247 protein-coding genes, 1 other RNA gene and 1 riboswitch (2 of these 249 only partly in view) are annotated in these 230,686 nt (G+C 46.9%); of the genes, 222 read left to right on the plus strand and 26 right to left on the minus strand.

The annotated features are described in order from the left end of the window. Positions 1–1,394, plus strand: partial view of a leucine--tRNA ligase gene (gene leuS / locus FHS17_RS00285; RefSeq protein WP_167272288.1) — the 3' portion only. It extends 1,039 nt beyond the left edge of the window; 1,394 of the gene's 2,433 nt are visible here — the last part of the coding sequence; its start codon lies off the left edge, out of view; the stop codon is at positions 1,392–1,394. A gap of 46 nt (positions 1,395–1,440) precedes the next feature. Here the strand turns inward: leuS and comER are convergent, their stop codons facing one another. Then, positions 1,441–2,280 carry a late competence protein ComER gene (gene comER, locus FHS17_RS00290; protein ID WP_167272291.1) on the minus strand — a complete coding sequence of 280 codons (840 nt, stop codon included), beginning with the start codon at positions 2,278–2,280 and terminating at the stop codon, positions 1,441–1,443. Between the two features lie 106 nt (positions 2,281–2,386). Between comER and FHS17_RS00295 the strand changes: the two genes are divergently transcribed. From FHS17_RS00295 to holA, 7 genes are all read left to right on the plus strand, one after another. After that, the gene (locus tag FHS17_RS00295) at positions 2,387–2,878 is read left to right on the plus strand and encodes a ComEA family DNA-binding protein (RefSeq protein ID WP_243865140.1); all 492 of its coding nucleotides are present in this window, start codon (positions 2,387–2,389) and stop codon (positions 2,876–2,878) included. A 154-nt stretch (positions 2,879–3,032) separates the two neighbouring features. Next, positions 3,033–4,337 (plus strand): homocysteine synthase, encoded by a 1,305-nt coding sequence (locus FHS17_RS00300; protein WP_167272298.1) that lies wholly within the window; start codon positions 3,033–3,035, stop codon positions 4,335–4,337. 120 nt (positions 4,338–4,457) lie between these two features. After that, a complete protein-coding gene (locus FHS17_RS00305; protein ID WP_167272301.1) occupies positions 4,458–4,988 on the plus strand; it encodes a deoxycytidylate deaminase in 531 nt (176 codons plus the stop codon). Positions 4,989–5,076: 88 nt separating this feature from the next. After that, positions 5,077–7,689: a ComEC/Rec2 family competence protein gene (locus FHS17_RS00310; RefSeq protein WP_167272304.1), complete on the plus strand. Its 2,613-nt coding sequence runs from the start codon at positions 5,077–5,079 to the stop codon at positions 7,687–7,689. A 231-nt stretch (positions 7,690–7,920) separates the two neighbouring features. Continuing rightward, on the plus strand, positions 7,921–8,469 hold the full coding sequence (locus tag FHS17_RS00315; protein WP_167272307.1) for a sigma-70 family RNA polymerase sigma factor: 549 nt from the start codon (positions 7,921–7,923) through the stop codon (positions 8,467–8,469). Beyond that, entirely contained in the window at positions 8,466–9,470 is a 1,005-nt protein-coding gene (locus tag FHS17_RS00320) for an anti-sigma factor family protein (RefSeq protein WP_167272340.1), read from the plus strand. Before FHS17_RS00315 ends, FHS17_RS00320 begins: the two co-directional genes overlap by 4 nt. A gap of 243 nt (positions 9,471–9,713) precedes the next feature. After that, entirely contained in the window at positions 9,714–10,751 is a 1,038-nt protein-coding gene (gene holA, locus FHS17_RS00325; RefSeq protein ID WP_167272343.1) for a DNA polymerase III subunit delta, read from the plus strand. Positions 10,752–10,817: 66 nt separating this feature from the next. Here the strand turns inward: holA and rpsT are convergent, their stop codons facing one another. Then, positions 10,818–11,090, minus strand: a complete 273-nt coding sequence (rpsT, locus tag FHS17_RS00330; RefSeq protein ID WP_167272346.1) for a 30S ribosomal protein S20 — start codon at positions 11,088–11,090, stop codon at positions 10,818–10,820. Between the two features lie 218 nt (positions 11,091–11,308). Here rpsT and gpr point away from each other — a divergent pair, with 218 nt between their 5' ends. The 17 genes from gpr (at position 11,309) to FHS17_RS00415 (ending at position 28,476) form a co-directional block, all read left to right on the plus strand. Further along, complete coding sequence (gene gpr, locus FHS17_RS00335) at positions 11,309–12,316, plus strand: GPR endopeptidase (RefSeq protein WP_167272349.1); 1,008 nt, start codon at positions 11,309–11,311, stop codon at positions 12,314–12,316. 172 nt (positions 12,317–12,488) lie between these two features. Continuing rightward, complete coding sequence (gene spoIIP / locus FHS17_RS00340; protein ID WP_167272352.1) at positions 12,489–13,748, plus strand: stage II sporulation protein P; 1,260 nt, start codon at positions 12,489–12,491, stop codon at positions 13,746–13,748. A 56-nt stretch (positions 13,749–13,804) separates the two neighbouring features. Next, positions 13,805–14,233: a hypothetical protein gene (locus FHS17_RS00345; protein WP_167272355.1), complete on the plus strand. Its 429-nt coding sequence runs from the start codon at positions 13,805–13,807 to the stop codon at positions 14,231–14,233. Positions 14,234–14,331: 98 nt separating this feature from the next. After that, the gene (lepA, locus tag FHS17_RS00350; protein WP_167272357.1) at positions 14,332–16,149 is read left to right on the plus strand and encodes a translation elongation factor 4; all 1,818 of its coding nucleotides are present in this window, start codon (positions 14,332–14,334) and stop codon (positions 16,147–16,149) included. 284 nt (positions 16,150–16,433) lie between these two features. Next, complete coding sequence (hemW, locus tag FHS17_RS00355; RefSeq protein WP_167272360.1) at positions 16,434–17,612, plus strand: radical SAM family heme chaperone HemW; 1,179 nt, start codon at positions 16,434–16,436, stop codon at positions 17,610–17,612. A gap of 91 nt (positions 17,613–17,703) precedes the next feature. Beyond that, the gene (locus FHS17_RS00360; RefSeq protein WP_167272363.1) at positions 17,704–18,183 is read left to right on the plus strand and encodes an N-acetyltransferase; all 480 of its coding nucleotides are present in this window, start codon (positions 17,704–17,706) and stop codon (positions 18,181–18,183) included. 212 nt (positions 18,184–18,395) lie between these two features. Beyond that, positions 18,396–19,421 carry a heat-inducible transcriptional repressor HrcA gene (hrcA, locus tag FHS17_RS00365; protein WP_167272367.1) on the plus strand — a complete coding sequence of 342 codons (1,026 nt, stop codon included), beginning with the start codon at positions 18,396–18,398 and terminating at the stop codon, positions 19,419–19,421. Between the two features lie 299 nt (positions 19,422–19,720). After that, positions 19,721–20,260, plus strand: coding sequence for a nucleotide exchange factor GrpE (gene grpE / locus FHS17_RS00370; protein WP_167272371.1), 540 nt, complete (start codon positions 19,721–19,723; stop codon positions 20,258–20,260). Between the two features lie 90 nt (positions 20,261–20,350). Further along, positions 20,351–22,195: a molecular chaperone DnaK gene (dnaK, locus tag FHS17_RS00375; RefSeq protein ID WP_167272375.1), complete on the plus strand. Its 1,845-nt coding sequence runs from the start codon at positions 20,351–20,353 to the stop codon at positions 22,193–22,195. 96 nt (positions 22,196–22,291) lie between these two features. After that, entirely contained in the window at positions 22,292–23,434 is a 1,143-nt protein-coding gene (gene dnaJ / locus FHS17_RS00380; RefSeq protein WP_167272387.1) for a molecular chaperone DnaJ, read from the plus strand. A 99-nt stretch (positions 23,435–23,533) separates the two neighbouring features. Then, positions 23,534–23,704, plus strand: coding sequence for a YfhD family protein (locus FHS17_RS00385; RefSeq protein WP_279590317.1), 171 nt, complete (start codon positions 23,534–23,536; stop codon positions 23,702–23,704). Next, the gene (locus FHS17_RS00390; protein ID WP_167272389.1) at positions 23,705–23,917 is read left to right on the plus strand and encodes a hypothetical protein; all 213 of its coding nucleotides are present in this window, start codon (positions 23,705–23,707) and stop codon (positions 23,915–23,917) included. Between the two features lie 153 nt (positions 23,918–24,070). Continuing rightward, a complete protein-coding gene (prmA, locus tag FHS17_RS00395) occupies positions 24,071–25,072 on the plus strand; it encodes a 50S ribosomal protein L11 methyltransferase (RefSeq protein WP_167272391.1) in 1,002 nt (333 codons plus the stop codon). Next, a complete protein-coding gene (locus FHS17_RS00400; RefSeq protein WP_167272393.1) occupies positions 25,069–25,740 on the plus strand; it encodes a site-2 protease family protein in 672 nt (223 codons plus the stop codon). The genes prmA and FHS17_RS00400 overlap by 4 nt, the downstream gene beginning before the upstream one ends. 62 nt (positions 25,741–25,802) lie before the next feature. Beyond that, positions 25,803–26,582, plus strand: a complete 780-nt coding sequence (locus FHS17_RS00405) for an RsmE family RNA methyltransferase (protein WP_167272395.1) — start codon at positions 25,803–25,805, stop codon at positions 26,580–26,582. Positions 26,583–26,589: 7 nt separating this feature from the next. Beyond that, on the plus strand, positions 26,590–27,936 hold the full coding sequence (gene mtaB, locus FHS17_RS00410; RefSeq protein WP_167272397.1) for a tRNA (N(6)-L-threonylcarbamoyladenosine(37)-C(2))-methylthiotransferase MtaB: 1,347 nt from the start codon (positions 26,590–26,592) through the stop codon (positions 27,934–27,936). 108 nt (positions 27,937–28,044) lie between these two features. After that, the gene (locus tag FHS17_RS00415) at positions 28,045–28,476 is read left to right on the plus strand and encodes an NUDIX hydrolase (protein WP_167272399.1); all 432 of its coding nucleotides are present in this window, start codon (positions 28,045–28,047) and stop codon (positions 28,474–28,476) included. Here FHS17_RS00415 and FHS17_RS00420 read toward each other — a convergent pair. Next, positions 28,473–29,441, minus strand: coding sequence for a Na/Pi cotransporter family protein (locus tag FHS17_RS00420; protein ID WP_167272402.1), 969 nt, complete (start codon positions 29,439–29,441; stop codon positions 28,473–28,475). The genes FHS17_RS00415 and FHS17_RS00420 overlap by 4 nt on opposite strands. Before the next feature lie 129 nt (positions 29,442–29,570). Between FHS17_RS00420 and FHS17_RS00425 the strand changes: the two genes are divergently transcribed. From FHS17_RS00425 to rnpB, 31 genes are all read left to right on the plus strand, one after another. After that, positions 29,571–30,935, plus strand: a complete 1,365-nt coding sequence (locus FHS17_RS00425; protein ID WP_167272405.1) for a methyltransferase domain-containing protein — start codon at positions 29,571–29,573, stop codon at positions 30,933–30,935. A gap of 408 nt (positions 30,936–31,343) precedes the next feature. Continuing rightward, entirely contained in the window at positions 31,344–34,874 is a 3,531-nt protein-coding gene (gene addB, locus FHS17_RS00430; protein WP_167272408.1) for a helicase-exonuclease AddAB subunit AddB, read from the plus strand. Further along, complete coding sequence (gene addA, locus FHS17_RS00435) at positions 34,858–38,667, plus strand: helicase-exonuclease AddAB subunit AddA (RefSeq protein ID WP_167272410.1); 3,810 nt, start codon at positions 34,858–34,860, stop codon at positions 38,665–38,667. The genes addB and addA overlap by 17 nt, the downstream gene beginning before the upstream one ends. A 155-nt stretch (positions 38,668–38,822) precedes the next feature. Further along, positions 38,823–39,416: a hypothetical protein gene (locus tag FHS17_RS00440; RefSeq protein WP_167272413.1), complete on the plus strand. Its 594-nt coding sequence runs from the start codon at positions 38,823–38,825 to the stop codon at positions 39,414–39,416. Positions 39,417–39,466: 50 nt separating this feature from the next. Further along, on the plus strand, positions 39,467–39,874 hold the full coding sequence (locus FHS17_RS30330; protein ID WP_243865141.1) for a hypothetical protein: 408 nt from the start codon (positions 39,467–39,469) through the stop codon (positions 39,872–39,874). Positions 39,875–39,993: 119 nt separating this feature from the next. Then, positions 39,994–40,347, plus strand: coding sequence for a histidine triad nucleotide-binding protein (locus tag FHS17_RS00450; RefSeq protein WP_167272415.1), 354 nt, complete (start codon positions 39,994–39,996; stop codon positions 40,345–40,347). Between the two features lie 90 nt (positions 40,348–40,437). Further along, complete coding sequence (rpsU, locus tag FHS17_RS00455) at positions 40,438–40,611, plus strand: 30S ribosomal protein S21 (protein ID WP_005547957.1); 174 nt, start codon at positions 40,438–40,440, stop codon at positions 40,609–40,611. A gap of 15 nt (positions 40,612–40,626) precedes the next feature. Then, positions 40,627–41,070, plus strand: a complete 444-nt coding sequence (locus FHS17_RS00460; protein WP_167272418.1) for a GatB/YqeY domain-containing protein — start codon at positions 40,627–40,629, stop codon at positions 41,068–41,070. A 165-nt stretch (positions 41,071–41,235) separates the two neighbouring features. Continuing rightward, positions 41,236–42,612: an NfeD family protein gene (locus FHS17_RS00465; RefSeq protein ID WP_243865142.1), complete on the plus strand. Its 1,377-nt coding sequence runs from the start codon at positions 41,236–41,238 to the stop codon at positions 42,610–42,612. Between the two features lie 37 nt (positions 42,613–42,649). Continuing rightward, positions 42,650–43,633, plus strand: a complete 984-nt coding sequence (floA, locus tag FHS17_RS00470; RefSeq protein ID WP_167272420.1) for a flotillin-like protein FloA — start codon at positions 42,650–42,652, stop codon at positions 43,631–43,633. Between the two features lie 35 nt (positions 43,634–43,668). Then, positions 43,669–44,133, plus strand: coding sequence for a hypothetical protein (locus FHS17_RS00475; protein WP_167272435.1), 465 nt, complete (start codon positions 43,669–43,671; stop codon positions 44,131–44,133). Positions 44,134–44,327: 194 nt separating this feature from the next. After that, a complete protein-coding gene (yqfC, locus tag FHS17_RS00480) occupies positions 44,328–44,615 on the plus strand; it encodes a sporulation protein YqfC (RefSeq protein WP_167272438.1) in 288 nt (95 codons plus the stop codon). Positions 44,616–44,617: 2 nt separating this feature from the next. Further along, entirely contained in the window at positions 44,618–45,811 is a 1,194-nt protein-coding gene (yqfD, locus tag FHS17_RS00485) for a sporulation protein YqfD (RefSeq protein WP_167272442.1), read from the plus strand. Then, on the plus strand, positions 45,808–46,788 hold the full coding sequence (locus FHS17_RS00490) for a PhoH family protein (protein ID WP_167272447.1): 981 nt from the start codon (positions 45,808–45,810) through the stop codon (positions 46,786–46,788). The genes yqfD and FHS17_RS00490 overlap by 4 nt, the downstream gene beginning before the upstream one ends. A 17-nt stretch (positions 46,789–46,805) precedes the next feature. Further along, positions 46,806–49,046: an HD family phosphohydrolase gene (locus FHS17_RS00495; RefSeq protein ID WP_167272451.1), complete on the plus strand. Its 2,241-nt coding sequence runs from the start codon at positions 46,806–46,808 to the stop codon at positions 49,044–49,046. Positions 49,047–49,051: 5 nt separating this feature from the next. Continuing rightward, complete coding sequence (gene ybeY / locus FHS17_RS00500) at positions 49,052–49,549, plus strand: rRNA maturation RNase YbeY (RefSeq protein ID WP_167272455.1); 498 nt, start codon at positions 49,052–49,054, stop codon at positions 49,547–49,549. Then, on the plus strand, positions 49,549–49,911 hold the full coding sequence (locus tag FHS17_RS00505; protein ID WP_167272459.1) for a diacylglycerol kinase family protein: 363 nt from the start codon (positions 49,549–49,551) through the stop codon (positions 49,909–49,911). The genes ybeY and FHS17_RS00505 overlap by 1 nt, the downstream gene beginning before the upstream one ends. Positions 49,912–49,934: 23 nt before the next feature. After that, on the plus strand, positions 49,935–50,366 hold the full coding sequence (gene cdd, locus FHS17_RS00510; RefSeq protein WP_167272466.1) for a cytidine deaminase: 432 nt from the start codon (positions 49,935–49,937) through the stop codon (positions 50,364–50,366). Positions 50,367–50,374: 8 nt separating this feature from the next. Then, positions 50,375–51,289, plus strand: coding sequence for a GTPase Era (gene era / locus FHS17_RS00515; RefSeq protein WP_167272475.1), 915 nt, complete (start codon positions 50,375–50,377; stop codon positions 51,287–51,289). Positions 51,290–51,389: 100 nt separating this feature from the next. Beyond that, a complete protein-coding gene (locus tag FHS17_RS00520; protein WP_167272484.1) occupies positions 51,390–51,551 on the plus strand; it encodes a YqzL family protein in 162 nt (53 codons plus the stop codon). A gap of 54 nt (positions 51,552–51,605) precedes the next feature. Further along, entirely contained in the window at positions 51,606–52,355 is a 750-nt protein-coding gene (gene recO, locus FHS17_RS00525; protein WP_167272487.1) for a DNA repair protein RecO, read from the plus strand. Between the two features lie 352 nt (positions 52,356–52,707). Further along, complete coding sequence (glyQ, locus tag FHS17_RS00530; protein ID WP_167272490.1) at positions 52,708–53,595, plus strand: glycine--tRNA ligase subunit alpha; 888 nt, start codon at positions 52,708–52,710, stop codon at positions 53,593–53,595. Continuing rightward, complete coding sequence (gene glyS, locus FHS17_RS00535; protein WP_167272493.1) at positions 53,588–55,669, plus strand: glycine--tRNA ligase subunit beta; 2,082 nt, start codon at positions 53,588–53,590, stop codon at positions 55,667–55,669. Before glyQ ends, glyS begins: the two co-directional genes overlap by 8 nt. A gap of 63 nt (positions 55,670–55,732) precedes the next feature. Then, positions 55,733–56,545 (plus strand): pyruvate, water dikinase regulatory protein, encoded by an 813-nt coding sequence (locus FHS17_RS00540; protein ID WP_167272497.1) that lies wholly within the window; start codon positions 55,733–55,735, stop codon positions 56,543–56,545. Positions 56,546–56,627: 82 nt separating this feature from the next. After that, positions 56,628–57,098, plus strand: coding sequence for a YaiI/YqxD family protein (locus FHS17_RS00545; protein WP_167272500.1), 471 nt, complete (start codon positions 56,628–56,630; stop codon positions 57,096–57,098). Between the two features lie 41 nt (positions 57,099–57,139). Continuing rightward, positions 57,140–58,978 (plus strand): DNA primase, encoded by a 1,839-nt coding sequence (gene dnaG / locus FHS17_RS00550; RefSeq protein WP_167272503.1) that lies wholly within the window; start codon positions 57,140–57,142, stop codon positions 58,976–58,978. 31 nt (positions 58,979–59,009) lie between these two features. Further along, positions 59,010–60,146: an RNA polymerase sigma factor RpoD gene (gene rpoD / locus FHS17_RS00555; RefSeq protein ID WP_167272506.1), complete on the plus strand. Its 1,137-nt coding sequence runs from the start codon at positions 59,010–59,012 to the stop codon at positions 60,144–60,146. A gap of 89 nt (positions 60,147–60,235) precedes the next feature. Beyond that, positions 60,236–61,075 (plus strand): hypothetical protein, encoded by an 840-nt coding sequence (locus FHS17_RS00560; protein ID WP_167272509.1) that lies wholly within the window; start codon positions 60,236–60,238, stop codon positions 61,073–61,075. Then, positions 61,075–61,863, plus strand: a complete 789-nt coding sequence (locus tag FHS17_RS00565; RefSeq protein WP_167272511.1) for a tRNA (adenine(22)-N(1))-methyltransferase — start codon at positions 61,075–61,077, stop codon at positions 61,861–61,863. Before FHS17_RS00560 ends, FHS17_RS00565 begins: the two co-directional genes overlap by 1 nt. After that, complete coding sequence (locus FHS17_RS00570; RefSeq protein ID WP_167272527.1) at positions 61,830–62,951, plus strand: Nif3-like dinuclear metal center hexameric protein; 1,122 nt, start codon at positions 61,830–61,832, stop codon at positions 62,949–62,951. Before FHS17_RS00565 ends, FHS17_RS00570 begins: the two co-directional genes overlap by 34 nt. Before the next feature lie 64 nt (positions 62,952–63,015). Next, positions 63,016–63,421, plus strand: an RNA gene (rnpB, locus tag FHS17_RS00575) — RNase P RNA component class A. A 780-nt stretch (positions 63,422–64,201) separates the two neighbouring features. On the opposite strand, the gene FHS17_RS00580 is transcribed toward rnpB, so the two are convergent. After that, positions 64,202–66,055, minus strand: coding sequence for a S8 family peptidase (locus FHS17_RS00580; RefSeq protein WP_167272533.1), 1,854 nt, complete (start codon positions 66,053–66,055; stop codon positions 64,202–64,204). A gap of 188 nt (positions 66,056–66,243) precedes the next feature. Here FHS17_RS00580 and FHS17_RS00585 point away from each other — a divergent pair, with 188 nt between their 5' ends. From FHS17_RS00585 to FHS17_RS00605, 5 genes are all read left to right on the plus strand, one after another. Beyond that, positions 66,244–66,744 carry a YpuI family protein gene (locus tag FHS17_RS00585; RefSeq protein ID WP_091188870.1) on the plus strand — a complete coding sequence of 167 codons (501 nt, stop codon included), beginning with the start codon at positions 66,244–66,246 and terminating at the stop codon, positions 66,742–66,744. Between the two features lie 54 nt (positions 66,745–66,798). Continuing rightward, on the plus strand, positions 66,799–67,005 hold the full coding sequence (locus FHS17_RS00590; RefSeq protein WP_167272536.1) for a DUF1540 domain-containing protein: 207 nt from the start codon (positions 66,799–66,801) through the stop codon (positions 67,003–67,005). A 6-nt stretch (positions 67,006–67,011) separates the two neighbouring features. Next, positions 67,012–67,458, plus strand: a complete 447-nt coding sequence (locus tag FHS17_RS00595; protein WP_167272539.1) for a hypothetical protein — start codon at positions 67,012–67,014, stop codon at positions 67,456–67,458. A gap of 140 nt (positions 67,459–67,598) precedes the next feature. After that, entirely contained in the window at positions 67,599–68,393 is a 795-nt protein-coding gene (locus FHS17_RS00600; protein WP_167272542.1) for an ABC transporter ATP-binding protein, read from the plus strand. Continuing rightward, complete coding sequence (locus tag FHS17_RS00605) at positions 68,378–70,627, plus strand: poly(ethylene terephthalate) hydrolase family protein (RefSeq protein WP_167272545.1); 2,250 nt, start codon at positions 68,378–68,380, stop codon at positions 70,625–70,627. The genes FHS17_RS00600 and FHS17_RS00605 overlap by 16 nt, the downstream gene beginning before the upstream one ends. 44 nt (positions 70,628–70,671) lie before the next feature. Here the strand turns inward: FHS17_RS00605 and FHS17_RS00610 are convergent, their stop codons facing one another. After that, positions 70,672–71,364: a queuosine precursor transporter gene (locus tag FHS17_RS00610; RefSeq protein ID WP_167272548.1), complete on the minus strand. Its 693-nt coding sequence runs from the start codon at positions 71,362–71,364 to the stop codon at positions 70,672–70,674. A gap of 225 nt (positions 71,365–71,589) precedes the next feature. On the opposite strand from FHS17_RS00610, the gene helD reads away from it, so the two are divergent. Continuing rightward, positions 71,590–73,917, plus strand: coding sequence for an RNA polymerase recycling motor HelD (gene helD, locus FHS17_RS00615; protein WP_167272551.1), 2,328 nt, complete (start codon positions 71,590–71,592; stop codon positions 73,915–73,917). 9 nt (positions 73,918–73,926) lie between these two features. Here helD and FHS17_RS00620 read toward each other — a convergent pair whose 3' ends face one another. Further along, complete coding sequence (locus FHS17_RS00620; RefSeq protein WP_167272554.1) at positions 73,927–74,499, minus strand: helix-turn-helix domain-containing protein; 573 nt, start codon at positions 74,497–74,499, stop codon at positions 73,927–73,929. Between the two features lie 668 nt (positions 74,500–75,167). Here FHS17_RS00620 and glgB point away from each other — a divergent pair. Genes glgB through FHS17_RS00645 form a run of 5 tightly spaced genes read left to right on the plus strand, consistent with a single transcriptional unit; the run spans position 75,168 to position 82,820 of the window. Further along, the gene (glgB, locus tag FHS17_RS00625) at positions 75,168–77,075 is read left to right on the plus strand and encodes a 1,4-alpha-glucan branching protein GlgB (RefSeq protein WP_167272558.1); all 1,908 of its coding nucleotides are present in this window, start codon (positions 75,168–75,170) and stop codon (positions 77,073–77,075) included. A 15-nt stretch (positions 77,076–77,090) separates the two neighbouring features. Further along, a complete protein-coding gene (locus FHS17_RS00630; protein ID WP_167272560.1) occupies positions 77,091–78,260 on the plus strand; it encodes a glucose-1-phosphate adenylyltransferase in 1,170 nt (389 codons plus the stop codon). Continuing rightward, positions 78,257–79,369, plus strand: coding sequence for a glucose-1-phosphate adenylyltransferase subunit GlgD (gene glgD / locus FHS17_RS00635; RefSeq protein WP_167272563.1), 1,113 nt, complete (start codon positions 78,257–78,259; stop codon positions 79,367–79,369). The genes FHS17_RS00630 and glgD overlap by 4 nt, the downstream gene beginning before the upstream one ends. A 41-nt stretch (positions 79,370–79,410) precedes the next feature. Beyond that, complete coding sequence (gene glgA / locus FHS17_RS00640) at positions 79,411–80,874, plus strand: glycogen synthase GlgA (RefSeq protein ID WP_167272567.1); 1,464 nt, start codon at positions 79,411–79,413, stop codon at positions 80,872–80,874. Beyond that, positions 80,856–82,820: a glycoside hydrolase family 15 protein gene (locus tag FHS17_RS00645; protein ID WP_167272569.1), complete on the plus strand. Its 1,965-nt coding sequence runs from the start codon at positions 80,856–80,858 to the stop codon at positions 82,818–82,820. Before glgA ends, FHS17_RS00645 begins: the two co-directional genes overlap by 19 nt. Before the next feature lie 115 nt (positions 82,821–82,935). On the opposite strand, the gene FHS17_RS00650 is transcribed toward FHS17_RS00645, so the two are convergent. The 6 genes from FHS17_RS00650 to FHS17_RS00675 all read right to left on the minus strand — a co-directional run bounded on the left by FHS17_RS00650 (position 82,936) and on the right by FHS17_RS00675 (position 84,991). Further along, on the minus strand, positions 82,936–83,067 hold the full coding sequence (locus FHS17_RS00650; RefSeq protein ID WP_167272572.1) for a sporulation protein YjcZ: 132 nt from the start codon (positions 83,065–83,067) through the stop codon (positions 82,936–82,938). Positions 83,068–83,183: 116 nt separating this feature from the next. Then, positions 83,184–83,594, minus strand: coding sequence for a spore germination protein GerPE (locus FHS17_RS00655; protein ID WP_167272575.1), 411 nt, complete (start codon positions 83,592–83,594; stop codon positions 83,184–83,186). Between the two features lie 14 nt (positions 83,595–83,608). Further along, entirely contained in the window at positions 83,609–83,830 is a 222-nt protein-coding gene (locus FHS17_RS00660; RefSeq protein ID WP_167272578.1) for a hypothetical protein, read from the minus strand. 33 nt (positions 83,831–83,863) lie between these two features. Further along, a complete protein-coding gene (gene gerPC / locus FHS17_RS00665; RefSeq protein WP_167272582.1) occupies positions 83,864–84,535 on the minus strand; it encodes a spore germination protein GerPC in 672 nt (223 codons plus the stop codon). Between the two features lie 18 nt (positions 84,536–84,553). Beyond that, positions 84,554–84,757 carry a spore germination protein GerPB gene (locus FHS17_RS00670; RefSeq protein ID WP_132304456.1) on the minus strand — a complete coding sequence of 68 codons (204 nt, stop codon included), beginning with the start codon at positions 84,755–84,757 and terminating at the stop codon, positions 84,554–84,556. Positions 84,758–84,760: 3 nt separating this feature from the next. Next, positions 84,761–84,991 (minus strand): spore germination protein, encoded by a 231-nt coding sequence (locus FHS17_RS00675; protein ID WP_015843867.1) that lies wholly within the window; start codon positions 84,989–84,991, stop codon positions 84,761–84,763. Between the two features lie 160 nt (positions 84,992–85,151). On the opposite strand from FHS17_RS00675, the gene FHS17_RS00680 reads away from it, so the two are divergent. The 11 genes from FHS17_RS00680 to mntR all read left to right on the plus strand — a co-directional run bounded on the left by FHS17_RS00680 (position 85,152) and on the right by mntR (position 93,395). Then, positions 85,152–85,598, plus strand: a complete 447-nt coding sequence (locus tag FHS17_RS00680) for an Hsp20/alpha crystallin family protein (protein WP_167272586.1) — start codon at positions 85,152–85,154, stop codon at positions 85,596–85,598. A gap of 106 nt (positions 85,599–85,704) precedes the next feature. Next, a complete protein-coding gene (locus FHS17_RS00685) occupies positions 85,705–85,905 on the plus strand; it encodes a hypothetical protein (RefSeq protein WP_167272590.1) in 201 nt (66 codons plus the stop codon). A 35-nt stretch (positions 85,906–85,940) separates the two neighbouring features. Beyond that, a complete protein-coding gene (locus tag FHS17_RS00690) occupies positions 85,941–86,165 on the plus strand; it encodes a hypothetical protein (RefSeq protein WP_167272593.1) in 225 nt (74 codons plus the stop codon). A gap of 124 nt (positions 86,166–86,289) precedes the next feature. Further along, positions 86,290–86,697, plus strand: a complete 408-nt coding sequence (locus FHS17_RS00695; RefSeq protein WP_415639832.1) for a Fur family transcriptional regulator — start codon at positions 86,290–86,292, stop codon at positions 86,695–86,697. Further along, entirely contained in the window at positions 86,697–86,969 is a 273-nt protein-coding gene (yidD, locus tag FHS17_RS00700) for a membrane protein insertion efficiency factor YidD (RefSeq protein ID WP_167272600.1), read from the plus strand. Before FHS17_RS00695 ends, yidD begins: the two co-directional genes overlap by 1 nt. 376 nt (positions 86,970–87,345) lie before the next feature. Next, positions 87,346–89,337, plus strand: coding sequence for a methionine--tRNA ligase (metG, locus tag FHS17_RS00705; RefSeq protein WP_167272603.1), 1,992 nt, complete (start codon positions 87,346–87,348; stop codon positions 89,335–89,337). A gap of 210 nt (positions 89,338–89,547) precedes the next feature. Then, on the plus strand, positions 89,548–90,495 hold the full coding sequence (locus FHS17_RS00710) for a metal ABC transporter solute-binding protein, Zn/Mn family (protein ID WP_167272606.1): 948 nt from the start codon (positions 89,548–89,550) through the stop codon (positions 90,493–90,495). Between the two features lie 36 nt (positions 90,496–90,531). Further along, the gene (locus FHS17_RS00715; RefSeq protein WP_167272609.1) at positions 90,532–91,332 is read left to right on the plus strand and encodes a metal ABC transporter ATP-binding protein; all 801 of its coding nucleotides are present in this window, start codon (positions 90,532–90,534) and stop codon (positions 91,330–91,332) included. Then, entirely contained in the window at positions 91,316–92,125 is an 810-nt protein-coding gene (locus FHS17_RS00720; protein WP_167272612.1) for a metal ABC transporter permease, read from the plus strand. Before FHS17_RS00715 ends, FHS17_RS00720 begins: the two co-directional genes overlap by 17 nt. A 22-nt stretch (positions 92,126–92,147) precedes the next feature. Beyond that, the gene (locus FHS17_RS00725; RefSeq protein ID WP_167272615.1) at positions 92,148–92,864 is read left to right on the plus strand and encodes a cytochrome c biogenesis CcdA family protein; all 717 of its coding nucleotides are present in this window, start codon (positions 92,148–92,150) and stop codon (positions 92,862–92,864) included. A gap of 108 nt (positions 92,865–92,972) precedes the next feature. Then, positions 92,973–93,395, plus strand: a complete 423-nt coding sequence (gene mntR, locus FHS17_RS00730) for a transcriptional regulator MntR (RefSeq protein ID WP_167272618.1) — start codon at positions 92,973–92,975, stop codon at positions 93,393–93,395. A gap of 443 nt (positions 93,396–93,838) precedes the next feature. Here the strand turns inward: mntR and FHS17_RS00735 are convergent, their stop codons facing one another. Next, on the minus strand, positions 93,839–94,495 hold the full coding sequence (locus tag FHS17_RS00735; RefSeq protein ID WP_243865143.1) for a uracil-DNA glycosylase family protein: 657 nt from the start codon (positions 94,493–94,495) through the stop codon (positions 93,839–93,841). Positions 94,496–94,573: 78 nt separating this feature from the next. Here FHS17_RS00735 and FHS17_RS00740 point away from each other — a divergent pair, with 78 nt between their 5' ends. Next, positions 94,574–95,512, plus strand: coding sequence for a patatin-like phospholipase family protein (locus tag FHS17_RS00740; RefSeq protein WP_167272621.1), 939 nt, complete (start codon positions 94,574–94,576; stop codon positions 95,510–95,512). Here FHS17_RS00740 and FHS17_RS00745 read toward each other — a convergent pair. Both FHS17_RS00745 and FHS17_RS00750 read right to left on the minus strand, forming a co-directional pair. Then, on the minus strand, positions 95,506–95,802 hold the full coding sequence (locus FHS17_RS00745) for a hypothetical protein (RefSeq protein WP_167272624.1): 297 nt from the start codon (positions 95,800–95,802) through the stop codon (positions 95,506–95,508). The genes FHS17_RS00740 and FHS17_RS00745 overlap by 7 nt on opposite strands. Before the next feature lie 30 nt (positions 95,803–95,832). Then, positions 95,833–96,777: a DUF1385 domain-containing protein gene (locus FHS17_RS00750; protein WP_167276251.1), complete on the minus strand. Its 945-nt coding sequence runs from the start codon at positions 96,775–96,777 to the stop codon at positions 95,833–95,835. Between the two features lie 205 nt (positions 96,778–96,982). On the opposite strand from FHS17_RS00750, the gene FHS17_RS00755 reads away from it, so the two are divergent. From FHS17_RS00755 to FHS17_RS00775, 5 genes are all read left to right on the plus strand, one after another. Then, positions 96,983–97,552 carry a YqhR family membrane protein gene (locus FHS17_RS00755; RefSeq protein ID WP_243865144.1) on the plus strand — a complete coding sequence of 190 codons (570 nt, stop codon included), beginning with the start codon at positions 96,983–96,985 and terminating at the stop codon, positions 97,550–97,552. A 96-nt stretch (positions 97,553–97,648) separates the two neighbouring features. Continuing rightward, positions 97,649–98,095, plus strand: coding sequence for a type II 3-dehydroquinate dehydratase (aroQ, locus tag FHS17_RS00760; RefSeq protein ID WP_167272627.1), 447 nt, complete (start codon positions 97,649–97,651; stop codon positions 98,093–98,095). A gap of 14 nt (positions 98,096–98,109) precedes the next feature. Then, a complete protein-coding gene (locus FHS17_RS00765; RefSeq protein ID WP_167272630.1) occupies positions 98,110–99,183 on the plus strand; it encodes a M24 family metallopeptidase in 1,074 nt (357 codons plus the stop codon). Between the two features lie 37 nt (positions 99,184–99,220). Beyond that, entirely contained in the window at positions 99,221–99,781 is a 561-nt protein-coding gene (gene efp, locus FHS17_RS00770; RefSeq protein ID WP_167272633.1) for an elongation factor P, read from the plus strand. A 205-nt stretch (positions 99,782–99,986) separates the two neighbouring features. After that, positions 99,987–101,240 (plus strand): aspartate kinase, encoded by a 1,254-nt coding sequence (locus FHS17_RS00775; protein ID WP_167272636.1) that lies wholly within the window; start codon positions 99,987–99,989, stop codon positions 101,238–101,240. Positions 101,241–101,457: 217 nt separating this feature from the next. On the opposite strand, the gene FHS17_RS00780 is transcribed toward FHS17_RS00775, so the two are convergent. The 3 genes from FHS17_RS00780 to comA form a co-directional block, all read right to left on the minus strand. After that, positions 101,458–101,916, minus strand: a complete 459-nt coding sequence (locus FHS17_RS00780) for a DUF441 domain-containing protein (RefSeq protein ID WP_167272639.1) — start codon at positions 101,914–101,916, stop codon at positions 101,458–101,460. A gap of 69 nt (positions 101,917–101,985) precedes the next feature. Beyond that, positions 101,986–102,708, minus strand: coding sequence for a 2-phosphosulfolactate phosphatase (locus tag FHS17_RS00785; protein ID WP_167272642.1), 723 nt, complete (start codon positions 102,706–102,708; stop codon positions 101,986–101,988). Between the two features lie 23 nt (positions 102,709–102,731). Continuing rightward, on the minus strand, positions 102,732–103,559 hold the full coding sequence (comA, locus tag FHS17_RS00790; RefSeq protein WP_167272645.1) for a phosphosulfolactate synthase: 828 nt from the start codon (positions 103,557–103,559) through the stop codon (positions 102,732–102,734). Positions 103,560–103,752: 193 nt separating this feature from the next. Here comA and FHS17_RS00795 point away from each other — a divergent pair, with 193 nt between their 5' ends. The 26 genes from FHS17_RS00795 (at position 103,753) to spo0A (ending at position 125,654) form a co-directional block, all read left to right on the plus strand. Then, on the plus strand, positions 103,753–104,019 hold the full coding sequence (locus tag FHS17_RS00795; RefSeq protein ID WP_167272648.1) for a YqhV family protein: 267 nt from the start codon (positions 103,753–103,755) through the stop codon (positions 104,017–104,019). A 128-nt stretch (positions 104,020–104,147) separates the two neighbouring features. After that, entirely contained in the window at positions 104,148–105,206 is a 1,059-nt protein-coding gene (spoIIIAA, locus tag FHS17_RS00800; RefSeq protein WP_167272652.1) for a stage III sporulation protein AA, read from the plus strand. Next, the gene (gene spoIIIAB, locus FHS17_RS00805) at positions 105,203–105,721 is read left to right on the plus strand and encodes a stage III sporulation protein SpoIIIAB (protein ID WP_167272655.1); all 519 of its coding nucleotides are present in this window, start codon (positions 105,203–105,205) and stop codon (positions 105,719–105,721) included. Before spoIIIAA ends, spoIIIAB begins: the two co-directional genes overlap by 4 nt. A gap of 15 nt (positions 105,722–105,736) precedes the next feature. Continuing rightward, positions 105,737–105,940 carry a stage III sporulation protein AC gene (gene spoIIIAC / locus FHS17_RS00810; RefSeq protein ID WP_015843896.1) on the plus strand — a complete coding sequence of 68 codons (204 nt, stop codon included), beginning with the start codon at positions 105,737–105,739 and terminating at the stop codon, positions 105,938–105,940. A 39-nt stretch (positions 105,941–105,979) separates the two neighbouring features. Next, positions 105,980–106,375 carry a stage III sporulation protein AD gene (spoIIIAD, locus tag FHS17_RS00815; protein ID WP_167272658.1) on the plus strand — a complete coding sequence of 132 codons (396 nt, stop codon included), beginning with the start codon at positions 105,980–105,982 and terminating at the stop codon, positions 106,373–106,375. Positions 106,376–106,379: 4 nt separating this feature from the next. Beyond that, positions 106,380–107,624, plus strand: coding sequence for a stage III sporulation protein AE (gene spoIIIAE, locus FHS17_RS00820; protein ID WP_167272661.1), 1,245 nt, complete (start codon positions 106,380–106,382; stop codon positions 107,622–107,624). 31 nt (positions 107,625–107,655) lie between these two features. Then, positions 107,656–108,396, plus strand: a complete 741-nt coding sequence (spoIIIAF, locus tag FHS17_RS00825; RefSeq protein ID WP_167272666.1) for a stage III sporulation protein AF — start codon at positions 107,656–107,658, stop codon at positions 108,394–108,396. 21 nt (positions 108,397–108,417) lie between these two features. Continuing rightward, a complete protein-coding gene (spoIIIAG, locus tag FHS17_RS00830; protein WP_167272669.1) occupies positions 108,418–109,050 on the plus strand; it encodes a stage III sporulation protein AG in 633 nt (210 codons plus the stop codon). Between the two features lie 28 nt (positions 109,051–109,078). Further along, on the plus strand, positions 109,079–109,702 hold the full coding sequence (locus FHS17_RS00835) for a SpoIIIAH-like family protein (RefSeq protein WP_167272671.1): 624 nt from the start codon (positions 109,079–109,081) through the stop codon (positions 109,700–109,702). A gap of 242 nt (positions 109,703–109,944) precedes the next feature. Continuing rightward, positions 109,945–110,439, plus strand: a complete 495-nt coding sequence (accB, locus tag FHS17_RS00840; RefSeq protein WP_167272674.1) for an acetyl-CoA carboxylase biotin carboxyl carrier protein — start codon at positions 109,945–109,947, stop codon at positions 110,437–110,439. 47 nt (positions 110,440–110,486) lie between these two features. After that, positions 110,487–111,851 carry an acetyl-CoA carboxylase biotin carboxylase subunit gene (gene accC, locus FHS17_RS00845; protein WP_167272676.1) on the plus strand — a complete coding sequence of 455 codons (1,365 nt, stop codon included), beginning with the start codon at positions 110,487–110,489 and terminating at the stop codon, positions 111,849–111,851. A gap of 129 nt (positions 111,852–111,980) precedes the next feature. Continuing rightward, positions 111,981–112,388 (plus strand): Asp23/Gls24 family envelope stress response protein, encoded by a 408-nt coding sequence (locus FHS17_RS00850; protein WP_167272680.1) that lies wholly within the window; start codon positions 111,981–111,983, stop codon positions 112,386–112,388. Positions 112,389–112,488: 100 nt separating this feature from the next. Beyond that, positions 112,489–113,046 carry an alkaline shock response membrane anchor protein AmaP gene (gene amaP / locus FHS17_RS00855; protein ID WP_167272684.1) on the plus strand — a complete coding sequence of 186 codons (558 nt, stop codon included), beginning with the start codon at positions 112,489–112,491 and terminating at the stop codon, positions 113,044–113,046. A 14-nt stretch (positions 113,047–113,060) separates the two neighbouring features. After that, positions 113,061–113,291 carry a DUF2273 domain-containing protein gene (locus tag FHS17_RS00860; protein WP_415639827.1) on the plus strand — a complete coding sequence of 77 codons (231 nt, stop codon included), beginning with the start codon at positions 113,061–113,063 and terminating at the stop codon, positions 113,289–113,291. Positions 113,292–113,411: 120 nt separating this feature from the next. Next, positions 113,412–113,873 carry a transcription antitermination factor NusB gene (gene nusB / locus FHS17_RS00865; RefSeq protein WP_167272694.1) on the plus strand — a complete coding sequence of 154 codons (462 nt, stop codon included), beginning with the start codon at positions 113,412–113,414 and terminating at the stop codon, positions 113,871–113,873. Positions 113,874–113,916: 43 nt separating this feature from the next. Then, a complete protein-coding gene (gene folD, locus FHS17_RS00870) occupies positions 113,917–114,777 on the plus strand; it encodes a bifunctional methylenetetrahydrofolate dehydrogenase/methenyltetrahydrofolate cyclohydrolase FolD (RefSeq protein ID WP_167272698.1) in 861 nt (286 codons plus the stop codon). Between the two features lie 9 nt (positions 114,778–114,786). Beyond that, on the plus strand, positions 114,787–116,160 hold the full coding sequence (gene xseA / locus FHS17_RS00875; protein ID WP_167272701.1) for an exodeoxyribonuclease VII large subunit: 1,374 nt from the start codon (positions 114,787–114,789) through the stop codon (positions 116,158–116,160). Next, positions 116,135–116,395 carry an exodeoxyribonuclease VII small subunit gene (xseB, locus tag FHS17_RS00880; RefSeq protein ID WP_167272705.1) on the plus strand — a complete coding sequence of 87 codons (261 nt, stop codon included), beginning with the start codon at positions 116,135–116,137 and terminating at the stop codon, positions 116,393–116,395. The genes xseA and xseB overlap by 26 nt, the downstream gene beginning before the upstream one ends. Positions 116,396–116,397: 2 nt before the next feature. Then, the gene (locus FHS17_RS00885) at positions 116,398–117,306 is read left to right on the plus strand and encodes a polyprenyl synthetase family protein (protein ID WP_167272709.1); all 909 of its coding nucleotides are present in this window, start codon (positions 116,398–116,400) and stop codon (positions 117,304–117,306) included. Between the two features lie 98 nt (positions 117,307–117,404). After that, positions 117,405–119,330 (plus strand): 1-deoxy-D-xylulose-5-phosphate synthase, encoded by a 1,926-nt coding sequence (gene dxs, locus FHS17_RS00890; protein WP_208420186.1) that lies wholly within the window; start codon positions 117,405–117,407, stop codon positions 119,328–119,330. A gap of 12 nt (positions 119,331–119,342) precedes the next feature. Beyond that, positions 119,343–120,179: a TlyA family RNA methyltransferase gene (locus FHS17_RS00895; protein ID WP_167272713.1), complete on the plus strand. Its 837-nt coding sequence runs from the start codon at positions 119,343–119,345 to the stop codon at positions 120,177–120,179. Between the two features lie 262 nt (positions 120,180–120,441). After that, positions 120,442–120,900 (plus strand): hypothetical protein, encoded by a 459-nt coding sequence (locus FHS17_RS00900; RefSeq protein ID WP_167272718.1) that lies wholly within the window; start codon positions 120,442–120,444, stop codon positions 120,898–120,900. Positions 120,901–120,920: 20 nt separating this feature from the next. Beyond that, a complete protein-coding gene (ahrC, locus tag FHS17_RS00905; RefSeq protein WP_167272723.1) occupies positions 120,921–121,373 on the plus strand; it encodes a transcriptional regulator AhrC/ArgR in 453 nt (150 codons plus the stop codon). 22 nt (positions 121,374–121,395) lie between these two features. Continuing rightward, positions 121,396–123,105, plus strand: coding sequence for a DNA repair protein RecN (gene recN / locus FHS17_RS00910; protein WP_167272726.1), 1,710 nt, complete (start codon positions 121,396–121,398; stop codon positions 123,103–123,105). 123 nt (positions 123,106–123,228) lie between these two features. Next, complete coding sequence (spoIVB, locus tag FHS17_RS00915) at positions 123,229–124,566, plus strand: SpoIVB peptidase (RefSeq protein ID WP_208420187.1); 1,338 nt, start codon at positions 123,229–123,231, stop codon at positions 124,564–124,566. Positions 124,567–124,838: 272 nt separating this feature from the next. After that, entirely contained in the window at positions 124,839–125,654 is an 816-nt protein-coding gene (gene spo0A, locus FHS17_RS00920) for a sporulation transcription factor Spo0A (protein WP_167272733.1), read from the plus strand. 138 nt (positions 125,655–125,792) lie between these two features. On the opposite strand, the gene FHS17_RS00925 is transcribed toward spo0A, so the two are convergent. Next, positions 125,793–126,086 carry a DUF2627 domain-containing protein gene (locus tag FHS17_RS00925; RefSeq protein ID WP_167272738.1) on the minus strand — a complete coding sequence of 98 codons (294 nt, stop codon included), beginning with the start codon at positions 126,084–126,086 and terminating at the stop codon, positions 125,793–125,795. Positions 126,087–126,345: 259 nt separating this feature from the next. Here FHS17_RS00925 and lpdA point away from each other — a divergent pair, with 259 nt between their 5' ends. From lpdA to FHS17_RS00955, 6 genes are all read left to right on the plus strand, one after another. Then, positions 126,346–127,773 carry a dihydrolipoyl dehydrogenase gene (lpdA, locus tag FHS17_RS00930; RefSeq protein WP_167272743.1) on the plus strand — a complete coding sequence of 476 codons (1,428 nt, stop codon included), beginning with the start codon at positions 126,346–126,348 and terminating at the stop codon, positions 127,771–127,773. Positions 127,774–127,871: 98 nt separating this feature from the next. Further along, on the plus strand, positions 127,872–128,891 hold the full coding sequence (locus FHS17_RS00935) for a thiamine pyrophosphate-dependent dehydrogenase E1 component subunit alpha (protein WP_167272747.1): 1,020 nt from the start codon (positions 127,872–127,874) through the stop codon (positions 128,889–128,891). Position 128,892: 1 nt separating this feature from the next. Then, entirely contained in the window at positions 128,893–129,876 is a 984-nt protein-coding gene (locus FHS17_RS00940) for an alpha-ketoacid dehydrogenase subunit beta (protein ID WP_167272752.1), read from the plus strand. A gap of 37 nt (positions 129,877–129,913) precedes the next feature. Further along, positions 129,914–131,215, plus strand: a complete 1,302-nt coding sequence (locus FHS17_RS00945) for a dihydrolipoamide acetyltransferase family protein (RefSeq protein ID WP_167272757.1) — start codon at positions 129,914–129,916, stop codon at positions 131,213–131,215. An 18-nt stretch (positions 131,216–131,233) separates the two neighbouring features. After that, positions 131,234–131,953, plus strand: a complete 720-nt coding sequence (lipB, locus tag FHS17_RS00950) for a lipoyl(octanoyl) transferase LipB (protein ID WP_208420188.1) — start codon at positions 131,234–131,236, stop codon at positions 131,951–131,953. Positions 131,954–132,148: 195 nt separating this feature from the next. Next, complete coding sequence (locus FHS17_RS00955; protein ID WP_167272760.1) at positions 132,149–133,276, plus strand: M20/M25/M40 family metallo-hydrolase; 1,128 nt, start codon at positions 132,149–132,151, stop codon at positions 133,274–133,276. A 19-nt stretch (positions 133,277–133,295) separates the two neighbouring features. Here the strand turns inward: FHS17_RS00955 and mciZ are convergent, their stop codons facing one another. Then, positions 133,296–133,427: a Z-ring formation inhibitor MciZ gene (gene mciZ / locus FHS17_RS00960; RefSeq protein WP_167272765.1), complete on the minus strand. Its 132-nt coding sequence runs from the start codon at positions 133,425–133,427 to the stop codon at positions 133,296–133,298. Positions 133,428–133,541: 114 nt separating this feature from the next. Here mciZ and FHS17_RS00965 point away from each other — a divergent pair, with 114 nt between their 5' ends. The 3 genes from FHS17_RS00965 (at position 133,542) to fur (ending at position 135,380) form a co-directional block, all read left to right on the plus strand. After that, positions 133,542–134,099 carry an NUDIX domain-containing protein gene (locus FHS17_RS00965; protein WP_167272769.1) on the plus strand — a complete coding sequence of 186 codons (558 nt, stop codon included), beginning with the start codon at positions 133,542–133,544 and terminating at the stop codon, positions 134,097–134,099. 85 nt (positions 134,100–134,184) lie between these two features. Further along, entirely contained in the window at positions 134,185–134,817 is a 633-nt protein-coding gene (gene spoIIM / locus FHS17_RS00970) for a stage II sporulation protein M (RefSeq protein ID WP_167272774.1), read from the plus strand. A 104-nt stretch (positions 134,818–134,921) separates the two neighbouring features. Then, positions 134,922–135,380, plus strand: coding sequence for a ferric iron uptake transcriptional regulator (fur, locus tag FHS17_RS00975; protein ID WP_167272778.1), 459 nt, complete (start codon positions 134,922–134,924; stop codon positions 135,378–135,380). A gap of 48 nt (positions 135,381–135,428) precedes the next feature. Here fur and FHS17_RS00980 read toward each other — a convergent pair whose 3' ends face one another. Then, positions 135,429–136,568, minus strand: coding sequence for a S8 family peptidase (locus tag FHS17_RS00980; RefSeq protein WP_167272783.1), 1,140 nt, complete (start codon positions 136,566–136,568; stop codon positions 135,429–135,431). Between the two features lie 226 nt (positions 136,569–136,794). Between FHS17_RS00980 and ald the strand changes: the two genes are divergently transcribed. From ald to FHS17_RS01045, 13 genes are all read left to right on the plus strand, one after another. Beyond that, positions 136,795–137,937 (plus strand): alanine dehydrogenase, encoded by a 1,143-nt coding sequence (ald, locus tag FHS17_RS00985; protein WP_167272788.1) that lies wholly within the window; start codon positions 136,795–136,797, stop codon positions 137,935–137,937. 97 nt (positions 137,938–138,034) lie between these two features. Further along, positions 138,035–138,268: a DUF4227 family protein gene (locus tag FHS17_RS00990; protein ID WP_167272792.1), complete on the plus strand. Its 234-nt coding sequence runs from the start codon at positions 138,035–138,037 to the stop codon at positions 138,266–138,268. A 146-nt stretch (positions 138,269–138,414) separates the two neighbouring features. Then, positions 138,415–139,305, plus strand: a complete 891-nt coding sequence (xerD, locus tag FHS17_RS00995) for a site-specific tyrosine recombinase XerD (protein WP_167272796.1) — start codon at positions 138,415–138,417, stop codon at positions 139,303–139,305. A 37-nt stretch (positions 139,306–139,342) separates the two neighbouring features. Beyond that, the gene (gene deoB, locus FHS17_RS01000; RefSeq protein WP_167272801.1) at positions 139,343–140,530 is read left to right on the plus strand and encodes a phosphopentomutase; all 1,188 of its coding nucleotides are present in this window, start codon (positions 139,343–139,345) and stop codon (positions 140,528–140,530) included. Positions 140,531–140,555: 25 nt separating this feature from the next. Then, the gene (locus tag FHS17_RS01005) at positions 140,556–141,386 is read left to right on the plus strand and encodes a purine-nucleoside phosphorylase (protein ID WP_167272805.1); all 831 of its coding nucleotides are present in this window, start codon (positions 140,556–140,558) and stop codon (positions 141,384–141,386) included. Positions 141,387–141,496: 110 nt separating this feature from the next. Further along, the gene (locus FHS17_RS01010) at positions 141,497–141,661 is read left to right on the plus strand and encodes an aspartyl-phosphate phosphatase Spo0E family protein (protein ID WP_167272810.1); all 165 of its coding nucleotides are present in this window, start codon (positions 141,497–141,499) and stop codon (positions 141,659–141,661) included. Between the two features lie 28 nt (positions 141,662–141,689). Next, positions 141,690–143,018, plus strand: coding sequence for a pyrimidine-nucleoside phosphorylase (locus tag FHS17_RS01015; RefSeq protein WP_167272813.1), 1,329 nt, complete (start codon positions 141,690–141,692; stop codon positions 143,016–143,018). Between the two features lie 255 nt (positions 143,019–143,273). Beyond that, positions 143,274–144,485: a D-alanyl-D-alanine carboxypeptidase family protein gene (locus FHS17_RS01020; protein WP_167272815.1), complete on the plus strand. Its 1,212-nt coding sequence runs from the start codon at positions 143,274–143,276 to the stop codon at positions 144,483–144,485. A gap of 124 nt (positions 144,486–144,609) precedes the next feature. Beyond that, positions 144,610–144,963: an anti-sigma F factor antagonist gene (spoIIAA, locus tag FHS17_RS01025; RefSeq protein ID WP_167272818.1), complete on the plus strand. Its 354-nt coding sequence runs from the start codon at positions 144,610–144,612 to the stop codon at positions 144,961–144,963. Then, positions 144,963–145,406, plus strand: coding sequence for an anti-sigma F factor (gene spoIIAB, locus FHS17_RS01030; protein ID WP_167272823.1), 444 nt, complete (start codon positions 144,963–144,965; stop codon positions 145,404–145,406). Before spoIIAA ends, spoIIAB begins: the two co-directional genes overlap by 1 nt. A gap of 19 nt (positions 145,407–145,425) precedes the next feature. Further along, positions 145,426–146,181: an RNA polymerase sporulation sigma factor SigF gene (gene sigF, locus FHS17_RS01035; protein WP_167272826.1), complete on the plus strand. Its 756-nt coding sequence runs from the start codon at positions 145,426–145,428 to the stop codon at positions 146,179–146,181. A 284-nt stretch (positions 146,182–146,465) separates the two neighbouring features. Continuing rightward, on the plus strand, positions 146,466–147,083 hold the full coding sequence (locus FHS17_RS01040; protein ID WP_167272830.1) for a hypothetical protein: 618 nt from the start codon (positions 146,466–146,468) through the stop codon (positions 147,081–147,083). A 32-nt stretch (positions 147,084–147,115) separates the two neighbouring features. After that, on the plus strand, positions 147,116–147,805 hold the full coding sequence (locus FHS17_RS01045) for a hypothetical protein (protein ID WP_167272833.1): 690 nt from the start codon (positions 147,116–147,118) through the stop codon (positions 147,803–147,805). 94 nt (positions 147,806–147,899) lie between these two features. Here the strand turns inward: FHS17_RS01045 and FHS17_RS01050 are convergent, their stop codons facing one another. Continuing rightward, complete coding sequence (locus tag FHS17_RS01050; RefSeq protein ID WP_167276266.1) at positions 147,900–148,430, minus strand: DNA topology modulation protein; 531 nt, start codon at positions 148,428–148,430, stop codon at positions 147,900–147,902. A gap of 166 nt (positions 148,431–148,596) precedes the next feature. Between FHS17_RS01050 and FHS17_RS01055 the strand changes: the two genes are divergently transcribed. The 30 genes from FHS17_RS01055 to FHS17_RS01200 all read left to right on the plus strand — a co-directional run bounded on the left by FHS17_RS01055 (position 148,597) and on the right by FHS17_RS01200 (position 176,396). Next, complete coding sequence (locus FHS17_RS01055; protein WP_167272837.1) at positions 148,597–149,247, plus strand: stage V sporulation protein AA; 651 nt, start codon at positions 148,597–148,599, stop codon at positions 149,245–149,247. After that, positions 149,237–149,668, plus strand: a complete 432-nt coding sequence (locus FHS17_RS01060; protein WP_167272842.1) for a stage V sporulation protein AB — start codon at positions 149,237–149,239, stop codon at positions 149,666–149,668. Before FHS17_RS01055 ends, FHS17_RS01060 begins: the two co-directional genes overlap by 11 nt. A gap of 22 nt (positions 149,669–149,690) precedes the next feature. Next, complete coding sequence (locus FHS17_RS01065) at positions 149,691–151,340, plus strand: spore germination protein (RefSeq protein WP_415639828.1); 1,650 nt, start codon at positions 149,691–149,693, stop codon at positions 151,338–151,340. Between the two features lie 137 nt (positions 151,341–151,477). Further along, positions 151,478–152,806 carry a diaminopimelate decarboxylase gene (gene lysA / locus FHS17_RS01070; RefSeq protein ID WP_167272845.1) on the plus strand — a complete coding sequence of 443 codons (1,329 nt, stop codon included), beginning with the start codon at positions 151,478–151,480 and terminating at the stop codon, positions 152,804–152,806. 54 nt (positions 152,807–152,860) lie between these two features. Next, positions 152,861–153,292 carry a peptidylprolyl isomerase gene (locus tag FHS17_RS01075; RefSeq protein WP_167272849.1) on the plus strand — a complete coding sequence of 144 codons (432 nt, stop codon included), beginning with the start codon at positions 152,861–152,863 and terminating at the stop codon, positions 153,290–153,292. A 33-nt stretch (positions 153,293–153,325) separates the two neighbouring features. Further along, positions 153,326–153,532, plus strand: a riboswitch (FMN riboswitch). A 253-nt stretch (positions 153,533–153,785) separates the two neighbouring features. Beyond that, positions 153,786–154,892 carry a bifunctional diaminohydroxyphosphoribosylaminopyrimidine deaminase/5-amino-6-(5-phosphoribosylamino)uracil reductase RibD gene (gene ribD / locus FHS17_RS01080; protein WP_167272853.1) on the plus strand — a complete coding sequence of 369 codons (1,107 nt, stop codon included), beginning with the start codon at positions 153,786–153,788 and terminating at the stop codon, positions 154,890–154,892. 15 nt (positions 154,893–154,907) lie between these two features. Continuing rightward, a complete protein-coding gene (gene ribE / locus FHS17_RS01085; RefSeq protein WP_167272856.1) occupies positions 154,908–155,582 on the plus strand; it encodes a riboflavin synthase in 675 nt (224 codons plus the stop codon). A gap of 31 nt (positions 155,583–155,613) precedes the next feature. After that, the gene (locus FHS17_RS01090) at positions 155,614–156,795 is read left to right on the plus strand and encodes a bifunctional 3,4-dihydroxy-2-butanone-4-phosphate synthase/GTP cyclohydrolase II (protein ID WP_167272861.1); all 1,182 of its coding nucleotides are present in this window, start codon (positions 155,614–155,616) and stop codon (positions 156,793–156,795) included. 49 nt (positions 156,796–156,844) lie between these two features. After that, a complete protein-coding gene (gene ribH / locus FHS17_RS01095) occupies positions 156,845–157,315 on the plus strand; it encodes a 6,7-dimethyl-8-ribityllumazine synthase (RefSeq protein ID WP_167272865.1) in 471 nt (156 codons plus the stop codon). Positions 157,316–157,392: 77 nt separating this feature from the next. Next, complete coding sequence (locus tag FHS17_RS01100) at positions 157,393–158,172, plus strand: segregation/condensation protein A (protein ID WP_167272869.1); 780 nt, start codon at positions 157,393–157,395, stop codon at positions 158,170–158,172. Beyond that, the gene (gene scpB / locus FHS17_RS01105; RefSeq protein WP_167272873.1) at positions 158,141–158,761 is read left to right on the plus strand and encodes an SMC-Scp complex subunit ScpB; all 621 of its coding nucleotides are present in this window, start codon (positions 158,141–158,143) and stop codon (positions 158,759–158,761) included. The genes FHS17_RS01100 and scpB overlap by 32 nt, the downstream gene beginning before the upstream one ends. 212 nt (positions 158,762–158,973) lie before the next feature. Then, positions 158,974–159,978 (plus strand): methionine ABC transporter ATP-binding protein, encoded by a 1,005-nt coding sequence (locus FHS17_RS01110; RefSeq protein ID WP_167276271.1) that lies wholly within the window; start codon positions 158,974–158,976, stop codon positions 159,976–159,978. Continuing rightward, positions 159,978–160,652, plus strand: coding sequence for a methionine ABC transporter permease (locus FHS17_RS01115; RefSeq protein ID WP_415639833.1), 675 nt, complete (start codon positions 159,978–159,980; stop codon positions 160,650–160,652). Before FHS17_RS01110 ends, FHS17_RS01115 begins: the two co-directional genes overlap by 1 nt. Positions 160,653–160,697: 45 nt before the next feature. Further along, complete coding sequence (locus FHS17_RS01120; RefSeq protein WP_167272877.1) at positions 160,698–161,540, plus strand: MetQ/NlpA family ABC transporter substrate-binding protein; 843 nt, start codon at positions 160,698–160,700, stop codon at positions 161,538–161,540. Positions 161,541–161,647: 107 nt separating this feature from the next. Next, the gene (locus FHS17_RS01125) at positions 161,648–161,953 is read left to right on the plus strand and encodes a hypothetical protein (RefSeq protein ID WP_167272881.1); all 306 of its coding nucleotides are present in this window, start codon (positions 161,648–161,650) and stop codon (positions 161,951–161,953) included. Positions 161,954–162,048: 95 nt separating this feature from the next. Continuing rightward, positions 162,049–162,738 carry a DUF2953 domain-containing protein gene (locus FHS17_RS01130; protein ID WP_167272884.1) on the plus strand — a complete coding sequence of 230 codons (690 nt, stop codon included), beginning with the start codon at positions 162,049–162,051 and terminating at the stop codon, positions 162,736–162,738. 119 nt (positions 162,739–162,857) lie between these two features. Continuing rightward, entirely contained in the window at positions 162,858–163,334 is a 477-nt protein-coding gene (gene ytfJ / locus FHS17_RS01135; protein WP_167272888.1) for a GerW family sporulation protein, read from the plus strand. 240 nt (positions 163,335–163,574) lie between these two features. Further along, positions 163,575–164,705 carry a D-alanyl-D-alanine carboxypeptidase family protein gene (locus FHS17_RS01140; protein ID WP_341805773.1) on the plus strand — a complete coding sequence of 377 codons (1,131 nt, stop codon included), beginning with the start codon at positions 163,575–163,577 and terminating at the stop codon, positions 164,703–164,705. Between the two features lie 108 nt (positions 164,706–164,813). Beyond that, positions 164,814–165,506: a nucleoside recognition domain-containing protein gene (locus FHS17_RS01145; protein ID WP_167272895.1), complete on the plus strand. Its 693-nt coding sequence runs from the start codon at positions 164,814–164,816 to the stop codon at positions 165,504–165,506. Continuing rightward, positions 165,499–166,032 carry a spore maturation protein gene (locus tag FHS17_RS01150; RefSeq protein WP_167272899.1) on the plus strand — a complete coding sequence of 178 codons (534 nt, stop codon included), beginning with the start codon at positions 165,499–165,501 and terminating at the stop codon, positions 166,030–166,032. The genes FHS17_RS01145 and FHS17_RS01150 overlap by 8 nt, the downstream gene beginning before the upstream one ends. Before the next feature lie 55 nt (positions 166,033–166,087). Then, complete coding sequence (locus FHS17_RS01155) at positions 166,088–166,831, plus strand: pseudouridine synthase (RefSeq protein ID WP_167276277.1); 744 nt, start codon at positions 166,088–166,090, stop codon at positions 166,829–166,831. Between the two features lie 91 nt (positions 166,832–166,922). After that, positions 166,923–167,450 (plus strand): redoxin domain-containing protein, encoded by a 528-nt coding sequence (locus FHS17_RS01160; protein WP_167272903.1) that lies wholly within the window; start codon positions 166,923–166,925, stop codon positions 167,448–167,450. A 26-nt stretch (positions 167,451–167,476) separates the two neighbouring features. Beyond that, entirely contained in the window at positions 167,477–169,165 is a 1,689-nt protein-coding gene (gene resB / locus FHS17_RS01165) for a cytochrome c biogenesis protein ResB (RefSeq protein WP_167272907.1), read from the plus strand. Continuing rightward, complete coding sequence (gene ccsA, locus FHS17_RS01170; RefSeq protein ID WP_167272920.1) at positions 169,162–170,421, plus strand: cytochrome c biogenesis protein CcsA; 1,260 nt, start codon at positions 169,162–169,164, stop codon at positions 170,419–170,421. Before resB ends, ccsA begins: the two co-directional genes overlap by 4 nt. A gap of 38 nt (positions 170,422–170,459) precedes the next feature. Beyond that, on the plus strand, positions 170,460–171,176 hold the full coding sequence (locus FHS17_RS01175) for a response regulator transcription factor (protein ID WP_015843966.1): 717 nt from the start codon (positions 170,460–170,462) through the stop codon (positions 171,174–171,176). After that, positions 171,176–172,636 (plus strand): HAMP domain-containing sensor histidine kinase, encoded by a 1,461-nt coding sequence (locus FHS17_RS01180; RefSeq protein WP_167272925.1) that lies wholly within the window; start codon positions 171,176–171,178, stop codon positions 172,634–172,636. The genes FHS17_RS01175 and FHS17_RS01180 overlap by 1 nt, the downstream gene beginning before the upstream one ends. Positions 172,637–172,675: 39 nt before the next feature. Further along, entirely contained in the window at positions 172,676–172,858 is a 183-nt protein-coding gene (locus tag FHS17_RS01185; protein ID WP_167272929.1) for a hypothetical protein, read from the plus strand. 800 nt (positions 172,859–173,658) lie between these two features. Further along, a complete protein-coding gene (locus FHS17_RS01190; protein ID WP_167272932.1) occupies positions 173,659–174,990 on the plus strand; it encodes an arsenic transporter in 1,332 nt (443 codons plus the stop codon). A gap of 34 nt (positions 174,991–175,024) precedes the next feature. After that, a complete protein-coding gene (locus FHS17_RS01195; protein WP_167272937.1) occupies positions 175,025–175,684 on the plus strand; it encodes a hypothetical protein in 660 nt (219 codons plus the stop codon). Between the two features lie 217 nt (positions 175,685–175,901). Then, positions 175,902–176,396 carry a DinB family protein gene (locus tag FHS17_RS01200; RefSeq protein WP_167272941.1) on the plus strand — a complete coding sequence of 165 codons (495 nt, stop codon included), beginning with the start codon at positions 175,902–175,904 and terminating at the stop codon, positions 176,394–176,396. Between the two features lie 26 nt (positions 176,397–176,422). Here FHS17_RS01200 and FHS17_RS01205 read toward each other — a convergent pair whose 3' ends face one another. After that, complete coding sequence (locus FHS17_RS01205) at positions 176,423–177,676, minus strand: hypothetical protein (protein WP_167272944.1); 1,254 nt, start codon at positions 177,674–177,676, stop codon at positions 176,423–176,425. Between the two features lie 131 nt (positions 177,677–177,807). Continuing rightward, positions 177,808–179,400: a phosphoglycerate dehydrogenase gene (gene serA, locus FHS17_RS01210; protein WP_167272947.1), complete on the minus strand. Its 1,593-nt coding sequence runs from the start codon at positions 179,398–179,400 to the stop codon at positions 177,808–177,810. A gap of 426 nt (positions 179,401–179,826) precedes the next feature. On the opposite strand from serA, the gene FHS17_RS01215 reads away from it, so the two are divergent. Further along, positions 179,827–180,153 (plus strand): rhodanese-like domain-containing protein, encoded by a 327-nt coding sequence (locus tag FHS17_RS01215; protein WP_167272951.1) that lies wholly within the window; start codon positions 179,827–179,829, stop codon positions 180,151–180,153. An 8-nt stretch (positions 180,154–180,161) separates the two neighbouring features. On the opposite strand, the gene FHS17_RS01220 is transcribed toward FHS17_RS01215, so the two are convergent. Beyond that, the gene (locus FHS17_RS01220) at positions 180,162–181,070 is read right to left on the minus strand and encodes a hypothetical protein (RefSeq protein ID WP_167272956.1); all 909 of its coding nucleotides are present in this window, start codon (positions 181,068–181,070) and stop codon (positions 180,162–180,164) included. A 106-nt stretch (positions 181,071–181,176) separates the two neighbouring features. On the opposite strand from FHS17_RS01220, the gene FHS17_RS01225 reads away from it, so the two are divergent. Both FHS17_RS01225 and FHS17_RS01230 read left to right on the plus strand, forming a co-directional pair. Beyond that, a complete protein-coding gene (locus tag FHS17_RS01225) occupies positions 181,177–181,779 on the plus strand; it encodes a CPBP family intramembrane glutamic endopeptidase (RefSeq protein WP_167272961.1) in 603 nt (200 codons plus the stop codon). Beyond that, entirely contained in the window at positions 181,776–182,012 is a 237-nt protein-coding gene (locus FHS17_RS01230; RefSeq protein ID WP_167272966.1) for a hypothetical protein, read from the plus strand. Before FHS17_RS01225 ends, FHS17_RS01230 begins: the two co-directional genes overlap by 4 nt. On the opposite strand, the gene FHS17_RS01235 is transcribed toward FHS17_RS01230, so the two are convergent. Continuing rightward, positions 182,002–182,847 carry a polysaccharide deacetylase family protein gene (locus tag FHS17_RS01235; RefSeq protein WP_167272969.1) on the minus strand — a complete coding sequence of 282 codons (846 nt, stop codon included), beginning with the start codon at positions 182,845–182,847 and terminating at the stop codon, positions 182,002–182,004. The genes FHS17_RS01230 and FHS17_RS01235 overlap by 11 nt on opposite strands. A gap of 165 nt (positions 182,848–183,012) precedes the next feature. Here FHS17_RS01235 and FHS17_RS01240 point away from each other — a divergent pair, with 165 nt between their 5' ends. From FHS17_RS01240 to qcrB, 57 genes are all read left to right on the plus strand, one after another. Next, positions 183,013–183,342: a hypothetical protein gene (locus tag FHS17_RS01240; RefSeq protein ID WP_167272973.1), complete on the plus strand. Its 330-nt coding sequence runs from the start codon at positions 183,013–183,015 to the stop codon at positions 183,340–183,342. A gap of 198 nt (positions 183,343–183,540) precedes the next feature. Continuing rightward, positions 183,541–184,155 carry a genetic competence negative regulator gene (locus FHS17_RS01245; protein ID WP_167272977.1) on the plus strand — a complete coding sequence of 205 codons (615 nt, stop codon included), beginning with the start codon at positions 183,541–183,543 and terminating at the stop codon, positions 184,153–184,155. A gap of 137 nt (positions 184,156–184,292) precedes the next feature. Further along, entirely contained in the window at positions 184,293–185,543 is a 1,251-nt protein-coding gene (locus FHS17_RS01250) for a Glu/Leu/Phe/Val family dehydrogenase (RefSeq protein WP_167272982.1), read from the plus strand. A gap of 45 nt (positions 185,544–185,588) precedes the next feature. Continuing rightward, a complete protein-coding gene (gene prsW, locus FHS17_RS01255) occupies positions 185,589–186,284 on the plus strand; it encodes a glutamic-type intramembrane protease PrsW (RefSeq protein WP_167272987.1) in 696 nt (231 codons plus the stop codon). Between the two features lie 50 nt (positions 186,285–186,334). Continuing rightward, positions 186,335–186,490, plus strand: coding sequence for a hypothetical protein (locus tag FHS17_RS01260; protein ID WP_167272991.1), 156 nt, complete (start codon positions 186,335–186,337; stop codon positions 186,488–186,490). A 73-nt stretch (positions 186,491–186,563) separates the two neighbouring features. After that, a complete protein-coding gene (gene ypeB, locus FHS17_RS01265) occupies positions 186,564–187,922 on the plus strand; it encodes a germination protein YpeB (protein WP_167272994.1) in 1,359 nt (452 codons plus the stop codon). A gap of 60 nt (positions 187,923–187,982) precedes the next feature. After that, positions 187,983–188,636 carry a flagellar brake protein gene (locus FHS17_RS01270; protein WP_167272998.1) on the plus strand — a complete coding sequence of 218 codons (654 nt, stop codon included), beginning with the start codon at positions 187,983–187,985 and terminating at the stop codon, positions 188,634–188,636. Positions 188,637–188,704: 68 nt separating this feature from the next. After that, the gene (locus tag FHS17_RS01275; protein ID WP_167273001.1) at positions 188,705–188,887 is read left to right on the plus strand and encodes a hypothetical protein; all 183 of its coding nucleotides are present in this window, start codon (positions 188,705–188,707) and stop codon (positions 188,885–188,887) included. Positions 188,888–189,254: 367 nt separating this feature from the next. Further along, positions 189,255–189,959 (plus strand): (d)CMP kinase, encoded by a 705-nt coding sequence (cmk, locus tag FHS17_RS01280; RefSeq protein WP_208420190.1) that lies wholly within the window; start codon positions 189,255–189,257, stop codon positions 189,957–189,959. Between the two features lie 4 nt (positions 189,960–189,963). Beyond that, positions 189,964–190,539, plus strand: coding sequence for a lysophospholipid acyltransferase family protein (locus FHS17_RS01285; protein WP_167273004.1), 576 nt, complete (start codon positions 189,964–189,966; stop codon positions 190,537–190,539). A gap of 78 nt (positions 190,540–190,617) precedes the next feature. Then, entirely contained in the window at positions 190,618–191,859 is a 1,242-nt protein-coding gene (gene rpsA / locus FHS17_RS01290; protein WP_167273007.1) for a 30S ribosomal protein S1, read from the plus strand. Between the two features lie 124 nt (positions 191,860–191,983). Beyond that, positions 191,984–192,634, plus strand: a complete 651-nt coding sequence (locus tag FHS17_RS01295; RefSeq protein ID WP_424992007.1) for a YphA family membrane protein — start codon at positions 191,984–191,986, stop codon at positions 192,632–192,634. Continuing rightward, on the plus strand, positions 192,631–193,545 hold the full coding sequence (locus FHS17_RS01300) for a YIEGIA family protein (protein ID WP_167273013.1): 915 nt from the start codon (positions 192,631–192,633) through the stop codon (positions 193,543–193,545). Before FHS17_RS01295 ends, FHS17_RS01300 begins: the two co-directional genes overlap by 4 nt. Next, a complete protein-coding gene (locus FHS17_RS01305; RefSeq protein WP_167273017.1) occupies positions 193,538–193,717 on the plus strand; it encodes a capping complex subunit for YIEGIA in 180 nt (59 codons plus the stop codon). The genes FHS17_RS01300 and FHS17_RS01305 overlap by 8 nt, the downstream gene beginning before the upstream one ends. A gap of 80 nt (positions 193,718–193,797) precedes the next feature. Then, on the plus strand, positions 193,798–195,120 hold the full coding sequence (gene der / locus FHS17_RS01310; RefSeq protein WP_167273020.1) for a ribosome biogenesis GTPase Der: 1,323 nt from the start codon (positions 193,798–193,800) through the stop codon (positions 195,118–195,120). A gap of 12 nt (positions 195,121–195,132) precedes the next feature. Next, positions 195,133–195,732 carry a glycerol-3-phosphate 1-O-acyltransferase PlsY gene (gene plsY / locus FHS17_RS01315; RefSeq protein WP_167273023.1) on the plus strand — a complete coding sequence of 200 codons (600 nt, stop codon included), beginning with the start codon at positions 195,133–195,135 and terminating at the stop codon, positions 195,730–195,732. A 7-nt stretch (positions 195,733–195,739) separates the two neighbouring features. Continuing rightward, a complete protein-coding gene (locus tag FHS17_RS01320) occupies positions 195,740–196,774 on the plus strand; it encodes an NAD(P)H-dependent glycerol-3-phosphate dehydrogenase (protein ID WP_167273026.1) in 1,035 nt (344 codons plus the stop codon). A gap of 94 nt (positions 196,775–196,868) precedes the next feature. Next, positions 196,869–197,141: a stage VI sporulation protein F gene (locus tag FHS17_RS01325; RefSeq protein WP_167273030.1), complete on the plus strand. Its 273-nt coding sequence runs from the start codon at positions 196,869–196,871 to the stop codon at positions 197,139–197,141. A gap of 120 nt (positions 197,142–197,261) precedes the next feature. After that, positions 197,262–197,441: a DUF2768 family protein gene (locus FHS17_RS01330; protein WP_167273032.1), complete on the plus strand. Its 180-nt coding sequence runs from the start codon at positions 197,262–197,264 to the stop codon at positions 197,439–197,441. Positions 197,442–197,486: 45 nt separating this feature from the next. Then, entirely contained in the window at positions 197,487–197,783 is a 297-nt protein-coding gene (locus FHS17_RS01335; protein ID WP_167273034.1) for a 2Fe-2S iron-sulfur cluster-binding protein, read from the plus strand. 44 nt (positions 197,784–197,827) lie between these two features. Beyond that, complete coding sequence (locus FHS17_RS01340; RefSeq protein ID WP_167273036.1) at positions 197,828–198,439, plus strand: nucleotidyltransferase family protein; 612 nt, start codon at positions 197,828–197,830, stop codon at positions 198,437–198,439. Continuing rightward, positions 198,436–198,783, plus strand: coding sequence for a 2Fe-2S iron-sulfur cluster-binding protein (locus FHS17_RS01345; protein WP_167273037.1), 348 nt, complete (start codon positions 198,436–198,438; stop codon positions 198,781–198,783). Before FHS17_RS01340 ends, FHS17_RS01345 begins: the two co-directional genes overlap by 4 nt. Before the next feature lie 21 nt (positions 198,784–198,804). Then, positions 198,805–199,551 carry a DUF3939 domain-containing protein gene (locus tag FHS17_RS01350; RefSeq protein WP_167273040.1) on the plus strand — a complete coding sequence of 249 codons (747 nt, stop codon included), beginning with the start codon at positions 198,805–198,807 and terminating at the stop codon, positions 199,549–199,551. Between the two features lie 288 nt (positions 199,552–199,839). Then, entirely contained in the window at positions 199,840–201,318 is a 1,479-nt protein-coding gene (spoIVA, locus tag FHS17_RS01355) for a stage IV sporulation protein A (RefSeq protein ID WP_167273042.1), read from the plus strand. A gap of 279 nt (positions 201,319–201,597) precedes the next feature. After that, entirely contained in the window at positions 201,598–202,719 is a 1,122-nt protein-coding gene (locus tag FHS17_RS01360) for a sugar ABC transporter substrate-binding protein (RefSeq protein ID WP_167273045.1), read from the plus strand. A 65-nt stretch (positions 202,720–202,784) separates the two neighbouring features. Then, complete coding sequence (locus tag FHS17_RS01365) at positions 202,785–204,302, plus strand: sugar ABC transporter ATP-binding protein (protein WP_415639829.1); 1,518 nt, start codon at positions 202,785–202,787, stop codon at positions 204,300–204,302. Then, the gene (locus tag FHS17_RS01370; protein WP_167273048.1) at positions 204,299–205,288 is read left to right on the plus strand and encodes an ABC transporter permease; all 990 of its coding nucleotides are present in this window, start codon (positions 204,299–204,301) and stop codon (positions 205,286–205,288) included. Before FHS17_RS01365 ends, FHS17_RS01370 begins: the two co-directional genes overlap by 4 nt. A 163-nt stretch (positions 205,289–205,451) precedes the next feature. Next, a complete protein-coding gene (locus FHS17_RS01375; protein ID WP_127494178.1) occupies positions 205,452–205,727 on the plus strand; it encodes an HU family DNA-binding protein in 276 nt (91 codons plus the stop codon). A 418-nt stretch (positions 205,728–206,145) separates the two neighbouring features. Continuing rightward, on the plus strand, positions 206,146–206,367 hold the full coding sequence (gene mtrB / locus FHS17_RS01380) for a trp RNA-binding attenuation protein MtrB (protein ID WP_167273051.1): 222 nt from the start codon (positions 206,146–206,148) through the stop codon (positions 206,365–206,367). A gap of 133 nt (positions 206,368–206,500) precedes the next feature. Beyond that, positions 206,501–207,058, plus strand: a complete 558-nt coding sequence (locus FHS17_RS01385; protein WP_167273054.1) for a hypothetical protein — start codon at positions 206,501–206,503, stop codon at positions 207,056–207,058. Between the two features lie 128 nt (positions 207,059–207,186). After that, on the plus strand, positions 207,187–208,038 hold the full coding sequence (locus FHS17_RS01390; RefSeq protein ID WP_167273057.1) for a heptaprenyl diphosphate synthase component 1: 852 nt from the start codon (positions 207,187–207,189) through the stop codon (positions 208,036–208,038). 20 nt (positions 208,039–208,058) lie between these two features. Then, entirely contained in the window at positions 208,059–208,799 is a 741-nt protein-coding gene (locus FHS17_RS01395; RefSeq protein WP_167273060.1) for a demethylmenaquinone methyltransferase, read from the plus strand. Next, positions 208,796–209,671 (plus strand): UbiA-like polyprenyltransferase, encoded by an 876-nt coding sequence (locus FHS17_RS01400; protein WP_167273065.1) that lies wholly within the window; start codon positions 208,796–208,798, stop codon positions 209,669–209,671. The genes FHS17_RS01395 and FHS17_RS01400 overlap by 4 nt, the downstream gene beginning before the upstream one ends. Next, the gene (locus tag FHS17_RS01405) at positions 209,665–210,309 is read left to right on the plus strand and encodes a UbiX family flavin prenyltransferase (RefSeq protein ID WP_167273068.1); all 645 of its coding nucleotides are present in this window, start codon (positions 209,665–209,667) and stop codon (positions 210,307–210,309) included. The genes FHS17_RS01400 and FHS17_RS01405 overlap by 7 nt, the downstream gene beginning before the upstream one ends. Next, the gene (locus FHS17_RS01410; RefSeq protein WP_167273072.1) at positions 210,290–211,150 is read left to right on the plus strand and encodes a menaquinone biosynthesis protein; all 861 of its coding nucleotides are present in this window, start codon (positions 210,290–210,292) and stop codon (positions 211,148–211,150) included. The genes FHS17_RS01405 and FHS17_RS01410 overlap by 20 nt, the downstream gene beginning before the upstream one ends. 4 nt (positions 211,151–211,154) lie before the next feature. Next, positions 211,155–212,129, plus strand: a complete 975-nt coding sequence (locus tag FHS17_RS01415; RefSeq protein WP_167273077.1) for a polyprenyl synthetase family protein — start codon at positions 211,155–211,157, stop codon at positions 212,127–212,129. 155 nt (positions 212,130–212,284) lie between these two features. After that, positions 212,285–212,728, plus strand: coding sequence for a nucleoside-diphosphate kinase (ndk, locus tag FHS17_RS01420; protein ID WP_167273080.1), 444 nt, complete (start codon positions 212,285–212,287; stop codon positions 212,726–212,728). Positions 212,729–212,759: 31 nt separating this feature from the next. Continuing rightward, a complete protein-coding gene (locus tag FHS17_RS01425) occupies positions 212,760–213,545 on the plus strand; it encodes a CheR family methyltransferase (RefSeq protein ID WP_167273085.1) in 786 nt (261 codons plus the stop codon). A gap of 73 nt (positions 213,546–213,618) precedes the next feature. Next, entirely contained in the window at positions 213,619–213,780 is a 162-nt protein-coding gene (locus FHS17_RS01430; protein WP_167273089.1) for a hypothetical protein, read from the plus strand. A 167-nt stretch (positions 213,781–213,947) separates the two neighbouring features. Next, on the plus strand, positions 213,948–215,042 hold the full coding sequence (gene aroB / locus FHS17_RS01435; protein ID WP_167273092.1) for a 3-dehydroquinate synthase: 1,095 nt from the start codon (positions 213,948–213,950) through the stop codon (positions 215,040–215,042). 4 nt (positions 215,043–215,046) lie between these two features. Further along, a complete protein-coding gene (gene aroH / locus FHS17_RS01440) occupies positions 215,047–215,418 on the plus strand; it encodes a chorismate mutase (RefSeq protein WP_167276287.1) in 372 nt (123 codons plus the stop codon). Positions 215,419–215,775: 357 nt separating this feature from the next. Then, positions 215,776–217,338, plus strand: coding sequence for an anthranilate synthase component I (trpE, locus tag FHS17_RS01445; RefSeq protein WP_167273097.1), 1,563 nt, complete (start codon positions 215,776–215,778; stop codon positions 217,336–217,338). Between the two features lies 1 nt (position 217,339). Beyond that, positions 217,340–218,392, plus strand: coding sequence for an anthranilate phosphoribosyltransferase (trpD, locus tag FHS17_RS01450; RefSeq protein WP_208420191.1), 1,053 nt, complete (start codon positions 217,340–217,342; stop codon positions 218,390–218,392). After that, positions 218,382–219,185 (plus strand): indole-3-glycerol phosphate synthase TrpC, encoded by an 804-nt coding sequence (gene trpC, locus FHS17_RS01455; RefSeq protein WP_167273100.1) that lies wholly within the window; start codon positions 218,382–218,384, stop codon positions 219,183–219,185. Before trpD ends, trpC begins: the two co-directional genes overlap by 11 nt. Further along, entirely contained in the window at positions 219,182–219,859 is a 678-nt protein-coding gene (locus tag FHS17_RS01460; RefSeq protein WP_167273105.1) for a phosphoribosylanthranilate isomerase, read from the plus strand. The genes trpC and FHS17_RS01460 overlap by 4 nt, the downstream gene beginning before the upstream one ends. Then, the gene (gene trpB, locus FHS17_RS01465; RefSeq protein WP_167273110.1) at positions 219,840–221,036 is read left to right on the plus strand and encodes a tryptophan synthase subunit beta; all 1,197 of its coding nucleotides are present in this window, start codon (positions 219,840–219,842) and stop codon (positions 221,034–221,036) included. The genes FHS17_RS01460 and trpB overlap by 20 nt, the downstream gene beginning before the upstream one ends. Continuing rightward, positions 221,033–221,839 (plus strand): tryptophan synthase subunit alpha, encoded by an 807-nt coding sequence (gene trpA / locus FHS17_RS01470; protein ID WP_167273113.1) that lies wholly within the window; start codon positions 221,033–221,035, stop codon positions 221,837–221,839. The genes trpB and trpA overlap by 4 nt, the downstream gene beginning before the upstream one ends. Positions 221,840–222,025: 186 nt before the next feature. Further along, the gene (gene hisC, locus FHS17_RS01475; protein ID WP_167273118.1) at positions 222,026–223,123 is read left to right on the plus strand and encodes a histidinol-phosphate transaminase; all 1,098 of its coding nucleotides are present in this window, start codon (positions 222,026–222,028) and stop codon (positions 223,121–223,123) included. Positions 223,124–223,127: 4 nt separating this feature from the next. Next, complete coding sequence (locus FHS17_RS01480) at positions 223,128–224,219, plus strand: prephenate dehydrogenase (protein ID WP_167273121.1); 1,092 nt, start codon at positions 223,128–223,130, stop codon at positions 224,217–224,219. Positions 224,220–224,798: 579 nt separating this feature from the next. Continuing rightward, positions 224,799–225,395 carry an RNA polymerase sigma factor gene (locus tag FHS17_RS01485; RefSeq protein WP_167273126.1) on the plus strand — a complete coding sequence of 199 codons (597 nt, stop codon included), beginning with the start codon at positions 224,799–224,801 and terminating at the stop codon, positions 225,393–225,395. Continuing rightward, on the plus strand, positions 225,392–225,994 hold the full coding sequence (locus tag FHS17_RS01490; RefSeq protein ID WP_167273130.1) for an anti-sigma factor family protein: 603 nt from the start codon (positions 225,392–225,394) through the stop codon (positions 225,992–225,994). Before FHS17_RS01485 ends, FHS17_RS01490 begins: the two co-directional genes overlap by 4 nt. 126 nt (positions 225,995–226,120) lie before the next feature. Further along, positions 226,121–226,726 (plus strand): histidine phosphatase family protein, encoded by a 606-nt coding sequence (locus FHS17_RS01495; RefSeq protein ID WP_167273134.1) that lies wholly within the window; start codon positions 226,121–226,123, stop codon positions 226,724–226,726. An 839-nt stretch (positions 226,727–227,565) separates the two neighbouring features. Continuing rightward, positions 227,566–228,753: a hypothetical protein gene (locus FHS17_RS01500; protein ID WP_167273139.1), complete on the plus strand. Its 1,188-nt coding sequence runs from the start codon at positions 227,566–227,568 to the stop codon at positions 228,751–228,753. Between the two features lie 215 nt (positions 228,754–228,968). Next, positions 228,969–229,151, plus strand: a complete 183-nt coding sequence (locus tag FHS17_RS01510) for an IDEAL domain-containing protein (RefSeq protein ID WP_167273144.1) — start codon at positions 228,969–228,971, stop codon at positions 229,149–229,151. 149 nt (positions 229,152–229,300) lie between these two features. Next, a complete protein-coding gene (locus tag FHS17_RS01515) occupies positions 229,301–229,720 on the plus strand; it encodes a DUF2487 family protein (protein ID WP_167273147.1) in 420 nt (139 codons plus the stop codon). A 254-nt stretch (positions 229,721–229,974) separates the two neighbouring features. After that, the gene (locus tag FHS17_RS01520) at positions 229,975–230,505 is read left to right on the plus strand and encodes a Rieske (2Fe-2S) protein (RefSeq protein WP_167273151.1); all 531 of its coding nucleotides are present in this window, start codon (positions 229,975–229,977) and stop codon (positions 230,503–230,505) included. Positions 230,506–230,519: 14 nt separating this feature from the next. Further along, a protein-coding gene (gene qcrB / locus FHS17_RS01525; protein WP_015844031.1) for a menaquinol-cytochrome c reductase cytochrome b subunit crosses the window boundary here: on the plus strand, positions 230,520–230,686 show its 5' portion. 505 nt of this gene lie beyond the right edge of the window; the window shows 167 of its 672 coding nt (coding positions 1–167); the start codon lies at positions 230,520–230,522; its stop codon lies off the right edge, out of view.

Here is a 230,686-nt window from a genome sequence, read left to right on the forward strand (position 1 = left end):
ATACACGCGACTGGGAGTTTGCAAAACAATTTGATCTGCCAATCGTTGAGGTTGTCCAAGGCGGCGACGTAACGAAAGAAGCTTACGCAGGCGACGGCCCTCACGTAAACTCTGATTTCTTGAATGGCTTGAACAATGAAGACGGCATTAAAGCAATGATTGAGCACCTGGATGCTTCAGGTAAAGGTCAAGGTAAAGTGACTTACCGCCTGCGCGACTGGCTGTTCAGCCGTCAGCGTTACTGGGGTGAGCCAATTCCAATTCTTCACCTGGAAGACGGCACAATGAAGCCGGTTCCGGTAGATCAACTGCCGCTTGTATTGCCTGATGTAGAGGCAATTAAACCATCCGGCACAGGCGAGTCACCACTTGCGAACGTTACCGACTGGGTGAATACGGTTGATCCGGAGACGGGCATGAAAGCTCGTCGTGAGACAAACACGATGCCGCAATGGGCGGGAAGCTGCTGGTATTACCTGCGCTTTATCGATCCGAAGAACCAGAATGAAATTTGTTCGCCAGAGAAACAAAAGGAATGGCTGCCGGTTGACCTTTACATCGGCGGAGCTGAGCATGCGGTGCTTCACCTCTTGTACGCTCGTTTCTGGCATAAAGTACTCTACGATCTTGGCGTCGTCAATACAAAAGAACCCTTCCACAAGCTGGTTAACCAAGGTATGATTCTTGGTACCAACAACGAGAAAATGTCCAAATCACGCGGCAATGTGATTAACCCGGACGATATCGTTGGCGAGTTCGGTGCTGATACACTTCGTATGTACGAAATGTTCATGGGACCTTTGGAAGCAACAAAACCATGGAACACAAACGGCGTAGAAGGCACTTATCGCTTCCTGAGCCGCGTATGGCGCTTGTTCATCAGTGATGACGGCAGCGTAACATCGAAAATCTCGGATGGCGAGACGACTAAGGCGTTCAAGCAAACTTGGCACCGTACAATCAAGAAAGTAACGGATGACTTTGAGAACCTGCGCTTTAATACGGCGATCAGCCAATTGATGATTTTCGTCAACGAAGCTTATAAAACAGATGTTCTGCCGCTTGAAGCGATGAAGAACTTCCTGCAAATGCTGTCACCGCTTGCTCCGCATATTACGGAAGAGCTGTGGGAGAAGCTTGGCGGTACCGAGTCGATCACTTACGCTGAATGGCCGTCCTATGAAGAAGCTCTGACAGTTGATGACGAAGTTGAAATCGTTGTACAAGTAAACGGTAAAATTATCGAGCGCGTATCCATTGCTGCTAACACGGATGAAGCAGAGATGGAACGGATCGCCAAAGACATGGATAAAGTGAAAGAACTGATAGAAGGCAAAACGATCCGGAAGCTGATCGTTGTTAAGGGCAAGCTCGTCAACATTGTGGCGAACTAAATAGCAGACAAAAGAAGAGGTGAGCGGTCCAGCAGCACAAATTGTGCTACTGTCCGTTCACCTCTTTTCCGTAGAAATCATCGGTTATTTTGGCCACATCTTCGTCGAACTTTTGATGTGTCGTACGGATCAGCCGGTTAAAGGTGCCGTCAAGTTCACGGCTCAGCAGCTGGAGCGCTTTAGCGGTTATTCCTCCGGGAACGGCAACTTTGCGCTGAACATCCTCTGGCGACAGTCCGCCTTCAGTCAAGAGCAGCCCTGTACCGAGAAGCATCTCACTTGCTACCTTTACCGCATCCTCACGGGCAATACCAGTCTCGCATACGGCAGCATCAACAAATTGCTCTACTAGATAGGCGAAAAAAGCAGGTCCGCAGCTCGACAGGTCCGAGACGATCCGGGTGTAAGGCTCCTCAATCGGAAGCGGTTCGCTTATGAATGCAAGCAGATCTTCAATTGTGCGTTGATCCTCTTCGTTTATACGTGAGCCATATATGCACAAGGTAGCTCCGCTCCAGACGAGGTTGGTGACACTTGGAATGACCTTAGCAATTTTGCAAGGTAATAACTCTTCCAAATGCGCGATAAGGACCGGACTTGTAATAGATATTAGAAGCTGCTCTGGCTGCAAGACCGGTAGCAGCTCATCGATTACATTTTTATATTCATGCGGTTTGACACATAAAAACAAGAGATCGCTTGCACTTGCGGTGCTTGCATTCGAACGCTCGGCTCTCATTCCGGGATATCGCTCGGCAAGCGCCTGCGCTTTGGCGTATGTGCGGTTGCTGATAACGATCTGACACGGGTCGAGTGCTCCCGATGCGACGAATGCTTCGATCAGCAGGCTTCCCATCGCGCCCGTCCCAATGAATCCGACATTCATGCTCAGCCCTCCCAACAGTTTTGCTCTTTTAACCTATTCCGTAAGACTTGCCACATATGACATGAAATTGCTAAAAATCCCTTTTTACGAAGAAAGGAGCGTTATTTTGGTTAGTCATCCCTATGGACGTCGAACAAATAAAAATGTATGGCAGCTGATTGTTCCATTATTGCTTATCGGTATTGCTGTTGGATTATTAGTTGCTGCCTTCGCCCAGCCGAAGCAGAAGGTACCAGATGATTGGACTCAGTTGAACCGTGAAGTGGATAGTGCATTACAGACGCAATCAGAAGTGAGAGAGCAAGAGCAAGCGGTGGTGTCTGAGAAGGCTACAAGCGAAGTGCCGGAAGCAAATAGTTCATCAATTAAACCAACGGAGACTACATTGGATACTTCTGCTGGTAAACTGGACATTAACCGGGCAACAGCTGAACAGCTTGATTCGCTTAAAGGTATTGGACCGGCTAAAGCGCAGGCCATATTGGCAGACCGTGAACAGAATGGACCTTTCCAATCCGTAGATGATCTATTAAGAGTGAAGGGGATTGGCAGCAAATTGCTGGCAGGTATAAAAGATAGCATTGTCGCTGCGCCTTGAGTATGAGAAAATAGGACAAGGTGCAGGGAGCTATTCCCAGCCCAAAGACCATATTCAGGCAGTAAGCCCGATTCTAATGGACTACCATATACCGAGCCGCTTGCTTTGAAGTGGTTGAAGCATGTCTATCCTATAATCCAAGGAGTTGTTGCACATGACGAATCAAGATCAGAACAAGCGATCACTCGACACATTGGCTGTCCACGGGGGCCAGGAAATTGATCCTACTACTTTTGCCAGAGCCGTTCCGATTTACCAGACGACCTCGTACGGTTTCCGCGATACGGACCATGCGGCTAACCTGTTCTCCCTGCAGGAATTTGGCAACATTTATACACGTTTAATGAACCCGACAACGGATGTGCTTGAGAAACGTGTAGCTGAGCTTGAAGGAGCGCCAGCGGCACTTGCTGTTGCGTCCGGACAAGCTGCTATTACGTATTCCATTATGAATATTGCCGGTGCTGGTGACGAGATTGTATCCGCTACAAGCTTGTACGGCGGTACGTATAATTTGTTTTCGACAACCTTGCCGAAGCTTGGCATTCATGTGAACTTTGTGGATCCGTCAAATTCTGAAAATTTCCGTGCAGCGATTACGGATCGGACTAAGGCTTTGTACGCGGAAACGCTGGGTAACCCGAAAGGTGATGTGCTCGATATTGAAGCTGTAGCTGCAATTGCACATGAACATGGCATTCCGCTGATCGTAGATAATACATTCCCGAGTCCATACTTGCTTCGCCCAATTGAGCATGGCGCTGATATCGTTGTACATTCGGCAACTAAATTTATTGGTGGTCATGGTACATCCATCGGCGGCGTTATCGTAGACGGTGGCCAATTCGATTGGAAAGCCAGCGGCAAATTCCCGGGCCTTACGGAGCCGGATCCAAGTTACAATGGCATAGTATATACGGATGCGGTTGGTCCAATTGCCTATATTATTAAAGCACGGGTGCAGCTGCTTCGGGATATGGGTGCAGCTTTGTCGCCTTTCAACTCATTCCTGCTGCTCCAAGGGCTTGAGACGCTGCATTTGCGGATGGAACGGCATAGCTCTAACGCCTTAAAAGTCGCACAATTCCTGGAAACACATGAAGCCGTGGAATGGGTCAGCTACCCGGGTCTGGAAAGTCATCCGTCTTATAAGCTGGCTCAGAAATATATGCCTGACGGCCAAGGCGCAATCTTGACCTTTGGTATCAAAGGTGGAGTTGAAGCGGGCAAGAAAGTCATTAATTCCGTGAAGCTGTTCTCGCATTTGGCAAACGTAGGGGATTCGAAGTCGCTTATTATTCACCCGGCAAGTACGACGCATCAGCAGCTGTCTGCAGAAGAGCAGGAAGCAGCGGGCGTAAGCTCCGGTCTGATCAGGCTGTCAATCGGTACAGAAGGAATTCGGGATATTTTATCCGACCTCGATCAAGCTCTGCGCGGAAGCCAATTGAACTCATAATATAGTCTTATCACGATAGACACCTTATACAACTAGAAAGAGACAGAACCGGCGATTGCCTCCGTGAAGAGGTTTATCGCCGGAAAGCTGTCCGTGCAAAAGGAAAAGGAGCTGGACATAATGTCAGAAGTACAAGATGCATCACGGAAAGACTGGGACACCTATTTTATGGATATCGCATATATGGTATCGACACGCTCGCGTTGTCCCCGCCGTCATGTAGGTTCAGTGCTGGTGCAGGGTAAGAAGCTGCTTGGTACTGCTTATAACGGTGCTCCGATGGGCGTACAGGACTGCTCAGAGGCAGGCTGTATGATTGCAGAGGAATGGGAAATGAAGCTTGGTGATGACGGTAAGGAGCAGATGGTGAAAAAACAGCGCTGCATTCGCACCATTCATGCGGAGCAAAACTTACTGCTGTTCACAGATCGCGCAGACCGGGAAGGATCTACTGTATATGTAACTGACCAGCCTTGCTGGACCTGTGCCAATATGCTGGCAAACAGCGGAGTGAAGGAAATTGTGTTTCACCGCAGCTATCCAAAGGATAGTGATAAGGTCAGCCTGCTTATGAAGCAAAAAGGGATCGTGTTCCGTTCGCTCACCGATTATGAGCCGCCGCCGCAGGCGAGTATGAAAGTCATATCCTAACTGAATAAGCGAATGGGGAAGAACCTCTGTATGCATCTTATTTGATGCGTTCGGAGGTTCTTTTTGCATTGTAAGGGAGGGGAACAGGGTGAATAAGCGGCCATTGGTCTGGTTTGCTGTGTTTTGGATGATCGGCAGCACCATTGGGGCTGAGTTTAATTCTATGGGAATTGTGATGGCAGCAGGGGGAATGGCGCTCGTGCTAGTTGCCCTTGTGCTGCTAAAGCAGGCGACGCCAAGGCTCGCTGCTGTCTGTTTGCTGGGCTGTGCCTTGGCTGCCGGGGAGAGATTGTGGGCAGACGCCCGCAATGTGACGGCGCTCGCCGGGCTTGATGTGCCAGACGCTTCGTATGAAGTCGAAGTGTCCGGCACGATTGTGTCCGCGGTCGAGGTCGACGGCGACCGCGCGGCATTTCGCGTGACGGCTGATACCGTCTGCGTCCAGGGGAAGCAGCCGCTGAAGCTTCGCGAGCGGCTGCTTGTTCAAGTGCGGCTTGCTGAGCAGCCGCACCAGGAGATCGCCGCCGCGTGGCATCGCGGCGACAAAGTGCGCTTCGCCGGCGAGCTGTCGCTGCCGGCGGGCGCATCCAATAGCGGCGGCTTCGATTACCGCCGCTATCTATCCAGCCAGCATATCCACTGGCTGGTCAAGGTCACGGGCATCGGCGCCGTCCATGCGGCGCCGGGCCCGGGCTGGACCGCGGCCGCTGTGCTCGGCCGCGTTGATGCCGCGCGCGACTGGCTTGGCGCGCGGTTTGATTCGTTGTACCCGGCCGATCAGTCCGGGTACATGAAGGGTCTGGTCCTCGGCATCCGCGAGGACCTGGACCCGGATCAGTTCCAGCAGTTTTCACGGCTGGGACTGACTCATATTTTAGCCATATCAGGCCTCCATGTAGCTGTATTTATATATGCGTTAGGCGCTGTTTTGCGGCTGTTTCGCATGACGCGGGAGCGAATGCTCATCACACTTATGCTTGCTGTACCGCTGTATGTGCTTCTGTCAGGTTCTTCACCTTCGGTGGTGCGGGCAGGACTGATGACCATGCTTGGGCTTCTTGCCGCCCGTATGGACAAGCTGAAAGACGGCTTACATCTTCTTGCAGCAGCAGCGGTTGGTATGCTCATGTGGAATCCTTATTTTATACAGGATGTAAGCTTCCAATTGTCCTTTGCTGTTACAGCAGGGTTGATTCTGTTTGTGCCGTCTGTCAGACATGCAATGCCGCATTGGCCAAAAGGTAAAGCGCTGCTTGATCTGCTTGTCGTGACGATTGTTGCGCAGGCCGTTTCTTTCCCGCTGACGATCTATTATTTTAATCAATTTCACCTTTTATCGATTCCGGCGAATCTCATTCTTGTGCCGTTTATCAGCTTCATTATTATGCCGATTGGTGCAGTTGCTTTGTTTTTGGGATTATTGTGGCCGCTTGGCGGACAATTACTCGCTGCGGTAAGTGTATACGCTAATGACTGGACATTCCTGCTAGTCGAGAAGCTTGGAGCCGTAGACATTGTCCATTCCATATGGGCAACGCCGCCATTATGGTGGATTGCTGCTTGGTATTTCATTCTTGCCGTTATTTGCCGATTGCTTCCAGCGACCCCATCCGCTGTCCACAAGGAGGATACAGATGAAACGATCCCCTTGCAAGAAGCTGCGGCAGGCCAGGACACGGCTCCTATATGGGAGCTGCAAGAAGAACAACAACGGCCAATATGGCAGAGCAGATTCGCATTCATCACAGCAGCTGGCTTGGCTGGAATTGCACTGCTTTTATATGCGTATTTTCCCGATGTGCTGAATCGTACGGCAGATGTAGATGTGCTGGATGTTGGGCAAGGTGATTCTATTTACATCCGTACGCCGCAGGGCAAACGGATTTTGGTTGATGGCGGTGGTACTCTTTCCTTTCGAAAGCCTGGAGAGGAGTGGAAGGAGCGAAGTGATCCTTTTGAGGTTGGAGGAAAGGTAGTTGTTCCCTTATTAATGAAGCGGGGTGTTCATGCGATTGATCTCTTAGTTATTTCGCATCTGGACAGTGACCATATTCGTGGATTAAAAGCCGTTCTTGATGCGATCCCGGTTCGATCCATTTTATGGAATGGGAGTATCAAGCGAGCAGAGGACGCAGAAGGACTTCTCAGCGAAGCTGTGCGGAAGGGTATTCCTCTATATCGTGCGGAGCTTGGACAGCAGTGGAAGATGGATAAGGAAACGGCAATAACGGTTTTATGGCCGCCTCCTGCTTCTAACAAAACGATCCCAATAGTTGAAGAGCAAAACGACGACAGTGTCGTGTTACATATGCAGATCTATGAGTCAACGTTCCTCTTGTCCGGCGATATAAGCTCAGAAGCTGAGTCTGCTATTTTGTCACGTTTGGATCAGGCAGACGCCGAGGGAACGTCATCTCAGTCGTTGAAGCAGCAGCAGCAGCTTGATAAAAGTATTGATGTACTTAAAGTTGGTCATCATGGGAGCCGATTTTCCACCTCGGAAGAGTGGCTTTCGTTTTGGCGGCCTCTTCAGGCAGCGATTTCAGTTGGTGCAACCAATACTTATGGGCATCCACACCCGGATGTGCTGAACCGCCTTAAGGCAGCTGCGGTGGATGCTTTTCGCACGGATCAAGATGGTGAGATTCGTTACAAAGTGAATAGAACGGGAATATATGAGCAAATCATCAAGCAGAAATAGGCAGGTGCGAGACGTCTAAAGTACCCCTTTGCCTATCAGGTCATCCTGTTAAAATGCTCCATTAAACCTAAGTCACTAGGAACTACCTATATACGGGGTTCCATTTTTTTGTTATCCTTTAGGTTGGAGTTTTCTACTTTTTCATTCGAATTATTAAAGTATTTTCATTTAGTTATGCAACATTTTATGCAACCAACTCGTCAGAGAGGTTGCAAGAGAGGGGGATCCTTCGTGGTGGAGCCAGGCCTTATTAGAGCCGCTCAGTCAGGAGATCGGGATGCTTTAATTACTCTGTTGCGAGAGATTGAAACCCATGTTTACCGGACAGCCTATTATATATTGAATAACGAACAGGATGCGATGGATGCGGCTCAAGAAGCGCTTATCCGCATATATACGAAAATCGGCTCCTACGAAGAGAAGGCCCAGTTCAAAACATGGATTCAACGTATTGTAACAAATATTTGTATAGATAAGTTTAGAAGAAGCAAGCCAACCGTATCGATAGACGAGCATGAAATGGTATTCCGAGAGAAGCAAAATGTGGAAGATGAGGTCTTGACGACATATGCCGTTCAAGATATTCGCAATGCAATTGACAAACTGCCTGAGCATCATCGTGCAGTAGTTGTACTGCGGTATTTGCAGGATTTCTCCTATAACGAAATCGCGGATTCGCTTGATCTGCCATTAAATACGGTTAAATCATACTTATTCCGAGCTAGGCAGCAGCTTCAAACTTTACTACATGATTATCAGAAAGGTGGTGTCCGGGGATGACTTGTCAAGAGGTGATCGAATACATGAATCGGCAGCTAGACGACGATCTGAATGAACATGAATATGAGATCTTGATCAAGCATACGAGACATTGTCCGGACTGTGCAGCAATGTTTGAGCGGCTGAAAAAACTGTCCGAGGAGCTGGGGAATCTGCCCCAAGTTATGCCGAGGTTCAGTTTGGTAGATGCCATATTACCTAAGCTTGAATTTATGGAGCCAATACGGCTGCCAGAAGCTGCAGCGGTTGAAATTCCGGCAGTTAATATTCCTTCTCAGCAGTCGAACCGTCGGGCAAAATCACGGCATCAGCTCCGATTCCGGGCAATTAGCGGTATCATTGCAGCCAGTGTTGCTGCAGGTTTATTCCTTGTGTCTTATAACGCAGGTTTGTTTAGTCCTTCACAAAGATTCAGCGACGCGGATAATGCAGGTGCGAATACAGCAACTTCACAGTCGGCTGATACATTTATGCCTAATGCGAAGGTCCAGCCATTCTCTAATGACACCAAAGGCGCAGTGAATACCCAGTCAGTAGAAGGTACTAACGGTACTGAAGAGACCGATCGATCAGTCACAAAAGAAAATCAGTTAAAATCCGACGAGACATCGGCCAACACGGGGGATTCTAGTGAGAACGGTATTGCAGCCGAGGAACCCAGCAACGCTTCTACTGATGATGCCCCATCCATCAGTGACCCTAATGTAGGCAGTGACAATGGAAGCGGCCCTACCCAAGGTATAGCCTCGGATCCTGCACAGCTTGAGGCTGCATCACCCGATGGGCAATATATTGCGAAAGTTACTGGGTTCGTCATTCATGTTTATAAGAGTGGCGAGGTAGCATCGGTCTTTGAAGCGCGTAAAAACGGTAAATTTGCTAATCTTGTTTGGTCGGACGATAACAAACAGCTGACCTATGACATTCAGCTGGAATCCGGCGGTATGGAGCGTTACGTCATTAGTACCGATACGATGACGGAATCAAAGGCTTCTCATTAATCGAGACGATTTTACCGCGATATTCGCACACTTTTCACTCAACCTGCGTAAGATAAAGGAATTGAAGAGTCAACGTAAGCCTTGATCAAAAGTATGACCATCCGCAGGGCGGTACCATGGACCTGCCTGCCGGTGTTTATATAGATGTTCAGGGACAAAGGGATGAGGCCTTATCTGCTCATCCCTTTGTTGCCGTTCAAAAGGCGAAGTAAGTCGGTGCTATTAGGTGAAAGAGGTGCAACGATGGACGCGAAAGAAGCGTTGAAGGAAATCAAAGCGGGTAAGTTTCGTCCCGCCTATGTAATATATGGAAAAGACCGGTTTCGGATCGGACAATTTACGGACACGTTGACGGATGCCATGTTCACACCGGATGAACGTGAGCTTGGCGTAGTGAAATTTGATACCTCAGAGACGCTGATTGAAGAAGCAGCGCTTGAAGCTGAGACCCTTCCTTTCTTTGTAGAACGTAAGCTCGTCATTGTACGTGACTCTGTTGTATTCGCGGCTGGCGGAAAGGAAGGCGGCAAGCTGGATCATAAGACGGATCGGCTGCAGCATTATTTGGACATGCCGTCCGAGACGACGGTTATGTTATTTATTATCAATGCAGAGAAGCTGGATGAACGTCGCAAGCTGGTGAAGATGCTGAAGGACAGAGATGCGCTCATTGCCTATCAAGAACTGGATGCGGCCGAGCTGCGGCGCTGGGTCGTTAAGCGGGCGGAGGAGCAAAAGCGCACGATGACCCCGGATGCAGCCGATCTACTACTCGTGCGGACAGGACAGAATATGCAGCAGCTAGCCATTGAAGTGGACAAGCTTTGTCTGCATGCAGGTGAAGGCGGCGTCATTGGTGTAGAAGAGACAGATATGCTGACGGTCTCTACGGTTGAAGAGGATGTATTTGCACTAGTTGATGCAATTGCTGGTCTACAGGTTGACCGCTCGCTTAAGCTATACAGAGCACTGCTTGTACGTCGCGAAGAGCCGATCAAGATTGCTGCCCTTATTGCTAGGCAGCTTCGAATTATGCTGCAGATTAAGGAGCTTGAACAGCATCGGTATTCGCCGCAGCAAATGGCGGGCCAGATTGGCCTGCATCCATACGCGGTTAAGCTTGCTGCAGAGAAGAGCCAAAAGTTCCAAGTCAAGCGGCTGGGAGCACTTCTTAATGATGTGGCTGATCTGGATTATAAGATGAAAACAGGCGCCATTGATAAGACGCTTGGACTGGAGCTATTCCTCCTGTCGCTTGGCGTCCAGCAAAGTGCCAAATGATAATAAAATCAAAAAAGGCTTCGCTCACCGATTACTCGGGAGGCGAAGCCTTTTTGTTTGCGGTTATTAAGCTTGAGCCGAAAGGGCGTTCAGCTTTTTAGCAAGACGAGATTTTTTGCGGGAAGCCGCATTTTTATGAATCAGGCCTTTAGTAGCCGCTTTATCCAATTTTTTCGTTGCAGCGATCAGAGCCGCTTTAGCAGCATCTACATCAGTGCCAGCGATCGCTTGATCAGCGGATTTAACAGCTGTGCGAAGCGCGGATTTTTGGGAAGCGTTCAAAGCGCGGCGTTTTTCGCTCGTTTTAACGCGTTTAATTGCGGATTTAATGTTTGGCATCGAATTTCACCTCCTACAAAGTTTGCGTAAGCAAACAAAAAGCATACGCTATAAGTCTAGGTAACACAACTTAAAATATATTACCATGTACAGGTCCGAAAAGCAATAGCGTACCGAGCTTGCCATTTTTGCTCATCTCTTGCCAAAGTATGAAATCGTCTCCCTTGCGAACAATAAGCTGGAGATGATGGCATTGCTTTTGAAGGGAGAATGGATAGATGACTGAACTTGATATGCAGATGTACAATATCCGCACGGATCTGGCGTTGGAAGCAAAGGAAATGGCGGAGCAGCTTGGCGGCGGTGGGCCAATTCCAGGCATCCATTCCGAAACAACAGATGATAATGGGATTATGATTACTCATCTTCATGTTCAGAATGAGCAAGGCTCGCGTGCGATAGGCAAAGTGCCCGGCCGTTACGTCACCATAGAGGTGCCTGCGCTGCGGAATCAGGATACGGAGCTGCAGGATCGGGTAGCAACTCAATTCGCGAAGCATTTCGAGATGTTCTTGGAACGGCTTGGGATAGGTAAGACAGCTAAAGTACTTATTGTTGGTCTCGGGAACTGGAACGTCACACCGGATGCGCTTGGACCACTGGTGGTGGAGAATGTAATGGTTACGCGCCATTTTTTCGAGCTAATGCCAGATCAGGTTGCACCTGGATATCGTGCGGTTAGTGCCGTCGCTCCGGGTGTACTTGGGATTACGGGGATCGAGTCGAGCGAGATTGTACAAGGAATCGCGGAGAAAACAAAACCCGATGTCATTATTGCAATTGACGCTTTGGCATCCAAATCACTTGATCGGGTAAATACGACGATTCAAATTGCAGACATCGGTATTCATCCGGGCTCAGGGATTGGCAACAAGCGTAAAGGATTGACGAAGGAGATTCTAGGTATCCCTGTCATTGCGATAGGTGTGCCAACAGTGGTTTATGCCTCAACGATTGTGAACCATACAATTGAACTGATGAGAAGCCATATGGCAGCGAACAATGGGAATAACGATCAGATCTTTGGTCTGATGAATCAGATGGGCGAGGCAGAACGTCTCCAGCTTGTGAAAGAGGCGCTTAACCCTATGGGCCATGATCTGCTTGTAACACCTAAGGAGATTGACGAGTTTATTGAAGATATCGCCAACATCATTGCCAGCGGCCTGAACGCCTCACTCCATGAAGCAGTCGATACTGACAATGTTGCTGCGTATACACATTGATTAATTAGAAGCTCTTGAAGCTTAACAGCCTCAGGAGCTTTTTTTTCGTTATAAATACAACTCTCTTAATCTATCAATTGAAATCTAGTATTTCATTTCTGGTTCTATCAAAGCTTCTTGTCTCATAGATTAATAGCAGATGAGCAACGAGAAGTGGGAGGTAGAACTTGTAATGAAAAAAACCATTATGCTGTTTGATCTGACGAGAGGAAGCAAGCGTATTCGAGAGCTGCTCGTAACGGGTAAAACATTCGTGGTGTTGTCGATATGTTCCATGTTGTTTTTTGTTGCAATTGGTATTGCCGGCATGGCGCATCAGCATTCGCTGTCTGCTCCAGTTTCTTCTATGACAGGTTTTGCAGCTTCCGTTTCAAGCGGGTTCTTTGGGGATATGCTAGAAATGGAGATGCCTCAGTTCCATAGCAGTAAATCAGCTGAGGAGTTATCCGGTACACAAATAAGCAGTTTTCTCATCCGACTAATGACGGATGTTAATCCTAGTGATCCAAGAAGCCTCATCGCAGGTGAAATTCCAGGAATGAGTGCAGATGAGTCATTTCTGATCGCCAAAGGGGTCGGAACGGATTTGAATGTTTGGCCAGAAGATAATGCGCCAAGTCAGGGTGATTCTAATTCGAATGGCAATGGAAATGGCAGCGGAAATGATCCTGGCTTGCCGGGTGGACTCGATGAGCCAACAGAAACACCGACACCGCCAACACCGACCCCAACAGAGACGTCGACCCCAACACCAACACCAGATAATTCGGGCTCAGAACATACAACAGGAAAAGATAAAGTTGTGTTTATCTACCACTCCCACAGCCGGGAATCCTGGTATCCGGAGCTGACGGATAAGAATGGCGATGCAAATTCGGCATCAAAAAATATTACGCTTGTTGGAGCTAGACTGGCATCGAAGCTGGAAGACCTCGGCGTAGGCACAACTCACTCGGATACGGATTATCCGACAGCCATTAAGGATTATGATTGGAATTACTCCTATAAGTATTCGAAGAAAACGGTACAAGAAGCATTGGCAAGTAACAAGAAGCTGAAGTTTTTCTTCGATATCCATCGGGATTCGGGCAGACGCAAAACGACAACGGTTGATATTGGCGGTAAAAGCTATGCACAAGTATATTTCATTATTGGACATAAGAATCCTGACTGGAAAAAGAACGCGGAATTTGCAACACAAATTCATAATGCTTTAGAAAAAGAATATCCGGGCATATCCCGTGGAATCCTGGGGAAAACAACCGCAACCGGTAATGGAGAATATAATCAATCACTTGCCGATGACAGTGTGCTGATAGAGATCGGCGGCGTGGACAATACGTTAACAGAGAGCTACCGGACAGCGGATGTGCTGGCGAAAATTATCGCAGAAATTTACTGGGATGCAGAGAAAGTGTCTGCTACGAAATAATGAATAAGGTCAAGGCTGCTGCGGCAGCCTTACCTCATGGAAGGAGCTGGAGAGCAATGAAGGGTACTCTGAAATGGATACTGCTGGGAGGAGTTCTTGTCTTTATTATTTTGTATGGAGTAGAGATGTCTTCTTCAGGAATAGAAAAGATCTATGGACCAATTGATGGTGAAGGCACTTCGTCAGCTATTATGTCACAAGACAAAACGAGGTCTATATCGGAAGAAGATTACGAAGATGCGGTTGAGAGCACAGGATTGTCCAAATCGGCTGAACGGAAAATTGACGCACTTGAGAAAGAACTGAAGGAAGTTCGGAAGATTGCCGAGGAATCTGCCCGTCATGAGCGGCTGCCAGGCATTTCGTCTGATTCCGGTGAGCCAGCGGTGAATAAGGTAGCGGATGGAACTGCCGGATTGCTTCAGTCCGTATCCAGCGGCAGCATAAGGTTCATTGCTTCCATTCTGAATTCCGTGACAGGCTAGCGCCGCATCTTTGTGGCAAACCGCATTGCTGGTACACCGTATAGCTGATATAATGGAAAGAATGATTAGCTATATAATGGATTGTGTGGGGGTTAGGCATGACTGACGTTCGTGACCGGCAAAAGAAAATTAGGAATTTCTCAATTATTGCACATATTGACCACGGGAAGTCGACGCTCGCTGACCGTATTCTTGAGTTTACCGGAGCGTTATCTTCGCGCGAAATGCAAGAGCAGGTGCTCGACCAGATGGATCTGGAGCGGGAGCGCGGGATCACCATTAAACTTCAGGCTGTACGGCTTACGTACAAAGCGGATGATGGTGAAGAATATATACTTAACTTGATCGATACGCCTGGGCATGTCGATTTCACGTATGAAGTATCCCGCAGTATGGCTGCGTGTGAAGGAGCACTGCTTGTAGTAGATGCTGCACAAGGTATCGAAGCACAGACGCTTGCGAATGTTTACTTGGCACTCGACAACAGCCTGGAGATTCTTCCGGTTATTAATAAAATTGACCTGCCAAGCGCAGAGCCAGAACGCGTGAAGCAAGAGATCGAGGATGTTATTGGTCTTGATGCAAGCGATGCCGTTCTTGCCTCGGCTAAAGCGGGTATCGGAATTAAAGAAATTTTGGAGCAAGTGGTGCAAAAGGTACCGGCTCCAACTGGTGATCCAGATGAACCACTTAAAGCGCTTATCTTTGACTCCCACTATGACCCATACAAAGGGGTTATCGTGTATGTACGTGTCATTGATGGCAGTATCAAACCAGGTAAGAAAATCCGCTTTATGGCGACAGGCGCAGAATTCGAGGTTATCGAGGTAGGCGCGTTCAAACCACGGATGAGTATTGTGGACGAGCTTGCAGTAGGTGACGTTGGCTTTGTCGTAGCGGGTATCAAGAATGTAAAAGATACACGTGTTGGTGATACGGTGACGGAAGCGAAGCGTCCTGCTCCTGAAGCACTTCCTGGTTACCGTAAAATTAACCCAATGGTATTCTGTGGTCTGTATCCAATTGAAACGCAAGATTATAATGATCTGCGTGAAGCACTTGAGAAGCTTGAGCTGAATGACGCATCGCTGCGTTATGAGCCAGAGACCTCTACAGCGCTTGGATTCGGCTTCCGTTGTGGATTCCTTGGTCTATTGCATATGGAAATTATTCAGGAACGTATCGAACGTGAATTCAATATTCCGCTCATTACGACAGCGCCAAGCGTAATTTATCGTGTTACTCTAACGAATGGTGATGTACTTACCATCGATAATCCGTCCAATTATCCAGAAGCAGGCAAGCTCGACTTTGTTGAGGAGCCATATGTCAAAGCAGCTATTATTGTACCGAATGATTACGTAGGTGCGATTATGGAGTTATGCCAAGGCAAGCGTGGCGAGTTCGTCAATATGGAGTACTTGGACACAAACCGTGTTACGCTTACTTATGAAGTTCCGCTGTCGGAGATTGTATATGACTTCTTTGATCAACTGAAATCAAGCACTAAAGGTTACGCGTCATTCGACTATGAGGTATCTGGATACCGCAGATCGAATCTTGTGAAGATGGATATTATGTTGAACAACGAGCAAGTCGATGCCTTGTCCGTTATCGTTCACCGAGATCGTGCTTACCATCGCGGCCGGATTATCTGTCAGAAGATGAAAGAGCTTATTCCGCGCCAAATGTTCGAGGTTCCTGTACAGGCTTCGATTGGTACGAAAGTAATCGCTCGTGAGACGGTTAAAGCAATGCGTAAAAACGTTCTTGCCAAATGTTATGGCGGTGACATCAGCCGTAAACGGAAACTTCTGGACAAGCAGAAGGAAGGTAAGAAACGGATGAAGCAGGTCGGCAGCGTAGAGGTTCCTCAAGAGGCCTTCATGGCGGTGCTGAAAATCGACGAGGATTAAGGGGAGCTTCTCCTTAGTACCAGTCGTAGAAATATGGCATAAGTGTGCTAGACGCAGAGGGGACAGGGTTTCTCCTTACAGCCGCTGTTGCCGATCTTTTTCTTGAACAATTTGATACGGTTGAAAAAGATCGGCAAAGGCGGGCGCTGCGCTCTTCCAGGAGATACCCATTACCCCTCATGCAGCACACTTGCCAGACATTCTAGACAGGACTAAGGAGAGCTTGCTCACCTTAGTCCTGTCGATTTTTTTAGATAGGTAAAAAGAAAAGAGGGAATTTCAAGATGATTAATTACGCGCCTAAGGCGCTTTATATTCATATCCCGTTTTGTACGAACAAATGTCATTATTGTGATTTCACTTCGTATGTATTAAAGGGACAGCCCGTTGATGAGTATCTGGAAGCTCTTGAGAGAGAGATGGCCTTAACTGTTGCTCAAATGCCGCCGGAGAGAATCGATACTGTATTTGTTGGAGGAGGTACGCCAACGGTACTGACGCCGCCGCAGATGGAACGTTTCCTCGCTTCGGTCAAAAAGTATTTTCCACTTGCAGATGATGTGGAGTTTACGATGGAAGCTAACCCCGGTACAACTGATCCTGAGAAGCTTGCAGCTATGTTCGCTGGCGGTGTGAACCGGATCAGCTTTGGCGTGCAGTCGTTCAACAATGCGCTGCTTGAGCGGATTGGCCGTATTCATAGTATGGAAGATGTATATAAGAGTCTTGAGAATGCCCGCGCTGCAGGTTTTACGAATCTGTCGATCGATCTGATGTTCGGATTGCCTGGCCAAACGGTTGAGACCTTAGAGGATAGCGTAAACAAAGCGCTGGCGCTGGACCTGCCGCATTATTCGCTATACAGCCTCAAGGTAGAGGAAAATACGTTGTTCCACAAGCTGTATCAACGTGATGAATTGCCTTTGCCTCCTGAGGATGAGGAATTTAATATGTATACACTGCTTATGGACCGTCTGAAGCAAGCAGGACGTAATCATTATGAGATCAGCAACTTCGCACGACCAGGCTATGAGAGCAGACATAATTCGACCTATTGGCGTAATGAGCCATATTACGGACTTGGGGCAGGAGCACATGGATACGCGAGTGGACTGCGTCACGTCAATGTGAAAGGCGTTCAGCCATACATTGAATATACAAAGACAAAGCTGCCGCGGCTGGAAGAGAACTCCGTACCTGAATACGAAGCGATGGAAGACTTTATGATGGTGGGGCTTCGTCTGCTTAAAGGTGTTCGTGCCTCGGATTACGCTGCTCAATTTGAAGGACGTAAACTTGAGGATAAGTTTGGTTCTATTATTGAGAAACTCGAGAAAAATGGTCTGCTTGAACGCATCGAAGATGCCGGAGATACTATATATAAATTGACAGATAAAGGCGTTCTTTTTGGCAATGACGTATTTGGTTCGTTTATTGGACTAGAAGAGGAAGTTGCTGGCTAAAATTCGGAAAATTAGATCTTGAGAAAACATGCGACATGCTGTATATTTATTCACATGGAATGAATTTGCACCGGGTGGAGGCGATTGCAGCATGGAGGCGACGGAACAATTAACGGTGGTTTGCAGAAAAGCGGCACCGGAAGATGTGGAAACTTTGTATGAACTCATTAAAGGCTATGCGGAACAGGGTATCATGCTGCCCCGCACCCGGGAGACGCTTAAGTATCAGCTGGATACGTTTGTTGTGGCGGAGCTTGGCGACAAGGTCGTTGGCTGCGGCTCATTATTACGGCTTGGCGCTGATTTGGTTGAGATCCGTTCGCTGGGCATGACTGAGGGTTACAGAGGTCTCAAGATCGGTAATAAGCTTGTTGATTTTCTGATCGAACAAGCAAGAGAGCAAGGCATACCAAAAGTTATGGCGCTCACTTATGCGGTTAATTTCTTCCTGCGGAACGGATTTACCGTTGTGGAGAAAGAGATTTTTCCGGAAAAGGTTTGGAAGGACTGTGTAAACTGTCCGAAGCAGCATGCTTGCGACGAAATCGCTGTATTGAAAATGTTGAGCTAATCCGATGAGGATTAGTCAAATCATAAAATGGACAAAAGGTTAGGCAGCATGCCTAGCCTTTTTATTTATGTTAATCATTAGAAGACAGGCCTGAAAATGCTGAACCGACTTGACAATGAACAAGGTGGTTTGGTATTTTTGTATTAATGATTAGCACTCGGGTCTAATGAGTGCTAACGAGAAGGCCAGATAATCTTTTTGGAGGGATGCGAATGTTGACTGAACGGCAAAGAATGATACTGAATGCAATTGTAGACGACTATATCCGTTCTGCTGAGCCAGTTGGTTCTAGAAGCATTTCGAAGCGCGGCGACGTAGGCTTCAGCCCTGCAACCATTCGTAATGAAATGGCCGATCTGGAGGAGCTTGGTTTCCTCGAGCAGCCGCATACGTCGGCAGGACGCATTCCATCTACTAAAGGTTATCGTTATTACGTTGATCATCTCGTGAAACTAAATGAAATTAATGATACAGATATGAATCAAGCTCGTTCCTTCTTCTCAGAGAAAATGAGTCAGATGGAGCAAGTCATCCAGCATGCGGCGATGATTTTGTCCAATCTTACGAATTACACGTCGATCTTGCTTGGACCGGAGATGTTCAGCAACTCGCTGAAACACTTTAATTTGGTGCCTCTAGATGATAAGTCGGCTGTTGCGATTATTGTGACGAATACCGGTCATGTTGAGAATAGGACCATTACAATTCCTCCCGGCATCCGAATGGATGAGATGGAGAAGATTGTGAACATCCTGAATGCGAAGTTGATTGGTATTCCGCTCGTTCGTCTGAAGTCAAAGCTGTATGCAGAAGTTGGGCAAGAGCTGGAACGTTATGTTGATCATTGCGAAGAAGTGCTTGGTATTCTGGACAGTGCACTGACAAATGATGATGAGCAGCGGATTTTCCTTAGCGGAACAACAAACATGCTTACTCAGCCGGAGTTTAAAGATGTTGATAAAGTGAAGACGATCCTGGATTTGCTAGATCAAACACCTGCCGTTATGAAAATGATTTCCGCAGCACCTTCGGGTATACAAGTGAGGATTGGAACAGAAAATGACCAAGAGGCAATCGCGAATTGCAGTTTGATTACGGCAACTTATCAGTTGGATGGAAAGTCACTTGGCACCATTGGAATACTTGGTCCTACCCGTATGGAATACGGGAAAGTCATTAGCCTCCTTGATGTTATTAGTAAGGATTTGGCTTTGATCATGGGACGCTTCTATAAATAGCGTCGGTTTGCTGTTGCCTTGGTTGGGGCTGTATGCTTGGCGCGTACGAACGTGGTGTTGCCTTCCGTCGCTGTTGAAAACGGGAATTTGGATTGGTATTCCTAGCGGAATATTCCCGTTTTCAAAGGCGAGCGCTGCGCTCTTCAGGCATCACCACGTTCTCCCGCGCACGGCGCGCAGCACCAGATGAACGGCAAAGGCAAGCGCGCAACGATTTATCTGCGCTTAGCGGGGTAAAGAATTATGCTTACGAAGTAAGAATTGCCCAAAGGCATGGCAATTCTTTTAAGGAGGTGAATATGGTGAGTAATGACCAACAACATAACGAAACAATCGATGAAGTTATAGACGAGCAAGTGGAAGAGCAGCAAGAGGTTGAAGTGCAGGAAGATTCGCGCCTTGAAGAGCTCGAAAAGCTGGCCGAGGAGAATCAACAAAGATACTTACGTGCACAAGCGGACTTCGATAATTTCCGTCGTCGTACGCAAAAGGAAAAAGAAGATCTTGCGCAATACGCTTCCATGAAGCTGATCGGACAACTGCTTCCAGTTGTCGATAACTTCGAACGTGCTGTATCAGCGGCTACCGCTAATCAGGACTTTGATGCGCTTGCCAAAGGCGTGGATATGATTTTCCGTCAACTTGAGCAAACGCTGCAGCAAGAAGGCCTTAAAGCAATGGAGGCTGTTGGTGAGGCGTTTAATCCTGAATTCCATCAAGCAATTATGACAGTGGAATCAGATGAGCACGAAGAAGGCATTGTCGTTGAGGAAGTGCAAAAGGGCTACATCCTGAAGGATCGTGTCCTGCGTCCTGCAATGGTTAAAGTAAGCGGCTAATAATTATTCCTTTCATTGGAATTTAAATAAGATTGATTAATGCTTACGAAGTGAAAATTGCTTCACAATTTTCTTTAGGAGGAATTCACGATGAGTAAAGTTATTGGTATTGACCTTGGTACTACAAACTCTTGCGTTGCAGTAATGGAAGGCGGCGAAGCTGTCGTTATCCCGAATCCAGAGGGCAACCGTACAACACCTTCTGTTGTTGGTTTCAAGAAAGATGGCGAGCGTATTGTTGGTGAAACAGCAAAACGTCAAGCGATCACTAACCCTGACCGTACAGTTATGTCGATCAAACGTCATATGGGTACAAACCACAAAGAAGTAATCGATGGTAAAGAATATACAGCTCAAGAAATCTCCGCAATTATCCTGCAGAAGCTGAAATCCGATGCTGAAGCATACCTGGGCCAAACGGTAACACAAGCGGTTATCACTGTTCCAGCTTACTTCAACGACAGCCAGCGCCAAGCAACAAAAGATGCTGGTAAAATCGCAGGTCTGGAAGTTCTTCGTATCGTCAACGAGCCTACAGCGGCAGCACTGGCATACGGCCTTGAGAAAACAGAAGATCAAACGATCCTCGTTTATGACCTTGGCGGCGGTACTTTCGACGTCTCGATCCTTGAACTAGGCGACGGTTTCTTTGAAGTTAAAGCAACTAGCGGCGACAACAAGCTGGGCGGCGATGACTTTGACCAAGTCATCATCGACTACCTCGTAGCTGAATTCAAGAAAGAGCAAGGCGTTGACCTTTCCAAGGACAAAGCTGCAGTTCAACGTTTGAAAGATGCTGCTGAGAAAGCGAAAAAAGAACTGTCTGGCGTTCTGACTACAACAATCTCGCTGCCATTTATCACTATGGCTGATGGCGTTCCACAGCATTTGGAGTTGAACCTGACTCGTGCGAAATTCGAAGAAATTTCGGCACAATTGGTTGAGCGTTCCCTTGCTCCTACTCGTCAAGCACTGAGCGACTCGGGTCTGTCTGTAAGTGAAATCGATAAAGTTGTTCTTGTTGGTGGTTCGACTCGTATCCCTGCTGTACAAGAAGCGGTTAAAAAACTGATCGGCAAAGAGCCGCACAAAGGCGTTAACCCTGATGAAGTGGTTGCTCTTGGTGCAGCCGTTCAAGCTGGCGTACTGACTGGCGATGTAAAAGACGTTGTATTGCTCGACGTAACTCCATTGTCCCTTGGTATCGAGACTGCAGGCGGCGTCTTCACGAAGATGATCGACCGTAATACTACGATCCCAACAAGCAAATCCCAAATTTATTCCACTTATGCAGATAACCAACCAGGCGTTGAAATTCACGTCCTTCAAGGTGAGCGTCAAATGGCTGCTGGCAACAAAACGCTGGGCCGTTTCCAACTGAATGATATTCCATTGGCACCACGCGGCGTACCGCAAATCGAAGTTACTTTTGATATCGATGCTAATGGTATCGTTAACGTATCGGCACTCGATAAAGGCACTGGCAAGAGCCAAAAAATTACGATCACTTCTTCGGGCGGTTTGAGCGAGGCTGAAATCGAACAAATGATGAAGGATGCTGAGCTGAACGCGGAAGAAGATCGTAAACGCCGTGAGCTTGTAGAAGCGAAAAACAGCGCTGACCAACTTGTGTACTCCGTTGACAAAACGTTGAAAGACCTTGGAGATAAAGTGGATGCTTCCGAAATTGAAAAAGCAAATGCTGCCAAAGAGAAAGTAACAAGCGCAATTGCAACAGATGACCTGGAGCAAATTACGAAAGCTTCTGAAGAGCTGACCGAAATCGTTCAACAGCTGTCTGTGAAGCTTTATGAGCAAGCACAAGCGGCTCAGGGCGGTGCTCCTGAAGGCGCTGAAGCAGCAGATGCTGGCGCTCGTGGTAAAGATAATGTCGTTGACGCTGACTACGAAGTGGTTGACGAAAACAAGAAATAAGACTTAACTTGTAATGGGAGAGGTCAAAGACAGGGTCTTCCTGTCTTTGACCTTCTCGTTTGTAATTGAATCAAACATGGGTGGAGGTGAGATGAGTTGGCAGATAAACGCGATTATTATGAGGTGCTTGGCTTAGGCAAAAGTGCTTCAGGCGATGAGATTAAGAAAGCATATCGGCAATTAGCGCGTAAGTACCACCCTGACGTCAATAAAGAGGCTGACGCAGAGACGAAGTTCAAAGAAGTGAAGGAAGCTTATGATGTCCTGAGCGATGATGGACAACGCGCAAGATATGACCAGTATGGTCATGTTGATCCGAACCAGGGAATGGGCGGAGCTGGCGGATTCTCGGGCAATGGTGATTTTGGCGGTTTTGGTGATATCTTTGATATGTTCTTTGGCGGTGGCGGTGGAGGTCGACGCGACCCTAACGCACCACAGCGCGGCAATGACTTGCAATATTCGATGACTATTGAATTCAAGGAAGCCGTATTTGGCAAAGAAACGGAAATTACGATTCCACGTACGGAATCTTGCGATACTTGTGTGGGCACTGGTGCGAAGCCAGGTACTAAACCGGAGACTTGTTCGGTATGTCATGGATCCGGTCAGCAAGAGGTTGTCCAAAATACGCCGTTTGGCCGTATGGTTAACCGTCGCGCTTGTTCGAATTGCGGCGGCGCAGGTAAAGTGATCAAAGAGAAATGTGGTACTTGTCATGGCGCTGGCAAGGTGAAAAAACAGCGTAAAATTAACGTTCGTATTCCAGCTGGTGTTGATGATGGCGCACAAATCCGTCTCTCCGGCGAAGGTGAAGGCGGCCTGCGTGGTGGTCCTGCCGGCGATCTTTATATCGTTATCCGCGTGAAGGCGCATGATTTCTTCGAGCGTGAGAATGATGATATTTATTGCGAGGTTCCGTTGACTTTCGTGCAGGCAGCACTTGGTGATGAGATTGAAATCCCAACGCTGACTGAGAAAGTGAAGCTGAAGATTCCTGCCGGTACGCAGACGGGTACTTATTTCCGACTCAAAGGAAAAGGTGTGCCTAAGCTGCGCGGTTACGGTCAAGGCGACCAGCATGTTAAAGTAACGATCGTTACTCCAACCAAGCTGACCGATGCTCAGAAAGATTTGCTTCGTGAGTTTGGCGGAATTGGCGGCGAGGCTCCATCAGAGAGCAGCGAGCATCATGAATCCATTTTCGATAAAATGAAGAAAGCGTTCCGCGGCGAATAGCCCCGGACGTTTTTTTATTTTTACATATGAATAGATCTAGTTCTTAAGTTGCATGCTATTTAAGTAATAGACATGATCTCTTAAGGAGCTGGATTAACAATGACAAACAAGCAAAAAGAAGATATGGAGAAAGTAAACTTCGGCGATTTGCCAATAGGGAAAAATGAAGATGTTGAGTTTTCGGAGGAGCTGGCAGATGAGGCCGATAAACAAGCTGCCAGTCGTGCTGCGGCTGCAGATGCTCGTGAAGAAAATGAGCAGGGCATATAAATGACTCAGCAGGTTGAGATCAGAGCCAATTTCGGGGGGCCTGGTGCAGCTCAGGAAGCGCTCCGTAAGCTTCAAGCTCTACGGGCTTTTGAAGTGAATGGATTATATGAAAACGGCCTTTTGACGGCTACAGTAGATGAAGATGTAGCAGAGCGGGCGGTCCATATGATCGAGCAGATTGGCGGCCATTCACAGACTGAAACGATTGGCTGATGTCAGAAGCGGCAAACAAGCATTTTTGTTTGCCGCTTTTTTGTGCATAAATGATGAATAGTGTACAATAGAGGGTAGTTTTCTAAGACTATGTTTACGAAGTGAGAATTAACGCAAGAACGCGCTAATTCTTTTTCAGGAGGGGTACCAATAATGAAATGGCATGAAATTACGATCTCGACAACGGAGCAAGCGATCGAGATGATCTCAAACTTTTTGCATGAAATGGATGCTGACGGCGTATCCATTGAAGAATCGGGCACGCTGAATAAGGAGCGGGATACTTCACTAGGACAATGGTACGAATTGCCGCTTAACGATATTCCGGAAGGTCAGGCAGTTATTAAAGGTTATTTCCTTGAAAGCGTAGATATGGATGCTCTCAAAGCAGTGGTTGTCCCAAGGATTGAACAGCTTCGTGAGTTTGGCATTGATCCTGGCAATTTTGAGATATCATTCAGAGTTGTTGACGAAGAGGATTGGGCGACAGCATGGAAGCAATACTTCAAACCGATTAGAGTATCGGAACGTTTAACGATTAAGCCGACATGGGAAGAATACGAGCCTGCTGAAGGCGAGAACATCATAGAGCTGGACCCTGGAATGGCATTTGGTACTGGTACGCATCCAACGACTTCACTTTGTCTGCAGACGCTTGAATCGGTTATTAAGGGCGATGAGGAGATTATTGACGTAGGAACGGGTTCAGGTATTCTTGCCATTGGGGCTATGAAGCTTGGAGCACGCCGAGTACTTGCGCTGGATCTGGATCCGGTTGCTGTATCAAGTGCAACGGAAAACGTAAGATTAAATGGCTTGCAGGATGATATTGAAGTGGTGGAAAGTGATCTGCTTGGTGTGCTTGGAGGGAAAGTTGTCCATGCTGTAAATGAGCGGGATGCTCGCAGTACTTCGGTTACTTTACCGGTAGATCTGGTTGTAGCGAACATTTTGGCGGAAATTATTTTGCTCTTCATCGATGATGTGTTTGCAGCACTGAAACCAAACGGTATTTACATAGCATCTGGTATTTTCAAGAATAAGGAAACCGATGTTGAGGATGGTCTTATCCGTTCAGGCTTTGAAGTCATTGATAAACGCCGCGACCAGGACTGGATTGCATTCGTGGCGAGAAAGCCGCAGGTGAATGAATGAACTGGGAGAGTTTCTTAGCTTATCCGGTTGAAGATTTGCCTTTTGTGGCGCTGGTGCTAATTATCTCCTTCACCGTGCATGAGTTCGCTCATGCATACAGCGCGTACAAATTTGGTGACAGGACCGCCTATGATATGGGACGGGTTACACTTAATCCACGTGTACATATTGATGTGCTTGGCGCTATCCTTATTCTGATCGCAGGCTTCGGTTGGGCGAAGCCTGTGCTCGTGAATTCTAATAATTTCAAGAAGCCGCGTCTTATGGGAGTTATCGTATCGGCATTAGGGCCGATTAGTAACTTGCTGCTTGGTATCCTTGGTGTTTTACTCACATACATATTGGACGCAACAGGCTTGATGTATGCGGGATCCAACGGCGTTGACTTAGCGCTACAGCATTTTTTCTTTTATTTTATCTTCCTTAATTTCATCTTGTTCATTTTTAACTTGATTCCGCTGCCGCCGCTTGACGGCTACCGGATTATTCAGGATCTTCTTCCGCGGGAAGCGAGAATCAAGATGGATCAGAACATGCAGTGGGGCATGTATATCTTCCTACTGCTTGTGTTCATTCCACCGCTTCGCCGTGTTACGCTTGATCCGATCCTCGGCTTATGGGAACCGCTCTACAATTTCTTTTTTAAATTATTCCAGCCGTTGTTTTAAGCCGCTCTCATAGATTTTTAGAGCGGAAACATGCTAATATGAAGGATGGTTAGACTGACGCAATGCAGCGATATTTTGTAGCAGCGGAGCAGTTTGACGGCTCTAGCGTGCGTTTAATAGGGGAAGATGCCTTCCATGCCGTCCGCGTTATGCGGATGAAGCCGGAAGAGAAATTTATTGCCAGTGACGGCCTATCTCGTGTTGTACTTGCTGCAGTTCGGGAGGCCGATTCTTCGGAAGTGGTTGCCGACATTGTGGAGGAGCTCCCAATGGACTCTGAGTCTAATTGGTCCGTTACAATTGCGCAAAGCTTGCCGAAGGGCGATAAGATGGAACTGGTTATTCAGAAAGGGACGGAGATTGGCGCTTATTCGTTTGCGCCGTTCCAGTCAGAGAGAATGATAGTTCAATACGACGGCAAGAAGGAAGCGAAGCGCCTGGAGCGTTGGAGTAAGATTGCGAAGGAAGCAGCCGAACAGTCACACCGTTGCCGTGTTCCTGCGATCGAACCAGTGCGCAGCTGGCGTGAGCTGAAGGAAGCTATACCAACTTTTGATTTAGCGTTATTTTGTTATGAACGGGAAGGCGATGCAGCAGCAGGCAAGGGCATAAGAGATGCCGTGCTTAATTGGAAGAAGCAGGCAGGCGATAAGGCTGCCGAGCCCAAGATGCTGCTCATCGTTGGTCCTGAAGGCGGCTTTACGGAACGTGAGGCTGATGAAGCGGAAGCGGCGGGAGCTGTAATTGTTGGCCTAGGCAGGCGAATATTACGGACAGAAACCGCGGGCATCGTAGGGCTGACATGCCTCATGTACGAAGCCGGAGAAATGGGAGGAGCGTAAGAAATTTATGCCATCGGTTGCATTTTACACCTTGGGATGCAAAGTTAACTTTTACGACACAGAAGCGATTTGGCAGCTGTTTAAGAATGAAGGATATGAGCAGGTTGACTTTGAATCAACCGCTGATGTGTATTTGATTAATACATGTACAGTTACGAATACTGGCGATAAGAAGAGCCGTCAAATTATTCGCCGCGCAATTCGCCGGAATCCGGATGCAGTTATAGCGGTGACGGGCTGTTATGCCCAAACTTCACCAGCAGAAATTATGGCGATTCCAGGTGTTGACCTCGTTATCGGTACACAGGATCGCGAGAAGATCATGACATTTGTTAATCAAATTCATGATGACCGTCAACCGGTTAACGCCGTTCGGAACATTATGAAGACTCGTGAATTCGAGGAGCTTGATGTGCCGGACTTCAATGAACGTACTCGTGCCTTTTTGAAGATTCAAGAAGGGTGTAACAATTTCTGTACGTTCTGTATTATTCCATGGTCGCGTGGACTGTCACGCAGCCGTGATTCGAAGAGTGTTCTGGAACAAGCGAAACAGCTTGTAGCTTCAGGTTACAAGGAAATTGTCCTGACCGGCATTCATACAGGCGGCTATGGCGACGATATGGAAAATTATCGTCTGACAGATCTGCTATGGGATTTGGATAAAATCGAAGGTCTTGAACGAATTCGGATCAGTTCAATCGAAGCTAGCCAGATCGACGATGCTATGATTGACGTTCTGAAGCGTTCGGAGAAAATGTGCCGTCATCTGCACATTCCACTTCAAGCAGGAGATACTTCGGTGCTCAAGCGGATGCGCCGTAAATATACGACAGAAGAATTTGCAGGCAAGCTGAAACGTATTCGTGAAGCTATGCCTGGTGTAGCGATTACTACGGACGTGATTGTTGGTTTCCCTGGTGAGACTGATGAGATGTTCGAGAATGGTTATAAGTTTATGCAAGAAGTCGGTTTCTCCGAAATGCACGTCTTCCCTTACTCGAAGCGTACAGGTACACCTGCAGCACGTATGGAAGATCAAGTGGACGAAGAAGTGAAGAACGAACGCGTTCATAAGCTGATTGACCTATCGGAGAAGATGCAGCTGGCTTATGCTGAGCAATATGTAGGCGCCGTGCTGGACGTGATTCCGGAACGTGATTATAAAGGTGCACCAGGCACTGGTCTTGTCATGGGTTATTCAGACAACTACATTCAGGTTATCTTCGAAGGTACTGAGGCGCTTGTTGGCAAGCTTTGCCGAGTGAAAATTACGGAAGCTGGCGTTAATGAATGCCGCGCTCAGCTCGTTCGTGTTCTTGATGACGTACCTGCAGAAGCGTTGAGAGCTTAGAAATAGAAAAATACGCACGAGGGTTTCCCGCCCATTTCTGTAAGATTGGAACAGCGGGAAATCCTCGTTGTTGCATGCAAATGTCAAGCAGGCAAGGGGGAAACGGAAATGGTTGAAATTTCGGCAGGAGGCGTGGTCTATCGTCGGAACGAAGCCGGGCTCTTGCAAATCCAGCTGATTCAGGACCGTTATGGCAAAGTGTCACTCCCGAAAGGCAAGATGGAGCCCGGGGAAACCGTTGAACAGACAGCGCTTCGTGAAATTGCCGAGGAAACCGGATTGATCGGGGCTATTATCAAACCGATTGATCAAATTAAGTATCGGTATCATGATTCGCATAAGGGAACTGTCGATAAAGAGGTCCATTATTATTTGGTTGAGGCGGTTGGCGGCTCGCTGCAGGCTCAGGTTGAAGAGATTCGCGGCGTTGAATGGTTTGACCCGCTTGAAGCTTGGAGGCGGCAAAAACAATCCGGTTATGAGAATAATAACCGGATTGTGGCTGGGGCACTTAGTTTGCTTGGCGTAAAATACGACTAGACAGGCAGTTTGCGGAAGGCTGGCAGATAACAGAATGGTAAGGCGATCAGCGAGCTCAGAATATTGAAGATCGTCTGCGCATGTGCGATTTGACTAGCAGGCGATTGTGCGAACCAGCCGGAAGCAGCAGCTAGCTCTCCTAGAAATGGCATAAATAATAATGCCCCTCCCGCATTCAGTATGGTATGGGACCAAGCCACATACTGGCCGGACTTCGAACCGCTGAAGGAAGCGATGAGTGCAGTTGCGCAAGTCCCAATGTTCGCGCCAAGTACAACGGCGACACCGATTTCCAGCGGCATGGCTCCAATTGATGCGAAGCCCATGATGATTCCGATAACGGCTGCGCTGCTGTGGACGACAGCTGTCAGCACAGCACCAGCTGCAAGCCCCCACCAGAGGCTCTCCGCTGATTTACCCAGGAACCAGCTGAATAAGGAGCTCTCCTGAACGGCTGGTCCTATGGCTTGCATGATTGCCATACCTGCCAGCAGCAGGCTGAAACCGCCTAAAGCAACGGCAGATGAGCGGATGGTCTCGAGAATGCGAACCGACCGCATTCTGGGCCATAATCTCAGCTCATGCAGCAATACGGTTATTAGCCAACCTGTTAAGGATACGAGAAGTAAGGGAGTGGCCAGCTTGTTTAAGCTGAGACCAATCAATTCGGTTGTAAGACAAGTGCCGATATTGCTTCCCAATATGATGCCTAGTGTGCGCGGAAACGTTAATAAACCTGCATTGACAAGTCCAATCGCAATGACGGTGACAGCGGTACTGCTCTGCAGGAACGCCGTTGTGGCTGTCCCGATGGCAAGGCCATGTATAGGAGTGGCAGTCGAGCGATGCAGGATATGATTGAGGTAAGGGCCAGCTAATCGATGTAAAGCCAGCTCCATCAGCTTCATACCGCTAATAAAAATAGTGAAGCCGATGGCCATAGGCAGTAAAATGGTTTGAAGCATCGTATGTTCTCCTTTATCATCGTTATCGATTGATACATATGCGTGCCATTAGACAAGCATGACAAGCATGGACTAGAGGAAGTGCGGCAGAATCAACTGCGCTTAAGAATAGAGAGGAAGATTAACGAAGTGAGCAAAGCAAAAGTATGGCTGCAGAAAGGCCGTAAGAAGCGTCTTGAAGCAGGCCAACCATGGATTTATGCGAGTGAAATTGACAGGTTGGAAGGTGAAGCAGAGCCAGGGGAGCTTGTTGATGTGGTTGGTCATAACGGCCGGTATTTGGCGACGGGCTATTACAATCCAAAATCACAAATTACGGTACGTGTCGTTTCCTACCAGCCATTGGACGAAATGGATGTTGATTTTTTCCGTGATCGTCTAAGAGCATGCGAGGCTCATCGCAGCCGGTTTGTACCGGATCGTGATTGCAGACTGGTATATGGAGAGGCTGATTTTCTTCCAGGTCTTGTAGTTGATCGGTTCGATGATGTTCTGGTTGTGCAGATCGTTACGCTTGGCATGGATATCAGACGTGAAGCGATAGTCCAGGCATTGGTTGATGTATTCCAGCCGAAAGGGATCTACGAACGAAGTGATGTCGGCGTTAGACAGCTTGAGGGACTGGAACTTCGAACAGGTGTCATGTACGGGGAGTGCCCTCGTATTCTCGAGATTGAAGAGAATGGCTTAAAGCTGGAAGTTGATATCGTGGAAGGGCAGAAGACAGGCTACTTCTATGACCAGCGCGAGAATCGCGCTTCCATCGCCCCTCTGATGAAGGGGTGGGGAGGCCGAAGCGGCATCCAATTGGAAAGTCGTGAGGCAGAAGATGGTTCTGGCGAGCAACTTGTTCCTGTGAATTCGAACGGCAAAGAAGTAACATTCCCCTACTGGGATGGTGCAACCGTACTAGAATGCTTTGCTCATACGGGCAGCTTTACACTTCATGCCTGCAAATATGGGGCTAAGAAAGTAACTTGTCTTGATGTATCTGAACATGCCATCGATACAGCACGCCGCAACGTCGAGCGTAATGGCTTTACAGATCGGGTAGAGTTTGTAGTAGCAGATGCATTTGAATATTTACGTTCGCAGGTTAAAGGTGCGGAGGAAAGAACGGAGCGCAGCCGTGCTGGTACGGATACCTCGAAGCCAATCAGCGGCAATGGACGTACTTGGGATGTTGTTATTCTAGATCCTCCTGCTTTCGCAAAGACGAAAAGCGCAGTGGCTGGAGCATGTCGTGGTTATAAGGATATTAATCTGCACGGGATGAAGCTGGTAAATGAAGGCGGATATTTGGTGACAGCGAGCTGCTCGTACCATATGCGCCCTGACTTGTTCCTGGAGACCATCCAGGAGGCGGCTACCGATGCAGGCAAGCTGCTGCGACTCGTTGAATGGCGGGCGGCAGGCAAAGATCATCCGCAGCTTCTTGGCGTACAAGAGGGCCACTATTTGAAGTTTGCAGTGTTTGAGGTTCGGAGTAAGTAAATATAGCCCAAACAAGCCGCATGGGTCCTGATGGGATCTATGTGGCTTGTTTGTTTTCTTGGCGATTTAGTTCAATAAATATACATTTGAATATGCATATTTGATGTGTATAATAGGAATATAACGCTGAGAGGCAGTCGACTGCACTTAAGCGAAGTTTTATAACGGACAAAGCAGATAACTGTATGTCTAACCAACCCATAATCCGGCAGAGCGGTTAACCGCATGCGGGATTTTTTATTTTTATAGGCTAATATCGATTCTTTAAATCGTCTTATAAGCTCGATATGTTTAAGCTTAAAAGTTAGCATAACTTCCAGAACATACGTTTGTCGTTTGAATGAAAAAGAACTGCCGATATGGTAGAATAATAGATTATGAGATGGAATCGGAAAGGAAGGTCTGGGGATGGGGCTTCGATTTGTGTTAGGCCGTTCAGGAACGGGGAAAACCACATTTTGCCTGGATGCCATTCGGGCAAAACTGCAGCGTGAACCGGATGGAGCGCCGCTTATTATGCTCGTGCCGGAGCAAGCTACTTTCCAGACAGAGTACGCCTTGCTGAGAGGAACCGAGCTAAGCGGGACTATACGTGCTCAAGCACTGAGCTTCCGGCGTCTAGCCTTTCGTGTGATGCAGGAAACAGGCGGCACTGCGCTTATACCGATCAGCGATAACGGCAAGCATATGATGCTGTTCAAGATCATTCACCGCCTAGGCAAGCAGCTGGAATTGTTTCAGAATGGTGCCGGGCAGCCAGGCTTTATTGAACGGCTTGGAGAATTGCTCACAGAGTGGAAACGCTACGGCATTGATGCAGATTTATTAAAAGCAAAGACAGCTTCAGTAGAGGACGCTTCGCTTCTCAATCGCAAGCTGCATGACCTGCGCTTGGTCTATGATAAATTAGAGCTGGAATTAAGCGGATTATATATTGACTCCGAAGACTATTTAACGCAGTTGATCGCAAGTTACGCTTCCGCTCCTGCCATGCGTGGCGCTGAGCTGTGGATTGACGGGTTCCATGGCTTTACACCAAAGGAATATGAAGCATTGGGAGCGTTGATCGCTTCTTCTGCGGAGGTAACTGTAGCTCTGACGCTGGACCGTCCTTACGACGAGGGTGAAGTGCCGCATGAGCTGGAGCTGTTCCATCCTACGGCCGAAACATATGGGAAGCTGCTGGCCTTGGCTGCACAGGCAGGCGTAACGGTACAGGAGACGGTTGTTCTTAGTGAAGGAGTGCCGTCCAGATTTGGAGGCAGTCCAATGCTGGCACATTTGGAGAAGCATTATGGAGGCAGGACGCCGATGCTTCTGCCGGATAAGAAGCTTCTTGCCGTGCAGAATCCCGCATGCGGAGTATCTCTTCATGCATCTGCGAACCGGAGAGCGGAAGTTGAAGCAGCCGCTAGGGATATGGTGCGAAGAGCACGAGAGGATGGACTGCGTTGGCGCGATATGGCCGTTATGGTGCGTAATGCGACAGACTATACAGATTATATTCAAACGATATTTGATGACTATCAAATTCCTTATTTCCTTGACCAAAAGAACAATACCGTTCATCATCCGCTCGTCGAATTTATTCGTTCGGCGCTGGAGACCGTGCTTCATGGCTGGCATTATGAGGCTGTTTTCCGCTGTATTAAGACAGAGCTGTTATTCCCGATTGATGGGAGCATGTCCAGAGAGCTGTTCGACCGGCTGGAGAATTACGTTCTTGCCGCGGGTGTAGACGGCTGGAAATGGCTTGACCGCTCCAGGTGGCAGCCGTTAATGCAGCAATCGTTGGAAGATGAACCTGAGACGGCAGCAGAGCCAAGCGCCAAAGCTAAACGCGAGTTTAATGCTGTGCTGGCTGCAAGAGAGGCTATTGTGCCTCCACTTCGCCGATTTGAACAAGCTCTGAAAAAAGCACCAAACGTAAAGGTCATGTGTGAAGCGCTGTATCGTCTGCTAGACCACTCTGATGCAGCAGATCGTCTGGAGCGCTGGAGCCGTGAGGACAGCGCTGCAGGGCGCACACAGCGTGCTAGGGCCCATCGTCAGCTGTGGGACGGCGTGATGCAACTGCTCGACCAGCTCGTTGAGATGGTTGGTGATGAGGAGATGCCGCCTGAGCTGTTCGCTGGCATGATAGAGACAGGCCTTGAGAATTTGAAACTGGCCGCAGTTCCACCTGCCCTAGATCAGGCGCTGATCGGCAGTATGGACCGGACTCGTTCTGGGGATGTAAAGATTTGTTATGTGCTTGGCGCTAATGACGGTGTAATGCCGATGCGTATTCAAGAGGACGGTGTGTTGACCGAGCAGGAACGGGAGCGGCTGGCTGATGAAGGGCTTGTTATGGCTCCAGGCGTCCGACGACGCCTCTTGGATGAACGCTTTTTGATTTATAATGCTTTAACCACACCAAGCGCTCATCTGTGGATCAGCTGGGCGCAGGCAGACGAAGAAGGCAAAAGCCTTCTACCTTCCGAAGTGATTCGACAGGTTAAGCAGCTGTTCCCTGGCATCCCTGTCTATCAGGCCGCTGGTGAGCCTTCTCCTGGAATGGAAGAAGACGAGCAGCGCTCCTATATTGAGCATCCACAGCGGACGCTAGCCTATTTGATCACCGAACTTCGAGCTTGGCGGCAAGGAGCGGACATCGCACCTTTCTGGTGGGATATGTACAACTGGTATGCGATCCGTCCGGAATGGCAGGACAAACTTCAACTGCTTAATGCATCGCTCAGCTACTCCAACCAAGAGCAGGAGCTCACGTTGGCAACGGCGGAACAGCTGTATGGCACAAGACTCAGGGCAAGTGTATCTCGGATGGAGCGGTTCGTGTCCTGTCCGTTTCAACATTTTGCAATTCATGGCCTACGACTTCGAGAACGGCAGATGTATCGGCTGGAAGCGCCGGATGTCGGGCAACTGTTCCATGCGGCACTCAGCCGCTTAGCAGGAGGTCTTGGTCAACGCTGGGGCTCGATGCCGGAAGGACAGATTCGTGAAGCGGCAGCCAAAACTGTTGATGAACTTGCTCCAAGGCTGCAATCACAAATTTTGCTCAGCAGCGGCAGATTTCAATATATCGCTCGCAAGCTGAAGGAGATTGTTGCACAAGCAGCCGTGATCTTAAGTGAACATTCGCGCAGAGCGCAGTTCCAGCCTGTTGGGCTGGAGGTTGATTTTGGTCCGGATGGAACACTTCCCTCGCTTATCATTCCGCTGAATAATGGTGGAACGATGGAGATTATTGGCCGTATTGACCGCGTAGATGCCGCTGAGACAGAGGAAGGGCTGTTGCTGCGTGTGCTCGACTATAAGTCCAGCTCCACACAGCTGAGGCTGGAAGAAGTGGCATTTGGCCTGTCGCTGCAGATGCTCACTTATTTGGATGTGCTTGTTACTCATGCTTCAGAATGGCTAGGTAAGCCGGCATCACCTGCTGGTGTGCTTTATTTCCATGTTCATAATCCTATGCTTGCCGTATCGAACGGCTTGTCCGGAGCTGAAGTTAATGCAAGAATGTTGAAAAAGTTCAAGACACGTGGTCTTATAACTTCAGAGGCGGAGACTGCACGATTAATGGACGACCAGCTGGAATCCGGTTATTCGGAGATTCTGCCCATTGCACTTAAGCGTGACGGTGGATTTTACAGCAGCTCTTCCGTTGTAACCGACGAACAGTGGGATACCCTTCGAAGTTCCGTTAGACGTACTATCGGCCGGATTGGCTCAGAGATTGGCTGCGGGAAAGTATCCATTGAACCATACCGTCTCGGAACCAAGTCGCCGTGTCAATATTGCGATTATAAGCCGGTATGCCAATTTGATCCGTTATTTGACGGCAATGAATATATGAAGCTTGGTAAGCTCTCGGAAGAAGAAATATGGCAGCAGCTGCATGGAGAGGAGGAGATAATTCGTGGAAACGACGACTAGTGTGCCGGCAAAACCGGAGAACAGTACATGGACAGATGACCAGTGGCGCGCGATTGTGACTGAAGGGTCGGATGTTCTGGTCGCAGCAGCAGCTGGTTCTGGTAAGACAGCTGTTCTAGTAGAACGGATTATCCGGAAGATCTCTTCCTTCTCTGATGTTGACAGACTTCTTGTTGCTACGTTTACGAAAGCCGCGGCAGCCGAGATGAAGGACCGAATCAGGATCGCGCTGGAAAAGGAGCTCGAGCGGCAGCCGGATTCCGAGCATTTGCGGAGGCAGCTTGCCCTTATGAACAGGGCGTCGATTACGACACTTCACTCTTTTTGCCTGGACGTCATTCGCCGGTATTATCCGCTCATTGGGCTTGACCCTGGCTTCCGGATTGCGAACGAAACGGAAAGTGAACTGATGCGGATTGACGTGCTTGATCAGTTGTTTGAGGAGAAATATGAGGGTGCTGGTGACGAAGGTGCATTCCTGCGACTAGCGGACCGTTACGGCGGAGAACGCGGCGATGAACCCTTATACAGGCTGGTTCAGCAGCTATATGACTTCGCTCAAAGCCATCCGTGGCCTGAGCATTGGCTTCGTCAGACAGCTGCGAGTTTTGCGGTGAACAATGTAGAGGAGCTTCGCAGCAGCCCGTGGGTGGCAAGTCTCCGGTCTGATGTGGAGATGGCATTGTCAGGAGCCGCTTCCTTATTGAATCAAGCCATGAATTTGACCAGAGAACCTGCCGGACCAGCACCTTATGCTGCAACCTTCGAAGAGGATCTTGGACTCGTGAAAGGGCTCTCGGAGACGGTACGTATGCTCCCTTGGGAGTTGTGGTTTGAGTCATTCCAATCGATTCAATTCGGCAAGCTTAAGGCCATGCGCGGCGATGACTATGATAAATCCATGCAGGAACAGGCCAAAGAGCTTCGCGACAATGCGAAAAAGCTGGTCAGCTCACTTGCTGATGAGTTGTTTGGCCGCTCTGCAGAGGAATTTGCTGACGAGCTGCAAGAGCTCTCACCACTGATGGGGGCTTTGTCTGAGCTTGTTATTGAGTTCGGACAAAGATATGAAGCAGCTAAACGGGCTAAAGGACTGCTTGATTTCGGCGATCTAGAACATTATTGCCTGCGAATATTGCGGGCACCGGAATCGACGCCTGAAGTAACGGCTCCATCGTCAGCCGCGCTTGAATATCAACGCCAATTTGATGAGATCCTGCTCGATGAGTATCAGGATACGAACATGGTGCAGGAGGCAATCGTATCTCTGATCGCGAATCCGAATACAGGTAATCGCTTTATGGTAGGCGATGTTAAGCAGAGTATTTACCGGTTCCGTCTTGCGGAGCCCAATTTGTTCATGAGTAAGTATAAAAATTACGGAGCACCTGGTGGAGATGGTCTGCGCATTGACCTTGCCCGCAATTTCCGAAGCCGGCTTGAAGTCGTTGATGGAGTTAACGACGTGTTCCGCGCCATTATGCGGGAATCCGTTGCAGAGATGGATTATGACACACGGGCTGAGCTTGTATGCGGCGCCTTATATCCTGAGCCAGAACAGGCTGGACGATTTGCCGTGGAGCTCGCGGTTATTGATAAGGCAGGCTCTCCTGAATCTGAGGATAATCAGGCGTCAGCGGATTCCGAAGAGGATACTGAGAAGGGATCAAGCGGAGCTGAATCAGTCGAAGAGCTTCAAACTGCGCAATTGGAGGCTCGTCTCATTGCCCGTCAAATTAGAACGCTGCTTGATGAGGGCTTCCGTGTCTACGATGGTAAGAAGCGAGAAAGCCGTCCAATGGAATGGCGTGATATCGTTATCTTGCTGCGTGCTACCCAGCAGTGGGCACCTGTTATCATTGAGGAGCTTCAAGCTGCGGGCATTCCAGGATATGCGGAACTCAGCAGCGGGTATTTTGATGCAACAGAAGTTGAGACGATATTATCCCTGCTTCGTGTAATCGATAATCCGTATCAAGATATTCCGCTGGCGGGTACGCTCCGATCACCAATCTTTGGGCTTAATGCCGAGGAGCTTGCGCTCATTCGAATTGGTGCAATTCATGACACTTATTATGATGCAGTGCTGCAGGCGGCTGGCGATCTGCTGCTTCCTGAGGAGCTAAGACGCAAGCTGTCGCTGTTCCTGGATCGGTTGGACCGTTGGCGGAATGACGCAAGACAAGGCTCTTTAGCAGATTTGATCTGGAGTATCTATCGGGAGACGGGTTATTATGATTTTGCCGGCGGACTTCCGGGAGGGATACAGCGGCAGGCAAACTTAAGGGCCTTACATGACCGTGCCCGCCAATATGAGGCAACTTCATTCCGTGGTTTATTCCGGTTCCTGCGGTTTGTTGAACGGATGCGTGACAGCGGTGGAGATCTAGGCACAGCAAGGGCGCTTGGTGAGCAGGAGAATGTTGTGCGCATCATGTCCATTCATAAGAGTAAAGGTCTGGAATTCCCGGTTGTGTTTGTTGCAGGATTAGGCAAGAACTTTAATCAGCAGGATTTGCGAAGTGCCTTTCTAAAGCATAAGCAGCTTGGATTTGGTCCTAAATTTATTGATCCGGAGAAGCGTGTCAGTTATCCAGCCTTGCCTTTCTTGGCTATTCGTCGACGTATGCGGATGGAGATGCTCGCGGAAGAAATGCGGATCCTGTATGTTGCTTTAACACGCCCTAAGGAAAAAATGTTCCTAATTGGTACAGTGTCGGATGCTGCTGCGAAGCTTCGCCGCTGGCAATCGGCTACGGATTCAGCCGGGAATATTTCAGATTTCCGGCTTAGCACGGCTTCAACCTTCCTAGATTGGCTTGGTCCACTTGCTGCTTCTTCTTTTAATCAATTGCCTGATGATTTTATCTCCGGTGAGGAAGAATCACGTTTACTGCAATGGAGGGCTGGTGTTGTTGAGGCGGCAATGTTGGGCCTTGAAGTCGCTGTAGGTACAGAGCAGCCAACAGACGCGGATCAAGAGCGGGAGGATCGGCTCCAAGGGGTGTTGTCATTAGCACAGCTTGATCAAGTGGAAGTCGACGAGGAGCTCCGTATTCGGTTGGAGTGGCAGTATAGCCATCAAGCGTCCACAGTCGTAGCTGCAAAAACTTCGGTTACTGAGATGAAACGTCTTCATTCAGAAATCTATGAGGAAGCGGAGTCTCTGATCCCTGCAGTCATTACTGAGCAGGATAATAGCACAAAGAATGCAGGAGGCGGAAGCTACACATTCCGTTTAAGACGACCTCGGTTCATGGAGGAAGCGGCATTAACAGCTGCTGAGAAGGGAACAGTCAGCCATTTGCTTATGCAGCATATTCCCCTTACTGGTGACGTAAGTGTAGCTGAGCTGGAGACGATGCTCAGCGATATGATCGCACGAAGACTGCTAACGACAAGACAGGCGGAATCGATTGATTTGCCTGCTGTTGCTTCTTTCTTCGATACGGATATTGGCCAGCGATTAGTCGCTGCTGATTGGGTTCGCAGGGAAGTGCCGTTCAGTTGTATGTTTCCGGCTCATCGTGTGTACCCAAGCCTTTCTGCGGATGCCGCCGGCGAACCGGTGCTTATTCAAGGCGTTATCGACTGTTTGTTTGAAGACGCGGATGGGGTTGTGCTGCTAGATTACAAAACCGATCGAATCTATATGAAGCAGTGGGAGCAGGCAGCCGAACGTCATAGATTCCAGCTCGAGCTGTATGCCGAAGCCATTGAATCTGTCATAGGTAAACCTATTGCGGAAAGCCATGTCTTTTTCTTTGATGGAGGACAGGCGGTTCGATTATAGTTAAAACTTTCTATAGAAAGTTACATCGGAAGCATAAGCCTAGAAACTTTCTATAGAAAGTTACATCGGAAACATTAACCTAAAAACTTTCCAGCAGGAAAGTTTTTAGGTATCATACATATGCATTGCTCAATGATTAGGAAGGATGGACATTCATGGAACAGGAACATCAATCGAAGAAACGGTCATATGCGTTGCCGATCACGTTACTGCTGCTTGTATTCAGTCTCACCGGTAACGTTTTCTTGTACTCGCAATCACTGCAAGGGGAACAAAACGATAAGTATGACAAAGGTATTGCGATAATCGGATCAGCGACTAAAGCCTCCGCTTATTATCAGGCTGTATTGGATAATGCCGGAGCTTTACTTGATGGTAAAGATACTGAGGCGGGGACGGTTATCCGGAATGCCTCTGGCTTAGTTGAGTTTTTACAGCAATCACACAGCTTTGACGAGAGTAAGTTTGATTCCGATCAAGTGTATGACTATATCATTGATGTCAATAATTCGCTCCAATACATTAATGAGCAGGATGGAACACTAACAGAGGCTGAAGCTAGCTATTTGAAATCTTTGAAGGACGTTTATGCGTCACAGCTGGCGGTTTTGGATCAGTTTCAATTTGAAGCAGCCAAGTCTCGCAGCGGTTCTATCCAGATTGGAGCTGGTATCGGGTGGCTTGATATTCCGAAGCAGCTTGAGCAGTCAATAAGCGGGCATTCTAGCATGAAATATCCAGCCCAGTAGCCAAATGCCCAGTCCTGCATACGATGGTAGCAGACGGGAGGCTCACAAAGATGGAGAAAAGCAAGAAGGAAAAAGGAAAGTCATCAGAGGTAAAACCGGTCGCTTCCAAGCCTGCTTCAATTGCTCCTACGAAGGTGGAGAATCAAGCCCCTGTAGCAGAAGCAGCAATAGCCGTGCAGCAAAAGCAGTCGCTGCAAGATCATTGTTCCGCGCATATGCACCGGTATGTACTTGCTCAAACGCATGACGGCTGGTGTATTGATGGGATTGTTGAGTATGTGGATGACAAATATGTCTGTTTGGCCGTACCATGCAGCGGGTCGTTGGGCTGGGATGCCAGAGCTTTTGTACCATACCCTGGACTGTACCCTTATCCGTATTATCCAAGAGGACGGTTTTATCGTCAGGTGCTGCCACTCACAGGTTTGCTTGCCCTGTCGCTGCTGCCATTTTATTAAAAAGGATGCAATACCGGCTCACGAACGCGGCTGCGTTCTGACCGGCGTCCACCGATTGGACGAGCATACCTGTTATCGGTTATAATATTGGAATAGTATGGATGAAGGGAGGGGCATATTTGGATTGCATTTTTTGCAAAATTATCGAAGGCTCCATTCCTTCGAGTAAAGTGTACGAAACCGAGAACGTAATCGCATTCAAAGATATTCAGCCTGCGGCTCCTGTACATATATTGATTATTCCCAAAAAACATATTCCTACGATGAACGATGTAACTGAAGAGGATGATTCGGTTATCGCGGAATTGTTCGCAGCAGCGCGAGAAATCGCTAAGCAGCAAGGAATTGCCGAGTCTGGTTATCGGCTGATTAATAATGTGAATAGTGATGGCGGTCAGGTCGTATATCATTTACACATCCATTTATTAGGTGGAGAGAAGCTAGGATCGTTAGTAGGAAATAGTGTAAGTTGACACTTCATTTTGTTTTGTCTTATAATGAAATTTGATAAACCGTGTTTATTTAATGCTCTGGACGGTCTGTTTCGGAGGGAGGGAAAACTGGTGTCTGAAACTAAAGTTCGCAAAAACGAAACTATTGATGCTGCGCTTCGCCGCTTTAAACGTTCCATCGCTAAAGATGGTGTTTTGGCTGAGGTGAAAAAACGCAAGCATTATGAAAAGCCAAGTGTTAAGCGCAAGAAGAAGTCTGAGGCTGCGCGTAAGAGAAAGTTTTAGGAGGATCCTTCCATAATGAACCTGAGCGATAGATTGACCGACGATATGAAGCAAGCCATGAAGAATCAGGACAAGTTCAAGTTGACGACGATTCGTATGATTCGCGCGGCAATTAAAAATTTGGAGATTGATTTGAAGCGTCCTCTTGAGGATACTGAAGTGGTAGATATACTCAGTCGTGAGATCAAACAACGTAAAGATTCCCTCCAAGAATTTAGCAAAGCCGGCAGAGATGATCTGGTTACAGATCTTTCAGCAGAAATTGAAATTATTAGTCAATACCTTCCCGTTCAGCTGACCGAAGAAGAGATTAAAGCGATTGTAACGCAGACCATCCAGGAACTCGGTGCTTCTTCTAAAGCCGAGATGGGAAAAGTCATGGGTGCGCTTTTGCCAAAAACAAAAGGGCGCGCTGATGGTAAACTAGTAAATCAATATGTACAACAATTTCTGCAATAACTATATGTTCGGACGGAGACACCCCTTAACAGGGGTGTTTTTGCTTTTAGCTAGACATTCCCTTTAAGAGTGGCTAAGCTATTTTCACGTAGATGTGACAATTTTGAAACATAATGTACATATAAGCGTATAAACGGTTACTGATTGAAAAGGAGGAGCGACACTTTGCAAACGAAACGTTGGCATAGATCGGCTGTCATTTGGCCGCTTCTGATGCTCGTCTCACTGCTGCTTGCGACCGTTGGAGGGCTGCTGTCAGGGGGCAAGGCTGTGCAAGGCGCTGAAGCGGGAAGCATAGGTCCCGCCGTATACGTCGTGCCGGTTAAGCAGTCGGTTGAGTCAGGACTCAAGTCCTTCTTGGAAAGGGCGTATAAAGAAGCGGCAGAGGCTAAAGCAGAAAGAGTCGTGCTTGTCATTAATACATTTGGCGGAGAAGTGACAAGCGCCGAGGAAATCGGAGAGCTGATCCGCAAGAGCAAAATTCCTACAACCGCTTTCGTTGAAGGGAAGGCTGTATCGGCAGGCACGTATATTGCGCTTAATGCGGAAAATATCGTGATGGAACCACAGAGTACAATTGGTGCTGCAGCAGTTGTGGATGGTTCAGGAAAGCTCATTGAAAGTCCAAAGGTTATATCCTTCTGGGTGAAAACGATGAGGGATGCAGCCGAGCTGAATGGACGTAATCCAGATATTGCAGCTGCGATGGTTGATCAGAAATTTGTGTTATCTATGCCAGAGATCAGTCAAATTAAGGAAGCTGGACAGATTCTCACTTTAACCGCAGATGAGGCGATTAAAGTAGGCTATGCGGAGCACAAAGCGCAGTCGGTTGAAGAGACAATCAAATGGCTTGGTCTTGATAACCGGGATCGCATTGATCTAAAGCCTTCAGTAGCTGAGAAGATTGCAACGTGGCTGGTGAATCCTCTAGTTATGACAGTACTCTTCACATTGGGTATTGCAGGTATTGCCATTGAGCTGTTTGTTCCTGGCTTTGGCATTCCGGGGCTAGTCGGGATTTTATCCTTTGGTTTGTATTTCTTTGGTCATTATGTAGCTGGATTTGCAGGAATGGAGTCTGTTGTACTATTCGTGATAGGTATAGCCCTATTGGTCGTAGAGCTCTTTGTACCAAGCTGGGGTGTACTTGGCATCATCGGCAGTGTCTCGCTAGTTGCAGGCGTTCTGACGGCGGCTTCCAGCCCAATCACAGCTTTTGTCTCGCTGGTCATCGCATTGGCAGTAGCATCGATCGTTCTGTACTTCGTCGTTCGCAAATATAAAGACAGAGGCATCTGGAACAAATTTATTTTGCGCGAGAAGCTGACTACGGATAAAGGCTATCTGTCCGCGGAAACAAAGGATGAACTTCTTGGTAAGGAAGGTGTAGCTATTACGCCGCTTCGTCCCGCAGGAACGATTCTGATCGGCGAGAACCGGATTGATGTCGTAACTTCAGGTGAATTTGTTGCTTCAGGCAAGACAGTGAAGGTCATTAAGACCGAAGGGACCTGGGTTGTCGTAAGAGAAGTAGTATAGGATAATAAGAAAAAAATGACATGGAGGGTTATACCAAATGGATCCGATTGTATCCGTATTAATTATTGTAGTAGTTGCGATTATTGTTCTCTCCGTATTTTTAAGCTTTTTCCCGATTATGCTGTGGATCTCGGCCCTTGCTTCGGGCGTAAGAATCGGTATTATCACACTCGTTGCTATGCGTCTTCGCCGCGTAGTACCTAGCAGGATCGTGAACCCGTTGATTAAAGCGACGAAGGCTGGACTTGGGCTTACGATTAATCAGCTTGAGAGCCATTTCCTGGCTGGTGGTAACGTTGACCGTGTAGTTAATGCACTGATTGCAGCGCAACGTGCGAACATTCCGCTCGTCTTTGAACGTGCAGCAGCGATTGACCTAGCTGGCCGTGACGTTCTGCTAGCGGTACAAATGAGCGTTAACCCGCGTGTGATCGAGACACCTATCGTAGCTGCAGTAGCAAAAAATGGGATTGAAGTGAAAGTTAAGGCGCGTGTTACGGTTCGTGCGAATATTGAACGCCTCGTCGGCGGTGCTGGTGAAGAAACGATTATCGCTCGTGTAGGTGAGGGCATTGTTACAACCGTAGGTTCTTCAGACTCTCATAAAGATGTGCTTGAGAATCCGGATATGATCTCACGTACCGTGCTTGGTAAAGGTCTGGATGCAGGTACTGCATTCGAAATTCTGTCAATTGATATTGCGGACGTCGATGTAGGTAAAAACATTGGTGCGCAGCTGCAAACCGAGCAAGCAGAAGCTGATAAACGTATCGCCCAAGCGAAAGCGGAAGAGCGTCGTGCAATGGCGGTTGCACACGAGCAAGAGATGAAAGCCCGCGTCGTTGAGATGCGTGCGAAGGTTGTTGAATCCGAATCGCAAGTACCGCTTGCGATGGCAGATGCTCTGAAATCAGGCAAAATTGGTGTAATGGATTATATGAACCTTAAAAATATTGAAGCGGATACCCAAATGCGTAATACAATTGGCAAGCCGGACACTCCTGCCGATAAAGACAACTAAGGCGCCTTGCCGCGTCGCTTGATGGAGGTGCAGGTGTGAACATAATCAGCTTTCTTTTAGAAAATATTTATTGGGTCATCGTTGTAGGTGGTGTTCTATACTCGATGTTTGGCCGTAACCGATCCAAAGCGCGCACGAACCGTATGCCAAGCTTTGGCGGTGGAAACGATCCAAATCGGGAATCCCGGCAGGAAACGCATTGGGAAGAAGAGGAAGCTGAAAGCGTAGAGCCTGCAAGGCCGATCGCTGCGAGACCTCCTTCCGAGCCGTCACAGCCGGAAGTGATCGCGTCTTATGAACGATCCTCTCAAGCGCCTGCACGCCGCCCAGAGCCGCCTCGCGCTCGTATGGCTTATGCTAGGCCGGATTTCATAGCTCCACTCCCTGAGAGCCCTAAGGAGGCTGCTACGTTGTCTCCGAAGGTTGAGGAGATGCGCAAAGCAGTAGTATGGGCTGAAATATTAGGGCCTCCGCGTTCGAAACGGCCATTTGGCAAATAAATAAGCACACTATATCCGCTGTGCGGAAGCAATTAACGACTGGCTCATGATGCCTAAACATCATGAGCCAGTCGTTTTCTATTTTTATCCATAAAGGATGACATCGTTTATCTCATAATTCACTCCGCTCAAGCATATTTTGGTACAGTACGATAATGTGCACTCGCGCGGCGGAGGGGGACAATGGATCAGATATGGGCCGTATAAACCGAAAATTACGCAAATGGACTGCCGATATATTGGATTTGCCGCAGGATGTTGTCTATGATCTGCCCCGGATGACCATGATTGGCGACCGCCAGCTTTATATCGAGAACCACCGAGGTGTTCTTCATTTCTCGAGTGAGAAGCTTAGACTGGCACTCAGCAAAGGCGAGCTCGAAGTTACAGGAACCTCGCTTGTAATACGGACAATTTGGACGGAAGAAGTATTTATAGAGGGTCAGATTAAAAGTATTGAAGTAAGGGATCAGGAGGGATAAGCATGGCTGGTCAATGGCTGCAGTGGGTGCGCGGTGTTGTTACGGTGCATATCAGGGATGGACAACCTGAAAGGCTTGTCAATCGGGCTCTCGAGGGGGGGCTCGAGTTGTCTTCCATAAGGTGGACAAGCGACGGGAAGCTGGAATTTGAACTATCCGTTGGAGATTTTTTTCGTCTTCGTCCGTTCTTAAAGGAGACAGGCTGCCGCGTTCATGTAACGAAAAGACATGGGATGCCTTTTTGGCTCATCCGGGTGGAGAAAAGAAAGTTTTTTGCTATTGGACTAGGTGTATTTTTTATCGGCATTTATTTATTGTCCTCGCTTGTCTGGTCAATAGAAGTGAAGGGGAACGTCAAGCTGACTGAGGAGCAGATCCTGGCTGCGGCCAAGCAAGAGGGGATTTTTCCAATGCAGTGGTCATTCAAATTAAAGGATAAAGATATTTTATCCAAGGAACTGGTGACTGACCTTCCCGGAGCCACGTGGGTTGGTGTGGAGAAAAAAGGGACAAGGATTATCATTCAAGTCGTTGAAGCAACAGAACCGGATAAGCCAGATCTGGAAAGTCCACGTCATCTCATAGCTTCTGATGATGCTGTAATAACGGAGATATATACCGAGAAAGGGCGGCCTGTTGTCAAGAAAAACATGAAGGTGCGTAAAGGACAAACCCTAATCTCCGGAACCATCGGAGGAGGCGAGTATACGCAATCGGTAGTCGCTAAGGGCAAAGTCCGAGGCCTTGTATGGTATGAATATAATGTGGCATCTCCTCTGACTCAGGAGGTAAAGGTATATACCGGCGAGAAGAAAACAAAGTGGTATGCTGTGATCGGCAACCGTGCACTGCAAGTCAGTGGATATGGTAAAAATCCATTTGGCACCTCCGAGGATGTTGTCTATGAGGAGCAAGCGGCTTGGCGTAATTGGAAGCTGCCATTTGGGCGTTTGAAGAAGACAATTATGGAGGTTCGTACCGACGTAAGGGAGCTTACTGTCGAAGAAGCAAAAAATAACGGCATGCTTGAGGCAAAAGCAGATGTGATGCAGAAAGCTGGCAGCGACGCTGTCGTATTAAAGGAAATTGTTTTGCATGAAAACTCGGACAATGGTAAAGTTTATATGAAAGTTCTTTTTGAAGTGGAGCAATCAATCGTAGAAGAGATGCCACTAGTCCAGATGCAAGGAGAATGAGGTTGTTGCAGAGTGAAGCAAAAGTAGTCAAAATTCCGCTCCAGAATGCCGTAGAGGGTTTGGCCGTATTTGGCCCCCAAGATAAGTTTCTTAAGCTCGTGCAGCAGCAGATGGAGTCAACTCTATCTTCTCGCGAAGCGGAAATTGTCATTTCCGGTCCGGTGAAAGAGGTGGAATCACTAGAGCAGTTCTACAATGTGCTGCTACAGCTCGTCCGCGGTGGATATATTCCTTCGGAGAGAGATATCACCTATGCGCTAGATCTAGCACGCGACATGCAAGCGGAAGAATTGCTCGATTTGCTTAAAGCTGAAATTACGACGACTTACAGAGGTAAGCCGATTCGCGTGAAGACGATCGGTCAGCGCCATTATGTGAAGACGATCAAGAAGCAGGATATCGTGTTTGGGATCGGACCTGCAGGTACCGGTAAAACCTATCTTGCGGTTGTTCTAGCTGTGGCGGCCCTTAAAGAAGGCTCTGTTAAAAAAATAATACTGACTCGTCCTGCCGTAGAGGCCGGTGAAAGTCTAGGCTTCCTGCCAGGCGACCTGCAAGAGAAGGTTGACCCTTATTTGCGACCGCTTTATGATGCGCTTCATGATGTCCTTGGCCCTGATCAAACGGTGAAGGCATTCGAACGTGGTACAATCGAGATCGCACCACTTGCGTATATGCGCGGCCGTACACTTGATGATGCCTTTATAATTTTGGACGAAGCACAAAATACGACTCCAGAGCAAATGAAGATGTTCCTGACTAGGCTCGGATTTGGTTCGAAGATGGTTATCACAGGCGACGTAACGCAAATCGATTTGCCGCGGGGCAAAAACTCGGGTCTCATCGAAGCGCAGCGCATTCTAAGAGATATTGAGGAAATTGGTTTCATTCATTTCACAGAGCAAGACGTCGTTCGCCATTCCTTGGTTCAAAAAATAATCGTGGCATACAACTGGGACGCTGAAAACAAAGCATAGAGAGGAATGTCCGCTCCATGAATCAGACTCAGGCCGGTAAACAAGCTTACCAGCAGCGGGAGAAGCCGGCTGGCTGGAAACAGAGCGCGGCTGTACGTTACTTGCTATTATTTATGTTCGTGCTGTTATTTTATTTCAGCCTTGCGCCGCATGTGGTGCCAGAAACTTATGACATTCAAGTGGATGCACCAAGTGATAAAGATATAGCAGCACCACATCAAATTTTTGATAGCAAAGCAACACTTGAAGCGCAGGAAGAGGCGGCGAATAAGATTGATTCGATTTACTCGAACGTCGCCCTGCGCAACGAACAGCTGATTGATCAGATTTTTGTCCGGATTGAGCAATTGAATCTGGATGATCAAGTGACGGTACAGAACAAGGTTGAAATTTACCGGAATGAGATTCCCGGTAAATACAGTACGTTCGCAGATAATTTCGTCAAGATGAATATGGGCTCCGATAAATACAGCGATACGTTGCTTGATGAAATGACGAAGGTGATCAAGGAGCAGGTCTATACGATCCCGGAGGAGACATTCTACAAGCTTCCTAACTTATCGCTAGACCAATTGGAAGAAATGCGTACCGTTGGTCTAGATGTCGTTCGCAAGCTGATGAGTGAACAGCTGCGTGATGCAGAAACGGCACGGACGAAGGTTGCTGAGCTTGTTAACGCAAGTTCCTTAACCAATCGTACAAGCCGGGAAATTGTGCAGGAATTGGCCCGTTTTACGATTATGCCAAACCGGTTCCTTGATCAACAAGCTACCGACGAAGCGAAGATTCTGGCGAAGCAGAATACGCCTCAGGTTGTAATCAAGGAAGGCGATCTCATCGTGAAACGCGGAGAGATTATTACGCCTGAAATGTATGAGCTGTTGAAAGAATCTGAACTGCTGCAGGATAAACGGAACTATTGGCCGCAGCTTGGTCTGCTGCTAATGTCCGTAATGATCATTGTCGGCCTGTACACCTATCTGCATCAATATAGCGGCAGCAGCGGCACGAAGCCAAGCTACAGCAATACTCATTTGCTGATGCTGTGGCTCATTTATTTGATTAATATCATTACGATGCAAGTTATCTCACTTACACAAACAGACTCGGCTCCTTACGCAGGTTATTTGGCGCCGGCTGCGCTGGGTACGATGTTAATTACGCTGCTGCTTGATGTGCATCTTGCTTTAATAAGCTCCGTTTTGTTTGCGATAGCAGGAAGTATTATACTGAATACACAAACAGGGCAAATTTTCGATTTCCAATATGGTTTTGTCATCATCGTTGTTTCCCTAGCGGCGATCTTCTCGATCCATCGGGCAAGCCAGCGGTCCACGATTCTGAAAGCCGGCATTATGGTCAGCTTGTTTGGCTCGCTAGCCGTATTGTCGTTAATGCTCCTGACGGAACAGCTGGAACAAGGACCGTTAGTGTACTCACTCGCATTCGCTTTCGCTAGTGGATTGTTAACCGCTATTCTTGTGATTGGTCTTATGCCATTCTTTGAAATTACGTTTGGTATATTGTCTGCCTTGAAGCTGGTAGAGCTCTCTAATCCGAATCATCCGCTGCTGCGCAAGCTGTTAACAGAGACGCCGGGAACTTATCACCACAGTGTTATGGTAGGCAACTTGGCTGAAGCGGCTGCTGAGGCTATTGGTGCGGATGGGCTGCTCTGCCGCGTCGGTTCCTATTACCACGATATCGGCAAGACGAAACGGCCAAGCTATTTTATCGAGAATCAGACTAACATGGAGAATCCTCATGATACGATTGAGCCGAAGCTGAGTAAATCGATCATTGTGGCGCATGCCCGTGACGGTGTGGATATGCTGAAGTCGCAAAATCTTCCGAAGCCTATCCGCGATATTGCGGAGCAGCATCATGGAACAACCTCGCTGAAGTTTTTCTACTTCAAAGCGCTTAAACAGGCCGAGGAGCAGGGGATCCAAGCAAACTTCACCGAAGACGACTATCGTTATCCGGGTCCAAAAGCACAATCAAAGGAAGCGGCTATCGTTGGTCTTGCCGATTGTGTTGAGGCTGCTGTCCGAAGCCTGAGAAGCCCAACAGTGGAACAGGTAGAGGCAATGATTCAGAAGATTATTAAAAGTCGGGTAGATGACAATCAATATAATGAATGCGATCTGACAATGAAAGAGCTTGATAAAATCGCTCATTCCTTGAAGGAAAGTGTAATTGGCATATTCCACTCGCGCATTGAATATCCGGAAGATGTAAAACCAAAGGAGCGTTAACTTTCATGAGCTTGCAATTAGACTGGAGCAATGAACAAGACAAAATTGAAATTCCTGATCAATGGATTGAGAGGTTAGAACAGCTTCTTCAGATCGCCGGCGAGATGGAAGGACTGACGGATGGTGAAGTGACTCTGACGTTTACTGATAACGAGCAGATTCATCAGCTTAACCGTGAATACCGCGCAATCGACCGTCCTACGGATGTACTGTCATTTGCCATGCAGGATGACGGAACAGAAGAGCTCGACATTATTTTTGAGGTGGAGAGTGAGGACGAAGTAGATCCAATCTCCGGCATGCTTGGCGATATTGTCATTTCCGTTGAGAAAGCACAGGAGCAAAGTGAGGATTATGGTCATTCATTGGAACGGGAGATTGGCTTCCTGTTCGTACATGGCTTCCTTCATTTGCTTGGCTATGATCATATGGACGATGCAGGCGAAGCCGAGATGACCGGTAAACAGGAAGCGGTCCTGCAAAAGGCAGGTTTGTCTCGTTAATGCTGAAGTTTATTCGCAGCTTGGGCTATGCTTGTTCAGGGATTGTCTTGGCAGTTCGGACACAAAGGCATATGAAGATTCATTCGATAGCCGCTGTGATTGTATGCCTAATTGGAGCGATGCTCCCGTTGACACGCTTGGAATGGGCAGTTCTGCTGCTAACTATTGCGGTAGTTATTTCCTTGGAAATGGTGAATACCGCGGTGGAAAATACCGTTGATATGGCTAGCCCTGACATTCATCCGCTTGCAAAAGCGGCGAAAGATGTGGCTGCCGGCGCTGTACTTGTTGCAGCTTGTATTGCTGTTATAATCGGGCTGCTCATTCTTGGGCCGCCCTTATGGCATTTTATCGTGAAATGATACGAAGAATAGGAGTGAGGCTCATGGCGTTCGAGGGATTATCGAAAGAGTATTCGAAATTGCTTGAAGCAGCGAAGGAGGCTATGTCGCGAGCTTACGTACCATACTCCAACTTTCGTGTAGGTGCGGCACTTCTTGACGACAGCGGCCACATTCATTATGGCTGTAATGTGGAGAATGCTGCTTATAGTCCATGTAATTGCGCTGAACGCACAGCTCTCTTCCGGGCAATTGCAGACGGTAAGCGGCCTGGACAATTTCAGGCTATTGCAGTCATGGGCGATACGGAGGGACCTATCACTCCTTGTGGTGTCTGCCGGCAGGTACTGGTCGAGCTTTGCTCACCGGATATGCCGGTTGTAATGGGCAATCTGAACGGTCACTGGAATATCATGACGGTTACAGAACTGCTTCCCGGCGCATTCACGCCGGCTTCATTAGAGAAAGGGAGTTAAAAATAAAGATGAATCAAAACACAACTTCAAGCACGAAATTCCGCTCCGGCTTTGTAGCGATTATTGGCAGGCCGAATGTAGGGAAATCGACGCTTATGAACCATTTAATCGGGCAGAAGATCGCCATTATGTCGGACAAGCCCCAGACAACTCGTAACAAAATCCATGGTGTATATACGACGGAAACATCGCAGATTGTCTTTCTCGATACGCCTGGTATTCATAAGCCTCAATCCAAGCTTGGCGATTATATGATGAAGACGGCAGAAGGCGCCTTGAAAGAGGTAGAAGCCGTGCTTTTCCTGATTGATGTAGCGGAAGGATTTGGCGGCGGCGATCGATTCATTATTGAGCAGCTCAAGAAAGTAGATACGCCAGTATTTCTTGTGATGAACAAGATCGATAAGGTACAGCCAGAGCAGCTTCTAGCAACTATTACGCAATACAAGGATATGTATCCATTTGCAGAGGTTGTGCCGATTTCGGCGCTTCAAGGTAACAATGTCGATACGCTTCTTGCACAGCTCCAGAAATATTTGCCTGAAGGACCGCAATATTATCCGGCTGATCAAATAACAGACCATCCCGAACAATTTGTCGTTTCAGAGCTGATCCGTGAGAAAATCCTGCATATGACCCGCGAAGAAATTCCGCATTCCATTGCCGTTGGTATTGAAGATATGCGTGTGCAGGAGAACGGTGTGGTGTATATTGGGGCTGTTATTTTCGTCGAGCGTGACTCTCAAAAAGGGATTATTATTGGCAAAAAAGGTGCTCTGCTTAAGGAAGTTGGCAAGCAGGCACGCCGCGATATCGAAGCATTGCTTGGATCACGTACTTTCCTGGAGCTTTGGGTCAAAGTGAAGAAGGATTGGCGCAATCAAGAGCGCGTCTTGAAGGATTTCGGATTCAGACATGATTAAGCTTTTATTGACGAAATTTGTTAAGGATAGCATTCGAGTATTTATCGTATCCTAAGTACCGTCTAGGGCTTCATTTCCAAGGCGGAAAGGATGAATACGAATGCGAAATTTTTCGTGGAAGTATTTTACATTGACCGGTGATGTGGAGTCATACATGCTCTACAAGGAAATGGATCAACTTGGTCCAGAGAATCATCCTCAATATTTGCCGGGGGACAATGAGGAGCTTGCTGCTGAGTTCGAGGATTCGTCTGCCCTTTAATTTGTTATCCTGCAGGCTGCCTTGAAGTAAGCATGGGGGAGAAGGAATCAAATCATGTTATATCGTGTGGAGGGCATTGTCATCCGCAGCATGGACTATGGGGAAGGCAATAAAATTATTACGCTGCTTACGAAAACAAACGGTAAGCTCGGTGTAATGGTGCGCGGCGCGAAGAAGGTGAAGAGCAGACATGCTTCTCTCGCGCAGCCATTTACATATGGTGAATTCGTTTTTTTCCGAAATAAAGGGCTTGGCACTCTCAATCATGGTGAGATTCTCGAATCTCACCATCTTTTACGTGAACAACTGGATTTGTCCGCTTATGCTGCTTACTTAGCAGAGGTTACTGACAAGACGCTGCAGGAGGACGAATCTGGTGAATTGTTATTTGAACAGCTGAAAGCTGGTTTGATGGCAATGGTGGAAGGAAAAGACCCGCAAATTGTTTCCCATCTTTACGAGATGCGTATATTAGAGGCAGCTGGCTATTCACCGGAGCTTGAATTCTGCGTGGGCTGCTCGACCGATCAAGGGCCTTTTCGACTTAGTCCGCATTCAGGAGGCGTGTTATGTCCTCGGTGTGCAAGAAATGATGCCCAGGCAATGGCGATGAGTGAGGGTGCTTATAAGCTGCTTAGGCTGTTCAGCCGAATGGATATAAGACGTCTCGGAACAATTCAGGTTAAGCCGGAGACCAAGAAAGAATTGAAAAAAATGATGCGTGAGCTGATGGATGTTCAAATTGGTATTCCTCTTAAATCCCGTTCCTTTCTAGATCAGATGGATAAATACTCATTCGAATAAAAGGATGGGCAATAATACCTAACGCCTGTTTGACAACTGCATTAAAAATGTTTAATATATGTGAATATCAATATATGGACAGTGATGGAGAAAGTAGCAGTTCAAACCTTGAACAAGCGATTTGGGGATCGTGTGAGCCCAGACAAGCTAAACTGTGAAACGGCACTCCGGAGTCAATTAACCAAAAGAGGATTTTCGCACACCGCTTGGAATGAAGCGGTTGAAGCGAAGTCAAGTAGGGTGGAACCGCGGGAGTCAACTCTCGTCCCTACGTCTGGCAGCAGGCGTAGAGACGAGAGTTTTTTGCGTTCTCCATTCGCCTTACTAAAGAATAAAGGAGCGAGAAAAAATCATGAATTTTCAAGGCATGATATTGACACTGCAGCAATTCTGGGCAGAACAAAACTGTATTCTCGTACAGCCGTACGACGTAGAGAAGGGCGCGGGTACAATGAACCCGATGACGTTCCTCCGTACCATTGGTCCGGAGCCGTGGAATGTTGCTTATATTGAGCCTTCCCGTCGTCCTGCAGACGGCCGTTATGGCGAGAATCCAAACCGGTTGTATCAGCATCATCAGTTCCAAGTTATCCTTAAGCCTTCCCCGGACAATATCCAGGAGCTTTATCTGGAAAGCTTGAAGCGTCTTGGCATTGATCCAAAGCATCATGATATCCGTTTTGTTGAAGATAACTGGGAATCGCCAACACTTGGCGCATGGGGCCTTGGCTGGGAAGTGTGGCTTAATGGTATGGAAATCACTCAGTTCACATACTTCCAGCAAGTAGGGGGTATTGATGCGAACCCGGTTGCAGTAGAGATTACTTACGGTATGGAGCGTCTAGCTTCCTACATTCAAGAAAAAGAAAACGTGTTTGATCTGGAATGGGTTGAAGGCGTGAAATATGGCGATGTATTCTGGCAGCCTGAATTCGAGCATTCGAAATATACATTCGAAACTTCTGACTCAGCGATGTTATTCCAATTGTTCAACATGTATGAGGAAGAAGCGAAGAAGACCATTGAACATAAGCTAGTATTCCCTGCTTACGACTATGTCTTGAAATGTTCCCATACCTTCAACCTGCTGGATGCCCGCGGCGCGATCAGCGTAACAGAGCGTACGGGCTACATTATGCGTGTTCGTAACCTGGCGCGTGCTTGTGCGGCGACTTATTTGGAGGAACGGGAACGTCTTGGATTCCCGCTGCTGAAGAAAGGAGTGGAGAACAATGGCTAAAGATTTATTGCTGGAGATTGGACTTGAGGAAGTACCGGCGCGTTTCGTACGCGGTGCTATGAATCAATTGAAAGAGAAAGCAGTCAAATGGCTTGCTGACTCTCGTATTCCTCATGAAGCGGTAGAAGTATTTGGTACACCGCGTCGTATCGCTTTGTATGTACAAGGCGTTGAAGAGAAACAAGCGGATGTGAATGAGCAAGTAAAAGGTCCTTCGCGTAAAATCGCCCTTGACGATCAAGGCAATTGGAGCAAAGCGGCGCTTGGCTTCGCACGCAGCCAAGGCGTTGAGCCTGAGCAGTTCTTCTTCCAAGAGCTGGCTGGCGTTGAATATGTGTATGCAAACAAAAGCAGCGTAGGGACAGACACAGCCTCCGTATTGCCGGAAGGTTTGACAAACCTGATTACATCGATGTCATTTCCAAAAAACATGCGTTGGGGTAGTTATGAACTGAAATTCATTCGCCCAATCAAATGGCTTATTGCTTTATTTGGTCAAGACATCATTCCGCTGGAGATTACGAACGTAGTGAGCGGCAATGTATCACGCGGTCATCGTTTCCTAGGTGATGAGACGGTTGTCTCGACGCCTGCTGAATACAAAGAGCGTCTTCGCGAGCAGTATGTCATTGTTGACGTCGTTGAACGCGAGCAATTGATTGTGTCTCAGATTAAGGAACTTGCGAAAGAGAAGAACTGGGAAATTGCGATTAAAGAAGATTTGCTCGAAGAGGTCTTATTCCTGGTCGAGTATCCGAACGTATTATATGGAACATTCGATCCTGCTTTCTTGAACATCCCGCAAGAGGTTCTGATTACGTCGATGCGTGAACATCAGCGTTACTTCCCGGTACTTAATGCAGAAGGTCAATTGCAGCCGTTCTTCGTAACGGTGCGTAACGGTGACCGGACTTCGATTGAGAATGTGGCAAAAGGTAATGAGAAGGTACTCCGCGCTCGTCTGTCTGATGCGAAATTCTTCTATGAGGAAGATCAGAAGCTCGCTATTAACGATGCACTTGCGAAGCTTGAGAATATCGTTTATCACGAGGAACTTGGTACGGTTGCTGATAAGGTGAGAAGAATCCGCACTACGGCTGATCTGCTGGCTGCGAAACTTGGTGTTGATGCTGATACTGCGGCTGCAGCAAGCCGTGCTGCAGATATTTGCAAATTCGACCTTGTTACTCAAATGGTATACGAATTCCCAGAGCTGCAAGGGATTATGGGCGAAGACTATGCTCGTAAAGCAGGCGAAAGCGAATTGGTAGCGAAAGCAATCAACGAGCATTATCAGCCTCGTTTTGCCGGTGACCGAGCTCCAGCTTCTGTTGTTGGTGCTATCGTAAGCCTTGCGGACAAAATGGATACAATTGCAGGCTGCTTCTCAATTGGTATTATTCCAACTGGCTCGCAGGATCCTTACGCATTGCGCCGCCAAGCTTCGGGAATCGTTCAGATTATTCTGGCTCAAGGCCTGGATTTGAAGCTGACGGACCTGTTCGATGCTGCACTAGCTGTCCATACAGAACGTGGAATGAAACGCGGCGAGGATGAAATTCGTAAAGACTTGAATGACTTCTTTGCCCTTCGCGTGAAGAATGTATTGTCAGAGCAAGCTAATCGTTACGATGTCGTTGATGCTGTAATGGCAACTGGCTTTAATGATTTGCGTATTACGGTAGAACGTGCATCTCTGATTAATGAACTGACATCCGGCAACGAGCGCAGTGAGTTTAAATTGACTATTGATGCATTCAACCGCGTATGTAACCTGGCTTCCAAAGCAGAATCACGCGTAGTGAATCCATCCTTGTTCGAAGAAGCAGCTGAGGTCGCGCTTTATGAGCAATGGCAAAAAGCTCATCCGGCAGTTGCAAGTGCAATTGCTGAGGGGGATATTGCATCGGCGCTGGCTAATCTATCTTCTCTTAAAGAAGCTATTACCGCTTACTTCGATTCCGTGATGGTTATGGCAAAAGACGACGCGGTACGTAACAACCGCCTGGCGTCACTTGCGGTTATCGCGGATGACATTACGGCAATCGCTGATTTCTCGAAACTTGTTTGGTAATTGAATCGTCGCCCGTATCTTTTTCGTCAGTCCTGAAGAACATGGAAAGAAGGATGATGATTAATGCCCAATTCAGCGGAAGTCATAATTTACGTTGTATCTGATGCTGCTGGCGATACCGGCGAGCTCGTTGTGCGGGCTGCGGTTGCGCAGTTCCATCCGGTTCAAACGGACATCCGTCGCGCACCATTCGTGATGGATGTTCCTACCTTGGAACGTTTTGTTTTGCAGGCGAAGCTGTCCGGCGCCATTGTGCTGTATACACTTGTTATCCCTCATTTGCGGGATGCGATGAAGAGCTTGGCCAGGGAGCATGAGGTAGAAGCTATTGATTTGCTGGGCTCATTGATTGAAAGTTTGGAGCGGCAAACCGGTCGTCATTCGCGTCAAGAACCTGGTCTTAACCATGTGCTTGATGCGGATTATTTCCGTAAAGTGGATGCTGTCGAATTTGCTGTCCGTTATGATGATGCGAAAGACCCGTCTGGTGTGCTAAAGGCAGATATAATCCTGATTGGTGTATCGCGAACCTCAAAGACACCATTGTCAATGTATCTCGCGCATCAAAAATACAAAGTCGCCAATATCCCTCTCGTCCCTGAGCTGAAGCCGCCGAAGGAATTATTTAATGTCCCTGCAGAACGGATCGTCGGCTTAACGATAGGTGTACCGTATTTGAACACCATACGGAAAGAGCGGCTGAAGGCTCTCGGTTTGCCGAACAGTGCTTCCTATGCGGCAGAGGATCGAATCTTGAAGGAGCTTGAATACGCTGAAGCGATTATGAAACAGCTTGGATGCGTCGTAATTGACGTCTCACATCGGGCGGTCGAAGAGACAGCGAGTCTAATTATGGAGCATTTTCGCGGTATTTAACGGTTCATGCAGGATTTTTTTAAAGTCTTGACGTATATAATAGTACGGTAATTGAAATATAGAAGTGAGCGGTGATGCTTGATTGGAGCAAAATCAACCGACAATCGTCGTTGACGGCGACGCTTGTCCCGTCAAGACGGAAATTGCTCGGGCTGCCCGCAGCAGTCGTGTACCGGTCGTTATGGTCTCCTCCTACGATCACCGTCTTGTGCCTGAAGAGGGTGTATCCGTTGTACAGGTAGATCGAAGCGATCAATCCGTCGATTTGTACATTGTGAATCATATTACCAAAGGCGATATTGTCATTACCCAAGATTTCGGCCTCGCCTGTATTGCGATCGGGAAGGGAGCCATCGTCTTATCTCCACGCGGCGAACAATATTCGGACGAGAACATCGATTATTTGATGGAACGGCGTCATGAATTAGCAAAAAGGAGGCGTGCAGGAGGTAAAACGAAGGGCCCAAAAGCAATGAGTAACGAGGATCGGGAGCGTTTTCAACAAAAGTTGACAAAAGTTTTAGCAATCTTGCAGGAGAAACATGACATTTAGCGAATATTATTTACGTGTCATTAGGATGAAGGTGATGGATAATGACCTACGGTAAAATACCGGATGACGTTATTGAGGCGGTACGCCGTCATCATGACATCGTAGATACGGTGAGCAAATACGTTCATCTTACGAAGAACGGCAAATATATGAAGGGGCTGTGTCCATTCCATTCGGAGAAGACACCTTCATTTACGGTTACGCCGGAACTTCAAATTTTCCATTGTTATGGCTGCGGCAAGACAGGTAACGTAATCCGGTTCGTGGAAGAAATTGAAAGTTATACCTTTCCAGAAGCGGTTCGCGTACTGGCTGAGCAAGCAGGCATACCGGTTACTTGGGCTAATCCGGACGGCGCTAAGCCTACAGCTGCAGATACGGATCGAAGCGCAGTACTTGAGGCTCATGAGCTGACTGCGAAGTTGTACAACTACTTGCTGAACAACACGCAGCATGGCCGTGTAGCGAAAGACTATTTGCGTGACCGGGGGCTCGGGGACAAGCTGATCAATCATTTTATGATTGGTTATGCACCGGAACAATGGGATACGCTAAGCCGATTTCTATCGGCAAGAAATTTCGATCCCTCCTTAATGGAGAAAGGCGGGCTCTTATCTGCCAAGTCAGACGGAAGTGGATATGTAGACCGGTTTCGGGGACGAATTATATTTCCGATCTGGGATCGAGACGGTAAGGTAACGGCATTTGCAGGACGTATTATCGGTGAAGGCCAGCCGAAATACTTGAACTCTCCAGAGACGATGCTGTTTACGAAAAGCCGTACGCTATACAATCTGCATCATGCGCGACCTGCCATCCGCAAGAGCAAGCAAGTCGTTTTATTCGAAGGGTATATGGATGTTATTAAATCTTGGAGTGCCGGCGTTAAGAATGGGATCGCGACAATGGGAACGGCTTTAACCGATGATCATTGTACGATACTTGCCCGGCAGGCGGAAGAAATTGTGGTGTGCTATGACGGTGATGAAGCGGGACAAGCTGCTGCAATGAAATCCATTCCGATGCTTGAAGGAGCTGGACTTAGAGTTATGGTGTCCATGCTGCCAAGGGGGAAAGACCCGGATGAATACATCACCGAATATGGTCCGGAAGCCTTCCTTCGTGAAGCCATTGATCAGCCTGTCACCACTACAAAATTTAGACTTATATATTCAAGAAAAAACCATATACTGCTAAAAGAAGAAGGCCGAAAAAATTACTTGCTTGAAGCCGCTGGAATTGTGGCAGAGCTTGATTCCGCTATTGAACGCGAAGTTTATCTGCAGGAGCTTTCACGCGAATTTGATTTCCCATTAGAAGTATTGAAGCAGGATTGTCTTATTAAGCATCAGGAATTGCAAAAAAAGAAACCCGGAAGGGATAATAACGACAATTCGTGGAATAATGGTAGGAATGAAAATCGCCGAAGATCGGGGCCTCCTGCGCTGAAGCCCGCATATACGTATGTGGAGCGTCGGCTGCTTCATGTCATGATGCGCGACAGAGATGTAGCGCAGACTGTTCATGAAAAACTGGGGGACGCGTTCAATATTGAGGATCACGCAGCGCTTGCTGCTTATTTATACGCTTTTTATGCGCAGGGCTATGATCCGGATGCCGGACGGTTTATTGCTTCACTCCAAGACGAACGTCTGGAGAGAACAGCAGCAGCCATTCTGATGATGGACGGAGATTTTCCTTTTGACGATGCCATTTTGGATGCCGATATACTGGACATAATCAAGGTTCCTAAGTTCCGGGAAGTCGACCGAAAAAAAGAAGAAATGGTGAAGGCGGAACGCGCCGGAGATCATCTGCTCGCAGCGCAAATGTTAAGTGAGATTATAACCCTAGAGAGACTGCTAAAAGGATCGAATTGACGATCGGTTCTAGGGAGGAGGGAGTCGGAATATGGCGAATGATCAGCATACTGAACTAGATGCCGAACAAAAACTTGATTTAGTGAAGGATCAATTGATCGAACAGGGGAAAAAGAGAGCTTCCCTAACTTATAAAGAGATTATGGAGAAATTATCTCCGTTTGATCAAGATCCGGAACAAATTGATGAGTTTTTCGAACAGCTCGACGATTTAGGTATTGAGGTATTAAACGAAAACGATGAACGTGATCGTGATCCGCTTAACCGCGGTGAAGAGCAAGAACGGGAACAAGGTGAGGATTTCAACTTCGATGATGATCTGGCACTGCCACCTGGTATTAAGATCAATGATCCAGTGCGGATGTATTTGAAGGAGATTGGCCGTGTTCCGCTTCTTTCTGCGGATGATGAGATCGAGTTGGCAAGACGGATTGAGAACGGCGATGAGGAAGCAAAGCGCAGACTTGCTGAAGCAAACCTTCGACTCGTTGTCAGTATTGCAAAACGTTATGTCGGCCGTGGTATGCTGTTCCTTGATTTGATTCAAGAGGGCAACATGGGTCTTATCAAAGCAGTAGAGAAGTTCGACCATCAAAAGGGCTTTAAATTCAGTACGTATGCAACATGGTGGATTCGCCAAGCAATTACACGTGCGATCGCTGACCAAGCGCGTACCATTCGGATCCCTGTTCATATGGTGGAGACAATTAACAAGCTTATTCGGGTCTCGAGACAGCTCCTTCAGGAGCTGGGGCGCGAACCAACGCCGGAAGAAATTGCGGCTGAGATGGAGCTTAGCACGGATAAAGTTAGAGAAATCATGAAGATCGCACAAGAGCCAGTATCGCTGGAAACACCAATTGGTGAAGAAGACGATTCGCATCTGGGTGACTTCATTGAAGACCAGGAAGCATTGGCGCCTGCTGATGCAGCGGCTTATGAGCTGCTCAAAGAGCAACTGGAAGATGTTCTTGATACGCTTACTGAACGTGAAGAGAATGTTCTTCGCCTTCGCTTTGGACTTGATGACGGTCGTACACGTACGCTCGAAGAAGTGGGTAAAGTATTCGGCGTAACTCGTGAACGGATTCGTCAGATTGAAGCGAAAGCATTGCGTAAGCTTCGTCATCCAAGCCGCAGCAAACGGCTTAAAGATTTCTTAGAATAAACGATCGATAAACGACCTTTCTGCTCCTTGCAGCAAGGTCTTTTTTTCCAATTGATCATATTGTACCTTGAGAGGACAACATCAGGCATATGAATGAAGAGCGACGTCAGATTATCGTTAGAGAAATTGAACACTGGCGCAGAGGCAAGTTGCTGCCGGATCAATATTGTGATTTTCTGCTTAACTTGTATATGGATCATGATCGGGAAACGAAGCGTGAATCTACTCATTCGATAGCCAAAGCAGTGATGGCTGTACAGCATGCTTCCGGCAAGCATTGGCTCCTTACATTTGGTTTTTTTACCTTTATTTCCTTTGTTGTGCTTTATTTTAACGTTTTTCATCCGCTATTGCAAATTGGGGTTACGGCCGTTGGCGTCGCTTGCTTGCTCTGGTTAGGTACCCGTCTTCGCCGTCGTCATGAGGCCGCAGGCCTTGCTGTTACGGGGGCAGGCATGTTGCTTATGCTAGGTGCTGGGCTATACATTTTACAGCAGCATGAACTAACCGAGTGGGGCTGGAAAGCAGCTATGCTTGGCTTTTGCGCGTTATTTTGGGTCATCTATGGAATCGCGGCACGAATCCAGCTGCTGCATCTATGTGGTTGGTTAGCGGGCATAATGGTATATGCATGGTTATTGGCTAAGTTCACAAGTTCGCCCGACTGGTATGAGTCCCAGCTCTATTGGATGCCTCTTTCTATCCTCTTTGGCTGGAGCAGCTGGTTTGTGCACCGTTGGTCCAAACCGTCAGCGATGGTGTTATTTGCGGCATGTGCGATCGTTTGGTTTATGCCTGAATTGTATGAAATGCTTGTATGGAACGAGCCGGTTATGCTTCAGCTTCAGCTTCAATTGCTGATTAAGATTGCGGCAGGCGGCGGATTATTATTCTTTATGCGAAAAAATTGGATGGTGTGGGTTGCTTAATGTTGAAACTTTCGAAACGTCTGCAGACGATTGCAGAATTTGTGACACCCGGTTCGCGCGTAGCAGATATTGGTTCTGATCATGCGCTGCTTCCGGTCTATTTAATTCAATCGAGCCGAGTTCAATCGGCCATTGCTGGAGAGCTTAATCCTGGACCGTTCGAGGCTGCACGTAAACAGACAGCCGATGCTGGATTAACGAGTAAGCTTCAAGTTCGCCGCGGGGATGGACTTTCCGTCCTTCAGCCCGGAGAAGTGGACACCGTTACTATTGCCGGCATGGGCGGCAGCTTAATGAGCGGCATTCTGGAAGAAGGTTATTTAGCCGGTAAGCTGGATGGGGTTAAAGAGCTTGTACTCCAGCCAAACGTAGGCGAAGAGTTCGTGAGAAGCTGGCTGCTCAAACGCGGCTGGCTGCTTGCAGAAGAGACGATTTTGGAAGAAGACGATAAAATCTATGAAGTGCTTCATGCTTTTAAATATGAGGAAGCAGAAGTGCTGAAGCGGAATGCTGAAGTTTATGATGCATCGTTCCTGACGCTGCCTACCCATCAGGAGAAGGGTGCGGCTATTTTAGAAAAAATGGGTCCTCATCTACTTAGGGAGCCCAAAGAAGTCTTTTTCAAAAAATGGCAGTTTGAGCTCGACAAGCTTGGAAAAATTGTGGCTCAAATGTCGCAATCGGATCTTGAACAGGCGGAACTTAAAAAGAAGCAGTTCCGTGAGGAAATGAGTGTAATTGAGGAGGTGCTTCAATGTTTGCAAACGGGCAAACCGTCGTCCAAATAATGGAGCAGCTTGCTCCCAAGCATTATGCGGTTGAGAATGACAAAATTGGACTGCAGCTTGGCACCTTAAATAAAGAAATCCGTAAAGTCGTTGTTGCATTAGATGTAACGGATGAAGTCGTTAATGAAGCAATTGAGGCCGGCGCCGAACTCATAATCGCGCATCATGCCATTATCTATCGTCCATTGGCAAAGCTGGATACGGCTACACCAGCAGGCAAGCTGTACGAGAAGCTGATCAAACATGACATAGCCGTATACATATCGCATACGAATCTCGACGTTGCTGATGGCGGAATTAATGACTGGATGGCTGATCTCGTTGGCATCAAGACAGAAGGTCGTCAGTGTCTGGAGGAAGTACATACGGATAAGCTGTTCAAGCTGGTCGTATTTGTACCTGAGGATCATCATGAGAAGGTACTCCAAGCGTTGTTTAATGCAGGTGCGGGTCACATCGGAGATTACAGCCATTGCAGCTTTAACATCGAAGGGACGGGCACCTTCCTTCCGGGTGAAGGAACCAATCCATTCATCGGAAAACAGGGAGTATTGGAGAAGGCCAAAGAAATCCGCATCGAAACCATTGTTCCGCATAGCGTTCACCGCAAAGTTGTACAGGCGATGCTGAAGGCACATCCGTACGAGGAAGTGGCGTATGATTTGTATGCGGTGGATTTGAAGGGCCGTTCGTTTGGTCTTGGTCGCAGCGGCAAGCTTGATTCTCCTGTCACACTTGGCGAATTAGCGGAAAAGGTAAAGGAAGTATTCGAGGTTCCTTATGTTCGTCTTGTTGGAGATCCAAATCGTATTATTAAGAAAGCTGCGGTATTAGGCGGCTCTGGAGGACGATATACCCGTCATGCTCAGTTTGCTGGAGCTGATGTGCTTATTACTGGTGATATTGATTACCATACAGCACATGATGCTTTAGCTGATGGATTGTCCATAATTGATCCCGGTCATAATGTCGAGAAAATTATGAAACAACGTGTAGCGGAATGGCTGACGGAACAACTTGCTGCTCGGAAATATGAGACAAAAGCTGTTCATTCCTCCATCAATACGGAGCCTTTCCGATTTGTGTAGCATTTGGCTTGATAAAACAGGTTGAGCTTTTGTGTAATACCTTGTATACTTAGTCGTGCATCGGAAAGTTTGACAGACAATCGCTGGCGGCCTTGTTGCCGCGAGAGGAAAGTCCGGGCTCCACAGGGCAGGGTGCTGGATAACGTCCAGTCAGCGCGAGCTGAAGGATAGTGCCACAGAAATGGACCGCCGATGGCCGGCTTATGCCGGCACAGGCAAGGGTGGAACCGTGGTGTAAGAGACCACGAGGAGTATGGGTGACTATATTCCTGGTAAACCCCACTTGGAGCAAGACCGAGAGAACGTAGCAGCTTCGAGCTGCAGCCTTAGCCCGAGGCTCGTTCGGGTTGGTTGCTTGAGCTGTTCAGCAATGGATGGCCTAGATAGATGATTGTCGCTTCGTCGTGGGAGGGTCGTTCCCGTTATGACCACTTGGAAGTACAGAACCCGGCTTACGGCAAACTTTCCGCAACGGAATACAAATCACGCTTCCTGGCATTTTGCTGGGAAGCTTTTTTGTTGTTTTGGTGGGTGGGATGAATCGGGACGGACGGGGTAACTCTCTCCGGGTCGCTGTTGTCCTTCGGACAAAGGCGACCGGAGAGAGTTACCCCTTACCTAACCCGCCATCCTCACCCCTAAACAACAAACAAGCAGCCTTGGCTCATGCCAAGGCTGCTTGTTTGTAAGTTCCTCAAAAACAGGGGAGAGCGGGGTCTTACAGACCCTTTCCCCCGCGCCAGCTCGAAAGAGCAAGAGAGTAAAACAAAAAACTAATATACCTTATACCTCTGCGTATCCGCTCTTCTGACTTGCAACAAGCTATGTTGGATTTAATACAGTATATTCAGGCTTTAGAGCCCCTAAGCACCACCCTATGTTGCATAATCTACATTATTATCAGCTTCCACTCGCACCCCTTGCATCTAATTGGGCAATTATACTGCATTCAATCCAATTTGGGCTGGAGCACTAGGCTGGAGGCGGTAAATATCCTGTAGAAAATACAACGCAGCTACCCCGTTACTTCAACCAGGGGAAAGACTTAACAAAAAACAAGCATCCTCGGCAAAAATGCCAAGGATGCTTGTTATTTTTGTTTTTTTTAAAAAAATTCAAAAGAGAGAAGAGGTAAGGTTGTATGTTCTGAAAGAGTTTACGTCCGCCTTTTTGAGCTCATTTCAACCTTACAAATTTAATTAAAGAAATGGGTGAAACAGCGGCTGGAAGAACATACACCTGTTCACCTTTTATTCTTTTGAGTATTTTCGGCTGATTGCTTCCAGCCGGCGTTCGGTTTGGCTTGGGAAGTTTTGAAGGGCGGTTGTGTAGTTGGAAGCCGCCTTCAGAGCTTTATCGACGTCGATCAGGCCATAGCCGAAGTAGTTGTCTTTGCCTTTATTGCCAAGATCAACTGCTGATTTGCGCATAATTTCCATAACTTCTTCATTATTTAGATCAGGGTTGATCGAGCGGATCAAGCCTGCTAATGCGGCCACATGCGGGCTGGCCATTGATGTACCTGACAAAGCGGCATATTGGCTGCCAGGGTAGGTGCTTGCAATGCTGTCGCCTGGCGCTGCTACGTCGATGTAGTCGCCGAAGTTCGAGAAGGAAGCTTTGTTATTGCTTGCATCAGTAGCTGCAACTGCGAATACTTCTGGATAGGCTGCTGGGTATCCAGGGCGATCCGTATTATCATTGCCGCTCGCTGCAACCATAACCACATCATGATCGTAAGCATACTTAATGGCATCATGAAGGAATTCCGCCTGCGCATAGTTGCCAAGGCTCATATTGATAACTTTTGCGCCATGGTCAGTTGCCCAGATAATACCTTGTGCAACAGAGTAGGTGGAGCCTGCACCGCTGCTATCGAGTACTTTAACCGGCATAATTTTGTTGTACCAGGAGATACCTGCAACTCCTTCGCCATTGTTAACGGAAGCACCAATAATGCCGGCAACATGAGTGCCATGTCCAACGTCATCATTTGGAGCAGCATCAGCATCCACAATGTTGGTACCATCAAGCAGCTTCCCTTTCAAATCAGGGTGGTCCGCTTGTACGCCAGTGTCTAGAATGGCTACGATGACTTTGTCATTCCCTTTCGATAAGCCCCAGCCTTTTTCCGTTTCAATGGAAGGCAGGTTCCATTGGTACTGGGAATAAAGGGCATCGTTTGGAGTAATAACGTCTGCATCATTTGTTGTCTCATTCGTCATATAGAGGTAATGAGGCTCAACGTATTCAGTTTTCCAAGATTTTTGGAAATAGTGAACCATTTTATCAGCATCCATATCTTTGGAACGGAAAACGTAAGTGTCTCCGATTTGCTGGATGTGTTGCGCATTGATTTTTTGTTTGATTTGGTCCAACTGCTTATCTGTCAGCTTGTTCTGGAAATGAACAACCACGTCTCGAACATGATAGTGGCTGGCATTACCATTATCTTCACCATCATGGACGGTTGTCTCGCGGTTGGCGCCGGGCTCGACCGATTCAATCCGGTAATTGCCTTCGGATGGATACGGAACGAGGCGGAGATTTCTTTTCTGATGACGCTCCACCTGCATGACAATATTCTGATTGATGACACCAACAACACCAATCCCATTATTTTTGCCGCTAGGAACACCTAATACCATATAGCGGCTGCCTGTATCGTTGATGAATGGTTCTGATTGATAGGAATTGCCGGCTTTTACCTTAGCTTTTGCTTCAGCCACAAAGCTCGCTGCTTTCTTATCCGGCAAAGCGCCGCGCTCCACGCTTCGATTGCCGTTGATCCAGCTGATGTAGGACATATGCTTGTGCATATTCATCATATGAGTGATTCTGTCTGTCGGGTTGTTGATTTTAGCATTGCCGCTAGCCATCAGCTTATGGAATTCCTTGCTGCATTCGGTTGTGCATAACAGGGAAGTGGCATCCATATCTTTATTTAAGGTTTTGATTTTGAGCGTTTTTTCCTGCTCAACTGAGAATCCTTTAGACTGCGGAGCAGGATTATTCCGATCTGGGAAAATGTATCGTCCTGCAGGTACAACAATGGCTACCAGTGCTATAATGGCACAAAGACCAATCCATTTTTTCGCATTCATTATTCCAACGTCCCTCCATCGTTAAGCCAGCGTAGTTGTCACACTAATGGATAGGGTGCACATCGACAGCCTGAAAATATGCGCATAACATTGTCTGAAACGCCAGTACCACAACCAAGTAATTTGTGGTATCATATTGTCGGTGCCTTAGTTTTTTTTGTTGTAGTAGAAGAAAGGGGAACTACCTTATGCCATCGACCAATGCGAAGTCGCTTAGTGAAACATCGCGTACAAAGTTAAAAGATGCAATTAATCAATTGGAATCGTTTCTTAACCAGTATTCGCTGAACCAATTAATCGGCGAAGAAACTGGTGATGAAGCACAAACGTTTTATAAAGGCCTATTGTCTGACTTGAGACATTTGTTGGTCTTCTCTGAAGTCTCGGTTGAAAAACTGGGAGTATTGCTCAGACGGCCAAATTTCGATAACGATTTTGCTGAACGCGCGTTATACGATGTTTACCATCAGTGCGTGAACGCCTTCTTCTATCCGAAGAATGAATGTTATTCGGAAGACGGTCGTTATGCATACACTGGACAAGATGCAATCCGTTTCCGCTTTAAGCCGGTACGTGAAGCACGTGATATCGTCCTCAGCGTATCCAAAATTTATGAAGAGCTGCGCGATGAGCTGGCTTATTACGAGAATGACTACATGACCCAGCGCCGTATGCAGGGGCAAAAATAGGACGGAATGAATCACTTTCGATCAGGGAAACTTGATATCGGAGGTGATTTTTTTATGCCGAAAGGTGTATCTTGCAGCGTATCGAATTGTAGCTTCTGGCGAGACGGCAACAATTGCAATGCGAATGCCATTTCCATTGATATCGATCAGCATGCGGATTTCAATGAGGAATTCGCGGCTGATGACCTTGGACTGTATCATCAAGACCAAGCGTCAGAATCGTCCGCTACCTGCTGCCACACTTTTAAACCAAAGGAGTGACGGGGAATGGATCAAAGAGGCGTAAAGATCACGGATCGTCATAAGAACGATTATCCGCAATACGAAGTGTCCGCTCCAAATGCAATGCCTGACTTAAATGGCGGTAAAGTGGAAGAGTGGGCAAATGAAAACAATGTGAACAATATTCATGAAGAAATGGCAGCGGATTTCGCTGTCGGCAGTCCCGTCTCTTATGTACCAAGAGAGCAGAGTATTGAAGAGGCTGCAGCAACAGTAGAGGCCGGAGGTACGGCACTTGGCTGGGTAGCGCTTGTATTCGCGGCAGCATCATGGTTCTTATGGCCAGTGGTGCTGGGCATAACCTCGGCAGTGCTTGGCTTTATTGCCTATCGCCAAGGTGCAAAAGCGCTTGGCAGTTGGGCAATGGCGCTTGGCCTTATCGCCGTATTGCTTTCATTAGTCATTGTTCCCTTTTATTACGCAGTAACGTAAGCTTAGAAGCCTTGGCGGTTATTTGCCGCTAAGGCTTTTTTTGTTACATATGGGTACGACCATTTAGAATGACAATAACTTTGGATTGCCCCTCTGCCCGATTTTACCTATAATTTATAGATGTATGGGAGGGAAGACGAATGATTATTGATATTCAGCAAGCAGGCTGGGAACGTAGTGATAAACAAGTTCTAAATAATATCAACTGGCAGGTTCGCCCGAATGAACACTGGTGCCTGCTAGGCCTTAATGGATCGGGAAAAACAACGCTACTTAATATGATAAATGGTTATATATGGCCCACTAGCGGGCAAATTTCAGTGCTTGGCAAAAAGTTCGGCGAATATGATCTGCGTGAGCTGCGCAAAAGTATCGGCTGGGTCAGCACATCGCTTCAGCAGAAGCTTTATGGCAGCGAGAAAGCATTAAGTATTGTCCTAAGCGGCAAGTTTGCCACCATTGGACTATATGATCAAACAAATGAAGAGGATCGAGACAAAGCTCTTTCCTTATTAACGAATCTAGGCTGCGCTTATTTAGCGGAGCGTACGTATGATACGATGTCCCAGGGTGAACGGCAGCGGGTCTTGATTGCGAGGGCCTTAATGGCGGAGCCGAAGCTGCTGATATTGGACGAGCCATGTACGGGGCTTGATGTATTTGCAAGAGAGCAGCTGTTATCTATGATTCATAAAGTGGCTGCTAATGGACCTACTATTATATATGTAACTCATCATGTTGAGGAAATATTGCCTTGCTTTAGCCACACTATGCTTATCAAGCAAGGTGAGGTTTTTGCAGCAGGAGCTACTCAAGAGGTACTAACCTCTGTGCGAATGAGTCGATTCTTTGATGTTCCAGTTGAGATTGAGCGTCGTGATGGGCGGAATTGGCTATTCGTGAAGGAATCGGAGTCGTTATGGAACTCGAACTAATCCAGCAGTCCGAACCTAGAAGAAGAAGGCTTGCAAGCTGGCTTCGCAATCGATTCACACGAAGGCTGGAGTATGACGGGCCGCTCTGGCGGGCAGGCTCTGCAGGATTACTGTTGTTTGGCTCTACTGCAATTACAACAGCCGCTTTAGGCATGCCGACTGGATTCGGGACAGCTGTTGATATTGGCGCATTTGTATTGGCTAATGCATTCGCACTGCTTGTTGTGTCACAATTGTTAGCGATTATTTTATCTCTGCTGCATGTTCCGGTTCCGCGTTTATTTGCAGGTTTTCTACTCTATGTTGGATTTGAATGTTATTATATTCTGTCTTATTCTGATTTCGAATTATGGAATTCGATCATTTGTGCCGCTATTTACACAGTGATTGGCGCTATTGCAGGTGTGTTAATTGGTTGGTTCAGCCGATCACGGCTTAGGATCATTGGTGGTTCGTTCTTAGCTGTAGTCCTTATCATTGGAAGTTTCATTTGGTTATTAGAACCACTGAGTAGCAGAGATGTTGCTGCATCAGCTTTTGCAGATGCAGAGGATGCAGATACTTCAGCTTTGATAGACGCCGATAATCCCGGCCAGCCGGGTAATTATGATTATTCCTTTTTCACCTATGGAAGTGGTTCGGATAAACAGCGTCAAGCCTATGGGGAAAAGGCGGATCTGATCTCGAACTCGGTTGATGCGTCCGATTACATTAAGCATTGGTATTGGATGAAAGAGATGTTCTGGGGTTTTGATGAAAAAAACCTTCCGCTAAACGGCCGGGTATGGATGCCGGAAGGGGAAGGTCCTTTCCCTCTTGTGCTTATGGTGCATGGCAATCATCTTATGGAAGACTTCTCGGATGCCGGATACGATTATTTGGGTCAGCTGCTTGCGAGCAGAGGATTCATCGCTATATCTGTTGACGAGAATTTCTTAAACTATTCCACTTGGTCGGGCATCCCGGATAATGACTTCAAGGTGCGCGCTTGGTTGCTGCTCAAGCACATTCAGCAAATTCAGAGTTTTAGTGAAATGCCAAATAGCGCTTTCTATAATCGAGTTGATTTTACGAATGTAGCTCTTCTTGGTCATTCTAGAGGTGGTCAGGCGGTTGCGATGGCAGCCGATTGGGACACGTGGTTTGCCAAAGACCAAACGCTTGATAGCTTCAAGAATAATGAGGTGCAAATCCAAACGGTAATCGCACTTGCTCCAACGGATAAGTCGATCGACAGTACAACGGCGAAGCTGACCGATGTTAACTATTTGACATTACAGGGAGCTAGGGACGGCGATGTAAATGATTTTTACGGGGATCGGCAGTATATTCGTACCAGCTTCACCGCAGATTCCGGTTACCGCAAAGCATCCGTTTATTTGTCCGAAGCTAATCACAGCCGCTTTAATACGGAATGGGGCACGATGGATGAACGTCCGCCGGGCGGACTGTTCCTAAGCCAGCGAGGAATGATGAAAGCCGAGGAGCAGCAGCAGGTTGCGAAAGTATACGTGGCCGCTTTTCTTGAAACCACGCTGCATCATCAAACCGACTATGTTCCTCTCCTGCAGGACTATCGAACAGGGATGCAATGGCTGCCGGATTCAACTGCTTACGTGACGCGGTATGAGGATTCGTCATTCGATATGATTGCAAGGTTTGATGAGGATCATAATAAGACAACACTGCCTAAAGGCGGGAGGCTTGAAGCTGACAACCTGAAATCCTGGGATGAGCTGGATGTGAAAGACCGCGACCATAATAACAAGGGAACCGTTGGTGCACAGATGGAATGGCTGGATGACAGCTCTTATACGTTATCATTAGCAAAGCCATTTTCATTGCTTTCTGCCGCTCAAGGGAACCAGGTACTAGCTTTCTCAATGGCTAATATGGTTTCGCAGCTTGATCCGGCTAATCAGGAGTCATCACCACAAATAGAAATCACATTGAACGCGGAAGACGGAGAAAGTATGAGTCTGCCGCTTGCTAAGTATATGCCTGTTCAGCAACCGTTCCAAACGACCTATACGATTATTCCATGGCTGGAAAAGTCGATAAAAGGCGGAAAATATAAGCATGCGACAGAATCTGTGTTTCAGACCTACCGACTTCCACTGGCGGATTTCGTTCAAGTTAATACGAACGAGGATATATCCATTAGCTCGATTACTTTCCGCTTCATCGGTGGACCGGGGAAAATCATGCTTGATGACATTGGTATATCGCAATAAACAAACTAAGGGCTCCTCTTGGAAGGAGCCCTTTTGTTATGCAGTTATTCTTCTTTGAAAGTAAACCGTCTTGCTGCATATAAGAATGGTGTGGAGAAAACCGAAACGATAAATTTGATGACATAAGTGGAGAGGAATACGGAAATCCATACGCTTCCTTCCAGTGTGCCTGCGAAAGCTATGGTACAGAAGATTAAAGTATCTACGAACTGGCTGACAATTGTGCTCCCATTATTCCGAATCCAGAGCTGACCAGGGGCAGGAAAGACCCTTTTAAGAATGGAATAAATTCGTACATCTAGAAACTGACTGACAAAATACGCACATAAGCTGCCTAACGCAATTTGAGGCATAAGCCCAAATATCATATGGAGGGCATCATTGGTATCATGCGCCAGATCTGAGCTGTCCGGATGGAAGAGCAGTGCCATCTGCATAATAATAGTGGATGCAATCAGGGTGAAGAATCCAAACCATACGGCTTTTTTAGCCGCACGCTCGCCATACTTCTCATTTAACAGGTCAGACGCGAGATAGATGGTACCGTACATCGTGTTACCAAGCGTAATGATAATGCCAAAAGGCATTTCAACGGTTTTAACAACCTGAATGTTAGCCAGAACGGTAGCCATGCCAATCCACGCGTATATGCCAACACGTCCGAATAGACGGTATGAAACAAGGAATAACGAAAAATGAATAAGCATAAATAGTGCGCCAAACCACAAATTAAACATAATTGCCTCCTAAGGGGATCATAAGGGAATATACGAAGCACGACCTTGCAGCCCGGCAACGCAAGGTGTATGATAGATTTTCTGCCTTTGACATTATAATCGTTCACTATCAGGGGATCAATACAATTTGTCGCCTTTTCTTTGACAGGCAGATTTTGCTACAATGAGAAAACGATCTTTTTACAAGAATAAGAAAGTAAAGTTGCTTGAAGGAGAGGATAAGCTATGCAAGGCGAGCAGCGTATGGAGGAACAAAAACGAGTTGATCGTGTGATGCGTTTAATTCGAGAGCAGTTAGGGAAACTGCTGCAAAGCTCAAGCGGTATGAGGGAAGATATCGTTGATATTCGAAAAAACTTCTGGGATGATGTTACCCTGAACTTTGAGGATTCGGCTGAAGCAGCGGAGTCAGCGGCAAGCTTGAAGCAGCAGGCTGAGGTTCTTGCTGAACGTGAGCATAGCCATAGACATGCCGAGCAGCAGGTCAAGTTGCTTCGGAAGCTGGAGCAATCTCCTTATTTCGGGCGTGTAGACTTTATAGAAGAATCGAGTACGGAGAATGAACAAATTTACCTTGGGATTGGATCCATGCTGGATGAGACTGGTTCAAATTATCTTATTTATGACTGGCGTGCGCCAGTATCCAGCTTGTACTATGATTACTCTCCAGGTCCAGCCGAGTATGTTACGCCAACGGGGAATATTAAAGGCGATATGACACTGAAGCGGCAGTATGTGATTCGCCGAGGGAATATTGTAAGTATGTTCGATACCGGTGTCACGATTGGTGACGAGCTGCTGCAAGAGGTGCTTGGCAAGCAGTCGGATGCGCAGATGAAAAGTATCGTAGGTACGATTCAGCGTGAGCAGAATCAAATTATCCGTAACGAACGCGCTCGATTGCTTGTCGTGCAGGGAGCTGCCGGTAGCGGCAAGACGTCAGCAGCTCTGCAGCGCGTAGCTTATCTGCTGTACCGTTACCGTGGAACGCTGCAGCCAGATCAAATCGTGTTATTCTCACCAAACTCGATGTTCAATAGTTATGTGGCGACCGTTCTTCCAGAGCTGGGCGAACAAAACATGCAGCAAACGACCTATCAGCAATATTTGGAACATCGAATTGGGCAATCGTTTGCGCTTGAGGATCCGTTTGCTCAGATGGAATATACACTTGGAGCCATGGATGATCCATCCTACGAAACTCGAATCGCATCGATTCGACATAAATCGGGAGCGGCCTTCATGAAGGTGATCGAACGTTATGTCGAATCCCTTGGCGAGTCAGGACTGCTGTTTAAAGCGATTAAGTTTCGTGGTCGTAAGCTGGTATCAGCTGAGGCGATAGAACAGCATTTTTACAGCTTGAATAAATCGTATACGGTTCCGAATCGGATGAAGATGGTAGCGGATTGGCTGCTTAAGGAGCTGACGAGATTAAGTAAGGTAGAGCGGAAGAAGCAGTGGGTAGAAGATGAGATGGAGCTGCTTGATAAAGAGGCTTACATCCATGTCTACAATGAACTGCGCCGCAAAGAAGGCAGCTCGTCGGAATCCTTTGATGAGTTTGACCGGGAAAAAGATATGCTTGCTTCGATGATTGTACAGGAGCGGTTCAAACGACTGCGGAGCCGAGTGAAAAAGCTTCGATTTGTTGATACACAGACGCTATACCGTCGATTATATGAGAATGAACAGGCACTATGGCTGGAGGAAGTCCACTTAGCAGAGTGGGAAGATATTCGCAAGCTTACGGTAGAACAGCTTTACCGCGGAGAGCTTACTTATGAAGATGCAACACCGTACTTATATATGAAGGATTTAATTGAAGGGTTTCAGATGAATACATCGGTACGGCATTTGTTCATTGATGAGGCACAGGATTATTCGCCGTTCCAGTTCCATTATTTGAAGCGGGTATTTCCGATGGCTAAGATGACGGCGCTTGGTGACCTCAATCAGTCGATATTTGCACATGCTGCATTAGGCAATGGTTTTGATCCGCTTGGGGATTTATATAATAAGGAAGAGACAGAGACGATTGTACTAACTCGGAGTTATCGTTCGACAAAGCAAATTGTCGAATTTACGAGCAGTATGATTGAAGGCGGGAGTCGAATTGTGCCGTTTAATCGCAATGGTGATGAACCAACGATAACAGCGGCGGCTAATGTTGAGGAACTGCAAGCTAGGGTTGCAGAGAGGATTCGCACACTTCAGGGCGAAGGTGCGCAATCGATTGCGGTCATTTGCAAAACAGCAGCTGAAAGCTTGGCAGCTTTCGAAGCGTTAGCGGGTGTATGTCCTGGGATCCGGCTTGTTGAGAAAGAAACGGTGACCTTTGAGAACGGAACCGTCGTGATTCCTTCTTACTTGGCCAAGGGTGTAGAATTTGATGCGGTCATTTTATATAACGCCTCTAGAAGCGTTTATGGAAAAGAAAGTGAGCGTAAGTTGTTCTATACAGCTTGTACTCGTGCCATGCATGAGCTGCATCTCTTTTACACCTCAGAGCCGTCACCATTTCTTTCTCATGCTTTTTCTACCCAAAAGTAGTTCAGCTATTTACCGGCTGTTCCTAACTTCTGGCCAAATATCGCTGACGGCAACTTGCAGTTCAGCAGCAATAAGCTCAGCCGTTAATCGGTTGGGCTTTTGTATGTGGCCATTACGAAGCTTAGAGATGGTTTGAAGCGAGATATTGGTGGAGGCTGCAAGCTGATTCGTGCTAATATCTCGTTTGGCCATCCACATCTTTAATCTTTTGGCGGAATCGAATACCTGGATGATTGCGTTATCGAGCGGGTTACATTCACTTCGATCCTCGAACATAATCAAAGCGTAGCTCTCGTCATCCTCATCGGTTACCGTCAGCGCTCTAAATTCGACATGTACAGCAATGTCCTGTTGATTAGCCATTGTAAGGCATGTCTCTTGTGTGAAATGCAGGCTGCTATCACATGGCAAATGGCTGTTGATCAACAGATCAAGTGATGCAGATTGCAGCTGATGATGTCTATATCCTGAAAGCCGGCAAAAGGCTTCATTCGATTCGTGTATGGTTATTGCATCTCTTGTCACTCTGACAAGCACCATGGGCTGATCCAGTATCTGAAAGATGTGATAGAATGGTGGCAATAATCTGTTCCTCCCTTTAAAACCAAGTGCGCCAATGTATAAAATCGAGTATAAGCCGTTGGCGGAATCTATACAATAGCTTAACTATATTTAACAAAATCGTCACGAATAAATCAATTTTGGTTTAATAAATTAAACTTGCTGGCAGTAAACGGTTCTATCGTTCGGATGATGCCATATCAATGATGAAATGCTAGATTGATCAGCTATCAGCGAACTTTATTAGAATCCTAGTTCTCAGTTAAGATAAGACAACGCAGGTTGTAACTACTAGGGGGAAATATACATCATGAAAACATGCGATATCGAGAATTGTTCCAAACCAGTCAAAGCAAGGGATCTATGCGCTATGCATCATCAACGTCTTATGAGACATGGTGACCCACTTACCGTATTGCCTCGCAGGACAAAGAAATTGCTTTCATGCAGCTGGGTGAATTGTTCGACTCAGGCTGTATCGAAAGGGTATTGTGTTAAGCATTATTACATAAACCGCGTTATGTTAAAAATCGGTCAGATTAATGTTAGGTAACTTGACATCATTTTCTGAAAATGGGGTGTGAATTTTCATAAAAACATGTATAATAAGGGTATCTCCCTAATTTTTAGAGATTCGAGCCCTGATTTCGTTGCGGCACCATTCTACCTAATGGAGGCGATTGTCGGAAATGATTCAAACGGCACCGTATGGCCTTCAAATGAGCGATTTGTATTTGTTCAACAAGGGCTGCTCTTACCACAGTTACCGGTTCATGGGTGCACATGTGATGGATGTTGTAGGTGAAATTGGCGTCAGGTTTGCCGTTTGGGCCCCGAACGCTAGGGAGGTTCGTCTTGTAGGCGATTTTAACGGCTGGAATGGTTCTGGATCGTTAATGGAGCGCGTTAGCTCAACTGGGATATGGGTTATTTTCATTCCTGGACTAGGCGAAGGCGTAGTTTACAAGTACGAGGTTATAACCTCATCTGGCGAACATTTGCTCAAAGCAGATCCTTACGCATTTCTTGCCGAAAGGCGTCCTCAAACCGCTTCCGTTGTCTCTAATCTCAGCGGATTCCCATGGCGGGATAAGAAATGGGTGGATACTAAGCAGCAACGACCCTCATACTCCAATCCACTGTTAGTTTATGAAGTGCATGCCGGCTCTTGGAAGCTGAAAGGTAAAGAAGATTTCCTTACCTACGATGAAATGGCGGAGCAATTGGTTCCTTACGCCGCCGAGATGGGTTACACCCATATCGAGCTGATGCCGATTAACGAGCATCCCTTCGATCAATCCTGGGGCTATCAGATTACAGGGTATTATGCGCCTTCCAGCCGTTACGGCAGGCCGAAGCAGCTGATGCATTTTATCGATTGCTGCCACGCAAAAGGAATAGGTGTTATCCTGGACTGGGTGCCCGGACATTTTTGCAAAGATGCTCATGGGCTTAGGCGTTTTGACGGAACCCCGATATACGAAGGGGCAGATGAGAAACTTGCCGATAAGCCTTTATGGGGCACATTAGCTTTTGATTTCAAACGAAATGAAGTGGTCAGCTTCCTGATCTCGAACGCTATCTACTGGATGGATGTGTTCCATTTCGATGGCCTTCGAATTGATGCTGTTGCCAGCATGATTAACCTCCACATGGATAAACCGCCCGAGCTGTTCACCTGGAACGAGTTTGGCGGTATTGACAATCTAGACGCTCTCCGCTTTATGAAACGGCTAAACGAAACCGTATTTCACTACTACCCAGAAGCACTAATGATTGCTGAAGATTCTTCCGCTTGGCCTGCAGTTACCTCACCTACCTACTTAGGCGGGCTTGGCTTCAATTTTAAATGGAATATGGGCTGGATGAACGATTTTTTACGCTATATGTCGACCGATCCAGCTGACCGCTCACACCACCACCACTTACTTACTTTCTCACTTCTATATGCTTTCTCAGAAAATTACGTTTTACCGCTGTCACATGATGAAGTCGTACACGGCAAACGATCCCTTCTTAACAAAATGCCCGGCACCTATGAAGAGAAATTCGCTCAATTACGCTTGTTATATGGTTATTGGATTGCACATCCCGGCAAGAAGCTGCTCTTCATGGGCGGCGAGTGGGGACAATTCGATGAATGGAAGGATCGTGATCCTCTTGATTGGATGCTGCTAGATTACGAGCTTCATGCCAAGATGCAAGATTACGTCCGAGTTCTGAATCATGTCTACACCAAAGAACAATCGCTGTGGGAACGAGATCAGGACGCAACCGCTTTCCAATGGATTGATGTGAATAATGCTGAACAATCGATCATATCTTTCATTCGTTATGGCAGGCAAGGCTTTTCCGTGACTGTTGCCAACTTCTCCAGAAATGGTTATTCCAATTATCGATTAGGCGTGCCGCAGCCAGGCTGTTATCGCATGATCCTAAACAGCAATGAGGAACAGTTTGGAGGTTCGGATTCACGGTCTACACAGCAGTATGACAGCGAGAAAGTGGGCTGGCACGGCTATAACCAAAGCATTTCCATCTATCTCCCCCCTCTATCCTTCCAATTATTCAGCTTTGTGAGTGGGGACACACATTAAGAAGGGGTTGGTGTCATGGGTCGAAAAAAGGAAATGGTTGCAATGCTTTTGGCTGGAGGAGAAGGTAAAAGATTGGGTGTTCTCACAAAGGATTTGGCGAAGCCTGCGGTGTACTTTGGAGGGAAATATCGCATTATCGACTTTACGCTAAGTAATTGCGCGCATTCCGGAATTGATACGGTTGGTGTACTTACACAATACCAGCCTCTTGAACTGAATCGGTATTTGGGCATTGGAAGCCCGTGGGGGCTCGACCGCAAGGATGGCGGCATGGCCATTCTTCCTCCGTATGTAAAGCAAAAGGGCGGCGTTTGGTATAAAGGAACGGCGAATGCAATTTATCAAAATATGGCGTTTATCGAGCGCTATGATCCAAATTACGTTCTGGTCATCTCGGGTGACCATATTTATAAAATGGACTACGATCTCATGCTGCAGCATCATAAAAAAAGCGGTGCAGATATTACAATTGCCGGCATTGAAGTGCCATGGAAGGAAGCTAGCCGATTTGGCGTGATGCACGTCGATGATGAGGATCGTATTACGGCATTTGAAGAAAAGCCAAAAACACCAACCAGCAATATTGCCTCCATGGGCGTTTACATTTTCACATGGTCAGTTCTGCAAAAGTATTTGATCAATGACGAATCAAGCCGTAATTCCAGTCATGACTTTGGTAAAGATATCATTCCGGCGATGATGAGAGATGGACTGCATCTAAGCACCTATTCCTTCCGTGGCTATTGGAAAGATGTCGGCACTATCGATAGCTTATGGGAAGCCAATATGGATTTGCTGGACGATAAGCCATCGCTTGATCTAGCGGATAAAGAATGGCGTATTTACTCGGTAAGTCCAAATCGTCCTGCGCAATACATTACATCGGGGGCGAGCGTAACCTCTTCTCTGGTGACGGAAGGCTGCATTGTAGAAGGGGATGTCGAACGGTCTGTGTTGTTTTATGGCGTAACTACAGGCAAGAACAGTGTTGTCTGTGAGTCGGTCATAATGCCAAACGTACGTATTGGCAAAGGCGCCCGCATTTACCGCGCGATTATTGGTGAGGGTGCAGTAATTGAAGATGGTGTTTCAATCGGCAGTCCGGATGATGATGCAATAACCGTAGTTGCTGTAGGAGAATTTGTAGCTAACGAACCTGTACTTCTGGAGGTGGAGCCGTCATGAAACATCAGGTAATGGGCGTTATTAATCTTATTCATGAAACAGATGATATGGAGCGGCTGACTCAGAACCGCTGCCTTGCGACCGTGCCTTTTGGCGCGCGATACCGGCTTATTGATTTCATTTTATCGAGTATGGTGAACTCCGGAATCAATAAAGTAGCCATATTTGCACATACGAAATATCGTTCCCTTATGGATCATGTAGGTTCAGGCGACCATTGGGACTTAAATAATCGTCAAAGCGGGTTATTCCTGCTGCCACCGGCAACCGATGATATTCAAGAAGTGAGTCGTGGAGACTTATATCATTTCTACCAGCATCGTGATTATTTTAATCGTTCGACAGCGGAGTATGTTGTTATTGCCCGCAGCCACATGGTATGCAACATTGACTTCGAGCCTATTATTGAAGCCCATAAAGCACGTGAGGCTGATATAACGGTTGTTTGCAGAGAAGATGCCGATCTTATGGGCGGCAAAGCGCGTAAGGTGAAGATGAATGCCGATGGGCGGATTACGGCGATGCAGGATCACTATGGAAGGATGCACAGCAGTGTATCTTCCATGGAAATGTTCATTATGCGCAAAGACGTGCTTATGGAGCTTGTTGAAACCTCGCTGGCACAGGGGCAGGACCATTTGGTCCGTCATGCGATTTTCTCAAGAATTGATAAGCTGCGTGTGTATGGTTATATGTACGAAGGTTATTTAGCTGTTGTGAATACATTATCGAGCTTCTATCAAAGCAATATGAGCCTTCTTAGCCAAGACGTATGGCGTGAATTGTTCTTCCAGCCGGGCACCATCTTTACAAAGGGCAAGGATGAGCCGCCTGCTCGTTACCTGGGAACCGCCAAAGTATCCGATTCTCTGATTGCAAATGGCTGCCGCATTGAAGGTACTGTCGAGAACAGTATCTTATTCCGTGGTGTTCATGTCCGCAAAGGAGCCGTTGTCCGCAACAGCATCATTATGCAAAATGGCGATATAGGTGAGAATAGTCTCGTTCAGCATTGTATTCTCGACAAAGATGTACGCGTTCAATATGACCGTGATATTCGTGGTTCTTCTGAAAATCCGTTTCTTGCAGGCAAACGTAAAATCATATAGAAAAACAATATACCAATGGATAGGGTGCGAGGTGATCAGATATGAATATATTAATGGCTACTTCTGAAGCGAATCCACTCGCTAAGACGGGGGGATTAGCTGATGTTGCAGGCGCTTTGCCGAAGGCTCTGAAGCAGCGTGGAGCTGACGCTAGAATCATTATGCCTAAGTATGAGGAAATCTCTGAAACTTATATTCAGCAATTTGAGAGAGTTGCAGAATTTCAAGTCAATTTCGGCTGGAGGTCGCAGTATTGCGGCCTGTTGAAGGCTGAAATTGATGGAGTCGTATTCTATTTGATCGATAATGAATTTTATTTCAGACGCAGAGGGCTTTATGGCTATGGCGATGATGCTGAGCGTTTTGTATTCTTCTGCTTCGCTGTGATGGAATGCGTACGTTATCTTGATTTCCGTCCTGATCTTGTCCATTGTCATGACTGGCAGGCTGGGCTTATTCCGTTCCTGCTCAAGACTCGGTATGTTAATGATCCAGGCTGGGCAGGTGTGAAATCTGTGTTTACGATCCACAACTTGATGTATCAAGGGATATTCGGAATTGACCTGCTGAAGGAGCTGCTTGGAGCAGGCGATGATGTGTTCACGGCTGATCGTCTGGAGTTCGAAGGTGCGGCAAGCTGCTTGAAGGGCGGGCTTGTCTATGCGGACAAACTTACCACTGTCAGCGACACCTATGCCAAGGAGATTCAAGGCTGGGAGTACGGAGAACGTCTTGATGGTCTCCTGCGCCATCGATCCGGTGATTTAACCGGTATTGTGAACGGCATCGACACCGAATTATTTGATCCGATGAATGATGCTGCGTTACATACGCCATATCGTTCTTCCATTGCACGCAAACGGAAGAACAAACTATCTTTACAGGCAGAGCTGGGACTTCCGGAATCGGAAGAGACACCACTTCTTGGTGTCGTCAGCAGACTAGTAGAGCCCAAAGGCCTCGATCTGATTACATCGAAGCTGGAGCAGCTGATGCAGGAGGATGTTCAGGTTGTCGTGCTTGGAGCCGGGGAGAAGCAGTACGAGGACAGCATGAATTGGTTTGCGGCCATTTATCCGCATAAATTTAAAGTATGGCTTGGTTATAATGACCGACTTGCAAGGCGAATCTATGCCGGCTCGGATATTTTTCTTATGCCATCAAGGTTTGAGCCCTGCGGTCTCAGTCAGCTTCTGGCTCTTCGTTATCGCTCGATTCCGCTCGTTCGGGAAACGGGCGGTCTAAAGGATACGGTGCAATCTTATAATGAAATGACCGGGGAAGGGAACGGCTTCAGCTTTACGTATTATAATGCGGACGATTATTGGTACACGCTGAAGCGGGCGCTCGCCTTCTATAAGGATGAAGAGGTATGGCGTAAAATCGTTGATAATGCCGGGAAGGAAGATTATAGCTGGAACCGGTCGGCGAAAGCTTATATGGCCTTGTATGAACAACTTGTTGTTTCTCGAAAGGGGACTGAACAATGGCCCGTCACCTTGTAATCGGCAATGGTAAACTGCTGCTTAATTTGGATCAGCATTGTTTTATCCGGGATATTTATTATCCGTACGTTGGACAGCTTAACCATGTGGGCGGTCACTATTGCCGATTCGGGATATGGATCGGAGGCGCATTCTCTTGGCTGGATGAGAAAGAATGGACATTCGAGCTCAATTATATCGAGGATTCCCTTGTGACCAATATTATTGCAAAGCATGAGGGTCTTGGTGTTGAACTGCATATAAACGACGGTATTCATCAGCGCGAGTGTATTTACATTAAGCGTGTAGTCGTTCGAAACCGAAGGAACGATAGCCGTGAGGCGAGATTGTTCTTCCATCAGGACCTGATGATTGAGGGCTCTGAGGTTGGCGATACAGCGGCTTATTTTCCGGAGAATAATACCTTGTTCCATTACAAACGGTCGAATTATTTCATGTTCAGCGGATGTACGGATGAAGGCGGCATTATGCAGTATTCGACGGGGATTAAACGATTCCATTCTGCCGAAGGAACATGGCGTGATGCAGAGGACGGCGTCTTAATGGGCAATACGATTGCCCAGGGGTCGGTCGACAGCACGATTGGCCTGCGTACCACTGTACCGGCTAATGGTGAGAAGACTTTATACTACTGGATGTCTGTTGGTAAGAATCTGGAGGAAGTAAAGACGCTGAATAAATATGTGAAGGATAACCATCCTGAGAAGCTGCTCAGCCGGATCGTGATCTACTGGAAGCACTGGCTGCAGCGCGCAGAGACCGATCTAGGCGATTTGCCGAAGGATGTTGTCCGCATGTTCAAACACAGCTTGCTGCTCGTAAGAACGCAAGTGGATGAGCGTGGAGCGATCTTGGCAGCCAATGATACCGATATTCTTCAGTACAATCGTGACCATTACAGCTATATGTGGCCACGTGATGGGGCTCTTATCGCTGAAGCGATGTCGCTGGCTGGCTATCAGAGCGTCATATCGCCATTTTTCCATTTTTGTGCGAATGCACTCTCACCTGAAGGTTATTTATATCACAAATATAATCCGGACGGTACAGTGGGTTCCAGTTGGCATCCTTATATCGTGAAGGGAAGCCAGCGTATTCCTATTCAAGAGGATGAGACTGCACTTGTGCTGTTTGCTTTATGGCAGGATTATTCGCGTAATCAGGTCATCGAGCTGCCCCAATCGTTATACAGCAATCTCATTCGGAAGGCGGCTTCCTTCCTTAGCGAATATATCGAGCCTGAACTTTCGCTTCCGAAGCCAAGCTATGATCTATGGGAGGAACGGTACGGAATCTGGACCTATACGGCCGCTTCTGTCTATGCCGGACTTATGGCCGGTGCCTTCTTTACCGAGTTATTCGGCGATTATGAGCGGAGTGACCACTACAGGAATGTAGCCCATACCGTTAAGACGGGGATTTTAACGCATCTTTGGGATGAAGAAACGGGGCGGTTTGCCCGCGGTCTTGTTCAAAGGGATAATCGATGGGTGAAGGATATGACACTGGAGAGCAGTGTCTTTGGTCTGTGGGAGTTTGGTGTCTTGTCCGTTCATGATGAACGTGTCGCTAAGACGATGGATGCGATTAAGGAAGGGTTACAAATTCGAACCGATATTGGCGGCATCGCCAGGTATACGAATGATTATTACTTCCAGCAGTCGGGGGAGATTGATCAGGTTCCGGGTAACCCTTGGATTATATGTACACTATGGGTTGCGAATTATGAGATCGATTCTGCACAAACGCTGGCGGATCTGGAAGGACCGTATAAGACGCTGGAGTGGGTAGTCGATCATGCTTTGTCCAGTGGTCTGCTCCCTGAGCAGCTAAATCCGTATGACGGTTCTCCGTTGTCTGTTGCGCCGCTGACATGGTCACATGCAACGTTCGTACAGAGTGTCAGTAAATATGCTGCGAAATACAAGGAATTAAAGTCCTTATAATACGTAAAAGCCGCTTAGATCGCTCTAAGCGGCTATTTTTATGATGTTTTGGCTGCATGCCCGTCAATGAAAGGGAGTCCGGACTCCCTCTCATAAGTTCGTTCGACAGCGCTTCTTAGTAGAAGTTGCAAGTGCGAATGATTATTACGAGCAAGACAAACAAAACAAGAACGTAAGCCGCACTATTGTTCCAGACTCCTTGAACAGGTGCACAGCCCGTATTAGCTCCAGCTACAGGATATCCCATCGTTCATTCCTCCCGAAGTCATTATTCTGATTACCAATTACTAGACCAATATATGACGGGGGGATCTTATCGGAATTGGACATTTGTACCTGTGCATATGCATTTGATGAAAATGCCTATCTGATTTCAATAAGTGATTTCTCATACTGTCTGATATGTTTAATACGGGATTCGGCTGTTGTTCGCATGGCATTGCCGGCAAGAAAGCTGGCGGTGGAGCCAACAGCAGTCACATAAACACAACCTACCTTGATACGAGGACAGTGATTCACACGCTGGATGCAAACATCATATCCGGCTTCTGCTTCTGGATCAACGAGTTTTGGGAGCGGACGGCTGAATATCGGATAAGATTCGAAATAGACGCTCCCAGCCTTCGTGTGGTCAATAGCGCGTTGTACGGCAAGAGCTTTAAGCTTAGGAGTTGCTTCCCCTCGATCTCCAAATTGGACAATAGAGGAAAGTGATACGTCAACAATGGAAACTAACGCGATCTCGGAAGTGCGTATTGGAAAGTTCTGCTGCATAATGGAAACCTCACTTATCCAGCCATCGGCGCTTCGCCAGCAGCCTGTTCTTCATCTTCAGGAGTGGGGAGCGGGGCTATTGGACCTGCGATAACGGATTCTGGTGGAGTGTCAAACATGGAATAAAGCGTGACGTAATCGGAGTCGCCAATCTGGAACATAGAGGCTGCCGATACGCCTAAGATTTCAATCGAGCCCACAGTTAAGCCGCAATTGTGTACAGTGAAATTTAACAAAACATTCTCAACTCCTCGTCAAACAATACACACTTAGGTTGAATTGCCGCCGCCATTCTGTAACAGCTGCATATATCTTTGCATTGCAGCATCAACATCCCTTATGGTCTTGGAGAATATGACCTCTTTTTTCTGCTGCTCTGTCTCTGCTCCATTCGAATTGGATTCTCCTTCGCCAGGCTTGAGTGTCATATAGAAATGGATACGGGAAGGCATTTGCTTACGGATGTCTTCCAGAACCATTCGTCGGTGGTAAGGATCGAGCTGCAGCCCGTATTCGGATTCCAATTCAACCAGCTTTTGCATACCCTGGACATTCAAATAGTGATCGATCTCGCTGCGAACATCAGCATAAGGAGCTGAAGGAGGCGTTAAGCCAGATGCCGCCGCCGGATAAACGTTTGGCTTAGGAGGGACAGACAGCTGTTCGATGTCTCCGTCTCCATTGGGCATTCCTGGCGGCGTCATTCCGATATTTAATGTTCCTTCAAGCTTCTCTACTTTTAATTGGTCAAAATGATACTCAAGCTTCTCGATGTTATAAATAGGCTTGCTCTCAATTTGCTTGAGCTGCTCACATATAACAGCAAGCTGCTGCTCTAGAGAATAAATTTGTGTTTGCTGTGCTTTGAGCTTCGATTGAATCTCAAGTGACCAGGCTTGCCATGGAGATAACCCATTGCCAGGCGGCGGGGGCTGCTGCATAGGGAATGACTCCTCTCTTTAGGCGGGATCAGGAAGCGGGACAAGGGAGAGCGGGCTTTCTTCCCCAAGCTGCGGAGCAGGGCCCGTGAAACCTCCCGAGTTATACATTTGTGACAAGGACCGAATGGATCCCGCGCTTCCCACTTGCAGAACTGAGCTGTTGGATACACTGTTCACCCGGAGCTGCTGAATGGTAATGGTCTGATATATCGTCCAATTCATACATTACACCACAGTTTCCAGGTTGTTCTGAGAATTGTCTTGCACATCCGGATCTAGCGTATTGGTCGCACTAACCGCGTTGTTTGAGTTAGCCAGGCTTCCTGTTAGGAACGAGCCGGAGCCAGCATAGGTTTTGGTCTGGCTGGACGGTGATACTTGAACGGCGTCTCCGAATTGAACAACGGCACTGGAACCAACGCTAACGACTTTTACAAATCCAACGATAGATGGCATGCGTACTCACCCTTTTCCCTTAAAGCGTCTTGTGTATTATCGTATGCGGCATACGCCTAGAGGTTCCGCAGCCCGTGTGGTTAGAAGCCTAACGGACCATGTAGCCTCCCCGCCCAACTTCGCATATGCTGAAGAAAAAAGGGCTGGAGGTGAACGGGACATGGAGAAGAAATGGGATGAGCTGGAGCGGTGGCTGGACGGTCAACGTCTGCCAAAGGGCTTCGATGTCATGAAGGAACCGGATTGGGTTGAGCAGTTTGTTCGCAAGATGATGACAAAATCACTGCCAGCAGCGGCGAATTCTATTCTGGATCAGGCAGAAGAAGAAGGGATCTCCTTTTTCGAGACGCATCATTTCTTGCTCGTGAAGTTTCACCTTCCGCGTGAAGTAAACCGTGAAGAACTACGCCTGCTCGTAAGAGATGACCGTCTTCGAATAGAAGGACTTCCAAATAATCAGAAAGAAACGATTAAGCTGCCAAAGCTTGTTCAGCCCAAAATTTGCCGCGCAGTAGTGAAGAACTTTGTGCTACAGGTGAAGCTTCGCAAGAGGCCAAGGGCAGGAGCCTATTATGAAGCCGATATTCGATGGTTGAAAGGCCGCTAAGGAAGGGCCTTGCTACTGTCGTTTTTTTGTCGCTAGCGAATGAATGGACAATCCCTTATAATGCTAATAGTGTGTACTTGCATTATTACATAGGGGAGTGTATGCAGTGACTTTAGTCGATGTCAGTGACATCTCTGCTTCATTATTTATTATTGGGATCGTCTTTCTATTGCTTATCTTTGGATTATTAAGCTTAGGTATTCTCCGCATGTTCCAGCAGCGCTTCCGGTATGGCTGGGTATGTTTTGGCGGAGCAGTGGTCAGCTTCGTTGTATTAATGGTTATTTTAAACAAGTGGTATTTGTAGCGGGAATCTGCAGATGAATTGGAGGTGTGCCCGTTATGATGTGGACGGCAATATGGTTTGTAGTTAATATGTTATTCGTAGCGTCGGTCATTACGTTATTGTTCATGCATCGCTTTGTTACCGAGGCGGCAATGGATCCAGCGGGTGTGCAGCGACTAGCTGTCGCGAAGCGTAGACGGAAGATCGTATCTTTTGTCAGCTTGCTGTTATTTCTGGCTATGTGTGCAAGTTTCTTGATTAATATGCGACTAAATGGCTGATAAAGTTGTGCCAAGCGAGAGGCTCTCATTGACGAGAGTCTTTTTTTTCGGCATTATGAATAAAAAGAGACTTTTTTTGTCGGAGGTTCTTACCTTGCATACAATAGAGGAAATTATACAACGAATGACCGGACAGGGTTTACGAATAACGGATCAGCGGAAATCGCTGGCCAAGTTGTTTGCCGAGACTCCGGGTTACCTTGCACCTAAAGAAGTATATGAATATATGGGCAAATCCTACACGGGATTAAGCTTTGATACGGTATACCGCAACTTGCGTGTTATGGAGGAGCTGGGTGTGCTGGAACAGGTCGTCTTCGAGGAAGGTGTTAAGTTCAAGCTGCATTGCAGGGAGAACGAGCATCATCATCATATGATCTGCCTGCAATGCGGCAAGACGTATCCGATTATTTTTTGCCCGATGGAGCAGACGGCTGTACCAGATGAGTTCCGTGTCGTAAAGCATAAATTTGAAGTATTCGGCTACTGCAAAGACTGCATTCAGGAAGAGTCGGCTGCTGGAGAAGGGTAATGGCAGGCGGCCGTAGAGCAAGAAGGGTTATACAGGCACCGGTTATCTTTTATCGAAAAGTAATTTCACCGCTTACTCCGCCATCCTGCCGCTATTATCCGACTTGTTCGGCTTATGCGCTTGAGGCATTGGAGAAGCATGGTGCATTGAAGGGTTCCTGGCTAGCTGCCAAGCGAATTGCACGCTGCCATCCCTTCCACCCAGGTGGATATGATCCCGTTCCGCCTGTTGCCGGCAGCAATGATGAGGAAGATGGAACAGCTACTCCTTGACAATGACGCGCCGAATTGGTTATATTTTGTCATATAAGCATATTTGTATATTCGATGAACGGATAAGTACGATGAGGAGTCCATGACAGAGAGCCGGGCAGGTGCTGGAAGCCGGTATGGATAAGCATCAGAAGATGGTCCGGGAGGATCTGTCTCCGAGCCTGTATCAGTCAGGTAAGGGAATAGCGCGAAGCTGGCGTTAACAGCTCTGCCGTCCTTAATTGGCGGCACACGAAGCTGCTGTGCTTCAAGTACTTCAATCAGCGCAGCGGAAATTTGGGTGGTACCGCGTGAGTGAATGTAACTCTCGTCCCATGTTGGACGGGAGTTTTTTGCGTTCTCATGCATGTATATGATGATAATGGAGGTAGATGAAATGGGAAACGATAACAAAACCTTTTATATTACAACACCGATTTATTATCCAAGTGATAAGCTTCATATCGGACATGCCTACACAACAGTAGCTGGCGACGCAATGGCTCGTTACAAACGTCTTCGCGGCTATGATGTATGGTATTTGACAGGTACTGACGAGCATGGCCAGAAGATTGAACGTAATGCGAAGGATAAGAATAAATCTCCTCAGCAGTTCGTCGATGATATCGTGGTAGGCATTAAAGAGCTTTGGGCTAAGCTGGAGATCTCTAACAATGATTTCATTCGTACGACGGAGCCCCGTCATAAAGAAGCAGTAGAGAAGATTTTCGCGCAATTGCTAAAGCAGGATGATATTTATAAAGGCGAATATGAAGGCTGGTACTGTACACCATGCGAATCGTTCTTCCTGGAGCGTCAGCTGGTAAATGGCAACTGTCCGGATTGTGGACGTCCTGTCGAACTTGTTAAAGAAGAGAGCTACTTCTTCCGGATGAGCAAATACGCCGATCGCCTTCTGAAGCACTATGAAGAGAATCCGGAGTTCATTCAACCAGAATCACGCAAGAATGAGATGATTAATAACTTTATTAAGCCAGGCCTCGAGGATCTTGCGGTATCCCGCACGACTTTCGATTGGGGTATCAAGGTTCCTGGTGATCCGAAGCATGTTATCTATGTTTGGATTGATGCTTTGTCTAATTATATTACTGCGCTGGGTTATGGGGCAGAGGGTAACACCAATGATTTGTACAACCGTTTCTGGCCGGCGGATGTTCATTTGGTCGGCAAGGAGATCGTTCGTTTCCATACGATTTATTGGCCAATCATGCTTATGGCTCTTGGGCTGCCGCTTCCGAAGAAAGTATTCGCGCATGGCTGGCTTCTGATGAAGGATGGCAAAATGTCGAAGTCGAAGGGCAATGTCGTTGATCCGGTTACCCTTATCGACCGTTACGGCCTTGATGCGGTCCGTTACTACCTGCTGCGTGAAGTGCCGTTTGGTTCCGACGGAACGTTCACCCCAGAGAACTTTGTTGACCGTATTAACTTCGATCTGGCTAATGACCTAGGCAACCTGCTGAACCGTACCGTTGCGATGATTGACAAATATTTCGACGGCGAAATTCCGGCTTATGGCGGGAATGTAACCGAGTTTGATGAATCCCTTCAAGTGCTTGCGGCAGACACCGTTCGTCAAGTCGAAGCATCGATGGAGACAATGGAATTCTCGGTTGCTTTAGCGGCTATCTGGCAGTTTGTCAGCCGTACAAATAAATATATCGATGAGACTTCCCCTTGGGCACTTGCGAAGGACGAAGTGAAAAAAGGTGAGCTGGGTTCGGTTATGTATCACCTAGCGGAGTCGCTTCGTATCATCTCGATTCTGCTTCAGCCGTTCCTGACTCATGGTCCTCGTGAACTGTGGCGTCAGCTTGGTCTTGAAGAAGGCGAGTTAACGGCATGGGAGAGCACGAAGCGATTCGGCCAGCTGCCTGGCGGAACACGCGTTAGCAAAGGCGCACCTGTCTTCCCGCGTCTTGATGCAGCGGAAGAGGTAGCATACATTGCTGCGGCAATGGGCGGAGGAACGGCTAACGTTAACGCGGAGACAACTGCACCTGCAGCCGAGAATGCAGCTCCTGCAGTAGAAGCTGAATCGAAAGAAGAAATCGGTATTGAGGATTTCGGTAAAGTCGAGCTTCGTGTTGCCCAAGTTATTGCCGCTGAGCCTGTGAAGAAAGCGGATAAGCTGCTGAAGCTGCAGCTTGATCTTGGTTATGAGCAGCGCCAGGTCGTATCTGGTATTGCGAAATTTTACACGCCTGAGCAAATGGTCGGACGCAAAGTGATTTGTGTCACGAACCTGAAGCCGGTGAAGCTTCGTGGTGAATTGTCCCAAGGGATGATTCTGGCAGCTTCCCATGGTGATCAGCTTACTCTTGCGACGGTACCAGATGACATGCCTAACGGCGCTATCGTTAAATAAGGAAACAAGTGCAAGGGAGAACCGCCCGGATCTTATGATCCGCGGCGGTTCTTTTGTGATGACGTATGTGCTGGCTCAAGCGTGTAAATAGTAGATAATAGGTTAACTTCAATTATTTCATATTATGGGTTGACAGGGTGTAAACCCACTCGTATAATCTTAAACGTAATAGTAACGATTACTAAAAAGAAACGATTGGAGATTATACGAATGCGTTATACCAAAAATATAGGCCTTCTTTTTATTGCAATAACGGTATTTCTGGCGGCATGCGGGAGTAATTCGAATAAGGAGCTTGTCGAAGGCAAGACGAATGTGGTAACCAGCTTTTACCCGCTGTATTATTTGGCATCAGAGATTGGCGGCGACAATGTAAATGTCGTAAACTTAATACCTGCTGGTGTCGAACCACATGATTGGACACCAAAGAGTCAAGATTTGACGATCGCTTCGAAAGCACAGCTATTCCTGTACAACGGTGCAGGACTTGAAGGCTGGACGGATGATTTCCTGACAGGTCTGCCGAAGAACAGCGGTCTCGTTGCGGCAGAAATGAGCAAAGGGATTGAAATGATTCATGGTAATCCGGAAGAAGATGAGCATGAAGATGAAGGTCATGATCATGACCATGATCTGGATGTTGATCCGCATACCTGGGTAAGCCCAAAATCTGCTATAATTATGGCTGCTAATGTAAGAGACAGCTTAGTTCAAGCGGATGCTGCTCACAAAGATGAGTTTGAGGCTAACTATAAAGAGCTGGTAGGTAAGCTCGAGGCTCTGAATGATGAGTTCGAGACTAAATTAGCGACGGCGCCGCATAATACAATCGTCGTATCCCATCAAGCTTTTGGTTATTTGGCAAGGGATTATGGTTTGAAGCAAATCGCCATAACTGGCCTATCTCCTGATGCAGAGCCGCGTCCTCAAGATCTGCTGAATGTAGCTAAGCTCGTGAAATCGGAAGGCATCAAATATATTTACTTCGAAGAGCTGGTCTCCCGTGATTTGGCCAATACGATTGCCGATGAGACAAATACAGAGCTGCTTGTGCTTAATCCTATTGAAGGTCTTACACCAAAACAGGAAAAAGCAGGAGAAGATTACTTAAGTCTGATGGAACAAAATCTACAAAACTTATTAACCGGATTGCAATAATAACAAGAATCGAAAGATCCAGAAGGGAGGGCAACGATGCAAAATTCCACTTGTCATCAAGATATTATTACCCTTGAGGATGTATCCTTTTCCTATCAGAATCAAGCGGTTCATAAAGGTCTTAATTTCTCTGTAAAAGAAAGAGATTTCATTGGACTTATTGGTTCGAATGGTGCAGGTAAAACAACCTTGCTACGTATGATCGTTGGTCTGCTTAAGCCGGAGAGCGGTACAATAAGGCTGTTTGGTCAGCCTGTCTCTCAGTTCAAACAATGGGATAGAATCGGATATGTTCCGCAAAAGAATTCTTTTAACCCGCTGTTCCCAGCAACGGTTCGGGAAGTTGTATTATCCGGTTTGTACAGCCGCAATAAACTGTTCCGTAAAATTACAAAGGCTGACCAGAAAAAATGTGATGATGCGCTTCATGCCATGAACATTGAGGATTTGGCTATGAAACGGATCGGTGAATTGTCAGGCGGGCAGCAGCAACGTGTATTTCTCGCTAGAGCACTCATCAATAATCCATCTTTGCTTATCTTGGATGAACCAACAGTTGGCATTGACTCGGAGACACAGGAAGGCTTCTTCCATATGATCAAGCATATGCATCAGCATCATAATATTACGTTCCTGATGGTATCGCATGATATGGAAATGATTCGGTCCTATCTGGGCCAGCAGCCTGCAGTGGAAAGCGGCAAGCTGAAATTTTACAAGAAGCATTCGCATGAATTGCAGGATTGTGTAGAGAATGATCTGACGCATAGCTTGAGGGAGCTTCGTCAGCAAATGGAGAGCAGGAGAGAGGTAGTTACGGTTGGAGATCTTAGCTAGTGATTTTTTTCAACGGGCGCTTATTGGGGGCGTGCTGATCGGGATTACGGCTCCTCTTATGGGAATATTCCTCGTTCTGCGCCGTTTATCGATGATTGGAGATACGCTGTCTCATGTATCCATAGCTGGGGTAGCCTTAGGTTTCCTGGTTGGCGTATATCCGGTAGCGGTTGGTTTATTATTCGCGATTATTGCTTCCTTCTTTATTGAGAAGCTGCGGAAAACGTACAAATCCTATGCCGAACTTTCTATTGCTATTATAATGTCCGGGGGTGTAGCCCTTGCGTCCATTATGTTTACGATGGGAAGAGGCTATAACGTTAATGTGAATGGGTATTTGTTCGGCAGTATTCTTACCTTGAATGATACGGATTTGATTACGATTGCCGTTGTGACATTTGTGGTGCTGGTGGCTATTCGTACGCAGCTGAAAGAGCTGTTTCTGCTTACTTTTGACGAGGATGCAGCAGCTGTAAGCGGCTTGCCCGTTCGGTTCTATAATGTTATGATTAGCGTGCTTACCGCACTTGTTATTAGTGCTTCGATCAAAATCGTAGGGGCCTTGCTGGTCTCAGCTTTACTGACGATCCCTGCTGCTTGCAGCTTAATTATCGCCCGCAGTTTCCGGCAAAGTGTGATTACGGTTGTTATAATTGGTGAGCTTGCTGTCGTTGCTGGTCTGATGATAGCAGGAGTATGGAACCTAGCGCCAGGCGGTACAATCGTACTGCTGTTGATCGCGATTATGCTTATCCTTATGCTGGTGAAGCGCGGCATGCGGTTAGGCAGTTAACTTTGGGTTGAGGTGTATAACTTTGGATAATATTAATGTATGGCTGGCGTTTGGCGCCGGCTTTGCTTCATTTATTTCACCATGCTGCCTGCCTTTATATCCATCTTATTTATCTTACATAACCGGTATTTCCGTAAGTGATCTGAAACAGAATAATCACACCTCCCACATGAGAATGAGAACGATGACACATACGTTTTTCTTCATTCTCGGGTTTTGTACGGTGTATTACACGCTTGGGTATGGCTCCAATGTGTTTGCGGAATTTTTCAGCCAATATGAATCGCTTATCCGTAAATTATCAGCCATACTGATTGTATTGATGGGTTTATTCCTCGTTGGTATATTTCAACCGCAAGTGTTGATGAAGGAACGCCGTTTCAACATTGACCCAACTAAGAAGACAGGATACATTGGTTCCTTTATTTTTGGTATTGGTTTCTCTGCTGGCTGGACACCATGTATTGGACCGGCGTTAACAGCGATCCTTGCTCTGGCTGCTTCGAAGCCGGGGACATGGTTTGAACTGACAACAGCGTATGCACTAGGCTTTGCGATCCCATTTTTCGCTTTAGCCTTTTTCCTTGGTTCAGCACGTTGGCTCTTGAAATATTCTACGGTTGTTATGCGTATTGGCGGTGGCGTCATGGTTCTGATGGGGATCCTGCTGTTTACAGACCAAATGACAAAAATTACGATTTGGCTGAACCAAGTGACACCAGCTTTTATGAAGTTTTAATGGAAGAACGCGGGCTCTTCGGCTTGCAGAGGCATTAAAAATCGTTGTATGATACTAAGAGTAACGCCATAAGACAAGGTGTAGAATGCAGGGTTAGGGGGTTCTTCATTGCCGACTCCGAGCATGGAAGACTACTTGGAACGTATTTATAAGCTTATTGATGAGAAAGGCTATGCGCGCGTTTCGGATATAGCCGAAGGGCTTGAAGTGCATCCTTCATCTGTCACCAAGATGATTCAGAAGCTGGATAAAGACAATTATTTGATCTATGAGAAGTACCGTGGACTTGTTCTGACGAGTAAAGGGAAGAAGATGGGCAAACGACTCGTTGACCGTCATCACTTGCTCGAATCCTTCCTGACGATTATCGGTGTGCAGGAAGAGAACATCTATCGCGATGTCGAAGGCATCGAGCATCATTTGAGCTGGGACTCGATTACTTGTATCGAGACGCTAGTTGAATATTTTAACCGTGAGCCATCTCGCTTGGACGAGCTGAGAGGGATTCGGTCTGAATTAGAAACCGAGTAAAAAGCTCGCCGCTTGCGGCGGGCTTTTTTTAGTTGCCTGGAAGTTAGCTTGAGCAGACTGCGTGCTTGGGGCACGGGGTATCTCCTTACGGCCGCTGTTGTCTTTCCTTTGCTTGAACTAGAATTGATCAGGGTGGCAAAGGAAAGACAAAGGCGAACGCTACGCTCCTTCAGGAGATACCCCTTAGCCCCGGCGCCTTCGTCTGCCGCTAACGGCAGGCAAAACAGTCAGCCCGCCGCGAAATCGGCGAGCTAATGGGGAAGGGACAGGGGAGTGCTTCGCTTGTGAACCAGCGAAGCGTAAGAGAAACAATAAGAAATTAGTTTCAGGTTAGTTTGTTGGTTCCCAGCTTTTCAACCAATCATTGAGTTCGGAACCCAGGTGGAGGAGTTTTCGAAGTCACGCACCTGTAGCCAAGCTCCACTTAAATGGATTCGCTGTTATTAGGTTAATCCAAGTACGTCACGAATTATTTCTCTTATTTCCGGTACCCTCTTTTCTTCGAATGCTGGATGAGCCTTAAACCAGCGAATATTGAGAGGTGATGGATGGGGAAGCACAATAGCCGGTTTATTGTTAAGCGTGTTATCTTTAAAGATCAAATCTTCAAAACTCTCATTTGGGAACAGATATTTTGCTGCTCTTGCGCCGATGATGATATAAAGCTGGTTATCTACCATTTCAATCTCTCTCGCCAGCCATTTATTCGCACAAGCAAGAGGTGGAGGGTTATCGCCGCCTTTTGGATGTTTACCTGGGAAACAGTGAGCGATCGCCGTAATATAAAAGTTATCTTCATCGTAAAAAATGTCATCTGTAATTTGATACCACTGGTATTTTAACTTCGCTCCTGATGGGTCATTGAACGGTAAGCCGGTCTCGTGAACCTTTTTGGAAGGTGCTTGACTGATCTGCATAATCTTCGACCGCTCTTTCCCGTGAAAGATCGGATTCGGTGTAAAGCCAAACTTTTGCTTACAATCCTGACATGTCGTTATTTGATCTTTTAATTCATTAAAACTCATTGTTTTATCTCCATTGCTTACATATTTGTCTCTAGGTAATAACTCTTCTATATATTTTCTCACAAATCGTAACATGTAGACAATTCTCCCCGGCATATATACTTTTGATGGGAGCCGAATCGACACTGCTTCCGTTGTCCGGGGGATGCGGAAGTGAAAATTAATGCAGTGTTCGAAGGTGGCGGAGTGAAGGGGATATCGCTGGCTGGGGCAGTCAGGGCTGCGGAGATGCAGGGAATTGGGTTTGAACAGGTAGCAGGTACATCAAGCGGAGCCATCATTGCAGCAATGCTTGCGGCTGGCTACAGTGGTCTTGAAATTAAACGGATCGTGGAGAATACGCCGTTTTCTACTTTCCTGAAGCGGTCGTTTATCTTCAATATGAAGGTGATTAGTCCAGCCCTTAGATTGCTGGTGAAGAAGGGACTGTATAGTGGAGAGGCATTGGAATATTGGGTATCGCGCTTAATGGAAGCGAAGGGGATTCGGACGTTTGCGGATTTGCCGGAGTGTAAGCTGCGAATTGTAGCCTCAGATATTACCAATGGGCGGCTGCTAGTTCTGCCGGAAGATATCAAGATTTATGGGATGGATCCGAAAAAGCTTAGTGTTGCGAGAGCGGTTCGCATGAGCGCTAGTATTCCGTATTTCTTTGATCCGGTTGTTGTTCGTTATTCCAAGCTTTATTCTTCGTTATCCCAAAAGGAGAAGGAGGAGAAAGAGAAGCCTCATCTTCAAGCGTATATTGTGGACGGGGGATTGCTTAGCAATTTTCCGCTTTGGCTGTTTGATCGGGAGCAGGCGGGGAGGACGAATCCAGTACCAACGGTAGGGTTTCAAATGGTCGGAAAAAACGACAACGAACCGCATGAAATACGCGGTCCGTTGTCGATGCTTGAAGCAATATTTGAGACGATGATGCAAGCTCATGATGAACGGTATATTAAGAAATATGCCCGTGATCGAACCGTCAAAATCCCTACTTTAGGCATCCGGACTACACAGTTTCATCTACCTGATGGGATGGCAGAGAAGCTGTTTCAGTCCGGATTTAAAGCTGCAAATCAATTTTTCGAAGGATTTCGTCAATGATATTTCGGCAGATCATCGTCATCCTTGCCGCCATCGATAACCCGGAACGGCGTACGGCGCGATTTCGGCTTTTGCCGTGGAGTCGTTCTGGACTGTTTCACAAATGGCTGTTGTCTGACTCGTACATTGCTTCCCCATGTGTTAGGCGGATATTTATATAACAGGAAGATGCCGCCAAGCACAATAATAGGAATTAGAAACGAAGTTAAATGCTGTCCGATTCCGTACAAAATCCCAATTGCCAGAAGGGCCAGCACAATAATTGACGATGCGTTCCATTTCCGCGGCATGATACCACCTGTCCTTTATGTTGGAATGGATTATGCTTTGGTGCTCATTTGCTGGTCAAGCTCACGCATCCGGTTGAAGGAGGCGATAGATACAGCAACCTGTTCATCGTTAGGCTCTTTAGTTGTGAGAAGCTGTAGCCACAGGCCAGGATAGCCCAGATAACGAAGTACGGGTACATCACGCAGTGCATTCGTCCAGCGAAGCACCTCGTAGGAAATACCAAGCGTCACTGGAAGAAGCAGAATACGAATGTAGACACGTTCCCAAATCGTATCCCAATCAAAGATCGGAAGGGAATAGATGATAACCCCAACGATTACTGTGAAAATGATAAAACTGCTTCCGCAACGGTAATGAAGTCTGCTGTATTTTTGCACATTGCTTGGTGTTAATACCTCACCGGCTTCATAAGCGCTTATTACCTTATGCTCAGCGCCATGATATTGGAAGAGCCGCTTGATAAGTGGTGTTACAGACATCAGATACAAGTAAACGAGAAGGATAATAAGTTTGATAAGTCCTTCTAATAAGTTATGACCAACTTTGTTCTCGAATACATCCTCGAACAGTAAACTTTCAAGTGCTGCCGGAGCTGCAGTAAGAAGCAGCTTGCCGAATATAAAGGAGATAACACCTGCCGCGGCAACCCCAACGATCATTCCAAGGCTCCAGCCGGACTTTTCTTTCTTTTGAGCGGCTATTTTTTCTGCCTCGGACATATCGGCTGTTTCATCTTCCGCGTATGTTTCCATGGAGAAGTTCAAATGCTGTGAGCCTTTGGCACTGGAATCGATAATTCCGACAACACCCCGGACAAGAGGAATCCTCTTGAGCGATTGTACCCACCGTTTGGTCGTGCGGGGAACCTCGTAAAATACGATCTCATCGTTCTTCCTGCGTACAGCGGTTACATTCACATGTTTCCCCGCGAACATAACGCCTTCAATAACAGCTTGTCCGCCGTAAATGCTCATATTGTTTTGAGACAAGAGCTTGTCACCTTCCTTAAATAGTATCGTCCCGATCAGGTGACGAAGGTATAAATCTATTGTACTTGATCGTTTATAGATTTGCCAACGTCATCATCTTCCGTTTCCTATAGTTGCATGAATCCTTGGTTATCCTTGGGGACTACGTTGCATACTAGAAGAAAATTGGTTGTGCATGAGAAATGGAGGCATGATGATGGCAGCAACAGGTGCAAAAGCTTTTGGGAAAGGTACAAAAGATAGCAAGCAGAATAACGCCAGACAAAGTGGCCAGAAAGAGCGGCAAGGAGCGGAGCATCATACGAATCCATGGCTGTTTAGCAGCATGATTGGTTTTTTTGCAGGTTTGGTATGGGGGATAACCCGCTGGCTCTTTTATGAATTAAAATTTACGGTAGAGCTTCCCGGTTTAATTGCCGATCCATTCTTTAGGGCTTCTTATTTAAAGACAGGCTGGGGCATAGTCGTAGGGATTGCATGCTATATCGTTTTTTCCATTATAGCGGCCCTACTATATAAGGCGCTGCTTGGCAAGCTGCGAGGACCTTGGCCGGGGGTGTTCTACGGACTCGGATGGTGGGTGGTCATGTTCTTGATCCTCGGTCCTACAATTGGCTTCTCTCGTCAGATTACTGTCGCAGGATGGAATACCTTGTTCTCAGAATTATGCATCTTCCTGTTATGGGGACTGTTTATTGGATACTCGATTGCCTTTGAATTTACAGACGAGGCTTCGAGAGAGCCGGTAGGCGCACATTGACTCAAGGTTTCGACTTCTCAAGCAGCGGTCATTTGTGGTAAAATGGCTAATGATCTTTGGCTAAGTGCAAGATTCGGCTGACTGGGAGGTGCGAAATTGCTTAGAATTGTTGTATTAAACGGGCCTAACTTAAATATGCTTGGCGTACGTGAGCCTGGTGTATACGGCACAGAGACGCTGGCCCAGATCGAAGCGAAATTGCGCGAACAAGCATTGCAGCTCGGCGTGGAGCTGGAGTTTTTCCAATCCAATCACGAGGGTGCCCTCATTGACCGAATACATAGCGCATTTGGGCAAGCAGATGGTATTGTAATTAATCCAGGCGCTTTGACTCATTATAGTTACGCGCTTAGAGACGCATTGAGCACGGTTGCTTTGCCGGTTGTTGAGGTGCATCTGTCCAATATACATAAACGTGAAGCGTTCCGTCATGTATCGGTCATAGCGCCGGTGGCGATTGGTCAAATCGCCGGCTTTGGCGGTCAAAGCTATGAGCTTGGACTTGCAGCGCTTGTTGCAAAGCTTCAAAATGGTTTTGCGTGAAAGGGGAGCTTAACATGACACTCGAAAGAGTTAATCGGCTGAGACAATTGATGGCCGAACAAAGCCTCGAAGCGATCATTATCGGAAGCGAGCACAATAGGCGTTATATCAGTGGGTTTACGGGATCATCCGGTATTGTGGTAGTTACGCTGCAGGAGCAATTTCTGTTTACGGACTTCCGCTATATGACCCAGGCGCCGCAGCAAGCAGCTTCTTTCCATGTTATTGAACATGGACCAAGAGCCATTGTGAATATCCGGGAGCTGCTTGCGAGCAAAGGAATTCAAACGGCAGCATTCGAACAGGACCAGTTAGTCTTTAGCGAATATATGGCTTGGAGTGAAGCTCTAGGCAATATTAAGCTGACACCGGTATCGGGTCTCGTTGAGAAGCTGCGTATGTTTAAGGATGCTGCAGAACTTCAAATTATGCAGGAGGCGGCAAATCTAGCCGATAAGACCTTCCAGCATATTTTGAACCATATCAAGCCGGGTGTAAAAGAAAGCGACATCGCTCTTGAGATGGAGATGTTCATGCGCAGCAATGGCGCAACTTCGTCGTCCTTTGACACGATCGTGGCATCGGGTGAACGCTCTGCTTTGCCGCATGGCGTGGCTAGCGAGCGAGTAATCGGCAATAATGAGTTTGTAAAGCTGGATTTTGGTGCGTATTATAAAGGTTACTGCTCTGACCTTACTCGTACGGTTGTAGTAGGTAAACCAACGGAGAAGCATCTTGAAATCTACAATATCGTGCTGGAAGCACAGCTGCATGCCTTGGAGCATATCCGTCCGGGTATGACGGGTCATGACGCCGATGCGTTAACACGCGATATTATTACGAAGTACGGCTATGGCGACAAGTTCGGGCATAGCACAGGTCATGGACTCGGTATGGAAATTCACGAGTATCCGCGACTTGCAAGAAACAGCGATACGATTTTAACCCCCGGCATGACAGTGACGGTTGAACCTGGCATCTACCTCCCCGGCTTTGGCGGAGTGCGGATTGAGGACGACATCGTCATCACGGAATCCGGTATTAAAATATTAACCTCATCCCCGAAAGCATTGATTACTCTGGGTTAGGGACCATTAAAGCAGTTATTTCAGGAGGGAATTAGAAGTGACAGTTTCAGTAAATGATTTCAAAACAGGTTTGACCGTTGAAGTAGAAGGCGATATTTTCTCGGTTACCGAGTTCCAGCACGTTAAACCAGGAAAAGGCGCGGCATTCGTTCGCTCCAAACTAAAAAACCTCCGCAACGGTAACGTTGTTGAGAGAACTTTCCGTGCTGGCGAAACAATCGGCCGCGCAATCATCGAGAACCGTGAAGTACAATACCTGTACAACTCCGGTGATGAATATACTTTCATGGATAACGAGACTTATGACCAATTTGGTCTGGACTACAAACAACTCGAGTGGGAACTGAACTTCCTGAAAGAAAACATGAATGTTAACATCTCTAGCTACAAAGGCGAAATCATCGGTATTCAAATGCCTAACAGCGTTGAACTGAAAGTTGTTGAGACAGATGCAGCCGTTAAAGGCAATACTGCACAAGGCGCTACGAAAAGTGCAAAAGTTGAAACAGGTCTGAACGTTCAAGTTCCACTGTTCATCAACGAAGGCGACGTTCTCTTGATCGATACACGTGAAGGTAAATACATCTCCCGTGCTTAGAAAATAGGGACAGGCCGTTCGAATCTCCGGATTCGGACGGCTTTTTTTTATTATTGCTCTTAGATTTTCCGGAATGAAACTTGCTCAACTTCCAAAGGAAGGCAGCTTTTTCGACAAAATGCTAGGCGCATATACCCAGACATGCTGGGGTTGTGGTATAATATTGTCTTGTATGTTATATGTCAAGGTTGGGAGTGAATCAGCTTTGTCGTTGATAGTGATGAAGTTTGGCGGAAGCTCGGTAGGATCACCTGAGCGGATGCAGCGTGTTGCGAAGCGGATTATTGATAACCAGCAAGCGGGTAACCGTGTTGTAGTTGTCGTTTCCGCAATGGGAGATACAACAGATGATTTAATCGATCAGTCGAAGGCGCTTAACCCTAACCCTCCAGCGCGGGAGATGGATATGCTGCTTACGACAGGTGAACAAATATCGGTTGCATTATTGTCGATGACGATTCATCAGCTTGGCCATCAAGCGGTATCACTGACTGGCTGGCAAGCTGGCATTCGGACGGAAGCAGTACACAGCAAGGCGAAAATCACAGATATTCGTCCAGATCGTTTGTTCAAAGAGCTTGATGCAGGCAATGTCGTCATTGTCGCAGGCTTCCAGGGCATGACGGAAGACGGCGATATTACGACGCTTGGACGCGGCGGTTCAGATACGACAGCCGTAGCGCTTGCCGCTGCTATCGAAGCAGATGTGTGTGAAATTTACACAGACGTGGACGGCGTTTATTCGACGGATCCACGCGTTGTGAAATGTGCACGTAAATTAAATGAAATTTCGTACGATGAAATGCTTGAACTAGCACATTTGGGTGCTGCCGTCCTTCATCCGCGTGCGGTGGAGTACGCGAAGCATAACAATGTAAGACTTGTCGTACGTTCCAGCTTTACGCAAAACGAAGGTACAAGTGTGAAGGAGGAAGCGATCATGGAGCAAGGCGTAGTCGTACGCGGCATCGCTTTTGACAAAAATGTAGCAAGAATCAGCATCCTCGGCGTTGAGGATGAGCCAGGCGTACTCGCTAAAGTATTTGGTGCGCTTGCTAATAACGGCATTGACGTTGATGTTATCGTACAAAGCGGAGTGAAAAGCGGTAAAGCGGATTTCTCCTTCACGGTATCGGGCGATGATGTTGCACGCGCTGTTGATGTAATTAACGGTAATCGCAACGAAGTGCCATTTAACGAAGTAACTTCGGAAGATAACCTTGTGAAAGTATCGATCGTTGGTGCAGGCATGGTCAGCAATCCAGGAGTTGCTGCTACGATGTTTGCAGCAATCTCGGATCTTGGCGTAAGCATCAAGATGGTCAGCACTTCCGAAATTAAAGTATCCTGCATTATCGCTGCAGAGCCGCTGCAAGAAGTTGTGCGCGCTCTTCATACGGCTTACGGCCTCGATACAGCAGAGCAAGTATTCGTCGGCGGACCTCAAGACCGTCGTTAATATGTAATTCTGAATTTATAATGAAAATGGCCGTGCAGGTTATTCTGCACGGCCATTTTTTCGTACCTACAAGAAACGGTAAACGGAGCATTTCGAATGATTCTGGAGAAGTGGTAACGTTCGCTTTTGCTCGGGGATTCCTACCACATTGAAAATTGTTCTAAGGAATCCTCGAGCAATGGCGATCGGAAGATCATTCGAATGTGCAGTTTGCCGTTTATCCTCCGCTCATAAGCTTAAACAACTTGTACAATATCGCCGTAATCCCAGCTGCCATTAATGGGCCAACCGGGATACCTCGCAGAAAGATAATGCCAAAGATCGATCCGATAACTAGCCCAACAACCATCTGTGGATCAAGCTTAAGCAGATCAAGCCCTTTAGCATTCATATAAGCTGCTACGGCACCACCAATGAGGGCAAGCCAGCCTGGCCAAGTATTAAACGCGGCAATCAGTTCTTTCATCTGGACCTTCCCGGAGGCGAACGGCACAAGTACGCTTAATGTGAGGAATAATAAGCCAAGCTCCAGCCCTCGACGTTCAATCGAAGGCAGGAACCGGCTTAGATGCAGCAGCTTAACGGCTAGCAGCACACATGCTGCTGTTGCAATAATAGGCGAGCGGCCTATTAAACCTATGATAATCAATCCTACTAATATCAATTCACCAGTCATTGTTAGAACCCCAGTCATGAAGCGGATAAACTGCTTGCTCCATTATATGGACATCCTGTGGCGAATATGTCAGTAGCAGGAACAGATCAGCATATCTCCATTAGTTTGAAGACGAGGGACCTGGCTGTAAGCATCAACTTCCGCACAAATATCAATATCTCTTCCCATACCCAGTTTAACTAATCGTTTGCCTGTGGCACCGGAGCGGATCGTTTCTTTTATTTCATTAGATCGATTCTGATAGAGTGATAGCATGGCGAGTCCGAAGTCATCCATCGTAAGCTCCGACGTGCATGTTGCCTGCATCTTAGCTAGAAGCAGTCCTGCACATAAACCATCCTCAATGGCAAATTCATCATGGCTTCCTGCACATAAAATAACCACATCCCGTCGCAGATCAATGGCTGCTTTCGCACAGGCAGAGGCATTCAACAAGGCTGCCACCAATACATAATCCGCTCGAGTCGATTTATGAATAGCTCGGGTACCGTTAGTCGTTGTAAGAATGACACGACGATCCTTTACGGAATTCATCAGGAATTCATCAGGAGAATTACCGAGATCGAAACCAGGGATTTTTTTGCAAAAACGCTCTCCGCACAGCAAATCGCCGTCTTTCTGCGCCGCTCGGGCATCCATGACCGTTTCAACGGGGACAACGCCAGAGGATCCGGTTGCCAGCGCGGTAATGATTGAGCTGGTTGCTCGAAGCACATCAATAATGATGGCTGTTTTATGGACAAAATGCGCGGAGCTGGCTTCATTTACGCTTGAAATGACTTGAACCTGCATAGCAATCGCTCTTCCTTTCGTGCTTAAATCATATAATGAACAGGCTCCCCCCGCATTCCGAATTCGAAGGTATCGGAACGCAGCCCCCTGCGCATTGCCTCAAGTGCCAATGCGTCGCTTGGTGGAATATTACCCAGATGAACATTTGGGCCAAATTGCTGGAGCAAATAAGCCTGCTGCTGCTTCAGCGGAGCTTCCCACATTAAGCAGTCTTGGGTCGTCATTTCAGCTAGGATCTGCTCAATTGCCTGCTCACGGCAATTGCCATTTTCGTCAAATAAGCCAACGTCAATACCAGATTCACGCGCTTCAACGGTAATCCATTCAGCGCCGGCAGCAAGATCATAATCGGCTGTTACGGCTAATTGCTCAGGGTCGATGAGCGAACCTGCTGATTTTTTACCATACTCCGTAATAACAAGAAGCCCTCTTTCTTTGCCCTCTTTAATGAGCTCAGTCCGCTGCTTTCTGCTCATCTCAATCGTTCCATCCGATACCTCGATCCCATTAAAGCCAAGCTCGCATATCGTATCGAAGAAAGAAGGGGCTAATCGCTGCTGAACCGCTGTTTCTAGCAAAGTGCCTCCAGGCATGATAATGAGCCCTGCACTTCGGGCAAGTTCGATTTTACGTTTTAGAAGTTCTGGTTCATATAAGACGGCTGTTCCAAAACCAAGCTTTATTACGTTCATGTAGGGAGCTGCTACTTGAAGAAGATCAGCAAATCCATTTAGTCCAATTCCTTTGTCGATAACCATGGTTTTACCTTTATGGCGAATTGGAGCGTAATCGCGGTGTCCGCTTGGATCATGCAGCGTGCGGTGCCATGCCGCGTTACTTGCTTTTGTCATGGGAGTTGACTCCTAACATTTGATGATTCCCGCGTGGGAGGCGGGGCATGAAGCAATATATGCAGCATCTGCTAGGCGTGTGCCCGAACGATAAGCATGAATTGCAGACGAGCCTGCATATGATGTGTTGATGGAGACATTGATAGTGAAAGCGGCTCACTTGGTGGCAATTCTTTTTAGGAGGTGAACGGTTATGTTGAATAAGATCGTGCTCACCATGGCGTCCCTTCGGCTGACATCAGGGACAATCGAAATTTGCGCGGCATTGCTCATGCTTAGGCTGAACCAGATCGATAAGGCTCTAGTGGTTAACTCATCGCTAGCTCTAGTTGGACCTTTTATATTAATCGCAACAACAACGGTTGGACTCATAGGGATGACAGACAAGCTGTCCTTCGGCAAATTAGCGTGGGTAACTGCAGGTGTTGTTTGTTTGCTCATTGGCATATTGAAAAAATAGTAGAGTCACTTAAGCTTTGCTATACCATCACACTATAAATCTATCATTCTTCAAGAAGTTGGACATATTCAGCCTGGTCAAGCATACAAATAAAACTACGAAGGACAAACATCCGGGAGTGATGACTCATGCTGGATCGTGTCGTACATTTACTTCCGCCGGAGCTTAAGGCGGTACTGGAGCGGCTTCCTGAATCGTCAATGGAACATCTGGAGGAAATTCGCATCCGGGAAGGACGTCCGCTGGAGCTTGGTATTCGCGGACAGTCTCGCTTTGCAGCCTCCGATGGAACGCTCCGTGCGGGCAGCGATGGAGCGTACAAGCCAACTGCCGATATCTGCCGGAAGCTGCTGGAGAAAATAACAAACCATTCGCTTTATGCCATGGAAGAGGAATTAAAGCGGGGATTTATTACCGTTGCAGGAGGGCATCGAATTGGACTGGCTGGCCGGACCATTCTCGATGGCGGGAACGTTCGAGGGATTCGCGATATTGGCGGCTTCAACATTCGGATTGCCCGCGAAGTAGTTGGTTCTGCAAGGAACCTGCTTCCCAAGCTGCTGGACAAGAACCGTAAGACCATTCATTCGACACTCATTCTCGCTCCACCTCAGCAAGGGAAAACAACGATTGTCCGCGATATTGCCCGTTCTATCAGCTATGGACATTGGGGAATGTTCGAGAACGCGGCAGGCTGGTCTGGCCGCAAGGTTGCCATCGTGGATGAACGGTCCGAGATTGCCGCTTGTGTTCGGGGAATCCCTACCTTTGATGTTGGACCTAGGACAGATATTATGGATGCTTGCCCGAAGGCAGAAGGTATGATGATGCTGCTTCGCTCCATGTCTCCTGAAGTGGTCATCGTCGATGAGATTGGCCGTCCAGAGGACGCGGAGGCCATTCAAGAAGCAAGTCATGCGGGGATTAGCGTGATTGCCACAGCGCATGCTTATGATCTGCATGATGCAAGAGGAAGACCGGTGTTACGGCAGCTGCTAGATGATGGCACCTTCACTTACGTGGTCGAATTAAAGCGGACGGCAGAAGGGTTTATGCATCGTGTAGTCGCTGCGGATATGAAAGACAAGCTGCCAGCAGCTGCGAGAGAACCAACTGCTGCAGCAAAGGGCGAGCCGGAGAGGGTTGCGCAGACCTACAGTGGTTTTCAAAGGGGCGATGTCCCTTGATTAAGCTGATAGGAGCTGTTCTCATTCTTTTCGCAGGCACAATGATCGGCTTTCAGCAAGCAGCTAGGCTGGCCGCAAGGCCCCGTCAGCTTCGCCAGCTGGCCCATGCTCTTCAAAGATTGGAGACAGAAATCGGATACGGCCACACACCACTTCCGGAAGCTCTTGAAAGAACAGCCGAAGTAGTAGCAGCTCCATTGGCAGAGTTGTTCCGGAATGCGGCTGAAGGAGTGAAGGGATCCGATGGCTTTACCTTTCGCGAAAGCTGGGAACTGGCGATGAAGAACGGCTGGAGTTCTACCGCGTTACGTCAGACGGAGCTGGCTGTGATGCTGCGGCTTGGTTCAACCCTTGGCATTAGTGACAAGGAGGATCAGCTCAAGCATATCCACCTAGCGCTCCTGCAGCTGAAAGCGGAAGAAGATGCAGCGAGAGATGATCAATCACGCTACGAAAAAATGTGGAAAAGCCTTGGTGTTTTGATCGCCGTGCTCGTCGTGATATTGATGGTTTAGTGGGGTGCCGCACAAATGAATATGGATGTGAGCGCTATTTTCCAAATTGCAGGGATCGGAATCATCATTGGTATGATCCATACGGTTCTTAAGCAAATGGGAAAAGAAGATATGGCGCAATGGGTAACCTTAATCGGCTTTGTTGTAGTCCTATTTATGGTCATACGGTTACTGAACGATTTGTTTCAAGAAATCAAGACGATCTTTCTGTTTCAGTAACGGAAGACGTCTAGAGAAGCCGCAAGTAGGTGAATAAAGTTGGAAATTATTCAGATCGTCGGCCTTGGGCTGATCGCCACAATTCTCATCATAGTCGTTCGGGAGCAGAAACCGTTATTCGCCTTTCTGCTTGCGGCTTTTACCGGCCTTTTTATCTTCATCTTTCTTATCGGTAAAATCGATTCGGTCATCAAAGTACTTGAGGATTTGGCGAACCGCTCAGGCATTCCATCTATCTACTTGAAGACGATTCTGAAAATAATCGGTATCGCCTATATCGCCGAATTCGGAGCCCAGATAGTAAGAGATGCCGGTCAAGACAGCATCGCATCCAGAATCGAATTCGCGGGTAAGGTTCTCATACTCGTCATGGCGGTTCCGATCATTAGCGTCATCGTCGAGACGGTGATCGGGCTGCTGCCGGCGGGGAGTTGAATGGATGATCAAGCTATATGTATATGCCACCCGCTTAATCGCCTTTCTGGTCATCGCCTGGCTGGTCAGTATGCTCCTTGTCACGCCGGTTATGGCAGCGGAGAATGCACCATCAGAAGGGTCCGGGCAGGGGCAGCAGCAGACCGATCCAGCAATGACGAATCAGCTGACAGAAAGTCAGTTGAAAGGATTGGATACGCAAACGGTAGAGAATTACTGGAGCCAATTGAAAGAAGAATATGGCGGATATTTTCCCGACGAGAAAATGCCCAGTTTCTTCGAAATGCTGAAGCCAGATGGCGAAGGACTCAAGCTCAAAACGGTATTCAAAGGGCTGCTTGGCTATTTCTTTCATGAAGTGCTGTATAACGGCAAACTCCTCGTGACAATAGTCATGCTGACTGTATTCAGCATGGTGCTGGAGACGCTGCAAAACGCCTTCGAACGTAATGCGGTCAGCAAGGTTGCTTATTCGATCACCTACATGGTGCTTATCATTATTGCAGTCAACAGCTTTCATGTCGCCATTGGTTACGCGAAGGATGCAATCGAGACCATGATCCAATTCATGCTCGCGATGATGCCGCTTCTCCTGACACTGCTTGCTGCAATGGGGAATGTGGTCACGGTTTCCATTTTGCATCCGCTGATCATCTTTATGATTCATACGGTTGGGACGGTCATCTATACGATTGTGTTCCCGCTGCTTTTCTTCTCGGCAGTACTTCACATTGTGAGTGCTCTGACAGATAAATTTAAAGTCACTCAACTGGCGAATCTGCTTCGAAATATCGGCGTTGCGATCATGGGTGTGCTGGTAACCGTGTTTCTAGGGGTTCTATCCGTTCAGGGGGCAAAAGGAGCGGTAACAGACGGGATTACGATGCGGACTGCAAAGTTCGTAACGGGTAACTTTGTCCCCGTCGTAGGACGGATGTTCTCGGATGCTGCGGATACCGTTATCTCTGCTTCGCTGCTAGCCAAGAATGCGATTGGTCTCGCTGGTGTTATCATCTTGCTCTTCTTATGTGCCTTTCCCGCTGTGAAAATATTGACTCTGGCACTTATCTACAATGTCTCTGCAGCTGCCATGCAGCCGCTTGGCGATTCTCCCATCGTTGCCTGCCTGCAAACGATAGGCAAAACGATGATTTATGTGTTCGCTGCTCTTGCCGCAGTCAGCCTAATGTTCTTCCTTGCAGTCACTATCGTGCTGACAGCAGGCAACGCCGCCCTTATGGTGCGATGACAGCAAAGCGAATCGAAGGAGGCGAAGAGGTGTGATTGCTTGGCTCAGCGATTGGCTGAGAGATATTATTGCGGTCATCATGCTTGCAACATTCGTGGAGCTGCTGCTGCCGAACAAATCGATGCAGCGTTATGCAAGGCTGGTCATCGGACTTCTCATTCTGCTCACCATCATGTCGCCAATCCTTCGGCTGCTGCAAGGAGATTTTAATGCCAAGCTGAAGGATGGAATATCGAATTGGGATCAGCTAGAGGCAAAGCATGAAGTAAAGATGCCAACTCTAAATGACATCCAGAAGAAAGCGGAAGATCTGAATAAGCAGCAAAACAGTGATGCAGCGGCATTGATGGAGCAGACACTGGAGGACTCGATGGTGGATGCCGTGGTGAAGCAGACGGGGCTTTCAGTAGAAGCCGTAGATGTGACCCTGAAATGGGAACAGCACGGCAAGACGATGACACCGTACGTTAACGCTGTGCTCGTCACCTTGCCTACTGACAAGACAGTGTCGGCCTCATCCGAGGAGTCCAGTGATAAAGTCAAAGAGGTTGCAGCAATCAGCGTAGATGTAGATGTGGATGTCAATATTGACCGCAGCCAGGATGAAGATAAGCAAGCTGCTGCAGGAGCAGGCAAAGAGAAGCCGGATGATGGGTTTGCGAAGGTGAATCCATCAGATAGTGAGGAGATAAGGGATGTTCTGGCGGAGGGCTGGGGTGTTAACCCAAGCAAAATTCAGGTGCGGCAGCGGGCAGAGAGCGGCGTCCATTAAAGCGGAAGGAGAGGAAGCAGAGTGGCCAAATGGCTGAGTGGTCTTGAATCGGTAGTGGGCGGCGGTCCAGGCGGCCCGAAGCGGGTAAAAACCTTACGGCTGCTTCTGATCATCGGCTGTATTGGAGCGGCGCTAATGCTGCTCAACTCCTATATCAACTTCAATAAGGTTGATACCGTGACGCAGGGAGCGAACCCTCCTCCCCAGGATACAGGGGCATTTGGGAATACAGACACAACAGATAACTCGCAGTTCGCTGCAATTGAGAGACCTCTTGAGAATCGGCTGAAGGAGATTTTGGAGAAAATCGTTGGTGTCGGCTCAGTGGATGTCCTTTTGACAATCGATTCTACCGAGGAGATTGAAATCGCAAGGGACAATTCGGAGTCGCAGACGGTTACAGACGAGGATGATCGTAACGGCGGCAAAAGACATATCACCGCTATTACCAAGGATGGTAAGGTGGTTATCGTTGAAGTTGCAGGAGATCAGAAGCCGATCGTAACGAAGACGATTAATCCGAGCATTCGCGGTGTGCTCATCGTCGCCAAAGGCGCCGAGAATCAGACCGTGAGACGCCTTATTATAGACGCGGTGGAAAAGGGCGTGAACGTACCTGCCAACCGCATATCAGTAGCCCCAAGCAAGCAATAATAATATACCATTATTAGGAGGGTGTTCTATGAACACGAAAAGACAAACAATTTGGCTCGTATCGATGCTCAGTTTGATGGTCGTATTATCCGCGTATTACCTGTTTACGCAAGATACCAAATCACCGGATATGCTTTCTGACGGTACACAAACGGAGCAAAAAACAGGAGCAACAGAAGCTTCAGCAAACAATGATCAGATTGTGGTGGATCAAGTGGATCAAGACGAAACAGCAAATGTCAGCAATGATGCTTTATCTGATGAAGATAAGCAAGTTCTCGAGCAAATTGAAGCTCAAGGCGGCGTAGACAGCAGTGTATTTGCTCAAGTGGAAGAAAAGCGCAGCCAGTTAAACAGCGATCAGCAGGATAAACTGTTCTCGGACATCACTGATCTGCAGGACCCTGAAGACTCCAAAGCTGCTATGCAGCAGCTGGAGCAGCTGGAAGAGAAGAACTCGAAATTAACAAGCATCGAGAATGAATTGATGAAGAGCTTCCAGACGGCAATTGTTAACGAAGAAGGCAACGGTTATAAAGTGTTGGTCGAAAGTGAAAAGCTGGATAAGACCCAAGCAGCCAACATTATTGATCTCGTTATGAAAACATTAAACGTAGGTGCTGACCAAGTTTCAGTACAATTTATCAAGTAATGTAGAGGAGGCCGGCAGGGATCTGATCCCTGATCGGTCTCTTTTTATTTTGTATAAAAGTTCCATTATTAATGGCATATTAAAAAATTGATTCGTGTTCCGCCGCGTTTGTGATATAATGTTAGACGTTATGTGACGGATAAATATCCATTAGAAACTGAATAATGCTATTCTATCAGGGTAAAAGCAAACGCATACGAAGCAACAAGGCTTCGGAAACTTTTAAGGAGTGAAAACTATTCATGTTCAAATTGAGCGAGATTAAGGAATTGATCAAACTGGTTGATCAGACTTCCGTTCATGAGCTGGAGATCGAAAACGAAGGAGCACGCTTATTCATTCGCAAGCCTGGCAAAACCGAAGTGGTGAATGTACAAGCAGCCCCAATTACGCATACATATTCGCAGGCGCCTGTATTTGCACCGCAGCCGGCAGCAGAAGCTCCACAAGCAGCTGTACAAGCCAGCACACCTGCAGCAAGTCCTAATACAGACAATCTGCACCAAATTGTTTCGCCAATGGTTGGTACGTTCTACAGCTCTCCGTCTCCTGACGCAGCAGAATTCGTCAAAGCAGGAGACCGTGTAACGGAGAAGAGCGTTGTATGTATTCTCGAAGCGATGAAGCTGATGAACGAGCTGGAAGCAGAAGTTCGCGGTGAGATTGTTGAAGTTCTGGTGTCCAACGGTCAATTGGTGGAATACGGCCAGCCGTTGTTCCTTGTTAAACCGGAATAAGACCAGCTCCGAATTTGGAGAAATTGTTGCCTGAGAGGAGTACGAATGTGAAATTCCAAAAAGTATTAATCGCTAACCGTGGAGAAATCGCGGTACGCATCATTCGCGCTTGTCGCGAGCTCGGTATTTCGACAGTAGCTGTTTATTCCGAGGCTGACCGTGATTCGCTGCATGTGCGACTTGCAGATGAAGCCTATTGCATCGGTCCTACCGCTTCCAAGGACAGTTATTTAAATTTGACAAACCTGATGAGTGTTGCCACGATTACAGGCTGTGATGCTGTGCACCCGGGTTACGGGTTCTTGGCCGAAAATGCGGATTTCGCAGAGATCTGTGAATCATGCAACATTACCTTTGTTGGTCCTTCCCCAGAAGCGATCAGCAAGATGGGTGACAAGGCCGTTGCGAAGCAAACGATGAAGGAAGCAGATGTACCGGTTATTCCGGGCTCTGACGGCCTTATTGAAAATATGGATGACGCAATCCGTATTGCACGTAGCATTGGTTACCCGGTCATTATTAAAGCAACTGCCGGCGGCGGCGGTAAAGGGATTCGTATTGCGGAGGATGAGGATACGCTCATTCAGCAAATTACGACAGCCCAGCAGGAAGCTCAAAAGGCTTTCGGAAATGCTGGTGTGTATTTGGAGAAATATTTGACGGGCATGAAACACGTCGAAATTCAGATTATGGCCGACAAGCACGGCAATGCCGTTCATTTGTTCGAACGTGACTGTTCTGTGCAGCGCCGTCGTCAGAAGCTTGTTGAAGAAGCACCTTGCCCGATCCTGTCGCCAGCACTTCGTGAGCGTATGGGAAGTGCAGCTGTTCGTGCGGCATTAGCTGTTCAATATTCTGGTGCCGGAACTCTTGAGTTTCTGCTTGGTCCAGACGGCAATTTCTACTTCATGGAGATGAATACTCGTATTCAGGTTGAACATCCGGTTACAGAGATGATAACGAATGTTGACTTGATTAAAGAGATGATCTCCGTTGCAGAAGGCAATCCGTTGTCATTCAAGCAAGAAGATCTCCAAATTAACGGCTGGGCAATTGAATGCCGGATTAATGCGGAAGACTCAGAGCGTAACTTTATGCCGTCTCCAGGTCTTATTCCGTTCTATCTGCCGCCAGGCGGTACGGGCGTTCGGGTAGACAGTGCTGTGTATCCTGGTTACACGATTTCGCCGCACTACGATTCGATGATTGCCAAGCTGATTGTATGGGGAAGAACGAGGGAAGAAGCCATCGCTCGTATGAAGCGTGCGCTTTCCGAATTTGCAATTGATGGTATTAAAACAACGATTCCTTTCCATCAAAAGCTTCTGAATCACCCGATTTTCGTAAAAGGCACGTTTGATATTAAATTCCTGGAAGAATACGACGTGAATCAGCCGGAACAAGCGGAATAGTACAATCTGCACCTGGTTTGTCATATTTCACGTCGAATGTTATAGTATAGAAATAAGATGCGAAGGTAACACTTCGGTTTTTTCTAGCCATTACCGGAGCGCGCAACTTTAAGGAGGTGTACAACCATCATGAGTACGATTGCTGCAGATTATGAGAGAACGGACATTGGCACCATTCAAATTGCACCCGAAGTCATTGAAGTGATCGCAGGACTGGCTACTGTAGAAGTGAGTGGAGTAGCAGGAATGAGTGGCGGATTTGCAGGCGGCATTGCCGAACTGCTTGGCCGCAAGAATTTGTCTAAGGGCGTTAAGGTTGAGGTCGGCCAGCGTGAAGCTGCAGTCGATGTGTCGATTATCGTGGAGTACGGCAACCGGATTCCGGAAATCGCCTCGGAAATTCAACGTAATGTAAAACGCTCCATTGAAATGATGACAGGATTGAATGTAATTGAAGTGAACGTACATATTCACGATGTACATTTCAAGACAGAGAGCAAACCGGAAGAAGAAGACTCAAATTTCCGCGTGAAATAACACACACGCTGATGAATTGAATTAATATAACCCCCTCGTGATGGTTATGCCGCTTCGCGCAAGGGGGTTTTCATTCGCTCTGACGCGGGGAGGCGTTACGTTGATCAGAATTATAGACAAGCTATTCTTGTTTATTTACAGTATAGCCATCGGCATTATCTCCGTCTTTATTGCTTGTATCGGGTTTAATTGGATACAGGAGGACGATTTGAATGATATGGTCAGTGAGCTCTACGGTACGGATTCTCTTCTAATTACTACTGTTGTAGTAGGCTTTATTCTGCTCCTGCTCAGCTTGCGATTCTTCATTGTTTCGCTGAAGCGTTCTTCTTCATCAGCGCCCTCTATCGACCAACGCACCGATTTTGGTGATATCCGGATTTCGATAGAGACAATTGAGAATTTAGCGCTTAAGGCTGCAACAAAGCAGCGTGGTGTTAAAGATTTGAAAGCACGCATCCAAGCGTCTGATACTGGCCTTAACATCATTTTACGCGCAGTCGTAGATGGGGAAAGCTCAATTCCAAGTCTTACGGAGGAAATCCAAAAGGCTGTGAAAGAACATGTTGAGGAGATTGCCGGTATTCCGGTGACGAATGTAGCGGTATACATCGCTAACGTCATTCAAACCGGGACGAATAAAAGTCGCGTCGAATAAAGGGGAGCATGCCGATGTGGAGGGAGTACTGGGCATCCTATGGGAAACGGACGATCGGCGCTGCCGCAGGTCTGTTTTTCGGATTTGTGTACTTGTTTGCCGGGTTTTGGGACATGCTGTTTTTCATACTGCTCGTCTCGGCCGGTTATTGGTTTGGCAAGCAAAAGGACATGCAAAACGGTTCAATCTTGCCTTGGCAGCGGCTTTGGTCTTGGTTAATGGAAAGGTATCGGCCGTTTAGATAATCCTGTGGTCTCCTCCGTACGCCGGAAGATGGATTGCCTCCAGTTCCGGGCAGGGAGGAGATCATAGGTTTTTTTTCAAATATAAGAGTATATCGGCAGAGAGCTGCCGAGGAGGAAAGCATGAAACGTAGATTAGCACGCGAGATAGCTGTATCAAGCTTATATCAAATGGAAATGAACGATGTAACTGCCATGGAAGCTGTAGATATGCTGATGGAAGAAGCTCGTACCGAGAATGAAATCGAAGCTGAATTTGTGGAAAGTGATCAGACGGATTCTTATGTTCGTGAGCTCGTTAGTGGAGTTGCAGACAATAAGGCAGCGATCGATGAGATGCTGCAGCAATATTTGACTGGCTGGCAGGTAGACCGTTTGTCTCGTGTTGACCGTCAAGTTCTTCGTTTGGCTTGTTTTGAAATTGTGTATAACAATGATGTACCACCTAAAGCGGCAATTAACGAGGCGATTGAGCTGGCCAAGCATTTTGGTACAGAAGAATCCGGCAAATTCGTTAACGGCGTGTTGGGCAAGCTGTTCAAAGAGCATGTAGGCGAACAGGCAAATTCAGAATCGACAAATTAGATAAGCGGCCTTTTTTGGCCGTGTACATAGGGGAGAGATGATGATGAGCGCACAAATTATTGCAGGGAAACAGATTTCTGATATGATTCGGGAAGAAATTCAGAAGGAGGCAGCTGATCTTAGAGAGAAAGGCATCGTTCCTGGTCTGGCTGTCGTTCTCGTAGGCGAAGATCCAGCATCCAAGGTCTATGTAGGCTCGAAAGAAAAAGCATGTCAACAACTTGGCTTCCATTCCGAGGTTCATCGTTTGGAGGAGTCGACTTCGGAAGAGCAATTGCTTGCGCTTATTGATCAATTGAATAACGATGATAAAATCAACGGTATTCTCGTACAGCTTCCATTGCCTAAACATATTAATGAAAAAGCAGTGATCGACGCTATTCATGTTGACAAAGATGTTGATGGTTTCCATCCGGAAAGCGTAGGCAACCTTGTTATTGGAGACGACAGTCTGCTTCCTTGTACACCTGCCGGCGTTATTGAATTGATCAAACGGAGCAGTGGTGACATCGCGGGTAAACATGCCGTTGTCATTGGCCGCAGTAACATTGTAGGCAAGCCGGTTGCTATGCTTCTTCTTCGTGAGAATGCAACGGTAACGATCTGTCATTCTCGTACAGCGAATATGGAAGAGCTTGCAAAGCAAGCTGACATTCTAGTTGTAGCGATTGGTAAAGCCAAAGCGATTGACAGCAAATATGTGAAACCAGGTGCAGTTGTCATTGATGTGGGTATTAACCGTCTGCCAGACGGCAAACTTGCCGGCGACGTGGATTATGAAGATTGTCTGGAAACAGCAGGCTTTATTACTCCTGTTCCGGGCGGCGTAGGACCGATGACAATTACAATGCTCATGAACAATACGATTACAGCTGCGAAACGAGCACACAAAGTCGGGGAGTGATGATGTCTTATGGCAGATCAACCTCGTATTTATTCGATAAAAGAGATTAACCGTTACATTAAAATGAAGCTGGAATCTGATAACCTGCTTGGCGATGTATGGCTAAGAGGGGAAATATCCAATTTCACGCATCATTCCAGTGGTCATATGTACTTTACGTTGAAAGATAAAGATAGCCGTCTCAAATGCATCATGTTCGCATCGCATAATCAGCGGCTCCCTTTTATTCCGCGAGAAGGTACGAAAGTAATGGCACGTGGCAATGTATCGGTCTATGAACGTGACGGCAATTATCAATTTTATGTAACTGCAATGCAGCCGGACGGAATTGGAAGCTTGTATCTAGCCTATGAACAGCTGAAGACGAAGCTGGAAACGGAAGGGTTGTTTGCCGAATCGCGCAAACGGCCCATTCCGCGTTTTCCTAAAGGTATTGGAGTTATTACATCCCCTACTGGCGCAGCGGTTCGGGATATCATCATAACCTTGCAGCGCAGACATCCATCGGTTCCCATCTATGTGTTCCCGGTGCTGGTCCAAGGGACGCAAGCAGCACCTTCGATTGTGAAAGCAATCGAATCGATGAACCGTTTTGGCGAAGTCGACGTATTAATTGTAGGCAGGGGCGGCGGGTCTCTCGAAGAGCTTTGGGCATTTAATGAAGAGCTTGTCGCTAGAAGCATCGCTTCATCACAAATTCCGGTCATTAGTGCGGTTGGGCATGAGACTGATTTTACAATTGCTGATTTTGTTGCTGATCTTCGGGCAGCAACGCCAACGGCCGCTGCTGAGCTTGCTGTTCCGCATGTTGCGGAGCTTCAGCAGCAGCTAGTCAGACAACGGCAGCGATTAGAACAATCGCTGCGAATGATGGTACAAGGGAGGAAGGAACGGCTGGAACGCGTTAGGCGGTCTCCGTTCTTCATACATCCCCGCAGATATTTACTTGATCAGGCTCAGCGGCTGGATCGACTCCAGGAACGGCTGCAGCAGAGAACAGTACGGTTAGCAGAACGTGGGAAAGCAAGGCTTGATCGGCTGCATAGTCAATTGTCCGGACATCATCCAGGGGAACAAGCGGCCTTCGCAGCTAAGCGGCTTCAAGGTGACGTCAAGCGGTTGGAGCAAGCTATGCAATCATCGCTGAAAGAACGGCGGCTGCAGCTGCATAGTGCGATTCGCCAGCTTGATGCTCTAAGTCCTCTGAAAGTAATGGCCAGAGGCTACAGCCTAGTCTATGACGAGCAAGAAAAGCGATTGATCAAATCTATTGCTGATGTTCAGCCAGGTGATCTTGTGAAAGTGAAGGTAGCCGACGGACAGCTTGATTGTCACGTTTGGTCGATGAAAGGAGAAGATGGCGTTGAAAGCAGCAGCGAATAATGAAATAAGCTTTGAAGAAGCCATGGAACAGCTCGAGAAAATCGTTGAGCGGCTTGAAAGCGGAGATGTTCCGCTGGAAACGGCGATCGAATTGTTCCAAGATGGTATGAAGCTATCGCACCTTTGCGGCGGCAAGCTGGAGCAGGTTGAACGCAAGATCGAATTGCTTATTGAGACAGAGCAAGGTTTTCAAAAGAAGGCATTCGCTCCAATGAACGAGGAAAAAGGGGAATAACGTTGATTACAGATATCAAGTCTTACTTGAATGAATGTGCTGCGCTTATTGAAAAGTCACTTCCCGAAGCTCTGCCTGCCGACTGGAATATCCCGCAGCAGCTCAGAGAGTCGATGCTGTATTCCCTGCAGGCTGGCGGCAAACGTTTAAGGCCTGCTCTTGTACTGGCTGCTGCTGAGGCGATCAAAGGCCAATCAGATGCGGTACAACATGCGCTTCCAGTTGCATGCGCGATTGAATATATCCATACTTACTCACTTATTCATGACGATCTTCCTGCCATGGATAATGATGATTACCGCCGCGGGAAGCTGACCAATCACAAGGTATTTGGTGAAGCAATGGCTATTCTTGCAGGTGATGCCTTATTGACGCATGCTTTTCACCTTATTTCAAAGGCGGCTCGTCTTGGTGGGGTAAGCGCTGATGTAGCACTTGATATCGTCGAGGATCTCGCAATGCTCGCAGGGGCTAGAGGCATGGTTGGCGGTCAAGCAGCTGACATGCAGGGCGAGCAAGGAACGACCTCGATTGAAGAACTTGAATATATTCATCTTCATAAAACGAGCGATTTGATTGTTTTCTCGGTTACTGCCGGTGGCCGAATTGGTGGTGCAACAGCAGAACAGCTGGAAGCTCTGCGTCTGTACGGACGTAACATCGGCCTTGCTTTCCAGATTCAAGACGATATTCTTGATCTGATTGGTGACGAGAAAAAGCTCGGCAAAAAAACGAACAGCGATGTTGAGCAGCAAAAGGTAACCTACCCGTACCTGCTTGGGATCGAGGAAAGTAAAGCACAAGTCAAACGTTTAACCCGTGAAGCGAAGGCAGTGATCCTTGAAGCTCAAATCGCCGCACCGGATAAATTGCTCTTAATTTCCGATTATCTTGTCCAACGGGATTACTAAGTTAGGATTGTGTAAATGGGTACATTGGGAAAATATCGGAGCTTATGCTATAATGATTGAAATATTTTGACGTTTATTGTGGAATAAGATGTGATCTGATGTCGTATTCCAGAAAGCGAGGAAGTAACGTGCTGCTTGATCAAATTAACGGACCTCAAGATCTGAAAGATTTTTCATTGGAAGAGCTGGAGCAGTTATCTGAAGAAATTCGCCAGTTCCTCATTGAGAAGCTTTCCGTTACAGGTGGTCATCTCGCACCGAATCTTGGAGTTGTGGAGCTGACACTGGTCCTCCATTATCTTTTTGACAGTCCAAAGGATAAGTTTCTTTTTGACGTAGGTCATCAATCGTATGTTCATAAGATTCTAACCGGACGTAAAGACCGGTTTGATACACTACGTGAATATAAGGGTCTATGCGGTTTTGTTAAACGTGCGGAAAGTGAGCATGATGTTTGGGAAGCCGGACATAGCAGTACTTCTCTTTCAGGAGCTATGGGCATGGCGTTGGCTCGTGATTTGAAAGGTGAAGACAACCGAGTTGTTGCCATTATTGGCGATGGTGCATTAACGGGCGGAATGGCACTTGAAGCACTCAACCATATTGGCGACGAGAAGAAAAACCTCATTGTTGTTCTGAATGATAATGAGATGTCTATTGCTCCAAACGTAGGTGCGATGCACCATTATTTGAGCAAAATCCGTACAGACCGTCATTATCAGAAAGCGAAGGATGAACTTCAGCATTTCCTGAATAAAATCCCGGCAATCGGCGGTAAACTGGCTAAGACGGCAGAGCGTTTCAAAGACAGCTTGAAATATTTGCTGGTCAGCGGTATTTTGTTTGAGCAATTTGGCTTCACTTACCTTGGACCTGTTGATGGTCATGATATGGAACAGATGCTTGATCTGTTCAAACAGGCGGACTCCATCCCAGGACCTGTACTGGTACATGTCATTACCGTTAAAGGCAAAGGGTACTCGCCTGCAGAAACAGATTCCTTCAAGTGGCATGGGATCTCGCCGTATAAAATTGAATCGGGTCAAGTTGTGAAGGCAGTAGGCCCGCCAATGTATACTGATGTATTTGGTAATACGCTGATTGAAATGGCTGAGAAGGACAAACGGATTGTTGCGGTTACTCCAGCAATGCCAGGTGGATCGGGTCTTCTCAAATTTGCAGAGCGATTCCCTGATCGGATGATTGATGTTGGCATCGCTGAGCAGCATGCGGCAACAATGTCTGCAGCGCTTGCGATGGAAGGTATGAAGCCTGTCTATGCGGTATATTCAACTTTCCTTCAACGTGCTTACGACCAAGTAGTGCATGATATTTGCCGGCAAAATGCAAATGTAGTATTTGCAATTGACCGAGCGGGCTTTGTTGGGCCTGATGGCGAGACTCATCAAGGTGTATATGATATTGCTTTCTTGCGTCACATACCGAATCTTGTCATTATGATGCCTAAGGACGAAAATGAGCTTCGCCGTATGATGAAGACGGCAATTGACTATAATGAAGGACCTATTGCGGTTCGTTATCCGCGTATCAGTGGTCTTGGTGTCAAAATGGATGAAGAACTTCTACCGCTGCCAATTGGTAAGTGGGAGACAGTTAGAGAAGGCGATTCCGCCGTGATCCTGGCAATTGGACCAATGCTTCAGGTTGCAGAAGAAGCTGCAGAGCTTCTAAAGAGAGATGGCCTCAACGTACAAATCGTGAATGCCAGATTTATTAAACCGCTTGATGAGGAAATGCTGCTCTCATTCGCTTCGGAAGGCAAGCATATTCTTGTTATTGAAGAAAGCTCGGAGCTGGGCGGCTTTGGCAGCGCAGTACTGGAATTCTACTCCCTGCGGGGGATATATGGCATGCCGGTTCGTATTATGGGTGTTCCAGATCTATTCGTGGAGCATGGTTCGATCAAGGAACAGCGTGTGGAAGTCGGCTTAACTGGAGAGCGAGCAGCGATGGAGCTTAAGAGCATGCTGCCAAGCCGCCAGAAGCGTGCAACAGGGCAGTAACGAAGGAGAACCATGACAACGACACCGAAGGAAAGAATAGATGTATTGCTTGTGGAACGTGGGTTCTATGAGAGCAGAGAGAAGGCTAAAGCAGCTGTTATGGCTGGTTTGGTGCTTGTGAATAACGAACCTGTTGATAAAGGTGGCATGAAGATTCCGCGGGAAGCCGAGATCAAGGTCAAAGGAGCAGTTCACCCCTATGTTAGCAGAGGTGGGCTTAAGCTTGAGAAAGCTATTCGCTCTTTTGAGATTGATTTGACGGACAGAGTTATGCTCGATATTGGGGCTTCTACTGGCGGTTTTACAGATTGTGCCTTGCAGAACGGCGCTTCATTTGTATATGCGATTGATGTTGGCTACAACCAACTGGATTGGTCGCTTCGGCAAGATGAGCGAGTTCGTGTCATGGAGCGCACTAATTTCCGTTATACACAGCCGTCTGATTTGGAAGGACCGCCTCCGACCTTTGCTACAATTGATGTATCCTTTATTTCACTCAAGCATATTTTACCGGCACTTAGTGGTCTGTTGAGTGTTGGTTCGGGTATTGTAGCACTAATAAAACCGCAATTCGAAGCGGGGCGGGAGAAGGTCGGAAAATCGGGTGTTGTTCGTGAACCAAGCGTTCATCAGGAAGTCCTCGAGAAGGTTCTCCATGCTGCTGCTGAACTAGGTTATAAGCTGCAGGACCTGACCTTCTCGCCAATCACTGGCGGTGAAGGCAATATTGAGTTTCTTGCCTATTGGACATGGGAGAACGAACCTAGTGACCATCTGCATGACGAGCAAGCGATTACAGCTGTTGTCCGTCAGGCAGGTGAGACATTTACTGTTCATAAAAAACATTAACCGTTGCAGAACTATGCTGATTCGTGAAATTAACTGTACTCGACGATCAAGACTGCGCTGGTATCAAACATTTCCAAGGGAATGCTACGACCGTTATTTAAGCGGCCAGCGTTCCCTTTTGTTTTTCCTCTTTACAAACATGTGTTCGTTTTGCTAAACTAAAAGCAACCAAACATGCGTTCGTCCAATTGTTCAGAGAGGAAAATGCTCCCTTCATCACGAACCAATTTAAGAAAGGTTTTAATGGGATGGAGGGTTGCGTATGGGAATGTACGGTGACTGGTTTATTATGCTGGTCGCTGGCGCATTTTTGTTGTTCTGGTTATACCGAGGCGCCTATCGATGGCTGCATCAGCCTATAAGCGTGAATCGTTTAACGCTGGGTAAGGGCGGCGAGCTTACAGAAGACGATGAGAACATCATATTCCTGGAACGTTCGGGCTATGAGGTTCTATCTGGAAAGCATCGGGTTCCGATCAGAATAGACTTGGACGGACAATCACTTAACAGCCGACTATATATTGATTATATTGCTGAGCAAGATGGCAAAATGTATATAGTGAAAACTGCACGCGAACGAATGCCGATGGATTGGACAGGCAGCGGTGTAAGAGATCGTTTGCTCATTTATTCGCTTCTGCTGCCGGAATGTACCGGAGTCCTATTCGTTGATGCGAAAGAGCAGATCATTCGGCAAATTATTTTTAATATAAGCGACTAGCATGTTTTGGGAGGAACGTTATGAAAGGCATTAGACAGTACAAGATCAAGGAAATTATTACAAAGCATACGATTGAGACGCAGGAGGAACTGGTGGACGCCCTTCGGGAGGCTGGCTTACAGGTTACTCAAGCGACTGTATCTAGAGATATGAAAGAACTGATGCTCATTAAGGTGCCCGCGGAAGATGGTCGTTATAAGTACTCTCTGCCACAAGAGCAACAGCGTCAGAATCCAGTTAATAAGTTAAAACGTGCGCTGATTGACCATTTCACCCATATTGATTACACAGAGAATCTTGTGGTGATGAAATGTTTACCTGGTACAGCCAATACGATTTGCGCGTTAATTGATAATATGGAATGGCCGGAAGTAATGGGGACCATATGCGGTGATGATACGATCCTTATTATTTGCCGGACTAAGGATAAGAGCAGCGAGCTTGTTGAGAAGCTGCTCGAATTACTGAACTAAACATTGTTGGGGGTTATTGGCCATGCTGCGCGAGTTATCCATTCGGAATTTAGCGGTTATTGAGGAAGTAAACGTTTCGTTTCATCGTGGATTTCATGTATTAACAGGGGAGACAGGTGCGGGGAAATCGATTATTATCGATGCACTTAGCTTAATTGTTGGTGGACGAGGCTCCGCAGATATGGTCAGGTACGGTTGTGATAAAGCTGAGATGGAGGCTATGTTTGATTTGCCGGCTATCCATCCGGTGTGGAATGTATTAGAACGGCTTGGTGTTCAAGCGTCCAGAGAAGAAATGCTGGTCATTAGACGTGAGCTGACCTCGCATGGTAAAAGCAGCAGCCGCGTTAATGGTCAGCTTGTAACGATGACCATGCTGCGAGAGATCGGCGAATGCCTGGTGAACATTCATGGTCAGCACGAGCATCAATCGTTGTTGCGTACGGAACAGCACTTGGAATGGCTGGATTTGTTCGCTGGTGATTTGCTTATCGAGCGAAAGACTGCTTACCGCGCTGTGTATCAGCAGCTACAGCAGTCACGTGCATCTGTACGTGAATTAGAGGAGACAACTCGTCATAACGTACAAATGCTCGACTTATATCGGTATCAGATTGAAGAAATTACGAATGCTAATTTAAAAGCAGGTGAAGATGAGCAGCTTGTGGAGGAGAAGCGCAAGCTGCAATATGCAGGCAAGCGTATGGACAGCGTGGCTGAAGCTTACACTCTTCTGTACAATGGCAAGGGCTTGGATGCAATCAGCAAAGCGATAACTAAGCTTACGGATATCCAAGGATATGACCCTGCAGTGCTGACACCTATGCTTGAGCAGCTGCAATCTGCCTTTTATCAAGCGGAGGATGCTGTGTTCCAGCTGCGTGATTATCGGGACAGTATTGATTCTGATCCTGAGCAGCTCTCCATTATTGAAGACAGGCTTGATCTAATTAACGGTCTGAAACGTAAATATGGGGAGTCCATTCCGGAAATTCTCGATTATCTTGACCGAATTGCAACTGAACGAGACAAAATCGAGAACCGAGATGAATATTTGGATAAGCTGCGTAAGGATGAGCTTCGTCTTTATCTTCAGGCACATGAATTAGCGCAGGAGCTGTCAGAACTTCGTGCTCATGCGTCGGATCGATTATCGGCAGCCATTGAGCTTGAGCTGAAGCAGCTTCAAATGGGCAATACCGTATTCCGTGTGAAATTGGATCATCCGGCAACATCGGATACTGCGGAAATGGCTGCTTTAAATGCAAATGGCATTGATGAAGCCATCTTTATGTTATCGACAAACCCAGGTGAGCCGCTTAAGCCATTAAATAAAATTGCCTCCGGCGGTGAAATGTCGCGTATTATGCTCGCCCTGAAAGCAATATTTGCTGAAATTGATCAGGTACCGGTGCTTATATTCGACGAGGTTGATACTGGCGTCAGCGGCAGAGCAGCTCAAGCTATTGCAGAGAAGATGTCACAGCTCTCCGCGAAATGTCAGATCTTCTCGATTACGCATTTGCCTCAAGTTGCATGTATGGCCGATCACCATTACGAAATTCGCAAGCATATTATTGAACAGCGTACTTCGACGAACGTGACGAAGCTTGCGGAGCATACACGAATTGAGGAACTTGCGCGTATGTTGGGCGGTGTAGAAGTAACGGAAAAAACTCGTCATCATGCTCAAGAAATGCTTGTTTTGGCGGATCGCCAGAAAGGAGCCTAATGGTAGGCATTCAGGGAATGTTTTTGCGGTCATAAAACATACGGCTGAGGGTAACTTAAAGGTACGCCAATGGCGAAACGACCTACCTCGTCATGCGATGGAATAACAGGGAGCGTGAAATCATTGAACTCCAGCCCAAGGAAGAAATGGTTTGGCCTAGTTCTCGTTATCTGCGTCTGCATGATCGGACTCTCCGCGCCGTTTCAACATTTTGCCGCATTCCCGAATGAACTTCGTTTATTCTCCGGCCAACTGAAACGATTACAATATGGAGTTCCCGTACATGCAGAAGTTACCGTGGATCCACGAATGCTTCAAATTAATGGCTCAACCCGTCAGTCATTATCAGTCAATTTGAACGACCCAATCTCGTTAGAGCCGCATCAAAGCGGGCAAACGAGCATGAAAGTGAAATTATTTGGTAAAATCCCGTTTAAGACCGTCAAAGTAAATGTAGTACCGGATTTGCGGGTAATTCCCGGAGGCCAGACAATTGGCGTGAAAGTGAAATCCTCAGGCATTCTTGTTGTTGGTCATCATCAGGTACGAGCAAGTAACGGTACGAAGGAGTCTCCAGGTGAAAAGGCTGGTCTCCGTTTGGGTGATCTCATTATTAAGATCGATGGGCAGAAGATCAATGAAGTACGCAAGGTCGCTGATCTAGTGGAACAAGCAGGTAAACAGCAGCGTCCACTTTCGATCACTTACAAACGCGGCGGTACAATTGGGGAAACGAAGCTTTATCCGATCAGAGATGCTGAGGAACGTAATTGGAGGCTTGGTCTCTATATTCGAGACTCCGCAGCAGGTGTGGGTACGTTAACATTCTATGCCCCTGATCAAGGTGTCTACGGTGCTCTTGGCCATGTGATAACGGATATGGATACACAAACGCCAATCGAAGTTGGCGAGGGTCAAATTTTGCAATCCAGTGTGACGTCCATTAACAAAAGTCAAACTGGCGAACCGGGAGAGAAACGGGCGCATTTTGTGAAGGAAAGCAAAGTTTTAGGGAATATAGAACGTAATACACCATTCGGTATTTTTGGCAAGATGAGTGAAAATCCGAATCATAGCTATAGCGAAAAATCAGTTCCGGTGACATTTGCTGAAGAAGTGAAGGAAGGACCAGCTCAAATTTTGACTGTTGTTAATGGTCAGAAGGTCGAACGATTTGATATTGAAATCGCTCATGTAACCAGACAGCCAGCACCGGCAACGAAAGGTATGGTTATCAAGATTACCGATAAACGTCTTCTTGATAAAACAGGAGGAATCGTTCAAGGGATGTCTGGATCGCCAATCATTCAGAACGGGAAGCTAGTTGGAGCAGTAACACATGTATTTGTTAATGATCCTGCTTCTGGTTATGGCTGCTTTATTGAATGGATGCTTCAGGATGCTGGAATCTTGATGAGGGGGCAGCAACAGCAACAATCCACTCAAGGTACAGCTGCATAATGAAGCTTTAAATGAATAAAACCGCTGGTTGGCCCGTATTAAGCCATCAGCGGTTTCTTATTTTCTGAACGTCAATAAATGGTTGGATTTGTCGAATATTTCCGAAGCACATCATAAATTGTAATAAATTATTTATTATAACGAAAAAGATTAAAAAATCAAAGGAAAAAATTTTTCGACAGAAGGAATTTAAAGTCACATGTCGAAAACTTAAGTCAAGACAACTAGGGAAGGTAATCGCGAGTGAATACCAATTAAGGGAGGACCAGACCTTGCACAAGATCGAAGTATTGCTGGCAGATGACAATCGTGAATTCACCAATTTATTATCCGAATACATATCGGATCAAAATGATATGAACGTAAGCGGAGTTGCTTATAACGGTGAAGAGGTATTGTCTTATTTCGAAGAAGGCAGAAAAATACCTGATGTTCTTATTCTTGATATTATAATGCCGCATTTAGATGGTTTAGGCGTATTGGAACGTATCAAAGAAATGAATATTTCTCCAATGCCGAAAATCATCATGCTAACCGCATTTGGTCAAGAAAACATCACTCAAAAAGCCGTTCAGCTTGGCGCGTCATATTATATTTTGAAACCATTCGATATGGAAATCTTAGCGAACCGGATCCGTCAATTGGTGAGCAATACAACGTTTTCATCCTCGGCATCATTTAGTTCTGCCACAACAACGACGATCAAATCAAACGTCGTCCCACTTGCAAAAGGAAAAAACCTGGACGCGAATATTACAAGTATTATCCATGAAATTGGTGTGCCTGCTCACATTAAAGGTTATCAGTATCTGCGTGAAGCTATTACCATGGTGTATAACAACATCGAAATTCTTGGAGCAATTACTAAAACGCTTTATCCTGCGATTGCTGAAAAGTTCAAGACGACGCCTTCCCGCGTCGAACGTGCGATTCGCCACGCAATTGAAGTCGCATGGACGCGAGGCAATATCGACAGCATCAGCCACCTGTTCGGGTATACGATTAACATCAGCAAGTCGAAGCCAACCAATAGCGAATTCATCGCTATGGTAGCGGACAAGCTGCGGATCGAACATAAAGTTAGCTAAACCAAAAAACCGCTATTTATTATTGGGTCTGATTTCACCAATATGAAGGCGGTTTTTTTCTCCCTAAGAAATCTTGAGCGCAAGAATAAAAAACACCCCGCTGCACTCTAAGAGTTGTTGCGGGGTGTTCTATGTAACTTAAGCTTGTGGCTTTGGTGGTCTAGGCCGCTTCGGACGGAATCTAGGCGCAACATAATTGCGTTTGCGGTCACGGAAGAAGATCCAGCCGCCGATAAAACCTACTCCAATAGCAAACAATACAAGACCAAACAGGAAACTGAGCCATTGAAAATCTGGAGTAATCGCATCATTACCGAAAGCAGAGAAGTAATTAAATATAGCATTTTTCATTTTCAGAAAACCAATACAAGCCAGAATGCCAGGAATGACAAGCAGCAAAACGGCAATTAAACGAGCAGTAACTAATCTCATGCGTTTGTTGTTCTCCTTATGATCTGATGTACTTTTCTATGATACCTTTTTCTGCTGGTAGTGTCTATTTTGGAAATTTAACGATGTAAATAGGGTTGAAAAAAGGTACAATAGGACGAGTGGTATTAATGATGTGGATGCTTACGAAGTAAGAATTGTCACAAATTCACCCATAATGGTCTTACCATGTAACAATTCTTTAAGCTGATGCTTACGAAGCAAGAATTGCTTCGTAATTCTTTTTAGGAGGGAATACATAATGACAATCCAAGTGGATGTAGCTGTGCTTGGTGGTGGCCCAGGCGGATATACGGCGGCGATTAGAGCCGCTCAGCTTGGCAAAAGCGTAGCAATCGTCGAGCTTGATAAGCTAGGCGGCACTTGCTTACATAGAGGTTGTATACCAAGTAAATCGCTTCTTCGGAGCGCGGAAGTATATGCGACTTTGCTGGAAGCTGATAAATATGGGATTACGGTGGCAGACGGGGCGTTGTCGCTAAATTTCAATAAAGTACAGGAACGTAAGGAAAAGACGGTTGAGCAGCTGCATCGCGGCTTGAAAGGCCTTATGAAGAAATACGATATTCAAATTATAAATGGTAAAGGCCGGGTTATTGGTCCTTCCATCTTTTCTCCGCGCAGCGGTTCGCTGGCAGTAGAACTTGCCGATGGTGAGATGGAGTCGGTTGTATCTACAAACCTTATTATCGCAACGGGCTCAAGGCCTCGTCATCTGCCGGGTCTAAAACCGGATGGCGTGCATATTTTGTCCAGCGACGATGCTCTTCAGCTTGATAACCTCCCAGCGTCGATTCTCATTGTTGGTGGCGGCGTGATTGGTGTGGAATGGGCTTCCATGCTGCAGGACTTTGGTGTACAAGTAACACTTGTAGAAGTAGGTGGCAGATTACTGCCAGGTGAAGATGTGGAAGTATCGGCAGAGCTCACCCGTCTGCTTCGCCGCCGGGGCGTAAGAGTATTAACTAATGTCCAACTAAAGACGGAAGAGTTATCTATAAATGCAGATGAAGTATCCATTCATGCTGAGACATCGGAAGGTAATATTCTGATTACAGCGAATAAGTTACTTCTGTCTGTTGGCCGTCAAGCAAACATCGAGGGAATTGGCCTTGAAAATACGGACATTCAGACGAAAAACGGCTTTATATATGCCAATGAACATGGCCAAACAACTGAGCCACATATTTACGCGATTGGCGATGTCATTGGTGGGGTACAACTTGCGCACGCAGCAGCACATGAAGGTGTAACAGCGGCTGAGCATATTGCTGGTCACAGGAAAGATGCTATTGATCCAAACCTAATCCCACGTTGTATCTATTCTCGTCCTGAAGTGGCCTCTTATGGCTTAACTGAAGATAGCGCGCGGTCTAAAGGGCATGATATTAAGACGGGGAAAATTCCATTCCAGGCGATCGGCAAAGCACTTGTTCTTGGAGAAGCAGATGGCTTCGTGAAAGTTATTGCTGACCGTAAAACAAATGATATCCTAGGCGTCCATATGATAGGTCCTCATGCAACGGATTTAATATCAGAAGCTTCTCTTGCGGGCTTATTAAACGCTTCGCCATGGGAAGTAGGGCAGCTTATTCATCCACATCCAACCTTATCGGAAGCACTTGGCGAAGCGATGCTTGCTATTGATGGCAAATCACTGGCTTTGTAGTAGTGAAACATTTTCTTTTTCGTCTAAATGCGGTTATAATAAGTAATATCAAGTCTTAGTACCTGGTTTTAAAATCAGGTTAAAGGAGGCAAAACCTCATGAGTCAAAAGGGTTCAACCGAACAAACCTTTCGTCACAATGAACTGGGCTTAAGCAATGAGCTAGCCGTTGAAATGTATGCAACGATGGTGCTTTCGCGCAAATTTGACGAGAGAAATATGCTCTTGCAGCGCGCTGGTAAAATCAACTTCCACGTATCCGGCATCGGCCAAGAGGTAGCGCAGGTTGCTGCTGCTTTCGCTTTAGACCGGGAGAATGATTATTTCCTGCCTTATTATCGCGATTATGGATTTGTACTTGCGGTAGGAATGACTGTAAAAGAACTGATGCTGTCTGTATTCGCAAAAGCGGAAGATCCAAACAGCGGCGGTCGTCAAATGCCTGGCCATTTCGGCAGCAAGCGTCTTCGAATTGTGACTGGCTCTAGTCCGGTAACTACACAAGTGCCGCATGCAGTAGGCATTGCAATGGCAGCGAAGATGAAGAAGAAGCCAATCGTCAGCTTTGTAACATTCGGAGAAGGCTCCAGCAACCAAGGGGACTTCCATGAAGGCTGTAATTTTGCCGGAGTACATAAACTTCCGGTTATCTTAATGTGTGAGAACAATCAATACGCGATTTCTGTTCCCGTGCATAAGCAGCTTGGCGGACGTGTTGCAGACCGTGCATTGGGTTATGGCTTCCCAGGTTTCCAGGTTGACGGTAATGACGCGCTGGAAGTATTCCGCGTCGTGAAAGAAGCTCGTGAACGCGCAATTGCTGGCGAAGGTCCAACACTTATTGAAGCAATGATGTACCGTCTATCCCCGCATTCTACTTCCGATAATGATCTTGCATACCGTACGAAGGAAGAAGTAGATGAGAACCGGGCGAAGGATGGTATTCCTAAATATAAGCAATATTTAGAAGAGTGCGGCCTTTGGAACGAGGAGCTGGAAGCTGAGCTTCTGGCACGTATCCGGAAAGTGGTCGATGAAGCAACGGAATATGGCGATAACGCTCCGTTCCCTGCACCTGAGTCCGTACTATTGCATGTGTATGCAGAGGAGGGACATTAAGATGGCGAATATGGATTATATCGATGCTATTCGGTTGGCAATGAAGGAAGAAATGGAACGCGATGAGGATGTATTCGTGCTTGGGGAAGACGTCGGAGTAAAAGGCGGCGTATTCACAACAACAAAAGGTCTTCAGGAGCAGTTTGGCGAAAGCCGTGTCCTCGATACGCCGCTTGCGGAGTCTGCCATTGCAGGTGTCGCCATTGGTGCAGCCATGTATGGCATGAAGCCAATTGCTGAAATGCAGTACTCGGACTTTATGTTCCCGGCAACGAACCAGATCATCAGTGAAGCGGCTAAAATTCGTTACCGCTCAAATAACGACTGGACCTGTCCGATCGTTATCCGTGCTCCAATCGGCGGCGGTATTTTTGGCGGCTTGTACCATTCCCAATGTCCGGAATCTGTATTTTTTGGTACTCCGGGCCTGAAGATTGTGGCGCCATACAGAGCTTATGATGCAAAAGGGCTGCTCAAGGCTGCGGTACGCGATCCGGATCCTGTTATTTATTTCGAAAATAAAAAATGCTATAAAATGATCAATGGCGATGTGCCGGCTGATGATTATATTGTAGAAATCGGCAAAGCGAATGTGCTTCGTGAGGGCGATGATATTACAGTAATCGGGTACAGCATGCCTCTTATGTTTGTTGAGCAAGCGGCGGCCGATCTTGAACAGGAAGGCATCAGCACTCATATTCTTGATTTGAGAACCTTGCAGCCATTAGATAAAGAAGCCATTCTCGCAGCCGTACGCAAGACAGGTAAAGTTCTGATTATTCATGAAGATAACAAAACTGGCGGTGTAGGTGCAGAAGTATCGGCCATTATTGCGGAAGAGCTGTTGTTTGAGCTGGATGCTCCAATCCAAAGGCTCTGCAGTCCGGATGTACCGGCTATGCCGATCAACCCGCCGGGCGAGAAGTACTACATGCTTAATAAAGATAAAGTAAAAGAAGCAATGCGCAATTTGGCGCTATATTAAGCGGCAAGCACGCGTCAGGTAGGGAGATGAATAGTTAATGAAATCAGTGAAGGAGATCGTCATTCCTCAGTTGGCGGAATCATTGGTCTCGGCGACAATTGATAAATGGCTGAAGCAGCCTGGTGACCGGATTGAGATGTATGAGCCGATCTGTGAGCTAATTACAGATAAAGTAAGCGCCGAGCTGCCGTCAACTTTTGCAGGTACAATAGTTGAGATTATGGTTGGCAACGGTGAGACAGTTCCTGTTGGTACTCCTGTATGTCGTGTAGAGACTGAAGTGGCATCCTCAGAAGCTGCTCCAGCTTCTTCAGGGGCTAACGGTGCACCAGCGTTTGAAAGCTCGCAAGCAGCAGATGATGGCGATAAATCGATGCGCAATCGTTTTTCTCCGGTTGTACAGCAGTTAGCTGCTGAGCATGGCATTCGTCTAGCTGACGTGCAGGGAACAGGACTTGGCGGAAGAATTACGCGTAAGGACATATTGGCATACGTTGCTTCAGGAGCAGGACAAGCAGCGGCCAAACCAGTTGCTACGCCTGCTAGTACTACGGTATCGGAAGTTCGTTCATCTGGACTGCATTTGAGTGAGTCCCCTCGTACACCAACCGTGAATAATCAAAGCACATCGAATTCGGGCCGTGGAGAAGACTTCATTGACGTATCGCCGATTCGCAGTGCGATTGCACGTAATACTATGCTTAGCGTCAATGAAATTCCACATGGCTGGATGATGATTGAAGTAGATGTAACGAATCTGGTTCAGCTTCGCAATAAAGTGAAGGATGAATTCATGAAGCGTGAAGGCCTTAACTTGACGTACTTGGCTTTTGTTCTTAAGGCAGTCGTCAATGCTTTGAAAGACTTCCCGATTATGAACTCGATGTGGGCGGTCGACAAAATCATCGTAAAGCGGGATATCAATATTTCGCTTGCGGTAGGTACGGAAGAATCCGTCGCAACACCGGTCATTAAGAATGCCGATCACAAAACAATTGCCGGGCTTGCACGCGAAATCGATGATTTGGCTCGTCGCGGCCGTGAAGGTAAACTGACGCTTTCCGATATGCAAGGCGGTACTTTCACTGTTAATAACACGGGTTCATTTGGTTCGATCATTACGAACCCGATCATTAATTATCCACAAGCTGCCATCCTTACCTTCGAATCAATTGTGAAACGTCCTGTCGTGATTAACGACATGATTGCGATCCGTTCGATGGCGAATATGTGCTTGTCCCTTGACCATCGTGTGCTCGACGGCGTCATTTGCGGCCGTTTCCTGCAACGTGTGAAGGACAACTTGGAAAGCTTTAATCTAGACACGAAATTGTATTAAGAAACGGGGTATCCAGGCATGACTAACACGGTAAAGCAACACGTGGAGCGGCAATTGGAAGCCCGATATATACCGATGATCGGTTATGCGGAAGCTTGGGAGCTGCAGAAATCGATCGTGCGGCAAATCAGCCAGGAGGAGCGTCAGGAGACGCTTCTCCTTCTTCAGCATCCGCCGACTTATACACTAGGTACGGATCGTCATCATGAGCATTTGCTGTTAAGCGAAGATGAGCTGAGAGAGCGCGGGATATCGGTCTTTGAAATCGATCGTGGCGGGGATATTACCTATCATGGCCCAGGACAATTAGTTGGTTATCCGATGCTGTTCCTTCCGATGGAAGGGCTGGATCTGCATGCTTATCTACGTACGGTTGAGCAGGCTATAATCAATTGGCTGGCCGAATATGGTATAGAAGCGGGAAGAAAACCGGAATATACAGGGGTATGGGTTGGGAATGAGAAAATTGCCGCTATCGGGGTGAAATTCAATAGAGCCCGAGATCGGGGAGGGTTTGTTACCAGTCACGGCTTTGCCTTGAATATTGAGGCGGGTATTGGCAATCAGGGCTTTAGCGGCATTATCCCTTGCGGGATTGAAGAGTATGGGGTTACATCCTTTAATGACCTCACACGTCAGAAGGTAACCGTTGAAGAGGCAGCGCGGCAGCTACTGCCGCATTTCTGCCATGTATTTGGGTTCGATACTCCCGAGCTGCTAGAGCAACGAGCTGAGTGAAGCAACCAGTGTCGTAACCACCAAGGCAGCTACAACTAGAATAGCAACTAGACGAATAAGCTTTTGCATCTTCAAAGATAAAACTCCTTTCTCTGCTATTTGAAGCGTAAACGCTTGTCCCGCCATCAGGAGGGGCAACGTGAGGTGTGGCTATGAGTCTATTGTAAACGAAAACATCGAACGGAGGGAATAGTTATGGTCAATCAGGATCGTATTGTTAATGAATTTATCGAATTGGTGAAGGTAGACAGCGAGACGAGGTTTGAACAAGAAATTAGCAAAGTACTAAAAGCAAAATTCACGGAGCTTGGACTGTCGATAGAAGAAGATGATGCTCAGGAGAAAACAGGTCATGGCGCGAACAATCTGTTTGTTTACATGGAAGGTTCGGATGCGGACAATGCACCAACCATTCTGTTTACTTCGCATATGGATACAGTGGCGCCAGGTAATGGGATTAAGCCGCAAATTGACAGCGACGGATACATACGCAGTGATGGAACGACCATTCTTGGCAGTGATGATAAAGCAGGGCTTGCAGCTATGCTGGAGGCGGTCCGCGTATTGAAAGAAAATAATATTCCTCATGGTCCTATTCAATTCGTTATTACGGTAGGGGAAGAATCGGGTCTTCTAGGCGCGCGGAGTATGGATGCTTCCAAACTGAAAGCGTCATTTGGCTATGCCATTGATTCCAATGGCTCAATTGGGGATATGGCGGTTGCCGCTCCAACGCAGGCGAAAGTGATCATGAAGCTTCATGGCAAATCCGCTCATGCTGGAGTAAATCCGGAGGATGGCATCAGTGCAATTCAAGTGGCGGCAAAGGCCATTTCACGTATGCCTCTTGGCCGTATTGATAAAGAGACAACTGCGAATATCGGAAGCTTTGAAGGGGGCGGTGCGACAAATGTCGTATGCGACTTCGTGAAGCTGGTAGCGGAAGCGCGCAGTATTGCACAGGAGAAGCTGGATCGGCAGGTCGAGGCGATGCGTCAAGCACTGGAGAGCGCAGCAGAGGAATTTGGTGCACGTGCTGAGTTTGAGAGCAGCTTAATCTACCCGGCTTATGTGCATGACGATAATGCTCCTGTTGTTCAGTTGGCCAAAGCAGCGGCAACAGCAATTGGACTTACGCCGCGCACTTTCCACTCAGGTGGTGGCAGTGATGCTAATATTTTCAACGGGCTTGGTGTTCCTACTGTCAATCTATCTGTCGGTTATGAGCATATTCATACGACGAAGGAGCAAATCAAGGTCGCTGATCTTGTGAAGATTACAGAGCTGGTTATTGAAATCATTAAGCAGGCTGCTAAAGCATAAGCGCTGCTTAGTATATCGACTACTTTGTTTTCTGCGGGGAAAGCAGCTTGTTCAGTGGAATATCCAATCTGGAAAGCTTACGAAGCTGGCTTTGAATTTCCCATGCTTTACCGACAAGACGAAGCTCATTATGTGTTAAATATTGTTTCATCCTTAACACTCTCCTTGTTTAGTAGCTATAAGTAATGGATATGTAAGAATGGGACAAGTTATTCCGATAAAGCATACAGATGCAGATATTAAACGGATTGGGGAGAGGAAAAAGATGAGTCAGAATAACGAGCTGTGGCGTGAGGAAACGATCAGCACAGAACCGATCTTTGAGGGGAAAATGATTACGCTTCAGGTAGACACGGTTGCGATGCCTGATGGTCGTACGGCTACCCGGGAGATTGTAAAACATCCTGGAGCTGCAGCAGTAATGGCACTACTCGATGGGAAGCTGCTCGTTGTAGAACAGTTCCGTAAGCCGCTTGAGAAGTTCCAGATCGAAATTCCTGCCGGCAAGCTGGACGCAGGAGAGGATCCGCTTGAAGCGGCCGCACGTGAGCTGGAAGAAGAGACAGGTTACCGGGCTGACAGCTTGAAGCTGGTCAGTGCATTTTTCACTTCTCCCGGATTTGCTGATGAGAAATTGTATCTGTATTTTGCCGATCAGGTAACGTTAGGTACACAGCATACGGATGAGGATGAGTATTTGCAGGTAGAAGCCATCACTCTCGAGCAGGCGGAAGCTTATATCGCAGAAGGTCGTATCAGCGACGCGAAGACGGTTCTGGCAGTATATGCGTGGAAGCTTTATCAACTGACTGGAACCATTTAAATCTTGTCCAAGCTGCTCTCTCAAACGTCATACGATGAAGTAAGGGATCATACACTTTACCATCGGGACAAGGGGGGAGTGTGCCATGCGTTCGCCAACTTTTCAAGAATCGGTGAAAAATCAGCTGACTTTATATGTTTTCGTAGCGGTATTGTTTGTCGTAGGGGCTATATTCGGCGGGCTGATGGTTAACGCTTTGACACTGGAGCAGCAGCAGGATTTGGCGACAGATGTCAATCAATATATCCGTCTGATTAATGACGGCGTGACGCCGGATGCGGCGTTGTCATTTTGGGATCGGCTCTTTTTTCATGGTAAATGGCTGTTTCTATTATGGTTTCTTGGCATATCAGTTGTAGGAGTTCCGTTTGTTCTTGCACTCGATTTCTTGAAAGGAGCGCTTGTTGGCTTTGCGGTCGGGTCACTTATTACCCAGCACGCTTGGAAGGGAGTCTTATTCTCTCTAGCCTCGATCGCTCCACCAAATCTGATCGTCGTTCCGGCGATAATGATTACGAGTGTAGCAGCGCTCACTTTTTCTACATTTGTGATCAAGAACAGGCTTTTGCAGCAAAAAGGAGCTTTAGCCCCACAAATAGCCAGCTTTACGTCTACCGCACTGCTGATGCTGCTGCTTCTAGCTGGTGCAGCACTGCTGGAAGCGTATCTTTCGCCCTATTTTATGCAGTGGGCAGCTCCTTATCTGACGGGAGCTTAAACAGGCGTATAGAGGCAAAATGTTTGACTTTAGGAATGGTTAACCCCTATAATGAAAGCAAACGTTTCCTGATGTTGGCGCAGACATGTGGTAGGGGGGAAATCATGGAAGCCCGGATTGAAAAGATTAAACAACAGTTGCAGTCGCAGGGCTACAAATTAACCCCGCAGCGTGAAGCAACCGTCCGTGTATTACTTGAGAATGAAGAAGATCATTTAAGCGCGGAAGATGTGTTCATGCTCGTAAAGGACAAGGCACCGGAAATCGGCCTCGCTACTGTATATCGGACACTCGAATTGTTGAGCGAGATGCATGTGGTTGAAAAACTTAACTTTGGCGACGGTGTTGCCCGCTATGATCTTCGGACAGATAGCAGCAAGCATCATCACCATCATCTAATCTGTGTACAGTGTGGTGCAATGGACGAAATCAAGGAAGATTGGCTGCTTCCATTGGAAGAACGACTGGAGCAGGAATACGGCTTCACCGTACTCGATCATCGTCTCGACTTCCAAGGCATCTGTCATCGCTGCAACGCAAATAATGACAAAACAAATGAATAAACGGCTTTGCTGCCCAGCGATTCTGGACGGCAAAGCCGTTTTGGCGTTTTATACACGGTCTAACTGTAGAAGTCCAGCTCCTTGCTCAGTCTCCATTTCTGAAGGAAGCGGCAATGCCCAGCTCCGAAGCAGTTCAGCAACTTGGGAAGGACTCAAATTTGGTTGCCTGGACAGCAGAAGAGCAACTCCGCCTGCAGCATGTGGAGAAGACATACTGGTGCCGGATAAGGTCATATAGCCGCCGTTCAGCCATGTAGATCTAATTTGCTCGCCGGGAGCTGCTAGATCGATGCCAGTGCCTCGGCTGCTGAAGTTCGTTACTTCATTTGCCCGATTTGTGGCGGCGATCGCCATCGTCTCGGGAAAGGAAGCCGGCGCATCTATCATGCCATTATCTTCGGTGCCGGAGTTTCCTGCTGATGCTACGATAACAATACCTTGATTGTAGGCTTTTGTAATGACATCGCGAAGCGCTTTGCTTACAGATGAGCCAACAAGGCCAAAGCTCATATTAATGACGTTCATCTTATTTCGTATACACCAATCGACACCGGCAATAATGCTAGATACGAATCCGCCGCCTTGGCTGTCTAATGCCTTAATAGCGTACAACTCCACGTCGGGAGCAACCCCTTTAACTCCATCAAGTCCTTTTCCAGCGGTTATGCCTGCAACATGTGTGCCATGCCCATTATCATCAGCATAACTTCCGCCTCGAATCGTATTGACGCCGCCAGCTATTTTCAAATTAGGATGTTCGGCAATTCCCGTATCAATAATAGCTACTTTAATGCTGCTTCCGGTTGTACGAGCCCACGCCTCATTTGCTTTGACTCGGCATATATTCCACGTCAGTTCTGGAGGACAGGTCGAAAGAGCTTGAACCTTCTTCTGCCCAGCCGTTTGGCGATGTTTCTGGTAAAGATGCACCCGAATACGAGCATCACTCTCGACCCGTTTTACTTCCGGATGTCTCGCAATGACTTTCCATGATCGGCGTTTGTCGAAATGGCAGCCAAGGGTGCGAAGGTTGGGAAGCCGCTTATATGGCTTTATTCCTTTTACACGAAGCCTCTTCAAGCATCTTTTATACGAGCGACCCGTTTTAAAGGTAATAAGCTTACGAACCGTATTTTTGGTTGGGACGCGCACAGACCTTGTGAACAGCAGCTTTTCCAGCTTAGGCATATACATTCTCCTATTCGTTCTATATAAAGCTGTAAGTGGCTTATGAAAACGTGCTTGTTCAGTGTATGGGGTAAGTGGCGTATTCGTTATGGTCAATTGTACGGACTAACCGCACATATTTTTAGTTCCGGCTGGAAAAGGTACGCTTAAGGACTAACATTTGTCCCTCACGAATCATACAACATAGTAGATAGTGCGCCACATTCATGAAGGGGGAAGCTAAGCTATGATCATTGGCGTTCCAAAGGAAATCAAAACGAGCGAATATCGAGTTGCTCTTACCCCGGCAGGCGTAACCATGCTGAAGGCGGCAGGCCATGAGGTTATTGTGGAGACGAAAGCCGGCGATGGAAGTGGATTTGAAGATTGGGATTATGAAAGGGAAGGCGCGGAAATTCGGCAAACTGCAGCGGAGATTTGGAACGAAGCGGACATGATTATGAAGGTGAAAGAGCCGCTCAAGGAAGAGTTTCAATATTTTCGTGAAGGTTTATTATTATTTACGTATTTGCACTTGGCGGCAGCTCCTGAGCTGACTCGTGCTTTGATGGACAATGGAGTAACAGGAATCGCTTATGAGACGATACAATTAGCTAATGGAAGCTTGCCGTTATTAACTCCTATGAGTGAAGTAGCAGGACGAATGGCCGTACAGGTTGGTTCGCAATTTCTTGAGGCGTTCCATGGCGGAAGAGGAGTGCTTCTAGGTGGAGTTCCTGGAGTGCCTCCAGCAGAGGTTGTCATTATTGGCGGTGGAATCGTAGGGACGAATGCAGCCAAAATCGCTCTTGGAATGGGAGCTACTGTGGTTATTTTAGAAAGAAGCACAGATCGCATGAGATATTTGGATGACGTCTTTGGTGGAAGAATTCGAACGTTGATGTCGAGCCCTTACAATATTGCGGAAGCCGTAGGCAGAGCAGATCTCCTCATTGGTGCGGTCTTAATTCCCGGTGCGAAAGCCCCACATCTGGTTACGGAAACGATGGTTCAGGGGATGAAAAAGGGTTCTGTCATTGTGGATGTTGCTGTTGATCAGGGCGGATCGATTGCTACGGTTGACCGGCCTACGACACACAAAGATCCGATCTATGTGAAGCATGGCGTCATTCATTATGCAGTCGCGAATATCCCAGGCGCCGTCCCGCGAACCTCGACATTCGCGCTGACGAACGTTACGATTCCGTATGCCTTGGATCTAGCGAGCCGTGGCTGGGAAGCTGTACGGAGCAGTGTACCGCTGCAAAAAGGTGTAAATACGCATCGTGGCACCGTCACCTACGAACCGGTTGCAACGGCAGCTGGCTTGCCTTACACGCCGATTGAACGATGGCTGGACAGTATTGCCTTTGATAAGCTGGAGCCTTGAACAAGCGCTGGTTCTAGGCGCCTTTAGCATATCCGGCGAACCTCTTTCATAGATTGTTACGGATGGACAACCGTAATGGATGAAGGGGGAAGGAAGAATGGTCCTCTCGGTGCGTAAGTGGTTAAACCGCATTTTGTTTGTTATTATATTCACCTTATTGTTTCTAATCGCGACGGGCAGCTATCGATGGCTGGTTGACGTCATTGCTCCCGTCAATCCTTATCAAACTCCAAAAGGTGCATCCCTTAAAGTGTTTCAAGCTGATCCGGCAACAGCAGAGAAAGGCAGCGTAACAGAACAACTGCGGTGGTTTTATTGGTACGGCGAATGATCGATCAAATATGAATTAAAGTTCAAAAAGCAGGATTTGATCTGCCGGTTGTGGAATAGTTGGTTAGCAGGATATATTGCCACAAGCAAGACCATCGCCCTAAGGCGAATGGCCTTGATCATCTTTCTTGAACGAAAGGAACCGGCATGAAAGATCAAGTACAATCCTTTATAAAATACTTAACCAATGAGCGTGCTTTATCAAGCAGTACGCTGGAATCGTATGGTCGTGACTTACAGGGCCTGATCAACTATTTGGAAGAACAGTCGGTTGCGAACGTGGGGGAGATTCAACGTCACCATTTGTCGCATTATTTGCTGCGTCTGAAAGAGAGCGGACGAAAGGTATCCACCGTATCCAGGCATATTGCTTCTATTCGCGCATTTTTTCATTATTTGGCGGTAAACGGATTGATTCAGCTTAATCCCGCCATCTACATAGAGTCACCCAAGCAGGAGAAAAAAGAGCCCAGTGTCCTGTCTGTCGAGAACGCCGGCCTGCTGCTTGAAACGCCTCAGCCGGCTAATGCTCCCGGGAAGCGAGATAAAGCGATGCTGGAGCTGTTATATGCGACGGGTATCCGGGTCTCTGAGCTCATCTCCCTCAATGTAGACAGTGTTAATGCGCAGCTTAATGTCATCCGTTGCGTCGGCAGCGGCATGAAAGAGCGAATTATCCCTTTTGGCCGCATGGCTGCCACAGCCTTAGACGATTATTTGCAATCCGGCCGTTCGGAGCTGCTTAGGCATAATGAATCGGAGCCTGCTCTGTTTCTGAATCAGCTGGGTACACGTATGACACGTCAAGGCTTTTGGAAAATGGTGAAAAAATATGCGAAGGAAGCGGGTATTTCGGAGGAAATAACGCCGCATACGCTGCGCCACTCCTTCGCTGCTCATTTGCTGGAGAACGGGGCTGACCTCCGCGCTGTGCAGGAGCTGCTTGGACATGCTGATATTTCGACCACACAGCGTTACACCCGTTTGTCTAAGGTAAGAATGAAGGATGTATACTCGAATGCTCATCCCCGTGCTTAAAGGATATCCACACGCCGGGAGTAGGAGGTAAAAATTAATGAAATTTGATCGAATTGCTGTAATTGTGTTGGACAGCGTTGGAATTGGAGAACTGCCGGACGCCCCTTCCTTTGGGGACAGTGGTTCTCATACACTTGGCCATATTATAGAGCGGGTGCCAACAATTGAACTCCCGAATATGCGCCGCTGGGGACTCGACCGAATCGCCCAATTATCGGATTGGAAGCCGGAAGGCGAAGCGGCTGCAGCTTACTATGGCAAAATGGCGGAAGTATCGGTTGGCAAAGATACAATGACTGGGCATTGGGAGCTAATGGGGCTCAATATGACAGTTCCATTTCAAGTTTTCCCTGAAGGTTTTCCAGATGAACTGATCTCTGTGTTCGAGGAGCGGACAGGCCGTAAGGTCATTGGCAATAAGCCTGCAAGCGGGACGGAAATATTGGATGAGCTTGGTGCGGAGCAAATGGAAACAGGGGCATGGATCGTTTATACCTCTGCAGACAGTGTCTTTCAAATTGCTGCACATGAGGAGATTATTCCGCTGGAAGAGCTTTACCGCGGCTGCGAAATTGCCCGTGAATTAACGATGGATGAGCGATTCACAGTAGGCAGAGTAATTGCAAGACCGTACACAGGTTCGCCAGGAGCGTTCAAACGTACACCAAACCGCCATGACTATGCTGTGAAGCCTCCGGAGGCGACAGTTCTCAATACGCTTAAGGATAATGGCTTCAATACCATTGCAATCGGGAAGATTAATGATATTTTTGACGGGGAAGGCATTACAGCAACAACCTCGACCAAAAGCAATGCAGATGGCATTACGCGTACAATTGAAGCTCTTAAGAAGCCATTCAAAGGTCTGCTGTTCACGAATCTTGTGGATTTCGACTCCTTGTTTGGCCATCGCCGTGATCCGGAAGGATATGCAGGTGCGCTGGAGGAATTTGACCGTGCTATTCCTGAGCTTGAAGGAACGATTGGTGAGCGTGATCTGCTAATCGTAACGGCCGACCATGGGAATGATCCGGTTCATCCAGGGACGGACCATACGCGTGAATACGTGCCTCTTTTGTTATACAGCCCGGCATTTGCTAAACCGGCCTTGCTGGATACGAGAACGACATTCTCAGATCTTGGCGCTACGATTGCTGATAATTTCGGTGTATCTTCCCCGCCAAATGGTACAAGCTTTTTGAACTTGCTTCATACAAAAGAATAGATAAGGATTAGAGGAGGAACTTACGATGAGTTCAAATACAATGACGGCAGCCCAGATTAAAGAGGCAGCAGCTTATATTGCAGGTCGTGTACAAGTAAAGCCGGAGATTGGCTTGATTATGGGTTCTGGACTAGGTGTTCTTGGAGATCATATCGAGAATGCAGTAACGATTGATTACAGCGAAATCCCACATTTCCCGGTATCAACGGTAGAAGGTCATGCAGGTGAACTGCTGGTTGGTACATTGTCAGGACGTATTGTACTGCTTATGCGCGGAAGATTTCATATGTATGAAGGATATGGACCACAGCTTACGGCATTCCCTGTCCGTGTCATGAAGGCACTTGGCGTTACTACCTTGCTTGTTACCAATGCTGCCGGCGGTGTGAACCTGGACTACGAAGCAGGTAATTTGATGCTGATCTCTGATCATCTGAACATGACAGGCAAAAATCCGCTTATCGGCCCGAACGATAATGAACTAGGTGTAAGATTCCCGGATATGTCAGAGGCGTACAGCAAACGTCTTCGTGCTATTGCTCGTGAGACAGCTGCCAAACAAGGGCTTAAACTACAAGAGGGTGTTTATGCAGGACTGCTTGGTCCTTCGTATGAAACGCCTGCAGAAATTCGCATGCTGCGCGTATTGGGTGCAGATGCTGTCGGCATGTCGACCGTTGCAGAAGTTATTGCTGCACGTCATTCTGGTATAGAAGTACTAGGTATTTCCTGTATCAGCAATATGGCTGCCGGTGTTTTGGATCAACCATTGTCCCATGATGAGGTTATGGAAACGACTGAGCGGGTAAAAGCTGAATTTTTGGCTCTTGTTAAGGAATTAATCCGACAATTCTAATGGGTGATTGTAATGAAATTGTAATATTCGCCTCGACGGAATATGACAGTATTTGATGGCGGATCGGTCGTATAATGTCCATGATTACGGAGTGATGGAGTGGAGAGAACATGGACAAGCAATTACTCGTCGAAATAGAGCAGTTGCGAGGGAAAATGGTTGAAAAAGCAATGATAAAGAAAACATTTGTACATCGTGAAGTGCTCCAGCTCAGCCAAATGCTGGACGAGCTGATCGTTCGGGAGCAGATGCTGCGAGCGCATTCACATAAATGATTGCGCAGGCCGAAACGGAGTGGATAACATGCGTGCAGTAGATCTTATACAAAAGAAGCGGGACGGCGGTGAGCTGACTGCAAAAGAATTGACGTTTCTGGTGGATGGCTATTGCGAGGGCGGTATTCCGGATTATCAAATGTCAGCTTGGGCGATGGCAGTCTTTTATCGTGGAATGACTCCAGCAGAGACTGCAGCGCTTACGCTTGCCATGGCGAATTCGGGAGATCAGGTAGACCTGGCTCCGATTGCAGGCGTAAAGGTAGATAAGCATAGCACAGGCGGCGTAGGAGATAAGACAACTCTTATCATTGCACCGCTGGTAGCATCTGCAGGAGTCCCGGTTGCCAAGATGTCGGGAAGAGGCTTAGGTCATACAGGCGGTACAATCGACAAATTGGAATCGATTGCAGGATTTCAAACCGAGCTGTCCAGGGAGAAATTCCTCGAACAGGTGAATGAGCTCGGAATTTCGGTTATTGGGCAAAGCGGTAATTTGGCGCCAGCCGACAAAAAGCTGTATGCTCTGCGGGATGTGACAGCTACCGTCGAATCGATACCTCTAATTGCAAGCTCAGTGATGAGCAAGAAGATTGCTGCTGGCGCAGATGCCATTGTGCTGGACGTGAAGACAGGCAGCGGCGCTTTTATGAAGACGATTGAGGATTCGGAACAATTAGCACAAGCGATGGTTGAGATCGGCACACAGGTCGGTCGACAAACGGCAGCTGTTATTAGTGATATGGACCAGCCGCTTGGTTTTGCCATTGGTAATGCACTTGAGGTTCGAGAAGCTATAGAAACTTTACAGGGCAAAGGTCCTGCTGATCTGACTGAATTATGTTTAACGTTAGGCGCGCATATGGTTGTGCTTGGCGGTAAGGCGAAGGATTTTTCCGAGGCAAAAGCCTTGTTGCAGCGGCAATTGGATAGTGGAGAGGCACTCTCCAAGTTCAAGCAGTTTATTGCAGCACAAGGCGGCGACGCTTCGGTGGCCGATGATGTTGAGCTCTTGCCACAAGCGGCAGAGCAGGTGGAAGTGAAAGCGGCTGGTGCAGGCTACATTGCTTCTATTCACGCCGAGCAGCTTGGTATTGCGGCGATGCTCCTTGGAGCGGGACGAGCTACGAAGGAAGCGTCAATTGATTACTCCGTAGGGATTATCATTCGCAAAAAGGTTGGCGATTCAGTTAGTGAAGGGGATACGCTGGCTGTACTGCATACCCGCGCTAATGATTCCACTCTGGAAGAGGTAGCAGCGAAGGTTCGGGATGCCTACACCATATCGACTGACAAGCCGGAGGAACGTCCTCTGCTGCTGTCTGTCGTGACAGCTGAAGGAACGGTACGTTACTAGAATTTGAATTAAACCGCCTTACTCCACGGAGTGAGGCGGTTTTTTGTTGTTTATTACACTAGAGCTTGATATAAGCCCTGAAGGATGAAGGAGTTTGACGACTCAGCGAACTGCCTGTCAGACGTAACAAAAACCGACATCTATCGCGTGGAATATTTTTCATGAAAGAGGTCAAGACTGGAGAAGACAATATAGCCCAATTGCGGTGTTAGAAGCTAACGACATGTACCGCATCATCTTGGAGGAGACCTGCTCATGAAAAAAGTTTGTACGAAGCTGTTTATTCTATTCGCTGCATTCGCTCTCGTTGCAATGCCAGCTGCTGCTTATGCTAATGACAACGTTATTGCTAAGGAGCCAGTACCTTCCGCTCCAGGTCAGCAGCAAGCCGCATCGCTTGATCTAGCACCCTCTGCACGTTCGGCGGTTTTAATGGACGCTGACAGCGGAACCATCATTTTCGAGAAAGACAGCAACGTCAAGCTTCCCCCAGCCAGCATTACGAAGGTGATGACTCTGCTGCTGATCATGGAAGCGCTGGACGACGGAAAACTCAAGCTGACCGACAAAGTGCCAACTAGTGAGTACGCTGCTTCGATGGGCGGTTCACAAATCTTTCTCGAGCCAGGCGAAGAAATGTCCGTCGATGAAATGTTAAAAGGCATCGCGCTTGCTTCTGGTAATGATGCATCTGTTGCAATGGCTGAGAAGCTGGCAGGTACCGAGCAGCAGTTCGTCGCCATGATGAATGAGAAGGCACAGCAGTTGGGTCTCCAGAACACCCATTTCGCCAACTGTAATGGGTTGCCTGCGTCAGATCACTACACATCCGCAAATGATATTGCCGTGATGTCTCGGGAGCTTCTTAAGCATTCCGAGATTACGAAATACACCGGTATGTATCAGGATTATTTGCGCAAGTCGTCAGAGAAACCATTCTGGCTTGTAAACACCAATAAGCTTGTACGCTTCTACAGCGGAGCAGACGGGCTGAAAACAGGTTTCACGAATGAAGCCAAGTTCTGCCTAACCGCAACTGCCAAACGCGACAATCTGCGTGTTATTGCCGTCGTTATGGGCGAGCCGAATACCAAAACAAGAAATGCCGAAGTATCGCAAATGCTCGATTTCACATTCGCCCAGTATATGACGCACCCGATCTTTAAAGAAGGCGACACGATGGGAACGGTGAAAATCGAAAAAGGCGCTGTGAGAGAATTGCCATTGGTTGCGAAGCATCCATATAGCATTTTGCTCAAAAAAGGTGCTGCTACGAAGGATATCCGTTACGAGCTGCAGATCGATCAACCACTTAAAGCACCAGTTGCGATTGGACAATCAATCGGCAAGCTGGTCGTCTATCAGGGTGATCAAATTGTGAAGGAGTTCCCGGTCGATGCTCCTCAGTCAATTGGCAAAGCAGGCTGGTGGATGATGCTCAAACGGTCCTTCGGAGGGTTATTCTAGTAGCGTATTTTGTCGGGTTCTAGCGCTCTGCTTCTAGTTTTGTCGCCGTGCAGGAAACATCGCGATGGATGGAGAAATCGTAGATCGATCCAATAGCGAAGCTTAAAGGAGTTGAACGGCGACAATGAGTTTGCAAGCAGAACTGGAGCATTATCGTAATGTATTGATTGTTCGTCTCCGTGGAGAGCTAGATCATCATACGGCGGACATTGTCCGCAACAAGATGGAAGCGGAGATCATGCGAGGCGATAGTCGTCACATTATACTCAGCCTGAAGGATCTGCAGTTTATGGACAGCTCCGGATTAGGCGTCATTTTGGGCAGATATAAGCAGGTTCGCAGTAAAGGCGGCAAGATGGTCGTCTGTGATGTGAACCCTAGTGTCTACCGCCTGTTTGAAATGTCGGGCTTGTTTAAAATAATGAGCATCTACGACAACGAGAGAATGGCGATTTCTAGTCTGGAGGTGGTCTCGTAATGGGACGCAACGAAATGACGTTAACCTTTAGCGCCCGGTCGGAGAATGAGGCTTTTGCCCGTATTACTGTAGCCTCGTTTGTGTCACAGCTTGATCCGACTCTTGAGGAGCTGAACGACCTGAAGACCGCGGTGTCTGAGGCCGTTACGAACGCGATTATTCATGGCTACGACAGTGATCCTGCTGGAAAAGTGAACATTGAGGCTTCCATTGACGGAGATGTTGTGTCGATCTCGATTAGCGATAATGGCCGAGGCATTGAGGATCTCGACCTGGCTCGTCAGCCGCTCTATACCTCGAAGCCGGAGCTCGAACGTTCGGGTATGGGCTTTACGATTATGGAAAATTTCATGGACCGTTTTGAAGTTACAAGTGCGCTGGGCCAGGGTACGCGGGTAGCAATGCTAAAGCGTATTGAATCGAAAAAAGCGCTGTATAACTAGCGCATAGGGGTTGAACCTCATGGATGTCGATTTGAAGCAAACGGCTCAGCCGTATTTGGATGATGCGGAAGTTAAGCGTCTTATTGCGTTAAGCCAGTCAGGCGATACATTAGCAAGAGATACGCTTGTGCAGTGTAATATCAGGTTAGTCTGGTCCGTCGTTCAGCGGTTCATTAACCGCGGTTACGAACCGGAAGATTTGTTTCAAATTGGCTGTATCGGCTTACTGAAGTCTGTCGATAAGTTCGATCTATCCTATGATGTGAAATTCTCTACTTATGCGGTGCCAATGATTATCGGGGAGATCCAGCGTTTTCTGCGTGATGATGGTACGCTGAAGGTAAGTCGTTCACTGAAGGAAACCGCGAATAAGGTACGGAAGATGAAGGATGAGTTATCCAAAACGCTTGGTCGCCTGCCAACGGTAAGCGAAGTAGCGGATCGGCTTGGCATAACGCCGGAGGATGTTGTATTCGCTCAGGAAGCGAACAAACCTCCAACTTCCATTCACGAGACCGTATTCGAAAATGACGGCGATCCCATCACGTTGATGGACCAAATCGCCGACGATTCCCAGGAGCGCTGGTTCGATAAGCTGGCTTTGTTAGAAGCAATCGAAGGACTAAGTGAGCGCGAACGGCTTATCGTATACTTACGTTATTACCGTGATAAAACGCAATCAGAGGTCGCCAGCCGCCTGGGGATTTCCCAGGTTCAGGTGTCGAGGTTGGAGAAGAAAATTTTGCAGGTTATACGAGAACAGATTGCGCAATAATAGCAATTTGTTCTTCGTAAATACGAGAACAAATTGCCCAGTAATACCGAGTTGTTCTTCGTAGAAAGCGACAAATCGCGCAGGACGAAAAAGACCAAATGACCAAACGAACCATCTTTACAGATGTTCGTAAGGCCATTTGGTCTTTTTTGTTTCGATAATTATTCGTAACAAAAGCAGTTCAGCAATGCAATGAAAAAGGTATAGGTATTATGTTAGATGTGCACGAATTCCAGAATGTGGTAATATGGATTTGAAATATTGGATTGCAGAGGAGTGAGACATTGAAGAAATCTGGTTTAATTATTATCCTATTACCTTTTATTATTTTGTTGTTAATCTATAGTAAGGAAATGCCTAAGGATGAGTACACCGCAGTAACTCCAGTTGCTGCTGTTAGTACTGACACTCCCGCTCAAGCTCAGGACCAAGCTGAAAAGTTCTCTTATCTTAAACAACTGTCTTCAGATAAGCAGGAAGGATTTACTCGGTTTATAGGGGATAGGGACTTAAGCGAGCTTAATCAGTTTACCCCTGAGGACATGATGCTGGTGTATATGTACTGTATTTCAATAGGAGACCCTGATTTGCTTTATCAGATTACCTACAATGGGGGACAACTTCCGGACTCGAATACCTTTCATGACGATTATTTTAAATATGCAATGACATATGATTCTGAAACAGCTATGCATTACAGATACTATGATTCTATCAAAGTAGATGAGAGTACAGCCAAGGAGAATAAAGTAGCCGTATTGATAACTGTAAGTTTAGAAACCAGTGCGCATTCCATGGCTTTAGGTCTGCAAAAAGAAGATGGGGTGTGGAAGATAGATATCTACCATTTGATACAACATTATAAGAATCTAGCGATTGAGAAGGAAGAGGTAAACCATTGATTTTCGATAAGTACATCAGGGGGATTGCAGTTATGAACGGGAAAATACGAACAAGATGGTTAGGGATTTGTACGTCAGTATTAGCTGTTCTTGTCCTATTTGTTGTTGCGGTCTATGCTTATGATAGTCCTGGAGGGATCGCAGACTGGAGGTTTTCACGCGCCATTGGGAATAATTGGATTATGCAAATTCCAGTAGGAAAAACTCCTGATGATGCGGTACAAAAGTTTAGGGGAATTACAAATAATCAAGTCATTCATCAGGAGAAGATAGACGGAGGAGCTATTCTTTTCTATAAAAATAATGAGAACAAGGAAGGTTCCGATCTGCAAATCGAGATTGTTCACCATACATGGCTCGGATGGAAATGGGTGTGGGGCGGTGGATATAGCATATCTAATGGTACAGATTCCGATGTTGCATTTGATTATATGAGTATGCCGAGATCTAAAGGTTTACATGGACCATTTCCTATCTTGGTTGGACAGGTGATGGACTCGAATGTAGATAATGTTACGGTTACTTTCGACGGCGATAATGCAGCAACCTATGATGCCAAGCTGATTCCTATTGGGGCAGAGGAGAAACTATGGTATGTTGTTCTGCCAGCGTCAGCAACTGCACCCTTTAAGATTGATGCAAGTAACGCCGATCATAAACTTATTGCCAGCACAACGTTTACGGATCCACACAATTCCGAAAGTGTTTGCTTAACTAGTTAAATCCTACACATACACTCTTCAAAACAGACCAAATGGCCAAGTGAGTCATCTTGAAAAGGATGATCCTCTGGCCATTTGGTCTATTTTCAAACGTTTATTCCCTTGGCAGTGTTCCCGATTTACTAACAGCCTCTAAATAGCGCCTAGCCTCTCTAGGTGATTTCAAAATCACGATCTGCTTCTCACCAGACAGTTGCTTCAGTTTGCTCATGGTCTCGGGTCTCTTTTTCCTCGGATATTCCCAAATCCATTTCAAAAATGTAAGATCGAATCTTTCCTCGCAGCCTTCCCCCATATCTGGACGTGATTGTTTCCGATACTGGATTGTTCTCTTAATTGCACGGTAGAGGCAAATCACCCTAGGATAATCTAAAAAGATAATGGTTTCCGCCGCATGTAATCTGATGTCAATTGTAGCAGCGTAATTGCCATCAATGATCCAGTCCTTCTGTTTCACTAAGTCATTTTGGACATTAATTTGTTCAACTCTTGGCACCAAAGCCCAATTTGGTTTCCAGAACAGAGCATCTAGATGATATACCTTTTGGTTTAAATCCTGTCCAAGCTTCCTGGCAAACGTAGATTTACCCGCACCACCTGAGCCAATAATGGCGATTTTCATGATGTGATCTCCTTTGGATAATAACGCATCTCTTATAATTCCATTCGATGTGTTTATTTCCTTGTGGAAAGTTTGCATATTTTACCTTTACAAGAATGACTATCCGTTTACTCCTTTTCTCATACTAACAAGGAAGTAAACCCTATGGGAAACAAAGGAATGATGACAGATGGAAGCAGCTCAGCCATCCGCCCTCTATCTTCGTCTTAAGAAAAAAGTAAATATCCGGCCGGAGCGAAGTGTGACACTTGGACAGGTATCGCGTCTGCTGGCACCTACGGATGAGTTGGAGCAGGAGTTAAATGAACTGGTGCTGTACCGTCATCACAAGGGTGACGGCAATCGCGTCGTTATTGATTTGCTTCAGATCGTACGTGTCATACGGGAGGTGGTCCCGTCGTTGTCCGTTGAGGCTTACGGAGATCCTCAAGTGTTGATTATGATTTCGCCTAAGCCGCAGAAGCCCCGGATCGTGGTGCTTTTGTTCGCTTGGCTGCTGCTCTTTTTTGGAGCTGGACTTGCGATTATGAATTTCCATACCGACGTTAGCATGAAGGAAGTGCATATCCGCATTGTGGAGCTGTTGACCGGCAAACGGTCTGATCATCCGCTGTGGTTCCAGATCCCGTACTCGCTTGGAATCGGGCTAGGCATGATTTTGTTCTTCAACCATCTCTTCCGTAAAAGGTTCAACGAGGAACCAAATCCGTTAGAGGTCGAGCTCTATGCCTATCAAGAAAATGTGAATGCCTATGTCATCGCCGATGAGATGCGCAAAAAAAACAATCAGCACGGTGAACGGAGCGAGGATGATGGGTGACTGGCTTATGCATCTCTTCATCGTGCTCCTTGGCTTGTCAGGGGGACTTGCGGTCGGCAGCGGATTGGTCGCCTTCCTAATCGTACTTGACCTCATCCCACGGATCGCCCAAATCGCATACGCGTACCGGATGTCTATTTGGTTCGAATCAGCTGTTATTTGCGGCTCTATGTACTGGACATTCGCTGATTTCATGGATTGGCGGCTTAGCCTGCCAAAGGCTCTGATCTTGACGATCGCCGGACTAATGTCTGGTATTTTTGTTGGAATGCTGGCAGGGGCGTTAACGGAAGTGATGAACGTGCTGCCAATCCTCGCCAAACGTATGAATTTGTCTGATTATCTGGTTGGTCTTGTGATGGCGATGGTACTTGGCAAAACGTTAGGCTCTTTATTTGATTGGCTGTATTTCCAATGGTAATGATCAAAAGGCGTGGAGGTAGATGGCAGTGACAGATCGGGAAAAAGATCGAGATAAAGATCGGGAGCACTCAAACGGGGAACCCCCGTATATGTACATACCAAGTGAACAAAAGAATAAAGAGCAGGGAATAGCGATCCCTACTCCTGCTTTTGAATTGACGAGGGAGCCAAGCCGCACTCGCAAATCTGAGACCAAGGAGAATGGCAAGAATGATGTCATCCCTGACAGCCTGGATGAAGTCTATAAGCGATTGGAGAATGAAGTTGGTTATAAAGTAAGCTTTGACATCGTTGTGCGGGAAATGACGTTTGGCGAGAGACGTGTTGCCTTTTTCTATATGAACGGATTAGCCAAAGATACAATATTAACCGAGATCTTGAAACGCCTTACTTATTTACAGCAAGATGAGATATCCAGTGATGCTTTCCATTCCTTCCTGAATCATTATGTGCCCGCCGCGCAGGCCGAGAAAAAGGAAAAATGGAATGAGATGCTTACCTTCGTGTTATCCGGCTCAACGGCTATGTTTATTGATAAAGAATCAGAAGTCATTATTATTGATGCCAAAGCTTTCCCGGCACGTAATCCGGAGGAGCCAACGCTTGAACGTGTCGTACGCGGCAGCCGTGATGGCTTTGTCGAAACGATGATGATGAACATTTCCCTCGTTCGCAGACGTTTGCGTGATCCGCAGCTTCGTTATGAACTCGTCAGGGTAGGGGAACGGACACAATCCGATGTTTGTATTGCCTATATTAATGACTTGGCTGATCCGGAACTGGTCAAATCGATTAAGGATAAAATCGAGCTGGTCCATATTGACGGCTTGCCACTCGCCGATAAACAGCTGGAAGAAGCAACGGTGCAGCGTGGCTGGAATCCGTTCCCGCTTGTCCGTTATTCGGAGCGGCCTGACGTTGTAGCTGCTCATTTGCTCGAAGGTAATGTCGTTGTGTTTGTGGATACATCACCAAGTGCAATGATCTTACCGACAACCTTCTTCGACCTGGTTCAACATGCAGAGGAGAACCGCCAGACACCGTTTATCGGCACCTATCTGCGCTGGGTTAGATTTCTTGGCATATTCTCCTCTCTGTTCCTGCTTCCGCTATGGCTCTTGTTTGTCATTCATCCAGAGCTGAAGCCTCAGGCACTTGAATTCCTTGGGCCGGAGAAGATCGGCAAACTGCCGCTTATAGTCCAGTTCTTAATCGTAGAAGTCGGCGTCGACCTTATGCGGCTAGCCTCAGTGCATACGCCGTCCACACTCGCTACTGCAGTCTCTCTCGTTGCAGCCATTATGGTTGGAGATATAGCCGTCAAGACCGGGCTGTTCATCAATGAGGTTGTCCTCTATATGGCGATTGCAGCTGTTGGGATGTTCGCAACGCCAAGCTATGAGCTTGGGCTGGCCAATCGCATTGTGCGTCTTGTGCTGATATTAGCCGTATCGATCTTCCATGCACCTGGTTTTGTTGTGGCAACAACGGCGATTCTCATGATGCTGTGCATGCAGCGCTCATTCAATCGTCCCTATATGTGGCCGTTTATTCCATTCGATTACCGGGCAATGTGGAACATCATTGTAAGGAAGCCGGTGCTTAAAAACCGGTCTCGTCCTAATCTGCTTCGGCCGCAGCAAAGCGACAAAATGCCAAGGTCTGAATAGAGGCTAAGAAATACAAATGAAATGTTATTTTATCCATTTCTCTCAAGGATAGATTACGATATACTGTGTCTATTGGTGCAAATCGTAATTAACTTCTATCGTGTAATGGTAGTCGAAATCCAAGGGGGAAATGATTTATGTATTTACATGGCACAAGCAAAATTAATGCCGAAGGGCATTTGGAAATTGGCGGAGTAGACGTAACAGGATTGGCGCAAGAGTACGGCACTCCGCTGTATATTGTTGACGAGGCGCTTGTTCGTCAACGCGCTAACGAATATGTTACAGCATTCAAGGCTTCCGGCCTTAAATTCCAAGTAGCTTACGCAAGCAAAGCATTCTCTGTTATGGCAATGTGCGCAATTGCTGAGCAAGAAGGATTGTCGCTTGACGTTGTTTCCGACGGTGAGCTTTACACCGCTCTGCAAGCAGGCTTCCCGGCTGCACGTATTCACTTCCATGGCAACAACAAAACGCCTGACGAAATCAACATGGCGCTTGACGCGAACATCGGCTGTTTTGTTGTCGATAACTTCGTAGAGCTCCGTTTGCTGAATGCACTTGCTGCTGACAAAGGCAAAAAAGTGAAAATCCTGTTCCGCATTACACCAGGCGTAGAAGCACATACGCATGAATATATTTCGACTGGCCAACAAGATTCGAAGTTTGGCTTCGACCTTGGCAACGGCGCAGCGAAAGAAGCGATCAGAGAAGCGCTTGAGCTTTCGAACATCGAGATTCTGGGCGTTCATTCCCACATCGGTTCCCAAATCTTTGAAGTAGACGGCTTCCGCATGGCAGTTGACAAAGTAGCTGCATTTGCTGTTGAAATCCGTAATGAGCTTGGCCACACTTTCCAAGTTATCAACCTTGGCGGCGGCTTCGGCATTCGTTACGTGGAAGGCGATACACCGCTTCCAGTAGCGCAATATGTTGGTGCAATTACGGACGCGATCATTACGAACTTCACAGCTGCAAACTTCCCGCTTCCTGAGATCTGGGTTGAGCCAGGCCGCAGTATCGTAGGCGATGCTGGTACAACACTGTACACAGTGGGCACAATGAAAGAAATTCCAGGCGTTCGCAAATATGTTGCAGTCGATGGCGGTATGATGGATAACCCGCGTCCTGCCCTGTATCAATCCCGTTACGAAGCGATTCTGGCTAACCGCGCGAATGAAGAAAATGTTGAGACGGTTACAATCGCTGGTAAAGCTTGCGAGAGCGGCGATAAGCTGATCATTGACCTTGAGCTGCCAAAAGCAGAGACAGGCGACCTGCTCGCTGTGTTCTGTACTGGTGCTTACAACTACGCTATGGCGAGCAACTACAACCGTTTCCGCCGTCCAGCAGTTGTATTCGTAAAAGACGGTCAATCGGACCTCGTTGTACAACGTGAATCCCTTGAAAATATTGTGGGCAATGACGTTATTCCGGCAAGACTTCGCAAATCGCTTGCTAAGTAAGGGCGAAATTTGGTAACGTAGTCTTATTCGGACAAAGAAAGGTAGATGTTAGAAATGGCTAAACAAGCAAAAATCACACTTGAGAACGGTGCAGAGGTTATTCTTGATCTGTTCGACCAAGATGCACCAAAAACAGTAGAAAACTTCGAAAAGCTTGTAAACGAAGGTTATTATAACGGTCTGGTATTCCACCGCGTTATTCCTGGCTTCGTTGCACAAGGCGGCTGCCCTAACGGTACAGGCACTGGTGGTCCAGGCTACACAATCAACTGTGAGATCAACCCGAACAAGCATGAGCGTGGTACACTCGCAATGGCACATGCCGGCCGCAACACAGGCGGAAGCCAATTCTACATCTGTTACCAACCACAGCCGCATCTTGACGGCCAACATACTGTTTTTGGTAAAGTTACAAAAGGTATGGAGCATGTTGACGCGTTCAAAGGACGCGACAAAATGCAAAAGGTTGAAGTTTACGAAGCTTAGTGTTAAGATACTAACAAAATTATAGTTATTGTGGCTTACCTTCGGGGCGGGGTGAAATTCCCAACCGGCGGTGATCGAGCGGCGCCTGCACAACTGGTTTACCAGCGTGCGGCGCTTTCTCGTCAGTCCGTGACCCGGGCCATCCATGACAAGAGCGATTCCTCGCATTGTCAGGGACGGAACGGTGGACCTGGTGCAAATCCGGGACCGACAGTATAGTCTGGATGGGAGAAGGGGACACATTCGATACGAATACGCTGACATGCTTATTTCTTTTCTTGTGCTTATTTTCACAAGGGAGTAATAGGTTTGTTTGAAATATAAAAAAGTATAGGCTTATTGATACTGTGTTATATTTCACAGGCGGAACGTTTACTGCACCTCCTATGGACGGCGCAGCCGTTTACGCTTGAATAGCTTATTTTTGTTATCTTCGAATGATATTTTCCCACCCCCGTTGGCTAAGCTGGCTAATGGGGGTGTTTTTGCATTTATGGAGATTTTAAATGATTCTTATTATATGAGTCTTGCGATTGAGATGGCCGCTAAAGCCTCAGGGCAAACCGGTATTAATCCGGTGGTTGGATGTGTTGTAGTAAAAGAAGGGCGGATCATTGGTATTGGCACCCACTTGAAGCGGGGAACAGGCCATGCAGAGGTTCATGCCTTGCAAATGGCTGGAGATGAAGCGGAAGGGGCTACGGTCTATGTTACGCTGGAGCCATGCAGCCACTTCGGGAAGACTCCGCCATGCTGTGAACGCATCATTAATGCCAAGGCAGCCCGGGTTGTAGTCGCAACGACAGACCCTAATCCGCAAGTAGCGGGACGAGGTATTACTCGCCTTCGCGAAGAAGGGATTGAGGTTGAAGTTGGCCTCCTGGAAGAACAATCCCGCAATATGAACGAGAAGTTCAATAAATACATTACGACCCGCCTTCCATTCGTTACGCTTAAGACAGCCAGCACGCTGGATGGGAAGATTGCATCCCGAACAGGTGACAGTCGTTGGATTACGGGTTCAGCAGCGCGCGAGCAGGTACATACGCTGCGTCACCAGCATGAAGCAATCATGGTGGGGATTGGCACTTTGCTTGCTGATGATCCACAATTGACGACGAGATCGGCAGTTCCAGCCATCCACCCAATTCGAATTATCGTAGACAGCCAGCTTCGTCTTCCGCTGAATGCCAGAGTGGTGACAGACGGATTGACCAGAACCATTGTCCTCACATCGGAACAGGCAGAGCAATCCAGAGAGGAAGCTTTGATTGCTGCTGGTGTCGAAGTCATCCGCTGCGGCAATGGTCAGCAGGTTGATCTAGCCGAAGCGATGCGTAAGCTGGGCGAGCTCGAGATCGGATCGATTCTGCTTGAAGGCGGCGGCAAATTGAATGGCGCTATGCTGGAAGCGGGATTAATCGATAAAATAATGATTTATATGGCAACGAAAATTATCGGCGGCATCGAATCCCCTGGAACTTTCACTTTCGCCGGATATGAGAAGATGGCGCAGGCGATTGAACTGGAGAACGTGAAAGTCGAGATGGCCGGCGAAGATATTTGTATTTCCGGATATCCCGCTTACGGCAATGAATAGAATGGGGGAGTGCCCGTGTTTACCGGCCTGATTGAGGAAGTTGGCACATTAAGACGGGTTAAAAAGCAAGGAGAAGCGATGGTGCTTACCGTGGAAGCATCCCATGTGACGGAAGGCGTGGCGCTTGGGGATAGTATTGCTGTGAACGGTGTATGTTTAACCGTTATCGCATTTGATCGCACTTCCTTTGATGCGGATGTAATGCCTGAGACATACCGGAAGTCGAACTTGCAGCAGCTTCGTCCTGGTCAATCTGTAAATCTTGAGCGGGCAATGCTCGCTGGAGGCCGATTCGGCGGGCATATCGTCCAAGGGCATGTGGACGGAACCGGTGTTATTACCGGCCGTGAGACAGATGCGAACGCGGTTGTATTCGCTATTCGTCTTGCAGATGATGACATGCTTCGATATGTCATTCCGAAAGGCTCGATTACGATTGACGGCATTAGCTTAACGGTTGTTGGTACAAATGCGAATGGGTTTTCCGTATCCGTCATCCCGCATACCCTTGCACAGACAGCCCTGCAGAACAAAAAAGCCGGTGAATCGGTCAATATAGAATGTGATGTCATTGGCAAATATGTCGATCACCTGCTGCATTTCAAGCCGGCTAAGGAAACAGGCAAAGCATCAAGCCGGACGGAATCAAAGCTGAGTGTTGCTTTTCTGAGTGATAATGGATTTCTATAAAAGAAAGATTGGATAGCAGGGAGGGAAATTAATGAACAGACAAGAACTTGAGCTTCAAGAAGAAATCTTCGATTCCATTGAATCTGCATTAGAAGATTTGAAAGCTGGCAAGCCGATCATCGTAGTTGATGATGAAGACCGTGAGAATGAAGGGGATTTGATTGCCCTTGCGGAGACAGCATCACCAGAGGTAATTAATTTCATGATTACAGAAGCACGTGGTTTGGTCTGCGTACCAATTACTCAGGAACGTGCAGAACAGCTTGATCTGCCGCCGATGGTTCAGCATAATACGGACTATCATGGTACAGCCTTTACTGTCTCCGTGGACCATGTCTCCACAACGACAGGGATCTCGGCCTTTGAACGCTCCCAAACGGTCAAAGCCCTTATTGATCCAGCGACAAAAGCAACTGATTTCCGTAAGCCAGGGCATATTTTTCCGCTGGTTGCAAGAGATGGAGGAGTCATTCGCCGTGCTGGCCATACGGAAGCAGGTATTGATCTTGCACGTCTTTGCGGCTCTGAACCAGCTGCTGTTATCTGTGAGATCATCAAAGAAGACGGTACGATGGCTCGTCTGCCTGATTTGATTACTTTCAAAGAGAAACATGATTTGAAGCTGATCACCATTCAAGGAATGATTGCTTACCGTAATGCGAAGGAAAAGCTTGTTGATCGTATTGTGGAAGTACAAATGCCAACTGACTTTGGCGATTTCCGTGCGATTGCTTTCTCTAATCAGGTAGACGGCAATGAGCATGTCGCTTTCGTGAAAGGGCAGATCGATCCCGCTAAGCCCGTTCTAGTACGTGTTCACTCAGAATGCTTGATGGGCGATGTCTTCCATTCCCGTCGTTGTCAATGTGGCTCTAAGCTCGAATCCGCTCTTAAGCAGATCGATGCTGAAGGTGTTGGCGTTCTGCTGTACATGCGTCAAGAAGCCGTTGCGAATGGGCTTGTGAATAAGTTGAAGATGTATGCTTCTCAAGATCAGGGGCAGGGTATTGTGGATGCGAAACATAGACTTGGATCTCCTTCTGATCTGCGTGACTACGGAATTGGCGCTCAAATTCTGAGGGAGCTTGGTGTTAGAAAGCTGCGTCTTCTCTCGAATAATCCGCGCAAAATCAAAGGACTCGAAGGCCATGGTATCGAAATTGTAGAGCGCGTGCCGATCCAAATGGAAGATAACACAAGCAACAATCGTTAGTAACTCGGACGACAAATATATACAAACATAATTTATAGGAGGCTTTATCATGCCAAACGTATTCGAAGGAAATGTTATTGCAGAAGGTTTGAAATTTGGTGTAGTAGTTGGTCGTTTCAATGAATTTATCTCTGGTAAATTGCTGGGTGGAGCACTTGACGCTTTCAAGCGTCACGGTGCAGAAGACAGCAATGTAGATATTGCTTGGGTACCAGGCGCATTCGAAATTCCATTGATCGCGCAAAAAATGGCTGAGAGCGGCAAATACGACGCTGTTATTACCCTTGGCGCTGTTATCCGTGGATCAACTCCACATTTCGACTTTGTGTGTAATGAGGCTGCTAAAGGTGTAGCTGCTATCGCACTCAAAACAGGCATTCCTACCATTTTTGGTGTTCTTACGGTGGATTCCATTGAGCAAGCCATTGAACGTGCAGGTACAAAAGCAGGAAATAAAGGATATGAAGCAGCTGTTTCTGCAATAGAGATGGCAAATTTGTCGAAATTACTGCATAATTAGAGTAATAGCTCAAATTATGCTGTCGTTACTTGTTATAGGACGTCAGCCGTTTGCGCATGGCAGGGGGATCGTAAGAAGTGACGATGCATTACAAGTTGGAATCCTTTGAAGGACCACTCGATTTGCTGCTTCATCTGATTGATAAGTCAGAAATCGACATTCATGAGGTTTCGATTAGTGAAATAACAGATCAATATATGGAGTATTTGAATGCGATGAAGGAACTGGAGCTGGAGCTCACAAGTGAGTTTCTTGTTATGGCGGCTACTTTGCTTGCCATCAAGAGCAATCAGCTGCTTCCTAAGCCTCCCGTATTTGAAGACTTCTATGAAGAATGGCCGGATGATGGGCTTGACCCAAGGGACGAGCTTATTCAGAAGCTGGTCGAATATCGTAAATTCAAGCAAATTGCAGAACAGCTTCGGGAGAAGGAAATGGAACGCAGTCTTATTTTTTCCCGCGAGCCGGATGATATGACACCATATATGAAAGAAGAGGTCATTAATCCGCTTGAGGGCTTGCATATTTCCGATCTGATTGTCGCATTCCAGCGGGCGCTGCGCAAAGCCGCACGCCGCAATATTGTGGCAACCGTCCAGCGGGACGAGATCTCGGTTAAAGACAGAATTCGGGATATTGTAGAGGTCCTGAAGCAGTTTGAGACCGTACGATTCTCCCGTCTGATCCGCGAGAATATGGGCAAGCATGAGATTGTGGTCACTTTCCTGGCCATTCTGGAACTGATGAAGATGAAACATATTCGCTGCTTCCAGCATCAGCTGTTTGATGACATCGTCATTCATTGGAGAGGAGAAGCGGCGAACGATGGATTACCCGAAATTGAAGTCGATTATTGAGGGCTTATTATTTATGGCTGGCGACGAAGGACTGAACAAACGTCAGCTTGCCGATATATTGGAACTGGACGCAGATCTCGCAGCGGATCTTGTGTACGACTTGCATCGCGATCTTGCACGTGAAGAACGCGGTGTTCAAGTGGCAGAGGTGGCCGGTGCTTACCGGATGACAACCAACCCGGATCATGCGGCGTACTTTGAACGTATGGCCTATACGCCAACACGTTCCCAGTTATCACAAGCTGCGCTTGAGACTTTGTCGATAGTCGCATACCGTCAGCCGATTACCCGTATCGATATTGAAGAGATTCGAGGGGTTAAGAGCGACAGAGCTATTCAATCACTCGTCTCGAAAGATTTAATCGAAGAGGTAGGCCGTGCGGAAGCGATCGGCAGACCGATTTTATACGGTACAACGAAATCATTCTTGGATTATTTTGGATTACCCCATATTAAGGCATTACCAGAGCCAAGACAGGTTGATATTGACGAGGCGCTGGAAGAACAAACGCAGATGCTGTTCGAACGGCTTGGGGAACGTCAAACGACGCTCGACGAGTTCATTCCGGTTGATGCGGATAAGGAATAAGGGTTTCATTAGGTCATTCAACAAAATGGTCAAAATGGTGAACGTTTGGTCCGTTATTTCCCGTCACAATGGGATAACGGACTTTTTTACTTTATTATCTAGTGACAACAAGGGCTAAAGTTGTTTATAATGGCCGTTGTTCTTTATTTAGCATGAACAAGGTGTAACAGGGGATTCTAGCAGAAATGGCATAATGGCAGGAGGTTATACCACTGATTGAGCTTTTAAATATAAAAAAATCTTACGGTAATGGTAAAGGCGCAGTTGAAGCTGTTAAAGATATAAGTCTAACAATACAAAAAGGCGAGATTTTCGGCATTATTGGACATTCCGGAGCGGGTAAAAGCACGCTGCTCCGATGCGTTAATTTGCTGGAGCGGCCGACTTCCGGGTCGGTTAAGGTAGGCGAAGTAGAGCTGACTCGTTTATCGACGAATCAGCTGCAGAAGGAACGCCGCAGAATTGGCATGATTTTTCAGCATTTTAATCTGCTGTCAATGGCGACTGTCCGCGATAATATCTCATTCCCACTCGAGCTGGCTAAGCTGCCAAGAGCAGAGATCAAGAAGCGGGTGGATGAGCTGCTGAAGCTGGTAGGGCTTGAGCAGCATGCGGATAAGTTCCCGGCCCAGCTCTCAGGCGGGCAAAAGCAGCGCGTTGGGATCGCAAGAGCGCTTGCGAACAACCCAGATGTGCTTCTTTGTGACGAGGCTACCTCAGCATTGGATCCACAAACAACGAATGCTATCTTGTCACTGCTTCTCGATATTAATGCGAAGCTTGGCATAACGATATTGCTTATCACACATGAGATGCACGTTATCCGTTCCATCTGTGACCGTGTTGCGGTTATTGATGGGGGTGAAATCGTCGAGATGGGCGACGTTGTGGAGGTCTTTTTGAAACCGCAGCATGCCATTACAAAGGATTTCGTCAGCCAAATCGCGGATTCATTTGATCCACGTGAGCTCATCAACACAAGGAGCGGCCGTCTCGTTAAAATTAATTATGTTGGCGAGATTACGTACGAGCCGCTGTTATTCAACGCGGTGAAATCAACTTCCGTTCAATTTACCATTTTGCAAGGAACGGTATCGCGGATGAAGAATACGCCTTACGGACAGCTTGTTATCGAATTTATTGGTGCAGACGCCGAGATTAACAAGGTGTTTGACGAGCTTCGGGGCAAAGGGCTGGAAGTAGGTGATTTGAAATGATGATGAAACAAGACATTGATTGGAGCGAGGTCCGCTGGGAGGAAGTATGGCAAGCATCGAAGGACACGCTGACGATGTTAGGCGCATCGCTGCTTTTTACAATTATTCTTGGTCTGCTTATCGGAGTTGTATTGTTCCTGACCTCTAAAAGGCAGCTGCTTGAACAGCCAGTTGTATATGCGGTGCTGTCTCTAGTGGTTAACGTACTTCGATCGGTTCCGTTCATTATTCTGATGATTCTCATCATGCCAGTGACGAAGGCTCTGACAGGCACGACGTTAGGTGTGCAGGGCTCTATTCCGCCGCTTGTTGTGGCGGCTGCACCGTTCTTCGCCCGATTGGTAGAGACCTCGCTGCGCGAGGTGGATCGTGGTGTAATTGAGGCTGCACAGGCGATGGGAGCATCCAGATGGGATATTGTAAGACGGGTGCTGCTCCTTGAAGCAAGACCAGGGCTGCTCGCAGGTATTACCATTACGGCGGTAACACTTGTTTCCTATACAGCAATGTCAGGTGTAATCGGCGGGGGCGGTCTTGGTGACTTGGCCCTCCGATATGGCTATCAAAGATTCCAGACCAGTGTAATGATTGTTACGGTTGCACTGCTTATTATTTTGGTTCAACTCCTGCAGATGGCTGGCGATCATTTGGTTCGCCGTTTCAGCCGGAAGTAAGGTGGACAACATAGAAGCAACATACAGATGATGGAGGAAAAGAAAATGAAGAAATTCAGTTTTATTCTGCTTGCACTTGCGGTTGTTATCGCATTGTCCGCATGCGGCGCCAAGAAAGATGAGAATACGAACAACAATGCGGCGGCGGGTAACAATGAAGTGAAGGAAGTAACATTAAAGGTTGGTGCTTCACCGGTACCTCATGCTGAAATTCTTAATTTCATCAAGCCTGCTTTGAAAGAAAAAGGCATTAATCTTGAGGTTGTTGAATTCAACGATTATATTCAACCGAATACGCAGTTACATGAAAAACAGCTGGACGCAAACTTCTACCAGCATGTCCCTTTTCTTGATGATTTTAATAAAGAACATGGCTATGACCTTGTTAATGTCGCAGGTGTTCACTTTGAGCCAATGGGCGCTTATTCACAAAAAATCAAAAGTATTGATGAATTAAAGGATGGCGCTAAAGTGGCTATTCCAAACGATGCTACCAACGGTGGACGCGCCTTGCAATTGCTTGCCGCTAACAAGCTGATTACACTGAAGGACGGCGTAGGTGTTGCAGCTACTGTACATGACATTACAGAAAATCCGAAGAAACTGAAAATTACAGAAGTAGAAGCGGCTACTCTTCCGCGTGTTCTTGGTGAAGTGGATCTTGATCTGATCAATTCGAACTTCGCGCTTGAAGCGGATCTTGTTCCGACAGAGGATGCGCTCTTCATCGAAAGCAGCGATTCTCCTTACGTGAACATTCTCGTTGCTCGTCCGGACAACAAGGATTCCGAAGCGATCAAAGCTTTGGCTGCAGCTCTTCAAACTCCAGATGTGAAAAAATTCATTGAAGACACTTATAAAGGTGCAATTTTGCCGGCTTTTGAATAATCTTTAAGGTCACAGACTGCTTCCGTACTTCGGAGCGGTCTTTTTTAATGAGAAATTTTCCTTTAAAATGAAATGATAAGGGAAAATAAGGAAGGGGGTTATTTAAAATGTTCAGATTTGCACTGGAATGGATCATCAGTATCATCTATTTATGTTTTTCCCTTGTGCTTCTTGGGATGTTAGAGAGCAGCTTGTTTGCGGGTATAAATGATCAGCTCCCTTGGGGGTGGTCTATTATAGGAATAGCCAATTTAATCATTATCTTTATTGTATTTCGTAACTGGTTTGCTCCGAGGTTTAATTGGCTGTTTCAAACAACGGAAAAGCTGCCAAAAACCTATGCCCGTGTGATGGCCGGCTCAGCTATTTTCGCAATCCTCATCATTTATATCTTGCCGGCTATAACCTCTTAGGAGCATTGCTCCTAAGAGGTTTTTTTTGCATGAAATCAGATCATCAAGCCATACTACAGGTAACCTAGTTTTCGGAAAGTTGGAGGAAGCATGGCATGATCGGTTATCCGTATTTATGGGTACTAGCAGCCGGTCTCATCATTGTGCTTTTTCTGCTCATTGCCTTGGTATCACCAGTAGTCATTCAAGGACATATGAAACGAGATGGAGATAATGACGATATCGAGATCAAGTTCAAAGCGATCTTTGGTTTACTGCGTTATAAGATGAAGATCGGTTCGGTTGATTTCAGCGGCAAAGCAATCCGTTTGCATGAGCATTTGATGGGTACAAGCATTGGTATGAGCAATAAGGATGAGAAGAATGATGAGATCGATAAAGACCGTGTGATGGCGGGAATTGATAAGTTTAAACGTGCTGCAGCGCTAACGAATAATTTATCGAAATGGGCAAAAGGAACTTTAGCGAAGGTCAAGCTGGAAGAATGGAAATGGTCAAGCTCTGTTGGTACAGGTGATGCGATGTGGACAGCTATGGCAACTGGAGCATTGTGGTCAGTGAAAACAACTACATTAGGTGTATTGTCACAATTCGTCAAACTAAAAGCGGAGCCAAAGGTCGATGTTAAACCTGTATATGCGCAGCCTTGTTTTACAACGGAATGGTCCTGCGTCGCCAAAATTGGGTTTGGGAATGCCATTATGGCTGGAATCCAACTACTTGTACGCTTGAAGAAAGCAAAAGAAGGTGTACAGGCTTGGCGAACTCTGCTGTTTAAGGCTTAAGATCCGAGATGACTTTTGGTTCCATACATAGTCGAGCGCTGTGATGAGCAGAATACAAAAGCGTAGGCGAGTCCTCATCCATAACGCACAAACACAATACAAATTCAGGAGGAGTCACAATGCCAGAACATCCGATTCAAGGCCTAATGCAAACTGCTATGGAAAATATTAAAGAGATGGTCGACGTCAATACGATTGTCGGTGATCCTGTCCAAACGCCTGATGGCAGCATTATTATGCCGATCTCGAAGGTGGGATTCGGTTTTGTGGCTGGCGGCAGCGATATCCGTTTTGATGGTTCAACATCACATGAGCATACGTCGCCATCTGACGGTCACAATCATAATGCCAGTGTTGCAGCACCTTTCGGCGGCGGCAGCGGCGGCGGGGTATCGATTACGCCAATCGCTTTCCTTGTTGTAGGTACACAAGGCGTGAAGATTGTTCCGCTTGATAATCAAACGCATCTGATGGAACGGATCATTGATTCTGCTCCACATGTATTCGACAAGGTTCAATCGATGTTCAAAACTTCAGCAAGTTCGAATCCAAGCTCAAATGACTATATAACAGATGGCACTGACACCCTCATCTAGGGAACTGCCAGCAAGTGCTGCAGAGATTTTTCACCACAATAGATAATCCCTACCTCTAGACGCGGTCGCTCATCTTCGAGAGACCTCGATAGAGGTTTTCTCATTTCTGGAGGTAGGCATGTCTTAATTTGCCCATCCGAAGCATATACTGTACAAGGTGAGGGCTGACGATAGGAAAGGAGCAACGAAAACGTGAAGGTTACTCGCCGAATAGGAATAGGATTATGGATAGCCAGTTTGATATGGGGGACAAGCTTTGCAACGCCGGCATTCGCAGCGCCAAAGCCGATTCATACCAGTGCAAATGCTTCTGCGCTTGTTGATGTTAAGTCAGGAAGACTGCTCTACAGCGAGAATGGAGATCAATCCATGCGAATAGCCAGCTTGACGAAGATCATGACGGCTATTGTCGCGATTGAGCATGGCAAGCTTTCAGATCATGTGAAGACGAGCAAAACAGCGGTAGGCAAGGAAGGCTCATCGATCTATTTGCAGCTTGGTGAGGAAATGACGCTGCTTAATATGCTGTACGGGCTTATGCTCCGTTCAGGTAATGATGCGGCAACAGCAATTGCTGAGCATGTAGGTGGATCAGAAGAGGGCTTTGTTCACCTCATGAATGCGAAAGCGGAGATGTTAGGCCTTACTCATACGCAGTTTAAAAATCCACATGGCTTGGATGCGGAAGGGCATTACTCTTCTGCAAATGATTTAGCAAAATTAACGGCTTATGCTTTAAGAAACCCGGTATTCGCCGAAATTGTTAGCACGAAGGTAAAGAGTGTTCCCAACCCTCATGAGAAGTGGCAATACAGCTGGGCAAACAAGAATAAAATGCTCGCAATGTATGAGGGGGCAGATGGAGTTAAAACCGGTTATACCAAAAAAGCTCTTCGCTGCCTGGTCAGTTCCGCAACAAGAAACGGACAGCAGATTGCGGCTGTGACGTTAAATGATCGAGATGACTGGATTGACCACCGCCATATGTTGGACTGGGGCTTTAAATACTATCCCCTTATGGAAGTAGCAAGCAAAGGGCAAACCTTAGCAGGTTATCCATATGCGGTTGGAAACTCGTTTTATTATCCGTTAGCCGAAGAGGAGCGGGACATGCTTCAATCCCGTCTTGTTGTACTTGATATGGCAACGATGAATTATAGGCTAGGGGAACGTGGTGCGCTGGAATGGTATTTGAACGATCAGAAGATTGGATCCATTCCTGTTTATGATATTGGCAGCGCAAGAATGAGCTTGCCAGAACGCAAGCCGATGTCGGATGCCGCTATGCTTGATTATAAGAGGGCAACAATGGAACGTGACAGTTTCATACATTCGATAACATCCGTTATCAATGCATTATTTGAAATGTAAGAAAGTATAGCAATACTTTTCTTATATTTCACCCGCGAAACGAATGCTGCCCCTCTATAGGACGACGCAGCCGTTTACGCTTGGCTAATCGGGGGAGGCGGCCAATTTATGGTGAACTGGATATGGTTGTTTTTTATCGTGGTAAGTGTAGTAGTTGGAGCAATTAATGGCAGAATTGATGCCGTTACGCAAGCGGCCTTTGATGGTGCTAAATCAGGAGTAACGATAAGCTTTGGGCTGATTAGTATAATGGTGTTTTGGCTGGGAATGATGCGGATCGCAGAGGATGCGGGTATGCTGAAGAAGCTTGCCCGGATGTTAAGCCCTGTTGTGAAGCGTCTATTCCCGGACGTGCCACCTAATCACCCGGCAATGGGTTATATTATGAGTAATTTAAGCGCCAATCTGTTTGGATTAGGCAATGCAGCAACGCCAATGGGGATAAAAGCGATGCAGGAGCTTCAGAAGCTGAATCCTGACCAAACGACTGCAACGCCGGCAATGTGTACGCTGCTTGCGCTAAATACCTCCAGCATAACTCTTGTACCTACAACGCTAATTGCGATTCGAATGAACTATGGTTCTGCGAATCCGGCAGAAATCGTCGGCACAACCCTGGCGGCGACCTTTATTGCTACAGGCGCCGCTATCGCTGCTGACCGATGGTATCGCAGGCGATCGGCACCACCTCCAGGCAAGACCACTCGCATTTCTAAACAAATGCCGATCAAATCCTCCATAGATCCACCTGTCTCAGCATCAGCCACACTCCCAAGAGGAGGAGGTGGGGAAGTTGTTTGAGTTGTTTACCCGTCTGTCAGCTTGGCTTATTCCAGCAATTATTGTATTTATCCCATTATATGCTGCCTTTCGTAAAGTCCCTGTTTATGAAACCTTTATCGAGGGAGCAAAAGACGGATTTGGCACCGCCATTAATATTATCCCTGCTCTTGTAGGCATGATGGTGGCGATCAGTATGTTCCGCGCGTCCGGTGCAATGGATCTCATGCTGGGCGCCGTCCGTCCCTTGTTTGATCTGTTGAGCATACCGACGGAGGTATTGCCGCTTGGTATTCTTCGGCCGCTTACCGGTGCAGGTTCACTCGCATTCACCGCAGATCTTATCGCCACACATGGGCCGGACTCGTTGATCGGCCGTATTGCTTCGACGATCCAAGGCAGCACTGATACAACGCTGTATGTGCTGACGGTTTATTTTGGTGCTATTGGTATTCGAAAGACAAAATATGCCTTGAAAGTAGGCTTATTCTCGGATCTTGTCGGATTTTTGGCAGCAATTCTTATTTGTATGTACATATTCAAGTAGTCGCGACTTGTGCTTTCCCTTCCATATCGTTATGATGGAGGTTGAGGTGAAAGCATTGGAACGTTTACAAAAGATATTAGCTCAAGCGGGTATCGCATCCCGTCGAAAATGCGAAGAGATGATATTAGCCGGTGCCGTAGAGGTAAACGGTGAGAAAGTAACAACGCTTGGCGTCAAAGCGGACCCAACGACTGATGAGATTAAGGTTAACGGCAAGTCGATCCGCAGTGAGAAAAAGATCTATTTGATGCTGAATAAACCAAAAGGTGTCATCACTAGCGCGAAGGATCCGCAAGGGCGCAAAGTGGTGGCTGATTTTTTGCCCGGTATTAGGGAGCGTGTCTATCCGGTTGGACGTCTGGATTACGATACGGAAGGTCTGCTTTTGCTAACGAATGACGGTGAGTTTGCCAATCTGCTAACGCATCCAAGTCATCACGTACCGAAGATGTATTTCGCAACAGTCAAAGGCACACCACATGGTTCTTTGCTGGAGAAATTGAAGTCCGGTATTATGCTTGAGGATGGAATGACAGCACCGGCAGATGTTGAATATCAGGATGTTGATGAGGAGAATAAGACCTCAACAATCCGTATTACAATCTACGAAGGTCGTAATCGACAAGTACGTCGGATGTTCGACGCAATCAATCATCCGGTTGTGAGATTAAGACGTGTGAAATTCGGCGATATTGGTCTTCAGAACTTGGCGAGAGGTCAGTTCAGACACCTGACTCCGGTTGAAGTGAAAGAGCTTCGGGAAGCGGCTCGCAAGACACATAAAGTTCATAAAAAGTAAGCGGCGGCAGCGGTTATTGCCGCCCGTTTTTCGTTATAATGAATGTATTCTAAGCTGACATCAATGGTGAAATGTAGGTGATGGGACAGGAATGGGCAAGTATCGAAAAACGGTGCAAATTGTCATTCTGCTTGCCGTGCTTGTTGTAGGCGGATATGCCATTGGCAATACGTTATTCGCTGCAAATGAAGGTGGAATCCCGAAGATTGGGGAACAAACGCCAGATTTTACGCTGGTAGATTTGCAGGGGAATACGCACAATTTATCTGATTATAAAGGTAAGGCTGTCGTTATTAACTTTTGGGGCAGTTTTTGTCCGCCTTGCGTAAAGGAAATGCCAGAGTTCGAGCGTCAGTACGAGAAGTGGAAGGACGCAGGACTTGAGATACTGGCGATTAACTTAAGCGAAGACACGCTTACTGTGAACAATTTCGTTCGCCGGTTTGATCTGAGTTATCCGATTTTAAGAGATGTGAACCGGAAGACAGAGCATAAATACGGACTGGAGTCGTATCCGACAACCTTCTTTGTACTGCCGGATGGGACCGTTCAGGATGTTTTTGTGGGTGGTATGAGCGAGGAGGATATTGATTCACGTGTAGACAAGCTGCTTCAGTAAGATTGCCTCGAGTTAGAGGCTGATGGATGGGATTAGGGGGTTTCACGGTGTTATCTCTACCTAACACGAAATGCGAATGCGGACATCAGAATGCCGTTGGTACCGTGCTGTGCGAAAGCTGCGGCAAACCGCTTATGGAAGACATGGAATCAGATGCCCCGCTCGAGATGCGATACGACGGCGTAGCGAGAAGGTCGCAGAAGAGTAATCCAAGCTGGATTGACCGGATTTGGAATTTCTTCTCGTCCGTCAAGATTGCTGTTTATCTCATTGTCATTACATTGATCACGGCAATGTTTGGTACCATTTACCCGCAGGAAGGCTCATTCCTGAATAATTTCGAGCCTTCTATCTATTACGAGGAGACATACGGTTTATCCGGCAAGCTTTATTATAAGCTGGGATTGTCTCATACATACGATTCATGGTGGTTCATTACACTGCTTGTTATGATTGGTACTTCTCTTGTGATCTGCAGCTTGGACCGCGTGCTGCCGCTGTATAGAGCACTAAGCAAGCAGCAGATCCGCAAACATTTGCGTTTCATAACGAGACAGAAGACAGTGTACAATGCCCCGATTGAGGGAGACTCTGAAGAATGGGTGAAGCAGTTCTCCACTCATTTGAAGAAAAAGCATTACAAAGTGTATACAGACGGAACTGCGATGCTTGCCGAGAAAAACCGGTTCAGCCGCTGGGGGCCTTATATTAATCATATCGGCTTGATCTTGTTCTTGCTCGCTATCTTAGGCAGAAGCCTTCCTGGCTGGCAAATGGACAGCTATGTGAGCATACCAGACGGTGATACGGTTCAGATCGAGGGTACGAACTACTACGTGAAAAACGAGAAGTTCACAGTCGAGTATTATACGGATGACGAATTGCCGCCAGAACTTCATGGCACTCTCCGCGCCAAACGTTACGAGACTGCAGCAGTTCTTTATAAATGTACTAGCAACTGCGGTGAAAATGCTACGGGTGAACCTGAGCTGAAAAAAATCAAAAAGCAGGACATCCTTGTGAATCATCCGCTCAAGTATGATGGGCTTAAGCTGTATCAGTTTGACTACGATGTTACGCCAAAGCTGAAAAGTGTTAGTCCGGAACTCATAAATAAGGAGACTGGCGAGAGCTACGGGAAATTTGATTTGCCAATGAAGGATGCACCTCTGGATTATAAGCTGGGGCCTTACACGATGAAGCTTGCGGCTAATTATATGGAGTTCAGCATTGGCGAAGATGGGGAACCCGTAACGCTCAGCCGTGATCCGAATGCACCAGCCTTTATCTTCCTGATTACAGGTCCAGGGTTACCTGAGAAGGGTCAGCCTTATATCTACTTCCCGATGCAGAAGGATAAAGAGAAATTTGGACAAGACACAATTAATGCTGCGATTTCGAACAAGCTGGAGATTAAAGTGAATGGCATGGACAATGTTCACTTTGCCGAAGCTTCCACTTACTTGAACGTACGTAAGGACAAGGCTCTTACTTATGTTTGGTATGGGGCAGCCATTTCGATGCTGGGATTATTACTTGGCTCTTACTGGCAGCATCGGCGCATTTGGCTGCGGATCGACGACGGTAAGCTATCGCTTGGCGCACATACAAATAAAAACTGGTACGGCATGAGAGCAGACGTGGCTTACGCACTCCGGAAGACCGGAATTGACGTAGAACCTAAGTCGCTTGATAACGGAGGGAATAACGCGTGAGTTATGTCGATTTCAGCAGCGATGCCTTTATCGCCGCCTTTTTCCTATATTGCTTTGCATTCCTGTTCTATGTAGTTACAATTGCAGGGAAAAAATGGAGCAACCGTGATCCGATAAAACATGAGAAACGCTGGTCGCGTATCTCGTTTATCACATCGTCACTCGGCCTTGCGGCCCATCTGACGTTCTTCTTTACAAGATGGATTGGAAGCGGTCAAATTCCAACAAGTAATATGTATGAGTTTATTACCTTCCTAGGCATGGCTATTATGATCGCATTCACAATCGTATATGCGATCTACCGAGTGCCTTTACTTGGAATGTTCGCCTTACCGCTAGTTGTACTGGTAGTGGCTTACGCATCTGTATTCCCGCAAGAGGTTCAGCCGCTTATTCCAGCACTGAGCTCCATGTGGCTGAAGGTGCATGTAACGACTGCAGCTACTGGGGAAGCATTCTTCGCGGTAGGCTTTGCAGCAGGATTGATGTATCTCCTCCGTGTGGTTGACTTTAAGCAAACCTCAAAGGAAGCTAGAAGAGATCAGTTTTGGGTAGAATTCTCTTTATATACGATTGTCCTTGTTATTGGCTTCATTGCTGTTGTATTTATTTTCAAAGGGGCAGGCTACGAGGCTACATTTACTCAAGAGAAAGTCACTATCGACAGTAAAGGCGTGGATCATTCCTCGACCGATACAGCCAATTATACGCTGCCGCCAATTGTTAAACCTTATAACAGCCAAGCCGTTCAGATGGATTCTTTTCTTGGTATGGATAAGCCATTGTTCGAAGCACCAAGCTGGTTAACTGGTGTTAATGGAGGACGTAAGTTAAATACGGTAATCTGGTCTGTAATTGCAGGTTCTATTTTGTACGGATTAATTCGCTTGCTGTTCCGTAAACGGATTGGTGCAGTTATCCATCCGCTGATGGAAGATATAGATCCGGAAGATCTGGATGAAATCAGCTATCGTGCAATTGCGATCGGCTTCCCAATCTTTACGCTAGGTGCCCTTATCTTCGCAATGATCTGGGCGAACATCGCATGGGGCCGCTTCTGGGGCTGGGATCCGAAGGAAGTATGGGCGCTTATCTCTTGGCTCTACTACAGTGCCTACTTGCACTTCCGTCTATCGCGCGGCTGGCAGGGCAAACGCTCTTCGTGGCTCGCGGTTATCGGTTTCGTCGTTATCTTGTTCACATTGGTAGGGGTTAACCTCGTTATCGCTGGTTTGCACTCTTACGCAGGCGTATAATCATTAATAATAAATTGTTTTGAAAGGAGCAACACCGCATGTCCGACTATGCAAGCCGTATTCTAGTGGTAGATGACGAGGAACGGATTCGTCGTTTGCTGAAAATGTATTTGGAGAAGGAAGGCTATCTGATCGACGAAGCGGAAGACGGTGAGACCGCGCTTCGGCTCGCAACAGTAACCGATTATGCGCTTATTCTGCTCGACGTTATGCTTCCAGGCATTGACGGCGTGGAGGTGTGCTCCCGCTTGCGGCAAGTAAAAGCAACGCCGGTTATTATGCTGACGGCCAAAGGCGAAGAAATGAACCGTGTGCAAGGCTTTGAAGTTGGTGCAGACGATTATGTCGTGAAGCCATTCAGTCCACGCGAAGTCATTTATCGGGTAAAGGCGATTTTGCGCCGCTCATCCGCTACGGCCTTTTTGACAAAAGAAGTGAATTCAAGCAACAATATTGTTTTCCCGCATCTCGTTATTGAACATGATGCACACCGCGTATCGGCTGGAGGACAGGAAGTGAGCTTAACTCCTAAAGAGTATGAGCTGCTGCATTATTTGGCCGTATCGCCGGATAAAGTGTTCTCGCGTGAGGAACTGCTGAAGGATGTATGGAACTATGAGTTCTTTGGTGATCTGCGTACGGTAGATACTCATGTGAAGCGCCTGCGTGAAAAGTTAAATAAAGTATCGCCTGATGCTGCTTCGATGATTACGACAGTATGGGGCGTCGGTTATAAGCTTGAGGTACCGAAGTAATGAGGCTGTTGAAACGTTGGGGGAACTTTGCCCTGCATACGGTAGTTGGGAAACTGTGGTGGACGATTATGTTTCTCGTCGCACTTGTCCTCGTTATTCTTGGGACGTTCCTGCTCCAGTATATCGATATTGCATTTAAGGATTACCAGCATCAGATTAAAGTGTTGTTTATTGTTGTAGCCGTTATTGGTTTTCTGCTTTCTACGTTCTTCGCGTTCTTCCTGTCGTCACGGATTCAGCAGCCATTGCTGGCGCTGAAGAAAGCAGCGGATTCCATTGCAGGCGGTAATTATAAGACAAAAGTAGAAATTCGTTCTTCGGATGAGATCGGTGATCTTGCCAAAACATTTAACCATATGACCGAACAGCTGGAGATGCTGATTGATGATCTGAATCACGAGAAGGAGCATCTCTCCAGCATTCTGCGCAGTATGGGCGATGCGGTAATTACCTTTGGCGCAGATGGCGAGGTTATTCTTACAAACCCTCCAGGTCATATGCTGGTAAGCCGCTGGTCGGATCTCGATATGGATATTGATCTGGAAGATGAAGGAGCGCCTTCGTTCCACTGCGTGCCCGGTCCGCTGCGGGATACGTTCCAGCGTGTCATGCAAGCGGGACGCGATTGTACGAATAAAGTGCAAGTCCATAACAATGTATGGTCGGTTGTAATGGCGCCTCTTCAGACAGATGGTGTCATTCGTGGTGCTGTTGCCGTTATCCGAAATGTAACAGAAGAGCATAAGCTCGAGAAGCTGCGTCGGGACTTTGTCGCTAACGTCTCCCATGAGATTCGGACACCACTTTCAATGCTGCAAGGTTACAGTGAAGCCCTTCTTGATGATATCGTGGCTTCGCCGGAAGAGCGGAAAGAGCTCGTCCAAGTCATCTATGATGAGTCTCTTCGGATGGGCAGGCTTGTAAATGACTTCCTCGATATGGCCCGGATGGAAGCCGGTCATGTTGAGCTCAGTCTGCAGGAGTTTGATATGAGTAATGTTGTGAGGCGTGTTCATCGGAAATTCCAAGTGTATGCGAAGGAACGAGATGTCAGCTTGATTGCAGATCTCTCAGATGAACCGCTTGCTGTTTATGAGGCGGATGAGGACCGGATTGAGCAGGTATTGACGAATCTGATGGATAACGCGCTTCGTCACACTCCAGCAGGTAAATCGATCCGAATAGCCGGAGACCTCGCGATGATTAATAAGAAACGTTATGTGAAGCTGATTATTGCTGACGAAGGGCAGGGTATTCCTAGCGAGGATGTCCCGTATATTTTTGAACGGTTCTACAAAGCCGATAAAGCACGTAAACGTGGTGCATCGGGTGGTACCGGACTAGGACTTGCTATCGTCAAAAATATCATTACTCAGCATAATGGCCGAATCGAAGTCGACAGCGTCCTCGGTAAAGGCACGACATTCACTTTGCTGCTGCCTGTCGAATCCAATCAATAGATGTCACTACGCTCCCTTCGGGGAGCGTTTTTTTGTTGAATGAGGGGATTTAATCTTGTTGTTCGTGAAACAATGTTGTTTGCTGACGGTGTCGGTCTCTGGGGGCTTGAGGTTGGCTCGCCAGGCTCGTGGCACGCTCGTGGAACGCTCGTGGGACGGGGTAACGTGCTTTCGGCCGCTGTTGTCTGTCCATTGCCTCGGATTGGAATTGGGCTAGGGTAGGCAATGGACAGACAAAGGCGGAAGCTCCGCTCCTCAAGCACGTTACCCCTTACCCTCTCGCACCGAGCCCCCAAGAGCCACGCGCGCCGTGCTGCGCTTGCGCGGGACCGAGACCGGGAATGCCACACCAATATGGGGTGTGGCAGGCGAGGGGCAAAGAGCGAAGAGCAAAGAACATAGGCTCGATTGCTCGAGGGGCGGGGTTAGCGTGCTTTCGGCCGCTGTTGTCTACCCATTGCCTCCGATTATAATTGGGTTAGGGCAGGCAATGGACAGACAAAGGCGGACGCTCCGCTCCTCAAGCACGTAACCTCTTATCCCCCTCGCGAGCCATGGGCCGCGTTGCACTGGCCCCTAAAACCAAAACCAAAGAGCAAAGACCTAAAGACCAAAGACAAAAGACCAAAGACCAAAGACAAAAGACCAAAGACCAAAGACCAAAGACCAAAGACAAAAGATAATCACAAAGTCAAGATCCAACCGAAAAAGGCAGCACCGTTAGTTCTACAACGGTGCTGCCTTTTTCGGTTTATGCGAGTAGGCGCTAGGCAAGTATCTTTTGCTGGCAAGTATCACTAACGGGTATCTATCAATGATTGATAGGAGATGGTTTTCATAGAGTAGGGGTTATAGACCAGTGCGAGCTAATTGTCTTGTACATATAAATATAGTACATCGCAAGTTTTGTAGCTATCAGAAGGGAGGGAATCTATGAAAATGATCGTTTGGACATCAGGATTCTAATAGTAATGAAATTTAAATGAAAGTGTAGTGAGCTGAGTATGAAGAGAGGCTAGAACATGATTGATTTAATGGCAATCATCACAATTTGTACCTTCATTCTTACAATTGGATTCATATTCTGGAAACCAAATATTAATGAAGCAATACCAGCATCTGTTGGTGCATTCATCGTACTGTTAACAGGTACCGTATCATTGAGTGACTTGGGAGCTATTACAGAAACCATCAGCGGGGCTGCTATTACCATTATTGCAACGATCGTAATGGCAATTGTACTCGAAAGTTTTGGCTTCTTTCATTGGGCTGCCGAAATCTTATTAAGAAAAGCCCGAGGCTCAGGAATTAGGTTGTTCTGGCTAACTAATTTATTTTGTTTTCTAATGACGCTTTTCGTTAATAATGATGGCAGTATTCTCATTACAACTCCTATTTTATTAATGCTGCTCAGAAGTATGGGACTTAAAAATCATCAAAAGATTCCTTATTTGCTCTCAGGCGCACTTATAGCGACAGCTTCAAGCGCTCCAATCGGAGTAAGTAATATCGTAAACTTAATTGCACTTAAAATCGTTCACATGGATCTGTATATGCATACAGCAATGATGTTCGTCCCTGCATCGCTTGGACTAGTAGTAATGGCTCTGCTTCTGTTCGCGCTCTTTTACCGGACACTTCCGAAGAAACTCCCACAAATCGCGCAATGGAGCTTAACACCGGGAGGTCATCCGCTTAAAGGGGATATACCGAAAGTTAGAAGTGCGAAATTCATGCGCAATGTATTGATTTTCGTTTTTTGTGTGCGAGTCAGCTTATTTGTAGCCTCCTATATCAACTTCCCCGTTTCGCTGATGGCTGTCATCGGATCCGTGTTCCTTTTAACCTGGCGTTGGATTTTCTTGAAGATTCCTCCTGTTGATATGATCAAGAAGACACCATGGTATATACTCATTTTTGCATTTGGTATGTATGTGATCATTTATGGTCTTCGTAATCTTGGACTTACAGAGTGGCTTATTCATTTTCTACAGCCGCTTATCGCCGGTAGTTTACTACATGCCAGCATGCTGATGGGACTGCTTATGAGTATTTTATCTAACTTATTTAACAATCACCCTGCTCTGATGGTTGGTACGCTGACGTTAACGAATATGGGACTAGATCCAATTACGTTGAAGATTGCGTATCTAGCGAGTGTTATTGGCAGCGATATCGGTTCACTTCTGCTTCCAATTGGTACACTTGCAACTATCATGTGGATGCACATTATTAGAAAGGACGGAGTGAAAATGAGCTGGAGTAATTACTTGAAGGTTACTGTGCTCGTCATTCCAATTACGGTGATCGTGTCTTTGGTCTTATTGAGTTTATGGGTATCTTGGTTGTTCTAAAAAAGAAGATATGCATGCAAAAGGAGGGCTTATTTTGAATGAGTTTACATCCTATCTATCGGAAAAAGTGGTTGTAGAAATATCCGGGAATCGTCCCAAACATGGGAAGTTGATCGAGGCGGGGACAGATTTGTTAGTCCTTCTGCATCAGCAGCGTTACTACTACATCCCAATGACCCATCTGCATAGTCTCAAAGCAGACTTAAGGGCTGGGAGTGATGATGATAAAGATATTAATCTGACACCATTTATAAAGCAAGATGAACAAATATCACTAGCTAAAATGTTGCAGAATGCAAAAGGTTTGTTCGTAGAAATATCCGTATGTGGCAATAAACCCATTCTTGGGTATTTAAATGAGGTGATGACGGACTATCTGATCTTACATTCTCCTATCTACAATACCATTTATGTTGCCCTTGATCATTTAAAATGGTTAATCCCTTATCCTAGCTCTTATTCACCGTTCTCACTAACCGCAGAAACAGTTACGGTTGATGTTAGAGCTAAAACGTTTGCAGAACTGTTTCAAGAAGAAAAAGGGAATAAGGCTGCTATCGATTGGAGTAGTCCATCTGAACGGCTAGGTGTAATCAAATCTATGAGCAATAATATTGTTGAATTAATTGAGATTGACGGAAGTAGCACATTACTTCAACTTGGTCATATTCATACGCTGTATGTACCGAGGTAGAATGATGAGATGAATGAAACCGGTTGTTCCACACAAAAAGAAAAAGACCTTCGGGAAGGAAGGTCATGGTAAGCACATCATCAGTTTATGAGTGAGTCAGTTTATAAGCGTGGGTATTTTACATCGTGAAAGCCCGGTCAACATAAATCGGGCTTTCAATCACAGGTAGAATTGTTATGATGGTACAAGAGCATTCATTAAAGAGAGGTGGAATAGTATGCAAACCATGTTTCGTTACAATTGGTTGGTCAGGGAAGAATGGTATCGCTGGTGTGAAGACGTGCCTGAAGAGGAACTGCTGCGGATCCGGACAGGTGGAGTAGGGGGAATTCTACATACGTTGTTCCATATCGCAGATGTAGAGTGGAGCTGGGTACGCGCTTTGCAGGGGAAACCGGATTTTCAGGAAAGCTTTGAGGATTATAGAAGTTTAGAGAAGGTTCGCAGGCTGGATGCATCTTTCCGCCAAGAAGTTGAAGAGTTTTTACAGTCTTGGGAAGCGAATATGGAGACATTGCCGTTTTACGATCAGCAAAAGGACGGGGAGTTTTCCGGTTATTCATGGGGAGAAGTCATACGTCATGCGATTGCACATGAAATTCACCATATTGGCCAGCTGTCGATCTGGGCGAGAGAAATCGGAAGAAAGCCTGTCTCCGCAAATTTGATAGGCAAAGGTCTGATTAGACCCCATATTGAAAAGAACGATTAAGGAATGAATAACTGTGTGTGTTGTGATTATGCCCTTTGCTCAGGCATAACCACAACACCGGTTGCCTTTCGTGATTTAAGCACATCTATTAAGTGATCCTGTTGAGAGTTCAAACAGGTTAGTTGAAAAATAACTTCGCTTTTACGGCTTGAAGCCAATTTAAGCTTCTTTTTATTGAAGGCTAATTCAATAACTAATCCTAGGAAAAACCCAAAAACTAAACCAATCAGCCCCCAAATGATAGGTCCCCAATGCCATATGAATCCATAAATTGTTCCCAGAACCATAAAGATCGTTGCACCAACCATGGCGCCGTCCAGAATACTCCTGCCATCGACCCGATGAATAGAGTCAATGACATGTGTTTGAGAGTCAAGGTTTTCGAGAGGCAATGCAACGATATGGTGTGATGGGATCCCCAGCTTCTCCATATCATGGATAGCCATCTCTACAAAAGGTGAGTGTTCAAAGGTAGCGATAATCTTCACGTTACTGCTGTCAATTGTGTTTAATTGTCCCAAGTTTTCTGCCCTCACTCTAAGATACCGTGTTTGTTCGATGTCGAATAATATATTATTTTCATTGACTGATGCATAGGCCTGATAAAGAGCAAAGACGTACATGGAAGGTAAGAATAGAAACCATTGCCAGTCTACATCGGTATTTGCACTGCTGTAATCTCCAAGAAACGAATAGAGCCAGGCACGGATAGCCACAGCCTTATAACAGACAAAAATCCACCAAGCTAATATAAAAGTACCAACAATCGTGCTGCCGCTATACATTTGTCCTAAGCCAGGAGATACTGCTGACCAGAACATTCCGGCCCATGGATGTTTTTTATCAAGGATGCTAATATCAAAAAAACTTACATCTGAAGGTGTTACAGGTGCGTCTTCAACTTCCGCTAGTGCATGACTCTTATTGTTCTCAACTGCACAACGGTAACTGTCCCATATGCCGTAAACAAATACGGCTACATACAGCAGAAGCCAGTCCTGGTTTAAAGCTGCTTTTGCCTCATCAAACCTGCCTTGAAAAGATAGGGCAATCCCCAAGTTCAGATTGGCTTTATTATTCACCACAAGTTCCCAGATAATCAGCACAAAACCATGCAGATACTTTCCTAGAAACATATGCCCGAAACCAGGGAAAGCAACCGACCACCAGGCAGCAACCCAAGGGGGGCGGGGATAGATTGAATTTATTCCGAAAACGGATATATGCCCTTTGGAATACCGAGGTTTAATATTTGAAGACTGGAACTTCTGATGAGGCATAGATATCTTCTCCTGATATAAGATGTCCTCGTATAAGCTTTCCATAAACTAACTGTATTATCAAAGATTTCACAAACACAAAAAAGCCGGACATCAGCTGCATGCAGCAAGATGTCCGGCGCTTTTTATTATTAGAACAACGAAATTTCTTTCGCTGTGTTCATTTCAGGCAGGTTAGTCAGTTGCTCGAGGATTTCTTTGCCTGCGTTTTTGTCGACAGTCAGAACCATGATAGCAGAACCGCCAACCAGTTGGCGACCTACTTGCATCGTAGCGATGTTCACATCGTTGTTGCCAAGAAGTGTACCAACGCGGCCGATGATGCCCGGTTTGTCGTTATGCGAGATCAGGATCAGGTTACCCTCAGGAGTAACGTCAACAGGGAACTTATCGATTTGTACAACGCGCTCACCGTAACCAGTAAGCAGTGTACCTGCTACGATACGTTCTTCCTTCTTCGTACGAAGCGATACCGTTACCAGGTTCGTGAAGTCTTTGGAAGCCTGCGATTTTTGCTGTACGATGTTCAGGTCACGCACTTTTGCAAGGTGCATCGAGTTAACAACGTTAACTTGGTCAGAACCAAGGTGATGCGACAGTACGCCTTTTACAATGTAGCGAGTCAGCGGCTGAGTATCAACCTCTGCAAGCTCACCGGAATAACGAACTGTAATTTCTTGAACGGCACCTTCCGTAATTTGTGCAACCAGGCTGCCGAGCTTCTCGCCCAGTGCGTAGTATGGCTGCAGCTTGCTTTGCAGGTTAGCCGGAATAGGAGGCATATTAACCGCATTGCTGAAAGGTTCGTTGCGCAGAATGTGCAATACTTGCTCCGATACGTCGATCGCAACGTTCTCTTGTGCTTCAACAGTTGATGCACCAAGATGCGGAGTAACGATGATTTTCGGATTTGTCAGGAATGGATGATCTTCAGCCGGCGGCTCAACTTCGAATACGTCAAATGCTGCACCAGCAACGATACCAGCATCAACGGCTTCAACAAGCGCAAGCTCATCTATAATACCACCGCGTGCACAGTTAACGATACGCATACCAGGCTTCATCACTTCGAATTGCTTCTTGCCGATCATATGACGAGTCTCAGGAGTCAGTGGAGTATGAACAGTCATAAAGTCTGCGTTACGAACGATCTCGTCTACAGTAGCCAGCTTAATGCCAAGCTTCTCTGCACGCTCTTCCGTCATGAACGGGTCATAACCCATAATTTCCATACCAAACGCTTTTGCACGTTTTGCTACTTCGCTGCCGATACGGCCCATGCCAAGTACGCCAAGCGTTTTGTTACGAAGTTCAACACCAAGGAACGATTTACGATCCCACACGCCGCCAACTGTTTTCAGGTAAGCTTGCGGAATGTGACGGGCAACTGCCATCATCATGGCAAAAGTATGCTCACACGTTGTAATCGTATTGCCATCTGGTGCATTAATAACGATGATACCACGTTGTGTAGCCGCTTCAAGATCGATATTGTCTACGCCTACGCCTGCACGGCCTACAACTTTCAGTTGTTTGCCAGCTTCCATAATACGCGGTGTTACACGCGTTTGGCTGCGTACAAGCAGGGCATCGTATTCACCAATAATGCTCACCAATTCGTCTTCGCTAAGTCCAGGCTTTTTGTCGACTGCTACATCTTGCGCGTCTACAAGCTGTTGGATGCCCAGATCACTGATCGGATCCGATACTAACACTTTAAACATATGTAGATTGCCTCCTAAAATTTTTGTGAAGTGCCGACATACCAGGCAAACTGTATGTTTGCTCGATATGTCGGCACTTCACGCCTATTTGATGATCTTATAGATGGATGCTAAAACAAAAAACCTCGTCTCGGCACAGAAACAAAGCGAGCCGGACGAGAAGTTCGTCTTTTTCTTCGGAATGAAACGCGCTCTGCTGAACCGTTTCACCTAGCGGCAAACGTAGATGTCTGTTGTTGTCCTTGGTGTGTGAAAAATTGCACGCTTTATTATAAAACGAAAGGGTTTAAAAGCGACAGGGACAACCGTTCTTATTTTATAGCAATGTAGTGGACAATTGCAATGTGTAAACTTGATCAAATGTGAAATTTTCGTTATGATTCAACCAATACAAGAGATATTCTTGAGGTTAGGGGAGAGACAGCTATGAGCGAATGGAAAGAATTTGAACCTGAATCTTTGCTGAAGCTGCTTAAAGAGGGGCAGCTTGAAGCGGAGCAGGTAATTGACGTGCGTGAACAGCAGGAGTGGGACTACTATCATTTGGAATCATCCATTTTACTTCCCATGAATACGATCCCATACAGTCTCGGAACCATTTCGGATGACAAACCGTTATATATTGTATGCGCGCATGGAGTACGCAGTGCGGCCGTTTGCAATTATTTAGAAGAACAAGGCTACAGCAGCCTCCACAATGTTACCGGCGGAATGGCTGCAATAGCCTCGTTACAAGGATTTCAATACGATTAAGCTCAAACTTAAGAGAAGAATGGAAGCTGGGGCAGGAGCTCCTGCTTGTACAATTTCGTACGGTTCGTTATAAAATCTCCGCTGCGTACAGCTTCGGTCTCAATCAGCAGATCAGCAATTGCTGAGATGGATTTCAAATTCATCTTCGAAGGCTGACCAGAAGCGATAAAGTCATCGATCCGGCTCGTTAGATCCTGCGGATAAAATATTGTAAGCTGCTTGCGGGCAGCAAGTTGATCGGCCATAAGTTTATTTTTTACGATTAACGGAAGGCTAGACCACTTCTTGATCTCGATGACCTTCGGCATTTTATATTCGGAAGGAATGTTAGGTTCAACGGTAGCTCCCCATTTCAGTATGGCTGAGTAATACGATTGTTGAGCCACAAGTGATTGCTGAACGGCAGTCAGATAGGATTGCTCTTGCTCAATGGTGCTTTGCAGCTTAGAGGCATCTGTTGACTTCACGGTAGCAGCCGCCGCTGCTTTCGCAGCCTGTTCGAATTGCTCCAGGCTTCTAATGAAGTTCGATTGTGCATCGCCAAGAAGTGGTGATTTCTGCATATCAAACGATGATGCTTCCGCTTTTTGCGAATGTGCCAGATCCGCTAGATCCTTCAGTCTGCTTGACGCATTGCTGGACTGACCTTGAGCAAAGTCATTTATCGCATCGTCCCATTCGGTTAGAAATTCACGGTAAGGCAAAAATACGGTATGATAAAATGAGACAAGATCCTGCTGCTGATAGGGAGTGTTGTTCTCAACTGCTGCAGATTTTAATTCCTTCATTTCGTACTTGGTTTCCGTTTTGGACGTCCCGATCTTTACGCCGTAGAAGAATGCGCCTACTGCGCAGACGAGCATAAAGACAAACCCCAAACTAAATATCATTGCGGAACGAGATAAACGTTTCTCCATCACAAATCTCCTTCTATGTATTAGATTATGCCGTCATTTTGTGCCCTATCAGTATAGGTGAAATGATCATAAAAGGAAATATGACCTTCTAGACAGGCGGGAAGCTATGAAAAAATTCGATCTCCGTAATATCCGCGTGCGTCAGTTGTCTGTCGATGAGCTCGACGACCGCATGCTGCTTATGAATCTTTACGTCACACAAGCGATTACTATTATTATCGGTTTGATATGGGCATTATTTCAGCGTTCGAATCCATTTCAATTATTACAAATTCCAAATAACCTTAATTTCCTATGGTGGGGGCTTGGCTTAGGGGCAGCTGTTATCGTGGTGGACCTGCTCATTTCAAGATGGGTTCCCGAGGAAGCGACGGACGATGGTGGAATCAATGAACGTATCTTCCGTTTGAGACCAGTATGGCATATTGCTGTTATTTCACTGGTCGTTGCTATATGTGAGGAAGTGTTATTCCGGGGGGCTGTACAGCATTCATTTGGTCCCTATTGGACAAGTATTATTTTCGCTGCGATTCATGTCCGTTATCTAAAACATTGGATTCCAACTGGTCTTGTCTTCTCCATTAGTTATGGATTAGGCTGGATATACGTGGAATCAGGCACATTATGGGCTCCAATTCTTGCACACTTTGTTGTTGACTTTATAATGGGTCTTATTATTCGATTCAGGAGGGAGCAAACAGAGCAGTGATGAGCAGAGTGGAGAAATTCGGTAGCTCAAGAGGCAAAGGACATCAGGAACAGGCGGCAGGTCTTGCGCCTCGCAACGCGACCGACACGAATGCAGAGGCGCTGCCGCCTAGACGCAAGAAACACCCTTCAAATGTTCAAAAAGTAACCAAATGGTATTATAATGCGTTATTCCTATTATTCGTTTGTTTAGTGGCAGGGCTTTTCTGGTATGGCATCCGATTTACAGATTAACCTCGATCGTTTCGGGATCTATAAAGGTATAACCTTTCTTCTCTAATTTGGTTAGGAGATCGTCTAAAGCCGAAGCTGTCCATGTTAATTCATGCATCAATATATTCGCCCCTGGGTGGAGCTGGTCCAGTACATTGGTGACCACTTTATCCGGGTCTCCAGGCGATTTCTGTTCCCAATCCAGCGAACCATTTGACCACGTCATGTATAACATGCCGTGGTTTTTTGCGATTTCTTTTACAGTGTCACCACCGGAACCGTAAGGAGGACGGAAAAACCGCGGCTCTTTCCCGATAATCGATTTGACTTCGGATTGTACATCAGCTAATTGTGATTCAACTTTGGTTTTATCTTCCTTCTTCAGATCGATGTGGTCCCAGGAATGATTTCCGATCGTTTGACCACGTTCATTGATTTTCTTCAATAATTCAGGATGCTGCTTAACTCTGTAACCGTTTACGAAAAAGATTGCTTTTGCATTATGTTTATCGAGTGTATCAAGCAGGCTCACGATTACTTCTTCATTATGGGGAGCATCATCAAATGTCAACAGAACGGCTTTCTTAGTCGTGGCTGTTTCATCTAGGGGGACAAACCGGTAGACGCTTGTCATTTTATACAGTGGTGCCTTCAATTCAGGAGACGGGCTAGGGGTAGCCTGTGCAGTTTGAATTGGATCGGAAGTGACTTTAGGGACAGTTTGCACGTCAGTTGAAGCCGCTGATGGTTCCGGAGTTAATTCCACAGTTGTTGTCTTTGAAGGAGAACTGCAGGAAGACAAAATTGCGGTTATGGCAATTACAGCATAGATCTTTCTCAAATGTGCTTTCGTCATCGAATCTCCGCCTTGTTGTCGTTTGTTGGATCACCTGGCAAATACTATTCCAATCTTAACATAGGATTAAGCCTGCTGCCTGTTTCCTTTATTTGAGGAGAATGTATGAGCCCATAAGGGAGAAAATAATTGTTGCAACGATCCCCGAAGGAGGTTACTAAAATCATGAAAATCGGCGGGTTTATGTTAGGTGCAGTCGCCGGGATGGCAGCTGCGGTATACGTGTCGCGCAAAAGACCCGGTATGGCAGCGTGGGCATCCAGCTCGCTTGCAGGTGCGTGTTCATCCATTGGTAAAAGTGCTGCATCGATGATGATGAAACGAGGAATGAAGATGACAATGTCAGCTTCATCAATGGCCCCAAAGCATTCAGACGATACCGCCGCAAAGCAAGGAGGAGGCTGGGAGCAGGTTGAGCACTTAATCAACAGTGACCCCGGGCTGAAAGAGCAGGCAAATCAGATCATGGTGGAATCGTCTTCCAAACCGCATTAATGAAGTAGCTCATGGAATCGCTTGATGTTCGCGCCTTATTTTGCGCGGCTCAAACGATTCTTTTTTTGCCTAATTTAGGTGCAATCCGAGGACAGACATGATAAAGTATTTACATAGTACGATTTGATCATTTTGATCACATCCTGCAAATAATTTCATACGCTATATACAACAGATGCTGCAGAGGAGGATCCTGTCATGAAAATCGAACGGCTTAGTCAGGACAAGATACGGATTTTCCTGACGTTCGACGACCTGCTCGAGCGGGGGATCCAGAAGGAAGACATGTGGCGCGAAATTCCCAAAGTACACGATCTATTCAGTGAAATGATGGAACAAGCATACAGTGAACTTGGGTTCGATGCCAGCGGCCCTCTTGCGGTCGAAGTGTTTGCCCTCCCCGCCCAAGGAATGGTGGTGATCGTCACCCGTGGTAAGATGAACGGTGTATCCGATGAGCGGGCAACCGACGATGAAGACACGGAAGACGAGATATACGAAATGGAAGTTACGATGGAGCAGAGTGATATCGTCATGTACTCCTTTCGAGATTTTGAGGATGTCATTAATGTCTGTAAACAGCTGCAAGCGGCCTCTCTGACGGAAGATGGGAGATTATACTCCTACAACGGCAGATATATTTTAGCGCTTGAGCCTGCTCTGATTGAGACAGCACGCCATAACGCGGTTATAGCGCTGCTTGCTGAATATGGAGAAGCGACATCCGTCACCTACGCCATGCTTGAGGAGTACGGCAAAGTCATTATGCCATCTCAAGCTGTGCGGGAAATTTGCACTCATTTCTATAATTGAGAAGCACATGGGATAGAGCATCGGCAGACAATTGATTGTCTGCAGGATGCTCTTCTTGCATGTAATGGGGTACTTTTGGAATATCGTGATGTATACACGCTCATATTACAAGTAGACAAAGGCGGGTGAACGTAATTATGGCTGATGCAAATACACATGATGTTCTCAAATCTACTCAGGTTGTGATTGAAGAAGCCCTATTGAAGCTTGGCTACAAAGAAGATATGATTGATCTCTTGAAGGAACCGATGCGCGTTCTAACGGTGCGGATACCAGTTAAGATGGATACCGGCATAACGAAAGTATTTAAGGGTTACCGTGCGCAGCATAACGATGCTGTAGGGCCGACAAAGGGCGGAGTGCGGTTCCATCCGGATGTTACAGAGCTAGAGGTAAAAGCATTATCGATCTGGATGAGTCTCAAATGCGGGATTGCCGATTTGCCGTACGGCGGGGGCAAAGGCGGCGTGATCTGCGACCCAAGAAAGATGTCATTCGGAGAACTCGAACGGCTTAGCCGCGGTTATGTGCGCGCAGTCAGCCAAATTGTGGGTCCAACGAAAGATATACCAGCCCCAGATGTGATGACGAACTCACAAATCATGGCCTGGATGCTGGATGAATACAGCCGGATAAGAGAATTTGATTCACCTGGTTTTATCACCGGCAAGCCGATTGTACTTGGCGGCTCCAGAGGCCGCGAGACTGCCACAGCACGTGGTGTAGTTATTATGATTCATGAGGCACTCGCATTAAGAGGGATTGAACTGAATAAGGCAAGAATTGTCATTCAGGGCTTTGGCAATGCTGGAAGTTATCTTGCCAAATTCATGCATGAGGCCGGTGCGAGAGTAATTGGTATATCCGATGTGAACGGAGCGTTGTATAATGAAGATGGATTAGACATTCCTTACTTGCTCGATCGGCGTGATTCCTTCGGCAATGTAACGAATCTTTTCCCTTCGACGATTTCGAATACCGATCTGCTTGAGCTTGATTGCGATGTGCTTGTTCCGGCTGCAATTGAGAATCAGATTACGGAAGAGAATGCTCCTCGCATTAAAGCGACGATTGTTGTAGAAGCAGCGAATGGTCCTACTACGCTCGAGGCGACAAGGATACTAACAGAACGTGGCATTCTTCTGGTGCCCGATGTTCTTGCAAGTGCCGGAGGCGTTATTGTTTCGTATTTCGAGTGGGTCCAGAATAATCAAGGCTTCTATTGGGATGAACAAGAAGTGGATGACCGGCTGCGTGTTATGATGATTCGCGGCTTTAACCAAGTATATGAGATACACAAAACACGAAATGTAAACATGCGGTTAGCTGCCTATATGGCTGGCGTACGCAAAATGGCAGAGGCGGTACGTTTTCGCGGCTGGGTATAAAAGCCGGCGCGGCTACGCCGGATGCCTGGGAGGTGAAACATCGAATTGCTATTGTTTTCAGTGCTGACTGCTGCGGTTGCCCCTGGTGTATCGCTGCTTACCTATTTATATTTGAAGGACCGTTATGACGCAGAGCCGATTCATATGGTCGTTCGTATGTTTCTGCTCGGTGTCCTCATAGTAGTGCCGATTGTTGTCATCCAGCATGGATTGCAGTTATGGCTTGGAAATCACCCAATTTTGTTCTCGTTCGTGGAATCCGCAGGAATAGAGGAATTTGTAAAGTGGTTCGTCCTCTACCACATGATTTATAATCATACCGAGTTTGATGAGCCTTATGACGGTATCGTCTATGCGGCATCGATCTCGCTTGGCTTCGCGACATTGGAGAATGTGTTGTATGCGATCTACTCGCCAGCTACCTATGGCACATTGCTTATGCGTGCATTATTGCCAGTGTCTGGGCATGCGCTGTTTGGTGTCATGATGGGTTATTATGTGGGCAAGGCGAAGTTCGCCACAGCTTCAAAGCGGAATATTTATTTGGGTATTTCGCTTGCGCTGCCGCTGCTCTTGCACGGTACGTATGACTATATTATGCTCTCGTTCAAGACGAATTGGATTTACGTCATTATTCCTTTCATGGTCGCTCTGTGGGTGTGGGGCCTCCGCAAAATGAATCGTGCCAATTCGAGGTCGCCATTCCGCTTCCTTAGCAGGGAAGATGAGATTAAACTTTAAGGCTTTCGTCCATACTGATATGTAATAATTGGATATTGATGGAGGCATGAATGGAACCAAGGGTAAAGGTAACGATTCGATGCAATGTATGCGGAGAGAAGTTTGTCCTTCGCGGCAAACGTGAGAAAGGTATGATTGATACCGGCTTCAAGCAATGTATCTGTAACAACATCAATGATTTGGATATTGAAGAACACAGCATTTGACACAGATGCATAAAGCTCCCTTCTGCAAACCAAACTAACGCTAGGTTTGGTAGAAGAAAGGAGCTTTTTTGTTATGTATAAACGGCTAAGCGCGGTGTTGTTTCCCGTTATGACCCTTTTCTTAATTGGTTCAGTGTATTGGGGCTATCAAGAGCATCAGGAGAAAAACTCGATTCTTATTAAGGCGGAGAATCAGTACCAGCGTGCCTTTCATGATTTAACCTATCATGTTGAGCAACTGCATCAGCAGCTCGGTAATACGCTGGCGGTTAACTCTACATCTCAAAGCTACCACCGTAAAGGGCTTGTTAATGTATGGCGCCTCACAAGTGAAGCGCAGAACGAGATTAACCAGCTTCCTTTAACGATGCTGCCGTTTAATGAAGCAGAAGACTTTTTATCGCGGATCGCGAATTTTGCTTACAAAACATCGGTTCGTGATTTGTCCAAGCAACCCTTATCTCCGGATGAATTCAAAACGTTAAAATCGTTATATGCCAATTCCGAAGATATCTCGAAAAATCTATCTGCGATGCAGGAGAAGGTGCTAAGCGATCATCTGCGCTGGATGGATGTAGAAGTGGCGCTTGCCAAACAAAACTCCCCGAATGACAATACAATCATTGACGGCTTCAAGACGGTGGACAAAAAAGTAAGTGAATATCCGGAAATTAACTGGGGTCCATCAGTTGCAAGCATGTATCAGAAGCGTTCAATTAATATGTTAAGCGGTAAAATGGTAACAGCTGATGATATCAAAAAGCATGTTTCGGAATTTATGGGCACAGAGCCTAAAGAGATCCGGGTGGTAGAGAACGGCAAAGGGACAGAATATTCCTCTTACTCTGCTTCTGTAACCGATCCTAGAACAGGTCAGAAGATGCAGATGGACTATACGCAAAAAGGCGGCAAGCTGATCTGGTTCATGGATTCCCGTGATATTGGCGAGAAGAAAATCAATCAAGACAAAGCGCATGCAGCAGCTGAAAAGTTCCTCGGCGATCATGGATTTAAAGGAATGCGGGCAGTTAGCTACAATATGTACGAGAATACGGGTGCCTTTACATTCGTAAGCACGCAGAATGACGTTTTGATTTATCCAGAAAAGGTGACTGTTAAAATTGCCCTTGATAATGGTGAAGCGGTTGGCCTTCAGGCAAATGATTATGTCTATGAGCATCATGAGCGCAGCTTGCCTAAAGCGAAGCTGACGAAGGCAGAAGCGAGAAAAGCGCTGAACACGGAATTTAAAGTTGCTAATGACCAGATGGCACTCATCTTAAACGAGATGGGTGAGGAAACACTTTGTTATGAGTTCACCGGTCGAGTGAATGGCAGTGATTACCGGATCTATATCAATTCGGAGACCGGTGTCGAAGAATCGATCGAGGAGCTGTCACCACTCGACAAACGGACAAATTCCGGCAAATAACGATATGGCTCCCCTCAAATTGACGTGTTATAATAAACACCAATATGGGAGGGGAGCCAATTGTTGCCTAGAGTAAACCAAATGTTGTTTTTCGAGATCGCTTCTGCTGACGAAGAAGAGGCAGCTGCCCAGTACAAAGCAAGAATTGCTGACGAGCTGGAAGATGGTTTGTTAATTGAGAATCCAATAAATTTGACGACCAGCCGTATGAAACGGCTTTTTTTAGGGGACGAGCTGTCGGTTTACTACTTATCCGAAGATGGGATTAAACATTATTTCGATTCGCATGTAATTGGCTTTCGTGATGATGTTGTAAAGATGATAAAGATTCGCAAGCCTGATCCGGATCGGATTACGAAGGTGCAGCGCAGGCATTTCCTGCGGGTTGCCGCAGATCTTGAAATCGCGGTTAATTTATCCGGCAATATCCGTTTTGTTACTGTAACGGATGATGTAGGTGGTGGAGGCATTTCCTATATTTGTGATAGCAAGTGGCCGGTTAAGCCTGGAATGGAGATGGACTGCTGGCTGCTTATTCCATACAAGAACGGCACCATTGAGCATTCCTCTTTCAAGGCAGAGGTTGTCAGAGTAGTTGACCTCGTAACAGGACGCAAGCAAGTCATGAGTAAATTTATAACCATTAGAGACAGCGAACGGCAGAAAATAATTAGATATTGCTTCGAAAGACAACTTGAATTCCGCGGCAGATAATGATTGTATAAGAAGCAGGCGACCTTGGCATCCTATCGGTGAAATAGCAAAAAAAGGAAGAGTTGCCCATGCGGATTACAGAGGATGAAGAGCAGTTAAAACAGCAGATTGATATGGTGTCCAGACGTTTGGCCTGGATTGCCGTTGTATTAATAGTAGGTGTTATAGGAGCACAGCTTCTGCTTCAAAATGACATGCTTCGACACTTATTGACGGCGGTTGACCGCTGGGAAGGTACAGCCTATCGATAGGCTGTTTAGGCGCTGTAACGCCGTTTTTGGCGGTTTCCGTTTTTGCATCTGTATTTATTGTGTGGTATAATTTTCACGATGCAGGCGGTGCCTGCTTTTTTCTTGGATTCTAAGATTTTCTTGGTTTCAATAAGGCTAAGAATTTATAAGTTTCACTTTATAAATAATGCTTAGAATTCATTGGAATGAAACGCGCCCCGCTATTAGATCACAGCGAAGCCGTTTCACCTTGAAGTATAACTTATACATATATCGGTTATATTTCATTGTTTATGGACCGCTAGAACGGGCCAAGCCGCTAATGCTTGAGAGGCAGATGCTCGCATCAACATCAGCATTCGGCCAGCCATTTAACTAAGGAGGTAGGATGTTGGTGATGCAGCAAGACGGTGACAGCGACCGGATTAACATTGCGATTGACGGTCCTGCCGGTGCAGGCAAGAGTACGGTCGCGCGCAAGGTTGCCGAACAGCTAGATTACATTTATATTGATACAGGAGCAATGTATCGAGCCGTTACACTTAGTGCCCAGAGGGCAGCTATTGTACCTCAGGACAGTGAAAAGCTTTCCGCACTCGCGAAGACGCTGGACATTAAACTGGCTCCGAGTGAAAGCGGTCAAGCCGTATTTCTAAATGGCGAGAATGTAACAAATCTCATCCGTTCTCGTGAGGTAACCCTTGCGGTTTCGCACATCGCTGCGAATGAAACTGTCAGAGAACTGCTGGGCAAGCTGCAGCGGCAATTAGCAGAACGCAAAGGTGTAGTAATGGATGGCCGGGATATCGGTTCCCATGTACTGCCGAACGCGGAACTTAAAATTTTCCTCACCGCATCCGTACAAGAGCGTGCTCTTCGCCGTTATAAGGAAGTGTCGGAAACACAATCGATCTCCTTGGAGCAGCTTGAGCAAGAAATCGCGGAACGTGATCGTTTGGATGAGCAACGCGAGTTGTCCCCGCTTATTTGTGCGAAGGATGCTATCGTGCTCGACAGCACGTCAATGTCAATCGATGAAGTTGCGGCAGCAATTGTGAAATTAAGCCGAACCAAATTGGCGGAGGCGAAGTAAACTAATGTTATATCGAATTTTTAGAGCATTGTTCAGTTTCTTGTATGGAATATTGTTCAGACTCGAAGTGACAGGGCTCGAGAACATCCCCAAAGATGGTTCTGTGATCCTGTGCTCAAACCATTTGAGCCTTCTGGACCCGCCGGCTGTCGGTATAAGGGTACCTCGCAAGGTTCATTACATGGCCAAATCAGAGCTGTTCAAGATTCCAGTCTTTGGTTTTTTGATCCGGGCTTGGGGCGCATTTCCTGTTAAGAGAGGTGTCGGCAAAGATGCGATCCGCTCTGCACTTAACCTTCTAGGTGAGGGGAAAGTAATGGGGATCTTCCCTGAAGGAACAAGGAACACGGACGGGACTGCTGCTAAGAAAGGCGCAGCTATGATTGCTTACCGCAGCGGTGCAACCATTATTCCTGTAGCGGTAGTGGGCAATTATAAGCTATTCCGTAAAGTGAGAGTATACTACGGCCAACCAGTTGATATTTCTGCTATTATTAATGAATCCTCTCCGGATAAGCTGGACCGTATTACGGACGCCATTATGTCTCGCATTTATGAGATGATTAAAAAGAACAAATAACAGTCGTTTTAAATACTGCTTTCTATTGAGAAAGTAGATTTAAATAAAGTTGGGGTATGAATTGAGGAGGTTATTTCCATGTCAGAAGAAATCAATGTTCAAGACCAAGCAGCTATGGACAACTTTGTGTCCTTGAAAAAAGGCGATACTGTAAAAGGCACGATCGTCAAAATCGATGATAACCAAGCTTATGTAAGCCTTGGATATAAATATGACGGTGTCATCCCGGTTCGCGAACTTTCCGCGATTCAACTGGGCAACGCGAGCGAAGCTGTTCAAGTTGGCCAAGAGGTTGAACTGAAAGTAGTTAGCATCGACGACGAGAAAGAAAAACTCGTTCTGTCGAAACGCCTGATCGACGGCGAAAAAGCTTGGGACGGATTGCAATCCCGTTTCGAGAGCGGAGAAGTATTTGAAGTAGTTGTTGCTGACGTTGTAAAAGGCGGCCTTGTCGCTGACGTTGGCGTACGCGGCTTCATTCCAGCTTCGATGGTTGAGCGTCATTTCGTTGAAGACTTCAGCGATTACAAAGGCCGTACGCTCCGCGTTAAAGTTAAAGAAATTGACCGTGAGAACAACAAAGTGATCCTGTCTGCGAAAGAAGTACTGGACGCTGAGTTCGAACAAAACAAACAACAAGTAATCGCTGGTCTGCAAGTTGGAGCGCAGCTGGAAGGTACTGTACAACGTTTGACTCCATTTGGTGCATTCGTAGACATCGGCGGCATCGACGGTCTGGTTCACGTATCTGAGCTGTCGTGGCAGCATGTGGCACATCCGAAAGATGTTGTTTCGGAAGGTCAAGCGGTTACGGTTAAAGTACTTAAAGTTGACCCAGCTGCTGGTAAAATCAGCCTGAGCTTGAAAGCTGCTCAACCAGGTCCTTGGGAATCGGCTGCAGGCCAATTCAATGTAGGCGATATCGTTACAGGTACTGTACGCCGCCTTGTAACATTTGGCGCTTTTGTTGAAATCGCACCAGGTGTTGAAGGTCTTGTACACATCTCGCAAATCGCTCACCACCACATCGCGACTCCTTTCGAAGTATTGAAAGAGGGCCAAGAAGTGCAAGCGAAAGTGCTTGATTTCAATTCTGCTGAGAAGCGTGTCAGCCTGAGCATTAAAGAAACTCAAGAAGCACCAGAGCAATCGGCTTCTGAACAAAAAGCACCTAGAGCAGGCGGTGGCAGACCACAACGCGGCGAGCGTCCAGTGAAAGCAGAAGATTTGGGTAACAACCCGAATGTCAGCTTGAACAGCTCGAGCATGAGCTACTCCCTGGCAGAACGTTTCGGCGACAAGCTGAGCAAATTGAAATAATTAATATCGTTGACTTTAAGAGGCTAATCCTGATTGCAGGGTTAGCCTCTTTTCTATGTTCAATTTGAAAAAATCGGGAATAGCACCTTTTATTTGGAGCATAATAGGTCGACGAGAGGTGATCATGCTGGTGAATGCCGGATATATTTCAATTTGGATTATGCTAATGGCTTTTATATTAATGACAACAGGATGGTCAGACTTTGTAGGGCTGCCTATGAAGAACAAAAAGTGGTTCATTATTGCGCTCTCGGTGTGCGTAACTCTACAGCCTATACAGGAAACCTTTCATCTAGGAAACGTTCAGATCCACCTCTACGCAGGCACCATTCTGCTTATGCTGATTGCCTTGCTTGCCATGCGTGGTCCATTAGTGTGGGATTCGAGAGGATATTTGCTGGTCTGTGCGCTCCTGGCCGGTATGATCTGGGGCAGTGTAAGGAAGATGTATAGTGTTGATCCGGTCTTCTTCTGGCTGGATCCATTATTGGACGGGCCGATTGTAGCGGGAGTATTGGCTTCTGCTTTCTCATCGAAAGGTCAGCATCAATTCACGGTTCTCTTGTTCGCAGGCGCGACTGCGGAGCTGGTTCATGCCTTGCTGCAGAGAAACATATATGAAGCTGCCATTGGCTCCTTGCAATGGTGGGACAGTGTTTGGATTGCCTTTACCGCCTCCAGAGTTGTCAGTCTTGTCTTTTTGGCTGCACGTGCAGGCGTAGTTCGATTTATAGCCATACCATGGAGGAATAAAGGAGGAAGCTCATCGGAATGAATGCTTATTTGGTGGAACATAAAATGTTGATCGGCGTATTGATGGGTATCGTTTTTGGTATTGTATCGCGTCTTCTTATGCTGCGTACCGATTACAGGCAATACCCAACTTACCCGCATGGAAGAATCATCCATATCTCTCTTGGTGTTATTGCTGCAGCGCTTGGTGCAGTTGCCGTACCGGCACTTTACAATAAAGACTACACGGCTATCACCTTCCTGTCGCTCGCGGCACAGCAGTTTAGGGATGTGAGGAGCATGGAGCGGACGACGCTGACGAAGATTGACAGCATGGAGCTAGTCCCTCGTGGATCGACCTACATAGAAGGCATTGCAATGGTGTTTGAAGGACGAAACTACCTGGTTATTATGACAGCACTTGTTACAAGCCTGTTCGCCATTGTCTGGAATATATACTTTGGGGTAGTAGGCGGCATCCTATCTCTCCTGTTTGTTCAGTATTTGAAATCGGGGAAAGCCATGTCCCATATCGTTCGTGCGGAAAGCGCAGAAGTGCGGGTTGACGGACCGGATCTATTTGTTGGTGATATCTATATCATGAACGTTGGCCTTCAAGCGAATCAAGAAATCATTAAAGAACGGGGAATGGGATTTATTCTGACCCCTTATAATCCCAATGGCAAAGTAACGATTAGCAATTTGGGACAGCGGCAGGCTATTCTATATGATTTGTCCACGATCTTAGGCGTATATCGTGATGACGGAGAGCCGGCATTAATTCCAATGGCTAAGCTGGATATGAAAGACGGGCGGATGGCGATATTTTTCCTGCCGCAGGATATGGATGTGGAGAAAGCGCTGCTTATTATCAATAAGGTGCCTATTCTAGAATCTGCTGTTCGTATGCCTACAGAAGCGTCGGTAAATAAGGAGGCAGCTAATAATGGCTAAGATTATTGCAGTCGTATCTCTTGAGCCTGATAAAATTGGTGGTGGGGCTCCTATCTTTATAGCTCCTGATGAGGCAGCGATGCAGCAGACTGCTTTTCTGTTGGAGAAAATATTAGATGCCAGTGCGCATGACTTGAAAAACGGTACGATTATTATCGTAAACCATCACTAAAAGATGAAAAGTTAGCCAAGAACGTTGTTTTTTGCTATGATGTTAAGCGTGAGTATTTCTGAAGGAGTGAGCATTCAGCTATGGCAAGACCCGTTATTGCAATAGTCGGTCGCCCGAATGTGGGCAAATCCACCATTTTTAACCGGGTGGTTGGCGATCGTCTGGCAATTGTTGAAGATAAACCGGGCGTAACCCGGGACCGTCTTTATAGCCCAGGAGAATGGAATGGTAAAGCATTCAGCATCGTAGATACAGGCGGTATTGAAATTGATGGTGAAGATGAAATTATGAAGTCTGTCCGGATGCAGGCAGAGCTTGCAATCGAGGAAGCGGATGTCATCATCTTCATGTGTGACGCCAAAACAGGCATTACACATGCGGACGAAGAAGTGGCACAAATGCTGTTCCGTTCCCGTAAACCGGTTGTTCTTGCTGTCAATAAAGTGGACAACTTGAACCGGATGGATGAGGTCTATGAATTTTACGGCTTAGGCTTTGGTCAACCAATCGCAATATCTGGTTCGCATGGACTTGGTATTGGCGACTTGCTTGATGCGGCTATTGAGAAGCTTCCGGAACTTGAGGATGACGGCTATGATGACGACGTTATTCGTGTAGCTCTGATCGGCCGCCCGAATGTAGGGAAGTCCTCGCTTGTTAACGCCATTCTTGGGGAAGAGCGTGTTATTGTCAGCGATGTCGCGGGCACAACGCGTGATGCAATCGATACCCCGTTTGAGAAAGATGGCCAGCGGTATGTACTCATTGATACGGCCGGTATGCGTAAACGTGGTAAAGTGTATGAGTCTACAGAGAAGTACAGCGTTATGCGCGCGATGAAAGCAATTGAGCGTGCCGATGTTGTACTTGTGCTCATTAATGGGGAAGAAGGCATTATCGAGCAGGATAAACATATTGCCGGTTATGCGCATGAAGCAGGCAAAGCTTCAATCTTTGTAATAAACAAGTGGGATGTCGTTGATAAAGATGATAAAACGATGCAGGCGTTCACACAAAATATCCGTGACCACTTCCTGTTTATGACGTATGCACCAATTGTCTTCCTTTCTGCGAAAACAAAACAGCGTTTGCATAAGCTGCTCCCTGTTGTTAACCATGTATCGGAACAACATGCGATGCGGATTCAGACGCATCTGCTTAATGATGTCGTATCGGATGCGGTTGCTTATAACCCGCCGCCAACTGACAAAGGCAAGCGCCTCAAAATCAACTATGTGACGCAAGTGGCGACCAAGCCGCCTACGATCGTTATCTTCGTAAACAATCCGGAGATGATGCATTTCTCGTACGAGCGTTACTTGGAGAATAAGATTCGTGCAGCCTTCGATTTCGAAGGAACGCCTGTCCGTCTGTTTACAAGACGGAAGTCCGATGAAGATTAGGGGAGAAGAAGCTTGATATACGCTGTAATCGCGGTTATTCTGAGTTATTTGCTAGGCTCGGTATCGTTTAGCATTGTTATTGCCAGATTAGTCAAAGGCATCGATATCAGGGAGCATGGCAGCGGCAATGCAGGCGCAACAAACACCATTCGTGTTCTGGGCAAAGGCCCAGGCCTGCTTTGCTTTGTGCTTGATTTCGGTAAAGGGATTGCTGCTGTATGGATCGGCCACTGGCTGGGACAGGATGACTGGACATCAGCAATATGTGGTCTCGCTGCTATTATGGGGCATAATTGGCCGATCTACTTCAACTTCAAAGGAGGCAAAGGGATTGCGACTACGATTGGCGCAATCTGTGCGCTTGCCTTTGTACCGGCCCTTGTTGCCGGTGTTGTTACGATTATCGTCATTGCCATTACGCGTTACGTATCGCTTGGATCACTTATTTTCGCGGCTTTGACGCCTGTCCTTATTGCGATTTTTTATTATTCCGCTCCCGTATTAACGGTTAGTCTTATTCTGTGCTTATTTGCATTCTGGCGTCATCGTTCGAATATCGTGAAGCTGCTGCAAGGAACGGAGAACAAGCTAGGAGCTAAGAAAGGATCGTGATTGGCAGATGACGCAAGTAAAGACGGAACATAAAGGGCGTGCAGCGGTTCTGGTGGCAGGAAGCTGGGGAACTGCGCTTGCTGCTGTACTGGCGAGCAACGGCTACAACGTACAGCTATGGACGCGTTCTGCTGAGCATGCGGAGCAGATGAATACGAGCCGTACGAATGAGAAGTATTTACCTGGCGTAATTCTGCCGGAATCGCTATATGCGACAACAGATATGCAGGAAGCTCTGCAAGGAGCAGAGCTAGCGTTATTCGTAGCTCCTTCGTCTGCTATGCGGTTGGTTGCGACGCAAGCCGCTCCATATCTAACGGAAGATACATTGGTGGTCCATGCGACAAAAGGCTTTGAAGCCGATACGTTGAAACGGATGACGACCGTATTAGCGGAAGAACTTAACCGTCCTGCGGAGAAGATCGTGGTCCTCTCCGGCCCAAGTCATGCGGAAGAGGTTATTCGTAAACAGCCGACAACGGTTGTTGTCGCTTCTGCGGATCTGAAAGCAGCCGAGCAGGCTCAAGATGCGTTCATGAACACCGATTTCCGTGTTTATACGAATCCGGATGTGGTAGGCGTTGAAGTAGCGGGTGCTATTAAAAATATTATCGCGCTTGGCGCGGGCTTATCTGATGGCCTTGGCTTTGGCGATAATGCCAAGGCAGCACTGTTAACCCGTGGTCTTGCAGAGATCAGCCGACTTGGCACTGCAATGGGGGCCAACCCGCTTACATTTGCAGGTCTTGCTGGCGTTGGTGACTTAGTTGTAACTTGTACGAGCCAGCATAGCAGGAACTGGCGTGCAGGCTCCATGCTGGCAGACGGTACGCCTCTTGATGAAGTGCTGGAACGTATGGGCATGGTTGTCGAAGGGGTTCGTACAACACGTGCAGCTAATGAGCTTGCTAAGCAATATAACGTTCAAATGCCGATTACAGCTGAGCTGTATAGTGTCTTGTTTGCAAATAATTCACCAAAGTCAGCGGTTGAGAATTTGATGGGCCGGTTAAAGACCCATGAAATTGAACAGCTAGACTAAGACATGCGCCTATACCATTCAATTCCCCCTCTCATATGATGTTGCAAGGCTAATGCTTATATGGTCCGCAGCGACATCGAAGGAGGGGAATAGAATGGCTAAAGATATTTCCAAAGATGTTCTTAATGCAATAAACAAGAAAACGGGGAAAAACATTTCCGAGAATGCGGTTAAAAAATTGGCGAATGGTGTATCGGCATCAACGATGCAGAATGAAGAAGAGCTTCGCAAGCTAATTAAGCAGGTTTCGGATATGGCAAAGGTTCCAGTCTCCGATAAAACGATGAATGATATTGTGAAGGCCGTGAAAGCAAGCGGCATGAGCATAGGCGGTATAGAATCGCTGATCAAAATGATGATCAAGTAACACAAACGCCCAAAAGCTGCTCTTTTTCAGCAGCTTTTGGGTTTTTTTGTCCTTTTTTGTACTTGATGTTATAATAATTGTTGCATTTATCACGGTTATCGATTAGGAGTAGATTAGTTCATGGATCCAATGACGAAGATGTGGGTATCTTTAATCGGAATAGGGTTGATGGCGATCGCCGCCGTTATGATTACATTTGCCCGATTAAAGACAAAGGGCGTACTTAAATTTTCTTTATCCTTTATTTCTTTTATTTTGCTTATGTTTGGTTTTCTATGTGGATTAATCGCGATTTTGTAGCTGCATGAACGTACATAAAGCCGGTGTGAAAGGAATCATTGTCTCATGATTGAACTAAAGGGGAGAACAAAAACCGCGATTGTCGAGCCAGAGGTTGGTGAGTCGCTGCTTCGGCACGCGTTAAAGGCGAAGGTGGACTGGTCCTCGAATTGTACACGTGGAACTTGTGCAAGATGTCGCTGTTTCATTGAAGAGGGGGCAGCTGGTCTCGCAGGAATTACGGATGCGGAATGGGATCGGATGGAGCCGGAAGAGTTCGAAGAGGGATACCGTCTTGCCTGTCAGGCTGTCGTGAATAATAAAGAGATATCGATCAAAGCGATTAACAAGCCGTATTTCTGATTCTGACGTGTTAAAGGGACTAAGCTTGGAAGGATGTGCAGTGAATGGGGAAGAGAACACAGATCGAGAGCGCTTTAGCTGCCATCGTCCAGGCGCTTAATGGCACAAGTGCAGCATGGGTAGTAGGAGGCAGTACGGGTTTAATGCTTCGTGGTCTTCCATTACTGGCTGCACCTAATGATATTGATTTATATACGGATGACGAAGATTATGATCGGATTTACGAGAGGCTGGAGCCCTATGCCGCGGATACGAAGCAGCTGAGCGAATGCGGAAGTTATCGTTCGATGCTGAGTCACTTTGTCATAGAAGGAGTGTCCGTAGAGCTGGTTGGAGGCTTCGTTGTGCGTGCGAAGGGCTGCCGTTATGTGACGGAAGTTCGGTCGCTGCTGGGACCATCCTCAGAGCTGGTTATTATTCAGCATGAAGGACGGGATATAGCTGTCCCGGTTATTCCGCTCGCACATGAGCTTTGGTTCAACGTGCTGCGCAATCGAGAAGACCGCATTCAACTAATTATAGAACATTATATTATGGATCCATCCCGTCATGAGAGATTAAGGCTGCAGTTGGAAAAGCGAAATGTACTAACGGTGGAAGCGAAAAAGCAATTAACGCAGCGGCTTGCTGATCGTCAGGCAGGTGTTGCTAGATGAGCACCAAAGTGACATTCTGGCCGTCTGGTAAGGCCATTGAGGTGAAGCCCGGAACATCATTACTCACAGCGGCAAGAAAAGCTGGTGTCCTTATTCAAACGCGATGTGGTGGTAATGCGGCTTGCTTTATGTGTAAAGTACAAGTTCGTCCAGGCAGTGATCTGATGCCAATTGCTGATGACGAAAGGCGCAAGCTGGCTGGTTTAGATGAACAAGGCTGCCGGCTGGCCTGCCAAGCGAAAGCGAGAGGGCTTGTAGAGGTGGATGTGCCGCTTGATCCACTTCGGGCAGCTGTCCAGAAGCTGCTGGCCAAGCAAGCGGAGGAAAGCGATGATTTGTGGTAGAACGAGGAGGAGCAGCAAGTCATGTGGAATAAGAAGAAATTGAAGTCTGGTATTATGCTTGTCATTCTTACGGTTACTGTTCTTTCATTAAGCGGATGTATGTATCCGAAGAATGAGTTGAAGCAGAATCAGGCCGCGCCAAAGGAAGCGGTTCGTAATGTCCAGGCAGCCATTGATCAATATCAATCGGAAACAGGTATGCTTCCAATGAAGAACAGCGATGCAGATACGCCAATATATGAAAAGTTTCTCGTTGATTTTGCCCAACTGAAGAACAAAGGCTATTTGAGCAGTATTCCGACTGCAGCTTTCGAGAATGGCGGTAATTATTATTTCTTAATTATCAATGAAGAGACCAAGCCGCAAGTCAAGCTGATGAATCTGAAGACTTATCAGCAAATCAATGACATTCAAAGCTGGGTTACTGAATACGCCAATAATCATAATGGTGAGTGGCCGAAAGGTGAGCAAGCCTACCCGGGTTATTTCTACATAGATTACAAAGCGATGAACAAGAAAGCTCCTGATCTGCGCAGCGACTATTCCTATCAGACGCTTGCAGCAATCATGGACGAGCAAGGACATGTGTATATGGACTACGGAATTGATATTATGCAGACGATTCAGAAGAATGGTGAAGATGGTCTTACTGCGGATACTGATCTTCGCTCCATTTTGGCTGATGCTGATATGTTCGTACCGGTCAAAGCTCCCGTTTATCATTGGGTAAATAAGGAACCGCAAGCAGTAACGACACAGGCGAAATAACCGATAATCTATAGCTTTTGATAAATCCTCATTACAGTCCGCAGCGGATCTGTAATGAGGATTTTTTGGTATAGAAACTCTCTCTGGCTCATATAACTCAATCTTGGAAGGGCAAGAACGTGACCCGATTTAATAAAAAAAAGATTTCGTGAGGGAATCGGCATAATCGGTGAGCTAGGACAATATGATATTACTAGTCCAACAAAGCTGTACGAGTTGCGTCGCTGGCCTGCCCTCTTGTCCGGTGGAAGGCGGCGAACCGGAAAATCAATTGGGAGGGGATATTCAGTGGAGAAAGTGGACATTTTCAAGGATATAGCCGAACGTACTGGCGGGGATATTTACCTCGGGGTAGTAGGGGCTGTCCGTACGGGCAAATCAACGTTTATTAAACGGTTTATGGAGACGGTCGTGCTGCCGAATATTGCAAGCGAAGCCGAGCGTGTTAGAGCCGTTGATGAACTTCCTCAAAGCGCCGCGGGAAAAACTATCATGACAACTGAACCGAAATTCGTACCTAATCAAGCGGTACAGCTGCGGGTCAGCGAAGGTCTTGATGTGAACATCAGGCTGGTTGATTGTGTTGGCTACGCCGTTGAAGGGGCGAAGGGCTATGAGGACGAGAATGGTCCTCGTATGATTACAACGCCTTGGTTCGATGAACCAATCCCGTTCCAAGAGGCGGCGGAGATTGGGACCAGGAAGGTTATTCAAGAGCATTCTACCTTAGGTGTAGTCGTAACAACTGACGGCTCTATTGCGGAAATTCCTCGCAGTTCTTACGTGGAAGCAGAAGAGCGTGTAATCAGTGAGCTGAAGGAAGTCGGCAAGCCATTCGTCCTCATTATTAACTCGACGCGTCCTCGCGGTGAAGAAGCGATTCAGCTTCGTGGTGAACTGCAGGCCAAATACGATATTCCGGTTATTACAATGAGCGTTGCGACAATGGGTGAAGAAGAAGTCATCTCTGTCCTGCGTGAAGTGCTCTACGAGTTCCCTGTTCATGAAGTCAATGTAAATCTGCCAAGCTGGGTTATGGTTCTTAATGAGAATCACTGGCTGCGCAGCAATTACGAAAACTCCGTTCGTGATACAGTCAAAGATATCCGCAGATTAAGAGATGTTGATCGTGTTGTCTCTCAATTCTCGGAATATGACTTTATCGCAAGAGCCGGACTTAGTGGCATGAATATGGGGCAAGGTGTTGCTGAGATCGATCTGTACGCACCAGATGAGCTCTATGACCGCATCTTGATGGAGGTTGTTGGGGTTGAAATCCGCGGCAAGGATCATCTCCTCCAGCTGATGCAGGAATTCTCTCATGCGAAGCGGGAGTACGATCGGTTCGCAGAGGCGCTGGAGATGGTCAAAGCTACCGGTTACGGTATCGCTGCTCCTACGCTTGCTGAGATGGCACTGGATGAGCCAGAGCTTATCCGTCAAGGCTCACGCTTTGGCGTAAGGCTGAAAGCGACAGCGCCTTCGATTCATATGATCCGTGTCGATGTGGAATCAGAATTCGCACCGATTATCGGATCGGAGAAGCAGACCGAAGAGCTGGTTCGTTACTTAATGCAGGATTTCGAAGCAGATCCGATCAAGATCTGGGAGTCAGACATATTCGGCAGATCACTTCATTCCTTAGTGCGTGAAGGTATTCAAGGCAAAATCGCCATGATGCCGGATAACGCCCGCTACAAGCTGCAGGAGACACTCGGAAGAATTATTAACGAGGGCTCTGGCGGTCTCATTGCTATCATTTTATAAAGCTAGAAGGAAGAACGGTTGAACCGGCTTACATGCCGGATCAGCCGTTCTTTTTGTTTGTAACAATTTATTCATTGCAATTATGCCTGACCGTTACTATAATGGCAATTGTTGCACAGTTCGATCTTTTTCGACAAAAGCAAGCTTGAAATGTTTCTTTTTTCCTATTTTAATGAAAATAATACTTAAATTCCGATTGACATACTTGGTGAAAATGATATGATAGCAAATAGATAATTCATCTATCATTTATGGTTAGAGAAAAAGGGAGAGAAGATCATGAAAAAATGGGGTAAACTTTCTTTGACACTGCTTGTTGCCATTGTTCTTGTTATTGCATCGGCATGCGGCAACAGCAAAACGAACAACAATGATTCCGCTAACAACGCTGCAACGAACGCACCAGCGAACGCGGCAGAGAACACATCCACAGGCAACAGCGAGCTGGATGCACTGAAAGGCAAGAAAGTCGCACTTGTTATGCAATTCAATACGGGCACATTCTCTTCACAATATGTAGAAGGCGTGAAAGAACAAGTCGAGAAGTTCGGCGGCACAGCTCAAGTATTTGCTTCAGATAATGATCTAGCTAAAATGTCCTCTAACCTGGATGCAGCAATTAACCAAGGCTTCGATGGTATTCTGATCGACCATGGCCAAGCTGGCGCATTGGAGCAAGGTATCAATAAAGCAAAAGAAAAAGGCATCAAAGTTGTTGTATTCGACGCTGATGTGAAAATTGACGGCGTACCAGTTCTGCAACAGGATGATCAAGCGATGGCTGATCTGACGCTAGAGCAGCTTGCGAAAGACGCTGGCGGTAAAGGCAACATTGTTAAAGTATGGGTAGCAGGTTTTGCACCAATGGAACGCCGCCAAGTGGCATATAAAGCTTTCCAAGAAAAATATCCAGACATTAAACAAATCGCAGCTTTCGGTAACGCGAACAACCCTGCAATGGATACACAAGCACAAATGGAAGCAATTCTGAAGCAATACCCGAACAAAGGTGATATTACAGCGGTTTGGGCTGCATGGGATGAGTTTGCTAAAGGTGCTGCTCGTGCGATTCAACAAGCAGGCCGTACTGAAATTAAAGTATATGGTATCGACATGAGTGATGAAGACTTGCAAATGATCCAAGATCCGGCTAGCCCATGGGTTGCATCGGCTGCTGTAGATCCAAAAGATATCGGCCGCGTTCAAGTTCGTACGCTTTATAAAGAATTCAAAGGCGAGCAAAATGATCCGCTTGTTGTACTGAATGCTGTTTATGTTCACCGTGATCAACTGCCTTCTGAGAAAGTAAGCACGACTCAATTGTCCCAATACATCGATGGTTGGGGTAGCAGCACGCAGAACTATGAAGACTGGATGAAAGAACTGGAAGGTTCGAAATAAGGCTTATGCTTACGAAGCAAGAATTGTTTCACAATTCTTTTTAACGAAACGCTGGAGAGGTGCACATGATGAGTGTTGCAAAACAATTGCAAATGATGGGGATCCGGAAAGCTTTTTCCGGCGTCCCCGCCCTCCGCGACGTCGATTTTAATCTGCAAAGCGGCGAAGTTCATGCACTGCTCGGTGCTAATGGCGCCGGTAAGAGCACTTTGATGAAAATATTATCAGGTGCATATAGCCAGGACGAAGGTACCGTAACAATCGACGGGCGACAGGTTCATATTGATTCACCCGGGGATGCCAAACAGTTGGGCATCCATTGTGTCTATCAGGAAGTGGATACCGCTCTTGTTCCGCAGCTAAGCGTAGCAGAGAACGTTATGCTCGACCGAATTTCCAGTAAAGGCAGCAGCTTATGGCTGAACTGGCGCAAGCTGGAGAAGCAGGCTGAGGCGACCTTAGCACGGCTTGGTGCAACGATTCCGGTCAAGAAGAAGGCAGGAGAACTGACGCTCGCTGAGAAGCAGCTTGTTTTGATCGCCAGACTACTTACCGAGCAAGCTAAATACGTTATTTTTGACGAGCCGACCGCACCGCTAAGCCTCGAGGAAGCGGAGCGGTTATTCCGTGTTATTGGGCAGCTCAAAGAGCAGGGAATAGGCATTGTGTTCATCTCCCACCGTCTGCCAGAGGTGTTCCAGCTCTGTGACCGCATTACGGTTATGCGTGATGGGCAGCAGGTCCTGACGAAGCCTACTTCAGCTGTCACAATTGATGAAGTCGTACAAGCGATGCTTGGCCGAGTATTCGAGGAGGAGTTCCCGAAGGCGGAGGTCGCAATCGGCGAGCCGCTGCTTGAAGTATCCGGCATCTCACGCGGCCACCATGTAAGGAATGTCAGCTTTAACGCAAGAAGTGGTGAAATCGTTTCAATCGTAGGTCTTGTGGGTGCAGGTAAGACTGAGCTGTCTAGAGTACTGTTTGGTGCTGATCCTGCAGATCGAGGGACCGTATCGATCAGCAAGAGAGTCATAAACAACAGTGAACCAGCTGATGCTATCGCTGGAGGTGTTGTTCTTGTGCCGGAAGAGCGGCGCAAACAGGGTATTCTTGTAGGCGAATCTGTTCAAAACAATCTAAGCCTTCCGATTCTGAAGCTGTTGACGAAGAGCGGCTTTTTGTCCGGGAAGAAGGAGTCTAACAATGCAGAAGCGATTATCGGCAAGCTTGGTATAAAGACATCTTCACCTCAGCAGAAAACCGGCCATTTGAGCGGCGGCAATCAGCAGAAGGTATCGATAGGCAAATGGCTGCCAACAGGTGCAGAGGTGTATTTGTTCGACGAGCCGACAAAAGGCGTAGATATCGGCGCAAAAAGTGATATTTTCCGTATTATCGGATCACTTGCCGAGCAAGGAAAAGCAATTGTGTACTTAACATGTGAATTTGCAGAGGCTATGGGCATTGCCGACAGAATTCTTGTCATGTGCGACGGCGCATTGGTAAAGGAATTTAAGCGCGGTGAAGCCACGCAGGAGCTGTTGATGCTGTATGCGAGCGGCGGCAAGGAGGAGCAGGCATGAGAGAGAAGTCACTAGATTTCATTTTTAAATTTGGATCATTACTTGTTATTGCCTTAGTTATTCTATTCTTCTCGATGTGGGATGAGCATTTCTTTACTTACGCGAATTTGTCAGATATATTACGGTCGATTTCCATCACAACGTTTGTCGCAATTGGCGTTACGTTCTCCCTGACGGTTGATGGCTTTGACTTATCGGTAGGTTCTACTGTATCGTTAACTACAGTTGCGACAGCGGCTTTAATGGTTTGGTATGAGCAGCCACTCGTTGTTGTTATCATTGTTGCCCTGTTGATTGGTGCCATAGTGGGCTTGCTTAATGCGCTGCTTATCGTCAAAATCCGTATACCGGATATGCTGGCAACGCTGGCGGTTATGTACATCATTGGTGGTATTCATAAGACATACACAAAGGGTTATTCGATCTATAACAACATGCCTATGCCGGACGGCTCTACAGCACCTGGCAAGTTTAGTGACTCCTTCCTGTGGCTAGGTCAAGGCAAATTGCTAGGAGTACCTGTACCGGTTGTGTTGATGGTCGTTGCAGTCATTCTCGTGCATTTGTTCTTCAAATACACAAGATGGGGTCGTCAAATGTACACAACTGGCGGCAATGAAGAAGCTGCCCGCCTGTCAGGTGTACGCGTACGCCGTATTCGTATGGCTGCTTATATCGCATCCGGTATTTTCGCAGCGATCGGCGGTATTTTATATGCTGCTCGGGTGGGTACTGGACAAATTGATGCAGGTGCTCCGATGATGATGGAATCAGTCGCTGCTGTATTTATCGGGTACTCCGTACTTGGAGCCGGCAGACCTAATGTAATCGGTACATTCTTTGGCGCGATCTTGATTGGTGTGCTCTTGAATGGCATGACGATGATGAAGGTGCAATACTATGCGAATGACATTGTAAAAGGAACTGTGCTTGTCCTCGCGCTGGCTGTTACCTTTATTCATTTGTCCAGAAGACGCAGCGGATAAGATGAAAAATAGATGAAAGTGTAGAGAACCTCTCTTGGCTACTTGAAATTGGAAATCGCCTGTATTACTATAAGTTTGTTTGAGGTTGAGGTATATTTTTCAAGTATTCCGTTAATAAGAGGGATAAGATGACTCTTCATTTGTCTTTAGGGAGGTGAAACAAATGAACAAAACCGATTTGATTAACAAAGTGGCTGAATTATCCGATCTGTCGAAGAAGGACGCAACGAAAGCTGTTGATGCAGTATTCGAAGCGATTTCCGATGCACTTCAAAGCGGAGATAAAGTACAACTTGTAGGCTTTGGTAACTTTGAAGTTCGCGAACGTCAAGCTCGTAAGGGCCGTAACCCGCAAACTGGCGAAGAGATTGATATCGCTGCAAGCAAAATGCCTGCATTCAAGCCTGGTAAATCTCTCAAAGACCTCGTCTCCAATTAATTGCTTTTGCACAGCGTCCGAACGCCCAGCGTTCGGACGCTTTCGTTTGTATAGACTACCAAGTCTTGCATGACGGAGCTGGTCTATAGTATAATCGAGCGCAGCAATAGGATGCTAGAGCAGCCAAAGGCTTACGAAGCAAGAATTATCACAACTGGCTGAAGAAGCCATTTGTGTGACAATTCTTTAAAGCACACGCTTTCGAAGCAATGAAGTTTTCACAATGTGCCTTAACATGGCTATATTAGGCGATGATTCATTTAAAGCGGGATGCTTACGAAGTAAGAATTATCACAACTGGCTGAAGAAGCCATTTGTGTGACAATTCTATAAAGCACATGCTTTCGAAGCAATGAAGTCCTCACAATGTGCCTTAACATGGCTATATTAGGCGATGATTCATTTTAGGAGGGTTAAGATGGAGCCGACTCAAGGCGATTACATCGTTATTAAAGCGAAGGATCAAGGCGTTCAAGTGATTGGACTCACGCGTGGTCAGGATACCAAGTTCCATCATACGGAGAAGCTGGACAAAAATGAAATATTGATCGTACAATTTACGGACCATACATCAGCGGTCAAAATCCGCGGCAAAGCTTCAGTTATGACCAAGCACGGTATTGTGGATACAGATCAATAATAATAGGAACGGACAAGCTCCCTCTCACGATATCGTGTGCAGGGAGTTTTTTTTGTGCATAGCTTGGCTACTTTGGTTGTAAAATGGGATATAAGGATCATTGGCAACGTAAATTGATCGGAGGGATTCCGTTATGCGAAAAGCTTATCTCACAGCGCTTGGAGCTGCGCTAGCCGTAACAGCGGTTATTGGCTTGCTGCCTCACTCAGGTGTTGGCCCGGGCAAGGATAGGGGAGAGATTGCTGTATTCCATCCCTCCGAAATGAAAAGACTGACGAGCAGTAACCTTGTTGATGCGTTAATTGGGCTGCAATTGACGGGAAGTGTAGATAAAGTGGAGTGGAGCCAAGCCGTGCTGACCGTGGAAATGCGTGCGGATGAGGATCAACAGATGGAACGCTGGTACAAGGATATGGAGAAGCTGATTCGATTGTCGTTCACCCAGATGGAAAATATTAACCGGCTGCTCATTCGATACGTGGATAAGAAGGAAAGCAGTCGATTATTGTTTGCAGCGGATGTTCGCCGTTCGGACAGCTGGCTGGAAGAAAATTTAAGTGAACTTGCCGATGCGGATCCGCTTCATGATGAGCTCTGGAGAAAGCGGCTGCGCATTACTTATACCTCTGAGCTTGAGAAGCAGCTTGGTCCCATTGACACCTATTCTACTGCGCCGCTCCGATCTTCATAGAGGATTGTATCAAATTCATGAACAATTCTCAGTTACAGCTAGTATCGTATGCTCATTACATAAAGTTGTGCTATAATAGTTTAGATTATTTAGCGGCGATTCCGCTTGTCTGTTCGGAGGCTTACCCCATGAAACCATATCGTATCAACGAGCTCGCATCCAAGTATGTCGAGTATGACATGATTCAAACTTACACCGAGCTGCCTGCTTTTCCCGATCCAAGGCTGCGGTTATTGCACGCTGTACTGAATGAGCACGGAGCCTTGGCCCCGAAGAGCGAGCTTTATTCGCTTGTCGTATCGCTCGTACAGCTGGGCATGGATACGCATGACCTGATCGATACGGAGGAGAACCGGCGCTCAGAGAAAGAAATGAGAGCAAGACAACTTAAGGTGCTGGCAGGCGATTATTTCAGCAGCCGATTTTATTCGCTTCTGTCGCAAGCTGGACAGATTAGCATGATATCCAAGATTAGTACGGCCGTATGCGAGGTTAACCGATTGAAAATGGATCTTTATATAAAGATGCAGCAATCGAAGCTGAAGGCAGAAGATTATCTGAACAAATTAACACGGCTTAAGAGCGAAATGTTCCAGTTGTTTGCTGAGATGATGGAAGGGGCATTCGTGAAGTTATGGCCGGAGATGCTGCAGGATGTAAGTCGCTGCGAGGCAGTACTGGACGAAATGGAGCGTTTTGATTCATCATCCCGGTTTTATCAAAGCTGGGCTTATTGGCATGTCATGCAGGAAGGCACACCCGACGAGCAGCAGCGATTGGCTGACAAGCCGGAACCTTCCCTGATTTATGATCTGCTTGGGAAGTATGAATTGCAGAGCAGACTGGTCTCCAAGCTGAAACACGCGGCAGATAATCTGCGCAGTACAGCAGCTAAGCTCGAATCCGACCAGTTGAAGAAAGTGGTTCAGGATTTGGCGGATTCATTCTTGGAGAAGATGGCAGCCCATACCAGTGCTTAACGAAATGAGGGGAACAACAGATGAACGCAAAAGCTAATTCCAGCTCCAGTTCTAGCTCGAAAGAACATGTGCATGCGCTCTTTGAGAACATTGCACCGAAATACGATATGATGAACGATCTGCTCAGCTTCCGCCGGCATAAAGCCTGGAGAAAGTTTACGATGCGGAAAATGAACGTACAGCCGGATCAAACAGCGCTTGATCTGTGCTGTGGTACGTGTGACTGGACGATTGCCATTGCGAAAGCAAGCGGCACCGGCCATATAACCGGACTTGACTTCAGTCAGAATATGCTCGATGTGGGAGCGGTTAAGCTGCAGAATGAAGGCCTTAAGGAGCAGATTACACTTGTGCAAGGGAATGCGATGGAGCTGCCTTTTGCCGATAATTCCTTTGACTATGTCACGATAGGCTTTGGTCTTCGGAACGTTCCGGACTACTTGCAGGTTCTGAAGGAGATGGAACGAGTCGTTAAGCCTGGGGGCATGGTTGTGTGCCTAGAGCTGTCGAAGCCGATGTGGCAGCCGTTCAAAGGGCTGTATTACTTATACTTCGAACGTATGCTTCCAATGATGGGCAAATGGGTGGCGAAGAGATTCGACGAATATAAGTGGCTTCCGGATTCCTTGAAGCTGTTCCCGGATGCCAAGCAATTGTCCGAATTATTCCGTCAAGCTGGATTAAATGGAGTACAAGCTTATCCACTGACCGGTGGAATAGCGGCACTTCACATCGGTACAAAGGAGAAATCACAGCAATGATTCGCAAACTTCGTATTATTTTGGAAATGATAAAATTTGAGCATTCCGTCTTTGCACTTCCATTTGCCTTTATGGGTGCAGTGCTTGGCACATTAGCAGTTGAGAAACGGCTGCCAACCTGGGGAGAGATCGGCTGGATTGCACTTGCAATGGTGGGTGCTCGCAGCGCGGCAATGAGTCTTAACCGGGTTATTGATAAAGCTATTGATAAAGCTAATCCAAGAACGGCACAGAGGGCACTGCCAGCTGGCCTCCTCAAATCGTTCGAGGTCTTATTATTTATTATCGTCTCGTTTGTCCTGTTGTTTGTGGCAGCGGCGAATCTGGACCCAATCGCGATGAAGCTGATGCCAATTGCGGTTGTGATGCTTGTGCTGTACTCGTATATGAAAAGAATTACTTGGCTCTGCCATGTTTTCCTTGGCCTTACCATCGCATTGTCTCCGCTTGGCGGCTGGGTCGCGGTTACGGGTTCATTGAATGCTTCGGCGTGGGTGCTTTACTTTACGGTAGCGCTCTGGATCGCCGGCTTCGATATCGTCTATGCGACACAGGATTACGAATATGACCGCGATAACGGTCTGCATTCTATTCCTGCCCGGTTTGGCCTTTCTGGTGCTCTATGGATCGCTAGATGCTTCCACGTTGTAACAGCAATCGGGTTCTTTGCTTTGTTCTGGATGACAGAGCTGAGCTGGGTCTACTTGATCGGTACAGTTGCATCGATTGTTATGCTGTTCTATCAGCACTGGCTGGTACGTCCAAATGACCTGTCCCGTGTACAAATTGCATTTTTCGGGATGAATGGTACGCTTAGTGTAGTCCTGTTTGTATTCGCTATGGTTGATTTGCTGGCGGTGCATCAATGGTAGAACGGACGAAAGAAGCTAGACCCAAACGTTGGGTAGTTGGTATCACAGGTGCCAGTGGATCCATCTACGGCATACGGCTTATCGAAGAACTGCTTCAGTCAGACTACCTTGTTCATGTCGTTGTGACAGAAGCGGGCTGGCGTGTGCTTAAGGAAGAGCTTGGATGGGATACGTCACGTCGGCAGGCAGCTCTGGAGAAACATTTTGGAGAAGCGCTAACTTCTGGCAGACTGGTGTTTCATCCGAACGCAGATATTGGCGCCAGCATTGCAAGCGGATCCTTCCTGGTGGAAGGAATGGCTATCGTACCTTGCTCGATGGGTTCCTTGGCCTCTATGGCTAGAGGGATCTCGGATGATCTGCTGACCCGCGCAGCGGATGTCATGCTGAAGGAAGGACGCAAGCTGATCATTGTACCGCGCGAAACACCGCTCCATGCGATTCATTTGGAGAACATGCTGACGCTGGCACGCCTTGGGGTAAGAATCATTCCGGCTATGCCGGCCTTTTATTATAAACCGCAATCAATGGACGAAATGATTAATTTCCTTGTCGGCAAAGTGCTTGATAACATGGTTATCGAGCATCAATTATTTAGAAGATGGGGAGATGAACATCATGATGGGCAGACCGAATGAGCCGCTCCGTGTCGGACGCATTGACTATGCAAATGCATGGCCGTTATTTCACTATCTAGAAGATTACACCGAACAAGCCGGCATTGATGTTGTGCTGAAGGTACCTGCGGAGCTTAACCGGCTGCTGCGAGAAGGGGAGATACAAGTTTCGGCTGTGTCTTCCTATGCTTACGGGATGAATGATCAAGATTATATTCTACTGCCGCATTTATCGGTGGGCTCTGAGGGCAAAGTAAATTCAATCCTTCTATTCCTGAAGGAACCGATCGAGCAATCTCCGCCGAAGCACATCGCAGTAACAACTGCTTCCGCAACCTCGGTTAATTTACTTAAAATATTGATGAAAAAGTATTATGAGCTTGATCCTATATACGAACCCGCTGAACCTAATCTCGAGCATATGCTTGAATCGGCAGATGCTGCCCTCCTCATAGGGGATCCGGCGATTCGCGAGTCATGGGAAAGCAAAGGTCTGACAGTTATTGATCTGGGTGAAGTGTGGAATCTCTGGACGGGACTTGCTATGACGTACGCAGTTGTAGCTGCTCGAAAAGAAGCGGTGGAGTCTTACCCTGAAGCTTTCCAGCGTCTGTACAGAGCGTTTACAGCTAGCAAAGAACAAAGTGTAGACAATCTTAAGCCGCTTATCGAGAAGGCTTGCGAACAGCTTGGCGGCGATCCTGCTTATTGGCAAATGTACTTCACAAGCCTGAATTATGATTTTGGGCAAAAGCAGCAAGAGGGTTTGACCTTATATTTCCGTTATGCGAAGGAACTTGGTTTGCTGGACCATGAGGTAAGCCTGCATTTTTATAAAGAAGAATCTCTGCCGAACAGGTGAAAGAATGAAACTATTAGATATTTTCGCAAAGTTAAAAGGTGATATGAACCGAATCGAGCAGGAGCTGGAACGTAGTATAACGTTTGGTGATGAACTGCTTAGCGAGACGTCTCTTCACCTGCTAAAGGCAGGGGGGAAGCGGCTGCGTCCCGTCTTCGTGCTGCTTGCGGGCAAGTTCGGCCATTACGATCTGGATAAATTGACGAAGGTTGCCGTACCTCTGGAACTCATTCATATGTCTTCTTTGGTACATGATGATGTCATCGATGATGCAACGACACGGCGCGGACAACTTACCGTCAAATCCAAATGGGATAACCGAATTGCCATGTACACGGGCGATTTTATTTTTGGCAGGGCGCTTACGATTGCGACAGAACTGGAAGATCCGTTTATTCACCAGATGCTGTCGAAATCATTGGTCCAAATGAGTATTGGCGAAATGGAGCAAATCCGGTATTTCTTCAACACGGAGCAATCCATTCGGGATTACTTGCTGCGCATTCGGCGTAAGACAGCGCTTCTTATTGCAATCAGTTGTCAGCTTGGTGCAGCGGCCGCAGGTGCAGACCGGGACACGGTGAACCGTTTATACCGGTATGGCTATAACGTTGGGATGACGTTCCAAATTCGTGATGATCTGCTTGATTTGTTTGGCACTGAGAAGCAGATTGGCAAACCCCCGGGATCGGATATTCATCAAGGCAACATTACGCTGCCGGTTATCCTGGCGCTTCAGGATGAGAAGGTACGCGAACCGCTGCTAGAGCAGATCCGTATTATTCGGGAACATAACGGCAATGTTGATACTAAGCCGGCCATTTCGCTTATTAAAAGCAGTAAAGGCATTCAACTGGCGGAACAACTTGCCGATGATTATATTAAGAAAGCTTTGCATGCTCTGGAGGGATTGCCTAGTATCGGGGCGAAGAAGAACTTGATTGACATTGCGCATTTCGTCGGAAAGCGTAATTATTAAAGGATTCGCAATTCTTTAAGCTAATGCTTACGAAGCAAGAATTACTTCGCAATTCTTTAAGCTAATGCTTACGAAGCAAGAATTGCTTCGTAATTCTTTAAGCTAATGCTTACGAAGTAAGAATCGCTTCGCAATTCTTTTTAGGAGGGAACCTAATGGAAAGAACATTTTTGATGATTAAACCAGATGGTGTACAGCGTGGCCTTATCGGTGAAATTATGTCGAGGTTTGAGCGGAAAGGTCTGAAGCTTGTTGCTGCTAAGTTTATGGTTGTAAGCAAGGAACTTGCAGAAAGCCATTATGCTGAACATAAAGGCAAACCCTTCTACGAGCCTTTGCTTACGTTTATTACTGCAGGCCCTTCCTTTGCAATGGTGTGGCAAGGTGACAATGTCATTGCGCTTACCCGTGCGATGATTGGCAAGACGGATGCGGTTGATGCTTCCCCAGGCACCATTCGTTCAGATTTTGCCGTACATACGAACTTGAACTTGATTCATGGATCGGATTCACCAGAAAGCGCAGCACGGGAAATTGCGAATTTCTTCTCTCCTGAGCAGCTTGTAGATTACGAACATACGATACAGCGCTGGATCTGATTTTTCTCGAGCTGTAATACTGGAGGCGGCTATGTCGGAGGATCTGGATTTCAATCTTTTTATACAAAGAATGAAGGATAAGACGAACATTGATTTATCGCAATATAAAGAAGCACAGATGAAGCGGCGGCTTACGACTTTGCGGCAAAAGCATGGTTACAATACGTTCGAACTGTATTGGCGGGCGATTGAGCAGAATCGGAGTCTGATGAATGAATTTCTGGACCGGATGACGATTAATGTCTCAGAGTTCTGGCGTAACCCTAACCGGTGGGAAGTACTGCAAAGCCGCTTCCTGCCGGAAATGCTGCAGCGCAGTGAACGGCTTAAAGTATGGAGTGCAGCTTGCTCGACGGGAGAAGAGCCTTACACAATCGCGATGATCCTCTCCGAGCTTGGTGCACTTGGCAAGGCATCGGTAACAGCGACTGATTTGGATACGGTTGTTCTGGAGAAAGCGAAGGAAGGGCAATATTTGGAACGCTCCCTTCGTGATGTCCCGCCGGCATATCGACAGAAATATTTTCAGCCTGATGAAGGTATGTATGCGGTGTCGGATAAGCTCAAGAACGCTATTCAATTCAAACAGCAGAACCTGCTGCATGATGCTTTCGACCATTCCTTTGATCTCATCGTTTGCCGTAATGTTATGATTTATTTCACAGAAGAAGCCAAGCACTTATTATATCAAAAATTCGCAGCAGCCCTTCGTCCGGGCGGATTGCTCTTCGTCGGCAGTACAGAACAAATTTTCTCACCTTCTCAATATGGATTTGAATCGGCGGATACCTTCTTCTACAGACGAATCGAAGGGTAATTTCTAATTCATGTATACCGTTTTCCATCGACTCCAATACTAGTGGTAACCGAAACTTAATTGGAGGGTGAAGATGGACAAGCGAAAAGTGATTCAGGCTTATCGAAGCGGGATCATTTCCATTCAAGAATGTGCTCAAATTCTCGGTCTCGATAGTCGTCAATTACCGAATTTGATGAATCAGATGGTATTTAAGACGGAGCTGGATACGAGCAAACGATTTGTGAACAGCTAGGAGATAAGGCGGATGTTAAAGTCAGTGATGACTGTAACGTCCGCCTTTTTTTATGCCATTACAGGCAGTCCTCATTTCTTGTCAAAGCATACAGCCTGTACTATAATGAGCAAAGATGTTTACATAACAAAACGCTCGGAATATAAACAGTTAGGATGGTACGAATCATGCGCGAACTGAAAGTTGAGCTTGGCGAACGCTCTTATCCCATTTATATCGGCGAAGGTCTCTTGCAGGAGGCTCCTGCTTATTTCAAAAAGCACCAAATCAGCATGAAATCACCACTTCTTATTATTACGGATGAACGTGTAGCCCCGCATTATTTGGAGCCGCTCGAGAACAATCTGCGTGAAGCTGGATTTACAGTGTCGAGTGCAGTAGTTCCTGCAGGTGAGAGCTCTAAGTCTTTGACCATGCTGGAAAGCCTCGTAACGAAAGCGCTGGAAGCTGGACTTGACCGGAAATCTGCCATTGTCGCTCTTGGCGGCGGTGTTGTAGGGGATTTGGCTGGGTTTGTAGCGGCATCTTATATGCGCGGAGTCAAATTCATTCAAATTCCAACGACTATTTTGGCACATGACTCCAGTGTAGGCGGCAAGGTTGCGGTTAACCACCCGCTCGCGAAGAACATTATTGGTGCTTTCCATCAGCCAGAGATGGTTCTTTATGATTTGAATACGCTGCAGTCGCTTCCTCCAAGAGAAGTTAGCGCTGGGTTATCCGAAGTCGTGAAGCATGGACTGATCTGGGATGCAGAATTTACGGCATGGTGCGAAGAGAATGCGGACCGGCTGCTGGCTCTTGAGCCAGATGCTCTCGGATATGCCCTATATAAAGGATGCAGTGTTAAAGCTGCTGTCGTATCTAAGGATGAACGGGAGAATGACCTGCGTGCTATTCTAAACCTTGGTCATACGATTGGCCATGCGCTTGAGGCAGTTGCCGGCTATGGGGAGCTGCTGCACGGTGAAGCGATCTCGATTGGTATGATTGGATCTGCCAAGCTTGGATTGCGGTATGGAGCACCTGAGGAAGTCTATACTACAACCAAACGTGTATTATCCAAAGTTGGCCTGCCGGTTAAACTGCCGGAGCATTTCGATGTGGATGCCATTATGGATGCAATGATGCACGATAAGAAATTCAGCGAAAGTACGATGGTATTTGTTGTACCAACAGAGATCGGTAAAGTGGACATTAAGAAGGATGTTCAGTCCGCTTGGGTACGGGACATTGTTGAGCAATTGAAACTGGAGGCGTAAGATGATGAGTGTTAGAGGAATCCGCGGAGCCATTACCGTAGAAGCGAATGAGAAAGAACAGATGTTGCAGGCAACCCTTGAGCTTTTGAACGAAATCGTGAAGCAAAATGCAATTGACCCAAGCGATATCGGCAGCGTATTTATTACGGTTACGCAGGATTTGGACGATACATTCCCTGCAATCGCAATCCGCCAGATGGCTGGATGGGATCTTGTCCCATTAATGTGTGCGTTGGAAGTGCCGGTTAAAGGCAGTCTGGAGCGTTGTATCCGATTCATGATTCATTATAATACGGATAAGTCTCAAGCAGAAATTAATCATGTGTACTTAGCTGGCGCACGTGTGCTTCGTCCTGATTTATCCAAAAAATCATAATTGACGTACAGCCCAATCGGTAGTATATTGAGAACTAATAATAAATAGCACAGAAGAGACGCAAGACAAGAGACAGGTTTTAGTTGAGGTAGCAGGCTTTATAGTTGAGTAGAGATGAGAAGAGTAGAGAAGAGTGCAGTGAAGAAGAGAGTAGAAGGTTTGTTATCTAATAGCGCAAGGAATGGCATGTTGCTGTTATGCGCCTTAGGTCTATTCTTTATTTGCGTGCAATCTCAATTGTCATCATCTTACATTCAACGCCCCTGCGCCCGCAGGGGCTTTTTTAATGCCCTTCCCCATTCAAACGAAAGAATGCTCGTTGCCACTTCCGGTACGAAGCTATGAGGAGGAACCCCCATGACAAATGAATTGCAGCAAGTAACGAAGCTGGCCGACCAGTACAATATTATCCCAATTGTTCGCTATATGCTTGCCGATACCGAAACACCAATTCGCTTGTTCCAGCATTTTGCGAAAGAGCAGCATGCCTTTCTGCTGGAGAGTGTTGAAGGTGGTGTGAAATGGGCTAGATATTCATTTATCGGAACGGATCCTTTCATGATGCTGTACGGTAAGAACGGCAAGATGGTACTCGAGCATAACGGAGATAGACAAGTATTCGACGAGAAGCCAATTGAGCTCTTGAAAGCTCAGCTTCGCGGCTATCGCAGCCCGTCGCTGCCAGAACTTCCTCCATTTACAGGTGGAGCAATTGGTTACTTTGGTTATGATCTGCTTCAATACTATGAGAACCTGCCAAAGCATCGGATTGATGATCTGCAAATGAATGATCTGCAATTTATGTTCTGTGATCAAGTCATCGTATTCGACCATTTCAAGCAGCAGCTTCAAATCATCGGCAACGTTCATATCCCGCATGCTGCAACAGATGCGGCTATCGAGAAAGCTTATAATCGTGCCGTAAAGAAGATCGAAGCAACGATTGAACGCTTGCAGCAGCCGCTCAAGGTTCCGGTTATGACCGGTGGGACGATTCCGAATGACCCAGAGCTTGGGGATGTACAATCGAACCTGACCAAGGAGCAGTTCATCTCGAATATTGAGCAGGCCAAAGAATATATTCGCTCAGGAGATATTTTCCAAGTTGTATTATCCCAACGCTTCAGTATCGAGACGGATATTGATCCGCTGCATGTCTACCGTGTATTGCGTACGATGAACCCATCCCCTTATATGTACTATTTGAAAATGGGCGATGAAGTTATCGTTGGCACTTCGCCAGAGGCGCTTGTGAAGGTCGATGGCAACCGTAAGGTAGAGACTCGGCCGATTGCCGGAACAAGGCCACGCGGCAAGACACCGGAAGAGGATAAGGCACTTGAGGTGGAACTGCTCGCAGATGAGAAGGAACGTGCGGAGCATCTGATGCTGGTCGACCTCGGACGTAATGATATTGGCCGTGTATCTGAATTTGGTTCGGTACGCTGCGACTCCTTTATGGAGATTGAACGTTATTCGCATGTCATGCACATCGTATCTAATGTATCGGGCAAACTTCGTGAGGATAGAGATTTCTTTGATGCCTTCCTGTCTTGTTTGCCAGCAGGGACTGTATCGGGAGCACCGAAGCTTCGGGCAATGGAGATTATTGCTGAGCTTGAGAATGAAGCGCGAGGTGCATACGCAGGTGCGATTGGTTATTTAGGCTTTGGCGGATCACTGGATACCTGTATTACAATCCGTACGATTGTGTTCAAGAACGGAAAAGCTTATGTACAGAGCGGGGCGGGTATTGTTTGGGACTCTGTGCCTGAGAGTGAATATATGGAAACAGTCAATAAGGCTAAAGCAAGCTTGAAGGCAATTCGGGCAGCTGAAGCGATTTTTGGAAAACGGAACAATAAGGCCGAGCAGGCGGTTAACACAGATTACTATGTGACAAGCGGAGAGGTGTTGTAAAATGAGTTTGATGACAGAATCAATGACAATGCAAGAGGCACTTAATAAGCTTGTGAGCAGCACTGATCTGACGCGTGAAGAAGCTCGGTCGGTTATGGATTTTATTATGAGCGGTAATGCAACGTCTTCACAAATTGCAGGGGTAGCTACAGCCCTTCGTATGAAGGGCGAGACGAAAGACGAGATTACTGGCTTTGCTGAAGCTATGCGTGAGCATTCAAGCCATGTCCAAACCAAGCAGGAAGGGTTACTGGATACATGTGGTACCGGCGGTTCTGGCATTCATAAATTCAATATCTCTACCGCATCCGCTATTATTGCATCTGCAGCTGGCATTCGTGTCGCCAAACATGGCAACCGTGCAATGTCCGGTAAAGCAGGAAGTGCAGATGTTCTTGAAGCTTTAGGCGTGCAAATCACATTGACGCCTGAGCAAGCTGCCGAATGTCTTCATCAGATCGGTATTTGTTTTATGTTCGCTATGTTGTATCATCCTTCGCTGAAACATGCGGCTGCACCTCGCCGTGAACTTGGTGTTCGGACGATCTTCAATATGCTGGGTCCGTTAGCGAATCCCGCTGGAGCTGACCGTCAACTGATCGGTCTGTATGACCGCACGAAGACAGCTACGATTGCGGCTGTACTAAATGAACTTGGGGTAAAACGTGCGATGGTCGTCAGCAGTATCGACGGACTCGATGAGATTAGTATTTCGGCACCTACACGAATTTCGGAACTTCGGAATGGTGAAGTAGTGACATACGAGCTTACACCGGAAGATCTTGGCCTGACCCGTTACCCGATCTCCGAAGTAATAGGCGGGGATGCTGCTACCAATGCATCGATTATTCGAGGGATCTTCAACGGTCAGCAGCGTGGTGCTTATCGTGATATCGTCCTCGCTAACGCAGGTGCTTGCATTTATGTAGGCGGCCATGCAGATTCTTTGCAAGAAGGAGTTGCTATTGCGGCCGAGATGATTGATTCCGGCAAAGCAGAACAACAATTGCTTAAGCTTATTCAAACGACAGGAGAGTTGGCTCATGTTTCTTGATAAAATCGTAGTTACGAAGCGGGAAGAGGTTGCTCATCTCGCTTCCCAGTTTCAGCTTTCAGATTATGAACGACAAATTGCTTTGCTGCCGGAATGCCGCGGCTTCGAGCGTGCTCTAACAGCAGGCCGCAAGCGGGACATTGGTTTGATTGCAGAAGTAAAGAAGGCATCGCCTTCCAAGGGCCTCATTCGACCAGATTTTCATCCAGCACAGCTTGCTGCTGCTTATGAGGCAGCGGGTGCGGATTGTATTTCCGTATTAACTGACCGTGATTATTTCCAAGGCTCTAACGAATACTTAAGCTTGATTAAAGAGACAGTGAATATTCCGCTTCTCCGCAAAGACTTCATCATTGACTACCGTCAAGTGTATGAGGCTCGTCTAATTGGTGCAGATGCTGTACTATTAATAGCAGCAATTCTTACTTCATCTGAATTATCGGAGTTATATGATACGGCCAAATCTCTTGGCATGGACGTTCTGGTTGAGGTCCATGACCGGGAAGAGTTGGAACGTGTTCTAGAACTCAATAAAGCGACGCTTATTGGCGTAAACAATCGGGACTTGAAATCATTTGTCACTGATCTGCATACGACAGAGTCGTTAATGGATCTGATGCCAGCAGGAGTTACCGTTATTAGTGAAAGCGGGATCGCTGGACGCCAGGACATGGATTATCTGCAAACGGTAGGAGCAAATGGTGTATTAATTGGCGAGCATTTCATGCGCCAACCGGATGCTGGACAAGCGGTGATTGATCTTATGGGACCAGTGAAGGTGACGCAAGGATGACAACAACGCCAAGAATCAAGATTTGTGGTTTAAAGGATTCCACAACGATTGAAGCGATGGAGGGTCTTCCTTTCCATGAGATAGGATTTGTATTTGCCCCTAGCAAACGTCAAGTCGATCCGGAGACCGCTGCCGGTCTCATTCGTTCGGCGAAGCAGCTGAAAGCTGCCAATGGTGAGGCACCACAAACAGTTGGTGTATTCGTTAACCCCGATCTTAACGAGCTGGAACATATTTTGTCCAAAGCTCCGCTTGATGTGGTGCAGCTGCATGGTCAAGAAACAGCGGAGTTCAGCCGATTAGTGAAGAGTAGTTTTCCCGTCAAGGTATGGAAGGTTATGTCCATTGGAAAAGACGGACAAAGTGCGGCTGAGCGAGTATCCCCTTTTGACGGGGCGATTGACGCTTTATTGATTGATACGGCTGGCGGCGGTACTGGCCAAACATTTGATTGGCAGGTTATCTCGGAATATCAGAAGGCTGCTGCAGCGATTCAAGTGCCTCTTTATGTAGCTGGAGGCTTGAATCCAGGCAATGTAGGCGAGCTTCTCACAGGTAATCAGGTTGATGGGATTGATGTATCGAGTGGAGTCGAGACAAACGGACACAAAGACATCGAGAAAATTAGATTATTCGTTGGAAAGGTGATTGAACATGAACCAAGTACCAGATGATAACGGGCGCTTTGGCAAATTCGGCGGACGGTATGTACCAGAGACGCTGATGAATGCACTGCTGGAGCTAGAAGAAGCTTATAAACATTATTCGCAGGATCCTGCTTTCCAGCAAGAAGTACATGATTTGCTTCACAAATATTCAGGTCGTCCAACTCCGCTTTATTATGCGGAACGGTTAAGCCAGCATCTTGGCGGCGCTAAGATTTACCTCAAGCGCGAAGACTTGAACCATACAGGCGCTCATAAGATCAATAATACAATTGGGCAGGCTGTTCTTGCGAAGCGTATGGGTAAAACAAAGGTTATTGCTGAGACTGGCGCAGGTCAGCATGGTGTAGCATCAGCTACCGTTGCAGCTTTGCTTGGTCTCGAATGCAAAGTGTTTATGGGCGAGGAAGACATGAAGCGCCAGCAGCTGAACGTATTCCGTATGCAGTTGCTAGGGGCAGAGGTTGTACCTGTACTATCCGGCACTCGTACACTTAAAGACGCTTGTAATGAGACGCTCCGCTACTGGGTCAGCCATGTAGAGGATACGTTCTACATTCTTGGTTCTGCCACAGGTCCGCATCCATATCCAATGATGGTTCGCGACTTCCAGCGGATTATTGGGGATGAATCCCGGAAACAAATCGTGGAAGTAGAAGAACGTCTTCCAGATTACATTGTTGCGGCTGTAGGCGGCGGCAGCAATGCCATTGGTATTTTCTATCCGTTTATTGGAGATGAATCCGTTCGTCTTGTTGGGGTTGAAGCGGCAGGACGCGGTATTGATACAGAAGAACATGCAGCAACGATGACGATGGGCAGCCACGGCGTGTTCCAAGGATCATTCAGTTACTTGCTGCAAGATAAGTTTGGTCAGGTACAGCCGGCACATTCGATCTCAGCGGGTCTGGATTATCCTGGTATTGGTCCAGAGCATGCTTACTTGAAGGATTCTGGCCGTGCAGAGTACTTCCCGATTACGGACGCAGAAGCGCTTGATGCGCTGCAGCTGCTGTCCCGCACTGAAGGCATTATCCCGGCTTTGGAATCTGCTCATGCGATCGCCCAAACGATTAAGCTTGCTCCAACACTCGATCCAGACAAGATCGTTGTTGTAAGCTTGTCCGGCCGTGGTGATAAAGATGTGGAAGCGATCATGGGATATCTGGGAGGTGCAGAGGCATGAATTTAATCGATGCTGCTTTTGCAAAATTGAAGCAAGAAGGAAAGACGGCACTCATTCCTTTCTTAACGATCGGGGATCCTGATATCCCGACATCTATTGCCATTATTAAAGAGCTCGAGCAAGCTGGCGCCAACATGGTGGAGCTAGGTGTTCCTTATTCAGACCCACTGGCAGACGGTCCGGTTATCCAACGGGCATCTGAGCGTGCGCTGCAGAACCGGATCTCGATTCTGGACTGTATTGAAACAGCGGCACAAGCCAGAGAAGCCGGCGTTCAAATGCCATTTATTTTGTTTACTTACTTCAATCCCGTGCTGCAGTTTGGCCTGGAACCGTTTATGAACCTGGTTGTTGAAAAAGGAATCAGCGGCTTGATCATTCCTGATCTTCCGATTGAAGAAGACGAAGAGGTTCGTCAATTGGCAGAATTAAAAGGGGTTCATTTGATCCCGCTTGTAGCGCCAACTTCTAAGGATCGTGTAGTTCGGATCTCACGTAAGGCACGTGGCTTCGTCTATTGTGTATCGTCACTTGGCGTTACCGGCGTCCGCGCGGAATTCCACAGCGGTATTGATGATTTCCTTGCTACCGTACGTGAAGCAACCGATCTTCCGATTGCTGTAGGCTTCGGGATTTCGAGCCGTGAGCAGGTTCAGCGCTTTGAGAGCATCTGTGACGGCGTTGTTGTTGGCAGCGCCATCGTTCGTAAGATCGAAGAATCACTGCCACTTCTGACCGATGAGAAGCAAAGGGAAGCAGGGCTTACACAAATCCGCGAGTTTGTTGCTGGATTAAAGGGCTAATGAGTTAGGACAGAGCAAATCGCTCTGTCCTTTTTCTATGCTCCTATTTGCACTAATGAAGTGCTCAAAAGACAGTACCTTTGTCATATTCTGTCCTAATTTACTTGCCTACCCTTTAAAACCTTTACGAGATGTGAGACAATAGAAAACATGCAGTTAGCCAATAAGACAAAGAGGTGAATGGCGATGCAGCCAAAAAGTAATATAGTGCATCTCCCTGTTTATCAGCCAGGGAAACCGGTTGAGGACGTTAAGAGAGAGCTTGGATTAGAGGAAGTAATTAAGCTTGCTTCCAACGAGAACCCGTTTGGTTATTCCGAACTGGCGAAAGCAGCTATCATAAATGAGTTAGGTCAAATTGCCACATATCCGGACGGTGCCAGCTTTGAGCTGAATGCAGCGGTTGCGAAAAAATTCGGGGTAGAGTCTAACCAGATTATTTTCGGAAACGGATCAAGTGACATTATACTTATGCTTTGCCGCACTTATCTCGCACCTGGCGATGAAACGATCATGGCAGATGAAACGTTCTCCCAATATAAGCATAATGCCGAAATCGAGAATGCGCGCATTATTGAAGTACCTTTGAAAGACGGCAAACATGACCTCTCGGCTATGCTTGCCAAGATTAACGACCGTACAAAGCTCGTATGGGTATGTAACCCGAATAATCCGACAGGTACTATTGTCAAGGAAGATGAGCTTACTGCTTTCCTCGATAAAGTGCCTAAAGATGTTCTTGTCGTGCTGGATGAGGCCTATTGCGAGTTTGTTGATGAGCCAGGTTTCCCGGATGGAATCAAGCTTCTGAAAAATTATCGTAATTTGATCGTCCTGCGCACATTCTCCAAAATTTATGGACTGGCATCGCTCCGGATCGGTTACGGGATTGGTCATGCGGATGTGATTCAATACATGAATCAAATTCGCGAACCCTTTAATACGAACCGACTTGGACAGGTTGCAGCAACAGCCTCCATTGCAGATGATGACTTTGTCACGTTCTGCCGTGAACAGAACAATGCGGGAATTAAATATTTCTACAGCCAATTCGATCGGCTTGGTCTAAAATATTTCCCTGCATTCGGCAACTTTATTATGGTGGATGCAAAACTTCCGTCTGCTGAAGTCTTCCAGGCATTGCTCCGCAGGGGGATTATCGTTAGACCTCGGTGGACTTATTATCCGACCTATATTCGTGTATCTATAGGCACTCCGGAACAGAACGAGAAGTTTATTGCCGCTTTCGAGCAAGTTCTTCAAGAAGCGGCGGTGCGCGGATAGCCTTATGACAAAGATTGCGATATTTGGAGTAGGATTAATTGGAGGATCACTAGCGCTTTGCTTTAAAGGTAAGCCTGGTCTAACGGTAGTCGGATATTCGAACCGTCAATCCTCTGTAGAGAAATATATGAAGCGGGGAGTCGTTGATTATGCAACGACTTCCTTGCAGGAAGCAGCAGAGGGAGCAGATTTTATCTTCCTATGCGTGCCTGTAGGCAACCTTGAAGAGTATGTTACAGAACTTAGCAAGCTTAACTTGAAGCCGGGCTGTATTATTACAGATGTCGGCAGTACGAAAGCTTCGGTTGCTGAATGCGGCAAAAGACTGGAGCTGAACGGAGCAACGTTTATTGGCGGCCATCCTATGGCAGGCTCCGAGCGCTCTGGTGTAGAAGCGGCATCTACAAATCTGTTCGAGAATGCCTTCTACGTGCTTACACCTGATGAATCAACATCAGTAAATGATTTGGAACGCCTGAGAAATCTGCTTGTGCATACAAGAGCGCATCTTGTAAGCGTAGATTCCAAGTCTCATGACGAGATTGTTGGGGCGATCAGCCATCTTCCACACATGATTGCAGTAGCACTCGTTAATCAAATTCGTGGCTACAATGAGAATAATGGTCTGTACGAATTGCTCGCGGCAGGCGGATTCCGTGACATTACGAGAATTGCAGCCAGTGACCCGGTTGTTTGGCGGGACATCCTCATTAATAACCGTGAGGTGCTGCTTAAGCTTCTCAAGGATTGGAATGGTGAGGTCGAGCGATTTGCTGTTATGCTTGAATCCCTTGACGGTGATGCCATTGAGGAAGCCTTTCAGACAGCAGGTGAATTCCGCAGTAAATTACCGGAACGCCGCAAAGGGATGATTCATTCCTTATACGATTGTTATGTGGATGTCCCCGATCATCCTGGGATTATCGGCAACATTGCTAGCGAGCTTGGCAGTGCTCGGATTAATCTTAGTAATATTAATATCATTGAGAGCAGAGAAGATGTTCCTGGTGTTCTTCGTTTATCTTTCCGTACACAGGAAGATCTGGATCAAGCGATGCTGCTGCTCGATAAAACCGGATATACCGTTCGCCAATAAAACCTCGAAAGAGGTTTTTTTGTTGTGTATGAAAAGGGTAAGGATTTCTCTATACATGCTTGTTAACCGCTAATGGTTGGATGCTCTTTAAGGATGCAATAGCGGATAACGCTTTCAAAAAAAGTTTAAGCGTTTTCAAAAAAAGCATTGACTTAGTGGAAGCGTATACATATAATAAAAGTACAGTATGGTTTCTCTCCACTCCTATCCAAAACTATAGCGTTCATCATGAACGCTGACCACTCTTCGGAGTGGTTTTTTTTTGCTCATTTTTTGGACGAGCATATCCTTGTTATTCCGACAAATTCCTGCTTTTAAAGAAATGAGAGTTTACTTATTTTTTAAGACTAATGCAGGTTCGTATGTTACAATACGTATTGACAGTCCTGTTGTTAAAATATGGATGAAAACCCTTTTTGTCGAAAGAAGAAGGAATTTGACTATTGAGCATCGAATTACATACATCGTATTTATTGAAAATTTTAATGATAATGACCGCAACTTTTCGCTTCCGGTTCGGTACAATGTTACATAATCGAACTGGGAAGAAGAATTCGCAGGTGAGGAGGTTCGCCTGTCATGACTGATTCCCAATTAATACGTGAGATCAAGGACGGAAACATCGAGCTCTACTCTGAGCTGATGCGACGTTACCAACGAAAGATATTATCTTTTATCTATCATATGTTGAAGAGTGCAAAGCTGGAGCTGCTTGCGGAAGACTTGTGCTCGGAAACTTTCTATAAAGCATACCGCAGCCTTCATTCTTTTCGTGAGGTAGATGCTTCTTTTTCAACATGGCTGTATACCATTGCACGTAATACGGTACTTAGTGAGCTGCGTAAGCAAAAGTCGGCTCATGTACCATTAGACGAGTCTAATATGATGCCTGCGGCCCCGCCTGACCAGGTACCTGAGCAGCATGTGCTGCGCAGTGAGCGAATGGCGATGGTTCGGGAGGCTATTAATAATTTACCTGAGAAACAACGCTCAGCACTCATTCTGAGGGAATATGATCAGCTCGACTATCAAGAGATTGCTAATATCTTGGGTCAAACGGTGAGTTCTGTAAAATCGTTGTTATTCCGGGCAAGAGCCAGCGTAAAGACGCAGCTTGAGCCTTATTTTGGCGAATCGCCGATGATGGAAGAATACGAGGGGATGAACACACGATGAAATGCGATGACGTACAAGACAAGTTCGATCTCTTCGGGGATTTTTCTGAGGAAGATGTCGAGCGTGAAGCGATGGAAGCTCATTTGCTCGATTGTGAGCACTGTGCAGAACAATACCGTCTATGGGAAGAAAGCGAAGAAATGATTCGCATACTTTCGGAAGAAGATGAGGTTGTCAGTGCTCAAATGGAACATGTGAATCGCAGCGTCATGGATCGCATTTATGCTGAACAATCGTGGCTGTTGCCTGTATCTCAGAAAAGTTATCATTTTTCGCCTGCTTTTAGACGTAACTTAGCCATTGTGCTGGCCGCATGTTTGACTATTTTTACATGTACATTGATCTTCTTCATTAATGGAAATGAGAATGGCACTTCCGAAGAGAAGATGGCGCAGTTGACTGGTTTAATGGATACAGCAAATGCTTCTGGCAGTGAATTTGTTATTAGTGCTGAATTTGAAGTGCCTGTGGCGAGTGTCAGTGATCCATTCGTGCTGCAGGTCGTCCCGACTTTCCCGCAATATTGGATCGCTCTATCGCTTTTAGGTGTAGTTATGTCATTATTAATATTGAACTGGTTGTCTAGAACTCGAAGCTGATGCAAAAGCTTAGGACATGCGAAGTCCCTGTTGGGCTTCTGTAATTATACCTCTAACCGTGATCGTCATCTTCGAATGACCACGATAGAGGTTTTCTCATTTCCGCAGGAAAGCAGGGATAGTAAGATGATTATTGGAATGGTTCGTCACGGTAATACCGATTGGAATGCACTGGGAAAAATTCAAGGTCAAACAGATATTCCTTTAAATGAACTCGGAATCAAGCAGGCGAATGCACTGGCTGAACGGTTAGGCCATGATGAGAAGCTGTGGGATGCTGTTATTTCCAGTGATCTGCAGCGGGCTCGTCAGACTGCCTCTGTAATTGCTGAGAAGCTGGATATTCCTCTTCTTGAGGGCGATTCAAGATTACGGGAAAGAAATTTTGGCGAAGTTGAAGGCCTTATCTTACAAGAGCGGATTGACCGCTGGGGAGAAAATTGGCGTGAGGTTGCACAGGGCTTGGAATCCGATGAGGAAGTCCGTGCCCGTGGGCTAGCTTTTATAGCGGAGTGGCAGCAGCGCAAGCCGGAAGGACGGCTGCTTGTGGTGTCTCATGGCGGATTCCTCGCGCAGATGTTCGATACGTTATGTGCCGATATGGAGAAACAGCATCTCGGTAATTTGTCCTATTCGATTCTTCAGTTGAAGGACGAGCAGTGGCAACCGTTGTTGTATAATTGTACTCGTCATTTGGAGCAGGAGCAGGAAGCATCGAGTTCGAAGTTTTAATCGACAGATGGTCAATCTCGGGAATGTATCTCCTTCCGGTCGCTGTTGTCATTTTGAATTTTGATTAGATGTTATTTGTGTATTCAAAATGACAAAGGCGAGCGCTTCGCTCCTCCAGGAGATACATTCGCCGCTCATTCCCTCGTCAATTTTATTGTTTTAACAAGTTATAGGCTGCCGATTGCTGGCAGCCCTATTTTTGTAGTTCTGAGAAGTGCCACGTTGGATTTCATCCATCGTGATCACTGTATTTACTGTTACTCGCTCGCCTATGTTGGATTTGATACAGTCAGATGAACTCGAAAACTCCAGTAACCTTGTTACAGATGAATCAGGTTGGAGTAAATCCAGCGTATGGCCACGGGGCTTGGAGAAAGATAGATAATGTTGGAGTAAATACAACGGGGAGTGTGGCCAGAGTATTATGAGTATTAAAGCAAGGTTAGAGCCGATGTAAGCGCATAGCTAATTAAGGGCTGCCAAATAAATGGCAGCCCTATTTGCTGTCCTCTCTTTTGAATTTTAAATGGTTTTTGTGTGAAAACGAGCGAGCGGGAGCGGAGCAAGCAAATGTTCTGTAGAAGCGAAGCGTTCGCTTTTGATATCCGGATTCCTTACAGTAACCACTTCTAATATGGAGGAATCCGGTATCAATGGCGATCGAAGAACAATTGCTTGCGCAGCGGCTCCACTTATCGCGATGTAAACCTTTTTCACACAAGTAGTTTTAAAATTCAATTATTTTCCCATAATGATACTAATTATTGCTAGCGAATCAAATAACAAGCTCGCGAAGCAGAGCTTAGGCGGCGCGGGTATTTACGGAAAGGAGAGATTTAATGAATTTGTCGGATATGCTGGGCTATGCTGATATTCAGCAATTAAGCCGGATCGCTACCGTGTATCAATGTGAGTGCAATGGCCACTCCAAAAATGATTTGATTCAGTCTATTCTCTCAACCGTAAGCCGGAAAGATGTATTTGAAGCGCAGATCAGCAGTATGAAACTAGACGAAATGCGGTTCTTGAACTCCTTGCTGTTCGAATCGAGAGATTCATTCAGTCTAGAAGAGCTTGTAGCGAGGGTTCAGCAAAGCAAGTTTGGTGAACTTGAGCCGCCAGCGGAAGAGCCGCCGCCGCAGAAAAAAACGAAACGTACTTCAAAGAAAAAACAAGCAGAGGCGGAAGCGCCTAAAGAAAGCGGACCGCGGGAGATGATCTCCAGGTTCAAGCATCAGGGATGGCTGTTTAATGGTGTAACGGGAACGAACCGTTATATGTTCCAAGTTCCGCAGGATCTACGAACAAGATTTCGTGATACGCTCCGTAAAAAATTCGCAGCTGAGCTGCATTATACGGATGAGCCGCAAGTGTACCGGGATGAGCAGATGCTTGCACAGGATGATATTTATCATCTGCTTCATTATATTTATCACAATGAAGTGCAGCTGGCTGCAGATGGCTCAATGTACAAACGATTCAGTGGACAAATATTAGAAAAGTTGGCTATCCAGGAGGAGCTGCCATCCAAAGGCGAGTGGCGCTTCGGATACGGCCGACATTTCCACCATTATCCGAACCGGATGTCTCTCCTTTATGACTACTGCAGCTATATGAAGTATTTTGCAGATAATAATCTGGTACTTGCTCTATCGACGATTGGTGAAGAGCGGCTGCATAACAAACCGGTTAATGAAATGGAACAGCTGTATAAGTTTTGGTTGAAACTCTACAAAGGACCTATCCCTAATTTGCTGGCACTAGTTCATTGGATGAACAGCTTGGCTGAGCAATGGGTTACAGTCGCATCGCTTCGTAAAGTGCTCGTACCTTTTATTAAACCGTTCTATTATGACACGGCGGATAAGGTACTCGATGTTCGACTGATTGGGATGATGGTGCATCTGGGCATGCTGCGCGTTGGTGAACATCAGGAGCATGGACCAGTTGTCCGGATGACGAAAATGGGAAGAGCGCTTATCGCAGGGGTAAGCCTCGAAGATCAAGATCGTATGTTTCTCTATTAGAATTTCTATGAAACCAACTAGGCGATGGCATATTAATTGGAATGGGGGCAATCGTACTTATCGGCGCGCAGAATGGTGAATATGCTTAAAGTAGGAGCCGGTTCGATTGTGACAGAGAACGAAGTAAGTTGACCTATACTCTTTCACTTTAATCACCGCGTGACGAAAGTCGAAGACGATAGGATCTCTTAAACGCCGGTTTGGAGGTGTATCCTATGGACAAAATGAAAGTTGCGTATGAAGCAATGCTAGGTTTAGCAGCGGAAATGGTATTAGATGAAGCCGTCCACAAATTTCGCTCCGATCAGATTTACAAAGGGATTGATCAAGCGTTAGCTGTTGGGGACGAGGATACGTTCTACCGTTTAGCTGCTCAATTAAATCAATTGAAAAGCTAATTTACGCAAATAGAAACTTCCGCCCTATGATGGAGGCAAGCAATCCGTCATAGCTGCGGGAGTTTTTTTGTTTGCAATGATTGGCAAGATCCCCCTTTATGGGTAACATAGAGGGATGGGTTCAATTTAAGCAGGGAGAGGGAGCAGGAATGAAGTTTAGTGATATTGCAGATGAACAATGGGACGAGCTTAAGCCATATCTTGACACTTGTTTGCTGCCGGTAACAGGCATGACGGGGATAGAACAGCCTCATGAAGCGCGAGTAGCGCTTGAACAATTGAGGGATGTTATGGATCTGATCGAAATTCCGTTTAAAGGAAGGATCGTTACTTATCCCGCAATGCATTACATAAGCGAAGACACTGATCAGAACATCGTCTCACGAGTTTGCCGTTCATTGAAGGAAACAGGATTCCGATTTGTTATTGTTATTTCTGCTAAGAATCAAGAAGGGCTGACATGCCCGGAAGCGGATCTAATCATTTGCCCGGAACAAGATGGAGCGGCACCAACTGCGGCATCTGTGTCGAAAGCAGTGGTGGCAATGTGGAATCCCGGCGAATCCTAGTCGGATGTCAAGCTGTGAACATGGTCTTTTTGAATAAAAAAAATGGGATTTGGGGAAACAAAAGTTATGGCAAGGTTAATTGTGACAAATTGCCAACAAATTTATGAATGGCATTTTATAGGTAAACAAATCGCGAGCCATATTCTTGACGCTCCCAAGCACCTAGGCTATTATAGTGTATGTCCTAGTTCGTCAAGCGTTTTGCCGTGTGGCTGAACGCGAGAAATGGTTGGCAAAGGGGGTTAGAACAGAAGATGAGTAACCACGAACATCAAGAAACCGCGCATCGTCCGGTTCAACGCAAAGAGATGTCCCGGCGTCAATTTTTGTCGTATACACTCGGCGGTACGACTGCCTTTATGATGGGTGGCGCGGTTTTGCCTATGGTCCGTTTTGCGGTTGATCCTCTCTTAGCAAAAAAAGCAGAGGGTACATGGGTTAAAGTAGTTGAAGAGAGCAAAATAACAAGTGAGCCTCAAGAATTCAAGTTCCAAATTCATCAGGTCGATGGTTGGTACGTAAGTGATCCGGAGCTTTCAGCATGGATTACGAAAGATGCAAATAACCAAGTTTTTGCACTTTCGCCAGTTTGTAAGCATCTGGGTTGTACGATTGGCTGGAATACCTTAGGCAAACATGAGTATGACTGCCCATGCCACGGTGCAAGATATACCGTAGATGGTAAGAACCTTGCAGTTGCTCCAAACCCATTAGATGAATATGAAACGAAAATTGAAAACGGTTTTGTGTACTTAGGTCCTGTTAAGAAAAACTCTCGGGTATAGGAGGCTGATAGCAGATGTTTAAATCGATGTACAACTGGATTGACGAACGTCTTGATATTACGCCGCTATGGCGGGATGTTGCGGACCACGAAGTTCCTGAGCATGTTAACCCTGCTCATCACTTCTCCGCTTTCGTGTACTGCTTTGGCGGTTTGACGTTCTTCATTACTGTAATTCAAAT

It is taken from the genome of Paenibacillus lupini, from assembly GCF_011761355.1.
GTDB lineage: Bacteria > Bacillota > Bacilli > Paenibacillales > Paenibacillaceae > Pristimantibacillus > Pristimantibacillus lupini.

What these genes read in the sequence shown, in the direction of transcription:
- FHS17_RS00835 (WP_167272671.1), top strand. Translation starts at nt 109,079, where the DNA reads ATGAACACGAAAAGACAAACAATTTGGCTCGTATCGATGCTCAGTTTG.
- FHS17_RS01370 (WP_167273048.1), top strand. Translation starts at nt 204,299, where the DNA reads ATGAGAGAGAAGTCACTAGATTTCATTTTTAAATTTGGATCATTACTT.
- der (WP_167273020.1), top strand. Translation starts at nt 193,798, where the DNA reads ATGGCAAGACCCGTTATTGCAATAGTCGGTCGCCCGAATGTGGGCAAA.
- FHS17_RS00645 (WP_167272569.1), top strand. Translation starts at nt 80,856, where the DNA reads ATGGCCCGTCACCTTGTAATCGGCAATGGTAAACTGCTGCTTAATTTG.
- FHS17_RS00630 (WP_167272560.1), top strand. Translation starts at nt 77,091, where the DNA reads ATGGGTCGAAAAAAGGAAATGGTTGCAATGCTTTTGGCTGGAGGAGAA.
- lpdA (WP_167272743.1), top strand. Translation starts at nt 126,346, where the DNA reads ATGACAATCCAAGTGGATGTAGCTGTGCTTGGTGGTGGCCCAGGCGGA.
- resB (WP_167272907.1), top strand. Translation starts at nt 167,477, where the DNA reads ATGGGATTAGGGGGTTTCACGGTGTTATCTCTACCTAACACGAAATGC.
- FHS17_RS00680 (WP_167272586.1), top strand. Translation starts at nt 85,152, where the DNA reads ATGGAGAAGAAATGGGATGAGCTGGAGCGGTGGCTGGACGGTCAACGT.
- spoIIAB (WP_167272823.1), top strand. Translation starts at nt 144,963, where the DNA reads ATGGGACGCAACGAAATGACGTTAACCTTTAGCGCCCGGTCGGAGAAT.
- FHS17_RS01375 (WP_127494178.1), top strand. Translation starts at nt 205,452, where the DNA reads ATGAACAAAACCGATTTGATTAACAAAGTGGCTGAATTATCCGATCTG.
- FHS17_RS00520 (WP_167272484.1), top strand. Translation starts at nt 51,390, where the DNA reads ATGCGAAATTTTTCGTGGAAGTATTTTACATTGACCGGTGATGTGGAG.
- FHS17_RS01485 (WP_167273126.1), top strand. Translation starts at nt 224,799, where the DNA reads ATGACTGATTCCCAATTAATACGTGAGATCAAGGACGGAAACATCGAG.
- spoIIP (WP_167272352.1), top strand. Translation starts at nt 12,489, where the DNA reads ATGAAAAAAACCATTATGCTGTTTGATCTGACGAGAGGAAGCAAGCGT.
- trpE (WP_167273097.1), top strand. Translation starts at nt 215,776, where the DNA reads ATGACAAATGAATTGCAGCAAGTAACGAAGCTGGCCGACCAGTACAAT.
- FHS17_RS01090 (WP_167272861.1), top strand. Translation starts at nt 155,614, where the DNA reads ATGAACAGACAAGAACTTGAGCTTCAAGAAGAAATCTTCGATTCCATT.
- accB (WP_167272674.1), top strand. Translation starts at nt 109,945, where the DNA reads ATGTTCAAATTGAGCGAGATTAAGGAATTGATCAAACTGGTTGATCAG.
- comA (WP_167272645.1), bottom strand. Translation starts at nt 103,559, where the DNA reads ATGACAAAAGCAAGTAACGCGGCATGGCACCGCACGCTGCATGATCCA.
- FHS17_RS00590 (WP_167272536.1), top strand. Translation starts at nt 66,799, where the DNA reads ATGCCGAAAGGTGTATCTTGCAGCGTATCGAATTGTAGCTTCTGGCGA.
- rpsT (WP_167272346.1), bottom strand. Translation starts at nt 11,090, where the DNA reads ATGCCAAACATTAAATCCGCAATTAAACGCGTTAAAACGAGCGAAAAA.
- FHS17_RS01395 (WP_167273060.1), top strand. Translation starts at nt 208,059, where the DNA reads ATGAACGCAAAAGCTAATTCCAGCTCCAGTTCTAGCTCGAAAGAACAT.
- comER (WP_167272291.1), bottom strand. Translation starts at nt 2,280, where the DNA reads ATGAATGTCGGATTCATTGGGACGGGCGCGATGGGAAGCCTGCTGATC.
- FHS17_RS00605 (WP_167272545.1), top strand. Translation starts at nt 68,378, where the DNA reads ATGGAACTCGAACTAATCCAGCAGTCCGAACCTAGAAGAAGAAGGCTT.
- FHS17_RS01500 (WP_167273139.1), top strand. Translation starts at nt 227,566, where the DNA reads ATGAATTTGTCGGATATGCTGGGCTATGCTGATATTCAGCAATTAAGC.
- FHS17_RS01205 (WP_167272944.1), bottom strand. Translation starts at nt 177,676, where the DNA reads ATGCCTCATCAGAAGTTCCAGTCTTCAAATATTAAACCTCGGTATTCC.
- FHS17_RS01215 (WP_167272951.1), top strand. Translation starts at nt 179,827, where the DNA reads ATGAGCGAATGGAAAGAATTTGAACCTGAATCTTTGCTGAAGCTGCTT.
- FHS17_RS01060 (WP_167272842.1), top strand. Translation starts at nt 149,237, where the DNA reads ATGATGGGTGACTGGCTTATGCATCTCTTCATCGTGCTCCTTGGCTTG.
- FHS17_RS01340 (WP_167273036.1), top strand. Translation starts at nt 197,828, where the DNA reads ATGGGGAAGAGAACACAGATCGAGAGCGCTTTAGCTGCCATCGTCCAG.
- FHS17_RS00655 (WP_167272575.1), bottom strand. Translation starts at nt 83,594, where the DNA reads ATGCAGCAGAACTTTCCAATACGCACTTCCGAGATCGCGTTAGTTTCC.
- FHS17_RS01385 (WP_167273054.1), top strand. Translation starts at nt 206,501, where the DNA reads ATGCGAAAAGCTTATCTCACAGCGCTTGGAGCTGCGCTAGCCGTAACA.
- FHS17_RS00580 (WP_167272533.1), bottom strand. Translation starts at nt 66,055, where the DNA reads ATGAATGCGAAAAAATGGATTGGTCTTTGTGCCATTATAGCACTGGTA.
- FHS17_RS01075 (WP_167272849.1), top strand. Translation starts at nt 152,861, where the DNA reads ATGGCTAAACAAGCAAAAATCACACTTGAGAACGGTGCAGAGGTTATT.
- FHS17_RS00745 (WP_167272624.1), bottom strand. Translation starts at nt 95,802, where the DNA reads ATGCCGCGGAAATGGAACGCATCGTCAATTATTGTGCTGGCCCTTCTG.
- holA (WP_167272343.1), top strand. Translation starts at nt 9,714, where the DNA reads ATGGACGCGAAAGAAGCGTTGAAGGAAATCAAAGCGGGTAAGTTTCGT.
- FHS17_RS00305 (WP_167272301.1), top strand. Translation starts at nt 4,458, where the DNA reads ATGTCAGAAGTACAAGATGCATCACGGAAAGACTGGGACACCTATTTT.
- FHS17_RS00925 (WP_167272738.1), bottom strand. Translation starts at nt 126,086, where the DNA reads ATGAGATTAGTTACTGCTCGTTTAATTGCCGTTTTGCTGCTTGTCATT.
- era (WP_167272475.1), top strand. Translation starts at nt 50,375, where the DNA reads ATGAATCAAAACACAACTTCAAGCACGAAATTCCGCTCCGGCTTTGTA.
- FHS17_RS00860 (WP_415639827.1), top strand. Translation starts at nt 113,061, where the DNA reads ATGTGGAGGGAGTACTGGGCATCCTATGGGAAACGGACGATCGGCGCT.
- helD (WP_167272551.1), top strand. Translation starts at nt 71,590, where the DNA reads ATGCAAGGCGAGCAGCGTATGGAGGAACAAAAACGAGTTGATCGTGTG.
- FHS17_RS01115 (WP_415639833.1), top strand. Translation starts at nt 159,978, where the DNA reads ATGATGAAACAAGACATTGATTGGAGCGAGGTCCGCTGGGAGGAAGTA.
- FHS17_RS01415 (WP_167273077.1), top strand. Translation starts at nt 211,155, where the DNA reads ATGAAACTATTAGATATTTTCGCAAAGTTAAAAGGTGATATGAACCGA.
- FHS17_RS00405 (WP_167272395.1), top strand. Translation starts at nt 25,803, where the DNA reads ATGCAGCGATATTTTGTAGCAGCGGAGCAGTTTGACGGCTCTAGCGTG.
- FHS17_RS01015 (WP_167272813.1), top strand. Translation starts at nt 141,690, where the DNA reads ATGCGTGCAGTAGATCTTATACAAAAGAAGCGGGACGGCGGTGAGCTG.
- FHS17_RS01325 (WP_167273030.1), top strand. Translation starts at nt 196,869, where the DNA reads ATGGCTAAAGATATTTCCAAAGATGTTCTTAATGCAATAAACAAGAAA.
- hrcA (WP_167272367.1), top strand. Translation starts at nt 18,396, where the DNA reads ATGTTGACTGAACGGCAAAGAATGATACTGAATGCAATTGTAGACGAC.
- ribD (WP_167272853.1), top strand. Translation starts at nt 153,786, where the DNA reads ATGGAGATTTTAAATGATTCTTATTATATGAGTCTTGCGATTGAGATG.
- ald (WP_167272788.1), top strand. Translation starts at nt 136,795, where the DNA reads ATGATCATTGGCGTTCCAAAGGAAATCAAAACGAGCGAATATCGAGTT.
- FHS17_RS00420 (WP_167272402.1), bottom strand. Translation starts at nt 29,441, where the DNA reads ATGCTTCAAACCATTTTACTGCCTATGGCCATCGGCTTCACTATTTTT.
- FHS17_RS01320 (WP_167273026.1), top strand. Translation starts at nt 195,740, where the DNA reads ATGACGCAAGTAAAGACGGAACATAAAGGGCGTGCAGCGGTTCTGGTG.
- FHS17_RS00780 (WP_167272639.1), bottom strand. Translation starts at nt 101,916, where the DNA reads ATGACTGGTGAATTGATATTAGTAGGATTGATTATCATAGGTTTAATA.
- sigF (WP_167272826.1), top strand. Translation starts at nt 145,426, where the DNA reads ATGGATGTCGATTTGAAGCAAACGGCTCAGCCGTATTTGGATGATGCG.
- dnaG (WP_167272503.1), top strand. Translation starts at nt 57,140, where the DNA reads ATGACCTACGGTAAAATACCGGATGACGTTATTGAGGCGGTACGCCGT.
- aroH (WP_167276287.1), top strand. Translation starts at nt 215,047, where the DNA reads ATGAGTGTTAGAGGAATCCGCGGAGCCATTACCGTAGAAGCGAATGAG.
- FHS17_RS00715 (WP_167272609.1), top strand. Translation starts at nt 90,532, where the DNA reads ATGCAAAATTCCACTTGTCATCAAGATATTATTACCCTTGAGGATGTA.
- glgA (WP_167272567.1), top strand. Translation starts at nt 79,411, where the DNA reads ATGAATATATTAATGGCTACTTCTGAAGCGAATCCACTCGCTAAGACG.
- cmk (WP_208420190.1), top strand. Translation starts at nt 189,255, where the DNA reads ATGTTGGTGATGCAGCAAGACGGTGACAGCGACCGGATTAACATTGCG.
- FHS17_RS00755 (WP_243865144.1), top strand. Translation starts at nt 96,983, where the DNA reads ATGATGATGGCAGCAACAGGTGCAAAAGCTTTTGGGAAAGGTACAAAA.
- prmA (WP_167272391.1), top strand. Translation starts at nt 24,071, where the DNA reads ATGAAATGGCATGAAATTACGATCTCGACAACGGAGCAAGCGATCGAG.
- FHS17_RS01185 (WP_167272929.1), top strand. Translation starts at nt 172,676, where the DNA reads ATGAGGGGATTTAATCTTGTTGTTCGTGAAACAATGTTGTTTGCTGAC.
- spoIIAA (WP_167272818.1), top strand. Translation starts at nt 144,610, where the DNA reads ATGAGTTTGCAAGCAGAACTGGAGCATTATCGTAATGTATTGATTGTT.
- floA (WP_167272420.1), top strand. Translation starts at nt 42,650, where the DNA reads ATGGATCCGATTGTATCCGTATTAATTATTGTAGTAGTTGCGATTATT.
- FHS17_RS01250 (WP_167272982.1), top strand. Translation starts at nt 184,293, where the DNA reads ATGGCTGATGCAAATACACATGATGTTCTCAAATCTACTCAGGTTGTG.
- FHS17_RS00440 (WP_167272413.1), top strand. Translation starts at nt 38,823, where the DNA reads ATGGAACAGGAACATCAATCGAAGAAACGGTCATATGCGTTGCCGATC.
- FHS17_RS01515 (WP_167273147.1), top strand. Translation starts at nt 229,301, where the DNA reads ATGAAGTTTAGTGATATTGCAGATGAACAATGGGACGAGCTTAAGCCA.
- gpr (WP_167272349.1), top strand. Translation starts at nt 11,309, where the DNA reads ATGACTGAACTTGATATGCAGATGTACAATATCCGCACGGATCTGGCG.
- rpoD (WP_167272506.1), top strand. Translation starts at nt 59,010, where the DNA reads ATGGCGAATGATCAGCATACTGAACTAGATGCCGAACAAAAACTTGAT.
- glgD (WP_167272563.1), top strand. Translation starts at nt 78,257, where the DNA reads ATGAAACATCAGGTAATGGGCGTTATTAATCTTATTCATGAAACAGAT.
- FHS17_RS00710 (WP_167272606.1), top strand. Translation starts at nt 89,548, where the DNA reads ATGCGTTATACCAAAAATATAGGCCTTCTTTTTATTGCAATAACGGTA.
- spoIIIAA (WP_167272652.1), top strand. Translation starts at nt 104,148, where the DNA reads ATGCTGGATCGTGTCGTACATTTACTTCCGCCGGAGCTTAAGGCGGTA.
- spoIIIAE (WP_167272661.1), top strand. Translation starts at nt 106,380, where the DNA reads ATGATCAAGCTATATGTATATGCCACCCGCTTAATCGCCTTTCTGGTC.
- FHS17_RS01045 (WP_167272833.1), top strand. Translation starts at nt 147,116, where the DNA reads ATGAACGGGAAAATACGAACAAGATGGTTAGGGATTTGTACGTCAGTA.
- metG (WP_167272603.1), top strand. Translation starts at nt 87,346, where the DNA reads ATGGGAAACGATAACAAAACCTTTTATATTACAACACCGATTTATTAT.
- hemW (WP_167272360.1), top strand. Translation starts at nt 16,434, where the DNA reads ATGATTAATTACGCGCCTAAGGCGCTTTATATTCATATCCCGTTTTGT.
- FHS17_RS01055 (WP_167272837.1), top strand. Translation starts at nt 148,597, where the DNA reads ATGGAAGCAGCTCAGCCATCCGCCCTCTATCTTCGTCTTAAGAAAAAA.
- FHS17_RS01495 (WP_167273134.1), top strand. Translation starts at nt 226,121, where the DNA reads ATGATTATTGGAATGGTTCGTCACGGTAATACCGATTGGAATGCACTG.
- deoB (WP_167272801.1), top strand. Translation starts at nt 139,343, where the DNA reads ATGAAATTTGATCGAATTGCTGTAATTGTGTTGGACAGCGTTGGAATT.
- FHS17_RS01400 (WP_167273065.1), top strand. Translation starts at nt 208,796, where the DNA reads ATGATTCGCAAACTTCGTATTATTTTGGAAATGATAAAATTTGAGCAT.
- FHS17_RS00690 (WP_167272593.1), top strand. Translation starts at nt 85,941, where the DNA reads ATGATGTGGACGGCAATATGGTTTGTAGTTAATATGTTATTCGTAGCG.
- FHS17_RS00460 (WP_167272418.1), top strand. Translation starts at nt 40,627, where the DNA reads ATGAACCTGAGCGATAGATTGACCGACGATATGAAGCAAGCCATGAAG.
- ytfJ (WP_167272888.1), top strand. Translation starts at nt 162,858, where the DNA reads ATGCCAGAACATCCGATTCAAGGCCTAATGCAAACTGCTATGGAAAAT.
- gerPC (WP_167272582.1), bottom strand. Translation starts at nt 84,535, where the DNA reads ATGCAGCAGCCCCCGCCGCCTGGCAATGGGTTATCTCCATGGCAAGCC.
- FHS17_RS00540 (WP_167272497.1), top strand. Translation starts at nt 55,733, where the DNA reads ATGCCCAATTCAGCGGAAGTCATAATTTACGTTGTATCTGATGCTGCT.
- FHS17_RS00565 (WP_167272511.1), top strand. Translation starts at nt 61,075, where the DNA reads ATGTTGAAACTTTCGAAACGTCTGCAGACGATTGCAGAATTTGTGACA.
- FHS17_RS00300 (WP_167272298.1), top strand. Translation starts at nt 3,033, where the DNA reads ATGACGAATCAAGATCAGAACAAGCGATCACTCGACACATTGGCTGTC.
- rpsA (WP_167273007.1), top strand. Translation starts at nt 190,618, where the DNA reads ATGTCAGAAGAAATCAATGTTCAAGACCAAGCAGCTATGGACAACTTT.
- FHS17_RS00940 (WP_167272752.1), top strand. Translation starts at nt 128,893, where the DNA reads ATGGCGAATATGGATTATATCGATGCTATTCGGTTGGCAATGAAGGAA.
- FHS17_RS00585 (WP_091188870.1), top strand. Translation starts at nt 66,244, where the DNA reads ATGCCATCGACCAATGCGAAGTCGCTTAGTGAAACATCGCGTACAAAG.
- FHS17_RS01010 (WP_167272810.1), top strand. Translation starts at nt 141,497, where the DNA reads ATGGACAAGCAATTACTCGTCGAAATAGAGCAGTTGCGAGGGAAAATG.
- FHS17_RS00650 (WP_167272572.1), bottom strand. Translation starts at nt 83,067, where the DNA reads ATGGGATATCCTGTAGCTGGAGCTAATACGGGCTGTGCACCTGTTCAA.
- FHS17_RS01425 (WP_167273085.1), top strand. Translation starts at nt 212,760, where the DNA reads ATGTCGGAGGATCTGGATTTCAATCTTTTTATACAAAGAATGAAGGAT.
- ndk (WP_167273080.1), top strand. Translation starts at nt 212,285, where the DNA reads ATGGAAAGAACATTTTTGATGATTAAACCAGATGGTGTACAGCGTGGC.
- FHS17_RS00390 (WP_167272389.1), top strand. Translation starts at nt 23,705, where the DNA reads ATGACTCAGCAGGTTGAGATCAGAGCCAATTTCGGGGGGCCTGGTGCA.
- dnaK (WP_167272375.1), top strand. Translation starts at nt 20,351, where the DNA reads ATGAGTAAAGTTATTGGTATTGACCTTGGTACTACAAACTCTTGCGTT.
- FHS17_RS00670 (WP_132304456.1), bottom strand. Translation starts at nt 84,757, where the DNA reads ATGAATTGGACGATATATCAGACCATTACCATTCAGCAGCTCCGGGTG.
- FHS17_RS00735 (WP_243865143.1), bottom strand. Translation starts at nt 94,495, where the DNA reads ATGTTACGATTTGTGAGAAAATATATAGAAGAGTTATTACCTAGAGAC.
- yqfC (WP_167272438.1), top strand. Translation starts at nt 44,328, where the DNA reads ATGGGCCGTATAAACCGAAAATTACGCAAATGGACTGCCGATATATTG.
- xseB (WP_167272705.1), top strand. Translation starts at nt 116,135, where the DNA reads ATGGCGTTGAAAGCAGCAGCGAATAATGAAATAAGCTTTGAAGAAGCC.
- FHS17_RS01120 (WP_167272877.1), top strand. Translation starts at nt 160,698, where the DNA reads ATGAAGAAATTCAGTTTTATTCTGCTTGCACTTGCGGTTGTTATCGCA.
- trpA (WP_167273113.1), top strand. Translation starts at nt 221,033, where the DNA reads ATGAATTTAATCGATGCTGCTTTTGCAAAATTGAAGCAAGAAGGAAAG.
- FHS17_RS00850 (WP_167272680.1), top strand. Translation starts at nt 111,981, where the DNA reads ATGAGTACGATTGCTGCAGATTATGAGAGAACGGACATTGGCACCATT.
- xerD (WP_167272796.1), top strand. Translation starts at nt 138,415, where the DNA reads ATGAAAGATCAAGTACAATCCTTTATAAAATACTTAACCAATGAGCGT.
- FHS17_RS01330 (WP_167273032.1), top strand. Translation starts at nt 197,262, where the DNA reads ATGGATCCAATGACGAAGATGTGGGTATCTTTAATCGGAATAGGGTTG.
- FHS17_RS01260 (WP_167272991.1), top strand. Translation starts at nt 186,335, where the DNA reads ATGGAACCAAGGGTAAAGGTAACGATTCGATGCAATGTATGCGGAGAG.
- serA (WP_167272947.1), bottom strand. Translation starts at nt 179,400, where the DNA reads ATGTTTAAAGTGTTAGTATCGGATCCGATCAGTGATCTGGGCATCCAA.
- FHS17_RS01490 (WP_167273130.1), top strand. Translation starts at nt 225,392, where the DNA reads ATGAAATGCGATGACGTACAAGACAAGTTCGATCTCTTCGGGGATTTT.
- FHS17_RS00385 (WP_279590317.1), top strand. Translation starts at nt 23,534, where the DNA reads ATGACAAACAAGCAAAAAGAAGATATGGAGAAAGTAAACTTCGGCGAT.
- mtrB (WP_167273051.1), top strand. Translation starts at nt 206,146, where the DNA reads ATGGAGCCGACTCAAGGCGATTACATCGTTATTAAAGCGAAGGATCAA.
- FHS17_RS00415 (WP_167272399.1), top strand. Translation starts at nt 28,045, where the DNA reads ATGGTTGAAATTTCGGCAGGAGGCGTGGTCTATCGTCGGAACGAAGCC.
- FHS17_RS01220 (WP_167272956.1), bottom strand. Translation starts at nt 181,070, where the DNA reads ATGGAGAAACGTTTATCTCGTTCCGCAATGATATTTAGTTTGGGGTTT.
- FHS17_RS00945 (WP_167272757.1), top strand. Translation starts at nt 129,914, where the DNA reads ATGAAATCAGTGAAGGAGATCGTCATTCCTCAGTTGGCGGAATCATTG.
- FHS17_RS01125 (WP_167272881.1), top strand. Translation starts at nt 161,648, where the DNA reads ATGTTCAGATTTGCACTGGAATGGATCATCAGTATCATCTATTTATGT.
- FHS17_RS01285 (WP_167273004.1), top strand. Translation starts at nt 189,964, where the DNA reads ATGTTATATCGAATTTTTAGAGCATTGTTCAGTTTCTTGTATGGAATA.
- mciZ (WP_167272765.1), bottom strand. Translation starts at nt 133,427, where the DNA reads ATGAAACAATATTTAACACATAATGAGCTTCGTCTTGTCGGTAAAGCA.
- FHS17_RS01365 (WP_415639829.1), top strand. Translation starts at nt 202,785, where the DNA reads ATGATGAGTGTTGCAAAACAATTGCAAATGATGGGGATCCGGAAAGCT.
- FHS17_RS01345 (WP_167273037.1), top strand. Translation starts at nt 198,436, where the DNA reads ATGAGCACCAAAGTGACATTCTGGCCGTCTGGTAAGGCCATTGAGGTG.
- FHS17_RS00895 (WP_167272713.1), top strand. Translation starts at nt 119,343, where the DNA reads ATGACAACGACACCGAAGGAAAGAATAGATGTATTGCTTGTGGAACGT.
- FHS17_RS01190 (WP_167272932.1), top strand. Translation starts at nt 173,659, where the DNA reads ATGATTGATTTAATGGCAATCATCACAATTTGTACCTTCATTCTTACA.
- FHS17_RS01225 (WP_167272961.1), top strand. Translation starts at nt 181,177, where the DNA reads ATGAAAAAATTCGATCTCCGTAATATCCGCGTGCGTCAGTTGTCTGTC.
- trpD (WP_208420191.1), top strand. Translation starts at nt 217,340, where the DNA reads ATGAGTTTGATGACAGAATCAATGACAATGCAAGAGGCACTTAATAAG.
- dxs (WP_208420186.1), top strand. Translation starts at nt 117,405, where the DNA reads ATGTCGTATTCCAGAAAGCGAGGAAGTAACGTGCTGCTTGATCAAATT.
- lepA (WP_167272357.1), top strand. Translation starts at nt 14,332, where the DNA reads ATGACTGACGTTCGTGACCGGCAAAAGAAAATTAGGAATTTCTCAATT.
- FHS17_RS00795 (WP_167272648.1), top strand. Translation starts at nt 103,753, where the DNA reads ATGTTGAATAAGATCGTGCTCACCATGGCGTCCCTTCGGCTGACATCA.
- hisC (WP_167273118.1), top strand. Translation starts at nt 222,026, where the DNA reads ATGCAGCCAAAAAGTAATATAGTGCATCTCCCTGTTTATCAGCCAGGG.
- FHS17_RS01520 (WP_167273151.1), top strand. Translation starts at nt 229,975, where the DNA reads ATGAGTAACCACGAACATCAAGAAACCGCGCATCGTCCGGTTCAACGC.
- FHS17_RS00765 (WP_167272630.1), top strand. Translation starts at nt 98,110, where the DNA reads ATGACACTCGAAAGAGTTAATCGGCTGAGACAATTGATGGCCGAACAA.
- FHS17_RS01480 (WP_167273121.1), top strand. Translation starts at nt 223,128, where the DNA reads ATGACAAAGATTGCGATATTTGGAGTAGGATTAATTGGAGGATCACTA.
- FHS17_RS01130 (WP_167272884.1), top strand. Translation starts at nt 162,049, where the DNA reads ATGATCGGTTATCCGTATTTATGGGTACTAGCAGCCGGTCTCATCATT.
- FHS17_RS01360 (WP_167273045.1), top strand. Translation starts at nt 201,598, where the DNA reads ATGAAAAAATGGGGTAAACTTTCTTTGACACTGCTTGTTGCCATTGTT.
- FHS17_RS00695 (WP_415639832.1), top strand. Translation starts at nt 86,290, where the DNA reads ATGACCGGACAGGGTTTACGAATAACGGATCAGCGGAAATCGCTGGCC.
- FHS17_RS01065 (WP_415639828.1), top strand. Translation starts at nt 149,691, where the DNA reads ATGGCAGTGACAGATCGGGAAAAAGATCGAGATAAAGATCGGGAGCAC.
- recO (WP_167272487.1), top strand. Translation starts at nt 51,606, where the DNA reads ATGTTATATCGTGTGGAGGGCATTGTCATCCGCAGCATGGACTATGGG.
- FHS17_RS00400 (WP_167272393.1), top strand. Translation starts at nt 25,069, where the DNA reads ATGAACTGGGAGAGTTTCTTAGCTTATCCGGTTGAAGATTTGCCTTTT.
- glyS (WP_167272493.1), top strand. Translation starts at nt 53,588, where the DNA reads ATGGCTAAAGATTTATTGCTGGAGATTGGACTTGAGGAAGTACCGGCG.
- FHS17_RS00935 (WP_167272747.1), top strand. Translation starts at nt 127,872, where the DNA reads ATGAGTCAAAAGGGTTCAACCGAACAAACCTTTCGTCACAATGAACTG.
- aroB (WP_167273092.1), top strand. Translation starts at nt 213,948, where the DNA reads ATGCGCGAACTGAAAGTTGAGCTTGGCGAACGCTCTTATCCCATTTAT.
- FHS17_RS00360 (WP_167272363.1), top strand. Translation starts at nt 17,704, where the DNA reads ATGGAGGCGACGGAACAATTAACGGTGGTTTGCAGAAAAGCGGCACCG.
- FHS17_RS01145 (WP_167272895.1), top strand. Translation starts at nt 164,814, where the DNA reads ATGGTGAACTGGATATGGTTGTTTTTTATCGTGGTAAGTGTAGTAGTT.
- FHS17_RS00610 (WP_167272548.1), bottom strand. Translation starts at nt 71,364, where the DNA reads ATGTTTAATTTGTGGTTTGGCGCACTATTTATGCTTATTCATTTTTCG.
- FHS17_RS01160 (WP_167272903.1), top strand. Translation starts at nt 166,923, where the DNA reads ATGGGCAAGTATCGAAAAACGGTGCAAATTGTCATTCTGCTTGCCGTG.
- FHS17_RS00320 (WP_167272340.1), top strand. Translation starts at nt 8,466, where the DNA reads ATGACTTGTCAAGAGGTGATCGAATACATGAATCGGCAGCTAGACGAC.
- FHS17_RS00750 (WP_167276251.1), bottom strand. Translation starts at nt 96,777, where the DNA reads ATGAGCATTTACGGCGGACAAGCTGTTATTGAAGGCGTTATGTTCGCG.
- recN (WP_167272726.1), top strand. Translation starts at nt 121,396, where the DNA reads ATGCTGCGCGAGTTATCCATTCGGAATTTAGCGGTTATTGAGGAAGTA.
- lysA (WP_167272845.1), top strand. Translation starts at nt 151,478, where the DNA reads ATGTATTTACATGGCACAAGCAAAATTAATGCCGAAGGGCATTTGGAA.
- FHS17_RS01510 (WP_167273144.1), top strand. Translation starts at nt 228,969, where the DNA reads ATGGACAAAATGAAAGTTGCGTATGAAGCAATGCTAGGTTTAGCAGCG.
- FHS17_RS01240 (WP_167272973.1), top strand. Translation starts at nt 183,013, where the DNA reads ATGAAAATCGGCGGGTTTATGTTAGGTGCAGTCGCCGGGATGGCAGCT.
- yqfD (WP_167272442.1), top strand. Translation starts at nt 44,618, where the DNA reads ATGGCTGGTCAATGGCTGCAGTGGGTGCGCGGTGTTGTTACGGTGCAT.
- FHS17_RS00955 (WP_167272760.1), top strand. Translation starts at nt 132,149, where the DNA reads ATGGTCAATCAGGATCGTATTGTTAATGAATTTATCGAATTGGTGAAG.
- ribH (WP_167272865.1), top strand. Translation starts at nt 156,845, where the DNA reads ATGCCAAACGTATTCGAAGGAAATGTTATTGCAGAAGGTTTGAAATTT.
- ahrC (WP_167272723.1), top strand. Translation starts at nt 120,921, where the DNA reads ATGAAAGGCATTAGACAGTACAAGATCAAGGAAATTATTACAAAGCAT.
- FHS17_RS00900 (WP_167272718.1), top strand. Translation starts at nt 120,442, where the DNA reads ATGGGAATGTACGGTGACTGGTTTATTATGCTGGTCGCTGGCGCATTT.
- FHS17_RS01200 (WP_167272941.1), top strand. Translation starts at nt 175,902, where the DNA reads ATGCAAACCATGTTTCGTTACAATTGGTTGGTCAGGGAAGAATGGTAT.
- FHS17_RS00600 (WP_167272542.1), top strand. Translation starts at nt 67,599, where the DNA reads ATGATTATTGATATTCAGCAAGCAGGCTGGGAACGTAGTGATAAACAA.
- FHS17_RS01275 (WP_167273001.1), top strand. Translation starts at nt 188,705, where the DNA reads ATGCGGATTACAGAGGATGAAGAGCAGTTAAAACAGCAGATTGATATG.
- FHS17_RS01430 (WP_167273089.1), top strand. Translation starts at nt 213,619, where the DNA reads ATGGACAAGCGAAAAGTGATTCAGGCTTATCGAAGCGGGATCATTTCC.
- FHS17_RS00675 (WP_015843867.1), bottom strand. Translation starts at nt 84,991, where the DNA reads ATGCCATCTATCGTTGGATTTGTAAAAGTCGTTAGCGTTGGTTCCAGT.
- FHS17_RS01390 (WP_167273057.1), top strand. Translation starts at nt 207,187, where the DNA reads ATGAAACCATATCGTATCAACGAGCTCGCATCCAAGTATGTCGAGTAT.
- FHS17_RS01410 (WP_167273072.1), top strand. Translation starts at nt 210,290, where the DNA reads ATGATGGGCAGACCGAATGAGCCGCTCCGTGTCGGACGCATTGACTAT.
- FHS17_RS01405 (WP_167273068.1), top strand. Translation starts at nt 209,665, where the DNA reads ATGGTAGAACGGACGAAAGAAGCTAGACCCAAACGTTGGGTAGTTGGT.
- FHS17_RS01180 (WP_167272925.1), top strand. Translation starts at nt 171,176, where the DNA reads ATGAGGCTGTTGAAACGTTGGGGGAACTTTGCCCTGCATACGGTAGTT.
- ybeY (WP_167272455.1), top strand. Translation starts at nt 49,052, where the DNA reads ATGAGCTTGCAATTAGACTGGAGCAATGAACAAGACAAAATTGAAATT.
- FHS17_RS01300 (WP_167273013.1), top strand. Translation starts at nt 192,631, where the DNA reads ATGAATGCTTATTTGGTGGAACATAAAATGTTGATCGGCGTATTGATG.
- ypeB (WP_167272994.1), top strand. Translation starts at nt 186,564, where the DNA reads ATGTATAAACGGCTAAGCGCGGTGTTGTTTCCCGTTATGACCCTTTTC.
- spoIIM (WP_167272774.1), top strand. Translation starts at nt 134,185, where the DNA reads ATGCGTTCGCCAACTTTTCAAGAATCGGTGAAAAATCAGCTGACTTTA.
- FHS17_RS30330 (WP_243865141.1), top strand. Translation starts at nt 39,467, where the DNA reads ATGGAGAAAAGCAAGAAGGAAAAAGGAAAGTCATCAGAGGTAAAACCG.
- FHS17_RS00490 (WP_167272447.1), top strand. Translation starts at nt 45,808, where the DNA reads ATGAGGTTGTTGCAGAGTGAAGCAAAAGTAGTCAAAATTCCGCTCCAG.
- nusB (WP_167272694.1), top strand. Translation starts at nt 113,412, where the DNA reads ATGAAACGTAGATTAGCACGCGAGATAGCTGTATCAAGCTTATATCAA.
- scpB (WP_167272873.1), top strand. Translation starts at nt 158,141, where the DNA reads ATGGATTACCCGAAATTGAAGTCGATTATTGAGGGCTTATTATTTATG.
- yidD (WP_167272600.1), top strand. Translation starts at nt 86,697, where the DNA reads ATGGCAGGCGGCCGTAGAGCAAGAAGGGTTATACAGGCACCGGTTATC.
- FHS17_RS00345 (WP_167272355.1), top strand. Translation starts at nt 13,805, where the DNA reads ATGAAGGGTACTCTGAAATGGATACTGCTGGGAGGAGTTCTTGTCTTT.
- FHS17_RS00785 (WP_167272642.1), bottom strand. Translation starts at nt 102,708, where the DNA reads ATGCAGGTTCAAGTCATTTCAAGCGTAAATGAAGCCAGCTCCGCGCAT.
- FHS17_RS00990 (WP_167272792.1), top strand. Translation starts at nt 138,035, where the DNA reads ATGGTCCTCTCGGTGCGTAAGTGGTTAAACCGCATTTTGTTTGTTATT.
- FHS17_RS00570 (WP_167272527.1), top strand. Translation starts at nt 61,830, where the DNA reads ATGTTTGCAAACGGGCAAACCGTCGTCCAAATAATGGAGCAGCTTGCT.
- FHS17_RS01175 (WP_015843966.1), top strand. Translation starts at nt 170,460, where the DNA reads ATGTCCGACTATGCAAGCCGTATTCTAGTGGTAGATGACGAGGAACGG.
- lipB (WP_208420188.1), top strand. Translation starts at nt 131,234, where the DNA reads ATGACTAACACGGTAAAGCAACACGTGGAGCGGCAATTGGAAGCCCGA.
- folD (WP_167272698.1), top strand. Translation starts at nt 113,917, where the DNA reads ATGAGCGCACAAATTATTGCAGGGAAACAGATTTCTGATATGATTCGG.
- FHS17_RS01235 (WP_167272969.1), bottom strand. Translation starts at nt 182,847, where the DNA reads ATGACGAAAGCACATTTGAGAAAGATCTATGCTGTAATTGCCATAACC.
- glyQ (WP_167272490.1), top strand. Translation starts at nt 52,708, where the DNA reads ATGAATTTTCAAGGCATGATATTGACACTGCAGCAATTCTGGGCAGAA.
- glgB (WP_167272558.1), top strand. Translation starts at nt 75,168, where the DNA reads ATGATTCAAACGGCACCGTATGGCCTTCAAATGAGCGATTTGTATTTG.
- FHS17_RS00965 (WP_167272769.1), top strand. Translation starts at nt 133,542, where the DNA reads ATGAGTCAGAATAACGAGCTGTGGCGTGAGGAAACGATCAGCACAGAA.
- FHS17_RS01020 (WP_167272815.1), top strand. Translation starts at nt 143,274, where the DNA reads ATGAAAAAAGTTTGTACGAAGCTGTTTATTCTATTCGCTGCATTCGCT.
- FHS17_RS01245 (WP_167272977.1), top strand. Translation starts at nt 183,541, where the DNA reads ATGAAAATCGAACGGCTTAGTCAGGACAAGATACGGATTTTCCTGACG.
- spoIIIAC (WP_015843896.1), top strand. Translation starts at nt 105,737, where the DNA reads ATGAATATGGATGTGAGCGCTATTTTCCAAATTGCAGGGATCGGAATC.
- cdd (WP_167272466.1), top strand. Translation starts at nt 49,935, where the DNA reads ATGGCGTTCGAGGGATTATCGAAAGAGTATTCGAAATTGCTTGAAGCA.
- FHS17_RS01335 (WP_167273034.1), top strand. Translation starts at nt 197,487, where the DNA reads ATGATTGAACTAAAGGGGAGAACAAAAACCGCGATTGTCGAGCCAGAG.
- FHS17_RS01005 (WP_167272805.1), top strand. Translation starts at nt 140,556, where the DNA reads ATGAGTTCAAATACAATGACGGCAGCCCAGATTAAAGAGGCAGCAGCT.
- fur (WP_167272778.1), top strand. Translation starts at nt 134,922, where the DNA reads ATGGAAGCCCGGATTGAAAAGATTAAACAACAGTTGCAGTCGCAGGGC.
- FHS17_RS00980 (WP_167272783.1), bottom strand. Translation starts at nt 136,568, where the DNA reads ATGCCTAAGCTGGAAAAGCTGCTGTTCACAAGGTCTGTGCGCGTCCCA.
- addB (WP_167272408.1), top strand. Translation starts at nt 31,344, where the DNA reads ATGGGGCTTCGATTTGTGTTAGGCCGTTCAGGAACGGGGAAAACCACA.
- FHS17_RS01295 (WP_424992007.1), top strand. Translation starts at nt 191,984, where the DNA reads ATGCTGGTGAATGCCGGATATATTTCAATTTGGATTATGCTAATGGCT.
- FHS17_RS01305 (WP_167273017.1), top strand. Translation starts at nt 193,538, where the DNA reads ATGGCTAAGATTATTGCAGTCGTATCTCTTGAGCCTGATAAAATTGGT.
- grpE (WP_167272371.1), top strand. Translation starts at nt 19,721, where the DNA reads ATGGTGAGTAATGACCAACAACATAACGAAACAATCGATGAAGTTATA.
- FHS17_RS01350 (WP_167273040.1), top strand. Translation starts at nt 198,805, where the DNA reads ATGTGGAATAAGAAGAAATTGAAGTCTGGTATTATGCTTGTCATTCTT.
- FHS17_RS00560 (WP_167272509.1), top strand. Translation starts at nt 60,236, where the DNA reads ATGAATGAAGAGCGACGTCAGATTATCGTTAGAGAAATTGAACACTGG.
- FHS17_RS00595 (WP_167272539.1), top strand. Translation starts at nt 67,012, where the DNA reads ATGGATCAAAGAGGCGTAAAGATCACGGATCGTCATAAGAACGATTAT.
- FHS17_RS00505 (WP_167272459.1), top strand. Translation starts at nt 49,549, where the DNA reads ATGCTGAAGTTTATTCGCAGCTTGGGCTATGCTTGTTCAGGGATTGTC.
- FHS17_RS01460 (WP_167273105.1), top strand. Translation starts at nt 219,182, where the DNA reads ATGACAACAACGCCAAGAATCAAGATTTGTGGTTTAAAGGATTCCACA.
- mtaB (WP_167272397.1), top strand. Translation starts at nt 26,590, where the DNA reads ATGCCATCGGTTGCATTTTACACCTTGGGATGCAAAGTTAACTTTTAC.
- trpB (WP_167273110.1), top strand. Translation starts at nt 219,840, where the DNA reads ATGAACCAAGTACCAGATGATAACGGGCGCTTTGGCAAATTCGGCGGA.
- trpC (WP_167273100.1), top strand. Translation starts at nt 218,382, where the DNA reads ATGTTTCTTGATAAAATCGTAGTTACGAAGCGGGAAGAGGTTGCTCAT.
- FHS17_RS00495 (WP_167272451.1), top strand. Translation starts at nt 46,806, where the DNA reads ATGAATCAGACTCAGGCCGGTAAACAAGCTTACCAGCAGCGGGAGAAG.
- xseA (WP_167272701.1), top strand. Translation starts at nt 114,787, where the DNA reads ATGGCAGATCAACCTCGTATTTATTCGATAAAAGAGATTAACCGTTAC.